The organism is Mogibacterium neglectum (assembly GCF_030644205.1).
GTDB classification, from domain to species: Bacteria; Bacillota; Clostridia; order Peptostreptococcales; family Anaerovoracaceae; genus Mogibacterium; species Mogibacterium neglectum.
The window spans coordinates 173015-403700 of the sequence record NZ_CP128647.1; the positions used below are offsets into that span (position 1 = coordinate 173015).

Below are 230686 nucleotides of genomic sequence, written 5' to 3' on the forward strand. Positions count from 1 at the left end.
CGTTGCCGATGTCCGTGGCGGTGAGTTTTTCTCTGACCTAGTCGAAGTTATAGATCAGCTCAAAAGTAGCGAGCAAATCGAGAGCGAGGTATTTTTCGTAGATGCTTCTACACCGACGCTGGTTAGAAGATTCAACGAAACGAGAAGACACCATCCCCTCGCAAGCGGAAAAGTTACACAAGCTGTAATTGAAGAGGAGCGCGCAAGATTGGAAAGCGTGCGCAAGAAGGCGGATTACATCATCGATACTAGTACTATGAAAGTTGCGGATTTCAACCTAGCGATGAGGAGAATATTTCTAGGCAAGGAAGGGAATCAGTTTAACATCAACGTGACTTCATTTGGTTTTAAATACGGAATTCCGAGCGAGTCGGATATCATGGTGGATGTTAGATTCATTCCGAATCCATACTATGTAAAGAGCCTTAAGAAACTCACCGGTAACAATAAAAAGATTGTAAACTACGTATTTAAGTCGGACCTTGCAAATGAGTTCGTAGAGAAGTATCACGCATTGCTCAAGGATTTGATTCCTGGCTACATCCATGAAGGAAAGTATCATCTAAATGTCGCATTTGGATGCACAGGCGGTCATCACAGGTCAGTGGCAATTGCCAATAAGATGGCGGAACTTTTCCACGAGGACGGATACAGGGTGACGGTGACACACAGAGACCTTGATTTTATCGCAAAGGGAATTAGCAAGAAATAGCTAGGCTATGCTACAAATAAGCGAAAGCCCTTATGCAGTAATCAAGCAGTACAAATTATAACTTGAAGGGAGTCATACAGATAGATGTCTTTCTCATCACAGACTAAGGGCGAACTGGCGCGCATCATGCCGAGCAAGAAGTGCTGCATGCTTGCAGAAATTACGGGATTTCTTAGGGTTTCAGGCAGCCTCAGACTTGCCGGTGGCGGAAAATTTACAATAGTAACATCGACGGAGAATCCAGCAATTGCAAGGCACTATAAGACCTTGATTAAGGAATACTTTGGCAGTAATGCTGGCATCGAAGTCGGGAATTCGCAGATGCCGGGTAAATCGCGTGGAAACTACAGATACAGATACTCTCTGGTCATTAGACCTGAGGAAAAGAGTTCGCAGATACTCCGTGAGACAGGCATGATGCTCATCCGAGAGGGTGACGAGTTCCTAAGCGACGGCATATATCAGCCGATTGTAAAGAGTAAGTGCTGTAAGCGCGCGTATCTTAGAGGATTATTTCTCGGCGTCGGCACAATGTCTGACCCCAAGAAGAGCTATCATCTCGAGTTTGTGCTCAATAGTGAGCATGTCGCTCAAGATCTCAAGAAGTTGATCGGTAGCTTCGTCAACATGTCAGCCGGCCTGATTGAGCGCGGTGAAGAACACATCGTATACCTTAAGCGCGCTGAATATATCAGCGATATGCTGGGCATCATGGGTGCAAACGAGGCGATGCTGGAATTTGAAAATATCAGAATAGGCAGGGGGCTCAGGCGCGAAGTAAACAGGATATCAAACTGCGACAACGCAAATGTAGACCGAACCCTAACCGCTGCTGAACAGCAGATCCGCCATATAGAAATCATCAAGGACAAGCTTGGCCTAGAGAATCTCGAACCTGTACTTCGCGAAACTGCGCAGCTCAGGCTTGAGCTGCCAGACGCCAGCCTATCTGAGATAGGCGATGCTCTGAGCCCGCCAATTAAGAAAGCCGGGGTGAGTAAGCGTTTCTCGAAGCTGAAGGAGATAGCGGAAGGGCTTGAGAAGTAAGAGCTTGATGCTGAAAGTGATGGCTTGGGAGTGGTCAGTGTGAAGGTGTGGTTTCTAACGGATTGAAAATCTTGGATTGAAATCAGGCTATGCTAGATGAGAGTGTGGATTTTAGGCTATTTGGTGTGAAACTTGGGGAGTTGCAGACCAGAAATTGGTGGAAGACTCTTGCAGATGCAAGACTGGGAAGCAAGCAAAAAGAGGATGGGATTCTAGCAGGCGTTATAACTAAAAGCAAGCTTGATTATGATAAAAATTTGGGGATGAATTTTAACGAATGTGAGATTGAAAAGCAAGTAATCTGTACTTAAAAAAGCGAAAATTCTACCAATTGCGCCGTTAAAAATCAATAACCAACATAGATAAATTTAGAAAAATATTCCGAGGTGAAAATGAGCGAAAATATTGATAAGACCGCTGCTCTTGTAGTAAATGAAGGGCAGATTGTAGAGCTCGAAATTACAGATATGACTGATGATGGCAAGGGCCTGGGCAGGTTGTCTGGCCTTGCTATTTTTGTGGCGGGCGCCGTTCCTGGGGATAAGGTGAGCGCCCGCATCACGAAGCTCAAGAAGCGCTACGCATTTGCTGAGACAATCATGCTTCTTGAGGCTTCCGCAGCTAGAGTACAGCCGCCGTGCCCATACTATCAAGAATGCGGCGGCTGTTCGATGCTCGAGCTTAGCTACGAGGAGCAGCTCTGCATCAAACGCAAAAACATAATCACTAAGCTCGAGCGCATAGGCGCTCTTCATGAGCCAATTGTTAGGGAAGTCGTGGGCGCCGCAGATAGAATTGGAGCCGACGGAGGGCAGGCTGGGCAGAGTAAGGAGACTGGGCAGACTGGGCAACCTGCGCAGACCGAGGAGCCTGAGGAGACTGGGCAACCTGAACAGGCTGAGTGTGCTGGCGGTACTGACAGCGCGGCGTTCGAATCGATATTCAGGTATCGCAATAAGGCGGAATTCGCAGTAGCTATGACGAGCGCTGGCCCGCTCGTCGGCTTCAACAAGCGCGGTAGCAACAAAATAGTCGACTGCACCGACTGCCTACTCCAGAAACGCGCAACAATGGCAGCAGCCAATGCAGTCCGCGAAATCCTGAAGGACAAGCTACTCACCGTATACGACGCGAGACACGGAAAAGGATTTCTAAGGAGATTCACCATCAAGGTCTGCGATGGCACGGGTGAGATGATGCTGATATTCACAGGCACAGCCAAGCACCTGCCAAACGCCGAGAAGGTCATCTACACCATCAGCGACGCAATCGACGCAGTTTCGACCGATGAGGAGCCGTACTTCCTACAGAGCGTGGTTATCGAGGTAAACAAGGCAAAAGACATCCGCGAACCCGCAGCCGCTTACGAGGTGGTGGCTGGCTCAAACACAATCACCGACATCACAGATGACGACATGAAATTCGAGATTTCCGCACCGGCATTCTACCAGGTCAACACGAAGCAGATGAGCAAGCTCTACGCCAAGGTCAGGGAATACGCCTGTCTCAAGGGCGTCGAAACCGTCTTCGACCTCTACTGCGGCATCGGAACCATCGGGCTCAGCATGGCGGACGACGCTGGCATGATCATCGGAATCGAGTCTGTAAAAAACGCGGTCATCGACGCAAACCGCAACGCAGTAATTAACGGCATTGTAAATGCGCACTACTACACAGGCCGCGCCGAACAGGTGATGTCTAGACTCCTCGACAAGGAAGATAAGCTTTTCGTCGACTACATAGATGAAAATGCCCCAAAGATTGCCATCCTCGACCCTCCGCGCGCAGGCTGTGATGAGGCACTTCTCCGAGCAGTTGCAAGCTGTGACGTGGACAAGATAGTGTACGTGTCCTGCGATCCAGGAACACTGGCTCGCGATATCAAGCTACTTGGTGAACTCGGTTACGAGTTCGTGGAGGCAACATCGGTGGATATGTTTGTGGCGACGATGCATGTTGAATGCATAGCGTTGATACAAAGAGTGAAATCGTGAAAATCCTGCATTTTAAGCAGTTCTACAGGAATTATGTCTTTAATGAAGATGGCGACGGAGGACGAAAAAAGTCTTAAAAAATTATATTGATGTTTATGTCTGTATTGATATGGTGTGTGGAGATACAAGGAATGATTTAGGAAGTGAGGAATAAGAAATGATAAGATGGATCATAAAAATAATTTTGTTTCCAATCAGTTTGCTACTAAGTATCCTCACTGCTTTACTTACATTCTTGCTTAGTATAGGAACAGCCATACTGTATTTACTGATGATGTTTTATATATTTGGAGCCATAGCATCTTTTTACAAAAAGAAGTTACTATTGGTATAGAAGCATTGATTATTGGTTTCTTAGTTAGTCCATACGGAATACCGATGGGTAGAGTAGCTGTTATAGCGTTCTTACAAGGTATAGATGAGAGAATAAAATCAGTTCAAATTAAAAACTGATAAAGTTGAATACATGGAGAATAAAGATGAGAGAATATATAATTAGAGGTACAAATTATAAAATTCGTTACAATGATTTCCACGGTGAATTGACACCTATTATTTTTATACATGGCTTAGGATGCGCAGGCTCTTTTGATTATGTGGAAGTAGCGTCCCTTTTAAAATCTAGCCATCGAATAATTTTAATTGATTTATTGGGTGCAGGTTATAGTGATAAGCCATTACATTTTAAATATACGATAGATTCACATGTTAAATACTTAAAAGAATTCATTGAGGAACTTGACCTAGAAAAAATTATCATATTTGGGCATAGTTTAGGTGGTCCTATTGCAATAGAATTGTGTAATTTATTCAAAAACAAAGTTAAAACTCTGATACTTAGTGAATCTAATTTAGAGCCAAGTAGTTATGGTTCTGCAAGTTTTGAAATTGCTAATCTTAGTGAAAGTGATTTGAATAAGAGTTTTGAGAGAAAGTTGATAGAGTATGAGAAATCAGGAAATACAATGTGGGTGGCTACTTTAAGAAATTGGTTGCCAAAAGCTGCTTTTGAAATTTCTAAAAATGCAGTTAGTGGAGGAAGAATATCATGGAGACATCTTCTATACAAATTTGAGTTTCCTAAATATTTTATTTTTGGAGAGAAATCATTGCCTGATGCGGATTTTGAAAATCTAAAAGAACATGGTGTGAAAATTGAAATTGTTCCAAATGCTGGTCATTCAATGGCTTGGGAAAATACTGAAGGTCTTGCAGAAGCTATAAAACAGTGTTTATAACTCCCAGTTTATAAAGGATAGAAAGCCTGAATTTAACTGTGTGAAGAAATATATTATTAGTTTGGAAAAAGAATTTTCTTTGATTAAAAATGGCTTCAAAGAGGAAGAAAAAAGAGCCTTAACAGATTATAAATCGAATGATAGCAAATATATTAAAATGAAACTTATTCAAGAAAAACTAAAAGAATATATGCAAGATAAGAAGTGCTATAAAAAATGTTGATATAAGACAGGACTCGGATGTTACATTTTATGTACACTAAGGAATATAGCATAATAGAGCAAAGCAAAGAATAATGGGATATATTTGAGGTATTAGATGACTATTGAACAACTACAAAGAAATATAGAGAAATTAATTGGAGATAGGAGACGCCCTGAAAATACAGTTCACTATGGAAAAACAAAACGTTTTGAAATGGCGAATCAGCAACTTAAAATCCCAACTGTAGATATAAATCGTATTATACAGTTGACAAATCGCTTTATAGAAGCGTACAGACTTGATGTTTATAATGGTGACAATATTGTTAAAACAGTCAATCTTGATTTAGCTGAATTTAACAAAAAAACAAAGGAACTATATAAAGGAATAACTTCTGAACATGATATTATATGGATGAAATTTGCATGTAATAGAGTAGGGGTAGTCGCTTGCAGTAATGATATTAATTTTGATATTCCAACTACAAAGGATGAATATGATGAGATTAACTTCACAAAAACTGGAAAGAAAAAAGGTTGGAAGTATAATACATCAGGGATACTAGTTCATTCTGTTAATTTAAAGTGGGATGATAGTTTTTTTCTTATATTTCCATTACTTGGATTACCAGAAGGTAACGAAGGGAAAAAACAGCGGCATAATATAGAAACAGGAATTGGCAATTATCTAATTTTGAATGATGTTCCAATAATTGATTATTATTCTCATAGAATATGACATTTATGTTGAGGAATATATTAGAGTTCAATTAGACAAACAAATTCCGATTTGCCGAGGTAATACATTTTAACGATAACCTTGTGCTATCGTTAAAATGTATGTGGATATGTTCCCACATAGGAACGCAACCACTTGGAATACTTGATATTCGCTCATTTCATGTGGAGAGCGTAGTTCTATTTACTAAAGTCACAATGAAAGTATGAAAAAGGCTTAGGATATCGGAATTTCCGAGATTTTTAGAATTGAAAATCAGACTGCGAAATATGCCTGAAAAAGTGAATAAAATCTTGGTATTTTTATAGTTGGATAGATAAGAGTGTTGAGATTGGGTCGATTATACAGAAGTGTTTACTTGTGATTTATGGAAAAGCGAGAGTAGAAATAGACTAATAATCATTTGAAGATATATTGAATTATAATTAGGGTATTTCGGAAAGGAAAGGTGTTTATGCCTGGCAAAGTGAGAGTGATTCTGGCTAATACAAATGAGACGATGAAACATGTTGACTTCTATGCTCGTGTGAATTCCAATATCTTGGAACAACTAGATAGTCTAAAAGCACAAATCTCCGGTCTTACGAGGTTTATTTCCGAACAAAGAAATTGAGAACTTGTAGATGTTCATATAGATATATCCTCTCCTAAAAAAGGCTCAATTCGTCCCGAATTCAAAAATATGATAAACGAGTGTAAAGCTGGACTTACCGATATAGTTGTAGTAAAGAATATCAGCAGACTTGGCAGAGATACTATTGAAGTACTTGATGCAATCAATACTTTAAGAGAAGCAGGTGTGCGTATTATTTTTAAGCAGGAACAACTCTCATCCAGCAATCATTTCAAAAAAACATTTGACACTGTTCAGAAAGAAAAACTGAAACGCAATAATATGATCACAGATGAAAATGGAAGACACAGCAGTGGTACAAAGTATAGCTCAAAGAAATAAATACACATTTTAGGAGGAACTTATGAAAGATGCCAATAGTCAATACAATTTCAATGGAACAACAAATTTTAATGGATCTGTACAATTTGCTGGAGGAGATATAATTAATGAGTCTTCTACACCCAAGCAGGTTGAAGCAACGTACAAAGCTGAACCTAAATGGAGAAGTCCATTTACTATAGCCGTATTATCTTGGATAAGTGTGATTATTGGAATACTCAGCCTGATTCCGATTGGTAAAATATTTATAAGTGCACTAAATCTTTTAAAAGGAAATTTCCAGGCTGTATCAAATTTTTCAGTGCAAGTATATTTAATATTTTTAATTATTTTAGTGTTTCTTTTTGTTGTTTTTCTTAGTTTCAGAAGAATTGTAAAAAAGCAAATCAGAGTTCCGTTGCCTTTAAATTATGCGATTAGTGGTCACGATAGACACTTAACATTGGAAAAAATACATATTAACAAATGTCCTCAATGTGGTGGAAAAATGAAATATTATAATAAGCCAGTAGAGTGGATCGACAAATATTATAGTGATGGGAAAACAAAACGTGAAGTTACAAAACGTATACCAGTATTAGAATGTACAAGAAATAGTGAACATTGTTATAAAGTTGATCCTGCAGAAGATAAGGTGAAGTGATAAAAAATGAAATAACCTAGTCAAAAAATATAATATTGAGAAGACAAAATGGTTATAAAACATCAAAATCAAGGATTTTGTAATGGTGGATTTGCTTGGTTATAGCCCAAAAATCTCATGTGAAGAGTGTAGTGATGATGCATATAGTGAAATAGTTAAAATCCCATATTTAAAGTTTCATAAATATTATGTATTAAAAGACCTAGCAAATAGATAAAATAGTTCTATAAGTTGTGTTTATGTGAATGTTCGTATTAATACCATGTGTACTATTTTTTACGGTGTGAATTAGACCTTTAACCTAATTAAATAGATTACGAATTCACAAGCACATCACAGGTATATTAAATGTTATTAAAGAAAATGAGTAAAATTCAACATGTCTTATTATTAATATCTAACTGTTACAAAATAATAGATGCCACGTAATCAAAGTGGTTGTATCTGTCAACCATATGTGATATGTCGAAGATTGCTAATGATAACAGGGGTATATTTATCCACAAGATTTCTGCTCAAGAATAGATTAACCAAAAGAAATAGTAAGGTGTTAATTACTTACTAAAAGGTGAAAGGTATGACAAAACCTAAAGATGATGAAAAGAGAAAAACAAGTTCTAATGGGCGTGCAATAGTACACTTTATGTTGGATGCTGATCATTGGGATTACAAAGAAGAGACTGGCAACGACTATGGTAGAGATTGCATTGTTGAACTGTCAGAAAAGGACGAATGGCTTAATCATAAAGTTGAAGGACAGAATACATACTGGGAAAAGCGCTATTCTCGGTGGTTGATATAATAATGTGAAAGTCAAAGAAAAGGGATTCGAATTTAAAAATGACTATACTGGTAAAGCTATGGTACAGAAAAATATTGAATAGTTGGACTGGGCTTAAATTGTTGAGGGCAATCAACGTTTTGCGAATTTTATAGCTTTTACGGAATGTAAAGGGATTGGGCATTTTGCACAATCCCATTTTGTATAGTTATGTTTTAGTAGTGGATTAGCCGAGCGATAGCGAGGTGAATCAATAATACTTTGGCTATGCCAGTGTGATTAGGATAACTTTACCCTCAAGAAAAAACCTCCCCTACTATCATAATGTTGGTTTGCCAACCACATCATATAACAAAGGAGGTTTCATCATGAATGACAAAAATACACTAGCACATACGAGCTAAAGATGCAAATATCATACAGCATCTATTCATTACCACACAACCAAAAATACAACCCAAATACAATCCATAACACACAAAACGATAAAAAGACCACGTCAAATGCTGTATTATCTAATCTAGAAACATATGAGGATCAGCACAACTATTTCATTGGCACGCTACTTAACGAATCCGACCAGAACTTCGGTTACCATATGGGTGATACAATTACATTTTTCCTTTACGGAGGTGAAGGCTATGAAAGGGCGCTAGTCTCCAATATGAATGAAATTATGTAATCCGCTATGCTAGATTCGCGGATTAAGCACGAGCAGTGCACCTTTGATGAACATATCGATAGGAATGCGAGAACATGGAAAAGTTTGTAAAAGCAGAGGAAGGAACTGTAAATGCAATTACTAACAATCGACGAAATAATATCTTCAATACTGGAAGAAACAGAGGGACTTGGTGCAGAAATAACAGACGGAATTATTCTTAGCAAATAAGAAATTCCGCAGGTTCTTCACAAAAAGAAACTAATAATTATTGCAAACGGCGACCCATATACTATTCTACTAGAGTGTAAGTCCGGTGAGATATATGCATTCACAAGTGACATGAGTTATGAGGAGATAGTGCCTATTGCTTCCGATTTTGAAGAATTTATAAGAGTGATGGAAACTGCTCAATATGCTGTTTGGAAAAACGCTGAAAAAGAGTTTATAGAATTGATGGAGCGTGAGAATTCCGAGAGTAGCATTAATTTTTGGAAAGAACTGGTGAGCGTGTACTAAGTAAAATATAGGGAGGTACCATGGAATTTATCGTAGCTAATGAAGGCATTCCTCAAAATATCGGCTGTGAAGGAGCTACTATTGCGTACTTTGGTAGTGAGATAGAGTTTCATTATGAGACGGTTCCTCCGCATGGAGATGAAATATTCTCCGCAAAATTGCCACTCCTAGATATTAAGTTTCCGTTTTGGATGTATGGGAGAAACCTGGTGTTTTTAGATGCTTATTATCTGATTGCAGAAACGGTGGAGGAGAACACTGGGAATCCTACTATGGTGAATAATATTATAATGAAATTCGTAAAGAACTTGAAATATACATATCTTGATTTCGTAGGGATAAGAAATTAGAAGTTGTAAAGGAAATTTAAATGAAAAATGCTGTTATATATGTTCATGGTAAGGGCGGTAATGCAGAAGAAGCTAATTATTATAAACAATTTTTTGATGATAACTTTGAGATCATTGGATTTGATTATAAATCATTAAACCCATGGGATGCTAAAATTGAATTTATAAATTATTTCAACACTATCATCTCTAAATATAATAGAATTTATTTAATTGCCAATAGTATAGGAGCATATTTTTCTTTAATATCTTTAACAGATATGCCTATTGAAAAAGCGATGCTGATTTCGCCAATCATTGATATGGAAAGCATAATTTTGAATATGATGAAATGTGAGAATATAACGGAAGATAAGCTCATGTCAGAGAAAGAAATTGAAACTTCTTTTGGTGAACCTTTATCGTGGAAATATTTGAGTTATGTTAGAAATAATACCATACATTGGGATATACCAACAAATATTCTTTTTGCCGATAATGACAACATGACATCAGTAGATACCATGGCCAATTTTGCGAATAAGATAAATGCAAATCTAACAACAATGAAAGATGGAGAGCATTGGTTTCATACAGATGAACAAATGAATTTTTTAGCTAACTGGTTTAAAGAGATTATTTAACAAATTAGAATTCACAAAGGGAGCGTGATATTGAAATGTGCAAGGAATGCTATGTTGATGATAATAGAATAACACCGCTTTTAAAACCCTTTGATTGCTTGGAAAATCATACACAATATATCTGTGGAACTTGTGGCAGATGCATCTGTATTGAACATGATCAAAATAGAGGCTTACAGCGATGGAATTTTCCTTTTAAGTCATTAGAAATTGCTAAGTTATATTTGAGAACTGCTGACTATACAATGAAAAAATCTTGTGGGATCTATGAGATTAAGAGCGAGAATGGCAGGTTATCATACAAAATCTTTGCAGACAGTGAAGACTTGCGAGTATACCTAAAAAAGAATAAAGATAAAACCTGTGAAATGATGGTTCCTGTTTTCCGAGTGGAAGAATATAAGGAGTATCCAAATACGCAGATTAGAAAATTAACTTTCGCCGAAATACAAAATTATATGTCAGAAAGATAAATTTGAATTTGTGGAGGATAAAATGATTTTAGAAACGGAAAGGCTTATTCTTCGCCCATGGGAAGAAAGTGATGCGGAAGATTTATTTCAATATGCCAACAACCCAGAGGTTGGTCCGATTGCAGGTTGGCCTGTACATACCAGTATTGAAAACAGTAAGGGGATTATAAAAAGTGTGCTTTCTTCGCCTGAGACATATGCCGTGGTTTTAAATGAAACAATGCAACCAGTGGGCAGCATAGGGTTGATGATAGGCTCTGCAAGTAATATAGGCATTCCTGATACTGAGGGGGAGATTGGTTACTGGATAGGAGTTCCATATTGGGGTCATGGTCTTATACCGGAAGCAGTTCGTAAGATTTTGAGACATGGATTTGATGATCTGAAACTGAATAAAATATGGGCCGGTTATTTTGACGGTAATACAAAGTCAAAAAGGGTGCAGGAAAAATGCGGCTTCCGTTATCATCATACAAAAGAAAACGTTCCATGTGCTTTGGAAGGGGTTTTTCACACAGAGCACATAACCTGCCTATCAAAAGCAGAGTGGATTTTATTTAAGTAAATTAAAATATGTCGATCTGAATCAATGTAAAAAAACACGCCGATTGAAAAAGTATTCCACGAGATTGGCCTTGCTGACTAGCTCGGAAGCGGTATTCGAAACTACTGTAAATACACGAAGATATACTACGGAGGAGAACATGATGAGATTGTGGCATGAACAGATTATTCATTTATTACCTAAAAACCAGCTTCTTGGTCAACACAGAGAATGTTGTGCACTTAGGGGCAATGGATGGGGTAAAAAGCATAAGATAGTAGACTACGTGTTTTTATATTCTCCATATTACTTATTTAGTTATCACTCATTAGTTATGGATGAAATGGAAAAAAGAGGGTACAAGGTTTCTGCAGAATGGAGAGATAAGAATTACAGGGGAAAGAAGGCGGAACAATATAATGATCTTGAAGAAAGAAATATAGATACCCCTATTTACAAAGAGCATGATAATGAATATCTAGCGGAGTGTATAGAAAACTTGCGAAAAAAAGGCATAAAACTAGAACTATAAAATTGAGAGACATATAGAGTGGAGACATTTGAAGAAACTTCTTGGCAATTTGAATACCTTCAAGACGGTATTGTTGCTGTCAAGGTTAATGGCTAAATAGCGATATAAAGTCATAAAGCAGAGGAAGGAACTGTAGATGCGATTACTAACAATCGACAAAATAATATCTTCAATAATGAAAGAAACTGAGGGACTTGATGCTGAAATAACAGATGGAATTATTCTTAGCAAAAAAGAAATTCCGCAGTCTGAAATCGAGAAAGCAAAATTCGAACTTGGAATAGAGTATTTAGATTCGATATTTTCGGAGTATATTTTAAGCTATAATTGGGGAAATTTTGGCTTTCTCAGCTACCAGTTTGGATATGGAGATGAAATGAGCCTAAGCTGGCTGATTAACCGCAATCTTGATTACGATGAGTATTCCGTTCTTAGCAAAAATAACCTAATAATTATTGTAAACGGCGATCCATACACTATTCTACTTGAGTGTAAGTCTGGTGAGATATATGCGTTCACAAGTGACATGAGTTATGAGGAGATAGTACCTGTTGCTTCCGATTTTGAAGAATTTGTAAGAGCGATGGGAACTGCTCAGTATGCTGTTTGGAAAAACACTGAAAAAGAGTTTATAAAATCGATGGAGCGTGAGTATTCCGAGAGCAGCCTTAAGTTTTGGAAAGAACTTGTGAGCGTGTACTAAGCACGATGTAAGGAGGCACCATGGAATTTATCATAGCCAATGAAGGCATTCCTCAAAATATCGGATGTGAAGGAGCGACTATTGCGTACTATGGTAGTGAAATAGAGTTTCACTATGAGACGATTCCTCCGCATGGCGACGAAATCTTTTCCGCAGAATTGCCATTCTTAGATATTAAGCTTCCGTTTTGGATATATGGAAGAAATCTGATTTTTCTTGATGCGTATTATTTGCTTGCAGAAACAGTGGAGGCACACACTTGGAATCCTATAACCAGCAGGCTTATCAACATACATACTGGGGAAAGTGCTAGTCTCGGTGATTGGTATAATAATGTGAAAGTAAAAGCGAATTACGTTGAATTAAAAAATGACTTCACTGGGGAAACAATGATATTAAAAGATGTTGAGAACCTGAACTGGGCTTAAAATGCTGTTATTCAGAACCTTTATGTGCAAACAGCAGAGGTTGGAGATCCAGGTTATACACTTGATCTGATTCTTGATACATATCGAAATATATATTGCTTGTTCAAGGAAGCCGAGGAAGATGTTTGTGAAGAAATATGCTACTATATTGAAGAATATTTGGAGCTCGGAAGACTGGAACACTATAATGAATATGGAATCGACATTGAACATCCTTATGAGGGGCTATTTTTAAAAACAGGATGCAGATATAAGTACACTATCAACCATACGAAAAAAGTGTATTACTCGCTCAATGAAACGAAAATCCTTTTTCAAGGCAACACAGAGAATGATTTTTCAGACCCACTACCAATACTGATGAGCTATGGATGAGGTACAGAACCCGGAGAATGGCTTGGCGATATTATTGGCGTGTCAGATAGCAGGCCAGAGGGATATATGCTTTTAAAGAAACTATATATGGATAGGTAAATGATAAAGCGTGATTCTCGTAGAAAAGACTGAATGATAGTGAAGAAATGAAAGGCTTGTTAGAAAACGGATTAAGTAGATAAAGATTTATTTTAAGAAAATGATTTAAGTAAATTTTAATATGTCGATCTAAACTAAATTAAATACTGAAGACAACCGAGATGGATAAACGTATTATACTTTGCGCCTATTTGCCAGTTGCTAAAACGGTTTATCGCAATGTAGGCAAAATTTTGACCACAATAATGAAGCTGATGTTGATATTACAGATAATGAGGATAGGTTTTTTAACTTTTATGTCCATAAGCAAGATGCTTATTTTGCGAATAAGGTTTTCCCTGATATTCCGCTTCCAGTTTTCGTCATAATCCGATAAATTGCACAAGAGAAATGACGAGATTAAGCAATGAGCAATATCCTTGGATGTATATGATGGATAAAGATTCGGAAACTAATAAATAAGGGATCCTTACAGCAATCCCGTTCTTAGGTACAGATAAACGCATTATATCTGTGCTCCCACTACATAAGACAGAATCTATTTTCAGAGTGCTTAATGAGAATCTTGCACATGAACACAGTAATTTGAAAAAGACTATCGGAGAGCGCTGCCGATAATTATCTTACTGTTTCTGTTGCAACTACTAGTTTGCATGATTCATTTATATCTAATGACAACACGGGCACTGTCCAGCCCATAAGAGCTGGACAGCTGATATGTAGAGGATGGTGGCAATAAAATGTATAATAAACAGTTTAAAAATGGCATTTATTTCGCGATAGCAATCTGGTTGCTAGACATGTTATGCTTATATCTTGCGGGCAGGTTTTCTGGTAACGATTATTTGTGCTGGGTTGTAGGAATCATTCCCACGATCGCAGTAATGACCATCACTTATCTGCAAAACCACGACCTAAAGGATCTTGGATTCTATCCGAAGCACCTAAAACAGGATGGCATTGTGATGTGCTGTGTGCTCGTAATCGAATTGCTGATTGGATTCTATCTGTTCCATATGTCATGGGAGTACGCAATTCACAGTTGGCTATATTATATTTTCTGGATCGCACTACAGGAGGAACTTGTTTACAGAGGATTCATCCAAAGCCACCTGTTTTTGTCGTGCATCAATCGGAAAGCCAGCTATTTGATTGGTGCAGCAATGTTTGCTGCATCGCATATCCCTTACCAGATGCAGATTAGGCCATGGGATGCCTTGTTTACGGTTCAGATATGCATTGCGTTTTTATGGCACTTTGTGTATTGCTGGATCATTGAGAAGAGAGGCAATATCTGCATCCCGTTGGTGATTCATGTGGCAACAGATTTCTTAGGAGTCATTTAAGCTACTTGTTCTTTGTTAACTGAATACACCTAAGTTATGAATGCTTCGAAAAGTTCCGACAGCGTTGAATAACCAAGTTGTCGTCGCAGTATGTCGTTTATTCCCTCAGTGAACCACAGAAGCTATTCATCGGTATAATTCTCAATGGATATTCCCTTGGGAATATATCAGCGTAGCAATCTGTTGTGGTGCTCGTTCTGTTCTATTATCCGCAGAATTATCACTCCTAGATATTAAGCTTCCGTTTTGGATATATGGAAGGAATCTGATTTTTCTAGATGTGTACTATTTGCTTGCAGAAACAGTGGAGGCGCACAATTGGAATCCTATAACTAGCAAGCTTATCAACATGCATACTGGGGAAATTGCCAGTCTCGGTGATTGGTATAATTGTGAAGGTAAAAGCGAACTACGTTGAATTAAAAAATGACTTCACTGGGGAAATGTTGGTATTAAAAGATGTTGAGAACCTGAACTGGGTTTAGACTGCTAAAAGGGTGTTTATACTATAACCATGTATACGCTTGTAAAAATATTTCATAAGTATCAAATAACGCTTATTTTAATATTTAAGTAAACTTATGTTAAATAATCCAACAAATATATTAAAGCTTACGTAACTAGTTACAAAATCCATTATAACGGGAGCATAGCAAGTGAAAAGACATATAGATAAACCATATAAAATCAATTTAAAAGTATACATTTCAATTGGACTGATGTCTGAAGTAGCCTTGTTTGTATCTGTTTTTTATAATGATTTTATGGGAAGTAAGATATCAGATATAGTAAAGAACATGTCAATTGGGTGCTTAGCTTCAGTAATTGTAGCTTTAATAATTGAAATTGGAAATAATAAGGAAAGAAATATGAATGCAAATACCGTGTATGACTTAGTATACGATGAGTTAAAAAATCAAATTCTTTTCTATATTTCGACTTGGGCTCACCTTTGTAGCATCGCTTTTCCCAAATTAGAATGCAGCCAGGAAAGACACACTTGGAGTGAATGGTATGAAATAACAAAAATTAACTTTATAGAGAGTGATGATAGTACACAAGTGGAACTGATGAGCTTATTTAAAAGTGAACTTTCGTTGAACATAGATGGTATTGAAAAAGCTATATTAAAGATAGAGGATCAACAGTATATTCTTGAGATTGATATATTACTAAATAATGAATTAAAAAATATAATTAGAAATTTAAAGGATGATTTTAGTGATATTAAATTCACGTTAACGATACAAAAAGATAAAGAAGCGTTTTGGAGGCTATTTGATAATATAAAATTAGGCTTAGAAACACATATAGACCATTGGAGTGACATAAGATTCTATAATTATTATATGATAAAACCTTATGAGCTTTGCAATAGAGAAGAAATGATAAAGGCAATAAAGAAGAGTAATCAAGTTAATAGATAATGTGAAACTATTAAATTAATTGCGCATCAAAAGAGGCACCAACATGCTAGAAACAAAAACACTAGAAAATAACTTAGTTAGCGACTCACTGCAAGAATCACTAATTGATACTACAAAAGAACATGTTTCAATTGAAACAAATCCGACGACCGAGCTCGACATTCAAATTGAAACACTTCCAGCAGAATCTATTGAAGATGAAACAAGATTAGTAGAAATTACTGATAATAAACTCTTGGGCAAGTTAATAACTTGCTTACGGGAGTTTTCCAAGCAGGAAATTCAGTTAATAATGTTGCTCAGATAGTTAAAACTGGACCTGTATATAGAGCAATAGTACCAGCGGGTACGAAACTAGCAAATTCTAAAGCCATGGATGGTGCTTATCGAGGTATATTCCATGGTGCCAATGGGATTAAAGGGCAGGCGAACCTTGTCGAGATTGAATCTGGCACAACAATAGCAACAAATAGCATATCAGTGGCTATGAACGTATCATCTTTAATAGTCGGACAGTATTACATGAGGCAGATTAACGCCGAACTTGATGTAATTAGTGATGGAATAGAGCAGATGCAGAGTTTTCAAGACAATGAGTATCGCAGCAGAGTATTCTCTCTAGTTACACATGTTAAGAAGATTGCCAATTTCCAGAGTGAAATATTGGAGAACGAGGAACTGCGTATCTCAAAGATACATCAGTTGGACAGCTTAGAAGTAAAGTGTACATAACTTTTAGGACAAGCAAATCTTACATTAGCAGGTTTCGCAAATAAGAATAAGCTATCTTATGAAGAATATGAAAAGATAGTACATAAAGTTCAGAAGTGGTTAGTATATCAGAAATCGTTGCTAGAAATCTTGTATAAGATTTCTGATCTCCGATATACTTTGCATATTGGGACCGTATCTAGGGAGCAGTGCGCTACTTTGATACCTACTTATAAAAAACAGGTAATCGATACTCAGAAACGAATTAACTCATGGCATAACAATTCTGCAAAGCGACTAGGAATCAAGATAGATGAAATTTGCAAAAAGAGAGCAGGTCTTGATGGAGCAATTCATTTTATTCCAGGCTTACTTAAGGATGAATACAAGTTCCGTTCTATTGACATGAAAACTGTCAAAATGATAATCGAACAAGCGATGGGCTATGAAGAGCAGTGTGCGGCACATACATCAGAGCTTTATAACAAAGATGTTCAGCTAATATCGAAGGATGGAAGGCTCTATTACCTTCCAGAATAAGAGGAAGGCTAGAATATATCATAAATCACCCCCAACTCAACCACCAGTTCCTGTACCCACCTACGCATTCGTCATATGCTTGAGTCATGAAAGGAGGTGTCCGATATGGATCAAATCAAAATTGGGAAATTCATAGCATCCTGTAGGAAGGAAGGACACATGACACAGGCTGAACTCGCCGAGAAACTTTGCATCAGTGACCGAGCAGTATCGAAATGGGAGACTGGAAGGTCCATGCCAGACTCGGGAATCATGCTAGAGTTATGCGAGCTTCTGAATATTAACGTAAACGAACTCCTGTCGGGCGAAAAGATCATGACAGAATCATATGACAAGAGAGTAGAGGAAAATCTTTTAGCCATGAGGCGAGAGATAGAAGAGCGCGATAAGCGTATGCTTAGACTGGAGACGTTGCTGACCCTACCGACAATCATAGTGGGAATCATCCTCATAGTTCTTGCAGTATTGCTTGTTATGCCAATTTGGCTCAGAATAGCGCTAGTTGCATTCACTGTCGCTATGATTCTTGTAGTGGGCTTTATTGCAGTTGGCATTGAGCAAAAAGCAGGGTATTATGAATGTGAGTTCTGTCATCACAGATACGTACCGACCTATAGAGAGGTGATCTTAGCTCCGCATAGAGGTAGAGACAGATATATGAAGTGCCCAAAGTGCGGTAAGCGTTGCTGGCAGAAGAAAGTACTAACCGATGAAGATTCAGAGCTATAAACCGCGATAGCACATATTGCAATAATCAATAATCATAGAGGATAGCATATGACCAAACAACAACTTCTCGCCCTCTGGCAGGGAAACTCATGGGAAAGATCACCAGCAGGAATATACTTTATAAGTTGCAAGTCCGATAAGGACTTGCACTTTAGCTTCTCTGGATACAGCGAAAAGGATGTAAAATCCATCCCAGACCCATTGATGAAAAGACTAGCTACAGAAATCGCCGAGCTGGATCAGGAGGCACTGCACCTTATAAATGAAAATTTCCCTGACGAGGACATCGAAGGTATCTCGCTCACTGATATAATGTTCGATAAGAGTGGATGCTACGATGCATTTGCGTTAGGATACTATGTGGGCGAATCGCCAGCGGGCGAACTATATATGCTAGTTAGCTTTGGCGAAGAATTTGAGGCTAATCCAGAAGTGATCTGCGAAGTGTATTAAATTGCGGTGGCGGCAAGCATTATATATTTGCCATTAATCGGTATAATTTAACTGAACATTATATCCATATCCCAACCATGAATCAATAAACACAAGAAAGAACACACAGTAGAATGATTTAACAGAAAGAGAGGATGTTTTATAAGATGGATAATAAAAATAATATTGTTTCCGATAATGAATATCCTTAGTTATAGTGTTCTTGCAAGTTATAAACGAGAAAATAAAATCAGTTTAAATCAAAAACTGATAAATTTGAATTGTAGAGGTTTGGTGTGAGTAAAAAATTAGAAGAAATGAGTTTAAAAGAACTTTGGCAGCTATTTCCGATATTTCTAGTTGAACATAATAATGAGTGGATAAAATGGTATGAAGAAGAAAGGAAAACGATCATATCAATAGTGCCGAGCAAAAGTATAAAAAGAATATCTCATATCGGTAGTTCCGCTATATCGGGAATATGGGCAAAAAATATTGTAGATATGTTAGTTGAAGTAAACGACAAGGAAGCTTTGGATATGGTTAAACATATTCTTATAAATAATGGTTGGTTATGCATGAATATGAATGAAACTCGAATCACATTAAATAAAGGCTATACAGAACAAGGATTTGCAGAAAAAGTATTCCATCTTCATATTAGAATTGCTGGAGATAATGATGAATTATATTTCAGAGATTATTTGAATGAGTATAAGGAAATAGCCAAAGAATATGAAACCTTAAAATTATCCCTTTGGAAAGTATTTGAACACGATAGAGATGGATATACTGAGGCAAAAACAGATTTTATAAAAAAATATACAAATTTAGCAAAAAACTTATATGGTAAAAGATATTAGATGAACTTGAATTTGCAAGGTATATGAAATTCTCAAAGTGCGGCAAAACCATAGGCAGTGCGCTACTGAGATTCGGCATAGAAGTTGAAAATGCTAGGTGGATTCGCATAATCGCAAGGGGGATATATAATGAGAAGACAAGACAGAGAGATAACAGAATTCGGTAAACTGATGGAGATTATAAATCGCTGTGACGTCTGCAGGCTGGCTCTAAATGACGACGGATATCCGTACATACTTCCGCTCAACTTCGGAACGGAGGTGCATGACGGCAAGCTGACATTGTATTTTCACAGTGCGCTCGAGGGCTACAAGGTTGGGCTATTCGAGAAGGATAATCGAGCTACCTTCGAGATGGACTGTAAGTATGAGCTTGAGTATTTCGAAGACAAGGGATACTGCACGATGGCGTACGAGAGTGTAATCGGAAGAGGCAAGATTCGAATCATCTCGGACGATGAGAAGATGCACGCTCTGAGGCAGCTCATGAATCACTATCATGAGGATAAAAATGCATATTTTAACCCTGCCGCTGTTCCGAGGACTCTAGTGTATGCGCTCGAGGTTGAGCATATGACTGGAAAGAGAAAAGCACCGAAAGGTCACTTCCAGCATCAGTAATACAAATCACGACGTCGTAATCTGGAATATGAGGAGTATTAGGTCCTTCATAAAAAAGAATTTAATAATTATTGCAAATGGAGATCTCTATACTATTTTATTAGAATGTAAATCTAGGAGAATATATACATTCATAACTGACATGTGTTTAAAATATTAAGACAGTTTAAAGAAAAATTATGATAATAGGTAGAAATTGGGGTTTAAATATATGGCAAGTAAGGAACGCGTACTTACCGCTACTGAGAAAAGAAGACTAGAGAGATATTCTTTAAAATGCGAAGAACTGGAATGCAAAGGATACACTAAGACAGACCTGACGATGTCTGCAGTTAAGGCGAACATTGGTGCTTTGTATGGACTGATTATCACTATACCTTTTATTGTGATATATGTTTTGAGATACGACGGAGTTGCTTTTGACAGAGCGCGAACATCCATTAGCTCGGTGCTATCTGATATTGTGGTGCTCTTAGTTTTAATTGTGGTGCATGAAATGATTCACGGGGTAACATGGAGTAGGTTTACGAAAAAAGGATTCAAAGATATCGAATTTGGTGTGATTTGGAAATATCTAACACCATACTGCACATGCAGTGAGCCACTTACGAGGTGGCAGTACATAACGGGTGCGATAATGCCTGGTCTGCTGCTCGGAATAGTGCCATGCATAGTTGGATGCATTACGACCGATATACGTGTCCTATCAGTGGGCGTATTGATGACGATTGCTGCAGGTGGAGATATCCTGATAATCAAGATGATACTAGATAATAAAACGTCTAAAACCGCACTATATCTTGATCATCCTACGGATGTTGGGCTGGTGGTATTTCAAAAGTGATACCTTACCACCTAAGTGGACCCAGCACTACCAAGAGGGGAATGGGGTATGTTTTCAAATCAGAAGAAAGAGAATAAATCGCATTCCATCATTTCAAGGGTAACCCTTTGGTACAAAGTGTTTATATCTATGATTTTTTTTTAGTAATGTTTATAGCTTAATTTGCTATATCTGACACATGGTCTAGTCACATTGTACGAAACGAGTTAGAATATGAGACCATGGAGATGTCAACGGATTTAGATGATTTCGAAACGTTTGAAGACGGAATATATTTTGTAATATATGATCAAGATAAAAAGTTAAAGAAAGGTACGCTGCCAGAGGCTTTGATGTGAATGCACCGGTAGGCTTTCCAAGTACAATTCATCTGGATACAAATTCTATTATTTTGATGTGTAAAATAGTGAAGAACAAAAGCGGATTCGTGGAATTCGAGTTATATCAGTTTTAGGCAAGGAACTACGCCTATTTTTGTTATCCTTAGCGATATTTGCACTGATTTCTATAGTTATGGACATCACTGATTTGCATAGAGCAAAGATTGATATTTTTTCGGAAGAAGAGAATGGCAGTCTTTTTGTTATTATTTTTCCAATGAATAGTGATTGAATTACACTTGTGAATTACACTTGAAATCGAATTCGTAATAAAAGTGTGTTGAAAAATATGATGTTAGGAGAAAAACCATGTCTAATGATAGAACAGTGTTTAGAAGAACTACACTACGTAAGGTCGCTTATATAGTATTAATTCTAATTGTTTTAATAAGTTCTCTGTGCGGATGTGGAAATATAAAGAAGAAAAAAACCACGTCAAAGCATAGAATGATATATGGACTTACCATTGATGACGCATGGTATGATGATACAGAATTAAATGATGTACTAGAGGGGTTGAAAAATCTAAAACATAGACCTACAGTTCGAATAGTTATGTCAATAGAAACAAACCCAGAAGAATATATAAAACTGTTCAAATCAATCGCGCCTTATGCGGATATAATGGCTTGCCCCGTTGATTCTTTTGAAATGAAACAATTTAGGAACCGTGAAAGTTATCTCAAAAGATTCAAAGACTCATATGACAGTTTATCAAAATATGTAAGTATTTGGGAAGTTGGAAATGAAATAAACGGAACGGAATGGATAAAGCAAAAGCCTGAGCTTATCGTTGATAAAGTATCTGCAGTAAATGAATTTATCAAGAATAAAGGTGGAAAAACAGCAGTGACGCTATATTGTAGTGATTCGCCACAGAAAGACATGATAGAGTGGACGGAGAATAATATCCCTAAGACACTATCTGATTCTGTCGATTATTGTTTCGTAAGTTATTATGAAGATGACAATGGAGGGTATTCTCCTAAATGGAAGAGTATCCTTAAGCAACTCGGTAATATTTTTCCATCAGCCTATCTCGGTATAGGCGAGTGCGGAAATACCGCTCAAAATGCAACTGAAAAAAGTAAAATTGAAATGGCGAAAAAGTATTATGGAATGCCTAAATTCCACAAACGGTATGTAGGTGGATATTTCTGGTGGAATTGGGTAGAGGACTGTATACCTAGTAAAAATAATAAGTTGTATGAAACTATAAATAATTACGGTTTTGATTAGAAATGTAATATAATCAAATTGATTATTTAAGCTTTAAATTTTATCTAGGATATAAGTATTTGTGAGATAAATAATAAAAAGTAACTGGAATATAGTTATTAAATACAAAAGAATAAATAACCTTGAAAGACTGGATAATGTACATTAGTCAATGATGTGAGACCTAATCTGTAACAAAGAAGAAGGTTATATGATATTATAAAACTGGATATTCTGGATATTATCTAAAATTTAGTATATAATAAAGTTCAAATTATAATTTTTATTCAAAAGAAGGAGGAGTAGTACGATGAGAACAAAGAAATTTACTAGTAGATTTCATGCGTTAGTAATCACTCTTGCTATGGTGATAAGCCAGCTTATCGCCACAGTTCCGGCTATGGCGGACAATGCTTTATTGCCAATAGCTCAGCATGTTACCAAGACCGGCAGTGTACAGTGCGGTGCAGACGGAAACAGCGCAATTTACAACGGACATGTTAAGATGAATGTGCCGATGACTGAGGTTATGAAATCTCATGAAACCGATATGGCTAACGCCGCATCAAATGGTTGGTACCCGCACGGCCGTGAAGGGAGGAACAAGATTGCATATATTGAGTACAATGTTACGTTTCCTGAAAATGTAAATATTGGAAATATAGCTGTAACGAATAAATCTTCTTTCATAAACGGCAATAAGATTGTAAAGACAGTCAATGGTAGGACAGTTAACTTCAAGTTTTATCTTAATGATGTTAACTGGCAGGGAATTTACAATGCGTATAATGCTGATAAAGCTAACCCTAATGCACATACTGTGAACGTGGATATCCCATATTCCTTTACTGTAAATAGTAAGGCTGATGCCGTTAAGTTTGAAGGTGAAAACATCACAGGTAAAGGCGATTTTTCTTTCTATCCTAGTGGGACAGGTGCTACTTTTGGCTTTGGATTACGGACATATAATTCTGATGTTGCCCAGCTTAAGTTTGCAGAGAATCTTCAGAACTGCTTTACAACGGCACAGAATCCTACACCACAGGATTTTGAAAGAGATGGGGATCTTGAAGGAGATATCCTTATTGGAAATGAAACAGAGCATGATAAGGTATTTGAGAGCAATAAGGGAGCTACTCATGATTTTACCGGCGCTCTAAATGTAAAGCCAATCAAGGAGCAGATGAAGCAGATTGAGCATATGTTCAACGATCCTAACGGCGAGAAGATTAAGCTGTCGGGAATGGATACAACATTTACTGCAAGCATAGAATTACCGGAAGGCATGACCTTCGGTACTACTACGCCTAAAGCTAGACTCGACGGAGCAAACGGAAAATTTGAGATTACAGAGACAAAGCTTGAGGGACGCAAGGTAACAGTTACCCTGAAACTCAAGGATGCTGCAAAGTTCAAGACTTATAAGGAACTTGCGGATACAATAAACGCAGTAGATGACACTCTTAAAGTGACCGTACCTGGAGCTAAGTTTACTACGGCAGCACAGCCTGACACTAACTATACAGTAAAGGGAACAGTAGGTGGAAACTTCAAGGCTGCAGCAACACAGGTAGACAGTGGAAAGACAATAAACTTCAAGTTCAAGTGGAACGGCAAGCAGACAGCAGACGGAGCGGATGCGATTGCACCAAATGACTTGAGCAAGATTACATTTACGCTCAAGTACAAGAAATCTAATAACCCTGTAAACCCAACTAACCCTGTTAATCCAACGAATCCAGATAAGACGATTAAGGTTGTTAAGCCAGTAAAGACAGGTGATAATACTAATCTCTTGTTCTATTTGTTACTAGCGGGTGGTTCGATTGCAGGTATTGCAGGTGCAAATACCTATAGAAGAAGAGATTACAAGTAGAGTTTCTTTAATATGTGGTATTTAGCAAACGAGTATAACTTTCGTAAAAAGGATAGCAATATAGAAAGGAGTGTGTTTCTATGAAAAAAGGAAAGAGAATATTTGCTTTTATGATTTCCTTTATGACAATGTTTGCTACGATATTCAGTAATCAAGTATCTGTGCGAGCAGAAGACACAACTGGTTTAAAATTTACAAAGATTGAGGTGACAGATACAGCAGGAAATGTTAAAGCAGATCTTTTAGCTGGTGGAAAGCTAAGTTTGGAGGAGGGAAAGGATTACTACCTGAATGTAGCATACTCTGTTCCGCCCAGCTTACAATTCTCACACACTTATATGGATTTGACTTTGGGTAACGGGCTCTATTACATGTCTCTGCCTGGTTCAACTTGGCAGACAGGGGCGATTAGCAGTACGGGATTTGAGCAATTGACACAGTCTCCAACTGGTAATGCTGATTCGCCGTATGGGTATCCTGCGTCTACAGCTGATCCGAGTGGGACGCCTCCCACTGTTGGGAAATCAAAGTCGGGAAAGATTGCGTTCAGAAGCAAGTATTCTCTAACGAACATTGCTTCTACAAAGGAGATTCAATTTCGTTTAGATAAGGCTTATGAGAATATGGATACCAACCAGATTCTCAACAATGTCATCAAATTGAATCTGCGAACGGATAGTAGCAACTTTGTTGATTCTAAATCGTATTCGGTAAATGCTAAAGACAATCCTACTTTGGGATTTTGGCCTAATGTCAGTTCAGAAGTTGTCACAAAAGGTGGTCAAACAAGTCAGTTGTCTGTAGGCACAACTGGAGCTGGTGAAGGCTTCCTTACTAAAGCAGGAAGTAGCACTACAATTGATGTTGTCTATCCGAGCGACATACAATTCGATGGATTAACAGAGGATGGAGTCTATCATATGGATGGGGTCATAGGATCCACCACAGATGATGGAACCAATAAGACAACGCGGGTGACATTTCCAGAGAATGGTCGCCTCATGGGGGATTTGGTTCTAAAACCTAAATTTACAGTACCGAGCACATCATCACGTCCAAATGGATCAACATTCCAAGTTAAACTTAAGAATTTGAGTCAGACGGTCTGGAATGAAAATATAGGTAGAACATCTACGACTAAAGAACAAAACCTACAAATAACAATTCTGGATGGCTCCACCCCAGAGTTGATTACCAAGGTAAACGTACGTGATACCATGCCTAACTGGGCCAAGAAAAAATATGACACGTATAACGTACGCTTTGGAGGACTGATGATTCGCAATGAGATGGGGACGACATCTCAGCCCAAGAGTCTGGAGATGACTTTGGATAAGGATGATACAGCAATCATTCGCGGTGTCACCATTCCATATGCGACCGGAATGCATTACGGTATGTTGACGTGGACTTCTGCAGATGGTAGAAGCGGGACGATTGATCCAAATCTTCTGACACATAGCGGAGTTTCTACATTAATTAAGAATACAGACTTAGGTCTTGGAATCAACGATTCCATCAAAACCATTAAGGTAGATCTTGGAACAATTCCTGGAAAATGGAATGGAATGAAGTATGAGGACAACACCAATTACGACTTTAATTCAGAGACAAATGCTTACAACGTTAAGCCAGGTGGACGCAATTCGGCTTTCATTGATGAGAGCGCATATTACGGTTGGGAATATATGCCAGGCGGTGTCTTTGGAACCTGGAAGAAGGGAACAGATGCCAATGTCAAGAGTACCATTAAATTTTATAACACTGGGAGCACCCCTAAGGACATAAATACATATGAAGTGCTTGGGAAATCAGGTCCGCCCAAGGTCGTAAACGGAATTGGAACTATTGATAAATCTCAAATTAACGGAGGGGATAAGTTCCATATATCCGGAAAGACTAGTGATGCAAACTGGGATTGGAATCCACTGCAAGAACCTGTCTTTTACGTTATGATGCCTGAAGGATTTAGCTACTCCAACCTAAAAGTGACAAACGGAAAACTTTCAAAGCCGACTTATGTCGGAGAGTTTACCCATGGGAGCGAGAAGGTCAAAGTGTGGAAGTACACTGTTGATATTGGACAAGAAACCAGGGGGCAATATCAGCCGGATTTCAGTTGGAAGACTTCCGAGATTAGCATGGATGTGGCAACAAATACGGACGCCAAAGTCGGCACTTATCATATCAATGATTTCCTTGGAATGACTACAAAGGACTTCAAAGATATTGGAGCTAAACTTAAGAATATGCGTTGGGATAGTGCAAATTCAACAACAGAAAAGTACACGGCTGATTTCGGCAATGCAGTTAATGGCGGGGAGTCCATGTCTTCTCTGTCAGAAAAAACAGGCATTAAAGTAAACCAAGCATATGAGGTAAAGGCAGACTCGCGTTTGATTGTTCCAAATGGTGATCAGGGTGATAAGACATATATATATGATCCTAGTACAGAGAGCACAAAAAAAGAAACGACGCCAATTTTAGATAGAGGAGGCAAAGTAACACATAGGATTATCGTACGTAATAACACGACTAAAATTGTTAAGCATACCACACTGTACGTTCCTCTGTTTTTAGAGAACAAGGATAACGGTTTAGGATATCATCCTGAAGGAAAGACTCAGTGGCCTCTAAAACTGACCGGAACGGATATGACGTCCAATTTTAAGGTTAAATACATTAAATTCAAGCCCGGCAAGAGTTATAGTCTTAACCAGGCACCAAAGCTTGGCGATTACGATGAAGTAACTGATCCTGCACATGCGGATATGGCTGTGTTTGATTCAAAGAAGGCGCTTGCGATTGGCGATGGGGGTACAATTGACTTAAATTATGAGGTCAGCAAGACTTTGCCGAGCAGATATAATGGAAAAGTTAATGTAATCTCTCCTGTTCTTGACTACGATATTGATGGTAACACTTCAACTTTAACTAGACAGTCTTCTGCAGTCGGGTTCAAGACAACATCAATGGACATTCCGGTTGAGAAGGTGTGGGTAGGTAAAGAAGGTAACGCTGCAAAGGTACACCTGTATGCAGGAGATACAGAGGTTGATTCTGTGACTTTAAATGCCGGCAATAACTGGCAGCATACGTTTGCAGGACTTGATAAGTACAAAGATGGAAAGGAAATCAAGTACACAGTCAAGGAAGATGCAATTGCAAACTACAAGTCCGAGATAACCGGAGATGCAGCAAGCGGATTTACTGTAAAGAATACCAACATTGAGAAGGTGACAGTGCCTGTAGAGAAGAAATGGGTTGGAAAGAGCACAAACAAGGTAGAAGTAAAGCTACTGGCAGATGGCACAGAAAAGGGAAGTGCCGACCTGACAGCTGCTGATAATTGGAAACATGAATTCAAGAATCTGCCAAAGTATGATAGTGCGGATGGTCACGAGATTGTTTATACAATCAAGGAAGTTAAAGTAGATGGCTATAACACTGTAATAAGTGGAACAGCAAAGGATGGGTTTACAATCACAAATACCATCACTGGCAAAGTATCTATACCTGTAACCAAAAAGTGGGTAGGTAAAGAAGGTAACGCTGCAAAGGTACACCTGTATGCAGGAGATACAGAGGTTGATTCTGTGACTTTAAATGCCGGCAATAACTGGCAGCATACGTTTGCAGGACTTGATAAGTACAAAGATGGAAAGGAAATCAAGTACACAGTCAAGGAAGATGCAATTGCAAACTACAAGTCCGAGATAACCGGAGATGCAGCAAGCGGATTTACTGTAAAGAATACCAACATTGAGAAGGTGACAGTGCCTGTAGAGAAGAAATGGGTTGGAAAGAGCACAAACAAGGTAGAAGTAAAGCTACTGGCAGATGGCACAGAAAAGGGAAGTGCCGACCTGACAGCTGCTGATAATTGGAAACATGAATTCAAGAATCTGCCAAAGTATGATAGTGCGGATGGTCACGAGATTGTTTATACAATCAAGGAAGTTAAAGTAGATGGCTATAACACTGTAATAAGTGGAACAGCAAAGGATGGGTTTACAATCACAAATACCATCACTGGCAAAGTATCTATACCTGTAACCAAAAAGTGGGTAGGTAAAGAAGGTAACGCTGCAAAGGTACACCTGTATGCAGGAGATACAGAGGTTGATTCTGTGACTTTAAATGCCGGCAATAACTGGCAGCATACGTTTGCAGGACTTGATAAGTACAAAGATGGAAAGGAAATCAAGTACACAGTCAAGGAAGATGCAATTGCAAACTACAAGTCCGAGATAACCGGAGATGCAGCAAGCGGATTTACTGTAAAGAATACCAACATTGAGAAGGTGACAGTGCCTGTAGAGAAGAAATGGGTTGGAAAGAGCACAAACAAGGTAGAAGTAAAGCTACTGGCAGATGGCACAGAAAAGGGAAGTGCCGACCTGACAGCTGCTGATAATTGGAAACATGAATTCAAGAATCTGCCAAAGTATGATAGTGCGGATGGTCACGAGATTGTTTATACAATCAAGGAAGTTAAAGTAGATGGCTATAACACTGTAATAAGTGGAACAGCAAAGGATGGGTTTACAATCACAAATACCATCACTGGCAAAGTATCTATACCTGTAACCAAAAAGTGGGTAGGTAAAGAAGGTAACGCTGCAAAGGTACACCTGTATGCAGGAGATACAGAGGTTGATTCTGTGACTTTAAATGCCGGCAATAACTGGCAGCATACGTTTGCAGGACTTGATAAGTACAAAGATGGAAAGGAAATCAAGTACACAGTCAAGGAAGATGCAATTGCAAACTACAAGTCCGAGATAACCGGAGATGCAGCAAGCGGATTTACTGTAAAGAATACCAACATTGAGAAGGTGACAGTGCCTGTAGAGAAGAAATGGGTTGGAAAGAGCACAAACAAGGTAGAAGTAAAGCTACTGGCAGATGGCACAGAAAAGGGAAGTGCCGACCTGACAGCTGCTGATAATTGGAAACATGAATTCAAGAATCTGCCAAAGTATGATAGTGCGGATGGTCACGAGATTGTTTATACAATCAAGGAAGTTAAAGTAGATGGCTATAACACTGTAATAAGTGGAACAGCAAAGGATGGGTTTACAATCACAAATACCATCACTGGCAAAGTATCTATACCTGTAACCAAAAAGTGGGTAGGTAAAGAAGGTAACGCTGCAAAGGTACACCTGTATGCAGGAGATACAGAGGTTGATTCTGTGACTTTAAATGCCGGCAATAACTGGCAGCATACGTTTGCAGGACTTGATAAGTACAAAGATGGAAAGGAAATCAAGTACACAGTCAAGGAAGATGCAATTGCAAACTACAAGTCCGAGATAACCGGAGATGCAGCAAGCGGATTTGTTGTTACAAATACCTGTGTCGATAAGCCAAAATCTAATATACCAAGCGACAAGTCATATGGTAAGAAAATCGTCAAGAGACATAATCCTAAGACGGGTGATATGACAAATATAATGCTTTATTGCACAGTGCTTTTAGCTGCTGTACTTGGACTACTGGTAGCTTTGATTAAAAAGCATAATAGATAAAGGATCATCAAAGTTTTAAATCCATAACTTTCTTTGTGGAGTGATCTAAAACCATAATCCACAATTGCGGTCTAAAATGATTACAGAGATTAATAATTTCTTGAAAATGAGAAGATGTTAATCTCTGTTTTTATATGGAATCAAGAAAGCATTTCACTCGAATCATTTCATTGTTTCTTTACCTAAATTGCAATTTCAAGTGTTCAAGTTGATTTTACAATTAACAAAAATATTAATTGGTAAAATTCTTACAAAAATGTATAATGCCTTTGATTAGTTCATATTTATGAATGACCGATATTATTAACAGTTTATAGTTTGATAATATATCTTTTTTAATTAAATACTAAAGAAAGAAGGAACGATTATGAAAAAAAGACAAGCACTGTCAATTCATAAATTATTCGTATTGCTACTATCTTGTCTGATGATGATTGGGATAGTTGCACCGAATATGGAAGCTTTTGCGGTTGAAAAGACAACGACGGATTTTAATCTGGCAAATCTCAATCTATATGAGTTCAAATGCCGCCAGGAGAATATGCAGGTCATTAGCTCTGGTTCGGGAACTCTGAAAGAGGTAGTCACACCTAATGGTGCATGGACCAAAAGTACGGTGTTCATGCATAAGTATGAGAAGTCCAATTCTCAACAGAACTATGATAACGTGCTTGAGCTCCTCTTCACTAATTCAGGTGAAGTGAATGGCAAAAAGGTGAATGTACGAGTTAAAGTTTCTCACTTACAGCTGAATCCAACTAGATATTATGCTCAGCAGGCAAACTTTAATGATGCCAATGCAGGTGTACCTTTTTTGACAGTTGACCAAAACTGGGGAGATAGCGGAATCCAGCTGATGGACTATGTTTATCCTGATCACCCTAATTTCACTAATGACAATACTTGGTCTTTCAACACTAAGACAGATGTCACGGCAACTCTCGAGTACGCAGATGGCACACCTTGCGATTTAAAGCTGACGATGCAGCCGTCTGATATCGATGTAAAGCCAGGAAATCCTGCAGCTGGAACTGTCGGACCATCTTTTCATGAAGAAATAGGTGTTAAGAATCTTGATAGTACTATTGATAAAATCGTTTACAATAGAGCGGTTAGTCTGGATGAGGAAAATGGAGCTGGTAACTGGCATTGGTGGAAAGCTAACGCGAACATCACTGCAGCCGGAACTAGCGGACAAGATGAATACAACAAAACAGGATTTGTTATGCGTAGTAAGACAAACTCGATTACTTTCGCATACAATTCCTCTGCAACGAGCGGTGGACTATTCAAATTTTTTGCTGAAGTTCCTTACCACAACAATCCTGGCACAGCAGCAAAGAAAACTGTAGATAAGACAGAAGCTCCAAAGCGTGTTGGAGAACCTATCAACTATACTGTAAGATACACAGTCCCAAGACCGGGAACTGATATAATTGATGATATTAAGTCGTTAAAATTTGCTGATACCTTTGATAAGAAGGTGGATTTCAAAGAGGCAGTGATCAAGTTTGATGGCAATACTCTAGTCGAAGGTCAAGATTATCGAGTAACTGTGAAGCCAGATAATGAAAATGATCAGGATTACGTAGAGATTAATATTATCAATAATGCTTTATTTGCAAGGGATAAAGGTGGAAAGGTATACGAAATAACTTACAAGACTGAAACAAATAGCAGGGCGCTAGTAGAGGGCGATAATACTATTACGAATTCAGCAGCAAAGATGTATTTTGATAACGTGCCAGTTAATACGAATACCGTTAAGACAAAGCTGTTACCACCAACTAAGCCTAAGAAGGACGTTTTTAAAGACGATATGTCTACTAGTGTTGACGGAAAGGCAGTTAAGGGAGGAGATGTACTCACATATAAGGTAACATACAAGAACACTTTAGGAAAGAAAGACGATGTTACGATTACCGACTCGATTCCTAAGCACACGACATATGTTGCGGGTTCTGCTGATAACGGTGGAGTTGAGAATAATGGCGTGATTACGTGGAAAAAGAAGGATATTGGCAATAACGAAACATTTACGGTTACCTTTAAAGTCAAGGTGGATAAAGATGTTGACGGAAAGCCAATAGATAACCAGGCTAAAGTTAGCACAAGTGACTACAAGTTCGACACGAACAAGACTCATAATCCAACGCCAACTGAGCCTAAAAAAGAAGTATTTAAATTTGGCTCTACGACGAATATTGATGGAAAGACAGTTGCGCTAGGGCAGAAGCTAACATATGTGATTACCTATAAAAATACAACTGGAGAAAGCCGTGATGTAACTATTACAGATAAACTCCCTAAGCATACTTCATTCGTAGAAGCAGATAATAATGGGGTGTTTGCTTCTGGTCAAGTTGTTTGGACCAAGAGAGTCGCTGATGGTGAGACATTTAAAGTTGCATTTACTATAAAGGTAAACGATGATGCTGATGGGATCACAATACCAAATAAAGCGAATGTAAACGATGGCTTCAATGATTCCGATACTAATTTAGTTAAGAATCAGACTCCTAAAAAGATGATGATTATTAAGCGCACACCTAAAACTGGTGATGATAATGGTATTTTGATTTATGGTGTTGTTCTGGTTTCGTCTCTGACTGCAGCATTTGCTGTATCGAGAAAGCTTAGAAAAGCCGGAAAATAATTAGGTGGTTCATCTAAGAAAATCCCGGATGACATACTTACAAATATCTATAGGATTGGTTGATTCCAATCCTATTTTTATGGTGTTATATTTTTTTGAAAGAAGATATAGGGTGGACAAAATGAGTTGGTAAAATCATATGAAACACTTGAAATTTCAAGGTGTATTAAGGCTATATCTTCCTTAGAAATAGTATTCAATGAGGATAGTAAAATGAAGCGTGTTATTTATCCTGCTTGTGGAAATAGTTGTATCAAGTATGGAAGGAATAAATCTGATTCACAAAGGTGGATTTGTAGGAATTGTAAATCCATTAATACACCCAAAATAGATAATCTAACCAAGCAGCTTAATATATTTCTTAAGTGGCTTTTTAGTAAAGATATTCAAAAAGACATGCCTGGATGTGGTCGTATTTTTAGGAGAAAACATCCCAGTTTTGGGATATATGGACATTACCGCCAATTGTAGAAGAATAACATTCAGTGGTGTTCGTAGATGGAATTTATCTATATCGTAATGCTTGTGTTTTAATTTGCTGTGATAGAAACAATGTGCTTGGTTGGTATTTGTGCCGATATGAGCATGCAAATGCATGGATCTCATTAATGTCCAGGATTGCTGAACCTATGGGGAGAGCTACACAAGTCACCTGAATTTCAGAATTATTGGGACTAGTGACCAACATGTTTTGTACGATAATCCTTTTTGTATGTTGCCGGAGGAAGAGCATCTGGATTTGAAGTTTATATTCTAATCCGATTGTAATAGGTGAAGACATATCTGAAGATGACCATTTTCACTTGAGCCTTCTTTATCTTATATGTTGGGATCCTGTAAAGGGTCTCCTTTTTAGGAGTAGCAAAGATGCGAGCATTGTCATAGAAGTGACCTACTGCGTTAAGGCTTTGAATTACATTGTGACGGGCAAGCACCGCTTTGAAATCTTCGCTGGTATACTGGATGCCGCGGCCGCTGAGCAGGACAGTCCCTGCGATAGGGAATCTGTTCGTAGCAACCTTAAAAGTGTCAATGCATAGTTCACTGTACATATTGTCGCGCATTAACAATAAAAGTATTTAGCCGTTTAAGCAGTCCGTTATTGGTTATATATATAATTTGCCATCGCAGCAAGCTACTTGAGATATATCCGTCAGAACTTCTGATATGGTTTATCAAAATGGAAGTCTTGTTTTATCAGATTCTCTCTTTCCTGAGTCTCTATGGATACTTTCGCTGGACCAAGATGCTTGCGCCTGCATTCATATAACCAGCCGTTCTCACGAATTGTGCGTGTTGCCCTGCGTTTATCGACTTTGATGCCCTGATGAACTAGTGCGAGTATCATTCGCTTAATGCCGTAATTATCATTAAATAGGGATTAATTAAGAACTTCCCACATAGAAGCCGAAGTAAGCACATCCTTATCGGGTTTATCGAGACTCCTTACATATCTGTAATAGCCAGTCTCGCTTACCTTAAGGATATCACACATGATATTTACGGACTATCTGTTACGATGTTCATAGATGAAACCAAACCGCTCACGTGCCATTACTTATTCTGACCTTTTGTGAAAAACTAAAGTCTCTTTAAGAATTTTATTGACTCGTTCTGTTCCGCGAAGCATAGCTTCCAGCTCACTGATTCAACGATTCTTTTCAGAAAGAGGCGGAACACTGTATCCGTTTCCAACGAAAGCCTGCTCACCGCATTCCTTTCGGAGCTTACGCCAGTTGGTCAATGTGTAATATTTGAAGCCGAACTGTTCAGCAGTCGTTTTCACACCAATCTCATCGGATAACCGAATGGCTTTCAACTCGAATTCTTTGTCGTATTTCATACGCCCCACCTTTCTGATGATATAATATCACTTATTAGTGGATTTAACGACTGCGTTTAAATGATACTACTTCAGCTAATATAATGATAAAAGGGGAGAAATATGGCGTATATTGAGATGAGACACTGCTTCAAGCGGTATGCTTCTGGAGAAAGCGAAATAGTAGCAAATAATGATGTAAGCTTTGAGATTGAAAAGGGTGAACTAGTGATTATTCTTGGGGCTTCGAGTTCAGGAAAATCCACAATTCTCAATATCTTAGGCGGAATGGATACCGCTAGCGAGGGTGAGGTAATTGTTGATGGAATTGATATCGTCAAACTCAGTGATAGAGAACGCACCCTATATAGAAGAAATGACATAGGATTCGTGTTTCAGTTCTATAACCTAATACCGAACCCTACAGCAAGGGAAAATATAGAGTTAGCGTTGGAAATCGTCAGAGATGCAAAGGATGCTGTAGAGACTCTTAGGCCGGTGGAGCTAGGGGACAGAGTGGATAATTTTCCAGCACAACTTTCTGGCGGAGAACAACAGAGAGTTTCCATCGCAAGGGTTGTTGTTAAAAATCCAAAGCTCTTACTCTGCGATGAATCTACTGGAGCGCTTGATTATAAGACTGGAAAAGATGTGCTTCATATCTTGCAAGAAATATCGCGGAAAAATGGTGTAACAGTTGTAATTGTGACGCGTAATTCAGCAATCGTTCCGATTGCAGATCGCGTGATTTATTTGCACGATGCCAGTGTTAGGTCGGTTGAAGTTAATGAGAACCCGTCAGATATAGAGATTATAGAATATTAGGTGGGGTAGGTATTATATGAAGAAAACTATGGGGAAAGTGACACGGAGACTAATAAAAAATTGCTAGGACGTTTCTTGTCTATCATGTTGCTAACTATGCTTGGGTCGATGACTTTAATTGGATTAAAATCTGCGGGACCGGATATCAATAGGAGCGCGAACGAGTATTTTGAGAGGCTAAGCACTATGGACTTAGCGGTGATTGGAAGCCAAGGTCTGGGAACTGCAGATGAGAAGGAAATTAGGGAAGCACCCGGTGTAAGTGAAGTGGAGTTCGGTAATTTCGCAGATACGAGCATTGCAAATTCTTCATCAGCTATACGCATATACTCAGCACCTCGTAAGTTATCGAAGTTTGAGGTAGTTAGGGGAAGGATGCCAGCACGAGAAGACGAAATCGCGCTCATGGAGAGGTACAGCGGAAAATATAAAATAGGTGATGTCGTTGAATTTTCTGAAAAAAGCGATAGTTTAATGCAATTAAAGAGACATGCATACAAGGTTACGGGATTCATAAATTCATCTGAAATTATCGCTGATAATACGCTGGGACCAGCTAATGCGGGCTCTGGTGCGCTTTCAGGATATGCAGTTGTAGCAAAGTCTGCTTTTAAGCAGAATGTTCCAGTGATTGCTAGGATAAGATTTAAGTATCTAAAGGATGTGGATAGATTTGGAGACTCATATACCAATAAGCTAAAAAACACAGTAAGGAGCTGGAGAAATTAGTGAGTGACAATGTTTCCGCTAGAAAGGTAGAGCTGGAAAAAAGCTAAGAGCGGAATACGAATGGCAGCTGACAGGAAGTAACACCAGCGATTTTTACGTAGGTCAAACAAATATAAGCAAAACCATATTGATGGAAAAGCTGCTTATCTTTCGAAGATATCAGTACCTGAACCTGAATATCATGTCTATACATTCAGAACAATGCCGGGTAGCGACGGTGTAAAAATTCTAAGAAACATGTTGTTTGGTACAAGAAAGGTGGGAAATGTATTCCCCGTCGTTCTATACTTAATAACAGCACTCGTAACTGTGGCTAATATGACACGATTTGTTTATGAAGAACGCACCAATGCTGGGGTTATGAAAGCGCTCGGGTATACTAAGCAGGATGCGACTAAGCAGTTTGTTATTTTTGGTATCTGTTCAGGTGGAATTGGGTCATTACTTGGAGTACTACTTGGGACGTATGGGATACCATATATCTTATGTTCATCTCTGATGGCGAATATGACTATGCCTATTCCGGAACTTAAATTTAATTGGACTATTGTAGTTATTGCAGTTTTACTTTCATTATCGTGCACGGTTATGCCAGTGCTTGCCATTGTACATCGAGAGTTTAAGACGAATGCAGCACAGCTGCTACTGCCTAAGCCGCCAAGCAATAGTTCAAGGATTTTGCTAGAGCGTGTAAAATTCATATGGAAGAGGATGAGTTTCATTCAGAAATTTACTGCAAGAAATATATTTAGATATAAGAAGCGTATGTTAATGACAATATTCGGAGTCATTGGATCAGTTGCGCTACTCTGTGCTGGACTTAGAATCTTATCTTCGGTCAATGATATAGAGGGAAGGCAGTTTGGAGATCTTATAAAATATGATGTGGTTGTTACAAAGTCTGAGGAGATTACAAATGATGAGCAAATTAAACTTGACAAGATTCTAAAATCATCAGGTGTTACAAGATATGAAGATGTGTATATTAAGCAGTTATCACAACAGATAAAAGGAGTGGATGATGAGCAAGATATTACCATCATGGCGACATCTAAGAAAAGCTTTGCCCCTCTCATTGATATAAAAACAAAAGCCCTACATAATTCCATTACTTTACCAAAGAATGGAGTTGTAATTACAGAAAAGCTAGCAAAGCTACTAGGGGTATCGAAGGGAGACACATTTATTCTTAATAAAGGAGGCAAGACATATACCGTTAGAGTTAGTGAAATTGCCGAGATGTATGCAGGACATTATATATTTGTTAGTGACGATTACTATTCACAGGTATGGGGTGAGACTCCTGCCGCTAACAGTTATTTGGTCAAGGTCAATGAGAAGAGTGATATTGCTAATGTGGTATCAAAATTCACGAATCTAGAAGGTGTTAAAGGAGTAGCTCATAATCTCAATATAATCGAGCAGATTCATGGTGTATCAAAATCTTTGCTGACGGTAATGTTTGTTTTGACGATTATGTCGACTCTGCTAGCCATAGTGATTCTCTATAATCTAACTAACATAAATATGGTAGAACGAGTCCGCGAGATATCTACCGTTAAGGTCCTCGGATTTCTTAATAAAGAAGCCACCATGTACCTATACCGTGAAACTATAGTGCTATCAATTGTCGGAATTGGACTAGGACTTATATCGGGTAAAATACTACATGATTTTATAATCGCGTATGTAGCCCCATCGCACGTTATGTTTACACCCAATATAGATTTATGGACATATATAGTTCCGAGCGGAGCAGTTATAGGAGTACTCTGTGTGTTATGCGTTTATTTAAATCGCATGATTAGAAAACTCAATATGCTGGACGCATTAAAGTCGTTTGATTAGAAAACCTCTTGATTTACGGATTGCTCAATTGATACAGGGTATGATGTGTATAAGCTTCTCGTACTAGGCGCAGATGCGGTTGCTGTAGGACGCAGAATACTTGGACATCTGCTTAAGGACGGAAAAGATGGAGTAAACAAGAAGACTTGAGAGATGAATCAGCAACTGTCTGAGCTAATGATGTCTACAGTTGTTAAGGATACACACTCCTTTGATGAAACGGTATTGTATATATAGCTGATAAATTTATCATAAAATATGTGATAAAGTATTGACAAAGTTTTGAAATGAGCTAGAATGGAAATAGTAAAATAAAAAATGATTATATAAATAAAAAATCTTGATTAAGGAGGAATATGATGTAGTAAGTGCAACAGTTGGACTTTATAATTTCGAGAGGATGCATGGTCCTATCTTATGGTTTAATCAAGATGGCATATAATAGAAACAAATATGGTAGAGCGTTCCATTAGGGAACATACCATAAGTAACATTTTCTCTATATTCCTAAAATGCGGAGGGCGAGCTAAGAGTGCTCGTCCTTCGCATTTATATATTTTTTAAAAAAAGTCATAAAAACCTCTTTACAAAGTTAGAGCCCTCTAATATAATAAGCATTAGTTAGAGACGACTAACAAAACAGTATATAATTACCAGGAGGTGTTTACATGTACGTTGTATATTGGAGTGCTACAGGCAACACTGAGGCAATGGCTAACGCCGTTGGCGAAGGCATCGGTGCAGATGCTAAGGTTGTGCCTGTATCTGAGATAAGCGTTGCAGATGTAAAGGGTGATGACAAGCTTGCTCTAGGATGCCCTGCTATGGGAGCAGAGGTACTCGAAGAGGAAGAGTTTGAACCATTTATCGCAGAGCTAGAAGGTTGTTGTTCGGGCAAGAAGGTTGTTCTATTCGGATCGTACGATTGGGGCGATGGTGAGTGGATGCGTTCTTGGAAGGATCGTATGGAAGAAGCTGGCGCAGTAGTTGTAGAAGATCCAGTTATCTGTAACAACGAGCCTGATGATGCAGGTCTAGCACAGTGCAAGACTCTCGGTAAAGCACTAGCAAACGCTTAATCATACCTAAAGTGTGAGTTTGTGACCAGGGATGGTACATTCGAATAATCGTACAGATGATATAAACATAATTATGCTTAATAACCATAAGTAAATATATCCAAACCATAATAATCATACTTTCAACCTACATATTTAAGTCATTTTGTTAATCGCCAAAAGCCGGGGGCATGAGCCTCCGGCTTTTGGTTTGGTTGGTTCTGCTTTAGCAGAGGATTCACCGAGCGATGGTGAGGTGAATCAATAAACCACCGGCTATGCCGGTGTGATTAGAATAGCTTTAGCTTCAAGAAAAATACCTCCAATGTTATCATGATGTTGGTTCGCCAACCATATCAAATAACAAAGGAGGTTGCCATCATGGATGACAAAAATACTCTAGCACATACAAGCTGGAGATGTAAATATCATATAGTATTTGCACCGAAATATAGAAGAAAAGAAATATATGGAAAGTACAAAGTAGAAATAGGAAAGATGATAAGAATCCTATGCCAAATAAAAGGTATCAACATTGTTGAGGCTGAGTTATGCCCTGACCATATACATATGCTTGTAGAAATACCGCCAAAGTATTCTGTATCGCAAATTGTCGGATATTTGAAAGGGAAAAGCTCACTTATGATATTCGATAAATTTGCAAATTTAAAATACAGATATGGAAATAGACATTTTTGGTGCCGAGGGTACTATGTAGATACAGTAGGTAAAAATGAGAAAAAGATAGCTGAATACATACGTACACAACTTCAAGATGATATAGTTGGTGATCAAATGACACTAAAGGAGTATATTGATCCATTCACAGGAAAGAAGATGAAATAGTCCTTTAGGACTCGTAGGAAAGTATGTGCGGTTGGCGAATCTTTTCAACGCATCTTAAGATGCAGCAGGTAAAAGGCCCTTATAGGGCTAAAACAAACCACCGGCTGAGCCGGTGGTCATGATTGTGCATTCAAAACTTTTGCTATAATGATTTTTTACCTTCGGATATTTTATTTGCAAAAACTATGATTGATATACTGATCAACATCACTGCAACTGACATAATCGTTCCTTCAAGTCCAAAACCCGTGTTGTATGCGAAGCTATTTGTGACATGCTTAGTGTCGAGAGTAAATATTGAATAGGATGATACTTCACCACTATTTGGAAGACCTAGTAGAATATTCTGATTGAAGTTCCAGGTTGTGTGACAAGCCATAGCCATCCATATACTATCGAAATAATGAACCATGAGCGCAAATAGTACACCTGTGAGGAATATGTCGAGAAGTGGTAAAAATGAAATATGATCATTTCCAAGGTGAAGCGCCATAAAAAACAAAGAAGTCACGAATATCGCCACCCAAGGATTTGGATATCTGTGCAATATCTTCTGATACATGAATCCACGGCAGATTAGTTCTTCTGCGGATGATTGAATGAATACCGCAATAAACATTAGGAGGATAGGGAATATCTCGAACTTCGAAAAGCTGAGCTTAATATCTCCGTGAAGATATGCAGTTAGCGCGCATATACCGTTCATCACAAATCCAGCTGTGAAACCGATCAATAGGTTTTTGATATTGTTCCCGTTCTTGCGATATTTTAACGTCTCTAGTATGTAGCGATTTGGTTTAATGCATAAAATGGCAATTAGAAAGACAAACCATATGCTCCAAAAAGGTATATATAGTTTAAATGTCTCGGTATACGCATCGCTGAACAGTGTGTAATTAATTGGAATAAGCTCTAGTAAACCGCTTGCGACGGTGAGCAAGAAAGTTAGTGCCCAAATCCAGAGTATATTGTCTCTGAATCCGTATTTCTTTGTGTTATTTTCTGTCATTATTTATATAGAAATCCTTTCTTTTGTCCGTTTCGTTTATCTGTATCTAGTATGTATCTCGCATTGTCATACCAAGCACAATATGAAAGATAAGAGATTATACCATATATGATATATGGAAAAGAAAATTTTGCACTTCAAAACGTGCACTTTCATGAAGAATATTTCATAAAATAATTTTGCACAATTGGTTAAATACATGTATAATTGATTTGAAAGTAAATGCAGATGGTTACTGCATTAGGATTAACAAAATTTTTTAAGGGGGTAGTTATTATGGCTAAGAACAAATACGCTGGAACACAGACTGAGAAAAACCTAGAAACAGCTTTTGCTGGTGAATCTATGGCTCGCAACAAGTATACATATTTTGCATCAAAGGCTAAGAAAGAGGGATTTGAGCAGATTGCTGCACTATTTCTCAAGACTGCTGATAATGAGAAGGAGCATGCAAAACTTTGGTACAAGGAGCTTAATGATGGTGTAGGCGACACCGCATACAATCTCGAGGATGCGGCAAATGGTGAGAATTACGAGTGGACGGATATGTACGATGGGTTCGCTAAAACTGCTGAGGAAGAAGGGTTTCCAGAACTAGCAGCTAGATTCCGTTCTGTTGGAGAAGTTGAAAAGCATCACGAAGAGAGATACCGTGCACTTCTCAAGAATGTAGAAATGAAGGAAGTATTCGAGAAGAGCGAAGTTAAGGTTTGGGAGTGCCGTAACTGCGGACATATCTGTGTAGGAACTAAGTCTCCAGACGTATGTCCAGTTTGCAATCACCCACAGTCTTTCTTCGAGATTCACGCAGAAAACTATTAAGGAGATAGTCCATACGGCATTAAAAGGCTTCGGTTCGCCGAAGCCTTTTTTCGTGGTTAATTTAGGGGAATTCAAAGTTTGGCATGAGACAATAGAAGAGTATACTTTTCCTAAATACATCACTATAATTCGTGAAAGCTGGTCAATTGGAATTAACCAGATGAGAGGAAGCTAATGATTGAAGTACGTGAATTACGAAAAGAATATAAAACTGGTGATTTTATCCAAAAAGCACTTGATGGAGTTTCTGTAGCATTTCGAGATAACGAATTTGTCGCCGTTCTTGGTCCTTCAGGATCGGGAAAGACTACGCTTCTCAATATACTGGGAGGTCTAGATACAGCTAATTCTGGCGAAATAATCATTAATGGGATTTCCACTAGAGAGTATAAATCAACAGATTGGGATAAATATAGAAACCATAGAATAGGATTCGTATTTCAGAGTTATAATTTAATCCCGCACCAAACAGTTAGGGCAAATGTTGAACTTGCGATGGCTCTAACAGGGGTAGAAGCCACAGAGAGGAGCATAAGAGCGGAGGAGGCACTTGCTGCTGTTGGCTTAAAGGGTCATGAAGACAAGAAGCCGGGACAACTTTCAGGTGGACAAATGCAAAGAGTTGCAATTGCAAGGGCACTTGTCAATAACCCTGAAATTGTTTTAGCAGATGAACCTACAGGAGCTCTTGATACAGAGACTGGAGTTCAGGTCATGAAACTGCTTCAAGAAATAGCCAAAGATAGATTAGTCATAATGGTAACCCACAATCCCGCATTGGCTGACCAATATGCAAGTAGAATCATCACTCTTAAGGATGGGAAAATATTGGAAGATAAAAACCCTGTCATAGAAGAAGAGTTGAAATCAAGTGCAAGATCTAAGGTAGTCCCTGCTGATATTGGAGAAAAAACTTCCATGAGTTTTCGCACAGCACTTTCATTATCTTTTTCTAATTTGATGAGTAAGAAGGGAAGAACATTTTTGACTGCATTTGCAGGATCTATAGGGATTATCGGAATAGCAGCTATACTAGCCTTATCAAATGGAGTGAATGACTACATTGCTAAGGTAGAGGAAGATACTATGTCATCCTATCCTCTTACGATATCCAAGAATACAGCAGATATCTCAAGTATGTTTGCAGGTATGTCAGGGAAATCTAAAGATAACAAGAGTTCAAATGGAGGTAAAGATGATAGTAATGCAAAATCCGAAAGCGAGGAAATAAAGCAGAATTCGGTGCTGGGTTCCGTATTTGGAAACACTCGTCGTAATGATTTGGTAGCTTTTAAAAAGTTTCTGGATAAAAAGGATAATGCAATTAGAAAAAATGCTTCTGTTATTACATATAATTACGGTATAACACCACTAATTTATCAAGAAAAAAGTGGTTCAGAACCGATTCAAGTTAATGTTTCAAATGATATGGACGCAAATTATGAGAGCTTCGGTATTCAGAATGTATCTCGCACAGGATTCTACGAGATGCTTGACAATGAGAAACTTTTACATGAGCAATATAATGTAGTATCAGGTAAATGGCCAAAGAATTATGATGAAGCTGTGCTTGTCTTAGATAATGACGGTTCAATCCCAGATTATAGTTTATATCAGCTGGGATATTATGACCGAAAAGCATACAATGAAGCTGTAATCAGATATAGACAGACAGGCAGATTGGAGCTAGAGCAACAGAAGCGAACAGCATTTAGATATAAAGATGCTTTAAGACTTAGATATAGCGTAATCTCGCCGGGTGAAGTATATTCATATAATTCAGCGAGTGGCACGTGGCTCGATCAATCTAAAAGCAAGTCTTTTATGGAAAGTAAACTGGATAATGGAATTAAGCTTAAAGTTGTAGGAATTATAAAGCCTAACGGTAAATCGAGAACTAGTGCATTACAACCTGGCATAGGTTATCTGCCATCCTTAACTTCTAAAGTCATTGATAGAATGAAGGGGTCAGAGATAGTTAAACAACAATTGGATAACCCTGATACTGACGTATTTACAGGTAAAACCTTTGCCTCTCTTAAGAAGTCAAATGGTGCTTTGTTTGATATGAGTAAGCTTTTTAGCGTAAACCAGGCTATGCTTGTGAGTGCATTTAAGTTCGATGCATCCAAACTACAGAAAGTATTTGGGAGCAGTGCTTTGTCAAATTTGGACTACGCAAAAGCCTTGTCAGATATAGATATGACGAGCATGTCGCAGAGTATGATGAAAAGTATTATGCAAGAACTTGCAGGCTTTCCGACATATCTACAGCAGCAAAATATTGCGCTATCTCCTGAAGAACAAACGATGATCTTAAGTGAGTCAAGTCAATTGGTGGCAAAGCTCCTTGCTGGTTATCCTGCATATGCAAATGATTATGCAACAAAGCATCCAGGGGCGACACAGAATGAAATAGTAACAGCTTATCTATCTAGTAAGGAAGCTAGGACTGCAGTTTCAAATGCTGCAACTAACATTGCTCAAAAACTTGGAAATAGTGAACTTGGAGTCACAATAGAGAAAGCCCTAACTAATTATATGCAAAACAGAATGACCAAGATTATTGTTAAATTCATGAATCAGGTGATGATTGCAATGGAGAAACGACTTGGTTCTCAACTTGGAAGTGGCGTCGCCATGAACAAACAGATGGCTAGAGCATTTAAGAGTGCATTTATGGTAAATCCTGCAGTGTTTGCAAAAGCTTTTTCATTAAATATGGATCAAACGCAGATGACAGCATTGTTCTCTCAATTTATGAATACAAGTTTGGTTACATATGACTCGAATCTTAAGAAGATTGGATATGCCGATAAATCTAATCCTGAATCAATATCAATATATACAAGTAACTTCGAGCATAAGGATAAAGTTATCGCAGGTATCGACAATTACAATGCGCGCATGAAGAAAACAGGGCACAAGTCGCGAGTGATTACATATTCAGATATCATGGGGACGCTACTATCATCAGTTACAGATATCATAAATATGATAAGCTATGTATTAGTTGCGTTCGTCAGTGTATCACTTATTGTAAGTTCGATAATGATTGGAATAATTACGTACATTTCAGTACTCGAACGCAAGAAAGAAATAGGTATCTTGCGTGCAATGGGCGCTTCAAAACGAAACATTGCAAATATATTCAATGCTGAAACTTTCATTGAGGGCTTAATGTCCGGTGTATTTGCAATAATGTTCGTATATATCGTGAGTATTCCGGTAAATGTTATAGTGCTAGCTAAATTTAATGTTGAGAGCATTATGCGCCTACCTTTTAAATCTGCAATTGTATTAATTGGGATCTCAGTATTATTGACATACATAGCAGGTTTGATTCCAGCTAGCAAAGCGGCAAAGAGAAATCCGGTTGATGCGTTGCGAAGTGAATAGTTTCAACGTATAAACTATTTTTTTATCACAAAAATAGTTTAAAAAATACATGCTATAGATTATGTAACAGTAACATTTATCACTTGCGATTGTTGATTTGTTGTGATGTATCAAAAAATATATTACGATAATAGATATACTATATATGAGGATACTTAAAAAAGAGGAGGTAAAATATGGCAGATTACAGAAAAAGAATAGTCATATTGGTTATCGGCTTGGTGGTCCTAGTTGGTCTTGCAGGCTGTGGGAAAAAAGGAGAATATAGCAGTTTATCTGAAGAAGAAAGAATAGACAAGGGATTAGATGCGTTTGAGCATTTGAAAAATGGTAAGATCCAGATAAAGGGTCATTCCAAGTATAATATAAAGGCACCAAAAGACGGTCAGAAGTCGGAAGGTGAAGTAAATAGAAGTTTCACAGGAGATTTCGAGACGAGTCCAGAGCATATTCTAGGAATTTATGATGATGGAAAAAATAAATTTGAATATTATCACGATGCAGTTTCGGAATTTTCAAAGACTAAAAGCGACACTGAATGGTATAACGATACAGATAGCATGAAAAAATACCGTTATAAACAACCAAATGGAATAAACAGAGTGGCTATAGAATTTCTCAGATCTAAGAAAAAAGATATCAAGGTTACAGATGATAAAGATAGCTATACACTTCATTATGAAACTGATGACGTAAAACAGCTAGGTGCAAATGGTGATTTTCTCGTTGGGGGAAGCTATAATGGCCCTGTTTTTCACGATGATGATTCAGATGCAAAGGTAAAGATAGACCTTAAAATTTCAAAAGAAGAGTTTAAGCCTTTATCGATAAAATATACTTGTGAGCAAGATAACAGTGACATTTCGTTAAAATTTAAAGCTATGGTAAAATATTCTAAGCAGAATTCAGGTGTAAGAGTGAAAGTTCCAAGAGGTATTGATACAGCTAAAAGCAGATAGGAGGAGAGAGTATAATGAACAAGAAACAAAAATTAGGTTTGGTAGTATTGGCTTTTATTTTGAGCTTTTCCCTCATGTCTTTCAAAAAGAGTGCGAAAGCCGATGTAAATACTTTTGTCGAAAAACTACGTAATGCTGAAAGTTTAGAGTATGAAGTTATTGCTTATAATAAGAATGATGCTTCTAATAAGTATGCAAAAAAATTTGGCTCGGATACAATTATTAGACAAGGGCAGATTCAGTTTAATCCACAGGTTTACAGCGAATACACATTAAGCGGTTATGGCAGTTTTAGTGATAACGACGAAATTGAAAAAGCGAAGCGTACATTTGCAATTGTTGATAATTTAAACAGCTATGCGAGAATCTATTCCTCGGAACCTAAAGTTGGTTATAAGGGGTTTTCTGCTATAAAGGATAAAGGGTGGATATGGATAGATAAGGATGACCTAGAAGCTCCAGAAGTTGGTCGAAATGAAGAGATACTTAAGCTTTATGAGAAATATGCCGATAAGTTTAAGAGGACAGAGGATGATAATTATATCTATCTCGATTATAAGGGTGATGTAACGAAAGATTTTGATCAGGTTGGCAAAGCGCAAACAACTTTTATAGATAATAAGGTGTTTAAAGAAGGTAAATCTTATATTTATTCAGTAAAACTGCGCATACATTTGGTAATTGAGAAGAAAGATAAGATTACTGGAGAGAAAATGGTGCCAAGTGAAGCCCGTATCCAAATCAAAGCAAAAGGAAAAACCGACGGAAGTGTAGCGAAGCTATCGAATGAGGACAACTTTATTGCTTCTTACCGTGATATAAATAAGGTAAAGAGCATTGAAAAGCCTGCAGGAATTTAAATTACATATAATCATTTAAAAATGTGAGACTTGCGATATTATATAATTTAATTGCTGCACAGGTAACATATGTAAGAAGAGATTTTACAAAGAGGAGATAAAATATGACAAGTCACGGAAAAAGAATAGTCATATTGGTTATCAGCTTGGTCTCTTTAATTGGTCTTGTTGGATGCGGTCAGTCCAGCGACAAGCAGGATAATAACAAAAAGCTAACCAAAGAAGAAAAGATTAATAAGGGATTAGATGCTTTTTACAATATGAGAAATGGAAAAATTCATATAGATAGCAAACTCCATTATGTCAACAATAGACTCAAAGACGGAGATGAAGGAGAAAAAGATCTTAATAATACAGTTGATGCATCTTTTGAAATGGGACCTTTATTGGTCCGTGGGAAGATAAAACAATCTATACGTGGGAAGGTAAAGCAAGTTAAGGGTAGTATGGAGTACTATGGAACTGACCTGGAAGAGTATAGAAAAGAAGATAAAGATAAGAATTGGAAACAGAAAATTTATGCAGGCAATAGACACAAGTTGCCAGTGGGATTCAACAAAGAGTTAATTGATATTCTAAGGACAAAGAAAAAAGATATAACTGTTACTCAGAATAAAAACAGTTATACACTTCACTTCGAGACAGATGACGTGAAATTCTTAAGTGCAAATAGCGATATTTTCTTTGGTGCAGTATACACTACGTTTTACGTTAATGATTTAGATGAAAGTGGAAAAGCAACTGTTGATTTAACTGTTTCTAAGGATGGGTCTAAACCAATATCGATTAGGTATTCTGGTAATACTGTGAGTAACCTTGGCAGTAAAAATTTCAGAAGTACGGTTAAATATTCAAAACAGAATACAGGTGTCCGTGTTAACGAACCTAAGGGCATTGATAAGGCTAAAGGTATTTAGGGAAGGGGCAATAAGATGAGACAGAAACGAAATATAGTTTTGATAATACTTGCCATGATTATGGTTCTGTCCCTATCCTCTTGTGGCCAGAGCAGTGGTGATGTGAAAACATTTGTTAAGAAAGTTAAAGAGATAAAGAACTTGGAGTATGAGACGATCGTCTATAGAAGATATATTGTTTCTAATGGAGCAACTAAAGGTTTCAAGGGAGAGACTCGTATTAGACAAGGTAAAATACAGCTTGATCCACAGATTTTCAGTGAGTATTATATGGGTGGTTCTAGTCAATCTTATGATGTTGAGACGACTGAAAAGAGCCTATTGAGGTTTGGAAGCACGGATTACTTGAATATCGATTATAAGGTATATTCCCCAAATCCAAAGGAAGTTTATGCGGCAACAAAGTTATCATCTAAAAACTATGCATGGGAATGGAAGAAATCAAAGGAAATAAGTAGTCCTGAGTTAGGTATCAAAACGTCGTTCTTAGATGTGTATGAACATTATGCAGACAAGTTTAAACAGACAGAGGACGACTACTACTTCTACCTGGATTATAAGGGAGATGTGACTAAAAATCTCAACCAAATTGGTAAGATGCAGAGAGCAATCATACCTAAGAGCAATTTCTTTACAAAAGGTAAATCTGCGATACAATCATGTAAGCTGGAGATTCATCTAGTAATGAAAAAGGGAAAAGGTGGTCCAACTCCATGTGAAGCTAAGATTAAGATTACCACTAAGTTAAAAGATGCTTCTTCTGGAGTTACAGTAGACAACGAGGATAATTTCCAGGCTTTCTATCGCGATATCAATGAAGTGAATAAAATCAAGAAACCTTACGGATTTGATGCGAGCAATGTGAAGAAATCTTAATTTTAGAACCACCTGCTAATGGTACATGACATAACTAGATTATGAAAAAAATGGACTAAAACCAAACAATTAAATGAGAAAGCCTGCGCGTGAGCGCGGGCTTTTTGTGTGGGGAAATTTGAAAATGCAATATAGTAAGTATCTGATATTTTGCAAAATCTTTTTCCTCCAACCTTCACAGTTTATCGAGGATTATCGAGTACAATGTAGCCATAATTCATTGGAGATATAAAGATATTTGGAGGATATAGATGAAAATTTACGAAGGGCTAAAGCTTAGAAGGAGCTACTACCAACTTAACAAAGAACTGCCGGTGAGTACGGATGAGATTCATGCACTTATAAATGAAGTGACGGAGCTAGTGCCTGATGCGTTTAACATGAAAAGTGCACGCGTAGTGGTTGCTCTTGGTGATAAACAGGATGAGTTGTGGAACGGTATTTATGATGTGTTTGACGGCAAAGTTGCAAGAGAGAAGGTCGATGGATTTAAGGCTGCGGCAGGGACTATTCTGTATTTCTACGATGAAGATGTAGTGCGTGGATTACAAGAGAAGTTTGCAGCATATGCTGAGAATTTCCCAGTATGGGCAAATCAGGCAAATGGCATGCTTCAGATTAATATCTGGAGCGCTTTGCGTGAACTCGGTGTTGGTGCAAATATTCAGCACTATAATCCAGTGATTGATGATTTTGTGCACGATATGTTCGGACTGCCAGAGAACTGGAAGCTAGTCGCACAGATGCCGTTTGGTGGAATAGTGACAGAACCAGCGTCAAAGGATAAAGAGAATATAGCTGAAAGAGTTAAGTTATATGAATAGGTAACTTAAATATAAATCCATTAGAGTAAAAGGAACCACGGGAATCGCTCTGTGATTCTTTTTTTATGCCTAAACATAAGAGAAATTACGAGAATTAAAATAAGCTCATGGATAAAACGAGTTGGTAAAAAGAGTTAGTGCTCTTGAAAATTCAACACTAATGGCAGTTATATTTTAATAAAAAATAATGTTGACAAGTATATCGAACCACGATATACTTGATATATCGAGATGCGATATATCAAAACCTGATATAGGAGGAGTGAATGGATTCAAAATTACAAAGGGTATACGTCCCAATGTCTGAGACAGCCTTTTACATACTTTTCTGTTTACAGAAGCCGAAGCACGGATACGGCATCGGACAAGCAGTCAAAGATATGACAAAAGGGGAAGTCAATATCAGTCCTGGAACGATGTATGGGACACTTTCTAAGATGGAAAAAGATGGGCTAATTCGATTCGTGAGTGAAGTTGAGAAGCGTAAGATTTATGAGATTACAGGGCTAGGCAGTGAAATTCTTGCTATAGAAATAAAACGTATCAAGAGGATTTATATTAACAGTATAGGGGGTGAATATAATGAGTAAAAGACAAACGAAGATTAGATTCTTCACAATAGCGGACTTTAATGAGGAACAGACGTGGCTTGAAGAGCAGCACAAGAAGGGCTGGAAACTTGTTAAGGTAAGTATGCCATGTTTTTTTACGTTCAAAGAGTGTGAACCTCAGGATGTTTCATATAGACTTGAGTTCAAGAATAACAGAGTGTCTGACGATTACTTGCAGATGTACGAGGACTATGGTTGGGAATATATAGGTTCATTTTTAGGTTGGAATTATTTCAAAAAAACCGTGAATGTAGAGGATGTTGACGGAGAAAATGAAATATTTTCCGATGACGAGTCTAAACTTAATATGATAGACAGAATTATCAAGATGAGACTGATTCCAATATTTGTAGCATTGATTCCGGCTCTATTTTTGATTTTAAGAAGCATGATGACGGAGACAGTATTTGGGCTTGAATCTCCTAGGGGTATTGCAAGTATTATAATCATATTCTTAGCCTTAATTGATATCTACTTGATTGTGTATTGCTGGACCAAGCTCAAAAAACTTAGAAATAATCTGTAGTTAAGTCAAAGCTTGATAGTTGCTTACAACATACATAAAAAGTATTAAAAAGCATACAGTTAAGATATATATCTGAAACTGTATGCTTTTTATATATTATTAATCGCTTAATGCTTGTTAGGATAAATGGTGTATATAGCATTGATTTTACTGAGATAAACTAAAGTTAAATTAGTATTAACCGTATAAATCATAGCTAAACAAGCACCTTTCCCTTCATATCCTTTGGAACAACGATGCCCATTAGCGTCAGAAGAGTTGGAGCGATGTCTGCCAGCTTGCCGTGAGGTATCTTGAAGGCTTTTGGTTCATTTGCGATATGGCACAGTGGAACTGGTGATAGCGAATGCTTCGTAACCACATTGTCCTTGTCATCTAGCATGTAGTCGGCATTTCCGTGATCGGCTGTGAGTAGAATCTGACCATCCTTCGATAGAACCTTGTCTACAATCTGCTGTACGAGTCCGTCGAGCGTTTCTATAGCGCTTACTGCTGCATCGAAAATGCCAGTATGACCCACCATGTCAGGGTTTGCGAAGTTAAGTATGATGAGATCATATTTATCTGAGTCAATTGCTTCCAACACCTTCTCAGTCAGAAGAGGTGCACTCATCTCAGGCTGAAGGTCATAAGTTGCGATCTTCGGAGATGGAACCAAGATGCGGTCCTCGCCTTTGACTGGGGTTTCAACGCCCCCGTTAAAGAAGAATGTCACATGTGCGTACTTCTCGGTCTCGGCTATGCGAAGTTGAGTTAGACCAGCGGCAGATACCACACCACCGAGAGTTGGTTCAACGAGTTCAGGTGGGAAAGCGACTTTTACATTAGGCATAGATGCATCGTATTCAGCCATACACACGTATACGAGATTCGATAGAGTTTTCTTCCTTGCAAATCCATCGAAATCAGGATCCACAATCGCACGAGTTATCTCGCGTGCACGGTCAGGTCTATAGTTGATAAAGATAACCGAGTCACCGTCTTTGATTGGCGTATCATCTACAATTGTTGGGAGCACAAATTCGTCTGACTCGTCCTTGTCGTATGATATTTGAATCGCTTCGGCTGCTGAAGATGCCTTGATGCCTTCAGAAAGAGTAAGCGAATTATATGCTAGCTCGAGCCGCTCCCAGCGCTTATCTCTATCCATGGCATAGAAACGACCAGAGATAACTCCGATTCTCCCTAGTCCAAGCTCGGCGAACTTCGCCTCAAGAGCACTTAGATACGTCATGGCACTGCGAGGCGGTACGTCGCGGCCATCGAGGAAGCAGTGAACCACTACATCCTTGATATTTGAACGCTTTGCCAGCTCAAGAACTGCGTATAGGTGCTCTAGCTTGCTATGCACACCTCCGTCAGAACAGAGTCCCATTATGTGAAGGGTGTGGTCTGAAGCTGCATTTTCCATAGCTTCAAGCAGCACCTTGTTGTTGTAAAATTCGCCAGTACTAATTGACCTATTGATGCGCGGAAGGTCCTGAAGCACCACATTTCCAGCACCTATATTCGTGTGTCCAACCTCTGAGTTGCCGATCTGCCCATCAGGAAGTCCGACAAATTCACCGCTCGCCTCCAGTGTGATGAACGGGTATTTTGCAAAAAGTGCATTGAGATGGGGTTTTTTAGCGGCAGCAATCGCATTACCGTGAGATTCCTCACGGATTCCGTAACCGTCGAGAATCATCAGCATTGTTGGTCTATGTTTAATCATTGCTATCCTCCTATATGTCCAAGTATACACAAGACCAGTCGTTATTTCTAGAAGATACAGTGATGATTAGGAGGCAAAAGTCATGATAAAAATGCGCATTTTCGGTACTACGTGGGGTTTTCACGTGATAATAAACATCATATAATAGTAGCATCATAATTTTAAGGAGAACATAAGATGGCAGACGTCAGATTTACGCCTGATCAGCAAAGAGCAATAGATACTATCGACAAAAGCATTCTCGTATCAGCTGCAGCTGGTTCTGGCAAGACGGCGGTACTCGTTGAGCGCATCATCAATATCATAGTTCAGGGCAAGGCGGATGTTGACCGCATGCTTGTCGTGACATTCACCAATGCAGCGGCATCTGAGATGAGGCTCAAACTGACTAAGGCGATCAACAAGGTAATCAAGGCGTCAAAGAATTCAGATCCCGTGAGAGCAGAGAAACTCAAGCAGCAGCTTGGCAAGATGTACAGGTCGTATATATCGACGGTGCATAGCTTCTGTAACCGTGTTATCAAGGAGTTTTTCTACTTAACGGACCTCGAGCCGAACTTCAAGATATGTGATAGTCTCAAGGCTGAGATAATGAAGATGGAAGCCATCGAAGAGGTATTTGAGCAGGGATTTGAAGAGGATGATTTCATAAAGGGCTGTTCGTTCCGCGAGTTTCTCGACCGCTACAGTAAGGAGCGAGATGACAAGGCGCTAATGCAGGAAATCGTCAAGGCGTATGCGGATCTCAGGAGTATGCCAGAATATTTTGAATGGTCTGAGCGCATGGCGGAGAAGCTGCGTATACCAAAGAGCGGTGATTACAGAGATAGCGATTTATATAAGGAACTGTGGGAAGAAGCAAGGAAGGTCGTTGATGATGCTCTACGCGAGGCTCTTGGATTGCAGGAATATCTAACTGGACTCAATTTGCTTAATACGGCAGCGAAGCTTGACTCCGAGATTGGCGCCTTTCAGACTCTTGCAGATGCTATGAAACATATTAGCGATAGCGGTGAGAGTGCAGGGGAAGCTGAAGAGGTTGTTGCCAGAGTGTTTCAAAATCCTGTATTCGGCACTTTCGCTGGGGGAAAAGGTGAAAGAGAGGAGTACAAGTCGGTCTCAGCTGACTGCAAAGCCCGTAGAGATGCGTACAAGAATAACTTCCAGGATTTCTTTAAGGAATACAATTTTGCGGATATTAGGACTCTGTTCGAGGAGCAGTCGGAGACTTACAAATATACGATGTATTATTTGGCGCTTCTCAAGGAATTTGAACGGATTTATAATGCGAAGAAGAGAGAACAAGGTGTAATTGACTACGGAGATATGGAGCATATCACGGCGGACATTTTGAAGCATAAAGAGGCGAGGGATGTTCTTCGTGAGCGTTTTGAGTTTATATTTATAGACGAATATCAGGATGTTAATACATTACAGGAATTTTTAATCGGCAGTGTAGCGCGTGAAGATAACGTGTTCAAAGTTGGCGATGTAAAGCAGAGCATCTACAAGTTCAGACAGGCTGAACCTCATATATTTGAGGAGACATCAAGGACATATAAAGATGAAAGCAATAACCATGCAATTCAGATAAATCTCAATAAGAACTTCCGTAGTAACGGCGCAACAATCGACTACATTAACTATGTATTCCAAGACCTGATGGATGGCTATGGCGATGACGAGAAGTTATATCAGGGTATTGCAGGACATCCTGACTACAACTTGAAACCAGAAGTACATTTGCTACTAACGGAAGTGGATGATTCTACTGAAGGGGAAAGTTCAGGTACAGGCCATACATCTAAAGGTTCACAGATTGTTGATATAGAAGGGTCAATAGATAATGATTTAGAGGAGTCTGTTGAAGAAATCAAAGCTCTATCCAAAGCAGAGATTGAAGCGATACACGTTGCAGATATTGTCAGCGGAATAATCGGCAAAGAATTCTATGATAGTAAAAGTGGCAAGATTAGAAGAGCTACACCTAGAGATATAGCCATATTGCTCCGTTCTACCAAGAATAAATCAGATATGTATTACAAGTCTCTGATGAGCAAGAGTATCTCGTCCCACATCTCTGATGATGGTGGATATTTTGACACGGTTGAAGTTGCTGTTGCGATGACAATGCTTAAAGTCGTGGATAACCTGCATCAGGATATTCCGCTCATCTCAGTGCTCAGATCGGAGGTATTCGGGTTTACTCCAGAGCAGCTCGCTGAGGTGAGAGCTTTTGCAAGGGAGAAGCAAATAACGGAAACAAAGGAAGCAGAGGGAGATGTGCAGTACCGCAGGCAGTCGTACTGTGACGCTCTCCTCGAATACAGTGCAAATGGCAGTGACGATAAGCTTAAGTCTCGAGTGAACGCAGCTCTCTCGACCATCGAGAAGTGGCGAGCTCACAGCAAGATGATGCAGCTGGATGATTATATTTGGTATTTGCTAGAAGATTCCAATTATTATATGTTCGCAGGCGCAATGTACGGCGGCAGACAGAGACAGGCGAATCTAAGAGCACTAGTTGAGAGGGCTGGAGCTTTTAGGATATCTAGTATTGCCTCGCTCAGCAGCTATATCAGCTATCTTGAGGTGCTAAGGACTAAAAATGTAGAGATGGGACAGCCGTCTATGGTCAGCGAAGAAGACGATGTCGTAAGGATAATGACCATACACAAGAGCAAAGGACTAGAGTTTCCATTTGTGATTGTAGCTGGCATGGGAAACCAATTAAGCTACACTTCTGGAATCAAGGGATTCCAGTTCGATAATGAATTAGGAATCGCTTTGGCATACGTCAATCCAGATGAACACTACTGGCGCAGAACTCTGATGCAGAAGAAGATAACCGACAAGATTCGCGAGGATGAATATCAGGAGCAGCTTAGAGTGTTGTACGTTGCGATGACACGTGCTCGGGAAAAGCTGTATCTTATTGGCTGTGAGAAGACGGAAGATTTTGTGCTTGATGACATTCGTTCTAGAAATAGCTACTTTAGGATTATGGGAAAGCTATGTGACTCTGGAAGATACAATGAGTACACAACGAGCGATATGCACGAAGTTAAGATGCCATCGCTTCCGCGTGGGGCAAATAATTTCTTGACCACCGATAAGCTTCCGATGGATATCGAGCTTAGTCCGGAATACGAAGAGGTTAAGAGGCGTCTAGATTATGAATATGCGTACAAGGATGAACTTAATACTAAAGCGAAATACTCTGTCAGCGAAATCAACAACGAAGCAAAGGATAAAGAGGCTTATAAGGGTAAAATCGAAGACAGAAATACACGAGTCTTGAAGCTCGCGAGCGCCGATGCGGCAAGCATAGGAACGGCATATCACAGGATTATGGAGTTTGTGGATTTCAAGAAGGCGGTAAACGAAGCTGGTGAGTGTGATAGGGTATATATAGATGAAAGAGCTGAGACCCTTCGCGTCAATAACGCAATATCTGAACAAGTGTTTAAAGCTCTAGATCTTCGAAAGATATATGCGTTCTTTGAGACTGAAATTGGTCTTCGCGCATGTGCGGCTGCTCGAGCTGGACTGTTATCTAAAGAAAAGCCTTTTACTTTAAGGACAGAGCACAATGGGAAAAGCGTGTTGGTTCAGGGTATAATCGATTGCTACTTCAGAGATGGAGATGAGCTCGTATTGTTAGACTATAAGAGCAACAGGCTTAGCTACAAGGATAGAGAGGCTGATATTGAGCGCATAAGGGAAGAATATTTGGAGCAGATCAACCTGTATAGGAGTGCTCTTGAGGAAGGCATAGGACTAAGTGTTAAAGAGGCGTATCTGTATTTGTTAGATAAATCAATTACTATATCAATGTTGTAGTCATGAATTGTGTATAGAGGAGAGGTAAAAGATGTTCAGAAGACTTAGAAATGAGAAAAAAGCTATTTCAGAAGAGTGCGCAAAGAAACTGTTAAGTGAGGCCCCAAGAGGGATACTGGCGGTGAACGGCGACGATGATTATCCATATGCGATCCCAGTTAACTATCTCTATGATGAGCAGAAAGGTCGAATCTACTTCCACAGTCTGCATGGTGGCTATAAAGTTGAATGCATGGAGCGATGTGACAAGGTATGCTTTACGGTGTATGGAAACGAGCAGATTAAGGAAGAGGCATGGGCACCGTACGTACAGAGCATAGTTGTGTTCGGAAAATGCCGCCCAATTGAGAATAGAGAAGAGATGTTTGAAGCGCTGAGAAACTTCGCTCTCAAATATTATCCAAGCGAGGAACTCGTGCACCGCGAGATAAAAGCAACTGGTCATGCTGTGCAGATGTATGAGATTGAAATAGAACATATGACGGGTAAAGAGGTACAGGAGAAGTAATGCTTGTACAAATAAAAAATCATGTGTCCGGTTAATAAATAGCTTTATTACTATTGAACGGATAATATTATGGTGATAGAATGATACACATAGGTTAGTTAAGTTTAACTAACCTATGTGTATTTTTATGTTAAATAAGCCAAAGGGTAGATGAATTTATTGCTTAGCTCGGCTTGCATTAGGAAAGGAAAAAGAGATGGAGCATGTCAAGAAAAGAAGAATCTTGTTCGTAGCAATTCTTGTGCTCAGTATGGTTCTTGTAGGTATTAGTACAGTTTCAGCGGCAAGTAGAACACAGGATGTGTATCTACCGTACGATGTAACGGTGAAGTCGGGAAGCTCTGCATACGGATTTACCGATGGTGACAGGTGGAGCGCTGTATATGAAAAGATTATGGGAACCAATGGAACAACGAAGCAGACAATTTGGCATTCGGAAGACGGTTCCTCATATTACACTGTTGAGGCTTCAAGAGCACTTACAGGTATGCATACTTATATATATACTTTCAAGGCAAATGGAAAGGTTATTTATCAAGGCGAAAATGGTAAGATGGATGCAGCCATAATTGCAAAGCTGTATGATCGAAAATTGATTAAGACCATCTATAGTGGTACTGAGACGGTAAAAGATAAGACCTTTGATGGACCGGTGGAGGTTGAGCAAGGAGCTAACATTACTTTTGAAAATTGCAAATTCAATTATGATTTGACAACTTATGGTGTATCAAATGTGTCAAACAGTACATTTACAGATAGTACTGCGATTAACAAGGGTAAAGGTATAACATATATAACCGATACATATTTCGGGCACCTTGCGAGCTCATCAAGCTTCTATGGGAAGACATCCTCTATAGTAGGGGTTAAGATTAAGAGCAATCGCCTTGCAGATGCGACAAAGGGTATGGCTTATACTGAATCTTTGAATTTCCCTGACTTTTCTTATACATATTACCCTGGTTCTTTCAGTCCGAAAGTTACAAAGAAAATGCATTATGATTCAATTAATGTTGTAGGAAATCTTCCTACAGGATTAGTTGCAGGAAGTGCAAGTTACGATGCAGCTGCGGAGAATACGGTTGTAAAGATTTCGGGAACTCCTTCAATGGGCGGAAGAGATCAGAAATTCAATGTCAACTTTAAGGAGGGTGTATCGAAACTGGATATTACTATACCGATGCTTATAAATGTTAATGCATATAGTGTAGAGTATAAGGTGTTAGGTGATTCTCCTGCAGGATTTACTGCTCCAAGTACAGTTACAGGCATCGGTCATGGAGAAGTTGTAAACTTGAATGCAGCCCCCGGCAAAATTGTTGGAAAGAAAAACGGAGTACATGGTGTATGGGAGTTTACCGGTTGGTCGACAGACAAAGATAATCTGGAAGCTAGTAAGACTACATCGTTAAATGTAATGAAAAACACAACAGTGTACGGTAAATGGAAATTCACATCTGACAAGAAACCTTCTATAACGAAGCCTGGAAATAAAAGAGGACCAAAGACGGGAGATAGCAATAATATCGGTGGATATCTATTAGTCTTAGGCGCTACTTCGGTAATCCTGGCGGTTGTGGCAAAACGTAGAGGTAGCTGGAAAGAATAAACTTTTAAACAGAGCAGCTTAATTTTATAAGAGCATAAATAAAATGAACGAGGAAATCAAGGGTCAATCAGAAATTGGATTACATAGGTTTCCTCGTTTTGTTTTGCTATTTTATTCTGTATAATTTAGCTAGTATTAATCAGTGTATATAAGCAGCATTCAAAAGTTTCAGGAACGACTGAATTGCTTAAAGAATCAAACTCCGGATTAAATACCAATCAACTAAAGATAAATAATGAAAACGCAAAAACAACATACTGAGGAGGAACAATGATACAGATTAAAGACATCGGGAAATTCGAATCAATACCGCAGATTGCTAGCGACATAGTAAATGGTGATGTAAACGCTTTAGAAGAGCATATATCTAAAGGGTGGGATATCGATGAGGAGATAATGCTCGGCAAGTACACGAGACTTACACCGATTAATCTCGCCCTTGTGATGAACGAGTTCAAGACTGTTAAGTGGCTGGCCACACATGGAGCGGATTTAAACGATGAAGATAATCCAAGCTTTCTGATCGCGGTTAGATACTGCGGAGAGGAGATCATCAGATATCTGGTTTCTCATGGTGCTGACGTCAATGTCGTGAACTCCGTGGAAGCAGAGGCGTTTGAACAAGCAATTTTCGGAGATAGACTAGATAACTTAGCTCTGATCGATGAACTTGGTCATACGGTGAAGAAGTACGGTGGGGCAGCGTTCAGAAATTGCCTTGACAAGAGAAATTACAATATTGTTGAGTTCTTTATAAAAAACGGCGTCGATATAAACTATAATAAGCCTGATTCTATTTACCCGTTCAAGCCAACGCCACTCTGTGTAGCAGCGAGATACGTTGATCTTGAGATGTGTAAATATCTCGTAGAACACGGTGCAGATGTGACTATTACAGAAAAAGATGGCATGAGGCCGTACAGCATCGCTCTTGAGAAGGGTGACGACGAGATGGCGGAGTACTTTAAGGGGCTGGAACCAGCCGAGTTGCACAGTCTTCATAACAAGCTGGACGAACTGAAAGCGTACAAGCTTCCTAAGGCGATGATTGATTTGCTGCAAAGTGATAATCTGCATTTCGAACTTGCAAATTGTGATTTCGGTTACATTGATTTTCTTGAGCTTACCGAAACGATTCCTATGAAGATAGGCAGGCGCAAAGTGCTTAGGATATCTAGGTCAACTGGAGATTATGGCGATATATACGTGGTCTGGAATCCTAAGACCAAGAAGGTTGCCGTTTACGATGTTGAACATGAGGATCTGACTGATATATGTGGATTCAAGGATTTTATAGATGATATGGAAGGTCAGCTGCAGAGAGTTTTGGAAGGAGAACTATAAGGATGAATATAGTTGATAAGTCTAAGGAAATCGTAAAGTATGTCTGCGAAAACTTTAAAGAATGGGATTTGGATGACCCAGTCGAAGAAGAGTACATCGATGATTACGAAGATTTGGTAGGGGCGAAGGAGGAAGAAATTAAAGCATTTGAAGACGCTTTCGATATTGAGCTGCCAAAGGCTTTTAAGGAGCTTTATAGATTTAAGAATGGTAGTGGATATATGTGTGTATTACCATGTGTAATAGATGAGCGAGACATGCCGTTTTGTCTAATGAGCCTTGATCGGATAACGAGTTGCAAGGGGTATTTTCAGAACAAGGATGCGCTTCTTGCCGACTATCCCGATTTCTTCTCAGCTCAAGATATTGAACGCCTTAGTGATAGCAGAATTAAGCCGTATCTGTTCAACAAGAGATGGTTTCCGTTCGCGGAGTATTGTGATAGCTGTTACCTGATGCTAGACATGAATCCTGGAGATTGTGGAAAAGCTGGACAGATAATTTGCTATATTCACGATCCTGACGAAGTGGTGTACGTAGCACCGAGCCTTGAGGAACTCGTTTCTGAGGTCTATGATGAGACATGCTCATAGGAGCATAAAATAAATTTGTAATTGCAAAAAAAGACAAAGAAAAAACAATTTCTTTGTCTTTTTTTAATGCAATTTGACGGATGAAGCAGTATAATTCATGTACTAAATTTTGTACAATTTTAAGCTATCTTAAAAGCGAGGAGGACTTATGAAAGCTTCAATTCGTTATGGCAGGAGTGCAGCACTTGTCCTAGCATTCTTGTTGTCATTAATGATGATGATGCCACCTAACATGGCATATGCCACTACTAAGTACACTGTAACAGGCGGCGAGACAGCAGCTCAGCTAACGGCTATCATCGACGGAACAACCACAGATGCTGCGGGCAACAAATACGATGTAGTTGAGTTTCCAGCAGGAACATACAATTACAATATGACTGCACCAATTCACATCAGGAGAGCTGTAACTATCAAGGCGGATGCAGGCGCAAACGTAACACTTGTTGGTGGAGATTTTAGAGGATATGCTAACTCCAATACAACATTTACTGGAGCAGGCACCTTCCTTCTCAAGAATCCAAATACTTACGGTATCTGGTCTAACAACTCATCGGCAAAGTTCAATTTTGATCATACAAACTTTACAATCGATGGCGCTCCAGGATTCGGATTCTACGCTCTGTTAGGTGGAAATACAACAAACATCAAGGGCGGAACATTTGTCGTTAAGAACTGTGCAAATACAGGGAACGAGGGTGGAATTGAGGTTGACGGTGCTACCTTCAACGTGTCAGATGGTGCACAGATGACGATTGAGAATAACGGAAACGGAACCTTTGGTGACTTGTATATGAACGGCAAGATGAATGTAAGTGGTGTGAACACAAAGGTTACAATCAACGAGACCAGAGCAACAGCTAGAGGCTACGGAATGGTAATTCCAACCTCTGGACACCTCAATATCAATGGAGCTACTTTTGAAATTAACACCACAACTGCAGGTAGAGGTCTTAACGCAGGCAATAATACGGCTGATACTGTCAATATAGAGAACGGCGGTAAGCTGATCATCAAGGCTAATGGCGGACTTGCAAATAGCGGTGTCAGAAGAGCTAAGGTTACGGTGAATGACACAAGCGTTCTCAAAGTAGATGGTTACAAGTATGCTCTAGACGGAAGCGTTCTCGTAACTAAAGGTAAGCCACATGTCACTCTTAACGGAACAACAGAGGATAATGGGTCAACACCTGTATTTACAGGAGGAACAAACGGATCAATTATCATGGGCGGATCAGTGCTCGAAGACTATAGTGATCACGTTGTAGATGGTGCTCTGACAGCAACAGCTGGAGGAAGTCAGGTAGCTAAACAGCCTGTAAATACAGCTGGCGAGGCGCTTACACGTTTTGATATCAGAGGGCTATCGAATAAGAGTATAAACATTGCGGCAGATCCAGACAACGCAGCACATCCTGCATACACATATAGCGTGGGTGCAAATCATGGCGGAACGGCTTACGTATGGGCTCCTGCAGTAAATGTGAAGTTCTGGGAGACAAAGGAAGCGTTCGATGACAATGATGCTGCTAAGCTCATCAAGACTCTGACAACTATCCGTGGCAACAATCTAAGGCTAGTTGGAGCAACTATGCCTGAAGCACCAGCTGCACCAGCAGGAAAGGTGTTCTCGCACTGGGTAAATGCAGATACAGGAGAGGTTTTCGATGTGAACACATCTCTCACCAAGAGCGTGACAAACGTATATCCAGTTTATAAGGTGCCAACAGTTAAGAAGGTAGTTAAGGTTCACAAGAAGAGCCCTAAGACAGGCGATACAGAGAACATTCCATTCTATGCAGGTATACTTGCTGGAACAATCGTTGCTCTAGGTGTTACGCTGAAGCTTAAGCGCAGGGCGTAGCTTACAGATCTTGGTAAACTGAAGACATGTAAATTTAAGGCAAATGCAGATTTTTGCATTTGCCTTTTTCGTATTTATCCTTATGCCTAAAAGTTATGTGGTTTGATAATTCGCTGCGGTTAAAACATAAATATAGTTGATTCGTATTGAATTTGTAATGGAAATAAAAATATCAATCCATTTCATAAACATTTCATATATCTTCAGTAATATTTGACCTGTTAGGACAAATGCTCAATGAGGAAATCTAGAAGGAGGATGAATGTAAAGTGATAAAAAATGCAATAGCCTATGTCACCAGGCGTAGGTACAGGGCACTAATAATCTTCGTGATTTTGACTGTGGTTCTCGCATGTATACATGTGTGTTTAAATATAATTGTATCTAGCGACAGTATGGAGCGAACATTATATAAGGCCTCTAATTCATCGTTATCAATAGTCCGAAAGGCTGAGCAAAGCACTTTTGAACTAAACAAATTTGATGAATTGAAGCGAATCAAGGAGATTAGTAATATTGTGCCGGAGTACGAAGGTGTAGCTAGCCTTGAAGGGAGTAATGTTGTATCAGGTAAACAGACTGTAAGACGAGATGACGTATCAGGAGATTTAAGTAACGCAGCTGCTGTAAGGACGACTGGAAGCACAAAGCGAGAATTGCTATTCAGCAGTGGTGTATTTACCCTGGAAAAAGGTAGACATATCTCATCTAAAGACAAGGGAAAAGTCCTAGTTCATAAAGAGTTTGCAGATCGAAACAAACTTAAATTACATGATAAAGTAAAACTAAAATTTCTAAAAACAGATGGGAGCACTTCATCAAATGGAGAAACTCAAACCCTCGAAATCGTCGGGATTTTCTCAGGTAAGATGCAGGAACAGCATACAGGTTTACCGTCAGATTTAAGTGAGAACACGATGTTCGCTGATTATGAATCCAGTCAAAAAGGATTAGGGTATGAAGGCGGTAATCGAGTGGTTAACAAGGTAACTGTTACAGCAAGCAGTCCTGAAAAGCTGGAAACTGTAGAGAAAAAAATAAAGAAACTTGACGTTGATTGGTCGAGCTTTGAAGCGACTAAAAATAATGGAGCTTTTCAAGAGGCCGCAAAATCTCTTACCGGTATAAGAAAAATCATGAGAGTCATGACAATGGCAATTCTAGGAGGAGGTACAATTGTACTTTCGCTTATATTAGTGCTGTGGTTAAGGGAGAGAATTTATGAAATTGGGATTCTTTTGTCTATTGGTGTAAGTAAGGTAGCGATAGTTGGACAGTTTATTCTGGAACTATTATTTGTATCAATACCGGCTATGATAGCTTCTTATATAATCGGAAAGGTCGCTCTATCGTTCATTGTAGGCGGATTTGTAGGAAGTGATGAGACGGGTGCTTTGGCGCGAGGGTTAAGTGAAGGGGGCATCAGTAGCGAGCTCATGACATTTGCAATGAGTTATGCATTGCTCATAGTAATAATAATCGTTTCGGTTGCTATAACATCTGGAGCAATTCTAATACGTAGTCCAAAGGAAATACTATCTAAAATCAGTTAGGAGAAAGCATGAAGATAATTGAAATTAAAAATGCATCATACAGCTATATTGGCTCGAGAGACAAGGTGTTGTCATCGATTAATTGCAGCTTTGAAGCTGGCAAATTCTACGCTATAACCGGTAAATCAGGTGCGGGAAAATCAACGTTCTTATCCCTTTTGGCAGGACTTGATAGGCCTAGCTCGGGAGAGATTTGTTTCAATGGTAAGAGCATAGCATTGCATGGTTATAGCAACCATCGTAGGGATAACATCTCTCTTGTGTTCCAAAATTATAACTTAATAGACTATCTAACTCCGCTTGAGAATGTTAGGCTCGTAAACAGAAATGCTTCTGATGAGCTACTACTGAAGCTAGGATTAAATAGCAGTGAGATTAAGAGAAATGTTATGAAACTATCTGGAGGTCAACAGCAAAGAGTTGCGATAGCAAGAGCTCTTGCGTCTGAGGCTCCCGTGATACTTGCGGATGAGCCGACTGGAAACCTTGATGATTCTACTGCAAGTGAAATCATAGGTATTCTCAAGACTTTGGCTCAAGAACGAAACAAGTGTGTAATAGTTGTTACACACAGTAAAGAGGTTGCAAATGCGGCAGATGTAGTGATGGAGCTAAGTGGTAAGAAACTCAAAGAGACGAGAAAGCAGAGCTAGGAGGTTGACGATGATTAAAAATGCATTAGCATATGTCACAAGAAAGAGACTGAAATCTCTAATTATACTACTTGTTATCATAGCGATGGCAACTCTCAGTATGATTGGTCTATCAATCAAGGATGCCACTAATAGAGCAGCAGCTAAGACTTTTGGAAACATAACTAATAGTTTCACTATGGAAATAAACCGCCAAGTTAATTCGGGTACCCCTAGAGGTGGCGGAAATATCCGTAATGAAGATATAAATAAGATCGTTAAATCTGGACATGTAAAAGACTATGTCAAGCGTATAGGGGCAGTGGCTGATCTTGTAGGCTGTGACATAATTAGAACTGAAGCGACAAATCGCAATGAGGATGAGGATCGAATAGAGAAGTTTAAGAGCACGGTAATGGTGACGGGAGTTAATGACTCATCCAAAGAGACAAAGTTTGTATCGGGTGCCTTTAGACTTGTAGATGGAAAACATCTGGAGAAGACTGATAAGAACAAGGTGCTGATTCATAAAGATTTAGCTGAAAAGAATAATCTCAAAGTCGGTGATAAGATTAAGATTAAGTCTAATAAATATGATGCCGATAACGAGAAACAGGCTGACGAAACCATAGAAGTTGAAATAAAGGGAATTTTTGATGGTCACAATAAAGGTGGTGCAAGTGCAGCTGTTGAACTGTATGAGAACAATATAATCAGTGATATAGACACGGCCGCAAAGCTGTATGGAAACACAGAGCAATCGGCGGTGTACCAAGACGCAACCTTCTTTGTAAAAGGAGATAAAAACCTCGATAAGGTCATTAAGAATATTAAAGGACTTGATGTCGATTGGAATAAATATTCTTTAGTTAAGAGCACTTCGAACTATCCGGCACTACAACAGTCGATTTCGGGAATATACTCATCTGCAAACAAATTATTTGTTGGCGGAATTATATTTGCAGGGATAGTAGTTTCACTATTGTTGTTCCTCTGGATGAACTCAAGGAAGAAAGAGGTAGCCGTGCTTCTTTCAATCGGCAGAACCAAAAAAGAAATTGCGATACAGTTTGCAGCGGAACTTATATTTGTCGCTATTCCAGCCTATATTATATCCTTCTTTGCAGCTGGAGCGCTCGGCAAGGTTATTGGTAATAAGGTTCTCCGTGGTGTAACGGGGGGGATTGCTGATGGTATAGCCAAGGAATCCGCTTCATCGGGACTCGGAGGTGGAGCAGAAGTTGACGGATTTAACAAGACTCTGACAAGTTTAGATGTTATCATAGATACGAGGGCATTCATTTATGTAGTACTCTTTATGACGGTGATACTGGCAATTTCGCTAATCATATCCACATATCGCATCCTTCGCAAGAGACCTAAGGAGTTGCTGATAGATGTGAAATAAATACTGGAGGGTCAATGAAGATTCTTATAGTTGAAGACGATAAGAACATCAGGGAGGGAGTCGCAGACTTCCTCTCTGAGTTTGGTTATAATACGATTGAAGCACCTGATGGACGAGAGGCTCTCGCAAAATTTGATGAACAAGATATCAGTCTTGTAATTCTCGACATTCAGATGCCATATATTAATGGTTTAGAAGTTCTAAAGGAGATTAGAAAACGAAGCAAATTACCTGTTCTTATGCTTACGGCATTTAGCGATGAAGAGTATAAAATTGATGCATATACGAGCTTGGCGGATGGATATTTGGAGAAGCCTTTTTCATTACCGGTATTACGTGCTCGTGTAGATTCGTTGATTGAGCGTCATTATGGTATGCATGAAAAATTTTGTTATGGCAATGTTGATGTTGATTTTGACAGTTATACGGCTACGCTAGATAATGAGCCAGTAGATATAAACGCTAAAGAGGTTGATATACTAAAATATTTGGTTGAAAATGAAGGGCGAGCACTGACAAGAGAGCAGATAATAGATAGTGTCTGGAAAGCGACAGAGGAACCGCCGTTCGATCGCGTAATAGATGTGTATATCAAGGAACTTCGTAAGAAGCTTGGACTCGATTGCATAGTGACTATTAGAAATGTAGGATATAAACTGGAGAGAAAATGAGAAACTTGAAGATATTCCCCAAATTATTTGTCCAAACGTTCGCCATACTTGGGATTTTGATTGTAGTTGTCCATCTCATAGTATTTCTTATGTTCCCTAAAGTGTACCTTGAGAATAGAAAGAGTAAAATAAATATCAAGGCTAATGAAGTTTCTGCAGCTTTGCAGGGAAAAGATGAACAGTTTGTTGAGCAGTATTTGACCTTCTATTCGAGAAGCAGTGAAATTAAAGCTTTCATTGATTCAAACAGTGACTCAGGAGAGGTAAAAATCGGTGAGAATGCTGAAAATAGCATTGATAAGTCGAGCGATAACAATTCTTTAATTATAGAGACTCGTAATATTAAGCTAGCTGATGGCAGTAAATTGTCAGTGAATTTTGTTTCAACTGCTGATATGCGACAAGAGGCCAAGGGTCTAATAATAAAGTTTCTTCCTATATCTTTAGCAGTTTCACTAGCGATATCAGTTTTAGTATCACTGATATATGCAAGACTTTTGACAAGAAATGTTCAAGAAATAAAAGAAGTTACAACTCGAATGATGGAGCTTGATAGAAACGCTCTTTTGCCTGTCGAATCATCAGACGAGATAGGACAGCTCAAAGCGCAAATTAATGACTTGTATGTAGCTTTACTTGAACTGATAGATGATCTTGAGGTCAAGAATGAAGAGATTATAAAGCTTGAGAAGTTAAAATTTGACTTCTTTAGAGGTGCTTCTCACGAACTAAAAACTCCATTAGCCAGCCTCAAAATTATTCTTGAAAATATGAAATATAACATTGGCAAGTATAAGGATCGTGATAGCTATATTGACAACTGCATTGAGATAGTCAATGGGTTGGCACAGAATATATCGCAGATTCTCTCTGTTTCTTCGCTCGATCACCTTAGTGATGACGAGGAAGAAATGGTTATAAATGAGATTTTGCAGGAGGTTCTAGATAAGTATGAGCTTATGGCTGCGCAACGAAGTGTCTTAATCAACAACCGTCTCGGTGATGAAAAAATTTACATAGGTAAGAGTGCTCTTAAGGTGATATTATCCAATGTAGTTGGTAATGCTGTAAAGTATTCGGATACAGGAGGTATCATAGATATCGGTTCAGATAACGGTTGGATATATATAGATAATACTTACGATGACGCAGAAAATCTCGATTGCGAAAGACTATTTGAAGTGAACTTTGACGTAGGAAAGGATAATAGCAATGGACTAGGTCTGTATATAGTAAGAAATATTCTGTTAAGTTACGGGATTGAGCACAAGCTAGAACGACGTGAAAAAAGCATAAGATTTACTATTAAAATTACTTAGTAAAGATGAAATAAATATATTTAAATAGTTTACAGAAAAAAGTCAATCGTCACGATGGTGATTGACTCCTTTTTTCGTTTGAATTACATCAAAACCACATCTTCGCTATTATTGATAAAAACCTCTCAAAATAGTATAATAATATAACTTATGCCATGTAAAATGGACGATTTTAAGAGGGATGGGATGCCGATATGCTAAGTTCGATTCAAAGTATAATGTCTAATTTCAGGCCGGAAGATGCGCTGGATATAGCAATCGTGTCTTATATTGTTTATAAGATGATTGGTTTTATTAGGGAAACCAGGGCGATGCAGCTCATACGAGGACTGGTAATTATCATAGTTGCATTTTTTATATCGGACATATTTAACCTGTACCTGCTAAATTGGTTGCTAAAGAGCCTATTCACCATGGGTCTATTCGCGGTTGTTGTGTTGTTTCAACCTGAGCTCCGTAGAGCGCTCGAACAGGTAGGGCGTAAGAATCTCATGAACACGAACTCGTTCCGCAATATCGATAAGAATAAGGCTGTTGAAACGGTAGACTCCCTTGTGAGCGCAATCGATGATTTCTCAGCCACAAGGACAGGTGCACTCATCGCAATTGAGCGTGAGACGATGCTTAACGACATTATCGAAACGGGGGTTGTGGTAGATGCTGAGATTTCCGTCAGGCTTCTGGGAAATCTATTTTATGAAGGCTCACCACTTCACGATGGCGGAGTTATCATCCGCGGGGCGAGAATCCATGCTGCGTCATGCGTATTTCCTTTGACAGAGAAGAAGAATATCGGTAGAAATCTGGGAACGAGGCACAGAGCAGGTGTAGGGTTAAGTGAGGTTTGCGATGCTTTAATAATAATAGTTTCTGAAGAGACCGGAGTGGTGTCAATCGCTGAAGATGGAAAGATTCGCAGATTTGTAGACCTCAAGACGATCGAGAAGATGCTTCTCAATATGTACCTGCCATCTGAAAAAGGAATGTATGGTAGGGTTGCGAAGCTAGTACGCCGAAAGGGGGGAAAGCACGATGCAAAGTAACGAAACGAACAGCAAGAAAATCAACAAGATCAATCTAGCGCTTTCAGTTGCAATAGCTTTTGCCTCATGGCTTTACGTAGTATATAGCATAAATCCAACAATCAGCCGGACGTATACGAATATTCCGGTTAAGGTCACAAACTCAAAGACACTTGCCAAGAACGATCTAGCGGTAAGCAAGATTGATACTGAGAAAATCTCCGTTACCCTAGTTGGAAGGCGTTCGGCGATAAATGAGTTAAAGAAATCGGATATTGTCGCCACCGTCAATGCCTCAAATGCAGGCAAGGGTGAGAACTCGATGGCAGTGCAAGTGAGCGTACCTGGAGCGATATCAGTAAAATCACAGAGTGAAAGTAGCATTTCGGTTACAGTTGAAGACCTAGAGGTCAAGAAAGTAAGCACATATACGACATACAAAGATGGTCAATCGGGAGAGCCTGTAGTTAAGAAGCAAAGCAGCAAGGAAGTAGAGGTACAAGGTGCTGAGAGTCTGGTTAAGAATGTGGATTCGGTTAAGTTAGAACTCGATTCTGGCAAGGTTACTGATAAAGCAAAAGAATTCAGTGCTACCGCAACTCCTGTTGATGGAAGCGGTCACAAGATAGACTATCTAACTACAGATCCAGATAGAGTATCAGTAACTGCATATAAGGGTGAGACCAAGACAGTAAAACTCAAGGTGAAGGTTGCGAATACACAGGATGGCAGTGTTTCGAGAACGTATTCCGCACCGAGCACGATAGTCATCAAAGGTAGAAGCAAGGATATCAAAAACATTACAGAAATTACGTCCAAAGAGATAGACATCAGTTCTGTAGCCGAGACGAAAGATATAGATATCGATTATGATCTGCCAGAAGGTGTGAGCATAGCAAATGAATCAAGGCATGTAAAGCTTAAGGTCAAGGTGAGCACGAGCACATCGAAGACTGTGAATGTGCCTGCTGGTTCGATTAACATAAACAATGTTGCTAGCGGCCATACCGCGGAGGCAAATAGTGGTGTTAACGTCATCGTAACAGGTAGCAAGGATAAGATAGCTAATGTTACAGCTAGTTCATTCGTAATCAGTGCAGATGCAAGTGGTCTAGGAGCAGGTCAGCATACGGTTACAGCGTATCTCACAAACAATTCGGGGCTTACAGCAGCACTTAAAAGTGCGCAGATAACAATAACAATTCAGTAATAACGCCAGCTGTATGAATTATACTGGCTGTAAGTCATCACTTGTTAAAGACAGATGATATATCAATATGCGGGCTTTATACTTTGCAGGACATATTAAGGAATTAAGGAGAAGTTAATGGGAAGATTGTTTGGAACAGATGGTGTGAGAGGAGTGGCTAACACAGAACTTACGGCTTCGCTTGCATTCGATATCGGCAGGGCGGCTGCGTTTGTGCTCGGTGAGAATGATAAGAAACCAGTTATGGTGATTGGACGCGATACGAGAATCTCTGGTGATATGCTGGAAAATGCGCTGACAGCTGGAGTTCTTTCCGTTGGCGGAGATGTGATAAAACTAGGAGTTGTTCCTACACCAGCAGTTGCATACCTAGTAAGGAAGTACAACGCGGATGCAGGAGTCGTTATCTCTGCATCCCATAACCCATTTGAATACAATGGTATCAAACTGTTTAATGGCGAAGGCTATAAGCTGGACGATAGCGTTGAGCAGGAGATTGAGGCAATTATTCTATGTGAGAAGGAAATCAGCACCGATGAATTTGTAGGTGCAAAGCTCGGAACGTGCCGTGAGGATGACGCTAGTGCGATTAAGCAGTACACTGACTTTCTGCTTACGACTATAGACAAGAGGCTCGACGGTATAAAGGTAGTTCTTGATACTGCAAATGGTGCAGCATTTGAGACCGCTCATATCGTATATGAAGCACTTGGGGCAGAAGTTACAGTTCTGAGCGACAGTCCAGATGGAATTAACATCAATGATGGCTGCGGATCCACACATCCCGAGAATTTACAACAGAAAGTCGTAGAGCTCGGTGCAGATGTGGGATTTGCATACGATGGAGATGCGGATAGACTCATCGTTGTGGATGAACAGGGTAGGATAATAGATGGAGATAGGGTACTATGCATATGTGGTAAGTACTTAAAGACTAATGGTCTTCTTGCAACAGATAAAATCACTGCCACAGTTATGAGTAATATCGGACTTCATAAACATCTAGATGAGTACGGAATAGGCGTCGATGTGACTAAGGTCGGTGATAGATATGTGCTAGAATCCATGAGAAAGACAGGTTCTGTACTCGGTGGTGAGCAATCTGGACACATGATATTCCTAAACTACACGACAACTGGCGATGGCGTACTATCATCTTTACAGTTTATGAAGGCATATCTTGACTCAGGTAAAAAACTCAGCGAACTCAGAGATGAAATTCAGATTTATCCGCAAGCGTTAGTTAATGCTAGGGTAGATAACGCTTTCAAGGCTGCGGCTCTCGAGGATGAAGAGGTTAAGAAGTACATCGCTGATATTGAGGCGAAAATGGAAGGTACAGGCAGGGTTCTAATCAGACCCTCTGGAACTGAACCGTTAATCAGAGTGATGTTAGAAGGTGAGGATATCGATGAAATTCAGGGATATGCGAAGCAGGTGGCAGCGCTTATCTCTGATAAATTCGGAAAGTAATTAGAAGCTAAGTTTTATGGCAAAACAAACCGCCATGGCTACACATAGCGGGGATTTTAGTTTCGTTAAAATAATGAATGTGAATCGTTGTAGCGATTTGCGGTTAGCCGTGAATTGGCTATTTGAAATAATATATTTGGAGGAAAAATATGTGCGGAATCGTAGGTTATGTAGGTAATGGAGCGCCGCAAGGCATTATTATCGAAGGACTCAAGAAGTTAGAGTACAGAGGTTATGACTCGGCAGGTATCGCCGTTGTAAATGATGGCAAAATTAAGCTAAGAAAGCATGTTGGTGAAATAGTAAATCTAGAGAAGTTAATTGGAAATGAAAATCTAGGCGGTCATGTGGGAATTGGACATACAAGATGGGCAACTCACGGTGCACCATCTGATGTTAACTCGCACCCTCATATGAGTAACGACAATAGAATTGCACTCGTTCATAACGGAACAGTTGAGAACTATGTGGAAATCAGAGCTGAACTCGAGAAAGAGGGATTCACCTTTAAGAGTGATACAGATTCTGAGGTTGCTGCGGTTCTGTTTGGTAAATACTACAACGAACTCGGTGATTTAAAGGCTACCATGGATAAGGTAACTCACGAGATGACAGGAACTTTTGCGCTCGCTGCAATCGCTGAGGACCAACCAGAAAAATTCGTAGCTTATAGAAAGAATGCTCCGTTGATTGTCGGCAAGGGCAAGGGTTGCAACTTCGTAGCTTCAGATTTCTCGGCACTTCTCAAGTATACAAAGGATGTTTATCTACTTGAGACTGGTGATACAGTAGTGTTAACTCCAGATAGCGTTACAATCTATGATGAATCTGGTAAGGAAATTAAGCGTGAGACGATGCATATCAGCTGGGATGAAAGCGTTGCTGAAAAAGGAAAGTATGAACACTTCATGCTCAAGGAGATATTTGATCAACCTAAGGCTATAGAGGAAACTCTTAATCGTAATCTTGGCGATGATGGAAGAGTGTCGCTTTACGATATGACGCTTACAAAGGAAGACTTTGCTAATTTCAACAAAATCTGTATCGTAGCATGTGGAACGGCATATCATGCTGGTCTAGTAGGTAGAAATATCTTCGAGAAGTTCGTTAAAATGCCTGTAGAGGTCGATGTAGCGTCTGAGTTCAGATACAGGGATCCTTTTGTAGATGAAAAGACACTTTTTATTGCAATCAGCCAATCTGGAGAAACTGCGGATACGCTAGAAGCACTTCGTGAGGCTAAGAGAAAGGGAGCGAGGGTATTATCTATCGTCAATGTCGTAGGTAGCACAGTTGCTCGTGAATCTGACGATGTGTTCTACACATGGGCTGGACCTGAGATTTCAGTAGCTTCTACAAAGGCTTACACAACTCAGCTCTTATCACTTTACCTATTAGCACTGTATCTAGGAGACCTGCGCGGAACTATATCAGAGAATTTTTATAGCCAAGTTGTCAGAGAGCTATCTGATATTCCTGAAAAATTAGAGAAAGTTCTTGTGCTTAGGGGCAGCATCGAGAAGCTTGCGAAAAAGCTTTACGATAGAGACCAGGTGTTTTTTATAGGTAGAGGCATGGATGCAAGTGTTGCCTACGAGGGGTCGCTCAAGCTAAAGGAAATCTCATATATAAACTCCTTCGCAATTGCAGCAGGAGAGCTTAAGCATGGAACGATTGCGCTGATGGAGCCAACTACTATTGTCGTTGCACTAGCAACACAGTCTAAACTGTTTGACAAGATGGTTTCCAACATACAGGAGGTTAAAGCGCGTAACGCACACGTAATCTCCATCGCTAAAGAGGGCAATACAGCTATTGAAGAGCATTCAAACGAGACATTCTACATTCCAGAGTGCATGGATGAGGTATCGCCACTTCTAAGCGTAATTCCTCTGCAGATATATGCATACTATGTTGCTAAAGAAAAGGGTTGCGAGATAGACAGACCTCGTAACCTCGCAAAGAGCGTAACTGTAGAATAGGTATCATTATTTCGAGCGTGTACAGAACCTGAATTTGCAGGATGTGTGCATGCTCGAATTTGAAAAGTTGTAGGCGTATATTATTCAGAATTAGAGAATTGATATGGAAGAGAACAAGGCAATCAAAAATTATACGGAATGGATCAATGCCAAAGGAATCGACCCAGATATGAGACAGTGTCTGATGAATATGATAACCGGCCCAGAAGAAATAGAGAGCTGCTTTAGCGAGGAACTCGATTTTGGCACGGCCGGAATGAGAGCGACTATGGGAGTTGGTTCAGCTCGAATGAATATCTATACAGTTGCTACTGCTGCATACGCTATGGGCGAGATGCTTACTGAAAAACATGAGGGCAAGGATGTAAAAATCGTTATTTCGTACGATTCACGTAATAATTCAAGAGAGCTTGCAGAGGCCGCGGCTGCGGCAAGCTGTGTGGCAGGTGCAAAGGTTCTTTTTTCAGACAGACTGCGCCCGGTGCCTATGCTCTCTTATGCTATAAGAAATTTTGAGGCAGATGGCGGAATAATGATTACAGCATCGCACAACCCTAAGGAATACAATGGATTTAAGTCATATAGGGCTGATGGTGCGCAGATGGTTGATGAAGAGACCAAGGCGATTAAGAATCGCATTAAAAATGCAGTTCAAGGCATAGAGATACTCTCAACAGCTGGGCCCTTCGAAGAACTTGTAAAGGCCGGAGATATTACATATTTTGGCAGGGAAATCGATGACAGCTACAATGCAATGATCATGGATTCATTTAATAGCAGTAGCGTGAGCAGAAGGTCGAGATCTTCGCTTCGCATCGTTTATTCACCACTTAATGGTTCAGGAAGAGAACCGGTGAGAAGGGCGCTGAATGAATTGGGGTACGAAAAGGTATTTGCGGTAAATGAGCAGGACCGTCCAGATGGTGATTTTCCAAGTCTTAGAGTTCCAAATCCAGAGTATGATGATACATATGATCTAGCTAAGAAATACGCTGAGATGTCAATGGCTGATATCATTATAGTTACAGATCCAGATGCCGATAGGCTCGGAGTAGCAGTATATGATGAGGGCGAATATAAGAAACTGACAGGAAACCAGATAGGGGCGATACTCCTCGAGTATATTCTTTCTGAGGCAAAGAAGTTAGGTAATCTTCCGGAAAATGGGTATACGGTAACCTCAATCGTATCGACTCATCTAGCGAGAGCTATTTGTGCAAGATATGGAGTTAAGCTTTACGAAACTTTAACTGGTATAAAGAACATTGCCGAGCAGATTAGACAGCGGTCCGATAATGGGACAGAAAGATTTATGTTTGGTTTTGAGGAAAGCAATGGATACATGCTTAATCAGGCTGTTCGCGATAAGGACGGCGTGATGGCAGCAGTAGCTATCGCTGAAATAGCAACTCTGTCCAAGGCAAACGGCGTTACACTGATCGAGCAATTAGAATCCCTGCATAAACTTTATGGATACTCTGCAGAGGGCAGCGTATGCGTGGAAGGCGTTGGTGTTGGGGAAAGATTTATGGAACATCTCAGATTGCTCGATGGTAAGCTTGGTGAACATGGAACAGAACTTGGTGTGTTAGGCGTAAAAAAATATACGGATTACCTTCCTGAGTCAAATGTCCTTCTGTATGAGCTAAGTGGACTCGACTGGATCGCCTTTAGACCTTCCGGAACAGAACCGAAGTTCAAGATTTACTTTGGTTTCTATGGTGCAGAGTCAGCAGCGGAGAGCAGACTGGAGAGAATCTCAAAAGCTGTTATTGCTGAAATTAATAAATATAAGGAAAATTAAGATGGCAGATGAAGTAAGAATTGCTCTACTGATAGATGCGGAAAACATTTCAGCGCAGTATGCGGGATACATAATCGATGAAATCGAGAAGTATGGTATCTGCTCTTATAAAAGAATTTATGGTAACTGGGAACGCATCGTTAAGACTAGGTGGGAACAAGAGATAAGAAAGCACTCGCTAAAGCCTATGATGCAGGTTAACAATACAAGAGGCAAGAACGCATCTGATTCAGCTCTTATAATCGATGCGATGGACATCTTGTATGGTAGCAATGTCGAAGGTTTCTGTATAGTTTCTTCTGACAGTGATTTTACATCTCTAGCGAGAAGGCTTAGTGAGTCAGGATGCCTTGTGCTCGGCATGGGAGAATCAGACAAGGCAACAGAGGCCCTCGAGAATGCTTATGATAAGTTCATCTATATAGATTTACTCGCTAAACAGGCAGAAGAGGAGCGTCTCGCCGAGGAAGCTCTCGAAGCTGAGTATAAGAAGCAGAAGAAACAGGAACGCAGCAAGGATGCTGCTGAAAATACTGCCAACACACCTAGCAAAAAGGCTATAGAGGCAAAGATTCAGCAGATTATCATGGAGAATAACGATAAGGGTAAGCCTACTGACCTGGGGCTTATCGGAAATGAACTAAACCGCATCTATAAGAACTTCGACGTAAGATATTACAGCAAGAAGGGTGGTAAACGTTACAAGTATCTTAAGGAATTTGTAAGCGACTTTAAATCCCTCAAGGTAGAGGTGAGCGGTGACCGCGGCATATATGTTACTGTAAGATAATAAGAACCTCCTATGTCAGTATTAGACATAGGAGGTTTTCGCTATCTGTGATGACAATTATAAAACTGGTTATGCAAGAGTAATAATCTTACAGACATATTACTACCCTAAGTTTATTTGTCTTCGATTGTAAAACTCAGCTCAGTTCCACACTCTGGACATACTGCATCTCCAGGTGATGCCTGAAACTCTTTGTTACATACAGGGCATACGATGATATATGTATCGGCATCATAGCCATCTGGCACATTGTTGTTAAACGCATCTATATATTGCTTCTCGTCCATAGTTCCTCCTCTTTTCTAACTTAACTTTTAATTCTTAATTATTTATTATTTTACATTATATCGGTTGTTTCCTCAACTTATTCAAACATATAATGAAATTGAAATACTATGTTTATTATTATGAATACGTTATCTTCAACAGAAAGTTCATATAGAGAATAACTGTTAGTTATAGGTAAAAATAAGAAAGGAGGATAATATGCATAAAGCTGCGATTGATTATCGTGGGCTAAAGTATGTAAACATTGCGATTTGGATAGAAGTAGCATACATACTGATAAACGGTGTAACAGGTCTATTTGCATTGCTTCAGATAGCAGCGATGTCAGAGATGTCTCAGGGAGCCTTGATCTTTAATACGAAGATTGCTCCTGATTTAATCTTATTAATGTTCATAGCAAATGTTGTATTATACATCATGGGATTAAATGGACTTCAGAAACTCAACCCATTCTATCGTAAGGCTTGCAAGATGTATATTGCATATCTCATTTTCATTTTCTTATCCATAATAGCATTTGTTATCCTCGCATTTGCTGTCAGTGGATTTACTGTCATTTAATTTAGGTCAGATACTATCAATACCAGAACAGTGAGCGTATTAATATGGACATTTGTGATAATGCTCCTGGTAGTACAGGTTGTTAGCAATCTCCTCAATATAATCTACATGAGAAATATTCTGCTCGGTACAAGAAGAATCGTAGATGTTCTTGGCCGTCAAGAATTATCTAAAGGGATCACTGTAACTGAGAAAATATATAGAATTGCCATGATTGTTATTACGGTGATAGTGATGATTGGTGTGATGGGTATTGTGTTCGTCCTAAAGAAGTATATACTCAAGATAATTGGTGGAGGTGCTTATTCGTTCGTGGCGCTGTACAGTGCGCTAAGGGGCATGCAGATATTCTTATTCATGTTAACTGCTGCTTATATCATCAATTTCATAGCCCGGACGATTTATGTAATCAGACTCACGCAGGCATATGTGGAGATTTCTAAACATGAGATAAGTGAATCGGAGGAAGCAGCGCTACTAGAGGATATGCAGGCAGTGCAGGAAACGAAGGCTATATAGTACAAATTCAGTATTAATATTTTCAATAATGATAGAACCTGTGCAATTGAAGGAAGAAGATGAGAATTCCTAGTTGCACGGTTTTTTGTTGTAAAAATAGGTTGATGCATTCGGCACATATTTTGAAGCTAGAGCATGCTTGGAAGATTGACAAAGAATTGCAGATAATTTATGCAGTTTGATTACCTCTTTAATAAAGTCATAAATACAAGTACAAGAAAACACCTCGCTGGCTTCAACCAGTGAGGTGTTCTTTTACTCAGTAATTTTTATATGGTGTACTGCCCTGCGGCAACTCTACTAACCGATAAGGTCAAGAAGAGCCTTCTTAGGCACTGCTCCTACGGACTTATTTACTTCCTCGCCGTCCTTGATTACGAGTACTGTTGGGATACTCATAACACCGTACTTCTGCGCAAGCTCTGGGTACTCATCAATATTGACCTTACCAACCTTGATGTCACTTCTCTCGTCAGCGATTTCTTCTATAACTGGAGATAGCATCTTGCATGGTCCACACCATGAAGCCCAGAAATCAACTAGAACTGTCTTATCTGCATTTAGAACTTCCTGTTCAAAGTTTTCTGCTGTTAATTCAATTGCTGCCATTTTCTTATCCTCCTAATATTACTCAAAATCAGAATTTACATATTCTGATTAATTGCGTACAACTTTAATTAAATCCACTTTAACATTTTTTTTCGCCACTGTGTGATGATTATGTGAGAAAAAATAATATCATGGTATAATTAGTGACTAACAAATGCTTTTTGCAAGCTAATGACAGAATGCTTAATTAGATAGAGAACTATGCAACTTGAAATCGGAGATTTGACATGTATATTGATGAAGCTACTTTTAGACAGATATTTCATAAGTTAATCTATATTGAATGCCCAGATGCGTTAGAAGGATTATCAGATACACTAAGCATAATTGATGGAGCGACAGGTGTACTCGCGTACTGCTTCTGTGAGGACCTCGTAGGTACTAGTTTCAATTTACTAGCCTCAGCAAAGAAGACTGAAGACGGGAAGCTGCAGATAGGACCGAGAAGCCCTGAGAAGTACGCGCGAGTTAGATTTAACGATGTTAAAGATTATGAATTTGAACTTGCGAGCGAGATTGACGCCGACTTATCTGAATTTGATGATGTGCCAGATGATATACGGGATAATCTAGAATCATCAGATAAGAAGATGACGATGCTCAGGGAACTAGAAATGTTAGACAACGGACGTAACATTGAACTTCCGGACTTCGTGAGTGTAACGGTGGGCAAGAAGGGATTTTTGCCTGAGATGGTTTGGGTCAGAACGACCGATTTCGGAGAGAATGAGTTTTACGGCACACTTCATAATCCTCCAAAGCAAGGCTTTGGTCTCGAAGCAGGACAGAAGGTTCGTTACCGCGCATATGACAACGAAGGAGAGATAATGCTGATACTAGATAGCAGCATGCTGAATTAATATGGATATTACACAGAAGATAACACAGGAATTGGGAATTAAGCCTTGGCAAGCCGAGGCTGTAATTAAGCTAATTGATGAAGGAAATACTATTCCTTTCATCGCGAGATATAGAAAGGAAGCGACGGGAGCACTTGATGATGAAATGCTGAGGCGTTTTGATGAAAGGCTGAAGTACCTGCGTTCACTCGAGGAGAGAAAGCAGACAGTAATCTCATCTATAGAGTCACAAGGGAAATTAACCGATGAACTTCTTGCTAAACTCGAGCAGGCGGAAACAGTCGTTGCAGTCGAGGATATATATAGGCCATATAAACCTAAGAGACGTACTCGTGCGATGATCGCTAGAGAGAAGGGGCTTGAAGGACTTGCTACATACATCATGTCAAGCGATGCGGCCGTGCCTGTGCCTGAAGAGGCTCTAAAGTATCTAAGCGAAGAGCACGAGGTAAATGATCCAGATACTGCTATCAAGCTAGCGCTAGATATTATCGCTGGAGACATCTCAGATGATGCGGATATTAGAACATGGATCAGAGAGCTGACAGCTAAGGAAGGTGTGCTAATCACGACAGTAGTGCCTGCGATAAAGGCAGAACTTGAGGCTAGCGGAGAACGCAGCGTATATGAGAACTATTTTGAATTTGTAGAGAAGGTAGATGGCCTCCCTGGACACAGAGTCCTCGCTATCAATAGGGGAGAAAACGAAAAGGTGCTCAGCGTGAAGCTTGAAGCCCCAGTGGATAAGATAGAAGGAAGACTATTCAAAGACCTAAAGAGCTCAGCTAATAAGTTAACTCAACAGTATATCGAAGAAGCGGCATCGGATGCGTATAAGAGACTCATCGCTCCATCTATCGAAACTGAAATAAGAAATGAGCTGACACTCGGAGCGCAGGAAGGTGCGATAAAGATATTTGCCAGCAATCTCGAACAGCTCCTCATGCAGCCACCTATCGAAGGCAAAACTGTGCTCGGCTGGGACCCTGCATTTAGAACAGGCTGCAAACTTGCCGTGGTAGATGCGACAGGAAAAATTCTAGACACTACAGTCATCTATCCGACTGCACCGCAGAATAAGGTTAAAGAAGCGAAGCTGGTCGTAGCAAAGCTAGTGAAGAAATACGATATAGATATCATCTCCGTCGGAAATGGTACGGCATCCCGTGAGTCGGAGCAGATAATCGCGGAATTCATCAAGGAATACGAGCAGGGGCTCTACGCAAATCCTAAGAAAAAGCTCCAGTACGTAATCGTAAATGAAGCAGGAGCTTCGGTATACTCGGCTAGCAAGCTAGCTACTGAGGAGTATCCATGTCTCGATGTAGGTGAGCGCAGCTCCGCATCTATTGCTAGAAGGCTTCAGGACCCACTCGCAGAGCTCGTCAAGATCGATCCGCGTTCAATCGGAGTTGGACAGTATCAGCATGATATGGATCAGAAGCGATTGGCAGAAGCACTTGGTGCGGTGGTGGAAGATTGTGTAAACAGCGTCGGCGTGGATTTAAATACAGCTTCCGCTTCGCTGCTGGAATACGTTTCGGGAATCAGTAAACCGATTGCAGCTAATATCGTGAAGTATCGTGAGGAAAACGGGAGATTTGAAAACAGAAAGCAGCTACTCAAGGTTGCTAAGCTCGGTCCTAAGGCATTTGAGCAGTGTGCTGGATTCCTTCGCATCAGAGATGGAAAGGAGCCGTTAGACTGCACGGCAGTTCATCCAGAGAGCTATGATGCCGCTAGCAAGATATTGGAAATTATGGGATACAAGCCTGCTGACATCATAACAGGTGCGGCCAAGGGAATCTCTGAGAGTCTGAGCTCCAAGAACAAACTAAAAGAGAAGTTTGGAAACAAGCGCGGAAATAGCAAATTGGATAGGCCTTCGATGAAGCAACTGGCAGAAGCAGCGAATATCGGCGAATATACGTTAAAAGATATTTTGAGCGAAATCGAAAAGCCAGGAAGAGACCCTAGAGAAGAGGCTGAGGCGCCACTGCTAAGAAGCGATGTGCTGGAGATAAGCGATTTGAGACCAGATATGGAGCTCAAAGGAACAGTCCGCAACATCGTGGACTTCGGAGCATTTGTGGATATAGGCGTGCATCAGGATGGGCTCGTACATATCTCCGAGCTATCGGATAGATTCGTAAAGCATCCGCTCGACGTGGTAAAGGTTGGAGATATCGTGAATGTACGCATCCTATCGGTTGACGAGAAGCGCAAAAAGATTGCTCTCACTATGAAGAAAAAGAGATAGTGAATCAGTACATATGTAACGATTTGTAGTGCTAATGAACTGAGTAAAATTAATGCATTTAATGCTGGAACTAGAGGAGGGTATTATGGAATTTAAGGAAGTTATAGAAAGCAGATATTCTTGCAAGAAATACTCGGACAAGAAAGTAGAGCGCGAAAAACTCGAGGCAGTGCTCGAGGCAGGCAGGCTTGCTCCCACTGCTAAGAACCTGCAAGAACAGCACGTATACGTGCTAGAGTCAAAGGAGGCACTAGATAAATTTGATATAGAAACTCCTTGCAGATATGGTGCGCCAACTGTGTTAGTAGTAGCCTTTGATACGACCAATGTCTATGTGTATCCAGGTGAAAAGAGGGATTCGGGAATTGAAGATGCAGCAATCGTTGCAACTCATATGATGCTCGCTGCAACTGATCAAGAATTAAATAGCTGTTGGATTAATTTCTTCGATCCAGAGAAGCTGCATAAGGCGCTCGGGCTTCCTGAAAATGAAGAGATACTCATGGCTATGGACCTTGGGTATGCGGCAGAAGAAGGAACTCCGCTACCAAATCACTTCAAACGCAAGGCGATTAGTGAGACGGTTTCGTATCTATAGTTAGGGAAAGGTTAAAATGCAAAGTTCTGTTAATATAGGTGAGTAAGATGTTGAACTAAAATGTGCTAGTATCGAAACATTTTAATAATGAGATACAGAAAGCTCCAGCGGGAAATCGCTGGAGCTTTTGTGTGAATAATATCATTTCTAAAACCATATAGTGCATGGTTATAGGAAAAAAGGAGTTGGTGAAAAACCACTAAAGCTCTTAAATTCACAGGTATATAGCTATTTTATCTTTATTTTAATGTTGAGGGATTATAAATCTGTAAGACTAATCTTCTGTATGGCTAGGAGATGAATTATTTATATTTGATTCTATTGAAGCAGCTGCTGCCCTAGCCGAGGACCAGGCAAACTGCAGATTGTAGCCACCTGTGATTCCGTCTACGTCTAGCATTTCACCGATGCAGTAGGCATTTGGGGCGGATTTGAGCTGCATCGATTTGCAGTCAAACTGATCGAGGCGGAGGCCGCCCGCGGTGACGATTGCCTTGCTGAAGTCACCGCGCGATTCGATTTCGAATCGGTCCTCCGTGAGGAGGACGGCAGCCTTCTTCGCGCTGCAAGCGGAACGCTTCGCCACTTCCTTGGCGAAGCGGCGCGGCAGGGCGAACTCTCTGGCAATTATGTTCCCGAGTTCGCCGCTTTGCGCGGTGCTTACCCCATCACGTCTACCATGCGAAGATTTGAGCTCGGTACTAGTAGCAGAGATAAGTCTGGCAAGAGTTTTATCTCTGCTCATACCTACGTAGTTAATCTGTAGCCAGCAGCCTGGATCGGCGTATTTCGATGAATTTAAGATTACAGGTCCGGTGAAATTATCATGCGCAAGGAGCATAGAGCCACTAAGCAGGGTTCTCCGTTTTCCCTCCTTCGGGTAGATGCTTATCTCTACTTCATCAAAAGATACCCCGGCTAACATCTCGTACGGGTAGTCCTTTACCGCTAATGGAGAAAGAGATGGTTTTAGCTCAGTATATTCCAGTCCTAATCCCCTCGAGATTACGCCTAGCATAGAGCCATCAGATCCGCTTCTGGGATAAGATTTACCTCCAGTTGCTATCACGAGATGCTGAGCTTCATAGTAGAACCTCTGACCATCGGGAGCTTCTGCTACCAATATGAAATTTCTTATATCTGACTCTTTTGTTTTATCACTAAGTGGTTCTTTGTCAGAAGGTCTGATTTCAATAACCTTTCTATTAGTAATCACCTTAAACCCATTCTGCTCAGAGGCGCATAGAAATGCATCCTTTACATCTTGGGCTCTCATAGATTCAGGGAAGACTCTGCCGTCTGCTTGTGTAACGGTTTTGATGCCTCGAGAATCAAGGAACGAAACTAGATCAGCATTGCTATATTTATATAAAATCTTGCGGATTGACTTTCCAGAATCACCATAGCAGCTCGGAAAATCCTTTATATTACCAGCATGTGTTATGTTGCAGTGACCGTGTCCACTCATCAGGAGCTTCGTCCCGATACGGGAAGTTCCTTCGAGGATTAAACCGCCGGTTTTTAGATTTGCAGCACACATCAGGCCTGACGCGCCAGCGCCGACTATTAACACATTAGTGCTGATTACAGATGATGTACTTGCAACCTCAGGTGTAAAAGATTGCACACTTTTATCCTTCGCAGAAATGTCATGATTGTTAGTTCTACCAATGTATTTTAATCTCGTACTCTGTTTCAATTCAATCTCCTAGGTGTATAATGAGAGTCACACAATTATATCATAAGTTTTAGTTGTAATAGAGGAAGCTGCATCTAGCTGAATTCAAATAGGAGGGCTTTTGGACATTAATTTCAATGTTATATACGGCGTCATGATTCCATTTATCGGGACATCTCTTGGCGCGTTTTGCGTATACTTTATGAAAAAAGACCTCAGCAAAGGCGTTGAACGTATGCTCAGTGGATTTGCTGCAGGCGTAATGGTTGCTGCATCTATATGGAGTCTTCTAATTCCAGCTATGGAGGAGAGTTCGGGCATGGGTAGACTCGCCTTTATACCAGCAGTGATTGGATTTTGGATTGGAATCGGATTCCTGCTGCTTATGGACCACGTGATTCCTCATATGCATGCTGCTACTAATGAAGTGGAGGGACCAAAGAGCAGCCTATCCAAGACGACGATGCTAGTCCTAGCGGTAACGCTTCACAACATCCCAGAGGGGATGGCTGTAGGAGTTGTATTTGCAGGCTGGATGACTGGCAATTCAGGGATATCGTTTGGTGGAGCGCTTGCGCTTTCACTCGGAATAGCTATTCAGAACTTCCCTGAAGGAGCAATCATATCCATGCCGCTTTATTCAGCTGGATCATCGAGGCATCGTGCATTTAGAAATGGTGTACTATCGGGTGTGGTCGAGCCGATAGGTGCTATTGTAACGATAATATTCGCGCAAGCACTGACGCCAATTCTGCCGTACATGCTCAGCTTTGCAGCTGGAGCAATGATGTATGTCGTAGTAGAAGAACTCATACCGGAGATGTCAGAAGGAGAGCATTCGCATAGTGGTGTGCTTATGTTTGCAGTTGGATTTTCAATCATGATGACACTTGATGTTGCACTTGGATAAAAAATAGGAGGACTAAAGATGTCTATTTCAAAAATTGTAGAGGAATTAAAAGCTGATGAGAGAAATGCCGAGTATACAAAACGCGGTATACCGCCAATCTTCCAGCTTAATAAAGATGCCAAAATCCTGATAATAGGCCAGGCGCCCGGGAGAAAAGTAGAGGAATCTAAAATTCCTTTTGACGATAAATCGGGTGAGAAGCTGATTGCGTGGATGGGCATAAATAGGGAGACTTTCTATTCCGATAAAATTGCAATTTTACCGATGGACTTTTATTATCCAGGAAAAGGCAAGACCGGTGACTTGCCACCACGTAAGTTCATAGCAGAGGAGTACCATCGCGAAATTTTAGATGAACTCACGAATGTAGATATGACACTACTAATCGGAAAGTATTCTATGGATTACTACCTAAAGGGGAAGATGAAGAGGAATTTAACTGAGACTGTAAGGAGATATGAAGAATACCTGCCAAAGTACTTTCCAATAGTGCATCCGAGCCCGCTTAATTTCCGCTGGCAGGCCAAGAATCCATGGTTTATGGAAGAGGTGGTACCGGCACTGACTGAAAGAGTGGCGAAAATACTCGGATAAATGCAGCTAATTAATTGAAATATGTGGTTTAAAAGCGTACACCGCTTCAGATTAACAACTGCAAATTATATAGATTAACAATTATTTTGACTTTTAATATGTACGGAGGGGGAGATGGACGTCAGATATAAATTAGGGTTCGGGCTTATGAGACTGCCTCAGACGAATCCAGATGACGCAGGGAGCATCGATATACCTGAGTGCGAGCGCATGGCAGATGCGTTTATAGATCAGGGATTTACATATTTTGATACTGCATGGATGTATCATAATAAGGAGAGTGAACCAGCGACAAAGAAGTTTCTTGTAGAGAGACATGAAAGGAGTGAGTACACGCTTGCTACCAAGATGCATGCAGGTTTTTTTAACACGGAAGAAGAGCGAGATGCGTATTTTGAAGCGCAGCTCGAGAAGACGGGTGCGGGCTACTTTGATTACTACCTCCTTCACGATGTCGGCCGTGATAATATCGATAAATTTAAAGAACTCCACTGCTTTGAGTACCTAAAGCAGAAGAAAGAAGAGGGCATTATAAGACATCTCGGATTCTCTTCTCATGAGGATGCTGAGCATGTAGATAAATTCCTAACTGAGCATCCTGAATTCGAGTTTATTCAGCTGCAGATTAACTACCTAGATTGGGACAGTGAGGGCGTTCAGTCTAGAAAGTGTTACGAGGTAGCTGTTAAGCATGGAATGGATGTCGTGGTAATGGAGCCTGTTAAGGGCGGAATTCTTGCAAATGTTCCGCCGGAAGCTGAAGCCCTTCTCAAGGCGTACCATCCCGATATGTCCGTCGCTTCTTGGGCGATACGTTTCGTTGCTAGCCTAGAGAATGTAAAAGTAGTTCTAAGCGGTATGAGCAGCATGGAGCAGCTGCTCGACAACACCTCATACATGAAGGAGTTCAAGCCTCTATCACAAGAGGAGTATGAGATTATAGATAAAGTAGTCAGTATAATAAATAGCTCCATCACTATCCCGTGCACAGCCTGTTCGTACTGCACGGAGGGATGTCCTATGAATATTCCTATTCCGAGATACTTCTCTTTATATAATACGGATATGCACGAAGATAGCGATAGCGAGTGGACGCCTCAGTTCGAATACTACGAGAGAACAACTATGACATTTGGCAAGGCCAGTGAGTGCATCTCGTGCGGTCAATGTGAGGCAATCTGTCCGCAGCATCTGCCGATTATAAAGGATCTTGAGATGGTGGCAGAGCATTTCGAACAAGAGTAGATAATAAAAAAAGAGGTTATCTGATCGGAGCATTAAAAGCAATTGATGGAGATATAAGCTGATAGAAACCGTGATATGCACCTTCTTTACTATACAAGTGGTAAGGAAGGTGCTTTTTATGGTGTAGGAATGTATAGGGAAAAACACATGTGCAATACAGTTAGACCGACTTGACATATAGGGGTAGGGGGTATATGCTCTTTTTGTAGACAATATTCTGTATAAATTAGCTGTGAAGCATTTGTATGCGAGGAGGAGAGATGACAGAATTTTCTGAGCGCCACCGAAAGCGTTCGCATATGGAATATAGGAATCTGATGAACAGACTGAAGAGAATAGAAGGTCAGATTAGGGGCATCGAAGGTATGCTTGAGAAAGACGCATACTGTCCTGATATATTGATTCAGGTTTCTTCTGTGAATAGTGCGCTTAATAGCTTCAACAAGGAACTAATGGCGAGCCATATCAGGGGATGTGTCGCTAATGATATAAGAAACGGTGATGATGAGACTATCGATGAGCTCGTTAAAGTCATGCAGAAGCTTATGAAATAAAGCGAGGGAGGAGATTAGATGGATAAATATAATATCACTGGTATGAGCTGTGCCGCTTGTCAGGCTCATGTCGAGAAAGCAGTGAGTAAGGTCCCAGGAGTGGAATCGGTATCCGTAAGCCTGCTGACCAACTCTATGGGAGTTGAAGGCAATGCAAACAGCGAAGCTATTGTGAAAGCTGTAGAGGATGCTGGGTATGGAGCAACTATACAAGGGGCAGAAGAAAGCAAATCCTCTGCAAATTCACTCGAAGCTCAAGAGAAGGCTCTCGAGGATAAAGAAAGCCCTGTGCTTAAACGAAGACTCGCTTTGTCGGTAGTGTTTCTATTGGTGCTGATGTATTTTTCGATGGGACACACAATGTTTCAACTGCCTCTACCAAAATTCCTAGATGGTAACCACATTGGTATCACGGTTATACAGATGGTACTGGCAGTAATAGTTATGTTTATCAATAAGAAATTTTTTGTCAGCGGATGGAAGAGCATGCGCTCTGGTGCACCGAGCATGGATACCTTGGTTGCGATGGGGTCTATGACATCGTTCCTGTGGAGCTTTTACATATTGATGCAGATGACAAGAAGCGTGACTGATGGCGATACCAAGGCCGTGATGGCAGACATGCATAACCTGTATTTTGAGTCAGCTGCTATGATAGTTACTCTTATTACGGTTGGTAAACTCCTTGAGGCTCTTTCTAAGGGTAGGACAACTGATGCGCTAAAGAGCCTGATGAAGCTCGCTCCTAAGACTGCGGTCATAGAGCGCGATGGCACGGAGATCTTAGTTCAGATTGCGGAAGTTAAGACAGGTGATGTGTTTGTCGTTAGACCTGGTGAGAGCATACCTGTGGATGGAGTGATAATCGAGGGCGGAACAGCGATAGATGAATCCGCACTGACGGGAGAAAGCGTTCCAGTCGATAGGACGGTTGGTGACGGAGTTTCAGCGGCTACGATTAATAGAACTGGATTTATAAGAGCAAAGGCTACACGTGTTGGGGAAGATACAACCCTAGCGCAGATTATCAAGATGGTCAGCGATGCAGCAGCTACCAAGGCACCGATTGCCAAGATAGCGGATAAGGTATCGGGTGTGTTCGTACCTGTAGTAATTATAATTGCTGTAATCGTGACGCTAATCTGGATATTCGTCGGACAGCCATTCGGATACGCTCTAGCTAGAGGAATAGCTGTGCTCGTTGTTAGCTGCCCATGCGCGCTTGGACTGGCAACTCCGGTAGCTATCATGGTCGGAAGCGGCCTTGGGGCTAAGAACGGAATATTGTTTAAGACAGCTAGTTCACTAGAGGAGATGGGCAGAATTCAGATAGTTGCCCTTGACAAGACAGGGACTATCACTAAGGGCGAGCCTACGGTCACAGATATAAAGCCTGCAGAGGGAGTTACGGCAGTTCAGCTTCTCAATATCGCTAATGCTCTCGAAGCTAGAAGCGAGCATCCTTTTGCACTGGCTATTACTAGATACTTCGAAGAGAAAAGAGAAAATCTTAAGCTCTCAGATGTCGAGATCGAAGCTTTTGAAGCGATATCAGGAAAGGGCATCCAGGCTAAGTTAGTAGGAACTGACTCCAAAGGCGATTTACATGCAGGCAGTGTAAAATACATATCTGAACTTGTAGAAGTAGCTGATGACATCAAGGCTGAGGCAGACTCATTGGCAGCGCTGGGAAAGACACCTCTTTTATTTGCTGGTGGCGGAAAGCTTATTGGCATGATAGCCGTTGCAGATACTGTTAAAGACGATAGCAGGAGTGCAATCACAGAGATGAAGAGGCAAGGGCTTAAGATCGTTATGATAACCGGTGATAACGAGAGAACTGCGCGTGCAATCGGCAATAAAGCTGGTATTGACTATGTCGCATCGGGCGTTCTTCCAGATGGAAAAGAAAATCTGATAAGAGAACTCGGAAAGCTCGGCAAGGTTGCGATGGTCGGAGACGGAATAAACGATGCTCCTGCACTCACAAGGGCAGATGTCGGAATTGCAATCGGGGCTGGAGCAGATGTAGCGGTCGATGCTGCAGATGTAGTGCTTATGAACAGCAGGCTATCGGATGTCTCCGGAGCGATAAGACTCAGCAGAGCTACGCTTAGAAATATACATGAAAATCTATTCTGGGCATTTTTCTATAATATCCTTCTAATTCCACTTGCTGCAGGTGCTTATGTACACTTCATGAAGGGCTGGTCTATGAATCCTATGTGGGGAGCCGCAGCTATGAGTATCTCTAGTTTCTGCGTATGCATGAATGCACTCAGATTAAATCTGTTCAAGGTTCACAATGCAAATGTGGATAGGCACGGCAAAGGCGAGGTTAGTGAAACAAAATTGAATTCGCTAATTGCGAAAGTTACGGGAAATGAAGAAAGCTCCGAGGAGTTGGGGCAAAACGAAACAAATAATTTGCATGAAGATAATTTAAAGGAGGGCAAAGTTATGACAAAAACTATGAAAATTGAAGGTATGATGTGCGGACACTGCGAAGCCACTGTAAAGAAAGCGCTCGAAGCTATCGAGAGTGTCAACTCAGCTGAGGTTAGCCATGAGGCGGGAACAGCCGTAGTTAAGCTATCAGAAGGCGTGCCGGATGACGTGTTAAAGAAAGCTGTAGAAGACAAAGATTATAAAGTTATATCTATTGCATAGCAAAATGGTATGTTACAATTAACCTATACACGGCTTAAGCCGTTAAGTATTAAAAGGTAAGAGGAGAGGTAATTATGATCGCAAAAAGTATGGAACCCTTCCTAGCGGGCAGCTCGGTTATCAGAGCTATGTTCGAAGAGGGTAAGAAGATGGCAAAGATATATGGTCCAGAGAATGTTTACGACTTCAGTGTTGGAAACCCTGGACTACACCCACCAAAGGAGTATAGAGAAGCTATCAACTACGTTAACAACGAGATGGATCCGCATCTAGTTCACGGCTACATGCCTAATGCTGGTTTCGAGTCCACAAGAACAGCGGTAGCTGAGAATCTCAATAAGAGATTTGGGTCAAACTTCACTTTTGAAAATATCATAATGACAGTTGGAGCAGGTTCTTCGATTAACGTAATCATGAAGACTATCTTTGACCCAGGTGATAAGCAGGTGGTATTTGCTCCATATTTCGTTGAGTATGCAAACTGGGCTAGCAACTACCATGCAGAAACAGTAGTCGTACCTCCAAATGAAGCAAATGGATTCGAGCCGGATCCAGAGGCGCTTAAGAAGGCTCTTGATCCAAAGGTTAAGGTAGTAATTATCAACAACCCTAACAATCCAACAGGAGCAATCTATTCGCGTGAAACTCTCGAGAAAATCGCAGAGGTGCTCAAGGAAGCTGAGAAAGAATATGGACACCCTATCTACATTATCACTGACGAGCCATACAGAGAGCTAGTTTATGTAGATAAGGAAATTGTTTTCATTCCAGATCTATACGACAATACAATCATCGCGTACTCATGGTCGAAGTCACTTTCGATTCCTGGAGACAGACTTGGATACCTTGCTGTATCTCCAAAGTCTGACAACGTTGAGGAGTTTATGGCAGCGGCAACCGTTGCTAACCGTATTTCAGGAGACACTAATGCTCCATCAATCATCCAGCTAGCAGTTGAGAGATGCCTGGATGCACAGGTTGATATCCCATATTACAAGAAGAACGCTGAAGATCTGTACAAGATTGTAACAGATGCTGGATTCACAGCAGTTGTTCCTCAGGGTGCTTTCTACCTATGGGTAAAATCACCAGTTGCTGATGAAAAGGAACTCGTAGCTGCTGCTAAGGAGGAGAGAATTCTCGCAGTGCCTGGAAGCGCATTTGCTTGCCCTGGATATATCAGACTTTCGTTCTGTATCTCTAATGAGACTATTCAGAGATCAGCTGAGTCGTTTGCTAAGCTAGGAAAGAAGTATTTTGGCTAAGTTTCGATGAGTGATAAGGGATAGTGCTGCGTCTCCAAAGAGACATGCATTATAGACTAAAACTTCAGAATTGTGATAAAATAAGCGTGTGAGGATATTTCTCGCACGCTTATTGTTTTACGAAGAGAGGATAAGATGGAGAGGATTGCGAGTTTTAACGTAAACCACGATACCCTTGAGAAGGGCATGTATATATCGAGGATAGATGGAGATGTAGTGACCTACGATATAAGGATGAAGAAACCGAACATGGGTGATTATGTTTCAAATGAGGCACTTCATACATTCGAACATCTATTTGCAACGTATGCGAGGAACAGCGAGATTTCCGATAAAGTCATATATATTGGACCTATGGGATGTAGGACTGGATTCTACTTATTGATGAGAGATACCGCTACTGGACAGCAAGCGATAGGCCTAGTGAGAGAGTCATTTAAGTTCATATCTGAATATAAAGGTGAGATCCCTGGTGCGGCTAGGAGTGAATGCGGAAACAGTGAGGAGCACGACCTCGAGGCGGCAAGAGAAGTTGCGATAGATATGGTGGAAGTTTTAAGGGACTGGAATGAGGAGAAGCTTGATTATGACTATGAAGGATAAGAGTATAGGTGCAGCCTTCTGCGATGCGGCTGCAGTAATTGGTGGCAATGCTAGACTAGGAATAGTCTGTGCTATGGATGTCGAGATGCAGGACTTGCTGGAACAGCTGAGAGGCGTCTCGGTTGAAGAAACTTATGGCTTTAAATTCTATGAAGGCATATTAGAACAGACTCAGGTGGTGCTAGTGCGATGTGGAATCGGTAAAGTTAACGCAGCTAGGGGTACTCAGCTGATGATCGATAAGTATAAGCCAAGCTATATAATCAACAGCGGAGTTGCGGGTGCGCTCAATAAGGAGCTTAGACCTATGGATATTGTCGTTGGAAAGGATTTTATCCAGCACGACTTTGACCTCAGCCCAATCGGTTATGCCAAGGGCTGTCTTGCCACAGGAGATAGATCAAAGCCAACAATCATTGAGGCGGATGACAGCATGGTGAAATTACTGGCCGATGTATCTGAAGTGGTTGCTGGAGAGTATAAAGATGCTGGTAAAGTGCTTGTAGGCAGAATCGTGAGCGGCGATCAGTTCATCAATAGTCCGGAGGTTAAGGCGGAACTGAGGGATGATTTCGGCGGAGATGCCGCTGAGATGGAGGGCGCGGTTCTAGCATACGTTGCAAGCTGTGCGAACATACCTTGTGCGGTGCTCAGAGTAATATCTGACATGGCTGATGGAACTAACAACGAGTCGTATGATGAATTCGAGAAGAAAGCCTCGAAGCTATCTGCAGAGATAATAATAGAGCTGGCTAAGCTAGCACCATCAAATCGCTAAACTATCCGACTCGACTAACTGAAATGATTTATATTATATCTGTTTGAATAATAATATCGCATTCAGAATGACTTGGTGAAGCTTTAAATACTAGTGATAAGAGCAGTGATTTCATAGAATTGCTGCTTTTTATCATTTTTTGAAAGTTGTATTATCAGAATTCTTAGAAGCATTGCAAGTACGGAAACAAAAACATAATTTTGCAGTTGACAAAACACATAGATATAAATATAATCTACTTAACTACCAAATAAGTAGTTAATAATTTAAAGCCCAAAGAGGTTACTATAGAAGATGAAAATTTTGACTAGAGAAGAACATGATTGATGACAAGAGCAGTTATTGATCTTTTATGAGAAACTGAAAGGAAGGTTACATCATGGCTAACATTTATACATCTGCTGATCAGCTAATCGGCAAGACACCACTTCTAGAACTTACAAGAATCGAAGATGAACTTGGACTAAAGGCAAAGGTTCTAGCTAAACTCGAGTATTTTAATCCAGCTGGCTCAGTTAAGGATAGAATTGCTAAGAGAATGATTGAGGATGCGGAGGCTAGTGGCAAGCTAAAGCCTGGTGCAACCATTATAGAGCCAACTTCTGGCAACACTGGTATTGGACTCGCTGCTGTAGCTGCAGCAAAGGGCTATAGAACTGTAATCGTGATGCCTGAGACTATGTCTGTAGAGAGAAGACAGCTTATGAAGGCATATGGTGCAGAGCTTGTTCTGACAGAGGGAGCGAAAGGAATGAAGGGAGCTATAGCTAAGGCTGAGGAGATTGCAGCTGAGACGGAGAATAGCTATATCCCAGGACAATTCGTAAATCCATCTAATCCTGCAGCTCATAGGGATACTACCGGACCTGAGATCTGGGAAGATACTGATGGAAAAGTAGACTATTTCGTAGCTGGAGTAGGAACTGGTGGTACTGTCACAGGTGTTGGAGAGTATCTAAAATCTAAGAAAAGCGATGTAAAGGTTGTTGCTGTTGAGCCAGAGGCATCTCAGACCCTTGCAAAGGGTGAGGCTGCACCTCACAAGATTCAGGGCATCGGTGCTGGTTTTGTACCTGAAACTCTTAACACACATATATATGACGAGATAATTCCTGTTACTAATGAGGATGCTTTTGAGACTGGTAGACTGCTAGGACATAAGCAGGGGGTACTGGTTGGAGTTTCTTCTGGAGCAGCATTGTGGGCAGCTATCGAGCTTGCTAAGAAACCAGAAAATGAAGGTAAGAACATCGTAGTTCTATTACCTGATACAGGAGATAGATATCTATCGACACCGCTATTTCAGGAATAATAGCTGATCGACATATCATTAATTATAAAGAAAATTATTATGTAAATGCGGGGCTAGACATTATCGTCCCGCATTTTTGCGTTTCATGTAAACTTAATGTAAAATATAATGGATTTAAAAAATAGGAGGAAACTGTGTTAGTTTCAACGAGAGGAAGATATGCCATAAGGGTGATGATTGATCTTGCCGAACATATGAATGGCAAATACATACCTATGAAGGAAATTGCCGATAGACAAGATGTGTCGCTTAAGTATATGACTAAAATCATGCAGGCTCTAACTAAATCTGGTATGCTCGATGGACAGCATGGCAAAGGCGGAGGATACAAGCTTAATAGAGAGCCTGAGGAGTATCGCGTCGGCGATATACTTAGGCTAACGGAAGGTACGCTTGCTCCGGTCGCTTGTATAGATGAGACAGACTGCAAGTGCGACAGATCCTTCGAGTGTCGAACAAGACCTATGTGGAATGAGCTTGACAAGCTGATTAGTGAATATTTAGATGGAATAACTATAGCTGATTTGATGGAGGGGAATACCGCAGATAACTACGTCATCTGATGTAGTGCGGAGTAACGCTTTATATGAACGCAATAATTTGTGATGACAACGCTAGAGAACGCGAATGGTGCTATAAGGAACTGCTCAAGAATAAAGGCAGTTTTGAAGACGGTTTGACAGTGCTTGAATTTGAGTCAGGCAACGAACTGCTCTTTAAGTATCCTGATTTAGAAATCGGAATCGATATCGTATTCCTAGACATCATGATGCCAGGACTTGACGGCATAACGGTGGCAAAGAAACTTCGTGATATGAACTACGGAGGGGAGATAGTTTTCTTTACAGGAACTATAGACTATGCTGTTAATGGGTATGACTATGAAGCTCTCGCGTATCTGATAAAAGGAAAGACTCCATCCGAGAGATTTAGCGAGGTAATCAGACATTTCCTCATTCGCAAGGGAGAGCGAAGCGGTGAAGTTATTATTCTTCGCTGTGCTGGAGAGACAAGAGTAATCAACCTATCGGGAATTAAATATTTCGAGGTGTATAAAAGGCTTACGACGGTGTATTATGGTGATTCGAAATTTAGCTTTTATTCACCTTTAGCTAAGCTCAGTGAGGAACTTGAGGGAAAGAATTTCGTTCGTATACACAGGGCGTATCTTGTAAATGCCGAATATATTTCAAAAAAGACTATGCGAGATGTGACATTGCGCGACGGAACGGTGCTTCCAGCTGGTAGGAACTATATTAAAAAGATAAAAGAAGCTTAAAAAGATGTGTAATAATAGGAAATTGAACAAAGGTTTTAATAGTACGCGACGGCAAGCATATAGGGTAGTGCGCATTTTGGTGATGTGTTTGGTTTTTGTGCTTTATAGCTTAAATGTTTTTGCACTTGAAGGTGATTCTGATAAGCCAGTGACACTTGATGAAAATGGATTGCTAGAGAATCGTGTGGAAGGTGAGACTGTTAATACTGATGCTTATCTAGAACCTACAGGCGATAGAGCGAGCAATAATACGAATAATGATCATATAATTCGTGTAACCAAGAACGGTGTTACATACAATATCGGTTATTATCTTAATAGCACAACTATTTTGCCAGAAGAAATAAGTGGTATGGATAGTGACCAAGCCCTTGAATACATTGCCAATAAAAGTATGACATTCTATACAGATAGGAATGCTGCGGTTATACCGGATATAGTATTTGGCAGGGACTATTTCGTAAGAGTCAATGGGGCGACTCATGTAACACCAGATACACTGCGTGGAAGCTATAGGCTGGAAATTGCCAATAACAGTGAGTTTATTAATGTGGCAATGACTACAGTTACTATCGGCAATAGAAATAATGGCGGTAATAGTGGTAGCGGTGGAAATACGAATACAGACACCGTGGATAGGACAAACACAAATGGGCATAGCCCTGCCGCAAGTGTAGTTCAAAGCATAGCTAGAAAAATATCTTCAGGTACAAGAAATAGAAGTGAGAACAGAACTTCATCAGCGGTAAGTCCCCAGCAGGCGAAGCCAAATGCATCATCGGATTCAGGCACTACTGGTGCAGTTAATAGCGCAAATAACCCAGCGAACGAGAATATTTCAAGTGATACAAATAGTTCAAGCACAAGTAGCGCAGGAAGTAGTTTGGGTGGTGCTGGGACTGGCATAGCTTCAAGTAGGGCTGCAGAAACTGTGGCAAATGCAGCGACTACAGGAGCTGGAGTCGGACTAGCTTGGCTAACTGTCCTTATAATATCCGATATCAAACTGCTTCTTTGGTATAAGAAACTTAAAGAAGCCAAGAAGAAGTCAGTTCTATAATGAGCGTCTGTAGGAGATGGAAAAAATGGTGCTTAAGATAACTGTTTGGGTGATATTTGTGGTGGCGATAGCTGTCAAAATATATACCAAGAAACGCGTTCAGAATATCGATGGGTTTGGTGGCATAACCACGCGGGAAGAAGTCGATAGAGCTAGACGATGTTCAGATAATAAATAGAGAATAAGACATTGAAATACCAACCGATCATGAACGTGAATCATGGTCGGTTTTTATTTTAAAACATACGCTTAAATTTGATGAAACTAACCATTTTTTGTTGACAAAATAATATGGTTAATGTACACTAATTTAAGTTAAGAGTGCCTAACACGATGTTAGCTAATTTAACTGACAGCGCGGCTTTGTACCGCGTATTTTAATTAGTGGAGGAGGAGATGCAGTATGATTCCAATCACACTTGTTAATCAAGGGGAGCTTGTTACAGTAAAAAAGATAACTGGTAGCGATGTGATTAGACAGCACCTCGCAGAGCTCGGATTTGTAGTTGATGCCGATGTGAAAGTGGTAAGTGCATTCAACGGTAATGTAATCTTACAAGTTCACGGATCTAAGATTGCGCTCAATGAGACAATGGCAAGACGAATTATGGTATAGCGCATATATACGCAAATAATTCTTTAGCATTATATGAATTTATTTTAAGGAGGAGAACAACATGGCAACTCAGATGGATACTCTTAATAATGTTAGAGTTGGTAAGACTGCTACTATTAAGAAGATCAATGGTGTCGGAGCAGTAAAGCGAAGAATCATGGATATGGGTCTCACTAAGGGAACCGATATTTTCGTGAGAAAGGTTGCGCCACTCGGTGATCCAATCGAGCTAACTGTTAGAGGCTATGAGCTTTCTGTTAGAAAGGCTGATGCAGCTTTAATCGATGTTGAGATAGAAGATTAATATCAGGTTTAAGCAAACTTCTATTTTTTTAAATTATAGATTAGTCTAACTGAACTAACTATAAATTAAGTACCATGAAAGGAGTGTACTAACATGTCACTTAAGATCGCCCTCGCGGGTAATCCTAACTGTGGTAAAACCACATTGTTTAATGCCTTGACTGGTTCCGCGCAGTATGTTGGTAACTGGCCAGGTGTAACCGTTGAGAAGAAAGACGGAAAACTCCGTGGACATAAGGATGTAGTCGTTCAAGACCTTCCCGGAATTTATTCGCTTTCTCCATACACATTAGAGGAGGTTGTTTCTAGAAACTATCTCGTTAATGAGAAACCTGATGCTATCATCAATATCATTGACGGAACGAACCTAGAGAGAAACCTATACCTCACAACGCAGCTGCTCGAACTCAACATACCTGTTGTAATCGCAGTTAACATGATGGACCTAGTTGAAAGGAACGGGGACACTATAGATCTAAATAAGCTCAGTGAAGAACTGGGATGTGCTGTTCTTCCAATAAGTGCGCTTAAAGGATCCGGCTCTGATGCGCTTATCAAGAAGGCTATCGAAGTTGCTGAATCTCACAAGCCAGGAGAACTCCCACATGTGTTCAACGGATCAGTCGAACATGCAATCGCACACATCGAAGAGTCAATCGAGAATATCGTAAGCAAGGATAACCTCAGATGGTATGCAATCAAACTCTTTGAGAGAGATGAGAAGGTTGTAGCTGAGCTGGCGCTAGACCCTGCGCTCAGTAAGCATATCGAGGAACATATTGCGGACTGCGAAGCAGAACTCGATGATGATGCTGAGAGTATCGTTATCAACCAGAGATACGCTTATATCAACAAGGTTGCGCCTAAGGCTATGGTTAAGAAGGCAAACCATGAAAAGCTTTCGACTTCTGATAAGATAGATAGAATCGTCACGAACAGACTTTTGGCACTTCCAATCTTCGTAGTAATCATGTACCTAGTGTACTGGCTAGCTATTTCAAAGATTGGTACACCTCTGACCGACTGGGCTAACGATACGCTGTTCGGTGAGTGGATTATTCCAGGTGCTAAGAAAGGCCTTGAAAGCCTCGGAGCATCGGGCTGGGTTGTTTCCCTTGTAGTAGATGGTGTTATCAATGGTATCGGTTCCGTACTCGGATTCACACCTCAGATGGCATGCGTATTCCTTTGCCTCTCAATCCTCGAGGACTGCGGATACATGGCGAGAGTTGCGTTCATCATGGATAGAATCTTTAGAAGATTCGGACTATCTGGTAAGTCATTTATTCCTTTCCTCATCTCATCTGGATGCGGGGTACCTGGAATCATGGCGACTAGAACCATCGAGAATGAGAAGGATCGTCGTATGACGATGATGACAACCACGGCGATTCCGTGTGGAGCTAAGCTTCCTGTAATCGCTACGATTTCTGCTTATATCTTAGGTAATAAATGGTGGGTAGCTCCTCTGATGTACTTCGTAGGAATCGGAATGGTTATCTGCTCTTGTATCATCCTCAAGAAGACTAAACAGTTTGCAGGAGAGCCAGCACCATTCATCATGGAGCTTCCTAACTATCATATTCCTTCGGTAAAAGGTGTTCTCATACACGTATGGGAGAGAGTATGGGCATTCGTCAAGAAGGCCGGAACAATTCTGTTCCTCTGTGTAGTAGTTATGTGGGTTCTCTCAAGTTACGGATTCAGCCACGGTTCATTCGGAGCTGTAGATGCTAAGGATAGCTTGATGGCAGATATCGGTGGTGCGGTTGCATTCATCTTCAAGCCACTTGGTTTTGGAACATGGCAGGCAGTTGCAAGTTCGATTTCAGGATTTGTTGCTAAGGAAGGAATCGTTTCCACGATGGGAGTCCTGTCTGGACTCGGAGCAATTGAAGACTACAATGCTTCGATGAGAACAGCATTCGATGCATTCTTCCCAACTACAATCGCAGCTATCTCATTCCTGATGTTCAACCTGTTTGACTCGCCTTGTCTCGCTGCAATATCGACAGTTGCTAAGGAGATGAATAACAGAAATCATTTCTGGTATACAATCATCTTCCAGAACGTTTCTGCATATCTATTTGCGTTAGTTGTATATCAGCTAGTTGGACTTGCAATCGGCGAGGTTGCATTCGGTATATGGACAGTAGTAGCAGCAGTTATTGCAATCTTCGTACTGTACCTGTTATTTAGACCAGATCCGAACAAGAAGAGAATGTTAGACGGCTCTGAAGGCGTAAAGTAAATAAATAAAGTGAAATCATAGCTTGAGCGAGTACTATTACTTGCTCAAGCTATGATTATAGAAAGGGTATGAGATGAATTTAGTAGATGTGATTGTACTCTCTCTTGTCGCTATAATATTTATAGGGGCTGTGAAGGTGCTTATTAGTTTCTTCAAATAAACGCATAAACGTCACAGAGAAGAGTTAGAATACACTTACAGGAGGAGTGGAGATATGAACGTAATTGATATAATTGTAGTTGCTGTAGTTGCTGTAATAGCATTCTTTATCATCAGAGATGTTATAAAGAAGCGCAAGGCTGGTATCACAAGCTGTGGCTGCGGAAGTGGTTGTAGCGGCTGTTCAGGCTGTAGTGCTCATCCTCATACCGAGGAAGATAAGTAAGTCGCTGTAATTGTTTTACTAGCACTTAATAATAGATAGGGGGTGCGTGACATGATTAAGACTACCGTTAAGATCGATGGCATGCAGTGCAACATGTGTGAGACGCATGTAAAGGATTTAATTAGAAAAAAGTTTGATGTTAAGAAGATAAAGGCATCTCACGTAAACGGTGAGTGCGTTATAGTGTCGCCTGACGAGATTCCTAGAGAAGAGCTTACTTATGAGCTTGGACAGATGGGATATAAGGTTACTGAAATGGAAACAGAACCATATGTTAAGAAGGGGATTTTTGGATTCTAGTAACTGTGGCAAACGAGCATCGGCTCATGATGCCTGTATTAACTTTGTTAATTATAATTTGTTCTAAAATAGCTAAGGGATGTGTAGGTATTCTATGCATCTCTTTTTTTAAATAATATAGTGGTCATAAATTGGTACTACTCCTATGGAATACATTACCGCTATCTAAATAGCTAAATTATCTTGACTTATGATATTAGAATGATATCATCAAATTATAAAAGCGATTAAAAACATTTGGATAGAAGGAGGTCGCTACAATGACAGAGAAACTTATAACCAACAAGAAACATGGGATTCCTGTGCTGATTCTACTCGTCGGGCTATATGTACTGGCGGTATTTGGGATAATTAACAGCTCAACTAGTGGCAACATAACGCTTCTAGGAATATGCGGGCTGTATCTAGCTCTAGGATGGATTCCATTTGCTGGCCTTAAAACGCTAAAGCCTCAGGAGGCATTAGTACTTACTCTGTTCGGAAAGTACTACGGAACCCTTAAAGGAGAGGGATTTTACTATGTAAATCCATTTTGTACATCAGTTAACCCTGCAGCGAATACAAAACTTGGGCAGTCGGGAGATATTAAAGGAAAAGCAGCTGTTGTTTTAGGAAATGGCGATAGCGATTCGGTATCAGGTAAGAGAATTTCTCTTAAAATCATGACGTTAAATAATTCAGTTCAAAAGATTAACGACGCAATCGGTAATCCTATCGAGATTGGAATTGCTGTGATGTGGAGAGTGACAGACACGACAAAGGCGGTATTTAACGTAGATAACTACAAAGAATATCTCTCGCTACAGAGTGACTCGGCGCTGAGAAATGTGGTAAGATTATATCCATATGATGTCGCACCTAATATCGATACCACTGGTGATGGCATGGCTGACGAAGGTTCGCTTCGGGGGTCAAGCGATGTGGTTGCTGAGCGCATCAAGGAGGATATCCAGAAGAGAGTTGCTGATGCAGGTATCGAAGTAATCGAAGCACGTATCACATACCTCGCATATGCACCTGAAATCGCAGCTGTGATGCTTCAGAGACAGCAGGCTAGCGCAGTAGTAGATGCGAGAGCGATGATCGTAGATGGTGCTGTTGGCATGGTTAAGCTCGCTTTAGAAAAGTTAAGTGATGATGGGATAGTAGATCTTGATGAAGAGCGCAAGGCTGCAATGGTTTCAAATCTAATGGTTGTACTTTGTGGAAGCCATGATGCTCAGCCAATCGTTAACTCAGGGTCATTGTATTAATTAAGTATAGGGGCAAATTAAATTTAAATGCATAAATCGCAGACTATACTGCGTCAATGTATTAAAATCATAGAAGGACTACTAGTAGTAAGAAAAGGCGTACGCAGGATTCATGGCAAATAAAAAACAAATTCCACTCAGAATATCTGATAAACTGTTTCAGGACATTCATGCTTGGGCAGAGGATGATTTTCGCTCTGTGAACGGGCAGATTGAATATCTGCTCTCGGAGTGCGTCCGCCAGAGACGCAAGAACGGCAAGTATGTCGGTGAGGAGATAGACAAGCCTCTAGATATAGACATTGAGTAAATAGTAAGGGCGGATGGCTTATTGCTATCCGCCCACTTTCATGGTATTTGGATTCTATCCAGTAATTTAATAGTCAGCATAAGATATGACTAGATATCTAAAGCTTGGTCATGCGATTAATACTTCGTATATTCCCAGCCAGCGAACTGTCCCGTGCCGACGAGAGTGTCTGCATCTTCATCATAGTTAAAAATCCAGTCGTATGGTTTGTAGTTCTCGTCGATTGTATTTTTTAAAATGTGAACAGTGACTGTTTTGTTATCAAGCTCCCACTTCCCGGTTAGATATCCATGAGAACCGTTCATGTCTATCGGCATGATGAAGTTGCCATCGGAATCGAGCTTAAATGGATATTCGTTAGAGCCTGCAATAGTCCATCGTGCAGCGATTTTAATCTTGCGAGCTTCTTCCTCTTCATGCTGCTTTACAGTCTTGAACTTAAGAATCTGTTCCTCGATATCGAGATACCTAGCCTTCAGGGCTTCTTTGGAGGAGTCTTCCTTCGCACCGACTTTGAAATTGTGAATTAGTTCCTTTGCGGATTCCTTGTCTTCATCGCTATAAATATCTTTTTCGTATTTCTCAAGCTTTTTGACTAGAGACTTTACCATCTCTGGCTTAGTCTTGACCTTAGCAACCGCCTTGTTGAACTTGCTTACAGTCTTGCTCAGATCTTGCTTCAGAATCTGCTGTTTGATCTTGTCCTTATACTCAGCCTTTATGTCATTAACGGTGCTAATATCTTCCTTGAAATACTTGGAAGTACTCATGTTACTGATGGTATTAAGTGCTTTGGCACGCATCTTATCTACGGAAGGTATGTAGTTCATCAATCCGAGTAATATTGCTACTGAGGTAAATGATATAATAATATAATTGATTATGGATTTACGATTAAATAGTCTTACACATAATCGCTTCCATACCGAACTTGTAGAACCCATTTGTTTATCTCCTAAAAGGTGAATTTATGATAGTGTATATACATATATCCAGATGAAATAATCTTATCTGAAATACCGCCTTTTGTAAACGAACAAATTGGGATATTATAAGCATAGGTATGATATAAACGATACGTATGATTAGTCAGAATTGTAGCTAATGACGATACTGTTTTTGAGAAAAGAGAGGGAATGAAATGGCTCATCCTATTTATTTGAAGAAATCCGATTGCAAAAATTGCTATAAGTGCGTCCGTCACTGCCCGGTGCAGGCGATTAGATTCTCTGGCAATCTTGCACACGTAATCGCAGATGAATGCATGCTGTGTGGTCAATGCTATGTAGTCTGTCCGCAGGACGCTCAGAAGATTCTTAGCGATGTCGAGAGAGTGGAGATGCTTCTCGATGGAGATGCGCCAGTATACCTAAGTGTGGACCCTTCTTTCATCGCTTACTATGCGGGAACCGGTATCGGGAAATTCCAGGAAACTGCTAAGGCACTCGGATTTGTAGCGGCTGAAGAAGCTGCCAAGTTTGGTGTGGTTGTAAAGCGTGAATATGAGGCGGTTATCGAAAATGAGCGCGAGAGCGTGGTAATTTCTTCGTGCTGCCCATCGGTAAATCTCATGATTCAGAAGCACTACCCAGACCTTATCAAACATCTCTCCGATGCGATGTCTTACGTGCAGATACATAGCGCAGATATCAAGTCTCGTGACGAGGATGCTAAGGTGGTTTTTGTTGGACCTTGCATAGCGCGTAAGGATGAGGTGAACCGTCAGGGGTCAACGTTCGATGCGGCGCTCACCTTCGAGGAGTTCGATGAACTGCTTAAGGAGAAGCAGGTTGAGATGAGCGAGGGCATGGACGAATGCGAAGCATCCAAGGAGAGGCTATTTGCAGCGAGCGGTGGTATCTCGAAGTGCATGAAAGGAGATGACCATGGTTATGCTTACCTGTCGGTCGATGGGGCAAATAAATGCATCGACGTGCTCGAAGACATCAAGAACGGTGAAGTTGAAAAATGCTTTATCGAGCTATGGGCATGTGCTGGTGGCTGTGTGGGTGGTCCATCCTTCGAGAAGTATCATAATACACCAGTGAGAAACTACAAGGCTATAAGCGCTTATGCAGGTGATAAGCATTTTGACGTAGAGCAACCTGAGTTGACAGCGATAACTAGAAACTTTGAGATGATGCAGGGTATGAAAGTACTGCCTAATGAACACAAAATTCGTGAGATTATGATGCAAATGGGTAAGAGTAAACCTGCGGATGAGCTTAATTGTGGTATGTGCGGATACGAAACCTGCCGTGAAAAGGCAATCGCTGTATACCAGAACAAGGCGGAGATTAAGGTGTGTCAACCGCTCTTGACGAAGAAGTCAGAGAACTTTTCAGATATTATCTTTGACAACACACCGAACGGATTACTTGTGCTTAATGAACGTCTAGAGATTCAGGAGATTAACCCCGCTGCTTGCAAGATTATGAATATTAGAAGAGCGCAGGACGTGCTCGGTGCACAGATTGTTACACTCCTAGATCCAAAGCCATTCATGGATGTGCTCCAGAGTAAAAAGAGCTCGTTCCAGTGTGCTTATCTCGCCGAGTATGACAGGTATGTGGAACAGAGTATTTTGTATGACAGCAACTATCATATGCTATTCTGTTTGATAGAAGACGTAACTGATGAAGCGAATGAGAGATCCAAAAAGGCTAAAATAAGACAGCAAACTACTGCTATAGCTGACCAAATGGTAGAGAAACAGATGAGAATAGTTCAGGAAATTGCTTCGCTACTCGGTGAGACTACTGCCGAGACTAAGATTGCACTAACTAAGCTGAAGGATACGATGGAGGATTAGTATGAACGATCTCAGTATAGATATCGGTTACAAGAGTATTAATCACTTCGGTGAACCGCTTTGCGGTGATACAGTTGCAGTTGCGCAACAGTCGAATGGTGATAAAATCGTGGTTCTCGCTGACGGACTTCGAAGCGGTGTAAAAGCGAGTATCCTGTCTACACTGACTTCTAAAATCATTTCTACGATGATGGCAGAAGGAATGTCACTCGAAGAGTGCGTACACACTATTGCTGCGACTCTTCCAATAAGCTCCGAGTATGATGTAGCCTATTCGACATTTACGATTATGCACATCAAAGATAGCGAAAAACTTGAGCTTATCCAGTATGAGAATCCAAGGGTAATTCTTATCAGGGATTTTGTTGCAACTGAATACGAGATGATAGAGCATGTAATAGACGGCAAAAAGATTTATCGCTCTGAGGTTAAACTGCAAGAAGATGATATATTCATCGCTATGAGCGATGGCTGTCCAGGTGCAAATTCAGAGCTATCATATAACAAGGAGTGGACGGAGTCAGATATAGCTTCGTTCATGGAAACTATCGCGCCTGTTGGATATCCGGCCAAGACCTTGGCAACTATCCTCGTCGAGGAATGTAATAAGCTATACAAGGGTAAGCCGATTGATGATGCAACCGCTTGTATACTTAGAGTTATAAAACGTACACAGGTCAATCTGCTGTTCGGTCCGCCTGCAAATCGCGAAGACTGCGACCGCATGATGTCATTATTCTTCTCGAAGGCGGGAAAGCATATCATCTGCGGAGGCACAACTGCTTCAATTGCAGCTGACTACCTAGGTAAACCAATCAGGACTAATAGGGTGAATCCAAGCCTAGGTGGACCACCGATGTCAGAGATCGAGGGAGTAGAGCTTGTCACTGAAGGAATCGTTACAATCGATCACGTGGTGAAAAATGCTCGTGATTATCTTGCAAATGACGAGGGCTTCGCAGAGTGGAGTGTCTCGCACGATGCGGCCTCTCTCGTTAGCCGTACGCTATTTGAAGAGGCTACTGACATCAATTTCTTCGTAGGAAGAGCTGTAAACCCAGCACATCAGGAGGCGGATATGCCGCTCAATTTCAGTGTTAAGATGAATATGATAGAGGAGCTTTCGGCTTCCCTCGAGAAGATGGGGAAACGCGTAAAGGTGAGTTATTTCTAAGATAAAAAAGGGATTAGATGGAACAGATATCGATATTTGAAAATGAGAATACTAAGGATGAGCCTTTAGCTGCTCGTATGAGACCAAGAGACCTCGGTGAATTCGCAGGTCAGCAGCACCTAGTTGGTGAGGGCAAAATCCTCAGCAAGCTTATTGAGTCCGATAAGGTGCCGTCGATGATTTTCTGGGGACCGCCCGGGGTTGGAAAGACGACACTTGCACAGATTATCGCTAGCAAAACAAAGGCGAATTTCATAACTTTCTCTGCTGTAACTAGTGGCATTAAGGAAATACGCACAGTTATGCAGCAGGCAGATAGGTATACGAGATTCGGTGAGAAAACGATAGTCTTTATTGACGAGATTCACAGATTCAACAAGGCGCAGCAGGATGCGTTTCTACCTTTTGTTGAAAAGGGCAGCATCACTTTGATTGGGGCAACTACTGAAAACCCGTATTTTGAGGTGAATGGAGCGCTTTTATCTCGCTGCAAGGTTTTCGTGCTTAAGAATCTAGAAACTCGTGATATAGAGCAGCTCATAAGGCGAGCAATAGGTGACCCTCGAGGTTTCGGCGGCGAGAGAATTAATATCACTGATGATATGATTCACATGATTGCAGAGTTTGCCAATGGAGATGCGAGAAGCTCACTGACCACTTTGGAGATGGTAATACTAAATGGTGATATCAAGGCTGATGGAACTATAGATATAACGATGGAGTCACTCGAGCAGTGTATATCTAAGAAGTCACTGCTCTACGACAAGAATGGCGAGGAGCATTACAACATCATCTCGGCGCTTCATAAGTCGATGAGAAATTCGGATGCCGACGCAGCCGTATACTGGCTTGCGAGGATGCTTGAGGCGGGAGAAGATCCGCTCTATGTGGCTAGGCGTGTTGCTAGATTCGCCTCGGAAGATGTAGGACTTGCAGACCCTCGGGCAATTGAGATAGCGATAGCAGCTTATCAGGCTTGTCACTTTATAGGCATGCCTGAGTGTTCGGTACATCTTACGGAAGCAGTGATTTATATGGCGCTGGCACCTAAATCTAATGCCATGGAAGTGGCTTACTTTGCAGCAAGGGATGATGCACAGAAGCACATGGCAGAACCAGTGCCGTTCAACATTAGAAATGCTCCAACTTCTCTTATGAAAGATCTCGGATACGGCAAGGGGTACAAATACGCTCATGATTACGAAGACAAGATTACGTCCATGCAGTGTCTTCCGGATTCGTTAGTTGAGCGCGAGTACTATAAACCGACTGAACAGGGTGTTGAAGGGAAATTCAAGGAACGCCTGAAGAACATCAAGGAGTGGAAGAAGTCACATAAGTAAATGCGCAAGAGAAATAGTGATTTCGCCAACGACAGCGGCGGAGCATACTTGATAACAGTACATAAAGGATTAACCTTTTAGGGACAGAGAAAATAATAAAAACTTAGAAAGGAGGTAATTCTCATGTCAAATACGAAAAGAACAGGACAAAAGCCCTTTACGAGCATTTAAGTTGAGATGATTAAATGCAAGGAGAAAGCAATTCCATCATCAATCAAAAGCAACTACTTGAAAGCTATGCCAAAAGAAACGGTTTTGTAAATATCTATCACTATACCGATATGTATAACCAAGGATTGATACAATGCTCTGCACACAGAAGTGTAGAAAAGCGGCTAAAATAAAGGCTTTCAGCAGATTTGGATGGTCTGCCGAAAGCCTTCTTTTTTGTTTATGCTGTTTTTGTTGCGGTGACGGTTTACAGATTTGAACCCGACCGCCGTTTCAAATTCGATGTGTTCAAAATGAAAGTGAACCCGCAAGGGAAAATAAAAAGGTTACATCATGTCTTGGATAGCGGTTTCCGCCTGCAAAATCATAGCCTTCTGATCATCGTTGCAGAACGGTTCGAGCTTTTGCATGCGTTCCAGATTTGTGTAGCACAGGTCAACTCGTCCTTGCCTCGTTTCTTCGTTCCGTGTTGTCTTTACGATATTGACACTCTCAAGAATGATTCTGAGGTACTGCTGGAGCATCCCTGTGGTGTAAACGGATAGTTCCTCTTCGGAAACCTTGTCGGGATTCTTCAGAGTTTTATTGAAGATCGCTTCAGCCCATGCCACTTTATCTATCTTCTTTTTCTTGCCAAACCCGAACACGCTTTAATCCTCATCGAATAGGTCATCGTAGAATATCATCTCCTCGATGGAGTACGGACGATTTTCCTGATGCTTTTTAATTTTCTTATAAGTCTTGCCGCCTACCTCTATGGTGCGGGTCTCCATTACGGTTTTCTTGATGCCAAAGAGACCACGCTTTTCCACAGGGACTTGTACTTTTACTTTGTGCTTCATAATTAAACGCCCAGCGGCAGTGTGCCTTGCTGTGAGGTCATCGGTTCGTCATCAAGAATGTGCGAACTTACGATTCGGCTACCAGCGTACATGAGATACTTCACGCCGCTTGCCACAGCCATCTCTTCAGCGGCCGCCTGCTTTGCTTTTACCACGGTGTCATCGATCTTGTTGTCTCCCTTGACCTCAATAAGCTGATAGGAGCCGTCCGCCATCTTCGCAAGGAAGTCGGGATAATACTGACGGATTCTGCCGGACTCAGGGTCATAGTAGTGGACAGAGAGATCGCCCTGGTTCGATGTAAACATACCCGTGAAGTACACTTCTGCGACCTTGCCGTTCGTGATGTACTGCATAAAGCATTCCTTTTCCGGAATGGAATCGAAGCAATACGTGTCGGCATGGAAACTCTTCTTAAGCTGATCTGGCGTAAAGCCCTTATACTTATTCGTGATAACAAGGTCATCCTTGGCAGAGAATTCATAGTAGCCTGCATCCTTTGGCTCACGCAGCAACACCAGTTCTCTGTCTTCGGTCTTTAGTTCCGAGGTAACATCAAAGAGTGCGTGGAACACAGCTGGGATGATATAGTCATCCAAAACAGCATTATAGCGGTTGACCGCTTTGAGAACCGTGTCGATCCCATCCATCGATTCGCGAAGAATCCTTGAGGCAAGGATACAGGAAATATTCAGATACTGAGCCACTTCTCCTGCGAGGGAGAATTCGCTGAACTTCATGTTTTCCTGGAGATAGTCGATGTTCTTTTCCTTGACTGTGGTATCACGGGCAAGGCTATCGCGCTCGTACATGATGCTTGCGTACTTGGAGAGGTCTGTATCGACCAGCTTGAAGTCCACAGGCTCGGAGTATTCTTTCTCGTGGAGGGTATATTCATGCCACACACGCTTGAGGGTAATAGTCCTCGGAGGCGGCAGAACCCGCACCTGGTATTTGTGACGGTCTGCATTGGACGGATTCTTGATGTCCTTGATATCCATATTGAAGTTCTTATGCAGCTCATCGTCCAAGGTGTCGTAGTTCTCCTTGGAGAGGAATACCGTGGCAGTCAGGCGCTCGTCCGTGATTGCACGGAGGCAACGCATCGTAGCCTGCAGGACGAATATTTTTGACTTCGGACTGCGGAAAAGTGCCACGGCAAACAGAGAACAACAGTTCCAGCCCTCCTTGCCTTTCTCAACGAGGATGATGAATTGCTTTTCGTTTCCTTCCGTTCTGGGAACATCAAGGTTGTTGAAATCTCTGATGTCATCGTTCTTTGTATATTTGGTGTCCCCGACATTCAAGAGGATCTTCGATGCCGGGATACCGAGTTTTGCGAGTATCTTCTCAAGAGCAGGCTTTACTTCTGTAGCGGCCTCCTCAACACCTGCGGCATAAATAGCAAGTTTCGGATTCAGACCTTCGTATGTCTTGCCGCCGTATCTCTTCCAGAATGTAGTAACCACAGCGGTGAGGAATTCATCGCTCTTTACATTTTCAAAGCCGAGCGGGTCAGCATCCTTCAAGAAGCCGTTCCAGATAGACTCACGCAGACCGTAAGCGTAGACCACCTCCGGCAAGAGCTGGTTCTTGACATACGGCGTACCAGTGTAGTTATAGCAAGCCACAATGGAGGTGTTCGCAGCAAGCAGATTGATGGTATCACGGAGGCTCGTCTTATTCGCTCCGCTTGACCTGATCTGTTTTTCCAGGTCTGCTCCGAAGAGGTGGTGAGCCTCATCGACATAGACGCCGAGCTGCGGAAGGCGGCACAGTTTCTTGAAACGCTGGTTATCCATCAGCGTGGTATCGTCCCATGCGTCATCCTCGTCATCCTCGCTACCTGCACCGTAAACGGCAGAGAGCAGGGAGCCGGTGCCATTAAAAAGCATCTGACCGGGTGTCTCTTCCTTACGCTTTTTCTTTACGATGATTTTCTGTGTATTGGAGATGATGATATTGAAATCAGAATCATCAATCGTATGCAGGATAGTTCCAGTCTCATCCAGGAAGTGGAACTTGATATTCGCATCAAGCACACGGGAATACTCTGGCGGCACGACTTTCGTCTTATCAAAGGTCATGATTTCACGGAGTGATTGAAGGACAGTCTTGTCCGGCGCAAACACGAGGGCATTGTGACAGAAACGCTTATCCATCGGATACTTCTTCGCAAGCAGAAACTCGTAGAAGATACAGGTAGCCATGAGGATGGTTTTGCCGAGTCCCATCGTAAGAGCGTAGATGTAGTTCGGATAGTCCTCACGGTACTTCTTCATCTGCTTGAAGAGCGTATCCGTTTGCCTCTCGGTAGGAGCATCAAAGAGCCTGATCTGGCCGTTCTTCTCCAGAGCGTAGTAGGATGCATCGGAGAAACAGTCTCTCTTATGACGCCAGTCATCGAACATTTCGTAGACCTGCTTGTTATTCATGAATTCCTTCACGAAGACATACATCTCCAAAGCCTCGAACTGCGGTTTACGCAGAAAGGCGTGGGGATTCTCCTCGCTGTCGTTGTAGGCGAGGAACTTTCTTGTGAGGTCATTGTAACGGGAACGAATCTTTCCACGGTTCGTGGTGTAGTAATACCACAGCTGCTGATTAAAGGAAAAATTCGAATCAAATTCTACAGCCATTTAATGCACCTCCACTTCCAGCGACTCGGAGAGCAGGTCGGTAATTTTGACTTTGATAGTTCCGCAGCCCTCCGGGATATCGTAGATTCCCTTGACTATCTCGTTCTTGCCGGGAACATCGGTCACGGTCGGCTGCATAACTACGCCATCGTAGTTCCAGTCAATCATGATGGAGTCAACGAGTTGACTCCAGTCCTCCACATACTCTTTCTGGAGAGAGAGCTTCTGCATGAGGTTCATCGGGTAGAACGCTCTGATAACCAGCTTGCCGCCTTCACGGACTATCTCTGCCTCGGAGTCGCGCTTAAGCTGAAGGTCTGCCTTATCGCGGAGGATGTCCATGATCTGGATATCTACCTTGTATTCGTTAAGTTCCTGTTCCAGCGCGCCCTTTAGGTCTGGCTCGTGTCCCATGCAGACGATGGTTATGCGCTCCACAGGCTGGTTCGGATTCTCCTCCTTGCGCTTCTCGTAGGTTTTGTACGGAAGGTTCGCAAGAAGCTCCTTCAAGTCTGCTTTGGTAGCGATGCGGTTGACGGGCATGATTTTTACCATCCTGCCGTCAAGTTCACCGTTCCAGACATCGCTTTGCGGGAACGGTTGGATTTCCAGAGCGGCGATGAGAAGGTCGCGGGCTTCCACAGGATTGCGGAAGAAGTCGTAGTTATTCACATTATAGACTTCAAATCCTGTGTACTTCACACCCTCCTCCAAAGCGGTCGTATCCAGTCCCTTCGCCTTAAAGAAGTCGATTACCTTACCACGATCTTCGGCACTCAATTCGGTATTGCCGCCTGCGCTTGCTGCGGCAAGATATGGAGCAGGCTCCTCGGCCACCATCGAAAGCTGTGGCTGAATCATCTCGTAAGTTACAGGCTTATGGGTAGGCTTCAGTTCTGCAGCGATGGAGAGCAGTCTCTTGGTAGTTGTTTGAATGGCTCCGAGGTTGATGTCCGCACCAATAAAGCGCCTACCAAGTTTCATGGCAACTGCCTGCGTAGTACCGCTGCCCATAAAGCAGTCAAAAACAAGGTCACCAGGATCGGATGAAGCCTTGATGATGCGTTCGATAAGAGCTTCTGGCTTTTGAGTAGGATATTTACCTGCCACAACTTCAAGCGTGTTGCCCTTGGCCACATTCGCAGATACTTCCCACCAGTCACGAGGGATACCTTGATTGATATAGAAGCCCTTCGATTCATCGGAGGTATCGATAATTGTACTACTACTACCAGCGAAATGTTTGTTGCTAACAAATCCGTTTTCGTCCGCATAGGCAGCCCAACGCTTTATTGTTGCTTCGCTGACAGGAAAGTCTTTTCTGTCCGGATGAATCTTATGGGCATCAGATTTTGCATAAAACAAAATCGTGTCATGATCCCTGCCAAAAGCATGGGAAGAGCTACGCAGAGAGGTACGATAACACCAGACAATCTCATTCCTGAAATTTTCGGGACCAAATATTGGATCGCACAGGCAACGAAGCTGTGCTGACTTATGCCAATCACAATGGATGTAGATAGCACCTTTTTCGGAGAGAAGCTGGTACATAATTGTCAGTCGTTCATACATAAACTGGAGATATTCATCGTTAGACCAGATATCCCCGTACTGTTTTTCTTCAAATGATGTGCTATCTGTCTCAGCAGAACCAAGTCCACGGACGCTGATTTTCTTTTTATAGTCAGCCTTACTGTCGAACGGAGGGTCAATATAGATGAGATCGATCTGACCACGATAGTCCTTCAGCATATGGCTCATAACCTGGAGGTTGTCTCCCCAGAAAATCTTGTTGATCCATCCGTCTTGGGCATCGCCGTAAGATTCCCGCAACTGTGCAGGGTAATATTGCGATGAGCGGTAGGGACGCTTGCCCGTCCAGCGAAGTTCAGGGAACCCCTTGATCGTGGGTCTCTGTTCAAATTCAAAAGTAAGCTGCTCATCCATTTTATTAATCCTCCTGAATAGTTTCGGTTCTTAATTGCCGTTCAATATCCGATACAGCCAGTGGAATGTACTGCTCATCCGCAGTAAGGTTACGTCTGAATAAACTGACAAATATTGCTTGATTCTGCATCACAAGCTGTGGATTTTTCTCCAGATACGCATTGAAACACTCAAGCACATTCGGGTCAGAGAGTTTTTCCAATAAAGCCTCTCTATCGACTATCTCGGCATTGCTGAGATTTTTAACGCCTTCTGAAACCTTTTTCTTTCCGTCAACTATTTCTGCCATACCGACAATTATCTTCATTAACTCTTGTATTGCTTCTTCCTGAGTTAGCGACTTTCGGTCAGTATCCTCGGCGTTCACGGTCCCCGTTGAAAGCATGGTATTCATAGGTTCGATTGCCGTTTGTGCAGCCTCTTCATTTTGAAGGTTGACCTGTGCCTTACATTTCTCCGCTGCCTGCGCCTTGGCTTTCTTTACCTTATGTCTGTCCCATAATTTTTTTATTCCGTAGCCCACTCCGGCAATAGCAGCAACGATCAAACCGCCTATTGCGGCGGAGTCTGCATCAATCCCGCCTGACGGTTCTCCATCCTCGTCATTGCCATCGTCCAAAGCACTGATATCAACGCGATTTGCGATGGAGCCATCCGTCCGTCTCGCATAGAAATCATACGATAAATTACCTTTTTGGTAATCCTCGTAGTCATCATCAGTGAGACCGATTTTCAAGCCTCTCTCTGGGTCATATATATCCGGCATTGTTATTTCCTCCTGCAGTAGAATCGGAAGTCACACGCATTGCAGACCTTTGGGTCATCGGAGTAGCGGTGGAAATCCTTTTTCATTATCTTCTTGACCGTATCATCGAATACAGCCATCGTTCCTTCCACAGCGGACTTCGTATACGGATATGAGATTGTCGGCATTCCGTCATCCTCGCCGGTATAGTAGAGGTGCATCTTGCTGACTTTCTGTCCTGTGCGTTCCTCTACGAGATGGGCGTAGATATGAAGCTGCCGTCTGTATTGTTCAAGCCTTACCCGCATCTTCTCCATGTCGGGCTTGCGCTCGGCTTTGAAGTCCACGATTTCAACTGTGTCTCCCTCGCCGCGAATAAGGTCAATCTTGCCTTCGATGATGTAGTCCGGCTTTACCAGGGAGACATCGACTTCTGCCTGTTGAATCTGCGACCAGTCGCCGTGCTGTCTGTCCACATAGCGCAGCACCTGTTTCAGAGCCGCCTCACGCTGAGGACCGGCGAGGTAGGTGTGCTCGGTTTTTGTCAGCGACACATAGTTGGAATCAAACCATCTGCTGACATTCTCCTCTGTGATAGTCTGTTCCTCGTGCCTGATTGCCGCACGGTGTATGTCCTCGATTGTTTCATGGACGAGGGTACCGAACAGCATAGCGTTTGCACGAACCGGCTGAAAATCCAGTTCCTTGTAGAACTTGTACTGCAATGCGCAAGTTTCATAAACCGTGATGTGCGATGTGAACGAATAGGTATTCTTGATGTTCACATCCTTTATCGGCTTGAAGTCAAATGCCTGTATATCAAATCCAGGGCTGTCTACAGATTGAAGTTTCCCATAGATGTCTTTGAAGTAGTTGCTGGGCGTTCGCTGATCCTCACAGCAGGTCAGGATCAGTAAATCCTGTGCGCGGGAGAATGCTGTGTAGTAGAGACGCCAGAAGTCAAAGTACTTCGTGACCTCATAAGGCTCGAATGTAGATCGCTTGAAGTAACGATCCTCTACCTGCATCATCAAGTCGTTTGTGTTCTTCCTAGGCACATTGGCGAGTGAATCCACAAGGACAATCGGGAATTCCATGCCCTTGGACTGGTGGATGGTGAGGAAGGAAACGCAGCCGCTTGGCGCGTACTCAGAATCGTCTTCGTACTCCGTGATGCCGCCGTCAAAGAGCAACCGAAGATACAGATTAAAGAGCATCTCGGTATTTGAGTCAATACGACGTTTGCCCTTGTATTCTCCGGTATCTAAGACGTCTACACGGTGTAGGTACTCAAATTTACCGATAATCTGAGTCAGTTTTGCAAGGTTTCGCGCAGGGCGGATATCGACCACACCGACATCTATGTCCGTATCAAGTATTCCTGCGAAAGGCTGGAATTCAAACAGCTGATACATGAGTCCGCAGTAAGCGTAGTCCGTTGCGTCGGTCAGACCGACATGGACTTTTCCGCGACGGCGTATCCATTTTAAAAGCTCTGCATTCTCCGGCTGCGTGAGATATTCATTTGCAGTCATGATGCAGTTCCGGTAATAAGTCAGATATTCCGCTTGCAGGAAAGTATAGTCGCCATTCTCCAAGCCTTGGATATACCGTGGGAACATGAGCATGAGACAGCCGAGCGCAAACCGTATCTCATCCCGCTGGAAGAACATATCCGAACGTGGCGAATAAACATTTATATGGTTCTCTTCCAGGAAACGGGCAAGAGCCGTCACTCTCGGATGTTTCACCGAGTTGAAGAGAAACGCTATCTGGTTATAGTCCGTAAGTTTGCCGGACTCTTTGAGGTCATTGATGAACCGTAGGATTTTCTCGTGCCATTCATCAACATCGTCCACGCCTGCGAGTTTTACGACTGCGGGACTGTGGAGTGTGGTTTTTTCGTGCGGTTCGATCAGCTTATCATATCTGAAGTTATCCCAGCGGAACTTGAACTTCGCACCGTCAGTGGTAGCCATCCACTCATTGTAGAAGTTTACAATGTCGCTGTTGGAGCGGTAGTTGATGACCAACGGAATGATGCGGCATTCTCCGTCCGTGAATTTCTGTGGAAACTCCAGGATGTTTCGGATGGTCGCGCCTCTGAATCGATACAAGCCCTGGTCATCGTCACCAACCACGCAGATGTTTTTGCGGTCTCCGGCAAGCAGAAATACAAGCTGCTCCTGGATGAAGTTGGTATCCTGGTACTCATCAACCATGATATGGGTGATCTTGGAACAGAGTTCATTAAGAATTTCGGCGTTATCCTGCAGAAGGTGGTAGGCTTCAATCTGGATAGATGAGAAGTCCATCAAATTGCCTTCTGTGAGGATTTCTCGATATTCTTTCAGTATCCGTCCGAGAGCGGCAATCGACAGGTCAGAGTCCGGCATCAGTTCCTCTGGCGTTACCAATTCTTCAGAGAGGTTATTTACGTAGTTGCAGATAGCCTCGGCCTGTTTCCAAGCTCCGCTATTCGGAAGTGCAATCTCGACTTCCGAAATGTTCCTGAATCGATAGATGTTCTGGAACACCATGTACTGCTGATCAAAGGCGTCCAGGAGACGGTAGTTCCTGCGAAGTCTCGTAAACTCCAGGTTTTCTTTCAAGATGCGAAGGCAGAGTGAATGAAACGTGCCGATATACATCTCGTTTATATTCGCCACGATGCCGCGATCTGATAACTCATTCGTTATTCTCGTAATCAGTTCCTTTGCGGCCTTTTCTGTGAAAGTGGCAATGAAGATGCTTTCAGGCTTTACGCCGCATTCTTCTATCAGATAGATGGCGCGCCGAACGAGCGTATAGGTCTTGCCTGTTCCCGGACCTGCCGTGATGAGGACGGGACCTTCCGCAACGGATATCGCCTTTCTCTGTCCTGCGTTTGCGTTTTCAAAATCAAACATATATGTGCCTTACATCCTTTCGGTTATTCTTCAGATGCTGGACTCTCGTCCGGCACGACTTCCATAACATCAGCTATGTCACACTGAAGAGCGGTGCATATCTTAAGAAGAACCGCTGTGCTGACATTATCCCCATGCGTGAGCTTTGCCACTGTGGATGAACTGAGCTGTGCCGCCTCTCTCAAGTCCTGCTTCTTCATGTCCTTATCGATTAGTAACTTCCATAACTTTTTATAGCTGATAACCATGCATATGCTCCTCAAATCTGTAACTCTTTGTTTCCGCCAAAAGCCTGTCTCATTCAAGTAGACCAGCAGTTACACACGAGTATAGTACATTATATTTCTGAAATCAATAATTAAGTGCGAGAGATCGAAAGTATCATTTCCGATTCACAAAACCGCAAAACTTTGCCAATAAGGAAGCGTTCAATAGTGTTCAAAGAATTTTGCGTTTCCTATTGACATTTGAGCCAAATAGTGTAAACTAAAGGTTACAGTCCCACACTATGACTGAGAAAGAGGAATCGATAGACTATGAAAGCCGAATTGATCGCAAATATAATCGCCGCTCACTGCTCTGGGGACGAGGCGTCCTTCAAGAACGCATTGGAGGCTTTGGCGGAGGACGAGGATAAGAAAGGAAACAGCCGTGTTTCCAGTATGCTCCTCGATGCATATAAAGGCAAGAACATTACACTTATGAAGAAACCTGATGTCGGGCAGCCGGCCGGAGGCGGCTTTGCCGTGCAGTCGGCAGGCGGCAGCAGTTCCTTTACTCCGAGGGACAAGGATAGCCTCTTGGAACTGTATGACATCGTACACTCCGATATATCGCTTTCCGATGTCGTGCTGCCTGAGAACCAGCGAAAGCTCCTCCTTCAGATTTTGGAGGAACGACAGAATGACACCAAGCTGGCAAAGCACAATCTCTCTCCCGCAAACCGCCTGCTTCTCTGCGGACCTCCGGGATGCGGAAAGACGATGACGGCATACGCCATCGCACACGAACTGAATCTCCCTATGGCTTATGTGAGGATAGATGGTCTTGTGTCCTCCTACCTTGGGCAGACAAGCGTAAACTTGCGAAAGATATTCTCAAGCGTGGGCAATCAGAATATCGTTCTTTTTCTGGACGAGTTCGATGCCATCTCCAAGAAGCGTGATGACGGTCACGAGATGGGAGAACTGAAGCGTGTTGTTACGGCACTCCTCCAGAACTTCGATAATATGCCGTCAAATGTATTCTTGATTGCGGCCACCAACCATGAGCATCTCCTCGATCCCGCAATCTTCAGACGCTTCAATTACACCATCAATATAGGTTACCCTGATGCAGACCAGCGCAGCGAATTGATACAGCGGTGGTTCAAGGACTATACCGTAGAAACTGAGGTGGACATACAGAAGTTGACCGACCTTACCGCTGACCGCAGCGTGGCTCAGATAAAGGAACTGGTTATCTCCGCCGCTAAACGCTATGTGACTACAGATAAGCCGGTGACGATGGAGGATATGATAGAACTGCTTATCCATCAGATGACGAATAATTCTAACGGCGCAGGCGTGGTGGACGCCGCTGCTGATCTGAAAGCGAAGGGAGTGAGCATCCGTACCCTTGCAAAGGCAATCGGGATGCCGCACAACACTCTCAGCTATCAGATAAATAAGCTAAACAAGGGCAAAGAGGTGGATGAATAGGTATGGCAGATGATTTCAGACCACATCTCCTGATTACGGAGGCTGATGTAGAGACTATCGAGAATATAAAACAGGCTCGGAGCAAAGACCTGGGATTGGATCGTATGGAACATGGAACGAAACTTTCCACAGACCTTAAGGAAATCGTGTCTGCCTATACCCGTGTGCAGGGGACGGATTCTCTTCGTGATGAGGATATCCGTCTGTTTGAAGTTGTCCTGCAGGAATGTGAAAAATTCTCAAACAAAACACTTCGTGAATTCCTGGAGCAGGAAGGAATGACCATCGCCAAGGTAAAAGACTCCCGCCATGCCATCGTATCCTCGTCAAAATCCAAGTTTGATTCCCTACAGCAGAGGGTCGGTGCATATCGTGATAACAAGCGCAGCAACAAGAAATTTCAGTACATAGATGACTTTCAATTCCCTGATGGAATGGGAAAACAGGCACCTGCAATCAAAGAACTGCTTGAGCGCGAGGCCACATTCCCGCTCGATGTTGAAATTATAGAGCAGCTACTTCCGAAGGGAACCGATCCGCAGGTACAGACTCGTGCCGAAGAGAGGCTGATTGTGCTCATTGAGCAGAATCAAGGCAAAATCCAAGCACAGCCCTATAAACTTTCTGATGGGACACCTATTGTTCGTGCTGAAATCCCGCTTGGAAAGCTTGAAGAAATATCCGGGGATACCATTGTCAGCCATGTCGCACCGACAGGCTTCTATGCTACCTCGCCTATGTACACCGTGCAAGCAGGTAAACCTATGACACTGAATCCCAATGTGTTGTTAGATGAACTTCCTATCGTAGTGGTACTTGATACGGGTGTGGATTTTCCGCCTGAACTTGAACCGTTGGTTGTAGAGCATTGGGTGCCTACGGGAGCGGCTCCTGGCGATAAAAAGCACGGCACCAACGTGGCGAGCAAGGTTGCATTTGAAAATCTCGGTGAGCAGCTTGCGTCAGGAGTTCTGACACCGAGGGCAAGGATAATCGACTGCAATATCCGTGGGCTTGATCTGGATTCAAACAAGCCGGACCGCCCCGACCTTATCTGTAACAGTACCATGATTGCAAGAATTAGGGAGGCTGTTCTGCGCTATAAGGACATAACTAAAATCTTCAACTTCTCATCGAGTGAGGAGACTCCTATCCAAGGTGACGAAATAAGTATCCTCGGGTATGAGTTGGATGTCCTCGCTATCCAGTACGGTGTGAAGTTTACCATTTCTGCTGGCAATCACTATCTGTATCGTAGCCAGAACTCACTCCAAGATATTTTAGATGATGATGACAACCGCATAGCGGCACCGGCTGATTCCATGCTGAATATAGCTGTCGGGGCAATTGTCGGCGCAGAGCATAAGGAAGGCTTGAGTCGACAGTATGATGTGGCCCCCTATTCGCGAATAGGTCCGGGCTTCAGAGGTTTCCGCAAACCAGACATCGTATCCCTTGCAGGAACGATGACTAAGGCTGACTTCGTGCCGCCTGATGAATATGCTATGATGATAGCAAGCGGCGGTCAGTGGGCGTTTGAGTCGGGCACAAGTTTCACGGCACCTACTGTTGCAGGCGACCTTGCAGAGATATCACAATCTGTACCGGATCAGGATATCCTTATGTCTGAGGCACTTCTGTATCACGGTGCCGAGATGCCCATTAGCGAAGTCACAAGGAAGAAAATTACAAGGGACGAGAACGCCTTCTACGGAAACCTCTACGGCAGAGGCATAGCAAATCCGCTTGTGAGTATGTTCTCTACGGCTCATCGTGTGACTTTCCTCCACCGGGGTACGATGAATAAAAAATTCAAGAAACACGCTAAGTTCCTTATGCCGAGTGTATGCGATGCGCAGATGGACATGAGCAAGCGAGATAAAAAGATACGGGTGACCGTGAGCTGCGTAACACAGCCACCTATTGATAAAACCAAAGGTGCTGAGTACCTTGGTGCATATGTCAATGCATCCCTTCACTCACGGAACGGCAAGGATAAGCTGGTTACAAACAACCCTTCTGAATCAGATGGGCGTAAGGACTGGGATACCTGTTTCCATTTCGAGCAGGAATTTTCAAGTTTCCACGGCGGTGATTGGGAGGTATGGCTTGAACTTCATACCCGTTATGATGTGGAGGATGACCAGGAAATCGACTACGCTCTCGCCATAACGATAGAGGATTTAACCGAATCGTTGCAGCTATATGACGCAGTTGTAAATGAAGCACAGAACCGCTTTCCGGCAGTTCAACTTGTTCGTCTTCCTGTCCGTACATAAGAAGAGAGCGAGGTGTCATCTCTTCATTAAGATTCGCCTCGCTCTTCTTGTATAAGTAAAACCACGCGTTGGACGCGTGGTTCCGTAAAGGCTTTGCCTATGAGCAGAAATTGAAAATGAAAAAGCCTTCTGCTACACTTTGAATGCGGTCTGTCAGCTGCAAACAAAGGAACAGAAGGAGGTGCATTCACATGGGAGTGAATGACATAAATAGTTTAGCGCATTCAAAGTGGAACTGCAAATATCACATAGTTTTCGCACCCAAATATCGAAGAATGGTGTTTTATAGACAAAAGAAGCACGAAGTTGGAAAAATACTTAGAAAACTATGTGAGTGGAAAGGTGTAGAAGTTCTGAATGCGGAAGCGTGTCCGGATCATATTCATATGCTATTATCTATACCACCCAAATATTCAGTATCAAAATTCATGGGATATCTAAAAGGGAAGAGCAGTACAATGCTGTATGAATAGTTTGGGGAATTAAAGTATAAATACAGAAACCGAGAATTTTGGTGCAAAGGATATTATGTAGATACAGTGGGTAAAAATGAAGCAAGAATATCCGAGTATATATCAAAACAACTGGAAGAAGATAAAATGGGAGACCAGCTAACCATGAGCGAAGCTGGAGCATTCAGGAAAAAGAAAAAGTAGGTTAAGGCAAAACGTAACTGACAGATTGCGTTTACGCGTTCGACGCATCCGCGAGGATCAGAGGGCTTTGCCCGCCTACTTAACAACCATGCGTTCGACGCGTGGATGGTTTTTAGTCTTTTCGCTGGCTTTTTAGAAATGCTATATACTGGTTGACCTGGTCTATCTCTTCCTGACTTAGGTCCTCCGTATCCTTGATGCCGGCTGCGACAGTTCCGCTTTCTGTCTCCGTGGCAGGTTCGTCAATATATCCGGCAGCCGTCATCAAATCCTCATAGGGAACACCGAGGGCGGATGCAATGGAGCGGAGCACCTGCGGAGATGTCTGCTTTCTAAGTCCATCCTCTATTCGCTTTACTTCGGTATGACTGATATCGGCAAGCTCTGCCAGCCGCCTTATCGACAGCCCTTTTTCTGTTCTTTTTTCTTTGATATAAGTTCCAAGTTCATTCATAACACAGTCCTCCTCGCTTGAACCTCTATCATTGTACCATAAGTGTAACCTAAAAGCAACATTTTTTGAAAAATCACTTGTAGCCTGTAACCTAAAGGTGTATAATACAGAAAACGGAACCTTAAAGTTCTGAATCAACCTGCCGCCTGTGAGCGGTATATATTTTGAACACGGTGGAACCTTTAGGTTTTGGAAAGGAGCAAAATATGAAACCAAATATAGAATATGTAAAGAGAGATGGAACGCCATAAATGGACAGGCAGTCAGCTTGCCATGAAGATGGATGTTTCTCGCATGGAAGTGAGCCGTCTTTTGCGTGGAAAGCGTGTCGGCGGCAAGAAGTGTATCGGTGGTCTTATCAAGGCATTCCCTGATGCTGACATTAACGACCTGTTTTTTTGGGATTGAGTAGAACTTATAGTTTCCAAAATGGAGGTACATATTATGGAACAGATCAAGAACCTTGATGACAAGCGTGTCTGTGATAAGAGCAAGGACAGCAAAGTCATCATCATTCGTAAGAAAGACTGCATTATCCGCATCGCTGCCAATGCAGATAGAACGCTCAAGATTACTCACGAGTATGTGAAGTAAGCCGTAATACAAAAATCAAATAGAAATCCGTGAGAGCGCCAGAGACAGTACGGATACCTGATTCAAAGGTATCGTTCTGCCGTCTTTTCGTTTCTATAAGCAGATTTCACGGCTCCTTGCAGATTTCAACACGAATCTGAAAGGAGCTATGAACTTTGAAAATCACAGTTTACTACGATGATGGAGTAAACGGAACAACCTTTGATAGACAAGGATTTCAGAAAATGATAAAAGCAGTAGAAGAAAACAAAGTATCTACTGTGATAGTAAAAGATATGAGTAGGTTTGGCAGAGACTACCTCAAAGTAGGTTTTTACACCGAAATACTTTTCAAAGAAAAGGGAGTAAGGTTTATCGCCATCAATAACGGAATAGACAGCGAAAAACAATCAGAAAGCGACTTTACCCCATTTCTAAACATTATGAACGAATGGTATGCAAGGGATACCTCAAGAAAAATACAATCTATCTTCAGAGCAAGAATGGAAGAAGGTAAAAGAGTATCACCAAGCGTTCCATACGACTATTATAGAAACCCTAAGAACAAACAGGAGTTACTTGTCGATAAAGAGAGTTCAAAGGTCGTAAAACGCATTTACAGGCTTGTAATAGAGGGATACGGAGCAACAAGACTTAGAAAAGCAAATACAATATTTTGAAGATGAGATAGAACGCTACCATCAGAGAAAAGTTAATACCGAAAAATTCCTAAAGATGATAGAGAAATATACAGACATTGAGGAATTGACAGTACCAATGATAAATGAGTATATAGAAAAAATTGTAGTCCATGAAGCCACAGGAGGAAGAAAAGGCAAAGACAAAAAACAAAAGGTTGATGTGTATTTTAACTTCATAGGCAACTGTCAAGTTCCAGAGAAAAAGGAATAACTTTAAAAAGAGATTACTTTATTCATTCATTTTTAGGGTTTTCAAGAGATTTCAATTCTGCAATATAGTCCAAACCAAAAACTTCTATTTCATCTAATACTTTTTGAAATTTAGTTCCGATTTTACTCAAAGAATATTCAACATGAGGGGGAACTTCTGCAAAAACTTTTCGATTAACGAGCCTATCTGCTTCAAGCTGACGAAGTTGTCTTGTTAAAACAGTCCTTGTAGTTTCAGGCATCAATTTTTCAAGTTCATTAAATCTCTTAGTGCCTGTACTAAGATGATATAGTATTACAATTGCCCATTTCCCTTGTAAAACTCTTTGAGTAGTAACATAGGGACATTTATCATAAATATTAGACATATCAAACCTCCGAAAATAATTAAAGTAACATAATAGATACTATGTATTATAAATATTCGTACTTGTAAAATCAAGACTTAAAAAAGTATAATATAAACAGGAAATCAAAAGTAAATATCCAATATTAAAAAAAGGAGATAAACAGGTATGAAAAATGAAGTTATGAAAGTATTTAATACTTACACAGAAGCATTATCAAGAGGAGATTTTGAAGCAGCTTTTGAAACAATGGCAGATACGATTGTATGGCATATGGGTGGAGAAAGTTCTCTATCAGGAATAATTAAAGGAAAACAAGCACTTGGAGAACGTTTAGGAGAATTTGCGAAAAGAAGTAATGGAACATTCAGAGTAATGACAGAGTGGGCTGCAAGTAATGATTGTTTTGTTGCTGCAAGTGTTGTTTCATTAGCAGAAAAAGGTAATGAAAAATTAAATGATCCAGGAATTGATTTGTTCAAAATAGAAGATGGAAAAATACAAGAAGTATGGACTTTTGCACAATATCAAACAGTAGAAGATAAATTTTGGGAATAAATTGAATTTATCTTTAGCAAATATCTGGAGTTGTAACATTTAAGTAGAGTCTGTAAATCCACCAAATTCTCATGGTAGTATATCAATGAAAGGATTGGTGAGACTATGCAATACGACAATTCATTTAAGCAGGAAGCCCTCGAACTTTCAGACGAGATCGGTGTCAGAAAGGCTGCAGAGCAGCTTGGCATTCCATATTACACACTTGCTGATTGGCGATATATCCGAAAGCATCAAGGTGCTTCATATTTTGTAGGCAGTGTTTACAAACGTAAATCTGTAGACGAGAAAGATCGTCGGATACAGGAGCTTGAAGCCGAACTGCGTGAAACCAAACGAGCCAATGAGATACTCAAGGATGACATCGGTTTTTTCGGCAGCTATACAGACCATCATTGATGAGTCTGTATTCAATAACAACTATGGAGTTCCACGTATGCAGATGGCTCTTGCGCTAAGAGGGAAAAAGGTCGGCATGCACAAGCTCAGACGGATCATGCTCAAAATGGGACTAATCCATGAACGAAAGCGCAAACCTAAGGGTCTGACAAAAGCTACAACCGAGATTCAGGAGAAGGAAAACCTGATCCGGCAGGACTTCTCCGCAGATAAGCCATATACCAAGCTACTTACAGATATATCTCAGATCCAATGCATCGATGGGAAACTGTACATTTCACCATCATCGACTGCTTTAATGGGGAGATTTCTATCGCTCATCATGCGTGATAACATGAAGAAAGAATTATGTATCGATACTCTTAAAGCTGCACGGATTAGATACCCAATCAGTAGGGCGACCCTGCATTCAGACAGAGGCAGCCAATATACAAGCGACGGTTTCAGAGCTATACTGGCAGCAAATAACATACAACAAAGTCTGAGCGGCGTTAATCACTGTTATGACAATGCCAGAATGGAGAGCTTATTCACTACTTTGAAGAAGGAACTCCTGTATCGTATCCCGACATAAAGAATGAAGATGTTAGAAGCAAAGTCATGGATCTTCAAATATGTATTCACCTACTACAATACGGATCGAATATATACGTCTAATCCGAGCGGGCTTCCTCCGGCAGAATATAGAAGGATGGTGCTCGACGAAGCCCTGGCGGCTTAAATCAATTTTAGGTGTTTAGAGACTGTACTTTTCTTGACATCTCCAACCCTAAAAAACTTTGATTACCCATAAAAAAATCACAACATAAACAGTTAGTAATGGATATTGGAAAAACAAAATATACTGTAAACCTACATTTCAAGCAAGGTACAGTGGAAACATACAAGGATAAAATACTAAATTTAATTAAGAGAGAAACAGAGAAGATATAAATTTATCAAAAATTTTTGTTTATTTCCTTGACAAATCTTCCCTAAAATAGCCATGAGTACAGTCGGTAATTGACTATGCACGTGGCTTATTTATTTCGCAAATTAACACACCAGTGTCAAAAATATGAGGCTTAGTATGATATAATTTCATAATATAGTTAGTTAACTCATACTAAGGAGCAAGCAAATCAATTATTTATATATAGAAAGGATTGAGATATATGACTAAAGTGGATATTTTCTCAGGATTCCTTGGCGCTGGTAAGACCACGCTGATTAGGAAGCTTATTGAGGAAGCGTATGGCACGGACAAAATAGTTCTCATCGAGAATGAATTTGGAGAGATTGGTGTAGATAAGGGATTCCTGCAGAATACAGGAATTGAGATTAACCAGATGAATGCTGGCTGCATCTGCTGCACTCTCGTAGGAGATTTCGGAAAGGCTCTTAATGAGGTTATCGAGAAGTATAACCCAGAGAGGATTCTCATCGAGCCATCTGGAGTTGGTAAGCTGTCGGATGTAATAATCGCGGTTCAGGATCTGAAGAACGATAAGATTGAGCTAAATGGATTTACGACAGTCGTTGATGCTACTAAAGCTGAGATGTACATGAGTAACTTCGGAGAGTTTTACGAAAACCAGGTGGAGCATGCAAGCTCAATCATTCTAAGCCATACAGCTGGAATGTCTCAGGAGGATATCGATAAGTGCATCACATTACTTCGTGAGCATAACAAGGAAGCGTCCATAGTTACGACGGATTGGAATGAGATTGACGGTTCCAAGATTTTAGAGATTATGGAGCAGAAGAAGACTCTTTCTGCTGAACTTGATCACCTGAGAGAAGAGGCATATAGAGAGCAAGCGGAGCATGAGGCGGAGCACCATCACGACCACGACCACCACGATGACGAAGAGCATGAGTGCTGTGGTCACGGCCACCACCACGACCATGACCACGACCACCATCACCACGATGACGAAGAACATGAGTGCTGCGGTCACGGCCACCATCATCACCATCACGGACACGGCCACCACGCTGACGAAGTATTTGACGAAATGGGCGTGGAGACCGCACATCGCTTCGGCCGCGGCCAGCTCGAGTAAGCTCTAGCAGGCCTCATGGATCCCGAGCAGTGCGGACAGGTGCTCAGAGCGAAGGGTTTCGTAGCAGGTACAGAAGGCGAATGGTACGAGTTCGACTACATACCAGGTGAGCCTGAAGTTAGAACTGCTGAAGAGGCAGAGACCACAGGCGTAATCTGCGTAATCGGAGTCGGTCTCAAGAAGGATAAGATTAAGGAGCTGTTCGGAATATGAGAGAGAAACCAGTCTATCTATTTACAGGATTTCTAGGCTCTGGCAAGTCTACTTTCATCCAGGATACACTCGAAACACCAGAATTCGGAGAGGGTGCAAGCACGCTACTTCTGGTTTGTGAGTCAGGTGAAGTTCCTTATGACGAAAGCAAATTTACTGACAAAGTGTACATCGAGAAAATCGAGAAGGAGACAGATCTCACTGAGGCGAAGCTCAACGGCATCGCATCAAAGTATGTATTTGATAGAGTTCTAGTCGAGTATAATGGCATGTGGATGACGCAGACTCTGTTTGAGAACATGCCTCGTAACTGGATAATCGCGCAGGAGATGACCTTTTTCGATGCGACCATGTTCGATCTGTACAATAAGAATATGAGGCAGCTCTGCTTCAACAAGATGCAGAACGCAGAGCTTGTTGTATTCAATAGATTCCAGAAAGGCGCAGATAAGATGCCGTTTCACAAGGAAGTACGTGTAGCTAACAGGCGCTCGCAGATTGTCTATGAATTCGGCCCACATGACATAGAGGTAGATGACATCGTGGACGAACTACCTTTCGATAAGAAGGCTAGCACAATTGAAATCGCCGACGATATGTACGCTGATTGGTATCGCGATATAAACGAAAATCAGGATGAATACAATAACAAGACATTGATCCTAAAGGGCAGAGTCGTAAAGGGTGGCGATATGAAGCATGGAGAATTCGGGCTCGGTAGGCACCTCATGACATGCTGTGTGGAAGATATGCAGTTTGCAGCTCTGATGGGCATCTATGATAGAATCGACGACTTTAAGAACGGAGCGTGGGTTCAGGTCAAAGCAAAGGTCAGAGTCGAGTATGTCGATGCATACGGAGAGAAGGGGCCGGTTCTTTACTGCAAGTCGGTAGAGGCGTGTGAGCCTTGTAACCCTGAGGTTGCGACATTTTAAATAGCTATTAGATAAATAAAAACAAGTTTATAAACCTCTTTTGTCAGTGGTTCTGTCAGAAGAGGTTTTTATCTGTCTATATTTTACAAGAAGAATAAACTACAATAATTAGTGTAAAGAATTTTATGTAAAAGGTAACATGCAAAGCAAATTCATACTAGATTCACACTGTGATAGTAAGGTAGTGTCAGAAGATAGAAAGGGTGCGCGCACGATGGCAACGATACTTTTCCTAGAAGATGAAGATATGATTCGTGAAGTTCTCTCTGAGTACATGATGGTCGCAGGTCACGAAGTTATTCCGTGTGAACGCGGCGACGAGGCGATAAAGATAGTTGAAGAGGGTAAGGAGTTTGATCTAGCAGTTCTCGATATCAGAGTGCCTGGAGTGACAGGTCTTGAAGTACTTCAAATTATAAAAAATAAGCGTAGCGAAGATACCGGTACGATTATGCTTACGGCTTACGACGATATCAATACACAGCTCGAGGCTTTTAACTACCTCGCAGATGATTACATTACAAAACCAGCTTCTCCAATAATTCTCATCAAGAGAATTGAAGCGGTTCTTAGAAGAACTGGTAAGAGAGCAGATTCAGAGATGGATAATGGATTTGTAGTCGATGAAGATGAACTTCGGGCATACTATAACAAGAAGAATCTCAAACTGACCGTCAGCGAATTTGTGCTCATGAAGACTTTGAGGGACAGTACTGGAAGAGTGTTTAGCAGGGATCAGCTTATCAATATGATATTCGATGAGGAGTACGTGGCAAACGATAGGATAATCGATGCACACATCAAGAATCTTAGAAAGAAGCTACCGCATGACTACATAGAAACAGTCATAGGAGTTGGCTATAGATGGAGAAAAGAAGATGAAATTAAGAAGTAAGACATTTTTATACAGCGTCATTATCTCGCTGATTATAGGAATCGTGGTCTTTTCTTACATGGTTTTTCTGATGCCTTCCATGTACATGAATTACAAGGAGAATCAGAATCTAGAGAATGCAAATTCAGCAATGAAGTACTTCAAGAAGCATGAATCATTGAAAAAATTTAAGACTGGCGATGCCAACATGCTAGGTGTCATCGTTCCTGGATCAGGTTACACCATTAAGATAACGGGATCCAGCTTCAATGGATCAATTGAAGCGGTTAGTCCCACATCTAAAGATATCATAGAGCAGTTTAGGTCACTCGATATGAGCACTAAAACCAGCAAGAATGAGGCATTTAAGAATCTAAAGCATGCAATTAAGGCATTTGCAGAAGAGAATTCGGCTGAGATGAGTAGCAGTTTTAAGATAAATCTTAAAGGTGATAGCAGTCTATCCCAGTTCAAGGTAAAGAATAAAAAATTCCATTACTATAACGGAGGTGTTCTAATCTGTGAGTTTTCCGTTGAAAATCGTTACTCAGGAACTAGCTACACATACTTTGTCGGAATAGCAAAGCATGGAGATGACATACTTATCTTGAGTAGTAACACGATGACTCCGTCAGCGAGTGAAATCCTGCCAGTTCTATATGGCTCGACTCCGATGCTAATACTGCTGATGATCGTCCTAGCTTTTGGAGTATCTGCGATATATTCGCGTAAGATAGTGTCTCCAATTAAGAAGCTATCTATGGATGCAGAGAGACGCATGAGCTCATCAGATGTAAACCTAGAACCACTTGAAGTTGTAGGCAATGATGAGATATCTGATTTGACTGCTGCGCTCAATCTACTCTATAATAAGCAGGCATATGCAGTTCAAAGTCTCGAAGAAGAGAACAAACGCAAAGAAGTGTATATGCGTGCGACATCGCATCAGCTAAAAACTCCTATAGCGGCATCGATGCTCCTCGTGGACGGAATGATTGGTAAGGTCGGAAAGTTCGGGGATAGAGACATGTATTTACCAGAGGTAAAAGCGCAGCTTCGCGAGATGATGAGCATAATTGAGGAAACATCGAACCTCAACAATGCTACCGAAAGCCTTGAAATTGAGAAAATCGATATCTTGGTCTTGTGCAAGGAAACGCTAGAAAAGAACCGCATCGGGGCTGAATCTAAGGGGATAACTCTTAATGCTCCAGAGATTGAAGAGACATTATATTGGCATAGCGACGCGATGATGCTCAAGAAAATTCTGGAAAATCTAATTGCAAACGGCGTAGACCACACGAGTGAAAACGGAAGTGTTACGGTCGATGCTACGGAATCGAGCATTATAGTCTTCAGTCGTCCAGGTCACATAGATGAGAAAGTAATTGATGACATCTTTGAACCGTTTGTCACTGGGGCTCAAGGAGATGAAGCAGGCCAGAAGAAAGGGCACGGATTAGGGCTCTATATAGCAAAATATTTTGCCGGAAAACTAGGTCTTGAACTGCGTGGTGAGAACCTGCAGGATGGCGTTCAGTTTGTGTTGGAGAAAAGAGGTAGAGATGATTAGGCTCGACAATGTAAAGGTGAGTTTTAAGGACAAGGTAGCCGTAGATCTCGGACGAGTTATTGAGATTGCGGACGGCGAGAGAGTTGGAATCATAGGCAGTAATGGCGCTGGCAAGACGACGCTCCTCAAGAGCATTATAGGACTAGTTCCTCATAAGGGAAACATAACGCTAGGAGCTCCGTCAAATGAGATTTCAGTTCACATGCAGTACAATTCATATGTAGACACAGTTGCGATTAGGAACATCATCGAGATGGTGATGGGCTGCAAAATTAAGGATAACCAGAAACTCATGGAAATGATTAAGTTTTTTGAATTCGAAGGGTGCCTCGATAAGAGGTGGAAGCAGTTATCTGGGGGACAGAAGCAGAGGCTCACACTCATACTCGTGATGTGTAAGGACAGCAAAATAGTCATGTTCGATGAAGTTACGTCTGGACTAGACTTCGAGACGCGTCAGAGGCTAATGGATAAACTCGTGACTTGGTACGAGGAGAAGCACACGACACTGCTCATAACGTCGCATTACTATACTGAGCTCGATAACCTGGCGACTAAGATACTGTATCTCAAGGACGGTAGAGCTGTGGACTACGGGTCAAAGGAAGAGCTTTTTAGAAAGTACTGCGGAAATGCCGTGGTGATATTTGAGAATACGGAAAAAGCTCGTGAGATATCTAAGGCGCACAAGCAGATAAAGGCTACTGAAGGATTTATTGCACTCTCATGTGACAATTCGGATGAAGAGGTTGAGATTGCTGAAAAGCTCATCAGAAACCACATTAATTACAGGCGAAGCAATAACGATATCGAAATGATGACTATTAATGCGGAGAGATAATATGAATAGATATACGATAAAATATGAATTTCTGAATACGCTGCATAATGTCTATGCCGTCTTCTTTGGATCAATTTTTCCAGTGTTGCTACTGCACTTGATCGTCAGGGGATCACTTGGTGATATACCTAAGAATATGAAGGATGAAGTGGTAACCACAATATTTATTGGTATGGCGATGCTTATTCCATTGGCGAGCATATTTCTGAATCACGCGGCAGTATATTCAAACGAGCTCGATAAGAAAATCCCTGAGCGCTTAATGCTATTCGGATTCTCGGAGAAGGATATATTGCTCAACAAAGTGGTAGCGAACTTGATTATATTGACACTATGTATACTAATTTATCTTGGTGGAACTGTCCCTTTTCTAAAAATACTTAAGCCGAGGTTTGCAGCTGCAGTGGTTTGGATTCTGGGAATATATATTCTCGCTATCCTTCTGATGGCACTCGCTCATGGTATTGCGACGCTGATAGGTAAGTTTGGTCCAACGTATGGAGTTGTGATGGCAATCTACTTTGCAATGATGATTTTGAGTGGATACATGGGTATTAGAATTTCAGATCTGCCAAAACCAGTTAGGTGGTTATCTGACTTGCTTCCAACTGCACAGCTTGGTAACGATTATATAGATTTCTGGCTAGGTAGGGATTATAATTTCGGACCGCTGATTCAGTCTATGATCTTCATGTCTGAGCTTAGTGTGGTGGTTGTGTTAGTGGCATTTAAGGTGAGAGGGAGAAAGAATTAGATTCTAATATAGACTAACGAATAAATACAATAATATATTAAATCAAGCTATTGATTCCATATAGAAACAAAACACTAGTAATGTAGAACATCTACTAGTGTTTTGCTTTATTAATCAATACTAAACGACTACCTTAAGAAAGCTCATATGGGAGATAGTAGGTAATCTGCAAATAGAGAATTAAGCCTATATGAGTGTAGTTGAGTTCAGAAAATAATACTATTTCAGTTTAATCAGTGCATCAATAATGTTTTTTTCAAGAGCTCGTTGTTGTGATGCTTTTAATTTACTAGATGTACGTACGACCATTGTACCTACAACCCTATGTGTACCAGGAGACAACGCTCCAGGAGAGTCCAAAGCCGAAAGATAAGCCTCTCGTGCCTTTGCTAGCTTTGCGGTCTTATAAACCTCGATGGCACCCCCTCCTTCATTACCGTTTTCAACGGGGCTGCTATACAACTTTGATTCAGCAGGAACCATAGAAGAAGAAAGGGCAATATATGCATAATACCCGTTAGGTTTATTCATCAAATTATTTGTATCAGTTTCTTCTGTTGCGGCTTCAACCTGGACAATTGATTCGATATTACTTACACGTTCAATAATAAACTTTTGTGAAGGCCGTGTAACTTGTTTTTGTTGTTTTATGTTATCTCTATATGCTTTTATAGCAGCTTTTAATTTGTCTGTTGATTTCTTATATGACTTGTCGTTGGTAGATTTTTCACTATCATTAATAACTTTTTTTAAATTGCTGCGTGTACTTTCGTCAAAAATCTTAGACTTAGAACTTAATAGTTTGTTAGCTGTTTTTATTTGTGTTTCCATAGCCTTCTGCTCATCAGACTTGCAACTTGATAAGGAGACTAGAAGCATAAGGCAAAGAGCCAAAATAAAATAAACTTTAAAACTTTTTCTCATGATGCGTTCTCCTTTTCTAGCATATCAATTGACATAATTGTATCTTTTTGAGTGCAATAATTCAATAAATAAAAAAAGGTTGCAAATTTACTAGGATGTGTTATTGTATTAGTTGCTTAATACAATAACACATCGATTTATTTATGCCTGTTTTTATGCAAGCATAAATATGAGGATACAACACATTTAGAAAGGAGATTAGCATGGAATGGAAATTTGTCGACGGTATCCCGATATACTCGCAGATTGTAGATGAACTCACCGTGCGGATTGCTAGACACGACTATTTGCCAGGTGGAAAGCTTCCATCTGTAAGAGATATTGCTGCAGAGGCATGTGTTAATCCTAATACAGTCCAAAGGGCGCTCGCAGAGCTAGAGCGAAATGGATTAGTGCGCACAGAGAGAACTAACGGAAGATTTGTGACGGAGGATGAGAGAACTTTGAAAGAGATTTATAAGCGTTTATCGAGCACTTATATAGACGAGCTCGTCGAAAAGCTGCGTAATATTGGAATGAGTGACAGAGAGATTCTAGAGGCGGTTACGAGCTGCGTGGGGAAGGAGAAATAATGAACATAATAGAGATAAAAGATCTGAGCAAAGCATACGGCTCAAAGCTAGCGCTATCAGGTGTTAATTTAGATATAGACAAGGGACAAATCGTCGGACTCATGGGACCAAATGGTTCTGGCAAGACGACACTAATTAAGATAATCATGGGGCTACTTAGACCTGATGCAGGTGAGATCCTGATAGATGGAGATAAACCTAGTGAAAAGACTAAGGCGAAGGTCTCTTACCTACCTGACAAGATGACATATCCTACATATATGACAGCAGGCAGACTAGTGCGTCTATATCAGGACTTCTTCGCTGACTTCGATAAACTCAAAGCACTATCCATGCTGAATGATCTAGGGATCGAGAAAGATCTTAAGCTAAAAGCGATGTCCAAGGGCACTAAGGAGAAGGTACAGCTGATACTCACAATGGCGCGAAATGCCGAGGTGTATCTACTCGATGAACCTATTGCGGGCGTTGATCCAGCGACTAGAGACTATATCCTTAGAACGATTATAACCAACTACAATCCTGAGGCTGTAGTGATTATTTCCACTCACCTAATCGCTGATGTCGAATCGGTGCTTAATGATGTAATCTTCATCAAGGACGGTGAAATCGTGGTTCACGAGACCGCCGAAAGCTTGCGCGAGAAGAAGGGACAGAGCATAGATAAACTGTTCAGGGAGGTATTCAAATGCTAGGTAAATTATTAAAATATGAGTTTAAAGCGCTAATGAACAATCTGGGAGTCCTGTATTTGGTTTGGCTGTCTCTCACACTGATAACTGCAATATTACCCAAAGCATCAAAATACACATCTGAGTTTGTAGAAAATCTTCTTTACACAGTTTGGGCAATCTCGTTTATCGCTGCAATTATAATGACACTAGTAGTGGTTATTGACCGCAGATTCTACAAGAATTTCTATGGAGTTGAAGGGTACTTTACACTTTCGCTACCGGTAAAGATAAGCACACATATCTGGAGCAAGGTGATTGCTAGCACCGTTTGGATGGTGCTTACAGCATTTGTTGGGATCTTTGTCATGATGATTGTAGGCGTAGCTACAAATGAAGTAGATGTGTATCATCAGATAAGAATATTTATGAATGAGCAACCGGCAGAGGCAAGAGCATTAATAATCTTCCTATTAGAGACACTGGTTCTAGCAGTGGTATATATCAGCAGATTTGTTCTTAAAACATTAACATGCATTAACTTAAGCGTACAGTTCAGCAGATTCCAATCGTTGCTGCAAGGAGTTTTCTTCATTACATTCACAATAGGAGAAGTGTATGCTGCGATTGTACTAATTGGACATCTATGTGGAAACTTTGTTTTAAACCTTACCGTGAATGGCAATCAGATTGAAATTGCACAATATGGAGTAGGGGGACTTATACTTATGCAGGTCATAGAGTGTGCAATATATTTCCTCGCATCTAACTACCTGATGAAGAACAAACTTAACCTTGAGTAGGTCCAGAATATGTTGATGATTCAACGAATTTTATAAACAAGTTATAAAGTAAGAGCTGAATTCAAAATAATTGGATTCGGCTTTTGTTTTGTACAGAAGTCTTTGAAATGAACGGATTGCAGTTATCTAAAAATCCTAGTATACTAACTCTACACGTTGTAGCACACTTGGTTAAGAAGGGGTTTGTGCGATTAATCGTGACAATATGACAAGGCAGATCATGTGATAGTGAAAAAAGTTTTGTAGCAGAAGGATGACGAGAATTGAATAAGGATGATTCGCTGATAAAAAAATATTTGCGATACATTATTCCTGCTATGGCTGGGCAGCTGATTTTCACGCTGTACACAGTAGTTGATGGGATATTTGTAGCTCGAGGTGTATCCGAGACGGCTCTAGCTGCCGTCTCAATTGCTACGCCATTCGTTACCTTACTGTTTGCAATTTCAATAACTTTCGCGGTGGGCACATCAACAATAGTTGCCCGTCTTCTCGGTGAAAACCGTACTATGGAGGCAAGACGTGTATTCACGGAGAGCTTAGTTTCACTTGTTTTGCTTTCGATAGCAATCAGTGCGCTAGTTTTTATTTTCCTAAATCCGCTATGCAGGATGCTTGGAGCCACGGAGTCGACACTTTCGTATGTAAGAAATTATCTTTTTACGATAGCACCGTTCATATTTTCATTCGTGATTTCCTACAATCTCGAGCTACTCCTTGCAACTGATGGATTCCCGGGACTTGCCACTATCTATGTGCTGCTCGGAGTGATTCTCAACGTCTTCCTCGACTGGTACACGATATTTAAGCTGGACTGGGGTATAGTTGGAGCTGGATTAGCAACATCTTTCTCTCAGACAGTCGTAATTATCATCTACCTGATTCACTTTGCAGGTAGGAAAGCGACTCTGCGTTTTACGCGCTTCAAGTTTAAGCGTGGGCTTATGCTCCGTCAATTTATGAGCGGTATACCTTCGGGTATCACGGAGATGTCGCCGGGAATAGTGACATTTATCTATAACAGATTTATAGTTGCTTTTATGCACGATAGGGAGCTGATTATCTACTCGATACTATCATATGTAATCCTGCTGGCGACGGTTCTTGCAAATGGGATCGCACAAGGCGCTCAGCCTCTCGTTAGCTACTATCACGGTAGACACGAGAGAGATACATTCCACACCATCTTTGGTTATGAGATTAGATCGGGGCTCATTCTGGCTATAACAGAAATAGCTGTAGTATTGGCATTTGGAAAGTATATAGCGATGCTATTTGTTGATGATGGAGATGCGCTTATTGCGGGGGTATCTCATGCGCTTAAGCTGGTAGCTTTTGCATTTCCGATGCTCAGTATGAATATTATCATTGCTGGATATCTGACCGCCCTTGAGAGGTCAAGAGTTGCCGTTGTGATATCTCTGATGAGATGTACGCTGACGCTCGCTCTATCGCTGGCTTTAATCGTCACTATGCTTGGTACATCGAATGTATGGCTCTCACTTGCCGTATCTGAGATGCTATGTATGGTAGCAGCAGTACTGTTGTACAGGAAGACTCGCAGAGTTGCTATAGCTGAAACTTTTAACGATATGTAGATTGTAAAGTGAGGAGACATGCTTTTTAATCGAGAGACAGACTATGCAGTAAGGGTTCTCAAGAATCTGTCGATAGAAAGGCCCACGAGTATAAGCTCATTCGTGACAGATGAATTCATATCAGAGGCAATCGCATATAAAGTGTCAAGGAAGCTTGATAAGGCTGGTATTATATACGGAGTAAGGGGGAGCAGCGGTGGATATGTGCTGAGCAGACCACTGACTGAGATCACTCTATATGATGTACACCAGGCCATAGAGCCACATTCACTTGTATGTGAGTGCTTGAAGCAAGATGTTAAGTGTCTTTTAAATACAGATCGGGATACATGCGCGCTTCGTAAGGAATTATTACGCATTCAAGAGAATATCAACACTGATCTGAAGAAACACTCACTAGGTGAGCTTTTTGAGAGAAAATAAAAAATAATCGAATCATGCTTTGATGCGATTATTTTTTACTTTTTGTCTCGAGGCATATTAGCTTTGGGCAAACTCCAGTGATAATGAGCTGCTAGCAGTCTGAGCAATACTATGAGTCCCGCTCCGGTTCCCATGGAAAGCACCGTGCCAACCTTGTCCCAGAGTACTATGCACGTCAGTGCACCGATAAGCGATGCGCTCGCATAGAAATGCTTTACGAATATGTACGGTCTATTACCTGCCATCATATCTCTCAAAACTCCACCGCCAACTCCTGTGAGCATTCCAACGAAGGTGAACAATATAACTCCGTGAATCGCAGACGCAGTATAAGCTGATTTAATACCAAGTACTGTAAATACTCCAAGTCCAACCGAATCCATGATGAGCATCAGCCATTCATATAGCATTGAGTCCGAAAATATCCACTCTCTAACCGGTGGCGTGAATACGATTACTGAAACCACCACTGATATGACGAGATAAGTCGGGTCCCTAAAAGTGAGAGGAGGAGTTTGTCCTATTATTAAATCCCTGATAATCCCACCACCTACACCAGTCGTAAGGCCGAGTATAGTGATTCCCATGAGATCCATGCCTTTTTCTAGGCAAAGAGTGGCTCCCGAGATGGCAAAGGCGATGGTGCCGATTATTTCAAGCGCGAAAACTATATTTTCAAGACTGTATAGTGATGACAAATTATTACTCCTACTTATCTATTATGTTAAAACACAGCTTATTTATTTGGAAAAGCATATTCCTTTACATGATTTGCCTGTACTTGCCGCATTTCCCTCGTCAGTATCTAAGTGAACAACTGTTCTAGTATTGCCGACGCGCACGATCACCTCTTCAAATGTTAATGCTCTGCCACATCCTGTATCAATTTTTAGAGATATTTCATCTCCAGTAGCTACCTGCAACTGCTCCGCATCTTCTTTTGATAAATGGATGTGCCTTTTTGCGACTATGCATCCATGATCTATTTCAGTGGTGTTCCCATTTTCGGTTGCGATTTTAATCTCAGGGGTATTTACTAAATCGCCGGAAAGTCTAAGAGGTGCCTCGATACCTAAATTTCTGGCATCGGTTGCTGCTAACTCGACCTGTGTTTCTGGGCGAGCAGGTCCTAGAATAGCTACATTTCGAAGAGTACCTTTAGGACCAACAAGTGTAAGTCTTTCTTCAGCAACATAACCTACGATAATTTGTTTCTTAGGTGTAAGCTCATAACCAATGCCAAAAAGTTTTTCTATATCGCTTTTACAGAGGTGTACATGTCTAGCACTAACTTCTATATCTACTTCTATCTGTTTCATATCAAATCTCCAATCAACCGTTTGAATTTGCATACCAATAGTCATTTATGATGTATAAGGATAACATTTATTGTGACAATCTGCAAAGGATGATATAATATTTGCTACATTTTTATTTGTAGTTAATGAAGTTTCATCCTTTTGGAGCAAAATTATTTCATTGTGTACCATATTATAGATTTATCTACAGGGGAATTATTTATGAAGAAAAGTTATGAAAAGGGGTTCTTTGCCGCACTTGGTTGTGCGGGGCTATGGGGTATTCTCCCAATTTACTGGAAGTCACTAATTCCAATACCATCATCTACTATTATCATATATAGAGTTCTAATGATTGCAGTAGTTTGCGTAATTGCTGCGCGTTTTAAATACTCGTGGAGCAGGATTTTCTCACCGCTAAGGGATTGGCGGACCTCGCTTAAATTTCTCGTAGCAGGGCTTATTGTAACGAGTAACTGGAGCATTGGCATCTGGGCGGTTAACTCTGGTCATATAATCCAGACGAGTATTGGGTATTACATAGAACCGCTTGTTGTATGTATATTTGGTGCAATCTTCTTTAAAGAGAAGCTTACGGTTTATAAGTCCATAGCTGTGATATTTGTAGCTATAAGCGTAATCGTAATTTTGATTCACTATGGACAGGTTCCAGGAATTGCACTCGTACTAGCGACTACATTTGCCATTTATTCGGCAATAAAAAAGACTGTAGATCAGCCTCCTGCTATATCGCTTCTTTATGAAACTATTTTTATTGCCCCGGTTATGCTATGCGTAATAGTATGGCTCGAATTACATGGAGCAGGAGCACTTGGTGTTGGGGAGTCATATCAATACTTTCTGCTACTCCTATGCGGACTAGCAACAGCCATACCTCTTGGGCTATTCGCCTATGCTGCGCAGAGGACATCTATGTTCGTACTCGGTTTAACAGAATACCTTAGCCCCACATTGGCGTTGATGCTGGGAATATTCTTGTATAAAGAGCCTGTTGATAAGGTGCTAATTATGGCATTTGGACTGATTTGGATAGGGCTAATATTCTTTTCATATGGTGAATTTAAAAGTAGCAAGGATGCTAAGAGTAGCGAGGATATTCAAAATGTCAAAGCGAGTTAGAAATTATTAAATAGCAATATATTAATAATTGTAATATTAAAAAATGTGTCGAGCACTGTGTGAAATTAGGGGGATCACACTCTATGCCAGGCACATTTTTTATTGAGATTATCTAAATGGTTACAGATTTTTTGAAAATGATTAGCTTCTTATATCTTCTGATCTCCTGTTTTAACCCAGCCAGCTCTCTTAACGGCTTTGTGAAATATAAGAGTTAATATTGCTGGTAGAACTACAGATATTAGGATGAGACCGAGCCAATCCACTGAAGTGATGCCTGTTTTTGTTCCTTTTGCGATATCAGCAATCCAGCCTGAGTACACACCTAGAGGTCCAACGAGACCACATGTGCCCATACCGCTTGCTATAGCAGGACCATTCATCTTGAGATGGAACACACAAGTTGCGATAGGGCCAGTGATAACGGATGCGAGAGTAGGAGCTATCCAAATCCTTGGATTTCTCACTATGTTGCCCATCTGAAGCATTGATGTTCCAATTCCCTGTGATACTAGCCCACCGACGCCATTGTCTTCATATGATGCAACTGCGAATCCAACCATCTGGGCACAGCAGCCGGCGAGAGCCGCACCACCAGCGAGCCCTGTTAGGCCGAGAGCTGCACATATTGCTGCAGAAGATATTGGTAACGTTAGAGCGATACCTACGACTACAGCGACGATAATCCCCATGAGTAGAGGCTGAAGTTCAGTTGCCCACATGATAATATCGCCCATTTTCATAGCCGCGCTTCCGAGTGCAGGTGCGATTAACCAAGATAAAGCAATTCCTATGCCGATTGTTACACTCGGTGTAACCAGTATGTCTACTTTTGTCTCCTTTGAAACAGCTTTTCCGCATTCAGCTGCTATTATCGCTACAAAGAGTACTGCTAGAGGACCGCCGGCGCCTCCAAGTGCATTTGAGGCAAAACCTACAGTTATAAGTGAGAACAGAACTAGCGGTGGAGCAGCGAGTGCATATCCAATAGCACATGCCATTGCTGGTCCGCCCATAGCCATAGCTAGACCACCTACAGTGTACTTGATGCCACCGATAGTAGCGACCGTCTGCGATAGGGCAGCGATATGAAGCTGTACACCGATGGTGTTGATAATTGTTCCGATTAACAGAGAACAGAATAGACCCTGCGCCATAGCACCTAGAGCATCAATTCCATATCTCTTTCCGGAGATTATTATATCCTTGCGTTTTAGAAATGAAGTAAAACTAGCCATTAAAAAGCCTCCTAATTATATATAGGTGTCATGACACCTGTATATACATTAAAAGAGGCTCTATAAAAAGTCAATATGAAATTAAAGAAAATATATTATCTGTTACTTAAAAATAAACTGTTAAGCTGTTAAAAAAAATCTATCGGTTACTCGAAAAGTATACCAATTGAACGTAGCTTATCTTTTATCCGCTCAAGCGTGGCTTCATCTTTACACGTGATAGCATGTAAGTGAATTCCGTCAGTGAGAAGAGATAATGGGGGAGCATTGCTTTCAATGATTTTATCTGAGAACTCCTTTGCATCAATTCTGCTGGCGATATGTAGGTTGCCAACTAGCTCACCGTATATTGGATGTTCAACACTTACATCAAGCAAGGTGCCACCGCAGTCGACAATTGCGTTTAGCTCTTCTAGGATTTTAGATGAATCGTGTTTACAAGCGATTCTATAGACTGGAGTAGTCCCCACCTGAGGTAACATATACCCACGAGGCGTTGCGCTAATATCATGACCTTCGGCTCTGAGAATTGCGATATCTCCGACGATTATCTGCCTGCTTACCCCGAACTCTTTCGCCAGAGATGAAGCGCTTACAGGCGAACCTGTAGACTGCAATTTCTGTATTATGTTGTCTTTGCGCTTCTCTCTCTGCATGACAAATCCTCCGTTTCCTTCTCTTGAAAATTTAACTATTTATCTTTCTTTTCTCTAATCGCTTTTGTGCGTATCTCCTCGCAGATTGCGTTCACAAATTCACTTAGTGGCTTGCTACCTTCATCTCCTTCGAATCTCGAACGAACCGAAACAGTTTTATTCTCAGCTTCCTGCTGTCCAACGACTAACATGTAAGGTAGTTTCTCCATCTGGGCTTTTCTGATCTTGTAGCCGATTCTCTCGGAGCTGTTATCAATTGTAACATCGATGCCATTCCTTCTTAACTCAGCGAAGATTTCCTCTGCATAATCCTGATACTTGTCAGAGATAGGTAGGATTCTAACCTGCTCTGCGCACAGCCAAGTAGGGAAGTTTCCTGAATACTTTTCAATCAGCCAAGCGAGCGTTCTCTCGTAGCAGCCTAGTGATGTACGGTGGATGATATATGGGCGTTTTTTCTCGCCATTCTTATCTATATAGTACATGTCATATCTCTCAGCAAGGAACATGTCAAGCTGGATAGTGATCATAGTATCTTCTTTGCCATATACATTTTTTGCCTGAATATCGAGTTTAGGACCGTAGAATGCAGCCTCGCCAGAAGCCTCTGTGTAATCGAGATCGATTTCATCGAGAATCGCACGCATTGCTGATTCAACCTTATCCCATTCCTTAGCAGTTCCGAGGTACTTGCCTGAATTTTCTGGATCCCATTTCGACATTCTGTAGGTAACATCGCCGTCTAGACCTAGAGTTGTGAGACAGTACTTAGCGAGTTTAACGCAGTTCTTGAACTCTTCATCAATCTGCTCAGGGGTGCATACGAGGTGACCCTCTGAAATCGTGAACTGACGAACTCTAGTAAGTCCGTGCATTTCCCCGGAATCCTCATTACGGAACAGTGTAGAAGTCTCACCCATTCTGTAAGGAAGATCCCTATAGCTGTGTTGCTTAGCCTTGTATACATAGTACTGGAATGGGCATGTCATAGGGCGAAGTGCAAATGCATTTGCATCAGCGTCATTCTCGATGAGGCTTAAATCCTCGAGTCCTCTTATCTCACGTATCGCATCCTCTGCGTTGTTTAGCTCGTCAATGTTATCATATCCGAAAACGAACATACCATCCTTGTAGTGGTACCAGTGGTCTGAAATCTTGTAAAGAGTCGATTTCGCCATCAGCGGTGTTCTTGTCCTTACGTAACCCCATTCGTAATCCTCGAGGTCTTCAATCCAGCGCTGTAGCTTCTGAATCATCTTAGTACCCTTAGGCATAAATAGAGGAAGACCCTGGCCGATGATATCTACTGTTGTAAATAGCTCCATCTCACGGCCGAGTCTGTTGTGGTCTCTGTTCTTGATGTCAGCTAGGTACTCAAGGTACTCTTCGAGATCAGCCTTCTTGTTGAATGCGGTACCATAGATTCTAGTGAGCATCTTGTTGTGCTCGTCGCCTCTCCAGTAAGCACCAGAGCTAGAAGTTAGCTTGAATGCCTTGATCTGCTTCGTGCTCATCAGATGTGGGCCTGCGCAGAGTTCGATAAAATCTCCCTGCTGATAGAAGGAAATGATTTCGTCCTCTGGGAGGTCCTCGATGAGCTCGACTTTGTATGGCTCATTTCTCTCCTGAAATAGCTTGATGGCTTCATCTCTAGGGAGTGTGAAACGAGTTATCGCATCTCCTCTTTTGATGATTTTCTTCATCTCAGCTTCTATCTTATCTAAATCCTCTCTAGTTAGAGCTGGCATGTCGAAGTCATAGTAAAAACCATTATCGATAGAAGGTCCAATTGTCATCTTGGCATCTGGATATAGATTCTTAACGGCCTCTGCGAGCACGTGGGAACATGTGTGTCTGTACGCATGCTTTCCTGCATCAGAATCAAAAGTGAGAATGTTAACTTCAGCATCCTTATCCACAACAGTTCTGAGGTCACAGACCTCTCCATCTACTTCACCAACGCAAGCTGCTCTTGCGAGACCCTCGCTTATGTCTTTTGCGATGTCGATGATGGACATCGGCGAAGCGTATTCTTTTTTGCTGCCATCTTTTAGTGTAATAATCATTTTAAGAACTCCTTTCATTAGCGGAAGGAAATAAAAAAGTCCCTTCCGACATTCAAATTGTCAGAAGGGACGCATACATTCGTATTCGTGGTTCCACCCATCTTCCAGAGCTTCTGCTCCAGCACTCTTTGAAGCTTTTAACGCGGCTAGGCGGGCAGGATTAGTGCCACTCGGAGGTGGTGTTCAGAACGCTCCGTGCTGGGATGATTTCACCATCCATCCCTCTCTCAAAGCCTTAAAGCGAACTTACTGTCCTCGTCATCGTTTTAATAATAAATTATGCTACCACCGTGAGTGATAATTGTCAATGATTTTACCGCCTCAATTTGTTATAATTTATAAGAAAGAATTGATATAATTTGGGGACAAAAACGAGAAGTTTTGCTGATATGGTAGGAGAAATAGTAATGAATCCATACATAAAAGAATATGCTGAACTAGCAAAGGATTACGAAGCGAAGAATGGTAAGCGAGAGACCGTTCTTGCGTTATATGAGTTTTCGGATAGGCTTAAAGAGGCTGGGGATAAAGATGCCAAGACCGTTCTTGTCGATGTATACAAAATCCTTTCGCTCATGCAGAGTGCATATGACTTGATGTCAGAGATTGCAGATAGGAACGATAAGAAGCAGATAAAGAAGCTCGCTTATCTCAAATCGTTAGCAGAAGATGATGGAGACAGGTGGGCAGTGAAAAGGCCAAAGACAGCTGCTGAGGAGTCTCTACAGAGAGAAAAAGCTAAGAAGCTTCCAAAATTCCGTTACCATCCAGATCCACTGGCGACTGAAAGTTTTGAAGAAGGTCCGCAAGAGGTATGTCCGTGCTGCGGCAAGGAAAGTACTATCTACTATAGTTCAGTTCCTTATAGTGTTGAGCATGTCGAGCATTTGTGTCCAGAGTGCATAGCTAATGGAGAGGCTGCCAGGAAATTCGATGCTGAGTTCGTGCAAGATGCCGAATGGGAAGGCGAGGTGGATGAGGCGAAGTCGAAGGAACTATTTGAAAGAACGCCTGGATACCTGAGCTGGCAGGGTGAGCACTGGCTATCTTGCTGTAATGACTACTGTGCATATCTAGGAACAGTCGGCACGCAGGAGCTAGAGGAGATGGGCATCGCAGACGAGGTCCTTGAAGAGTATGAGATGAGGCATGAATACTCTGATATAAGGGAGTATCTGTATAAGGATGGCGATCTCTGTGGTTATCTCTTCCGCTGTCTTCACTGCGGAAAATACCACATCTATGTCGATGCGAGCTAATTTGCAAGGGTGAAATGAAAACACTTTCTCAGGAGAGCGAAAGGTGATTTGGAGGGAAGCAATTAATGAAGATATATCAATATTTTTTGATTGGACTAAAGTCGACGTGGAATGACAATCTCTTTAAGGCGGTGACATTTATCGTTGGAACTATCGTTCTTGTCACGATGGTGCGGAAGTTTATGATTGTCCGCAAGAGTGGTGGAAAGTTTTCAGAGCCTATGCATATCTCAAATGGAAATTTATATATTCACAGCGGATTTGTTCCAGGTAGCCGTGAGATTCCCTTGAAAGAACTCGCTGAGGTTGAGATATATTTTGTGCGTGGAAGGCATCTGAATGGTGACAGGTACTTTATTCAACTCGTAAGGAAAAAAGGCAGAAGCAAGTCGATTTTCGTCGGAAAAAGCAAGGTTAATGAAGGAAGGCTTACTCAGCTTAAGAAGCAGCTGAAGAAGCATAAGGTTAAGGTTCGTGAAATAAAATAAGTGAAGGGAAAGAGGTGTCTATGGTAGACCGATTCCAGAAGCCTACGGAACATACGTAAAGATCCTTTGTGGAGATAAAATTCCTGATTACTGTTAATATAAGGAATTAAAATCAATACCTGGTTATAGTGCTTGAATCTATAGGGGAATAAGGATATTATACAGAATACAGATTTTTTTGAAGGAAAAGGGTGGACATAATAATGGAAAATAAAGAAATGAAAGTTAAAGTTAATATGCCGGTACTCCCTGAGAGATTCGGTGGACACACAGTTACAGCAAATAGATTTGATGACATGATTCTAAAGCTCTTCGACAAGGAGCCTTATGGAATTAATTCTGAGATAAATCTCATCGCAGGAGATGAGAGAACTAATGTTGAAGTGGTAAGCGTAGATAGAGGAGGGCGTGTGATGAGCATAAGCCTTAAGGTGGGATATCCAGAGGTGTTTAGTCAGGGAGAAGTTCTGGTGAGACTTGCTGATGCAGTTGCTCCATACAAGTGTGGAATAGAGAAAATAGTGTAGACACTCGATAAATCACATGTAAACGTGATATAATCGATAGGCTCGTGCATTTACGAGAGAAAATGGAAATTAGGAAGGATATACTAATGAAAGATATTGAGATCAGAGAACTCTTCCGAAACAGAGAAGAGTATGCAGGTAAAGAGATTGTTGTCAGAGGCTGGGTGAGAGGTAATCGTGCATCCAATCAGTTTGGTTTCATCTCACTCAATGATGGTACCTTCTTCACTCCGCTTCAGGTTGTGTACGAGGCTTCGAAGATTGATAACTACGAAGAGATTTCCAAGGTGCACCTCGCAGCAGGTGTAATGGTGAAGGGAGTACTTGAGCTTACACCTGGCGCACAGCAGCCATTTGAACTAAAGGCGACAGAGATTGCTGTTGAGGCTGATTCACTATCGGATTATCCGCTGCAGAAGAAGCGTCACACTATGGAGTACCTTAGGGAAATCGCACATCTTCGTCCTAGAAGCAACACATTCTCTGCTGTGTTCAGAGTACGAAGCATCGTTGCTTATGCGATTCATAAGTTCTTTCAGGAGCGTGATTACGTATATGTGCATGCTCCAATTATCACAGGAAGTGACGCAGAGGGTGCTGGCGAGATGTTCAAGGTTACTACACTAGACCTAAGCAATCCACCTACTAAAGAAGATGGCTCTATCGACTACTCGCAGGACTTCTTCGGTAAAGAGACAAACCTCACCGTCTCGGGACAGCTCGAGGGCGAGGCGATGGCTCTTGCTTTTAGAAACATCTATACATTTGGACCTACATTCCGTGCTGAGAACTCCAACACAGCTAGACACGCATCTGAGTTCTGGATGATCGAACCAGAAATTGCATTTGCAGACCTCGCTGATGACATGGATGTTGCAGAGGATATGGTCAAATACATCATCAGCTACACGCTTGAACACGCACCTGAGGAGATGGAATTCTTCAATAAGTTCGTGGACAAGGGATTGCTCGATAGACTTCGCCATATAGTTAACTCAGATTTCGAGAGAGTTACATATACAGAAGCTGTTGAGATTCTTAAGAAAGCTGATAAGGACTTCCAGTTCCCAGTTGAATGGGGAATTGACCTACAGACTGAGCATGAGAGATATCTCACAGAGGAAGTATTCAAGAAGCCTATCTTCGTAATAGATTATCCGAAGGAAATCAAGGCTTTCTATATGAGACTCAACGACGATGGCAAGACTGTTGCGGCTTGCGACCTGCTTGTGCCAGGAGTTGGTGAAATCATCGGCGGAAGTCAGAGAGAAGAGAGGCTCGATGTACTTGAAGCTAGAATGGATGAGATCGGCATGAATAGAGAGCTATACGACTGGTACGTGGATCTTCGTAGATACGGTGGCGTAAAGCATGCTGGCTACGGGCTTGGTTTCGAGAGAATGATTATGTATCTAACAGGAATGAGTAATATACGTGATGTGATACCTTTCCCGAGAACGCCTAAGAAAGCGGAGTTCTAAAAAACAGAGTGATAGATTTAAAATTGAATGTTTAAGAGGTGATTATTGTATGCAGATATGTGTAACAGTAATCACTTTTTTTTCATAATTTTTTCTTGCATGTGTTAAAAACCTGAAAAAATGTGATATAGTGGACACAGTAATACTGATGTTTTGAAATTTTCACAAGTAAGCATATTTGAAAGGATATTGTAACCGATTATTCATATCTTAATCTCAAGCTTTGTTGACGCAGAGAGAAATTAATAAAGGGATGATTTGTAAAAGAAGCGCTTTTGTTGAGACATGTAGCGTTTTCGCTTTTCTAGACAAGACAATAGTCGATTGGGTGAAATATGTATTTGTTGCTGAAAAGGGAGAGACTAATTACAAAATGAAGTTATTATTTATTAGAGAGATCAAAGGAGGAGCGGAGTAATGAAAAGATACCATAAGATAGTGAAAATTGCTTTTATATGTATTTTTTCTTTACAGATGATTGTTTATGGGTTTATGCAAACTTCATATGCAGAAACACACGGAGCATCTATAAATACAAATGATAATAGTACGAATTCTTCCGTAGCACAAAGTGGCAATTTAGACAATACGCCGAACTTGTTGCAAAGCCCGCAACAAGGAGATCCTACTCAGAATATTTCACTTAAGGTAGGAACTATCAATAGCGGTAAATTCAGTACAAACAAAACGGATTTCTGGACAGATGAACCGATAGGAGCCGCAGTTGATATGGGAATATCGGGTTATGGAGTCAATATTTATAATGCGAAGCTCAAAATCACCGTACCGAAATCCAAAGGAATCAAAAAATCTCTCAAATTTACAGACTCTGTCAACGCTAAATTGAGTGAAAAGACGGAGGATGCGAATAATTGGTATATGACATATACCTTTGATCCTTTGACCGGAGCGAGTGCGGGAACGTATGCCTTGCCGTTCATTTTTGACTCGGCTACAACTGCGGAAAATGATGAGATAAAAGTTAAAGCGGAGCTTTTTGACGGAGACGGCAAGCTTCTGAAATCTGCGGAACACATTTATAAATCAAAGGTCCATAAGATGGACTCAAGACTTTATGTGCATGGACAGAAAAAATATGATAAGGCTAATAACGTGTACGTATATGATGCTGCGACTACAGTGGGACACCCTGATATTACAAACCCAAAAGATGGAGCAATCATCAGGACTATAGATGCATCGGTTAAATTGGATATGACAAACCAGGATGAGAGAGGCTTAGGTCATCCTAATCCTAAAAATGTTGAGATAGTTATTTATCTTCCACCTGAAGCCACTGTCCGTGATGGTATCCTTCCTAATTTATGGAAGTACGATAAAGCTACCAATACTCTTAGGGTGAATATTGATAAACCTAATTTTGTTAAGGGCGGTTTTGTTTCAACGGATTATTGTGATGGGTTCGGCAATACCCTTCCAGATATAATATTTAAGGGTGCGCCCATTAATAAAGTTTACACGTTGAAAGCGGAATATACTGTAAATAAGGGTGAAGTAGGAGAGTATCGACTTGCGGATCGTGAGCAAAGATTTAAATTTGAAGCGATGCCCTTTTCACAAAAAGGCAATATAGAAGTGTATAAAACTGGTCATGGGTATTCAGAATATAATCATGATTCTAAACTTACAGGCTATGAAAAGGGTCACAACTATTATTATATGAAATCTGGACGATATTTCATTGGGGATCATGAATTCACCAATGAAGGTATGCGCTACAGAACGCATATTAGAGCATGGAGCAACCGCTCTGGATTTGAAAAGCCTAATGAAGTTCAAATGGGACAAATATATGATATAACAACGTCGATAAGTGATGAACGTGTGCATTTTGTGGGATTTTCCGCAGGCTTTTTTGTTCCCGACGACTTAAATCCCGGATGGGAAGCTAGGCTTCAGAAAGCAAAGGATGATTTTTTGAAGACTCCAAATAAACTTTACGGAGTTGATAAAGATGGTGGTATGACTGAGATCGCCCAGAATGTTAGACTGTTCGAAAACGGCGCAAATAATTATGTGAAAATTAATGATCCAAGTAGAAAATTTGTAGCACTTAAACTCGTTTTTGATTCACCGATTGAGCTCGATAATATGTCTTTTGGGATTTACGATTATGTTAAACTTATGCCTGGAGAAGAGGCAAAATGGGATAATAAAGAGAATGGTAAGAAGCAGACTTATAGCGGACGTTCAAGCGTCACAGCAACGCTTAAGGGAGTCAGTATGCCTAAAACCGTATACGATGATGGAAAAGATGGAAAAGATGGATTTTTGAATGTAAGCCCTATCTATCCACTTATTGCGGCTTATCAGAGTCAAAATCAAAATGTGGTTTATGAGACTGGAGGTACACAGACGCCTTATATAGTAGGACCTGATCTTAGAAAAGGTAATTGGGGAACTTACAAGACAGCAAAAAATGTCAAATCAGTTACCCTTCTTCCTCCCGGATATAACTGTGGAAAAGATGAAAATAACAAAGCGGTTCCAGTATTCAAAGAGGCTCAAAAAGCTGGTAAAGATGGAATACTAACTCAGTGGAGAGAATTCGGAGAATCAAGGATAAAGGTTATCGAAAATTATAAAAAAACGGGTCGCACTGCCGTTATAGTGGATTATGGTGACGTTGATTATAATCAAACGCGTAAGGTAACGCTCAATATTGTTGCAACAAAGCAAGTTAGACATGGCTCTGGGATTGTTGATAATTATTATGTATATGATGATAATAATTATATTGAGCCATATACAAGTGGGATGAAATACACAGATAAACTTGATCTGGATAATGATGGTGATAACAAAGAAACTTTTGCGCAGGTTAAGAGTGAGCTCAACTTTATACTGCCATATGAGTTGATTTTGAATAAGTATGCCAAGTTACCAAATGATAATGCCGCAGGCGTTGTTGCGAACGCTGATCTCGGAGGGGAGGTCGACTACAATATTTCTGTGTATAATCAAACTATTCACACGGTAAAGAAATTCAGTGTGATTGATACTATGCCAACCAATGGGGATCATACTATTGTTGAAAATGATCAACACAAATATCCAGCAAGAGGTTCAAGTTTTTCAACGCCACTTCGTATGGCTCTTGAAGATTACGCCCCTAATAAGGAAGTAATGAAGCTTTTTGATGTCTTCTATCAGCTTTCGCCGCAGGGAAAGGATTTAGCGAGTGTAAGGGACGGAGAATGGTTAACAAAAGACCAGGTAAGTGATTTCAGTAAAGTGAAATCTTTTAAGCTTGTGCTCAAGAGTGGTCAGGAGATAGCCGCAAAGAAAGAATTAATAATTGCGGTACCGTCACGAGTTCCTTTCAATATGAAATTGAATGAGAAGAGCGACAGTGCCTTCAATACAGCAGCAATGTCAACTAATAATGTGGATTATCTGGAAGGTAGAGCTGCGAGAGTGAACTTCGTTACATACGGAATAAGCGGAAAGGTTTACTATGATGCTAACGAGAACGGTATATTTGATTCTGAGGATAAACCAGCGAAGAACGTAAGTATAACTTTAGTTAACAAAGCTACAGGCAAAACTGCGGTTATTCCGGACGGGCATAATACTCCTGTTACAGCGGTGACTGACTCCGAAGGGAATTACAGAGCTACGGTATATGATCGGGGTGATTATGTGGTTAAGTATTTATTGAATTCGGAAAATACCGAATTCAACCAGAATAAGACCATAGGACACGGGATATCCGAGGATGAAGTAAATAATAAGTCCGGAAACTCTATAGTGCCAGAAAGCATTTCTGCGGACAAACGTTCTGCATTCTCTGGTGATTTTAAGTTGAACCCCGCTAATAAAAAGTCGGTTCAAAACGCCGCTTTAGTAGGATATAACAATTTAAAAATAACAAAGACTGGCATGGACGGTAATAGGACGGAGCGGCTTAAAGATGTTGGCTTTACCTTATACAGAATAGAGAAGGAAAACGGCAAAGAAAAAGAAGTCAAGATTGAAGAATGCAAGACGGATCAAAATGGCGAATATGTATTTAAGAGACTCAAATTCGGAAAATACATAGTTAAAGAGACCTCAGCCGCTCCAACATATAACAACGACAATGCCGAAGGGAAAGTAATAGAGGTATCTGATTCGACAAGTGAATTCAGGATAGACTTTACAGATACCAAGATAAAAGGAAATATCAAGGTTCACAAAGTTGACGAAAACGGAAAACCTCTGAAAGGCGTGGAATTCACAATCAAGCAGAATGATCACATAATATCAAGGGCTGTCACTGACGAATTAGGTTATGCCAGATTCAACGATATTGCCTATGGTCAGTATGAGGTTATTGAAAGCAAAGGCATTAAAGGCTATGAGGTAAGCAAGGAAGTACATCAGGTTGAAATTAAGGAGACTGGACAGGTTGTGGAATTTGAAGTCGTAAATAAGAAAACTCCATATCAACCGCCTGAAAATCCTCCGAAAGATAATCCAAAGAAGGGTAAACATACTCATCCTACTACTTCAGATACATTAGATTTACTCGGATGGGGAGTGTTGCTCACTCTATCAGCAGTAGCCTTTGTGGCAATTGTTAAACGTCGCAGAGTTAACAATTAGGGTTATTTAGGTAATTGTAGTGATGTGAGTTCAACTCATGATTCTGGTTTGGAGTCAATAGAATCCAGTAATGCCGTAAATCTTCATGTCTTCAAGAAATTGATTAATTTGGCATTTGGGATTTTGAATTTTAGAGATGGTGTTTCGCCTATGAATCATAACCGCCGGCTGAGCCGGTGGTTATGATTCACATCGTTCTCACTCGGAGAATCCACTGCTAAAGCAATGCAAATTAAACAACTTGATAACGATATTTGAGTTTGATACGCCGCTACTTCTTGTAGTGATTCTTCTTGGGATGATATTAGCGGAAGATGAAACACGATATATCGGAAAAAACTTTATTTTATATACACAATATGAGAGTTTGTGATAGTATAGAGGTGTGTATAGTCATTTGGTTTTGTTTGAATATTTTGTTAGGAGGTTTTATGAAAATGAAGTTTAGAGAATATCGTAACCGAACATTCTCCATTTGCTTGACTTTGATTTTGCTTATTGGCATGACACCGTTTAGTTATACTGTATTTGCGGATGAAGGCGGAGCAAAAAATTTAGTTTCAGATAAAGCAAAGATAGATTCGTTTAAGGTTATAGACGAGGCTAATGCCGGCAAAGAAATTGACTATGTTACTGATGAGGATACGACAAAGTATAACCTCTATTTCAGTGATGCGAATAATTTCAGTAGTGCTGTGTGCCAGAACCAGAAAGACAGTCGAATTAAGTTGCAGCTTATAGCATCGTATACTGGTACAGAAAGAATTAAGGAAGGAGATAGTCTAACACTTAAGGCTTCCTATGGAACTTTTTCAGAACAGACGTTTGCGGAAAAGACTCTTAAAGATAGCGAAGGACATACCCTAGGAACGTATAAGTATGATAAGGGAGCATTTAAGCTTCTGTTCTCCGGTGATTATATCAAAGACAACGCTGTTACCTCGTTCAAGACCGCTACACTTGAGAGTAATGCCGTTATACAAAAGTCTGACGAACAGGGACTTGGTACAAATAATGAGCGTAAGGTTCTAGTTGGTAGCTTGAATAGCCGCAAGCTTGCGGTTGCATATGAGCTTAAGAATAAACCGAATTCCGTACCTAGTTTAGATGACGTAAATATTAAGAGCTTTAAGATTATTGACATTACACATGGCAACAAGTTGATTGATTACAGAAAGTCGTCGGATGCAGATTATGATACATGGAAGAATAACCCTGCCGGTTTTGGGTATGCGTTAAATCAAGACCAACAGTCGGCCGATGTTGTATTAGAGCTAGAGATGCAATATAAGAATCCTAATCGCGTTTTACGAGAGGGGGATAAATTAACGATACCTGCAGATTATGGTGGGACGAGAATACCTTCGTCAGAGGTATCACTTCCGCTCAAGGTGACTGGTGATAATGGAGAATATACTCTTGGAACATGGAAATATGAAAAGAGAGCATTTACAATTACTTTCGGCGGTGAGTATGTTAGAAATCATAATGTAAGGAACTTTAGTGCGAAAATGAGCACTAGTAAAATGATTAACTATAGTTCTTCACGTAAACATAGTAAAATCTTAGGCGAAAAGTATGTTCTTAATGGTAAACTTGGAAATGATACGCTCGCTGTAGCGGCAGAGACGCGCCACATAAAACCGAAAGCTATACCTAAAAGCGATCTTTATCTTGCGGGAGCAGTAGCGAGCACATCGGATCACAGTGTCGTATGGGCAACTAAAATATTCAATGATTTTTGGAGCGAAAAATCTCCAGATGGAAAGAGAAGTTATGATTACTTCAATCCATATTTCGTGCAGAATAATGGGCAATATAGACCGAATTCTGCAACAGGAGTGTATGTTGAAAGCACATATAAAAATTGTACATCTGCACCCGTAATGACTCGAGTTTATACTCTGTTCTCCGGTATTGACAATTCAGGTAAGGTTACAGATGGATGGTATAATTCAGTATCAAATAAGCTACTTACCAAGGTTGAGCAAGGCTCTAAGACGAAAGCTCAAGTCAAGGCTGATTTGAAGAAGGGTCAGTATTGTATGTATGATAACCATGATGAAAGCTATACTTTCATGATGAAATGGTACGATATGAATGATTCAAGTGGCGCAACATATAACGATATACCTGAAGTGAAGAATGCAGGTGGTGTGGGAAACCTTTTGAAGAAGAATTTTCCGGATGCGTTTGGAGATTTGTCTGACAGTACTGTTCAGAAACTTAACAACATGTATAATGGTAAAGCTCTACAAAATTTAATGGTGTACGTCGAAGCACCATATAAGACAGTCAAGGTACCTACAGTAGTTGAAAATATAACGAAAATCACTACCGATCAGAGTGGTGAGAAGTCTTATACAGCCAACGCTCGTATGTTGCCAACCGGAGCAGCTAGTGAAGCTGACAATGACCCACTTGCAATCAGACTTGTAAAGTCGGATCGTTACACTGGAGAGAAACTGTCTGACGGATTTAAATTTGAACTACAGAAATCCATTGATGGGGGAAATAGCTGGAATAAAGTAAATTTGACTGCAGATATGGTAAAATCGGGACAGTTGAATGTGGATGCTACAATAACACCGAAAAACGGAATTGCAGAAGTTAAAAACTTGACCAATGGACAGAAGTATAGGTTTGTTGAGAAAGCACATGCTGCAGGCTATCAAAATACCAAGATTGATGAGGCTCATCCTAATAGTGCTACTCACTTTACCTCTGCTAATTCAAGAGTAGTTGATGTGAAAAATACAGGCAAAGGAAACGTTGTCAATATGTATAATGCAAAACTTCCAGCTCCTGTAAAGATTGTCATAGGTGGAAAGAAGAATCTTTCCGGTAGAGCAGTTAAGAATGGAGAGTTTCGTTTCCAGCTCTTTGATAAGATTACAGATGATAAAGTGGGGCAACCAGTTAAGAATGATTCACATGGTAACTTCAAGAAGGAAATGAGCTTCGATAAAGAGGGTGTATACAAGTATTACTTTACAGAACTTAATGACAGGCAGAAAGGCATTACATACGATATAAGTAAGAAACCTGTTACGATTGAAGTAAGGAAAGGTAATGATGGTAACATGCATGCTAAGGTGATTTCGGAGCCTATAATGTTTAATAATAAGTTCACACCTGATCCTAATGCACCTAATAAACCTAATAAACCGACAAATCCAGCAGTTACTACAAAGGTCGTAAAACCTGCGCATGGTCCTAGAACAGGGGATAATACTAATATAGGGTTATTCGTACTATTCCTTGTTGGAGCTTCTGGTGCATTAGCAGCGACACGGGTTTTCAAGAGGAAAAAGAGATGATGATATACGTTACAAGAGATGATTTGCGTTAAGAAAGGTCATCAAAGTTTTAGGGTCTAGTTTTAGAGGCTTACGAAATGTAAAGGGATTGGGCAAAATACCCAATCCCTTTTGCATGGGAAAACATCAGTTATTAGCTTAATAGCCTTTGTAAATTGGATTCCTACGAGTAGCAAAAAGAAATCTATTTCTCATATGTTCAAAGTTTCGAAATCCTCTACCTAGTCGCTTTAGGTCTTTTACTTTACGATTTAAAGATTCAATTGGACCATTAGAAAGTCGACTATTATATATACCATCTGGTCCTATTCGCTCCCCCATTATGAATGAGTTAATAATGGGGTTCTTGTATTTACGTAGTAAATTTCCGAACTCAATAAATATCTTATATTCACTACTACAGAATTTGTGAATTAGGGGATCTATTTCCTCAGCAGCTTTCAAGGGATTACCAGCATTTCTAGAATTGAATCTTACATACTCTTCTTTTAAATCTCTAAAATCTTTAATATATGGATGAAGGGCTAGGAATTTTTCTTCATATCCAAAAGTGTTTATGAAATACCTAAAGTGTCTGTCATACCTAGGTTACAGATGATATTCTAAATTATCTTGATTTGAAAGAAGCAGCCAGCGATACTTTTTTAGAAGATATACTTCATCTGAAATAGGGGATCTTTTCTTATACCCATATTTAGAATAATATATTTGTTTCCTAGATTCATCTTGTGCTTTGTATTCCTTTTGTAGGCTTCTAAGAAATATGTCAAGAGAATGAATGAGCCATTGCATTACATGAAAAGAATCGACTACAGATACAGCATTTGGGAAGTATCTTTTTACATAGCTGAGGTATGGATTATACATATCTGAAATTAGATACTTAACACTTGCACGTTCTTTTACTCTCGTCCTTGTTGGTATAGTTTATGTACATAAACATTATTATAAATAAATTCACTTTCGATGTTTATTACAATATCAAATCCCGAACAAACGGTTTTACCACAAATTCAAGACGTAATTTTCCTGCTGAATGTCAATTTAAATATTGTATTGAACAAGGTACATCCTATGTTATACTTGTGGCAAGAGCTTAAATAATTTTATCAGCTCAACAAAATAATAAAATCAATGGGAGGATCTAAGGATGAAAGGTTATTCTACAGATAAGATCAGAAACGTCATACTTTTAGGACATGGCGGCTGCGGTAAAACGACTTTTCTTGAAGCGGCTCTGCTTGCCACTGGTGCGATTACCAGAATAGGTAAAGTAGAGGATGGCAACACCACATCGGATTATGACAAGATGGAAATTGAGAAGAAGCATTCTATCAATACCACTCTAGTTCCGGTAGAGTACCAGGGATATAAATATAATTTCCTTGATACCCCAGGATTATTCGACTTCAAGGGGGAGATTCGTTCAGCGCTCAGCACAGCTGCATCATCGATTATCATGGTTGACGCATCTGCTGGAGTGCAAGTAGGAACTGAGAAGGCGTGGGAGGAATGCAGTAAGCATAAGAATCCAAAATTTATAGTCCTCACCAAGATAGATAAAGAAAACGTAGATGTAGATAGGGTTGTAGCTCAGCTTCGCGAGAAGTTCGGAAACTCTGTAGTTACGGATGATGACAAGGACGCTCTGAACGAGGCAGTTGCTGGTACAGATGAGGCTCTAATGGAGAAGTTCTTTAACGAAGAGCCATTTACAGATGAAGAATTTTATAACGGACTTATGACAGGAATTGCAACAGGAGATGTGGTGCCTATTATCAAGATGTCCTCAAAGACGGGAGAGGGAGTTGATGAAGTTCTACGTTCCATAAGCAAGTACGTTCCTACACCTAATATGCACCCTGCATATCCAGCAAAGAATATAAAAGGCGAAGATGTTGAAATTACAACAGACCCAGCAGAGAAGCCAGTGCTATGGGTATTTAAGACAATCGCTGACCCATTCCTAGGCAGAATTTCCTACGCAAAGGTTATCACAGGAACTATCAAGGTTGGTCAGGAACTGTATAACGCGCGCGCGCAGAAGATGGAGAAGCTCGGCTCCATGTTCTTTGTAAGAGGTAAACAGCAGGTTCCAGCAACTGAGGTTGTTGCTGGTGATATATTTGCACTTGCGAAGCTAGCAGGAACAAAGACTGGTGATACACTATCTCTCAAGAGTGAAGGGATAGAGTTCGAGCCAATCGACTTCCCTAAGCCAAACTACTTTATCGCAGTTCAGGCTAAGGACAAGAACGACGAAGAAAAGATGACACAGGCTTTATTCAAGCTGATTGAAGAAGATCCTTCGTTTGCACTCGTGAGAAATGTTGAGACACATCAGTCGCTTCTCGGCGGACAGGGAGACCTCCAGATTGGAATCATCAAAGAGAGGCTCAAGAAGAACTACGGAATCGACGTAGTGACTGTTCCTCAGAAGATAGCTTACAGAGAGACAATTAAGGGTACTTCAGACGTTCAGGGTAAGCACAAGAAGCAGTCTGGTGGTGCTGGACAGTATGGAGACGTGCACATCAGATTCTCGCCAGCTAAGGAAAATTTCGAATTTTCAGAAGAACTATTTGGCGGAGCAATCCCTAAGAGCTACGTTCCTGCAGTTGAGAAAGGTCTCATCGAGTCGATGGAGAAGGGTCCTCTTGCTGGTTGCAAGGTAGTTAACATCAAGGCGGTTCTATACGATGGTTCGTACCATGATGTAGACTCCAACGAGATGGCGTTCAAGATAGCTGCATCACTAGCTTTCAAGAAGGGTATCGTAGAGGCAAAGCCTTGCTTACTAGAACCAATCATGAAGCTCGATATCGTAGTTCCTGAGAAGTACACAGGCGATGTAATGGGGGATATGAATAAGAGAAGAGGGCGTATCCTAGGTATGGATCCAGCAGATGATGGTACAACCTGCTTGCATGCTGAAGCACCAGAGGCTGAGCTTTTCGATTACGCAATCGTGCTAAGAGCTATGACTCAGGCTAGAGGTAGCTTTGAGATGGAATTCTCCAAGTACGAAGAAGTGCCTGCTAACCTAGCGCAGAAGATAATTGAGGCGCATAAGCAGGAGACAGAAGGTAAATAAACGCTTATAGCGATATATAGACAAGGACCAGCCGGAGGGCTGGTCTTTATCTTTTTAATTAGGCTATTACATTAACTTTTACTGCAAGATAGTAATTTTTCTGATAATATAAGCGTATTGAATTAGAGAGGGGAACTCATGAAATTTAGAGACAAATTAGACAGTAAATATCTCAAGATCGTGGCTTATGTAGTTCTGGCAGTGGGACTGTCTTATGCTTTGATTTTATTTATGGGACAGTATCAGAGCATTAGCAAGAGCGTACTTGGTGTTGTAGATTGGCTTGCCGATATTCTTAAGCCAGCGGTAATCGGTGCGATTTTGGCGTATATCCTCAATCCGCTAGTTGGAGTAGCTGAAAGACTGATAACGCGAAATGTAAAATCGCTAAGTCAAAACCCCGTTCAGAAGAGGCGTAGACACACAGTAGCAGTTTTGATAACGCTTCTGCTCATCGTAGCGATTGTGCTGACCTCACTCACAGCGGTCATATATGCAGTGACAAAGCAGGTGCAGACTATAAATGCTGACAGCATCAATGCACTCGTGAACAGCATTGTGGATCAGGCGAAATCATTTGAACATAGCTTCAAGCAGTGGCTTTCAAAGTACAACTTCAGCAAGAACTACGACCTTAACTTTGAAAAGAATCTAATTAACTGGATTTCACATAAACTAAATAGTGCAAGCGGTCTACCGACGTTACTTTCGAATATCACGGCTGGTGTGAGCACATTGCTGTTCTCGGTTATGTTCGCGGTATACTTCTTATTTGACGCAGAAAACCTCAGGAAGTACTGGGGCAAGATGCTAAGGACAATCTGGTCGCAGCGTGCGAATGACAGGCTGACATACGTGTACAGCGATGTTAACAAGGTGTTTAGCGGATACTTCCGCGGTGCAGCGATGGATGGATTTACAGTGGCACTCCTCATCATTATCGGGCTGACTGTAGCTGGCATGCCTTACGGTGTGATGATCGGTATGATGGCTGGTATTGCGAATCTGATTCCGTATATGGGACCGATTGTCGGATATGGACTCACTATCGTGTCAGGTGTGATTTCTGGCGAGATTAAGACGATGATTATATCTATCATAATCATCTCGGTGGTACAGGTTCTGGATGGTGCGGTTATCAATCCAAAGTTATTATCTCACAGTATTGAAATTCACCCGCTGCTGGTATTGGTAGCTATCATCGCAGGTGAGAAGGTGGGCGGATTTGCAGGTATGATCGTTGCTGTGCCGTTTGCTGCGCTGCTCAAGATATGGTTTGAACGCCTCGTTGAGAGAAGAGCGAAGGCTAGAGCATGTGAAGATACCATCGCTGTAGCTGGCAGCGTGGATGGAGAGGGCTTGGAAGAGTAACATGGTTTACGCCATTTATTAAGCTGCTTGAAACCACTAACTAGTTTTAAAATATTAGATTAAATGTATTTCGATAAAATAAGCGAGTGGTCATGCGTTGAGTGACAACTCGCTTTGTGTTTGTTGGGCTATAAGCCCCCGTCGAGGACGCAGAGCGTCCGAGACAATAAACCACCAGCTAAGCTGGTGCGCATTGAATGTTATACAAAAACTCTCCGGAGTTGGTACAATGAGATTATTCAGACCTCAGTGCACCAACTCCGGAGAGTTTATGGCGAATAAGTCATATAGTTTATCGCACACAAAATGGATGTGCAAATATCATATAGTTTTTACACCTAAATATAGGCGAAAAATAATATATAACAAATATAGAAAAGATTTACAAGAGTATATTAAACGACTCTGTAAATACAAAGAGGTAGAAATACTAGAAGGACACATGATGCTGGATCACGTACATCTACTTGTAGAAATACCACTGAGAATAAGTGTATCAAGTTTCATGGGATATCTCAAGGGAAAGAGCACTCTAATGATGTTTGAGAGATATGCAAATTTGAAGTATAAATTGGGGGATCGACATTTTTGGGCAGAAGGATATTATGTAAGTACAGTATGCTTGAATGAAGCAATAATAAAGAAATACATTCAGGAACAAGAACAACAAGATATCACGAAAGATAAGTTAAGTGTGAAAGAGTACGTAGATCCATTTAAATAAAAAGAAACCACTTCAGTGGTAGCCAAAGAGGAAGAGACATTGAGGTTTTAACAAAGTGAAAACCCGCGTCTTTAGGGCGGGTCAGTATTAGGGGCTTATAGCCTCTGTTCGAACCCCCCATTTTAGTGAGCTCATAAAACTAGACCATAAAATTTGCTCAAAAAAACTTTGGCAAACCCTAAAAAACTTTGATGACCCAGTAAAAACCCGAAAACTGAAGAAATACAGTTCGTATAAGGGGGAAATCAGTCCAGCTGTTCCAAACGAAGTGCAGAGGAACTTTCGTAGCGAGAAGCCAGATGAACTTCTTTTGTCGGATATTAGCGGGTTTGCTATTCCGGCAGGCAAGGTATATCTGTCTCCGGCAGTAGATTGCTTTGATGGAATGCTGGTCACGTGGCGAATAAGTGAACATCCAAATGCCGATCTAGTCAATGGCATGCTCGACGATGTGATTGCGAATATAGGCACAAAATTCAAACCAATCCTTCATACAGAACGAGGATGCCACTATCGCTGGCCAGATTGGACTGAGAAGATGGAGATAAACGGATATACAAGATTCATGTAACAGAAAGGGTACTCTCCAGATAATACTGCTTGTTAAGGTTTATTTAGACTAATAAAAACGAGTTCTTCTACAATCAAGAATGGAAAAATGTGACCATAGAGGAATTCTCACATGAGTTAGATATGTACATTAATTGATACAATGAAAAAAGAATCAAGAAATCATTAGGGTATTTGAGTTCTATGGAGTACAGGCGTTCTCTTAAATTGGCTGTTTAAGCTATCCAAGAAAACGTCCGCACCCTCACTCTTCTTATTTATCTAGAGCATCTCTTAATTCTTCTTCGGAATAACCAAACATGTAATCTTCGTCCATTCCGTTAGATAGCCAAATATCTGCAGCATCACATACGCTAAGTGATTCACCTCTTGAAATACCGTTTCTGCATGATTTGCACCATGATTGTGGCTTTGTATGTCCGTATCTAAAACCAAAGAGTTCTTCGATTTCATCATCTCCTCGTGCAATTAATCCGCACTGAGGGCATTCCGCATAATTTCCATGTGGCATAATAGCAACCTCCTTTAATCTTTTTCGGGAACTAGTCCCCATGTCATATTTCTGCCAGAGTAACTCCAGTAGGCAATGTCTTACTCAATAAACAATCATTTAATAACTTTCAATATATGTTCTGCAGAAAAAATCTGTTTCAAAGTGAATGGAGTTATGTTTTTCTTCAGATATATCATGGCATTCAAATACTTCCTTTAACAACTCATAAATTTTTTTATACATTTCTGGATTCTCTTCTTTTTTAATTCTAGATCTGCTCTGATTTCTTTATGAGAAGGAACATTTTTATATACCCCTCCTTTTTTTGCCCCTAACCTGCATTTTCAACACGAACAACAAAATTAAATCCTAACAGGATGAGCTAGATATATACGATTTCCATCAGAGAGCATTTCAACAAAGTATGTGCATTTACTTGATAAATCGCCTGCACCTATGTAGGGTGTTTCATCCATTAAAACTTCAAGGACACGTTTCCTAACCTCGTTTCAAATTCCTCCATTTGAAAACCACTTTTCAAAAAATTTTCGTTCCATAATTAATCATCCCTTTTTATAAGCCTAGGAAATTTAAAGGGATTTCATTATAGAAGTAATTGCAGTCAACATCTTCAATGTATTCAAGAGTATCTCTATAAACTCCATGCTTAAACCAATCGTTAAAAACATAAAGGTACTCAACATCAAATCCTATTGGATGACAGAGCTTTTCATACTCTTTCTTCTTAAAATCACAGTTAGGTAGTTTTTCGTCTACAGAACCGGATGAATTTTGAAATTTCTTCTCAATTATGTAAACATTATGTGTTTGAAGATTAACAAAACATTCGTCAGGCAACCATTTCTTTGAATTATAATCAGTGTAATCAATATGGTTAGGTTCTAGGAAATATCTATAGAAATCATATTTCTGTACGGATAATCCTATTTTAACTGTTCCATCATAAACGGTATGTCCAGATACTCTATATCCTGCAAATGTTAATGCAGTATCGAGAGCGGTGGTTTGCTCAAAATGTAACCCATTTGCGTTTGTTCTAGCGCCACCCCCATGTGTATTAGCTTGTCTAGCCATGAAAATTACCTCTTCTGAAAGAATTCTGTGATATCTAAATCAAGTGCATTAGCAATATGATTTAATACAGAAATGGAAAGACTCTTGGCACAACCGGAAGCTTCTATCTTTGAGAGGTAGCTAATGCTAATTTGTACCTGTTCCGACAACTGGATTTGAGTTAAGCCAGCTTGCTCTCTGTAGTATTTTATATTTGAGCCAATAACTTGATACAGCTCCGTTTCATTTGAAAATTGCATAGTACACTCCCTTCACTATATGTGAATATTATATAATTAAGGCGATTGAACTAAAACTCACTTATAGTGAAAGCTGCGTATAAGGAGAAAAGTGTTAGATAAAAGAAAAAATGTGTGTAATATATAAATCTAAAAATAATAAGGAGGAGATGCTTATCTTTTTACAACCGAATAGCTTTAGCCCAGAGCAATCAACAATCTGGTCTTTTCCAGACCGAGGAAAATGGGCAACCCACTCAGGACGTTATCGAGGAAATTGGTCACCATATGTGCCGAGAAACTTGATACTTCGTTATTCTAAACCAGGAGACTGGATTCTAGATCAATTCTTAGGTAGTGGCACAACATTAGTTGAAGCCAAATTACTTAATCGAAATGCGGTTGGGTTAGATATCAATCCGCAATCCGTTTCTTTATCAGAAACAAATCTCAATTTTGAATGTGAATCACAATCGAAAATTTTTGTAAGGCACGGAGATGCTACAGAACTATCATTTATCAAAGATAATAGGATTGACTTTATATGCACACATCCGCCGTACGCAAATATCATCAAGTACAGTGCAAATATAGAAGGTGATATTTCACTCTTGGATGAGCAAGTTTTTTTTGATTCAATAAATAAGGTCGCAAAAGAATCATATCGTGTTTTGAAAAAGGGTAAGTGTTGTGCTGTGATGATAGGAGATAAAAGGTATAGAGGTAATGTGGTTCCACTAGGATTTCAGTTAATGCAATGTTTTTTGGATGAAGGATTTAAATTAAAAGAAATAATCATCAAAGAACAACATAACTGTAAATCTACAGACAAATGGGTTGGCATTGAAAAGAAATTTTTAATGTTGGCACACGAATATATTTTTGTTTTTTACAAATAATTAAGTTTCACAAAAAGTGAAAGTTTATATTGATAATAGCGACTCTTCCTCGTATAATGGAAGTAGAAGTTTTAACGGAAGGAGGAAAATCAAATGTCTAATAAGAATGTGGCACCATTTGTGAAATGGGCAGGAGGAAAAAGACAATTGCTGGATAAAATATCAGAGAGAATGCCTAAAACCTATAATAACTATTATGAACCATTCATTGGTGGAGGAGCGGTGTTGTTTGAATTACAACCGGAGATGGCTGTAATAAATGATATCAATGCTTCTCTGATTAATACATATAGAATAATCGCAAGTAATCCACAGGAGTTTATTGCTAGGGTTAATAAGTTAGATGCTGCGATGGGAGATGATGTAAAGACATATTATTGTACATTAAGAGAACACTATAATGACAAATTAATGAAAGAGGAGTTTGATATTGAGTTAGCAGCATTATTTGTATTTATAAATAAGCATTGTTTTAATGGACTGTATAGAGTAAATGGAAAAGGTTTATTTAATGTTCCTTGCAATAATAGCACCAAGCTGTCTATTGATGAGGAATCAATAATGGCAGTATCTGAATTTTTGAAGAGTATAACAATATTGCAAGGTGATTTTGAAGAGGCTTGTCGTGATGCACAAAGAGGAGATTTTGTGTTTTTTGATAGTCCGTATGCTCCTTTGAATTCTACCTCCTTTGAGTCTTATACGAAGGAAGGATTTGATGTTGAAAGTCATGAGCGATTGGCAAAACTATTTGATGAATTAACCCAGCGTGGATGTTATTGCATGATTACAAATCACAATACCGAATTTATCAATAAGCTATATGGCAATAAAGGCTATGAAATTGATGTGGTCAGTGTAAAAAGAATGATTAATTCAGATGCTACAAAGCGAACAGGAGAAGAAGTTATTATTTGCAATTATTAAGGGGAGGCGGTTCGAATGGAAAGATTACTTGGGAAAAAACAGCAATATTTCTATGAGAATCCGTCTGCGCAGATAATACTTGGAGATTCATTCCAAGTATTAAGTAAGATGAAACCTGAGAGCATCGATATGATTTTTGCAGATCCACCGTACTTTTTAAGCAATGATGGAATTACTTGTAAAGGTGGCCGAATGGTGTCTGTGAATAAAGGGGAATGGGATAGGATTGGAGAGGAAGCAACCCATATTTCAGATAAGCATAGGTTTAATAGAAAGTGGATAAAGCTTTGTAAGAGAGTGATGAAGCCTGATGGAAGTATTTGGATATCGGGGACTCTACATAATATTTATTCTATTGGAATGGCATTAGAACAGGAGGGCTTCAAAATAATAAATAATATTACTTGGCAAAAAACAAATCCGCCTCCCAATTTAACCTGTAGCTGTTTCACTCATTCAACTGAAACGATATTGTGGGCGCAGAAAGCTGATAAGAAATCTCGACACTATTTTAATTATGAGCTCATGAAAGAACAAAATGATGGCAAGCAGATTAAGGATGTTTGGGTTGGTAGTCTGACAAAACCATCAGAGAAGAAGGCTGGAAAGCATCCGACGCAGAAGCCAGAGTATTTATTAGAGAGAATAATACAGGCATCAACACAACGGGGGGATATTGTATTAGATCCTTTTTGCGGTTCTGGTACAACAGGGGTAGTGGCTAATAGATTTGGTAGAGTTTTTATTGGAATTGATACAGAAGAAGATTATTTGAATATTACAAAAGCACGATTGGAGATGGGACTAAATGACAAATATGGATTTGAATAATTGCTTAAGTCGTTTGCGGATAATATTAATAATTGAAATTACTACGTAAACTATAACACAGCCTATAAGAACACTGCATCGGTAAAGCGTCAATTGGCTCTATTGAATACATTAAAGGACTCGGAAAATATAGAAGATGAATTCAGAGATTTAGTGTCTGAATATCCAGATTGTATAAAGGCTATTCCCCTATTGCTCGCAGTAAAAGAGAATATACTGCTATAACAGAGAATGATAGAACACTGGACGTTAATTTTAATTTTATAAATTATGACATTGAATTATATGTTGAGTTTATGTAGAAGGCGGAGATTTTTGAATTGTTACAAAGTCGCGTTATTGGTTATTTATTAGATGTCGGATTAGGTATAAATATTGAACTTGGTAGCAATGCACTGACAGCATAGATTCAACCATATGATTGGCAAGTACAACGACATCAACAGAGCGCAGATGCCAAACATCACACCTCATGCTTGCAGGTATACATATTACTCAAACCAAGCAAAGCTTGGGTGAATACCAAAACACTTCAGCACCTTATGAGGCATTCAGATATAAGCGTTACAATGAATGTCTACACGCATATCGGATTCGATTATACAGATTAAGAACTGAATCAAATGGAAGAATTTAGAAAGGCACAGGCAGAGGTCGAAAAGAAAAATGAGAAACCGATGTCGCAGAAAATATTTAAGATAATATAGGATGTTTTAAATAAATTTTGGCTCGTAAATGTAGGCGGTTTCTGATATAGTAATTCAAATAATTATTGGGAGGTGATATTCATTAACGAGCCAAAAATTAGTCAATTGTGCTACAACATGAACCTTGGTTCTACAGAACCTAAATTTGCAATTTTAGAAGATGAAACACAGGTTGTTGCAAAATTATATAATGGACCGGAAGGGAATTTAGTGCTCTTTAATGAGTATTTATGCTATCGTTTGGCTATTTTATTAGCTATTCCGATGCCAAAATCGGGTGTTTGCATTTTGGATAGTTCTTCGGAAATACAAGATGAAGAACTTGCTACTTCGCATAATTATGGAAAAGCTTTTTTTTCAGAATATATGCCAAAAGTTACAAAACTACTTCCCACCATTATCAGTAAAATGAGAAATAAAAAGGATTTTGTAAAGCTTCTACTATTTGATCATGTTATATTTAATACAGATAGAAATTTTGGAAATTTATTAGTGCGATTTTGTAAGGATGATGTTTCACTAAAAGTAATAGACCATACACATGTTTTTATAAATCAAACGTCTTGGGATGCGAGTTGCTTGAAAAGGGCAATGGAAGAAAATGATTTATTAGACACAAAAGTGCTGGAATATAATTCTTACTTGTATGAAATGTTTTTTCATAATTTTTCTGTTACAAAAGAGATGTTGGAAAAAGAAAGCTTGATATTTAAACGCAAGATTAATCGTGATACAATAATGAGAATTATCGACATTATTCCCGAAGAGTGGAAACCCAAACAGAAAGATATTGATGAACTTGTAAATTATATCCTATACAGAGTAGATAATTTGGATGTTATAATATCTACAGTTTTGACATACAATAACAGATAGGAAAGGAGGAAATATTATGTACCACATTGAATATGCAGCATTGAATTATTATCATTCACCTATATCAGATGAGTGCTTATGTATAGGTGTGTTATTTCACAATGTAACAAAAGGACAACGTGATTTCAAATATATTTCTAATTTCCAACGTTTTCATGCTTTTGATGATGAAGCGGATATTGATTTTGTTAAACTCTATTTACGCGGAATTAAAGATGAAGTTGAGACTTCTATTTTTAATTTTAACAAAGAATTTGACCTTTCTTCATACGTTAGAGTGTATGCAAATGAATTTAGGTTCTCGCCAGTTAGGACTCTTTCAGTCAATGAAAATGAGGATTATATAGATAATTTATCGAAATTATATTTGAAATATGATTTACCAAAATCACGGAGATTAAATAACAATGAAGAAAAGAAATTAATTCGTAGAGTGCTTGAATCAAATAATCTTGAATTTACTACCCAAAAGATTGATGGACCATATAGTGATGAAATTTCCTTTGATTATCAAGTTGGAAATGTGTGCATTAAAATGTTCTCCTTTAAGGGAAAAAACTTAAAGAGAGTTATTGGAAGTGCTAGACAATGGTCTTTTGTAGCTGGCGAGTTGGGATCACAAAAGAAAGTATTATTCATATATGATTCAGATTATGAAGATATGAGCAATCTCAATATAATTATTAAGATACTATCAAAGAATGCAAAGGTTATGAAATTGGATGATGGAATGGATTATATTTTGAAGCAGTGTTCGTAGAGCCAAAGCCGTAGATTATGTGTCTGCGGCTTTTTGTATAAGTGAAACCACGTGTTGGACGTGTGGTTCAGTAAAAGTTTTGCCGATGAGCAGAAATTGAAAATAAAAAACCCTTCTGTCGGACTTTGAATGCGGTCTATCAGCTGCAAACAAAGGAACAGAATGTAGATACAGTAAAACGAAGCAAGAATACACGAGTATATATCAAAACAACTGAAAGATAAAATGGGAGACCAGCTAACCATGAGCGAATCTGGAGCGTTCAGGAAAAAGAAAAAGTAGGTTAAGGCAAAACGCAACTGATAGACCGCGTTTGTGCGGTGGACGTATCTGAGAGGAGCAGAGGGCTTTGCCCACCTACTTAACAACCACGCGTTCGACGCGGGGATATTATTATAATACTTAATAGTAATAATTTTCGTTTTACAACTAATGTTACTACTAACAGGTAGTAATAACTTGCTAAATTCTGCTCTGATTTGTAACAATCAGTCATTTCAGAACTTTTTACAAAAATCACAGAAGCCCATGTAAAACAGGGATTTGTGCAAAAAGGAGCAAATCAAAACTATGACAAAAATCTTATTCATCTGCCACGGCAACATCTGTCGTTCAACTATGGCAGAATCGGTAATGACGCACCTCGTGAATGAAGCGAGGCTAAGCGATGAATTTGAAATAGACTCTGCTGCGACTAGCAGGGAGGAAATCGGAAATCCACCGCACTACGGAACGGTGAAGAAACTCGGGAAAGAGGGAATACCCGTTATACCGCATAGGTCAAGGCAGATGACAGAGGATGACTACGATAGGTTTGACTATTTGATAGCCATGGATGAGAATAATCTGCGCAACATAAAGAGGTTTGTCGGTAGCGATGAAGAGGGCAAGGTCTCGCTACTGCTCAAACATGCGGGCAGAAGTGGTGGTATTGCAGATCCTTGGTATACAGGGGATTTTGATGTGACGTATAATGATGTCATGGATGGATGCAGGGGCTTACTCAGGGAATTGAGGTAAGATAGGAAGAGGAACGGAGTAACGACAGGCTAAGCTTAAAATGAAACAGCGACTCGCTGAAGTAATGTATGAGCGAGGCAAAGCAGAGATTGACCTCTAGTGGATAGGCGTAGTAGCGCAGATGAAGTGTCTCATTAGGAACAGAGGCACTCTTGCGAGCTCATGACAATCCGATTTTAAAGGAGTATTTGAATTAGATGGCTAAGAAAGTGAAATCAGTATATATGTGTGCGGAGTGTGGCAACGAGTTTCCGAGCTGGCAGGGGCAGTGCTCTTACTGTGGTGCGTGGAATTCGATTGTAGAGCAAAAGGTTAAACCGGATGCTGATAGTGACGCGCGCAGGAGGACGACTAGCAGGGCGACTCCATCAAAGCTAAAAGGCGTGGGGACTGGAAATTACACGAGGATTACATCTGGGATTAGTGAGCTCGATAGAGTTCTCGGTGGCGGAATCGTGCTCGGTTCGATGATTCTGATATCTGGTGAACCTGGAATTGGGAAGTCAACACTGATAATTCAGTCTGCCAATTCGATTGCGCTTAATAATGGAACAGTTCTCTATGTTAGCGGTGAGGAGTCTGAGGAACAGGTGAAGCTAAGGGCTGACCGCGTATGCGAAAATCTGTCTGATAATCTGTTCATTTTTCCAGAGAACAACATAGATAGTGTGCTTGCGGCCTGTGAGCAGACAAAACCGAAATTCCTTGTGATAGATTCAATTCAGACGATGTATTCGGAGGAGCTGGACAACACTGCTGGCAGCATCACGCAGATTCGTGCGTGTTCAAATCTGCTCATGAAGTATGCTAAGACAAATAATGTGCCGATTTTCATAGTTGCTCATGTCAATAAGTTAGGTGACCTCGCTGGGCCTAAGACTATCGAGCACATGGTTGACTGCGTGCTTAACTTTGTGGGTGAGCGAGATAGAGATCTCAGGATTCTTCGTTCTGTCAAAAACAGATTTGGAACCACCGAGGAAATTGGGGCATTCAGCATGGGCTCTAGAGGTATGACCGAAGTTAGAGACTTGTCGGGAACTCTGCTCGAGAGCTCGGATATCAGGGAAGAGGGTTCGGTCGCTTCGGCGCTCTATGAGGGCAGCCGTCCTGTGTTCTTTGAAATTCAGGCACTAGTGACGCCTGCCAATGTCGGTTTCGCGCGCCGAAGCGCAATCGGTATCGATAATAATAGACTCAATATGATTCTGGCTGTGCTTGAGAAGAAAGTCGGAATCTCGTTGCTGAATCATGACGTTTATGTCAATGTGGTCGGCGGACTGAAGCCCGATGGGCCAGGTGCAGACCTGGCCGTCGCGCTCGCGATCTACAGCTCGTTCCTCGAGCGCACCTCGCCTCGCCGCGTAGTGGCGCTCGGCGAGGTCGGGCTTACCGGCAATCTGCGAGCGGTGAGGAATGCTGACCGTATAGTAAGTGAAGCAGCTAGACTAGGATACGAAACCGTGATCTTGCCACGGGGCAATGTCAAGGTGTCAAATCCTAATGCTGATATCCAGGTTGTAGGAGCAGAGAGCCTCGCGTCTGCCATCAAAGCCTTTATAGACAGGAACTAAAATCAAATCCTGGACGCAGCAGCTTGTCCTGCGGCTGCCGCGTCCAGTACAGCTTATAATCAAAAACCAAAACAGGAAGGTGACTATTGAACTGCTCACCTTCCTGTTTTCCTATCATTAAATTGTGTCTTGCCTAAAACGTCTTCTGTCATATAGTACGCTGAACTTATCTATCTCTCACAATCTATTTTTTGACAGTAGCCAGTTCAAACCAGAAATCGCTTCCTTTGCCTTCTTCACTCTCAACCCCATAATTAGCGTTGTGGAGGCTTAGGATGCCCTTTACGATGGATAAGCCGAGGCCAGTCCCTTCTATGTTGCGATTTCGGTTAGCGCTAGTTCTGTAATAGCGTTCCCATACGTGGGATATCTCTTCAGCAGCTATTCCGTCACCGTGGTCAATTACATCGAATCTAACATTTCGACCGACTTTCTTGAGTTCGATTCGCACGTACTTATCCTTGCCACAATACTTAATAGCATTGGATATTAGATTTGCCATAACTTGTTTAAGCTTATCGTAATCACCATATACATACGCAGTCTTACATTTGTTGAAGGATATATTGTAGCCCTCTTGCTGATTCAGCACCTCGAATGTCTCTTCTACCTCTGTAGCGGCCTTTACGATATCGAATTTAGTCATGTTTAGCTCAGCTGAGTTAGACTGAAGCCTTGAAGCAGAGAGCATATCAGATACAAGCTTGTTGAGCCTATCTGCCTCTGCGATAATAACTGCGAGATGTTCAGCACGCTTCTCGGGATTATCTCCTGATATATCGTTAATCATTTCGGCATATGATTTTATCATTGTTAGGGGAGTCTTTAGGTCGTGTGACACATTAGCAATCAAGTCTCGTTGATATGAGTCCGTCTTCTGCATCTCATATGAAGCTTTATTGAGCGTCCTAGCTAGTTCGTTGGTCTCGGTAAATATCCCCCCATTAAAATTCACGTTATAATTGCCGTTACTCAGCTGTACAGCGGATTTCGTGATGCTCGCAATAGGTAGCGATAACCAAGTTGACATTATGATTGCGAGCATGCTGGCAATCATCAACGTTATAAACGTGATGTATAGCAGCTGTGAACGTAAGATGGATATGGTAGACTCCACCGGGTATAGAGGAGCAATCATATACAGAATATTTCCGTCATCACGATTCCCGAGATATGTAGCGTATACTAGGTGTGATGCCTTATTTCCTTTTTCAGTGACAGTGAGGGAAATTTTGCCTAGAGAGCTCTTAGCGAGCTTATCCTTTGCATCTGAAATCTCAAACTGATAATGAGGGAGGTCGCCCTGTGACAAGCCACTGTTTCCGTATTCTGAAGTCAAATCAGCTGTTTCGAGTCTTATATAGAGACCGTTTCTATCAGCAGCTTGTCGTGCATACGCATCGAAATTATCTTTGTTAGTAGAATAATAGTTGCCTAGCTTGTTTGCCGTCGTCTGCGCTTCTTGGGCCATCATTCGCTCGTAGTAAGTATTCATAAAAAAGCTCTGCATGAACCATACCATGAGAAGGATTACAGCGGCAAAGACCATAAAGTACATAAGCGATACAGCACGTATACTGTTCGGATCCCATTTACTTTTCTTTGTCTTCATATTCAAACTTATAACCCACGCCTCTTAGTGTAACGATAAAATCACGGTAAGGACCGAGGTTATTTCTCAGATTCTTGATGTGAGTATCAATGGTTCTATCGTCACCGAAGAAATCATACCCCCAGATGTCAGAGAGAAGCTTATCTCGTGATAGTGCGATATTTCTATTCTGTATCAGATAAAAGAGAAGATCATACTCCTTAGGTGTGAGATTTACTCTATTACCGTCTATGTAAATTGTACGAGCTGCAAAGTTAACCTCGAGTCCATCGAATTTCATGATGTTGCTAGTTCCGTTGTCGGCACCTTCGTGTCTTGTAATAACAGCATTTACACGAGCCATAAGCTCCTTAGGACTGAATGGTTTTACCACGTAGTCATCTACACCTAGTTCGAAACCAAATAGTTTGTCATATTCCTCTCCTCTTGCCGAAAGCATGATGACAGGGATATCTTTAAACTTCTTGATTTCCTTAACAGAGCTAAATCCATCTAGTTTAGGCATCATTACATCCATGATAATCAAGTCATAATCGTTAAGCTTACATAGCCCGATAGCACTCATTCCGTCTGCGGCTTCTGTAACCTCATAGCCACTAAATTCTGAATATTCCTTGATGACCTCTCTGATTTTTGCTTCGTCATCTACTACAAGTAGTTTTTTCATATCTCGTTCCTTTCACATCATGCGAACAATATAAAACACTAATTTGGATTAAAGTTCCTGAATTTCGTACATTATATCACAACGTATCTTCACATTGTGGAAATCCATTGAAGAAAACAAGATTGTAAAGTGTGGATGTATATTGAATCATAAAAGTATACTTGGAATTTTGTTTATCAAACTCTATCATTTAGTGATGATCAGTTCAGAAAGTTTAGAGCTTTTATAAAATAACGAAGAAATGGTAATTTGCTGATTTATGTTACCATGACGTGATTATGATGTGTTATAATATACACATTAACACACTTATTTTATAAATGGGAGGTTTATATGACTCACAATCAGATTGGTTTAAGAATAAGGTAAGCATTTTCTCCTTATTCTTGCTATTATGACATTAATTTTTACAGTTTTTGTATCAATGATGCCTAAACGTGTAAACGCAGATGCTAATGACATAGTTGCAAAGAATGTTGGAAATTACAAAGGTTATCGTGCAACTATATTCATATACAAGGGGGAACACAAGTGCTTCTGCTTGGAATCTCATAATGGTGATCCTTCAGGAACAAATCCAATAAGTGAAGAGATTTATAATAATACTAATGTTGCAAAAGCACTTTATTATGGACAGTATGGCGCAGAACCTTGGGAAGGATTTAATGGTGATGAGGCTAAGGGTGTAGTTATAACTTCACTTGCGTTGAGTGATTTCTATGGCAATGTTAACAACTATAATAATGTTGAGGGAGTGAAGGAATTTAAGGATTTCCTTAATAGCAAGCCTATGCCACCAAGTGGGATTACTCAGTTTGCGAAGAAAAATCTCAAAACATCTTGGGATGCAAAGAGAAAAGTACAGGTGACTGAGGACAATGAAGTTAAAGGTACAGCAGGCCAAAAACTTTCGTTCAATGTTCCAAATGGAGTTAAGGTAGTTAAGAAGGATGGAACTGTACTTACAGGTAAAGTAACCCTTTCTGTTGGTGATGTTTTCCATCTTGAAGCTAATCCAGGTGTAAGCGGAGTTTATAGCACAGGCGAAATCGGAAAAAACTTTAAATATGAGCCTTTAGTTGTCAAGACCGAGAGAGGTAAGCAGGATATAGGTACTCTTAGAATAATTGAGGATAAGACAGCAGTTACACAATTCCAGGTAACGTGGCTTAAATTCAATGATGTAAAGATAAGCAAACAGGATATAACTAATAAGAGTGAATTGCCTGGCGCACAGATGAAGGTTATCGATGCTGAGAGTGGCGATGTTGTAGATGAATGGACTTCTACAGATACCCCTCATGATATCAAGAATCTTGTAAATGGTAGAAAGTATATATTGAGCGAGCTTGCAGCACCTAAAGGTTATCAGCTTAGTAATGAAAAAATAGAATTTGTTGCAGGGCAGAAGGAACATGTTGTTATGTATAATACTCTTGAAAAGAAACCAAAGTCGCCAAAGACAGGAGATAAAACTGATTTGACTGTGCCTGTTGTAGTATTCGCTACATCTGTAGCGACGATACTGGCTGCATTGTACATGCGCAAGCGCCTACAGAAATAAATAGCAACTTTCTTCATCAGAACTTATAGTATGGTTTTGAATCATACTCTATATTCAAGGAATTAGAGTTTAAACTCTAATTCCTTGTCTTTTATATATCAATGTGTAGCAACTATTCATAAATATATTGACATCATGAATTGAACATGCTAATCTGAAAAATTCATGTGTTGCTTAAAAAATGCAATTATATTATAATTTCAATATGTTGATTGTAGAGAAAGGAGGCTGCTGTGTTCAATATTGGAGATAGTATTGCATATCCAATGCACGGAGCGGGAGTTGTTACTGAAATCGAAGAAAAAGAAGTTCTCGGTGAGATTTGCCGCTATTATCATGTAAGCCTCCCGTACAGCAAGATGCACGTGATGGTTCCTGTCGATAATTCGGACAAGGTGGGAGTTAGGGCTATCATATGTAAGGAAGATATCCAAGGAGTGCTTAAAGTCCTTGGTGACAAGTCAGATAAGATGTCTAATAACTGGAATAGGAGATATAGAGAGAATACAGAGAAGCTTCGCACTGGGGATATTTATGAAGTTGCCTGTGTGGTGAGAAACCTTGTTCGTAGTGACAGAGTCAAGAAGCTTTCGACAGGGGAGAAGAAACTCCTCGGAAATGCTAAGCAAATCCTCGAGAGTGAACTTGTGCTCGCAGGAGGACTTTCTCTCGACGAGGCAGATAGCCTCGTCGAATCTAACATTTAGCCATTAGGGTGCTTGTGTGTCAAGCCTTGACCGCAAGTGCCCATTATTATAAAAACGATTGTTTAATTTTTGGCAAAAGGAGGTGATAAATTGATTAAGAAACTATATTCTGCGATTCTGTTCGTTATTGGCGGCATTATCGGAAGTCTTTTGTTTTGCGTACTTCAAATGGAACTTAAGAATGTAAGCTTCAATAAAGTTGTTGTCACGAGTGTAGCGGATTTTAGCATACTGGTGCTTTTCGTCATCATTTTCGGACTTATTTTTAGAATTTTCGCACCGACACTCATTAACAAACAGAAGAAAGCGTCGTCGTATATCGAGCATGATCTTAAGGATGTATCTATAGATGTGATTTTCATCGATGCTGCTGGAGTGGTTATAGGACTAGTTATCGCATTAATAATTTCTATGAGTTATAGATCGCTTTTGCCACCACTATGGTATTCAGTGTTTACGATTGCACTATACCTTGTGCTTGGTTTCTTTGGTTTTGTTGTCGCGTCAGCTAAGGTCAAGGGGAATCGAAAAACTCTTGATAACCTTGCAATTCGCAACCATGAAAAAGTTCATGCAGGTATACCTAAAGTCGTTGATACGAGCGTAATAATCGACGGAAGAATACTCGACATTATGAGGGCAGGATTCATCGATGGCAAGATTGTCATCCCTACATTTGTGCTTGATGAACTTCGACATATTGCCGATTCTAGTGATAACATCAAACGTGTCCGTGGAAGAAGAGGACTCGATATCATAAATCAGATTAGAAACGAATTTAACGTAGAGGTCTATAATAACACTACTAAGCTCAGGCATCTTGACGACATTGCCGAGGTGGATGTAAAGCTTATTAAGCTAGCATGTGAAATAAATGCCAACTTGATTACCACTGATTTCAATCTCAACAAAGTAGCAACTATAAATGATATTAAGGTGCTTAATATCAATGAACTGGCAAATGCAATTAAACCTGTAGTTATTCCTGGTGAGAAGATGCTCGTTGACATCGTTAAGCGTGGTAAAGACCGTGAGCAGGGCATTGGCTATCTGGATGACGGCACGATGATAGTAGTTGAGGGCGGTGTTGACCATATCGCTGAAAGTGTGGTAGTGACAGTTACGAGCGTGATACAGACATCAGCAGGCAAAATGATATTTGCACGCCTCAATACATAATGCGATAATGTAATTGACTTACTTAAAAGAGTCATGAGCGCAAGGGCGTAAATTCTTTTTAGACTAGATAAAGGACGGATATAACAATTAAAACAAATAATTATAAGCGTATTACAGAGAATGAGGCTCGTAACACCCATATTGCACTTATCGCAGCAGCAGGCAAAGGTTCGCGGATGAGAACTGAAATTCCTAAGCAGATTCTAAGCTACAAGGGGACGACGGTGATTGAGCGAACAGCGTCAGTTTTTGCATCACATGAGGATATAGATGCGGTATTTCTCCTCATACCACAAGATAGAGAATACGATGAGATATTCTTTCAAATAGCGGATAGGATAGAACACTTGTACAACAAGCCTGTCCGATGTTCGTATGGCGGGAATTCTCGAGGTGAGTCGGTTTATAATGGTTTGCAGGCGATCTCAAGCTATCTAGCTGAGAGTTGCAAATCTGATGACAATGGCATTTTAGAAGTTAGCGAAGCAGTAATATTGATTCATGATGCAGCGAGGACTGAGATTACTGATGAAATCATAGATAGAAATATAGCAGCCATGAGAGATAACGAGGCTACGTGCACTGTAGTTCCAATGATTGATTCGCTCAGAATTACAAAAAAATCAACAAGTGAATTTTTTAACGACTTGTCATCACATAATGATTATCCTATAATTAATAGTAAATCTATTGATAGAGATAGAGTGGTCGCTGTGCAGACGCCGCAGTGCTTTAAATTAGGCAGTTTGATGGCTGCTTACGACAAGGCGAGAGGTGATGGATATGTCGGTACGGATGATGCCTCTATCGCGGAATATTTTGGGATAGATATAGCGCTCGTTGAAGGAGATTATGTCAATACCAAAATAACTACCGGAAAGGACATCCCTATGGGAATACGAGTAGGTACAGGATATGATGTTCATAGACTCGCCGAAGGGCACAGACTTATACTGTGCGGGGTTCCACTCCCCAGCGACAAGGGGCTAGTCGGACATTCGGATGCTGATGTGGCAACGCATGCTCTGATGGACGCGTTGCTCGGAGCAGCATGCTTAGGCGACATAGGAAAGCATTTTCCTGATACAGATGTGAGATATAAGGGTGCAGATAGCGTAGAGCTTCTTCGTGAGGTCAAGAAGATAATTGGCAATGTAAGTATCGGCAATGTCGATATCACGATAATAGCAGAGAGACCTAAGCTGGCACCGCATATAGATAAGATGAGAGAGAACATTGCCGAGGCACTTGAGATGTCCGTTGGCGCGGTAAACGTGAAAGCTACGACGACAGAGAAGCTTGGATTTACCGGAAGAGAAGAAGGCATTGCAGCGCAAGCTGTTTGCACAATAGAAGGGAGATTTTAACTATGAAATTATCGAGGCTCCATCTCAAGACGTTGAGAGAAGCACCAAACGAAGCAGAACTAGTCAGCCACAAGCTTATGATCAGAGCTAACCTAATTAAGAAGGAAGCTGCTGGTATATATACCTTCATGCCATTTGGCTGGAGGACAATCAGAAAGATAGAAGAGATAGTAAGACAGGAGCAGGATAGAATTGGCTGCCAGGAGCTTCACATGCCTCATGTAAATCCATCTGAACTCTGGAAGGAGTCCGGTAGATGGTACGCTTATGGACCAGAACTATGGAGAATCAAGGATAGAAATGGTAGAGACTTCTGCCTTGTTCCTACATGTGAGGAGCTATGTACTAACATTGTAAAGCAGGAGATTTCGTCATATAGGGAACTTCCTCTTCAGCTATACCACATCCAGTTTAAGTATCGTGATGAAGCTCGTCCAAGATATGGTCTGATGAGATCTCGCGAGTTTATCATGAAGGATGCGTATTCATTTGACAGAACTCCAGAAGACCTAGAAGAGGCCTACAGACTGCAGTATGAAGCATACGTAAGAACATTTACAAGATGCGGGCTAGACTTCAGAATTGTAGAGGCCGATAACGGCCCAATAGGTGGAAGCAACTCCCACGAGTTTTCCGCTCTATCTAATGTTGGCGAGAGTGAAATCGCATACTGTGAGAAGTGTGATATGGCTGCTACCATCGAGAGAGCTGAGTGCATCGATGAGAAGCCAATAGACGAGCCAGAACAAGAATTAGAGGTAGTTTATACACCAGGAACCAAGACTATCAAGGATGTATGTGACTATCTGGAAGTGGATGAAAAGAAAACTATAAAGGCGCTCATGTTCACTACATTTGATCAGGATTTAAATCCAGCTGATTATGTTTGCGTATTTATCAGAGGAGATAGAGACGTTAACATGATTAAGCTTGTAAATGCGCTTGGAATACCTGAGCACTATATAGAGTTTGCAGACGAGGATGAGATGGGGCCTGTTACAGGAATCGTTGGTGGATTTACAGGACCGGTAGGAATTCATAACTGCAAGATTGTTGTCGATAGCGAGCTAGTTGGAACTAAGAACATGGTTGCTGGAGCTAATAAGGAAGATCACCATATGAAGGGTGTTTGCTATGGCAGAGACTACGTTGGAGATATCGTGACAGATATCAAGACGCTCAAGGAAGGCGATCCATGCCCACACTGTGGAGCTCCAATCAAGCACACAAGAGGTATCGAGGTTGGTCAGATCTTCAAGCTAGGAACTAAGTACTCAGAGTCAATGAATGCAACGTATAAGGATGAGAATGGCGAAGACCAGATCTACTGGATGGGTTGCTACGGAGTCGGTGTTACAAGAACTATGCAGGCTGTCGTTGAACAGAGTCACGATGATAAGGGTATCATCTGGCCAATGTCAGTCGCTCCATACCATGTAATTGTAACTGTTATCAACCCTAAGGATGAGATTCAGATGGATCTTGCTAATAAGATTGAGTCAGAACTAGAAGCTAAGCGCGTTGAAGTTATCGTAGATGATAGGGATGAGAGAGCTGGTGTTAAGTTCAACGATGCGGACCTAATTGGTATTCCTATTAGAATTACAGTTGGTAAGCTTGCTAAGGACGGAAACGTTGAGTACAAGTTAAGACGTGAAGAGAGCAATGAGGTTCTTTCGGCAGAGGATGCAATCAAGGCAGCGGTAGAACTCGTTGACAAGGAAATCTTCGGATTATAATACCGGAGGTACAATATTAATTACAAGGTGATTTACAGTCCTGAGAATTAGGAGGAAAAATGCTGGAAGTATTCGTCACATTTTTCAAACTGGGCTTGTTCACAATCGGGGGTGGGGTCGCTATGATTCCCATCCTCTCTAATATTATGGTCAAAGACAAGAAGTGGTTCACTGAAGATGAGATGATAGATATCATCGCTATCTGTCAGGGGTTACCAGGTGTTATCGCCATCAATATGGCAACTTACGTAGGATTCAAGAAGCGAGGGCTGATTGGATCCTTTGTTGCAACATTCGGTGTGATACTTCCCTCGTTTGTGATAATCGTTATTATAGCAAAAGGTATGAATTTTATAGACGGCAATCCATACGTCCAAGGAGCGCTCGGAGGCCTTAGGGCTGCGGCACTTGGTCTTATTATTATTGCCGTATATCAGGTTGCTAAGGGCGTTATTAAGGATGCTTTCAGTGCGATCGGTGCTGTAGGTAGTTTCATACTTATTGCTGTTCTCAAGATAAATGTGGTTTATATCATCGTGCTATTCCTGGCTCTCGGCATTGGGTATGCTTTTTTGACGAAGTCATCTATCGACACTAGAGGTTGCGAAAAATCTGTATCAGATGCAAATGAGAGAGACCATCAAGCTTTTGTAAAGCAGAGGGATGAACAAGCAGATGTAATTGAAGTATATGAGAAAAATAAAGAAGGAGACGATGAGTGATGCTGTTAGCAAAGTTGTTTATTGCCTTCTTTAAGATAGGACTTTTCGGATTCGGTGGTGGGCTTGCAATCATCCAGCTTATATACGATAGTATCAAAGAATTTACGAACATAACCCCTGAGCAGTTTGCAAATATCGTTGCGATCGCCCAAGTTACCCCGGGACCAGTGGCAGTCAATTCTGCTACGTATGTGGGATACGAAGTCGGGGGATACCTCGGATCGGCGCTGGCGACCTTAGGGGTTGCAACCCCTGCATTTATAATTATCGCTATGGTTGCAAACGCTGTAGAGCGCTATAAAGAAAGCACTGCGGTTAGGGGAGCCCTCGAAGGTATCAGGCCAGCAACTGTAGGACTTATAGCGGCGGCGGTAATCACTATCGGAAAGGCGGCTATAATGCCAGAACATACTCTTGGTGGAAACTTCTCGGTACTTCGAGACATGACGGTTTCCGTAGGGGGCATGCACATAGATGTGATATCGATAGTTCTTTGTGGACTGACTATACTGTTAATTCAAAAATTTAAGATAAATCCGATGCTCGTACTTGTCATTATTGCGTGCGTAGGCGCTGTCGTTGGTGTATAATCAAAACAGCTATACCCAAATGGGAAATGACGAAATAAGTCGATACATGATTTAGTGGAGGAAAGAAATGAAGATTTACAACTCTATGACTAGACGCAAGGAAGAGTTTGTACCTATCCATGAAGGAAAAGTCAATATCTACGTTTGTGGTCCTACGGTTTACAACTATTTTCATATAGGTAATGCTAGACCGTTCGTAGTGTTCGACACTCTGCGTAGGTTTTTTAAATATATCGGATATGACGTTAAGTTCGTGCAGAACTTTACAGACGTTGATGACAAAATTATCAACAAGGCAAAGGAAGAGAAATTACCGGCACTTGAGGTATCGGAGAAGTACATCAAAGAGTATTTCAAAGATGCGGAAGCTCTCAACGTAATAAAGGCTGACGTGCACCCTAAGGTTTCCGAGCATATCGAGGATATCATCGAGTTCATCAGTACGCTAATTGAGAAAGGTTATGCGTATGAGGCTGATGGTGACGTTTACTACATCACGCGCAAGTTCCCGGAGTACGGGAAGCTATCAGGACAGAATATTGACGACCTAGAGTCTGGTGCTAGGATTGCTATCGGGGAGGTTAAGAAGGACCCTCTTGATTTTGCTCTTTGGAAAGCACAGAAGACAGATGATGAGATTGCATGGGATTCTCCTTGGGGCAAGGGTAGGCCAGGCTGGCACATCGAGTGTTCGACTATGTCCAAGAAGCATCTCGGCACAACTATAGATATTCACGGCGGCGGGCAGGATCTCAAGTTCCCTCACCATGAAAATGAAATCGCTCAGTCCGAGGCGTGCAACTGCGCTCCTTTTGCGAACTACTGGATGCACAACGGATACATCATGGTTGATGGCGAGAAGATGTCGAAGTCGCTAAATAACTTCTTTACAGTTAGAGATATTCGTAAGGAGTACGACGGTGACTTTATCAGGTTCTTCCTACTGAGCGTTCAGTATAGAGGACCTATCAACTTTAGCGATGAAGGTATGAAGCATGTTAAGCAGGGATATGATAGGCTTATAAACGCTACCGAGACTTTGGAGTTCCTCGTTCAGAATGGCTCTGATAAGATAACAGAGAAGGAAGAGGAGACGGTTAAGTCGTTTATAGACTATAAGGAAAAATTCATAGAGTGCATGAGTGATGACCTTAATACTGCAGGTGCTATAGGTGCCCTCTTCGAGCTAGTTTCGGCTATTAACGTGGAGATTGAAGGTGGAGCATCAAAGGGGTTTGCGGGAAAGGCTCTCGAGATTATCCATGAACTCGCTGACGTCCTTGGTGTGCTTCAGAGAAGTAGTGAAAATGCGGTAGGCGAGGATATCCAGGCCCTCGTAGACGAGAGACAGCAGGCTCGTAAGGAGAAAAACTGGGCTAGAGCTGATGAAATCAGAGATCAACTGGCTAGTATGGGATATACTCTCAAGGATACTCCACAGGGAGTTCAGATAATTAAAGCAGATGCATAACGATATCAAGAGCATGAATACGACGGCGCTCGCCTATATAGGCGATGCTGTCTACGAACTACATATCAGGGAACTTTTAATTGGACGTAACAAAAGCGATGTTGGCAAGGTGCATAAGAGGGCGGTATCATACGTGTCTTCTGATGGGCAGGCCAAGGCTATAAAGTCCATGATGAATGATTTTCTAACGGAAGAGGAGCAGAAACTCGTTAAGCGCGCAAGGAATAAGCGTGCGACATCGAGACCTAAAAATGCTGACCCACGCAAGTACAAGATTGCTACGGGATTTGAGGCACTGATAGGTGCGCTTCATATGGATGGAGATGAGACCAGACTTGAGGAAGTTTTGGCAGAGGCTGTCCGAATTATTGAGGAGGATTAGAGTGAGCAAGGCGGATAAACTGTTTGTGAGCATGTGTGAAGATATAATTGCTAATGGATTTAGCACTGAAGGGCAGAAAGTAAGACCTCACTGGCCAGACGGAACACCTGCGCATACGATTAAGAATTTTGGCGTGGTAAATAGATATGATTTACAGGAGGAGTTTCCTGCTCTTACCGTAAGACCTACGGCTATCAAGCTCGCGTTTGACGAGCTACTGTGGATATGGCAGAAGAAGTCGAACAGGGTTTCTGACCTCGGAAGTCACATCTGGGATGAGTGGGCTGGTGAAGACGGCACCATCGGTAAGGCGTATGGATACCAGCTGGGGGTTAAGTATAAGTTCAAACAGGGCGAGATGGATCAGGTCGATAATATCCTGTGGCTGCTTGAGCATGACAAATGCTCCAGAAGAATCATGGCTAACATGTATAACTTTGCTGATCTAAGCGAGATGAACTTAGAGCCTTGTGCATACAGCATGACTTTCAATGTAAAAGGCGATACGCTCAATGCGATTCTAAATCAGCGTTCGCAGGACATACTGACAGCAAATAATTGGAATGTTGTGCAGTATGCACTGCTTCTGATGATGTTTGCACAAGTTAGCGGTCTCAAGGCGGGGGAGCTAATACACGTGATTTCAGATGCTCATATCTACGATAGGCACGTGGATATAGTTAAGGAGCTCATCGAGCGTCCACAGTATCCTGCGCCTAAGGTGACACTAAATCCTGAGGTAAAGAATTTCTACGACTTCACAGTTGAGGATCTAATCGTCGAGGAATACAAGAAGAACCCGCAGGTGAAAAACATTCCAGTAGCGATTTAATTCGAGATTATACAGACGGTGCCGTAGCTATATCGAGGTGCCGTCTTAAATATTATATGAATGTTAATATCAGCATGTGAGTGCATAGCGCACGAATATAACAAACTGAGGTGAAGTATGAATCTAATTGTAGCTGTTGATGAGAAATGGGGCATCGGGTGTGACAACGAATTGCTCGCATCGATTCCTGGAGACATGCAGTATTTCAAGGAAAAGACGACTGACGGGGTCGTAGTGATGGGGCGCAGAACTCTCGAGAGCCTGCCTAAGCAGAGGGGACTCCCGAAGCGCATAAATTACGTGCTCACATCAAACGAAAACTTCGAGGCTGAAAGATGCATAGCCGTGCACAGCGAGGAGGAGCTATTCAAGGAGCTCGAGCAGTATGACCCAGAGCATGTATTTATTATCGGCGGAGAGAGCATATATAGGAAGTTCTACAAAAATTGCGACAAGTGTTTCGTAACTAAGATGCACGCAGATTTATATGCTGACAAATTCATGGTTAACCTTGACGAGGATGAAGATTTTAAAGAGACGTGGAAGAGTGAGATGCATAGCGAGAATGGTATAGACTATGAGTTCACTTTGTACGAGAAAGTAGAGAAGTAATGGCAAAATCAGATAAAAAGAAAACGGGTGCTCGTGGTAAGAACAGACGTGATGCACACGGAGTGTATCAGAGACGTGCGGAGCGAGGAAAAGCTGCGTTTAGACCTTATGATCGAGAGTTTACTGAAGAGTTTCGCGGCAATACTGGAGGGAGTACAGGAAGAATTAAACGTACTAGCGGTAACGCTGGGGGATATGGTAGTTCTCAGCGTAATGGCAACTCAGGGAGTTATAGCAACTCTCAACGCAGCAGAAACTCAAGCAGCCGCCCGCGAGATGCGTATAGCAATACATATAGAAATGCCGAAAGGGACAACCGTGGCGGCAGCTTTTCTGAGGAGCAGAGTGCTCCAGCCGCGAATCTGATAGCCGGCCGCAATCCGGTAATCGAAGCGATCAAGAGCGGCCGCGAGATCGAAAAGATCTACATGGCGGCAGGAGCCGAGGGCTCCGTCGTAAAAATCAGAGCTATGGCTAAGGATGCTGGCATAGTGGTGGATACAGTTCCTAGAATAGTGCTTGATAGAATGGCTCCAGGGGAGAAGCATCAGGGAGTGGCAGCGGAGATATCTGCATACTCATATTCAACAGTTGAAGAGATTATGGAACGAGCAGTAGACAGTGATGAACCGCCCTTTATTATGGTGCTCGATGAGATTTCTGATCCACACAACCTTGGTGCGATCATAAGGACGGCAGAGTGTGCTAATGCTCATGGAGTTATAATCCCTAAGCGCAATGCTTGTGGACTTACAAGTACCGTGGCTAAGACTTCAGCAGGAGCACTAGAACGCATGCCGGTTGCGAGAGTGACCAATATATCTCGGACCATCGAAGAGCTGCAAGCACAGGGTGTGTGGGTAGCAGCAGTGGATATGGATGGAAAATCATATTATGAGACAGAAGGCGTGATGAAAGGTGCGATAGCTCTAGTGATCGGAAATGAAGGAAAAGGTATCAGCAGGCTTGTTAAGGAGAAGTGCGACCTTTCAATTTCGATTCCTATGAAGGGCAGTATCAATTCTCTTAATGCATCTAATGCAGCAGCCATAATGATGTATGCGGTTAGACGCAGCAGGGACTGTTAGCCTAATATATTAAGTACTTGTACAGCATTAAATATCAAGGAAAACGCTTGACATTGACATCTGCACAGCGTATTATTATAAGGCTACTTTATGAATTCACGACAGAGCTTGCGAGGCGGGCTCTGACTTTTGAGTTGAGAGAAGCAATTAGCTTACATATATATTTGCAAAGGAGGTCATCACCTTGAGAAACAAGATTACACTAGCTTGCACAGAGTGTAAGCAGAGAAACTACAACACAACTAAGAACAAGAAGAACAATCCTGATAGAATTGAGCTTAGGAAGTTCTGTAAGTTCTGCGGTAAGGAAACTCTCCACAAGGAGACTAAGTAGTCGAGGGAACATCATGGCAAACAACAATGAAACCATATCCAGAGATGGCAAGGATACTAAAATAGAGAATAAGACCAGTAAACCGGAACAGCGCAAAGAGCGTAAGGGCATCATTGGATATTTCACTGGTGTTAAACAGGAGATGGCCAAAGTAGTATGGCCGACGAGAGCGGAACTGACCAAGGACACAGTAGTAGTTTTTGGCGTGTGCATCTTCTTCTCCCTGCTGTTCTGGGGGATGGATACAGGCTTCTTAGCAGTGCTCAAGAAGCTTCTCGGAATTACGCTATCGAAATAGGCTAGAAGGAGACATACATGACAGAGAAGACCGAAAACTTGAATACGGGCGGCACAACGCTGTCACCACTTGAGGGCGAAGGTCTACGTGGCGATGGTACCGCTAAGTGGTACGTAATCCATACGTATTCTGGTTATGAGAACAAGGTTAAGACTAACATCGAGAAGATGGTAGAATATAGAGGAATGCAGGATCTCATCCTTGAGGTTACCATTCCTACTGAGGATAGAGTCGAGATTAAGAATGGCCAGAGAAAGGTCAAGACTAGAAAGCTTTATCCTGGTTACGTAGTCATCAAGATGATTGTCAACAACGAGACTTGGTATCTGGTGCGTAACACAGAGGGCGTTACTGGATTCGTAGGTCACGGCTCTGATCCTATTCCACTAACTAAGGAAGAAGTGGTTAGGATGGGCGTTGAGAAAATGCGCATCGACCTGGATGTTGAAACTGGCGACACAATCCGCATTATCGGTGGACCTTTCGAGGGTCAGATGGGTATCGTTGAAGATATCAGTCCTGATAAGCAGATTGTTAAGGCTAAAGTATCGATGTTCGGTAGAGATACACCTGTAGAACTCGAATTCTCGCAGGTGGGAAAACTTAACTAACTGGGAGCTATAGTCTCAGAGAAAGGAGAATAAGATGGCAAAGAAGATCGACGGCTATATTAAGCTTCAGATCCCTGCAGGAGGCGCAACACCTGCTCCACCAGTTGGACCTGCCCTAGGTCAGAAGAGTGTTAACATCATGGACTTCTGTAAGCAGTTCAATGCTAAGACTCAGGATCAGCAGGGAATGATCATTCCAGTTGTAATTACAGTTTACACAGATAGATCATTCACATTCGTATGCAAGACTCCACCAGCAGCAGTACTTATCAAGAAGGCAGCAGGCATTGATAAGGCATCGGGCGAACCTAACAAAACAAAGGTTGCGTCGATTACATACGCTCAGGCAGAGGAAATTGCGAAGACTAAGATGCAGGATCTCAATGCGGCTACACTTGAAGCAGCTACTGATATGATCAAGGGTACTGCTCGCAGCATGGGAGTTACTGTAACAGAGTAATCAGTGGGAGACGTTTTTAGGAAACGTCGATAGAACCACAAGGAGGAATTATGGCTAAGAAAAGCAAAAGATACAGCGCAATCATGGAGTCGTTCGACAAGACACAGACTTATGATGTTGCAGAAGCTGTAAAGAACGTAAAGAGCTTTGCTAATGCGAAGTTCGATGAGACTGTTGAGATGCACATTCGTCTAGGTGTAGACGGAAGACACGCAGACCAGCAGGTTAGAGGCGCAACTGTACTTCCACACGGAACAGGTAAGAGCAAGAAGGTTCTTGTTTTTGCTAAGGGTGCTAAAGCTGAAGAAGCTCAGGCAGCTGGTGCAGATTACGTAGGCGCAGAGGATCTCGCAGAAAAGATCCAGAAGGAGAACTGGTTCGACTTTGACTCAGTAGTTGCTACACCAGACATGATGGGCGTTGTAGGACGTCTAGGTAAGGTTCTCGGTCCTAAGGGACTCATGCCAAACCCTAAGTCAGGAACTGTAACAATGGACGTACAGAAGGCACTTGAGGAGATCAAAGCAGGTAAGGTAGAGTACCGTCTTGACAAGGCTAACATTATCCATGTAATTATCGGTAAGTGCTCATTTACTGAGGAGCAGCTAGTTGAAAATGCTAACACTCTAATCCAGGTTGTTGCTAAGGCTAAGCCAGCGGCTGCTAAGGGTCAGTACTTCAAGAGTGTTACTGTTACATCGACAATGGGACCTGGAGTTAAGATCAGCACAGCATCCCTAAGCTAATAGTCGGCCGGTGTTAATAATCGAATATCAACCGTAGACAGTGGGAGCGAAAGCTTAATATCCCACCGAGGTACAAACATAAATTTGTTCCCCGCTGTCTCGCAGCGGGGTTATTTGTACCGTACTTGGTATTAGCACATAAGACCGAAAAGGTTAAACCACAATTATGGACACAGTAGTGTTCAAGAAAGGAGACCAAATGTCTGTAGAAGCAAAGAACGCAAAGCAGCTAATTATCGATGAGATTAAGGCAAAATTTGACAAATCCATTTCGATTGTAGTTGTAGACTATCTTGGAATTACAGTAGCTCAGGCTGACGAACTAAGAAAGACTCTTAGAGAGAATGGCGTGAACCTAACTGTATATAAGAACACACTTGTAAAGCGTGCTATCGCTGGAACTGAGTATGAAGGACTTGGTGAAACCCTAAAGGGATCTAGCGCATTCGCATTCTGCGAAGAGGATGCAACATCTTCAGCTAGACTTCTCAAGAAGGCTATGAAACAGTACAACAAGATGTCATTCAAGGGTGGATACGTTGATGGCTCAGTTTATGACGCTAAGCAGGTTGAAGCACTTGCAGATATCCCATCAAGAGAAGAGCTCATCGCTCGCTTCATGGGAAGCATCCAGTCGCCAGTATCGCAGCTTGTTAGAACATTCAAGGCGATCGCTGATGAGGGTGCAGTTCCAGCAGGAGAGACTGCTGAGGCATAAGCTATTAGTAGCTAACAATTTTTAAGAAATTTTACCGATTAATCGGTGTATCGAGAAGCTGACATTTCAGCAAATTTAGACAAAAGGAGAAATAAAATGGATAAGAATCAGATCATTGAAGCCCTAAAGGGTATGACCATTCTTGAGATTAACGAGCTCGTTCAGGCTTGCGAAGAGGAATTCGGAGTATCTGCAACTGCAGCTGTAGTTGCAGCACCTGCTGCAGGTGGCGGAGAGGCTGCTGAGGAGCAGACAGAGTTCACGGTAGTTCTTGCTAGCGCTGGGGACCAGAAGATTAAGGTTATCAAGGCAGTTAGAGAAGCTACAGGTCTTGGACTTAAGGAAGCTAAGGAGCTTGTTGATGGAGCACCTGCTAACGTTAAGGAGAACATCGAAGCTGGCGAAGCTAACGCACTTAAGGAAGCTCTCGAGGCAGTTGGAGCTACAGTAGAGCTTAAGTAATTAAATAGCACAACAATTTTGGATTGGGCTCCTGATTTCGGGAGCCCAATTCTTGCTATTTATAAGAGACTCATTTCCGCTATAAAGTCCTACTTCTCAATATCGAGTAGTGATTAAATGATGACGGGCAAGATTATGTGTTTTTTGTGGTTTTTCGGACTCTAGTATACGAAAAGTTGCAAAAAATACATAATATGCTCATTTCTGGACTTGAAATATTTACAACCTTACTCTATAATAATAAGTTGCTATGGAGACGTTTTTTCTTAAATAACAAGGAGTGATAACATGCCAAAACCTGTAAAAGTTGGAAGGAAAGAACGTATGACTTTTGCGAAAATCAATGAAGTTTGCGAGATGCCAAACCTCATTGATATCCAAACTGAGTCATACAAGTGGTTTGTCGAAGAGGGGCTAGCCGAGGTTCTGGAAGATGTATCTCCAATTAGGGATACTACCAATACTTTGAGCCTAGAGTTCGCTGACTACTCCTTCTCAGATACACCTAAATACGATCAGGAGGAATGCAAGGAGCGTGACGCCACTTACGCTACATCTCTGACGGTCAAGGTAAGATTGATAAACAGGGAGACTCTTGAGATCAAGGAACAAGATGTTTTCATGGGAGATTTCCCACTGATGACAGAAAAAGGCACATTCATATACAACGGTGCGGAGAGAGCTATCGTAACACAGCTAGTAAGATCTCCAGGACCGTATTTTGAGTTTAATACGGATAAGTCGAATAACAAGCTTTATTCTTCGACTATTATTCCTAATAGAGGAGCATGGCTTGAGTATGAGACTGACTCAGCTGGCGTTCTATACGTAAGAGTTGATAGAACTAGAAAGCTTCCTCTTACATCGTTCCTGAGAGCGATGGGGCTCGGATCAAATGAAGATATTATCGATACATTCGGTGAAAGTCCTGCTCTTTTAAGAACTTTTGAGAAGGATAGCACAAAGAATGCAGATGATGGCGTTAAGGAAATATACAAGAGACTAAGACCTGGAGATCCTCCAACAGTTGAGAATGCTAGGTCTATGGTTAACTCGCTTTTGTTTGATGCACGTAGATACGACCTAGCTAAGGTTGGTAGATACAAGTATAACAAGAAACTCGGCATCCATAACAGACTAGTTGAAACAATTGCTGCTGAGCAGATTGTTGATCCTGCAACCGGTGAGGTGCTCGTTGAAAAGGGTGAGCTTATCTCCCGCAAGAGAGCTATGGAAATCGAAGATGCGGGTGTTGCTTATGCATACGTAAATAGCAAGACTGAGGATGATGGAGTAGTTAAGGTTATAGGTAATAATTTTGTTGACCCAACTAAGTACATTGATCTTGACCTTACTCCATATAAGCTGTCAGAAAAGGTTTACTACCCTGTTATGATGGAGATTATCGAAGAAGCAAATGGAGATGAGGATGCGCTCAAGGCTGCTATTGCTAATCGCAAGAATGAGCTTTCTCCAAAGCATATCATTCACGATGATATCATCGCATCTGTGAGCTATTTCCTCAATCTATCTTATGGAATCGGTGAGACAGATGATATCGACCACCTCGGTAATCGTAGACTGAGATCAGTAGGAGAGCTTCTGCAGAACCAATTCCGCATAGGATTTGCAAGAATGGAGAGATCTGTTAGGGAGAGAATGACCACTGAGAACGCAACTCCTCAGCAGCTTATCAACATCAGACCTGTAACTGCAGCAGTTAAAGAATTCTTTGGAAGCTCTCAGCTGTCACAGTTTATGGACCAGAACAATCCTCTTGCAGAGCTGACTCACAAGAGAAGACTTTCCGCACTTGGGCCTGGTGGTCTTTCCAGAGAAAGAGCCGGATTCGAGGTGAGAGATGTTCACTACACACATTATGGCAGAATGTGCCCGGTCGAGACACCTGAAGGTCCTAACATCGGACTTATCGGATCGCTCACTACTTATGGCATTATCAACGAGTATGGATTTATCGAAACTCCATATCGTAAGGTTGATAAGGAAACTGGTGTTGTAACTGAGCAGGTTGATTATTTATCTGCGGATGACGAGGAGTTGATGATCGTAGCTCAGGCTAACGAGCCACTCGATGCAGAAGGTCACTTTGTTAACAATAAGGTTGCAGTACGAGGTGTTAAGGGTGAGATTACACTTGCTAAGAAAGAAAGCGTCGACTACATGGACGTTTCTCCTAAGCAGGTAGTTTCTGTTGCTACTGCTATGATTCCGTTCCTTGAGAACGACGACGCTAACCGTGCGCTGATGGGATCAAACATGCAGAGACAGGCTGTGCCACTACTCGTTACAGAGGCTCCGTATGTTGGAACTGGAATCGAGTACAAGGCAGCTTGCGATTCTGGAGCAGTGCTCCTTGCAAAAGCAGCAGGAACTATCGAGTTTGTTGACGCGCAGTTCGTAAAGGTGCGCAGAGACGACAATGATGAACTCGACGAGTATAAACTTCTCAAATTCAAGAGATCCAACCAGGGGACTTGCATAAACCAGCGACCTATCGTTGCATGCGGCGAACATGTTGATGCAGGAGAGGTTCTGGCAGACGGACCATCGACTAACCTCGGTGAGATTTCGCTAGGTAAGAACCTGTTGATCGGATTCATGACATGGGAAGGCTACAACTACGAGGATGCTATTATCCTCAATGAGAGGCTCCTCATGGACGATGTTCTAACATCGCTACACATAGTTAAGTACGAGTGTGAAGCTCGTGATACAAAGCTTGGACCAGAAGAGATTACAAGAGATATTCCTAATCTCAGCGAAGAGGCTCTCAAGGAACTCGATGAGAACGGAATCATCAGAATCGGTGCAGAAGTTAAGTCTTCTGACATCCTTGTAGGAAAACTTACGCCTAAGAGCGAGACAGATTTAACCGCAGAAGTTAGAATGCTCCGTGCAATCTTCGGTGAGAAGTCCAAGGAAGTAAGGGATACGTCTCTAAAGGTTCCTCACGGCGAGACAGGTATTGTCATCGACGTAAGAGAATTTACAAGAGAGAACAGCTCTGAACTCCCGCCAGGAGTAAATAAGATTGTAAGAGTTTACATAGTTACAAAGAGAAAGATCAACGTCGGAGATAAGATGGCTGGTCGTCACGGTAACAAGGGTGTAATCTCCAGAATTCTTCCAGAAGAGGATATGCCGTTCAAGGAAGATGGTGAGACGCTACAGGTAATGCTTAACCCACTGGGTGTACCTTCCCGAATGAACGTAGGACAGGTGCTCGAGGTTCATTTAGGACTAGCAGCTAAGACAAAGGGCTGGTATATTTCAACACCAGTATTTGACGGAGCTAGTGAGATTGACGTAATCAACATGCTTGATGATTGCGGATATCCTAAGACTGGTAAGCTTAGACTTAGAGACGGTAGATCTGGAGAGTACTTTGATAGTCCAGTAACTGTAGGGTACATGTATATGCTCAAGCTGCACCATCTTGTAGATGATAAGATTCACGCTAGAAGTACAGGCCCATACTCGCTAGTAACTCAGCAGCCACTTGGTGGTAAAGCTCAGTTCGGTGGTCAGAGATTCGGAGAAATGGAGGTATGGGCACTCGAGGCCTATGGAGCTGCATATACACTTCAGGAAATACTAACAGTTAAGTCTGATGATATCATCGGACGTGTTAAGACTTATGAGGCCATCGTAAAGGGAAATAACATTCCAAAGCCTGGTATCCCAGAGTCTTTCAAGGTGCTCATCAAGGAGCTACAGGCACTATCGCTTGATGTTAGAGTAATGTCTGGCGACAACAAGGAAATCAAGCTTAAGGATACGTCCGAATTCGACGAACCTGCTTCGGTAGATCGTATGCTCAAGGAAGCTGATAGACGTACAGAGGCTATGCACGAGCGTGAGAATGAAGAGAAACTTCGCGGAAAGCAGACCGACGATGAGGAGTTCGTTGAAACGGCAGACTTCGATGAAGAGCCAGATATAGATATTCTGAATACACTTTCGGCAGCACTTGGTGACGATGAAGATACACCAGCTATCATAGATGACGATGAGGAGCCAGAAATGGTAAGCCTTGACGAGATAATTGGCACAAGCGACGAAGCTATTGATGAATAATTAAGGGGGAAACATGGCTAAAAACGATAATAATCAAGATCTTAGAAATTTTGAATCCCTACAGATCAAGTTGGCTTCAACAGATAAGATGCTTGAATGGTCTCATGGTGAGGTAACAAAGCCGGAGACTATCAACTACAGAACTCTCAAGCCTGAAAGAGACGGACTCTTCTGCGAGAAGATTTTCGGACCTACCAAGGATTGGGTGTGCTCCTGTGGAAAATACAACAAAATTCGCTTTAAGGGCATCGTTTGCCCTTACTGCGGAGTTGAGGTAACGAAGTCCAAGGTTAGAAGGGAGAGAATGGGACACATACAGCTTGTTAGTCCTGTATCTCACATATGGTACTTCAAGGGAATCCCTTCAAGAATAGGACTAGTGCTCGACATCACTCCTAAGCAGCTAGAGAGGGTGCTATATTTTGCTGCATATATAGTAACTGATCCAGGAGAAACTCCATTCGAGTACAAGCAGATTATTGAAGAAAATCAATATAATGAAGCTCGCGAAATTTATGGAAAGAACTTCGAAGCCTCGATGGGGGCAGAGGCTATCAAGAAGCTTCTAGAGAACATCAATGTTGACGAGGAAACAGAACTTCTCAGAGAGCAGCTCAAGAAGGCAACTGGGCAGAAGAGAATCCGTCTAGTTAAGAGACTCGAAGTTATCGAGGCTCTAAAGCAGTCTGAAAATAGACCTGAATGGATGATTCTCGAGGTAGTCCCTGTAATTCCGCCTGACCTTAGACCTATGGTTCAGCTTGAGGGCGGTAGATTCGCTACATCCGATCTAAATGACCTATACAGAAGAGTTATAAACAGAAATAACAGGCTTAAGAAGCTACTCGAGCTTGGAGCTCCTGACATCATCGTTAGAAACGAGAAGAGAATGCTTCAGGAATCAGTTGACTCTCTAATCGATAACGGTAGAAGAGGTAGAGCGGTTACAGGTGCTGCTGGTAGACAGCTTAAGTCGCTATCTGACATGCTTAAGGGTAAGCAGGGTCGTTTCCGTCAGAACTTGCTCGGTAAGCGTGTCGACTACTCCGGACGTTCTGTAATCGTAGTAGGACCTGAACTGAAATTCTATCAGTGCGGACTTCCTAAGACTATGGCGCTTGAACTGTTCAAGCCTTTTATAATGAAGGAGCTTGTAGAGCAGGAACTAGCGCATAACATTAAGAGTGCAAAGACAATGGTTGAGAAGATGAAGTCCGAGGTATGGGACGTTCTCGACTATGTAATCAAGGATCATCCGGTACTTCTTAACCGTGCTCCGACACTGCACAGGCTTGGAATTCAGGCATTTGAACCGGTTCTAGTAGAGGGTAAGGCTATTAAACTTCATCCACTTGTTTGTACAGCGTTCAACGCCGACTTCGACGGAGACCAGATGGCTGTACACGTACCTCTATCCGTAGAGGCGCAGGCAGAGGCTAGATTCCTCATGCTGTCGGTTAACAATATCCTTGCTCCTAAGGATGGTTCACCTATCACAATCCCTACTCAGGACATGATTCTCGGAAGCTACTACCTCACTCATGAGGGTACAGAAGATCGTAACCTTGAGAATGAGAAGGGTGACGGCAAGTGCTTTGCAGATATTGATGAGATGCTCATGGCTTATAGAAACCATGCTGTAGGGATTCACGCAAAGGTTAAGGTTAGAAGACAGGCTTTTCCTGGAGATCCAGGCAAGCTAGTTGAGTCTACAGTAGGCAGATTCATCTTCAACCAGGGGCTTCCTCAAGATATGGGCTTCGTAAATAGAGATGAAGACCCATATTCGCTAGAGGTAGATTTCCTATGTGACAAGAAAAAACTCGGTGTTATCATCGACAAGTGCTTCAAGAAGCACGGTAATACAAGAACAGTTCTCATGCTCGACTATGTAAAGAGTATAGGTTACCACTACTCAACTAAGGCGGCTGTTACAATCAGTGTATCTGACATGGAGGTTCCTGAGGAGAAGGCTGAAATCGTTGCAGCGGCTGATAAGCAGGTAGATAAGTTTGAGGTTGCATACAGACGTGGTCTGATGACGGATAGAGAACGTTACGACAGAATCATCAAGACTTGGAAGGATGCAACTGATCAGGTTGCTGATGCCCTGATGGATTCCCTGGGACCTCTCAACAATCTGTTCATTATGGCAAGCTCTGGAGCCAGAGGTAACAAGTCTCAGATCAGCCAGGTTGGCGGTATGAGAGGCCTTATGGCTAATGCGACAGGACACACAGTAGAGATTCCTATTAAGGCTAACTTCCGTGAGGGTCTATCTATCCTGGAGTACTTCATTTCATCCAATGGTGCTCGTAAGGGTCTCGCTGATACTGCGCTTCGTACGGCTGACTCCGGATACCTAACAAGAAGACTTGTAGATATTTCGCATAGCGTAATCGTAACTGAGGATGATTGTGGGGCAGAAGAAGGCGTTGAGATCAAGGCATTTACAGATGGTAAGGAAGTAATTGAGCCACTATCACAGAGAATCGCAGGTAGATTTGTTACTGAGTCCGTTGTGCATCCAGAGACTGACGAAGTTCTCGCTGCGGAAGGCGACTTCATCGAGGATGATGTTGCAGAAGCAATCGAGGCAGCTGGGGTTGAAGTGGTTAAGATTAGATCTGTCATGACTTGTCAAGCAGAGCATGGAGTTTGCGCTAAGTGTTACGGCAGAAACCTCGCTACAGGAACTGCAGTTCTACCAGGTGAGACTGTTGGTATTATTGCCGCTCAGTCTATCGGTGAGCCGGGTACGCAGTTGACTATGAGAACATTCCACACTGGTGGTGTAGCAGGAAGCGATATCACACAGGGTCTCCCAAGAGTTGAGGAGCTGTTCGAAGCTAGAAAGCCTAAGGGTCTAGCTGAAATCTGCGAGGGGGATGGAGAGGTTGTATCTATTGAGCCAACTGACGACAACAGAACTAGCGTTGTTGTTAAGGAGGAAGGTGGCAACCGCGAGTACATCATCTCTTACGGTTCGCGACTCAATGTAAAGGTTGGAGACACTGTATACGCAGGTGGCCAGATTACAAAAGGGCCTCTCGATCCACACGATGTAATGAGAATCCTCGGCGTTCAGGGAGTATACGAATACTTGCTGCGCGAGGTTCAGAGAGTGTACAGACAGCAGGGTGTAGACATCAACGACAAGCACGTTGAGGTAATCACATCTCAGATGCTATCTAAGTACAAGATTGAAAAGGCTGGAGATACAAACCTGCTTCCTGGAAGTATGTATAGCATCAACGAGATTAACAAGGCAAATGCGGAAATTGATTCAGAAGAGGGCGAGCCAGCTACATACGAGCGTCAGCTACTTGGTATCACCAAGGCTGCTCTTGCTACAAGTTCATTCCTATCTGCTGCGTCATTTCAGGAGACAACTCGCGTATTGACAGACGCTGCAGTTAAGGGTAAGACAGACCATCTGGACGGACTCAAGGAGAACGTGATGATTGGTAAGCTGATTCCAGCCGGAACTGGCATGAAACGCTACGGAGCAGTTGAGGTTGATTACGGTGACAATGAACCTCTAATGAACTCGAGCTACGATGACGAGAACATGGTTCTTAAGATGCCATCGGCTAATGTGCAGCCACAGGCAACAGCACCGCTATACGATGGGATTGAGGAATAAATAGAGGCTTGATAAAGCTGTAATCCTAGCAAATTAATCATATATAATAAAATAGCCGATGCATTGACAATTCAGTGCATCGGCTGTTATAATGTATAGGTTCAATATACTAAGCGGAGACTGTCTATATGGTCACTGCTTATTTGGATGAGTTAATTTTATAAGAAAGGAGACAATAATGCCTACTATTAACCAATTAGTTCGTCAGGGCAGAAAGAGTGCAGTTAAGAAGTCAGGTTCCCCAGCTCTCGGTAAGAACATGAACAACCTTAAGAAGACTCTTACTGATGTAAATTCGCCTCAGAAGAGGGGAGTATGCGTTGCAGTTAAGACTGTAACTCCTAAGAAGCCTAACTCGGCGCTGAGAAAAGTTGCCAGAGTTCGCTTGACTAACGGTATCGAAGTAACAGCATATATTCCTGGAATTGGTCACAACCTGCAGGAGCACAGTGTTGTACTAATCAGAGGCGGAAGAGTTAAGGACCTCCCTGGTGTGAGATATCACATTGTTAGAGGAACACTTGACGCAGCTGGCGTATCGGGTCGTGGTCAGGGACGTTCCAAGTATGGAGCAAAGAGACCTAAGAAGTAATTGATTTCGGGATATTGTCCTTAATATATGATATTAAGGCGCACACGGTCGGTGATAGAAGCAGACCGAGTACCCCGTGAACCTAAGGAGGGAAGAGAAGTGCCAAGAAAAGGTAACGTACCAAAGAGAGAAGTACTTCCAGATCCAGTATACGGTAGCGTAGTGGTTTCAAAGCTGATCAACAGCATCATGCTTGACGGTAAGAAGGGTGTAGCCCAGTCAATCGTCTATGATGCATTTGACCAGATTAAGGAATCCACTGGCGAAGAACCGCTGGAAGTATTTGAGAAGGCAATGAGCAACATCATGCCTGTACTAGAAGTTAAAGCAAGAAGAGTCGGTGGTGCAAACTATCAGGTTCCTATCGAAGTTAGACCAGAGAGAAGACAGACTCTAGCTCTACGTTGGCTCACAAAGTTCACAAGACTTAGAGGTGAAAGAACTATGGCTGAGAGACTAGCTCACGAGCTTATGGACGCTTCTAACAACACAGGTGCATCTGTGAAGAAGAAAGAAGATACTCATAAGATGGCTGAGGCTAACAAGGCGTTTGCACACTACAGGTGGTAATCTGAGATGACACACCTGACAGAGATTAGATAAAAGCAGGAAGGAGGAGTTATGGCTAGACAATTTTCTCTAGAAAATACCAGAAATATTGGAATCATGGCCCACATCGATGCTGGTAAAACAACAACTACTGAGAGAATCCTTTACTACACAGGAAAGACTCATAAAATCGGTGAGACTCATGATGGTGCTGCTACCATGGACTACATGGCTCAGGAGCAGGAGCGTGGTATTACAATTACCTCTGCTGCTACAACCGCTCAGTGGAACGGCACAAGAATTAACATTATCGATACCCCAGGGCACGTTGACTTTACTGTTGAGGTAGAGAGATCACTTCGTGTACTTGATGGTGCTGTAATGGTGCTTAGTGCTAAGGAAGGTGTTGAGCCTCAGTCCGAAACAGTATGGAGACAGGCTGAGAAGTATAATGTTCCAAGGATGATTTTCGTTAATAAGATGGACATTCTGGGAGCTAACTTCTTCCACGTAATCGATACTATTCACGACAGACTAAGGGCAAACGCTGTACCTGTTCAGATTCCGATTGGTTCTGAAAATATGTTCGAAGGAATTATCGACCTTCTCACTATGAAGGCTGAGGTATACGATAAGAGCGATGCTACTGGTAAGGAGTTCGAAATTGTAGATATTCCAGAGAATATGAAGGCAGAAGCACAGACTTGGCATGACAAGATGATTGAGGCTGTTGCTGAGCTAGACGAAGAACTTACTATGAAGTACCTCGAGGGAGAGGAAATTTCAATTGAGGAACTCAAGACAGTTATAAGAAGAGAGACTATCGCAGGAAATATTTTCCCTGTATTCTGCGGATCTGCATACAAGAATAAGGGTGTTCAGATGATGCTAGATGGCGTAGTTGATTACATGCCTGCACCTACAGACATTCCTTCAATCGGTGGTGTAAATCCTGATACTGAGGAAGAGGATGTAAGACATGCAAGCGACAAGGAGCCATTCTCAGCACTTGCATTTAAGATTGTAGCAGACCCATATGTAGGAAAGCTCGCATTCTTCAGAGTTTACTCTGGAACACTTGAGACTGGTTCTTACGTATACAACGCAACTAAGGGTAAGAGAGAGAGAATCGGAAGGATTCTTCAGATGCACGCTAACCACAGAGAAGAGATCGATAAGGTTTACTCAGGAGATATCGCAGCAGCAGTAGGACTAAAGCAGACTACAACTGGAGATACACTCTGTGATGAAAAGAAGCCAATTATTCTCGAGTCTATGGAATTCCCTGATCCAGTAATCGAGATTGCTATCGAACCTAAGACCAAAGCCGGTCAGGAGAAGATGGGTATCGCTCTCGCTAAGCTGGCTGAAGAGGATCCAACATTCAGAACATACACAAACCCTGATACAGGACAAACTATCATCGCTGGAATGGGTGAGCTTCACCTTGAAATCATCGTTGATAGACTTCTCAGAGAATTCAAGGTAGAGGCTAACGTAGGTAAGCCAATGGTATCCTACAAAGAGACTATTACCGTTGAAGTCGATGAAGATTACAAGCACAAGAAGCAGTCCGGTGGTTCTGGTCAGTATGGTCACGTTAAGTTCAGACTATATCCAAGAGAAGCTGGTTCTGGATTCGAATTCAAGAACTCCATCACAGGTGGTGCTATTCCTAAAGAATACATCCCTAAGATTCAGGAGGGAATGGAAGCAGCAATGCAGAACGGACCTGTTGCAGGCTATCAGCTAGTAGACGTTGGAGTAGACCTATATGACGGTTCATACCACGAAGTAGACTCATCTGAAATGGCATTTAAGATTGCAGCTACCATGGGATTCAAGGAAGCTTGCAAGAAGGCAAAACCAGTTCTACTCGAGCCAATCTTCAAGGTAGAGGTTACTGTACCTGAGAACAACATGGGTGACATCATCGGAGATATCAGCTCAAGAAGAGGATCTATTGAAGGTTCTGACATCAATAATGGTGCGGCTGTTATCAGAGGATTCGTTCCACTATCCGAGATGTTCGGATATGCTACAGACCTGCGTTCTAAGACACAGGGTCGTGGTGTATACGTAATGCAGTTCGACCACTTCGATAAGCTACCAGAGAGCTTAAAGGAGAAGGTTGCAAAATAATCTTTAATATCACTAAAACTATCAGTGATGAAACAAATTTTATAGAAAATTATTTCAAATAATTCTAAATAGGAGAAATTATCATGGCAAAGCAGAAGTATGAGAGAACCAAGCCACATATCAACATCGGTACAATCGGCCACGTTGACCACGGCAAGACAACTCTAACAGCAGCAATCACAAAGACTCTTCACGACAGATATGGACTCGGAGCAGACGTAGCATTCGACCAGATCGACAAGGCACCAGAAGAGAAGGCAAGAGGAATCACGATTTCCTCAGCACACGTAGAGTATGAGACACCAAACAGACACTACGCACACGTAGACTGCCCAGGACACGCTGACTATGTAAAGAACATGATTACAGGAGCAGCTCAGATGGACGGAGCTATTCTAGTAGTAGCAGCAACAGATGGACCAATGCCTCAGACAAGAGAGCACATCCTGCTATCCAGACAGGTAGGCGTACCATACATCATCGTATTCCTGAACAAGTGTGACATGGTAGATGACGAGGAGCTACTAGACCTCGTAGAGATGGAAGTAAGAGAGCTACTAGATGAGTATGAGTTCCCAGGAGATGATACACCAATCATCAGAGGATCCGCACTAAAGGCACTAGAGGATCCAAGCGGAGAGTGGGGAGATAAGATTTGCGAGCTAATGGAAGCAGTAGACACATACATTCCAGAGCCACAGAGAGCAAACGATCAGCCATTCCTAATGCCAATCGAGGACGTATTCTCAATCACAGGACGTGGAACAGTAGCAACAGGAAGAGTTGAGAGAGGAACCCTCAAGGTAGGAGACGAAGTAGAGCTCGTAGGACTAAGCGACGAGAAGAGAAAGGTAGTTGTAACTGGAGTAGAGATGTTCAAGAAGACTCTTGATGCAGCAGAAACAGGAGACAACATCGGAGCACTACTAAGAGGAATCCAGAGAGACGAAATCGAAAGAGGACAGGTACTCTCAAAGCCAGGCTCAATACACCCACACACAAAGTTCAAGGGACAGGTATACGTACTAAAGAAGGAAGAGGGTGGAAGACACACACCATTCTTCAATGGATACAGACCACAGTTCTACCTAAGAACGACAGACGTAACAGGAGATCTAAAGTTACCAGAGGGTACAGAGATGTGCATGCCTGGAGATAACGTAGTAATGGAGATTGAACTGATTACACCAGTAGCTATCGAAGAGGGACTACGCTTCGCTATTAGAGAAGGTGGAAGAACAGTAGGATCCGGAGTAGTTACAGAGATTATCGAGTAATCATAGATTACGAGGTAGACCACTAGTATACTAAGAAACAGGGGCGTATGCGCCCCTGTTTTTATGTTCAAATATATATAAGATGTGGTATTCTATTATATGAATAATTAATAGTAATAAAACTCTATGGGGGAATTTAAATATTCAATACAGATTGAGTTTAGGAGAGTTTAAATATGCGTAATAGAGCTATGACAAAATCACTGAGTAAAAGAATAATTAAGGCTATATTCATAATAGTATTGATTATAACTATTGTCTTTGCTGGACTTATAGTATTTATATCTTTAACTGAGTATAAGCCTGGTAAGGTTGAAAGAATAAGACTTTATGGGAACGCGTCTAAAGAAGTTAAAAAAGACGAAACTATCAAGATAATGTCCTGGAATATAGGATATGGAGCTCTTGGTGACAATGCTGATTTCTTTATGGACGGTGGAAATCATGTTTTAACGTCTAGTAAAGAACGTGTAAATAAGAATATCAAATCTATTTCTGGTGAGATACGTAAACAATCTCCGGATATAACCATGATTCAGGAAGTGGATAAGGATTCAAGACGTTCATATCACATCAATCAAGTCAAAAAGTTGGAGAACTCGATAAGAGGAAGTGAGTATTCTTATGCGAGAAACTACAAAGCTGCTTTCGTGCCATATCCAATGCCTCCGCTGGGCAAAATGGATAGCGGTATAATGACTATTTCCAGATTTAAAGCTGATTCTTCAAAGCGAGTTAGCTTGCCTGTCTCCTTTACATGGCCGGTTAGAACAGTAAATCTCAAGCGCTGTCTTCTCGTATCTCGAACTAAGGTCGAGGGAACTGGTAAGGAACTGGTGTATATTAATTTACATTTAGAGGCATATGACAAAGGCGCAGGGAAAAAGGCACAGACTAGAGCGTTAAATAGAATACTTAAGAAGGAAGCCTCGAAAGGTAATTACGTAATCGCTGCGGGTGATTTCAACCAGACCTTTAACAATGTGGATATCAATGAATATAAGGTTCGAAAGGGCCTATGGAAGCCAGGTATTATAGATATAAGTGATTATGATTCCTCACTAAACTTCGTTATGGATAGTGCCACGCCTACATGCAGATCGCTTGACAGACCACTCAAGGGAGCAGATAAATCTAAATTCCAGTATTATGTAATAGATGGCATAGTCTATTCATCTAACATAGAGATGTTCTATTGCAAGACGATAGATATAGGATTTAGGAACAGTGATCATAATCCTGTAGTCGCTGAGATTAAGCTAAAATAAAGGAGGTTACAATGTTACTACTCGATGAACGAGACATAAGGAAAGTGTTCGATATGAATGATGCGATAGATTCAAATATCGAGGCATATAAGATTTTTTCTAGTGGAAATGCAGTTGTGCCGCTTCGTCAAGTTATCGCTGCTGATGAAGGAAGAGGTAACTTTGCATTTATGCCAGCATATAGCTCAAGGCTTGGAGCTGCAGGTATCAAAATTGTAAATATTTTTCCCGGCAACAGAGAATTTGGTGAGGCAACGACCATCGGGCAAGTGCTTCTCATGGATGATAAAAATGGGAAAGTGTTAGCGCTTATGGATGGAAGCTTCATTACTAAATTTCGTACGGGAGCAGCAACAGGTGCAGCATTCAAGCTTTTTGCAAGAAAAGATGCGAAGATTGGTTGCCTAATTGGTACTGGTGGACAAGCCGACTGTCAGCTTGAGGCTATGCTGACAGCATGCAATCTAGATGAAGTTAGGATTGTGGCTAGAGATTATGTTAAAACTGAAAAGTTCGTTGCTGAGATGACTGAGAGGTTTAAGAGTAGCAAAACTAATCTACTGGCATTTGATGATGCAGATGAAGCAGTAGATGGAGCCGATGTCATAGTAGTAGTGACTGTTTCTACAGAACCAGTATTCGATGGAAATAGAGTAAAGAAGGGTGCCGTGGTAAGCGGTGTGGGATCGTATACAGCCGAGATGAATGAGATAGATCCAGAGTTGTTTAAGTTAGCGGACAAGATATATTTTGATTCTAAAGATGCTTGTATCGCTGAATCAGCAGATATTCAAATCCCTCTTAGAAAAGGATTGGTCTCAGCGGAAGAACTTACAGGAGATATAGGAGAATTTGCGCTTGGAGAAATTGTTGGCAGGGAGACTGATGATGAAATTATCATATTTAAGAATGTAGGGCTTGGAATCCTTGACCTTGTAATTGCAAAGCTAATCTATGAAAAAGCGAAAAATAGAGAAATTGGATATCAATGGGGATAATTTATAAATAAAATAGTAAATATTACAATAACCAAACTGTGGCAGACACTAAGTTTGTGAAAATGTACAAATGAATTGTTGACAATTGAAATACAGTCTACTATAATCATCTTGTAAGTAAGTGAAAAGGGTTGAAATACAGATTTTTAGTATCGGGAATAGGGGAGTTCTTGATACATCTGAAAACGTTCGTTTTAGCCATTGCGAACAAAGCCGAAGGAATAGCCTTCGGCTTATTTATTTGGTGACAATTTACTCATTTCATTGCCATACTTTTGGCACTAATATATAATTAATGTTTGGAGGCATTATGACGAATTTTATTGAAGTAAAAGACTTAGTTTATAAGTACTCTAAGGAGCAGGGTGATGATAATCTATGCCCTGCGATTGATCATGTTTCAATTGAAATTTCACGTGGTGAATACATTGCTGTTGCCGGGTCTAATGGTTCTGGAAAATCCACACTAGCAAGATGCCTTAACGGGCTTTTACTACCAACTGAGGGAGAAATCCTGGTTGATGGAATGGATACGAGTGACGATGAGTGCATTTGGGATATCAGAAAGAAAATAGGTATGGTATTTCAAAATCCCGACAATCAAATTGTGTCGTCTATGGTTGAGGATGAGGTAGCATTTGGTCCTGAAAACATAGGGGTGGAGAATCCAGAACTCAGAAAAAGAGTAGATAATGCACTGAAAGCAGTCGGTATGTACGAATACAGAAATCGCGAAGCGCACAAACTCTCTGGAGGACAGAAGCAGCGAATTGCAATCGCTGGAGCCGTGGCTATGAGACCGGATTGTATAGTGTTAGATGAACCCACTGCAATGCTTGACCCCAAAGGGCGCAGTCAAGTTATGAAGGTAATCAGAGAGCTCAATGAGCAGGGAATTACGATTATTTTAATTACACACTTTATGGAAGAGGTTGCAGAAGCAGATCGAGTGCTAGTCATGAAATCTGGAAAGCTCCTCAGAGACAGTGCGCCGGAAGACGTATTTGCAGATACGAAACTTATCGAATCAGCAGGATTAGAGATTCCAGCCGCTGTTTTGCTGAGAAATGAACTTATTAAAAATGGAATTAATCTATCTCAAGAGATTATAAGTAAGGATGATTTGGTGGACGCATTATGTCAATAATTGCAAGACATCTAACACATATATATTCAAAAGGACTCCCCGGTGAGACAGTTGCACTTGATGATATTTCGTTTGAGGTTTCTGATGGAGAATGCATAGGTATAATTGGACATACTGGCTCTGGAAAGTCGACGCTCCTTCAGCATCTTAACGGGCTGCTGAAGCCTCATTCGGGAGAGATAATTGTCTCCGATATGAATATCGGAGATGGATCTGTCAAGAAAGTTGATATTAGTAGGAATGTGGGACTCGTCTTTCAGTATCCTGAGTATCAGCTCTTTGAGGAAACTGTTGCAAAAGATGTGGCATTTGGCCCAAGAAACCTTGGTGTGCCCGAAGAAGAGATTGATGACGTTGTAAGGGAGTCTATCGAACTACTCGGCCTCGATTATGATGCCGTCGCAGAAAAGTCGCCTTTTGAGCTATCAGGTGGGCAGAAGCGCAGAGTTGCCATCGCTGGTGTACTAGCGATGAAACCAAAGGTTCTTATATTAGATGAACCAACGGCAGGACTCGATCCCGCATCCAAGCGTGACATGCTTGAAGTAATTAAGAGGCTGAGACAGGAAAGAAACCTAATTGTGGCATTCGTCTCGCATAATATGAAAGATATAGCTGAACTTTCTGACCGCATCATCGTCATGAATGACGGAAGGCTTGTGATGAACGGAAGCCCTAATGAAGTATTTGCAAGGGCTAGCGAACTAAAGAGTATGGGGCTTAGTGTACCGCCAGTGACAGAGATTCTATACGAAGTGTCGGAAAAGCTTGGGCTTGAGTTCAAGCCAATTTTTGAAGAGAGAGAAGCTGCGAAGTATATAGCAGAGCGATTAAAGGAGAGGCGAAGATAGTATGATTAAAGACATAACACTTGGTCAGTATTATCCGGTTGAATCTCCGATTCATAGGCTGGAGGCACGCACTAAGGTACTCGGGGTCTTTGCGTACCTCGTAGGGCTTTTTCTGGTAAATAGACTGTGGGGGTTCGTAATTGCTGCGTTAGCTGTTGGAACTGTGATAAGGCTGTCAAATGTTCCGTTCTCATACATGGTGAGAGGACTAAAGGCTATAGTGCTTATTATTGCATTCACTATGGTTCTTAACATATTCATGATGGATGGGACTATCCTGTGGCAGTGGAAATTCCTGAGGATTACATATGAGGGACTATATAGAGCTGCATTTATGGGTATAAGGCTTGTATTGCTGATTATAGGCACTTCGCTCCTAACCTTCTGCACTAAACCGACTGAATTAACAGATGGGATTGAGAAGCTACTTAGTCCATTCTCTAAGCTAGGTCTGCCTGCACATGAGATTGCCCTGATGATGACAATTGCGCTCAGATTCATCCCTGTATTAATGGATGAAGCAGATAAAATCATGAAGGCGCAGCAATCGAGAGGTGCGGACTTTGAATCTGGGAACATTATCCAGAGAGCCAAGAGTATGATTCCAATAATAGTGCCGCTCTTCGTGAGTTCATTTAGGATTGCAGGAGACCTTGCTCTAGCTATGGAAGCAAGATGCTACCGGGGAGGTGATGGCAGGACGAAGCTTAATGAGACTAGATTCGAGAAGCGTGATGCTGTAGCTGCTATACTGATGATTATTTTCATTGTGGTGCTTGTTGCCAGTAGATTTTTAAACATATAATCTATAAAAAATAGGAGAATGTATGAGACAGAGAAAAGTAAAAAACCTGGAAGAGAAATATGCCAAATTCGAAGACATATTGGTATATAATCCAGAAGAAATACGCGGGAAATGGGCAAAACGCGCTGGTGATAGCAAAGGAATTTACATGGAGGTTGGCTGCGGCAAGGGCAGGTTCATCTCACAGCTAGCTTCTCGTGAGCCAGAAAATTTCTTCATTGCAGTTGAAGGTCACAAGAGCGTACTTCTGCGCGCAATGGAAAAAGTTCATGAGCTTGAGCTGAAAAATGTCGTATTTATACCAGAGTTTATCGAGAATCTGCACGAATGGTTTGTTGATAGCGAACTTGACGGAATTTACCTTAACTTTAGTGATCCCCTTCCTAAGAATTATTCAGCGAAGAAGAGGCTTACATACCGAGGAAAACTCAAACAGTATTTTGATGTACTTAAAGAAGATGGTGTTGTTAGGTTCAAGACTGACAATACTGATTTGTTTAATTATTCCGTAAATGAGGTGATTGCATCTAATCTAAGAATTCGAGAGTTTACTAGAGATTTACACGCTTCACCCTATAATGAAGATAATATTATGACTGAATATGAGGAGAAGTTTAGCGACAAGGGATTTAAGATCAAGATGATGGAGATTGGTCGCATACGAAAGAAAGGTGAAAAGATGAGTTTAGCAGCACTTAATGGCAGGGAGATTCCAGAGCAGGATAAGGTGTTCGGAATTAGTGGCAGAGCGAAAGCAGCTATAAAGGCGAAAGGGCACGATAATGTTGCAAATGCAACCATTGGTGCCTTGCTAGACGATGACGGAAATCTAATCGTGCTATCTTCTGTAGATGAGGCGGTAAAGAGTCTTGAACCATCGCAATACGCCGAGTATGCTCCGATTGCAGGAATCCCAGGATTTAAGGAGGCAGCGATAAAGGCGGCTCTAGGTAGTTATGAAACATCTAGGCACATAGGAATAGTTTCAACGCTAGGTGGTACAGGTTCGCTTAGAAATGCCATAGCGAATTATTCGTGCCCAGGTGATAAGATTCTGACTCATAACTGGTGCTGGCCAAATTACAAGAACATTGCGGCAGAGCAGGGACGCGGTTTTGAGACTTTTGAAATGTTCGATGATGATGGTAAATTTAATCTAGCTGATTTCGAATATAAAGTGAGCAAGCTGCTTCGTGTACAGGATAGGCTCGTCCTGATTCTAAACACTCCTGCGAATAACCCAACGGGATATTCACTTTCACTTGATGAGTGGAAGAGCGTAATTGAGATTCTTGACAATGTGCCTTACGAAAAGGTAGTCGCTCTAGTCGTGGACATAGCATATATCGATTTTGCTGGAGACGAGAAGAATGTTAGAGAATTTATTCCAGAGCTTGAAAAGCTTAAAAGCAATGTGCTGCCACTACTTGCATATAGCACCTCAAAGACATTTACTTTCTACGGATTTAGATGTGCGGCACTGATTTGTCTGGCTGATAGTGAAGAGATTGCCGATGAATTCGTAAAGGTGTGCTCATATTCTAGCAGATCCACATGGTCTAACTCGCCTCGTGGACCACAGGAAGCAATCGCAAAGATTTATAGTGATAAAGAACTTCTGGCAAAGGTAGACGAAGAACGCAAGGAGTTCCGTGATATGCTGCTGGCGCGCGGAAGAGCTTTTGAAGAGGAGGCTAAGAAAGTTAATCTCAAAATAGTACCGTTTAGAGCAGGCTTTTTCGTATCTGTTCCATACGAAAATCCAGACGCATTAAGTGCAAAGCTTGAGGAAAGTGATGTGTACTGCGTACCTATGGATAAGGGAGTGCGGGTATCAATTGCATCAATATCTGAGGCTAAGTGCAGAAAGCTACCTGCAATTATCAAGGGCGCACTTGAGAGCCTATAGTCATAAAGTGTGGATTGTTAGTGAATAAAACAATATTCGGTTACTAATGTGTTGAAATGCATACACTGGTGATATATAATTATTTGGCAAACAAAAGAATATAACGAGCAAGGGGAGCGGTATCGCTGAGAGGTGATGTTGAAATACATTACGACTCTGAACCTGATTTGGATAATGCCAACGGAGGGAGAGTGCTGAATTACATGTGTAATACCCAAGCTAGGGTGTTACACATTTTTTATTGGATTGCTTTAGCATTGAATTCTCCTAGTGAGAACGGCTAAATTAATAAACAAGCGACTGAGTAGATTGCTATGATTGCATGAAAGATCATGAAGTTACATTAGGAGTCAAAACTATGAAAAATACAGTTAAGCAGGGCTTAGAGAAGTCGGTCTTGCGTGAAAGGCTTAGGCTATATGGAATACTCGGAGGTGAAACTCTGCAGGGCATCACCCATAGAGAAGCTGTCATACAAGCGATTGATGGTGGTATGACGTGTATCCAAATTAGAGAAAAGTATTTAGATGAAAGGCAGTTACTAAAGGTTATTTCTGAGATTAAGCCTCTCTGTGATGAGTCGAATGTTCCGCTGATAATAAACGATAATGTTGCGATATGTAAAGCTTCAGATGCTAGTGGGGTCCATCTTGGGCTAAGCGACGGTTCGATAGTTGAGGCAAGGAAGCTTCTTGGCGAAGAGAAGATTATCGGTGCGACTGCACACAATCTCGAGGAAGCTCTAGCAGCAGAAGCCGAAGGTGCTGATTATATAGGTGTGGGCGCTGCTTTTGGTTCTAATTCAAAGAGTGATGCAATTCAGCTACCTAGCCTTGATGTATACAACATGGTAACGTCGTCGGTAAAAATCCCCGTTATCGCAATCGGCGGCATCAATATTGATAATATCGGAGCACTAGCAGGTCGTAATCTTGCGGGGGTTGCGGTCATCTCGGCTCTGTTTGGGACACAGGATGTCAGGAAAAGCACAGAGGATTTAAGAAAAATGGCAGATAAGTTGCAACACGAAAAGACGAGGTCTGAGATATGAAAATTCCGACCGTGCTATCAATTGCAGGTAGTGATCCGAGCGGCGGAGCGGGTATTCAGGGAGATATCAAGACTATATTTGCCGAGTGTTGCTACGGTATGGCGGCTATTACAGGCCTTACTGCGCAGAATACCAAGGGCGTGTCGGCGGTTATGCCGGTGACTGCAGACTTTCTTAGGAAACAAATTGAAGAGATACTGCGAGACATACGTCCGGATGCAATAAAAATTGGCATGATTGTTACGGCTGCACAGGTCGATATAATAGCGAATTTAATTAAGCGCTATAGCCTTGAAAATGTAATCGTTGACCCCGTAATCGCTCCGACAAGTGGAGTGGAATTTGCGAGTGAAGAAGTGATGAAATCCTTAATCGAGAAGCTCTTTCCTCTATCGACGCTCGTGACACCTAACCTGCCAGAAGCTAAGAGAATATATGAGATTATAGAATATCAAAAACTTCAGTTGAAAGATGATGGGCAGCTGCAATCTCAATTTAAAATTCAATCGCAGTCGCAAACACAGATTCATGGGAAAGCAGTAAATCTATCAGCGTCTGAACTAGCATGCTCCATAGGCCGAAGCTGTGGCTGTAATGTGCTCATCAAAGGCGGTCATGCTGAAGGTTGTAGTGCTACGGATTATCTGTGGACTGCTAGTGATGAGAATATGATAGGATGCACTGCTGAATTCAAAGGCGATAGGGTAGAGACAACAAGTTCACATGGTACGGGATGCGCTCTATCCAGCTCAATAGCAGCAAATATGGCGAAAGAGCACACGCTTGAAACCGCAATAGATAGGGGCAAGGAATACGTGACAGCAGCTCTTAAGAGTGATATGCACATAGGAACGGGTAATGGTTCAATAGATCACGGAGCACTTGCGAGACAATGATAGAAAATTAAAGGGAAATGGGAAAGGGCAAGTTACAATTGTTATTAATGGCCTAAAAAAGGCGGAAAAGAGGAAGAAATGGCAAGAAATTATTCGACACAAATAGAAGCGGCGAGAATGGGAATAGTTACACCAGAGCTTGAAACTGTTGCGGCAAAAGAAAATCGTTCGGTAGATGAGCTGCTACCGCTGCTTGCAGAGGGAAAGATGGTTATCCCGGCAAATATACATCACACATCAATCGACCCAAACGGTGTTGGAGGAATGCTCAAGACAAAGGTGAACGTAAACCTCGGTATAAGCAGAGACTGCAAGGACTACGATATCGAGATGAAGAAGGTAATGAGAGCAGTTGAACTAGGTGCGGAATCAATCATGGATCTATCGAGCCATGGAGATACGCAGCCGTTTAGAAGAAAGCTATGTACCGAATGCCCTGCGATGATCGGAACAGTTCCGGTATACGATTCTGTAATCCATTATCAGAGAGATTTAAATACTCTTACTGCACAGGATTTTCTAGATGTCATCAGAATGCATGCTGAAGACGGAGTGGATTTCGTAACGCTGCACTGCGGGATAACGCGCAAGACGATTGAGCAGATTAAGAACGGTACTCGCGAGATGAATATAGTCAGCAGAGGAGGAAGTCTTGTATTTGCATGGATGACTATGACAGGTGAGGAAAATCCGTTCTATGAATACTTTGATGAGATTGTCGAGATTTGCCGTGAGCACGATGTAACGATAAGCCTTGGCGATGCATGTAGACCGGGATGCCTAGCAGATGCAACGGATAACTGTCAGATTGAGGAATTGATTAGACTCGGTGAGCTAACAGATAGAGCGTGGGCTAGAGACGTACAGGTTATGATAGAGGGGCCAGGACATGTGCCAATGGATCAGATTGAGGCAAACATGAAGATTCAGGAAACCCTGTGCAAGGGTGCGCCGTTTTATGTGCTCGGACCTCTCGTTACAGATATTGCGCCAGGATATGACCACATAACAGCTGCCATAGGTGGTGCTATTGCTGCTTGGTCAGGTGCTGCGTTCCTATGTTATGTTACACCAGCAGAACATCTCGCTCTACCAAATGTAGATGACGTTCACGACGGCATTATCGCCAGCAAAATAGCTGCACATGCAGCGGATATTGCTAAGGGTATTCCGGGAGCCCGTGACCAGGATGACAGAATGGCGAAGGCGAGGAGAGAACTCGACTGGGATGCACAGTGGCTAGAGGCACTTGATCCTGAGACGGCAAAAGAAATAAGAAAATCAAGAATGCCAGAGGAAGACCACTCCGATACTTGTAGCATGTGCGGAAAATTCTGTGCGGTTAGAAGTATGAATAAAGCACTTTCAGGTGAGGTAATAGACATTCTATAAAGACCAAGCTTTATATATATTACATCCTAAATAGTCATAAATATAAAAAGAAGTGAGCTTAAATGCTCACTTCTTTTATTCCGCTTGGTTTTATGTCTCCAAGTATCAGAGCTTATACAATACCCTGCATCATCATTGCTTCTGCAACTCTCTCGAATCCAGCGATGTTAGCACCAGCTACAAGGTTCTCACCGAGGTTGTACTTAGCACAAGCTTCCTCTGTGATCTTGAAGATGTGAACCATGATATTCTCTAGCTCAGCGTATACTCTCTCTTTGTTCCAGATGAGGTGTTCAGCGTTCTGTGCCATCTCGAGGCAAGAGCAAGCAACTCCACCAGCGTTAGCAGCCTTGGCAGGAGCAACTACGCAGCCGTTGTCCATGAGGTACTGAACAGCCTCGTTTGTTGTAGGCATGTTAGCTCCCTCGATGAGGTATCTAGCTCCGTTAGCAACCATTTCCTTAGCCCAGTCAAGAGTGATATCATTCTGCATTGCGCAAGGTAGGTAAAGGTCAGCCTTAACTTCCCAAGGTCTCTTTCCAGGGATGAACTTGGCGTTAGGGAACTTCTCTACATAAGGTGCGCAAACATTCTTGCCAGAATTACGTAGCTCAAGAAGAGTATCAATCTTCTCTGGAGTTGTGATGCCTTCCTCGTCGAGGATGTATCCGTCTGGTCCGGAAATTGTGATAGGCTTTGCACCTAGCTCAACTAACTTAGTGATTGTTCCCCAAGATACGTTACCGAATCCAGAAACAACTGCAGTCTTTCCTTCTAAAGAATCACCGAAGTGGTTGAGGACCTCTCTAGCGAAGAATACGATACCGAAACCAGTAGCCTCTGTTCTTCCGTTTAGTCCACCGTTTGTAGTTCCCTTACCAGTCCATGTTCCATCGTACTGGTTAGTCATTCTCTTGTACTGACCCATCATGTAACCAATCTCTCTGCCGCCTACACCCATGTCGCCAGCAGGTACGTCAGTGTTAGGGCCGATGTGCTTGTAAAGCTCTGTTACGAAGCTCTGGCAGAATCTCATAACTTCTGCATCCGACTTTCCTGCTGGATCGAAGTCAGAACCACCCTTACCACCTCCGATTGGAAGTCCTGTTAGGGAATTCTTGAAGATCTGCTCAAATCCGAGGAACTTAAGGATTCCCGGGTAAACGTTAGCCTGGAATCTTATACCACCCTTGTATGGTCCTAGAGCGCTGTTGAACTGCACTCTGTATCCTCTGTTAACCTGAACTTCACCATTATCATCAACCCAAGGAACTCTGAACGAAATCATTCTTTCAGGCTCGATAAGTCTCTTTACAAGACCGGCTTTCTCGTACTCAGGATGAGTTTCGAGAACTGGCTCGATTGATAGTAGAACTTCTTCTACAGTCTGAAGGAACTCAGGCTCGTTTGGATAGTTCTTCTTAGCGATGTCGATGTACTTTTGTGAAATATTAGCCATTTTAAACTCCTTACAAAAAATACAATACAATAATGTATAAATTCTGGTGTCTCTACACCATATAGTTGAATTTTAGCACTCTGATAATACGCTGTCAACGTGTATACAATATGTAAAAATACTCTATCAATAAAGTTGGAACGACGATTATTCAATAGTTTGACAGATTTTTAATATTAGATTAATGCGAGTCACTATGATAAAATTAAATGTAATTGTTTTATAGAAGAAAGTTGAGAGAAATGGATCTGAGCAGACTTAACAAAGAGCAACAAGAAGCGGTAAAGCATACGGAAGGTCCGCTGCTGATTTTAGCTAGTGCTGGCAGCGGGAAGACCACTATGATGACACACCGCATAGCGTATATGCTAGAAATGGGTGTGAGTCCTTATAATATCTTGGCTGTTACATTTACTAATAAAGCTGCTGGGGAGATGAAGGATAGGATTGAGTCATTAACTGGGGCTACTCGAGGCATGTGGGTGATGACCTTTCACGCCATGTGTGTTCGTATACTCAGAAATCATGGAGAAGTTCTAGGATTTAGGAATGGATTTTCAATATACGATGAGTCAGATAAGAAGGCGCTACTCAAAAGAATCGTCAAAGACCTCAACATCGATGAGAAAATCTACCCAGTTTCTTACCTTGGGAGCGTGATAAGCTCTTGCAAGGAGGCTGAGGAAGATCCTGATGATTATATAGAGAATAACTCTATGAATTTCAAAGCCGAGACAGTCGCAAAGGTCTATTCCAGATACATGGAAGATCTGCAGCAGAATAACGCAATGGATTTTGATGATTTACTCTGGAACGCTGTTAAGGTATTTGAGACGAGCAACGAGGTGCTTTCGTATTACCAAGAAAGATTTAAATATATAATGGTAGATGAGTATCAGGATACCAATTATCTGCAGTATAAGCTGGTACATGCTTTGGCGGAGAAGAGCCACAATTTATGTGTGGTCGGCGATGACGACCAATGCATATATCAATGGAGAGGTGCAGATATTAGGAATATTCTTGATTTCGAGAAGGATTTTCCTGAAACCAAGGTTATCAAGCTAGAGCAGAACTACAGATCCGATGCCAATATTTTAGGTTTAGCCAATTCTGTTATTGCAAACAATAGAAACCGCAAGGCGAAGGCACTTTGGACAGAGAGAAATGAAGGTAGCAAGATAACATACCGCAGACTCGAGGATGAACAGAGAGAGGCTTGGTATGTAGGCGGAGAAATTCAGCGTTTGCATGACGAAGAGGGGGTTCCGTTTAACGATATGGCCATCTTGTATCGCAAAAATGCGCAGTCAAGGCCTTTTGAAGAAAAATTTTCATTTAGAGGAATCCCGTACAGAGTGTTAGGTGGCACGAGATTTTATGACCGCAAGGAAATCAAAGATGTGATGGCATATATGCACCTCGTTGAGAATCCCAGCGATGATGTTGCGATGGCGAGGATAATCAACGAGCCTAAGAGGGGACTTGGACCGAAGAGTCTCGGTGGAATAGTGTCATATGCGAAGGCATATAAGCTCAGCATATTTGAAGCGCTTAAGGAGCAGGAAGTTCTCAGTTCACTGTCAAAGAAATCGAGAGCGGCTGTAGAAGATTTAGTCACGATGCTCGATGAGCTTGGAGTTGAACAGGACAATATGGAGCTTTCAGATATTTATGACAATCTCATCAGACGCTCGGGTTATCTGACAGCGCTTGAAGCAGAAAATACAGTCGAAGCAGATGCGAGAATTGAGAATATCCTGGAGCTTCGCTCAGTAATCGCAGAATTCGAGGAGAAAGCAGTAGGCTCAGTGCTTACGGAGGAAGAAGACGAGTTCAGAGAGGAGAGGGATAGACTTAGAGAAGATGGATTTGATGTAAAAGAACCCACCTTGCTCCAGTCGTTCCTCGAGAGAATCGCACTTCTATCGGATATAGATAACAGGGATGAGAGCGAAGATGCGGTGGTGATGATGACGCTGCATAGCTCAAAGGGTCTGGAATTCCCCGTGGTATTTATGCCAGGAATGGAAAACGGATTATTTCCTGGCTCAGCGTCTATGGATGATCCTAGTAAGATGGAGGAGGAGCGCAGGCTCTGCTACGTTGGAATTACAAGAGCTATGAGGAAGCTGTACCTGACAGGCGCGCAGACTAGGATGCTATACGGTAGAACGGACTTCACGATTGAATCAGAATTCATGCGAGAGATGGATACGGATTTGCTCGATGGTGACCAGACTGTAGCTGAGAGATCTGCTATGGCAGGCGGACTGCATGGAGATGGAGGAATACTCGGCGCGAGAGAATTTAAGGGTAGATATGAAGGCAGTGCTGATGGTTATGATGCCAGCTTCTCGAGACCATTTGATGCGCTGAAATTCGCTAAGAAACAGGCGTCCAAGGGAATAAGCAACGAAGGCTTTGAGGAGGGAGACAGGATTCGTCATCCGAAGTTTGGCGAAGGTCTGCTCATAGACCAGGATGCCAAGACGCTGACTATTGCCTTTGACTCTGTTGGGATTAAAAAGCTTGGCAAGGGCTTCGTCAAGCTGACTAAAGTCAAGTAGTGACTATAGAAGTAAAGGCATTTGCAGGAAAGAACTCGCTAGCAGTAAGAGAATAAAATAGGGGACATTATGAATCTTGATGACAAGAAGAAAAGAATAGAGGAGTTAATAGAAACTCTCAACGGGGCTTCGGCGGCATACTATGACGAGGCCAGTGAAATCATGAGCAATTATGAATACGATGCACTATATGATGAGCTCGAATCACTTGAGAAGGAGACAGGATATACTCCCCTGAATAGTCCGACTAAGAATGTCGGTTACACAGTTCAGTCGGAGTTACCTAAGGAGAAGCACCGAAGCCGTATGCTGAGCCTTGATAAGACTAAGAGCCGAGAAGAGCTCGCAGCTTGGCTTGGAGATCATGAGGGGTTGTTATCATGGAAGCTCGATGGCTTAACTGTAGTGCTCACATATGAAGGAGGAGAGTTAGTCAAGGCGGTGACACGCGGAAACGGGGATATAGGCGAGGTTATCACGCCTAATGCACGTGTATTTGTCAATGTACCAAAGCGCATTCCATATGACGGGCATGCTGTAATTCGTGGAGAGGCGGTTATTACCTACGAGGAATTCGATAGAATCAATGCTACGATTGATGATGCAGATGCGAAGTACAAGAATCCGAGAAATTTATGCAGTGGCAGTGTAAGGCAGCTTAACAGCAAAATAACTGCTGAGAGAAATGTTCGGTTCTACGCTTTCACGCTCAGCGAAGCGGATGGTGTAGATTATGAAGGGCTACGCTCCAACCAGATGAAATGGATGGTGGAGCAGGGCTTTGATGTGGTTGAATACGTGAAGGTGGATGACAAGAATATTTTCGAAGCGATAGATAATTATGCAGAGAGAGTTCACAGCTTCGAGATTCCTTCAGATGGGCTTGTCCTGACCTTAGAGGATTTAGAATATTCGGCAACACTTGGAACAACTGCAAAGTTTCCACGTGATTCACTGGCTTTCAAGTGGGCAGATCAGCAAGCTGAGACCATTCTCCGTGAGATTGAATGGAGTCCATCGAGAACAGGCCTGCTCAATCCGATTGCTATATTTGACCCGGTAGAACTCGAAGGAACTACGGTTAAGAGGGCATCAGTTCATAATCTGAACATAATGGAAACCCTTAAGCTCGGCATCGGTGACACTATCACCGTGTACAAGGCGAATATGATAATACCACAGATTGGTGATAACCTTACTAAGAGTGGTAATATTGAGCTTCCTAATCATTGTCCGGTCTGCGATGGCGGCACAGAGGTAAAGCTGATGACAGGCACAAAGGTTCTCACCTGCACCAACCCAAATTGCCTCGCTAAGCAGGTGAAGAGATTTTCGCTATTCGTATCGAGGGACGCACTTAATATCGAAGGACTATCCGAACAGACTTTGCTAAAGTTCATAGGACTCGGTTATATCAGGTCTTTTGCGGATATATTCCGTCTAAAGAAGCATAGAGATGAGATCGTGGAATTAGATGGTTTCGGTAAAAAGTCTTATGATAAATTATCATCATCGATAGAGAAGGCACGCCATACAGTACCAACTAGAATTCTTGTAGCTCTTGGTATACCTGGGGTTGGAGTTACGACTGCTGCTCAGATTGCAAGGGCATATGAGAATAAATGGACTAAGATTTCTTCACTCACCTATGATGAACTGACAACCATTAGTGGCATCGGGGAAGTTATGGCTAGAGACTATGAGGCCTTTTTTGAAGATGAACATAACAAGTCGACCGTTGCGGATCTAGTGAGCGAACTAGACATAGATGAGAGCTATGAGCAGGTTGGGACGGTTTTATCAGGCGAGATCTTTGTGATAACAGGCAGTCTTGAGCACTACAAGAGTCGCACTGAGCTCAAGAAGGAAATAGAGACACAAGGGGGCAAGGTGGTTGGAAGTGTCAGTAAAAATACTAGCTATCTCATTACCAACAACCCAGAATCAGGTTCATCAAAGAACAAGGCAGCGACGGAACTCGGCGTAAAAATTATAACAGAAGATGAAATTCGCACGATGCTCGGATATTAGGGGGTTATCGAAAAGACTATTTCGATATATAATGAATATTCGCAATACTAAATTTTAGAATGAGGAGGAGGGCCAATGGAAAATACAAATTTGATTGACCAAGAACAAGCTTTTGAAGAAAGCAAAGAAAAAATATTCGAACTCCTCGAAGAGAAGAAATATTTCCGTTGTAAGGACGAACTATTAAAATTTAACGCAGTAGACATTGCCGAACTTCTTGAAGAAGTGATGCGAAAGTATAACATGCAGACCGCTATCATACTGTTTCGTACGCTTCCAAAGGGTATTTCTGTTGAGGTGTTCGCTCGCTTTGACGTTGATGATCAGGTAGAAATCATCAATATCATCACTGATCCCGAGATAAAATACATTATTGAAGAGCTGGATTTCGATGACATGATCGACGTACTTGACGAACTGCCAGCCAATATCGTTGACAAGATTCTGGACAAGACCCCGAAGAATGAGAGAAGACAGATAAATGCTTTCCTAAAGTACAAGGAATACAGTGCTGGTTCGTTGATGACACCAGACTATATTAATCTGCGTAAAAATATGACGAGGCGCGAGGCGCTAGATCACATCCGCGATGTGGGGATGAACTCCGAGACGATTTACTCATGCTACGTTCTCGACGGTGGGCGAAAACTCGTGGGTGTCGTATCGCTCAGGAGCTTGGTACTAGCAGATGAGAATACGAAGGTCTCCAATATCATGAAGGAGGACATCATCTATGCTCACGTCGATGATGACCAGGAAGAGACTTCTGAACTTTTCAAGAAATACGGTTTCATCGCGATACCGGTAGTTGATAACGAAGATAGATTGGTAGGAATAATCACTTTTGACGATATCCTCGATGTAATCGAAGAAGAGAACACGGAGGATATGGAGCGTATGGGAGGTGTCATCGATAATACTGACAAGGACTACCTCGATACACCCGTTTTGATGCATGTCAAAGCGAGACTTCCTTGGCTTCTAGTTCTCATGGTATCTTACGTGTTTACTGGAGGCATGATTGCCAGTTTTGAGAAATCACTTTCCGCAGTAATCGCGCTAGTAGCTTATATGCCAATGCTCATGGGTACTGGTGGTAACTCAGGAACGCAGTCGTCTACAGTAATTATCACAGGAATGGCCACGGGAGACCTCGAGTTATCTGATGTTCTTAGAGTTCTATGGAAAGAATTCCGCATAGGAATTATCGTCGGTATATGTGTAAGCATCTTGAACTACATTAGGATAGTGGCATTTGACCATAACGGCTCTATGGTAGCGCTTACAGTGTGCCTGTCGATGGTATTAATCGTTATCATCGCAAAATGCATCGGTGCTCTCCTGCCGATGATTGCTAAGAAAATCGGGATTGATCCTGCGCTCATCGCTGGTCCTATGATGGCATCGCTCACCGATATGGTTGCGCTCGGCACGTATTTTACGATGGCGAGGTTGGTGCTCAAGATTTAACAGTGAAAGAGATATATCGGATATAATATGTGCAATGGCTATAAAAACTGTATCAATAAAATTATTAACAACAAATAAATTTAGAAAGAAAGCTTCGAGTTATCTCTATTTTAATATCAAAACAAATGGATTAATTAGTTTTCAAAATTTCATTGTAGGAGGATATGGTGAATACTAACAACTACGCTGAGCTCGCTGAAAAAGCGCGCAGAATCAGAATCGATGCTCTAAAGGCAATTCATGCCGCAAAGTCCGGTCATCCGGGAGGTTCGTTATCGTCGGCAGATATTCTTGCAACTCTCTATTTTAGTGAGTTAAATATCGATCCTGAGAATCCAAAGAAGACAGACAGAGATAAGTTCATATTATCTAAAGGGCATGCGGTTCCTGCGCTATATTCTGCACTTGGTGAGAGAGGCTTTTACGAAGTGAGCGAAATGATGACGCTCAGACAAATCGGAAGCAAATTCCAGGGACATCCTAATATGCGCAAGGTTTCAGGTGTTGAGATGTCGACAGGTTCACTTGGACAGGGGTTTTCTGTCGCAGTAGGGATGGCTATCGCAGGAAAAATTGATAAAAATCCTGGCAGAGTGTATGTTCTCACTGGTGATGGAGAGCTTCAAGAAGGTATCGTGTGGGAGGCTGCCATGCAAGCGGCTCATAGAAAACTCGATAATCTGGTTGCTATCGTAGACCTCAATGGACTACAGATAGATGGCAAGGTAAGCGACGTTAAGTGCGTATGCCCAATAGACGAAAAGTTCAAGAGCTTTGGGTGGAACGTAATCAATGTAGATGGTCATAATTTTGAAGAACTGACCACGGCATTTGAGGAAGCGAAGAAGTGCGGTGGAGTTCCAACTGCAATTGTTGCACATACTCACAAGGGTAAGGGCGTATCATTTATGGAAGACAATGCTGGTTGGCATGGAAAGGCGCCAAGCGACGAGGAGCTAGCTGCTGCGATTGAAGAACTTGGAGGTGACAACTAATGTCAGATAAGATTGCAACTAGAGCTGCATACGGAGAATTTCTAGTGGAGAAGAGCAGAGAGCGCGAGGATCTTATCGTTATGGATGCAGATCTATCTGGTTCGACCAAGACTAAGGGGTTTGCACAGGCTTATCCTGAGAGATTCGTAAACTGTGGTATCGCCGAACAGGATTTGATGGCTGAGGCAGCTGGAATTGCACTTTCGGGTCACGTTGTGTGTGCTAGTACCTTTGCTATGTTCGCCACAGGTAGAGCCTATGAGATTATAAGAAATTCAATCGGGTATACCAATGCAAATGTAAAGGTGTGCGCAACTCACGCAGGTATTACAGTAGGAGAGGATGGTGCGAGCCACCAGACTTTCGAAGATATTGCACTCATGAGAGAAATCCCTGGTATGCTCGTTGTAAATCCAGCGGATGCTGTAAGCGCTAAGAAGCTTTTAAATGAAGTAGTCGATACAGATGGACCTGCTTACGTTAGATTAGGTAGATCTGGCGTTCCTGTGATTTACGATGAGAATTCGGACATCAAAGTAGGCAAGGCAAATATAGTTCGTGAAGGTAGCGACGTAACGATTATAGCTACCGGAATTATGGTAGCTGATGCGCTAGAAGCGGCTGAAGAGTTAGTAATCGAAGGTATCGATTCGCGTGTAATTGATATGCACACTATCAAGCCAATAGATGAGACGGCAATTATCAATGCAGCTAGAGAGAATGGTCCGATTGTAACTGCAGAAGAACATTCAATTATCGGTGGACTCGGTAGCGCAGTGGCAGAGGTAGTTGTTAAGAATAAACCTGTAAAAGTTGAGATGGTGGGACAGAAGGATACGTTTGGTGAATCCGGAAAACCAGCTGAGCTCAGAGAAAAATACGGACTTACAAAAGCTGATATAGTTAAGGCTGTTAAGAAAGTGCTTGCATAAATTTGAAAATTAATAAAATAACCTAAAAATATAAAAAAATAGCAACTCCTTTCGTGAAATGTTCTTCACAGAGGAGGTGCTTTTTCAATTGCAGATACTGAGGTTCATGGTGAATTTTGTTTTTAGCTAGTAAAAATTTAACAAAATAATATGAAATTAATACAAACTCAATTTACAATGTGATGAATAAGTGATATAGTATGAATTGTTTTAGAACGTCTGGACTCTAGTCTAGTGAGTCCAGGAAGCAATGGCGAAGCGCATTATATTAATACCTAATATATATTCGTTACTTGCAATTATAATTATATTACTTTAGGAGGTTTTTTATGGAAACTGGTGTAAAGAAGGGTAGGCCGTTTGGTTTCTATGTATGCTCCATGGGCTATACATTTGAGAGACTTTCGTTCTACACTGTAAAGTACATCTTGGCAATGTGGGTTGCTGCAGACGTACTAAAAGGCGGTCTTGGAATGGGCCAGGTTAAGGCTACTGCGATTTCCGCAGGATTTGTAGCTTGGACATATATCACACCTATGTTCGGTGGATATATCGCTGACCGCTGGGTTAAGCCTAGATGGTGCGTACTTATCGGTATGATTCTAATGGGTATTGGTTACGTAATTGCGTGGAAGGCTACATCGCTTACACTCGTATACGTTATGTTCGTATTCGTAGCTGTTGGTACAGGTCTCTTCAAGGGTAACCTGTCCGGAATCACAGGTCAGCTATTCAACAGTGCTGAACAACTTGACTCTGCATTCTCAATTCAGTACACATTCGTTAACATCGGCTCGTTCATCGGAACAACATTCGTTGCTCCTCTCGCTACAACAGGAATGTTCGGTGTTCATGTAACTTACAGAACAATCTTCTTGATCACAGGCATCTTCCTATTCATCGATGCTATTTGGTTCTTCGTAGTTGGAGGCAAGGCTCTCGGTGAGGCTGGTATGTCACCATTCAAGAAGGATCAGAGAGAGTTCGTATCTGCTGAGAAGAAGGAAAGCGAAGAGTCAGCTCCTCTGACTGCAGGAGATAAGAAGAGAGTTGCCGCTGTACTTCTAGTTATCGTCTTCTCGATGGTATTCTGGATGCTATGGTACCTCGCTTATTTCCCAGCATACTTCAGATTTGGCTGGGGAGATGGAGCTGAGTATCTAAACAAGGCTAACTGGTTTATTGGAAGCTTCAAGGTTCCTACATCATGGTTTGACTCTGTAAACGCTCTGGTTTGCGTAGTTCTCGGTCCGGTTCTAGCTGGTGTATGGCTAAAGCTTGCTAGAAGACCTCAGGGGGACATGAGCATGTACAAGAAGACTGGTCTAGGATGCGGACTTCTCGGTCTAGCTTACTTCGTAATGGTGTTTGCTGACAGACTTGCTGGAGAGAACGGACAGTGCTCCGTACTATGGATTGCTCTTGTTTGTGTCATGATGTCGGTTGGCGAGATGGTATTCTCACCGCTTGGAAACTCATTCATCAACAAGCTTGCACCTGCTAAGCTTCTAGGTCTTCTTCTAGGAACATGGCCAGTAGCTGTATTTATTTCGCAGTTCATCTATCCTAAGATCTACGCTTGGACTCTGACTCAGAACTTCAGTTTTGCGTACGGCCTGCTTGGTGGAATCGTAATCGCATTCGGCGTAATTCTATGGATCCTCAGCAAGAAGCTTGATTCTTGGGCTGAACAGGAATAATACAATAATACCGATTTACACTACAAGTTGTATATATTAAAATTAAAGCGGAGGGGTATCCCTTCGCTTTTTCGTACCTCAGTTATTTAGTTTATGAAAGCAGGTGCACTATGGAACTGAGAAGAGGAAAGAATATTGCTTTTACTATAATATGCGGTGTGTTCCTACTGATAGTCAGAATGGTTGTGAACAGTTCATATTCTTTTATGGTTCCGTATAAGCTTCAGATTATACTAGCTATATTTTTCTTAATTTATGGACTCGCATTAGCGTTTTGGGAGATAAAAAATGACCAGCCATTATTCTGGGGCGCTGGACGCTCGATATTTAATATCGGAGTAATCAATAGCTCGATGATTGTGGGAGCTAGTATTTTCTTCTTTGCAAGCAATGCTTTATATGGGCTATGTGCATTTGGAGTTGAAATTGCCCTATATGCGTTTATTTCCATATTCGAGTGGAAATAATGCATTGTACATAATAAATACAATAAAACAGCGATAATTAGAAGGATAATGATTGACACATGATATAAAAATGATATCATAAAGATACAAAGAAGCGCTTCAGATGATTTTTTAGGGCCTATAATCATAGACCTTTAACACATTAAATCTTCTAAGGAGGTTGGCACTATGGATACTATCAAGAAAGTTGGATATTTAATCGTTGTAGGGCTTATCATCATGTTGCTCCTTGTTGCCACTGGTGGAAATAATATACCTACGGATATATCTTTCGGAATCGGAATACTTATATCCCTAATAGGGTTTGCGCTTGCTATATGGGAAGTGAAGACTAATAAGCCCATATTTTACTCTTATGGCAAGAACTGGTTTGGCGGATACATCAATAATGGTGCATTTATTCTAGGTGTCTCGGCAGGATTCTTTGCAACGAAAACCATGTACGGAATTGTGGCACTTGGGGTCTTGGCAGTTTTATATGTAATAATTTGTACAGTCTTCAAGAGTAAAAATGTAGAAGCAAAGTAATAAAATAATATGAATAACATGATTATGCTCACCTTGCTGGAGGTGAGCACTTTTTATACCTCGATTACTAATATTATGACGTAATACATAAATGCATAAATATACTAAGATACTAAAATAAATACGAAATATTATTGATTTACTGATAAAATGGTGCTACTATATTTATGTTATTAAATAATGATAGAAAATAATGAATTGAAAAGGAATTGAAATGGATGCGTATATCAAAGGGTTTTTAGTTTCGTGCCAGGGAATACCAGCAACAGTATTTGTAAGTGTTTTATCAGTTATAATGGGCTCTGTAGTCGGACTTGTGATTGCTCTTATGAGAACATCAAAGAATAGATTTTTAAGTGGAATTTCAAAGCTGTATGTTGATATAGTTAGAGGTACACCTATGCTAGTGCAAGCACTCATTTTCGCTTACGGAATACCACAGTTCATGCAATCTCATATATTTTACTTTAAATGGGCTGATTTGATCATACCAGCTATAATCGTTTGTGGTCTTAATAGTGCCGCATATATGTCAGAGGTGATTCGTAGTGGAATACAGGCTGTAGATAATGGTCAGATGGAAGCTGCTAGATCTCTAGGTATGAGCAAGGGAATGGCTATGAGACTCGTGATTATCCCACAGGCTATTAAGATTATACTGCCAGCGATAGGAAATGAGTTTGTAACACTTATCAAGGAGACATCTGTTCTGAGCTATGTTGGTGTTACTGAGATTCTGCGTAAGGGTACACTACTTAATGCGGCAACATTTGATGCGTTTCCGGCATATATAGGTGTAGCATTAGCTTATCTGCTACTAACACTACCTCTTTCTAAGCTAATCGCAAATCTTGAGCACCGTGACAAAGGAAGTCAGAAGAAGATAGCGGAAGAGAAAAATGAACCAAAGCTCGAGGGAGGAGCAGCATAATGATAGAGATTAAGAAGCTATATAAATCATATGGAGATAATGAAGTGCTTAAGGGCATTGACCAAACAGTAAGTGAGGCGGAGGTGCTATGTATAGTCGGCCCTTCAGGTTCTGGGAAATCCACGATGCTCAGATGCATCAACTTGCTCGAGGTTCCGACGTCTGGAGAGGTATATATAGACGGGGAGCTCGTGACGAGTCAGAATATCAACGAAATTAGAACTAAGATGGGGATGGTGTTCCAGAACTTCAATCTCTTCCCACATATGACGGTACTGGAGAACGTGACCTGTGCACCGATTAATGTTAAAGGCATTAGCAAAGTTGACGCTGAAGCTAAGGGTATGGATCTTCTTACACGAGTTGGACTCGATAACAAAGCCAACGCGTATCCGCGCTCTCTGTCTGGAGGTCAGCAGCAGCGTGTTGCAATAGCTAGGGCACTAGCTATGGATCCTGAGATAATGCTCTTTGACGAGCCTACATCTGCACTTGATCCTGAGATGGTTGGAGAGGTTCTGGATGTAATGAAGGACTTAGCCAAGGAAGGACTGGCGATGATTGTGGTTACTCATGAGATGGGTTTTGCAAAGGAAGTTGCAGATAAGGTTATCTTCATGGATGAAGGCGTTATCGTCGAGCAGGGAACACCTGAAGATGTCCTCGTAAATCCGTCAGAAGAAAGAACAAAGAACTTCCTATCTAAGGTTTTAAGCTAATAGTGTGCAGCCCTGCTAATGTATTACGGTTATGCTAGTTGATTAAATGTTGATATATAGTGACTATAGAAGTACGCACAACAATATTTTGCGCTATTTAGTTTTTATGTGAAGATTTGTGATTAAAATAGTTTAATTTAGGCACGGTATAGTGACTCTATGCCGTGCTTTTGTAGTGCCTTTTGTTTATTTTTCAGCGTTTTTGGTGTATAATACTACAATCTGTTGGTGTATCTAGGAGGTCATATGATCGAATTTAAGAATGTTACTAAGCATTATGGCAACAACGTAGGGCTAGAGAACGCAACCGTTCGTATTGAGAAGGGCGACTTCGTCTTCCTCGTTGGACCGAGTGGTGCGGGCAAGACAACCTTTGTTAGACTGATACTTAATGAAATTAGCACAGATAAAGGCACCATTGTAGTTGCCGGTAAGGATATAACAAGACTGTCTAGGAGGGAGATTCCTGAACTGAGACAGAAGATTGGAATGGTATTCCAGGACTTCAGACTTCTTGAAAAGAAGACCGTGTATGAAAACGTCGCTTTTGCTATGGAAGTAGTTCATGCAAAACGCAAGGATATTAGAAGCCAGGTTCCATATGTGCTTGACCTTGTTGGTATTCTTGACAAGCAGGATAGATATCCTAACGAGCTTAGCGCTGGTGAGCAGCAGCGTGTTGGTATTGCTAGAGCGATTGTCAATAACCCAAGAGTTCTTATTGCCGACGAGCCAACTGGAAACCTTGACCCAATTACGGCTATGGAGATTATGGAAATTTTGGATAAGATTAACCTTCGCGGTACCACAATCCTTATGGTTACACATGCTAAGGATATCGTTGACCAGATGAATAAGCGCGTAGTAGCGATTGAAGACGGTCATATTGTCCGTGATGAACAAGGCCAATATGGATTCTATAACGAAGAAGAATACTACGATTACGACGAGGGGGTAGATAAATATGTTTTCTAGAGCAAAGTATACTCTCAAGCAGTCGGTTTCGCAGATTGGTCGCAACAAGGGTATGAATATTACCGCTGTACTTGCGATTTCGGCTATGATGCTTATTCTCGGATTGTTCTTCGTAGCATTCGTAAATGTTGACCTTTTTGCCAATGTTATCAAACAGGACTACAACATTGTTGAGGTTTTCTTAAACGACAATAATACAGATGCTATCAATAGCGATATTGGAAATAAACTTAAGGCTTCAGAAGGAGTGGATAAGGTTGAGTTTAGATCTAAGGCAGATGCAATCAAGATCATGAAGAAACGCTGGGGGGATAACGGTTATCTTCTCGACAGCCTCGCAGACAACCCACTTCCTAACTCATACCTCGTGTATGTTAAAGATAAATCGGTCGCAGATAAACTTTCCAAGAATGCAACATCCATTTCTGGCGTTGAAGATATTAAATACTATCAGGATACAGTTGAGAAGCTGCAGAGGATAACGAACTTCATTCAGACAGCATCGATTATCACTATGATTTTCTTGATAATCGTATCGGTTATTATCGTTGCTAATACCATTAAGCTCACTGTATTCGCACGTTCCAAGGAGATAAGTATCATGAAATACCTTGGAGCGACGGATTGGTTCGTGAGAGGACCATTCTTGTTTGAAGGAATTATTCTCGGATTTTTGTCGGCGGTAATTTCAACGGCACTAATGTTCGTAATATATTCAAGGCTTATCGGTGTAGTCGGACCTGACATCATGAGGATGTTATCGGTACCGGTAGTTCCAACGGGCTATCTGATTCCTAACGTAATGCTCATATTCATTGCGCTTGGAGTAGGAGTAGGTACTTGCGGAAGTATCATCTCGATAAGAAGGTTCTTAGATAGATAAGGAGGAGACATATGACTAGGGTGAATAAAACAAAGTGTGTAGTGGTTTCACTGCTCGCCTTAACTATGGTAGTATCGGCATTTGTAACATCTGTGCCGTCATATGCAGCTAGTGCCGCTCAAAAGAAGAAGGAAGCGGCAGCTGCAGGAGAAAAGTCTGCGGAGTTCAGCGCTAAAGTTGGTGAAGCTACTAAAAAGGTTGAAGAGCTGGAATCTAATATCAACAATGCTCAAGCGGAAATCAATGCGACACAGGCGAAGCTCGAGGCGAAAAAGGCTGCCGTAAGCAAACAGACTGAAGCTCTTAATTCGAGACTTAGAGCTATGTATAAGACTGGTACAGCAGGATTTATCAATGTTATCTTGAGCTCCGGCAATGTTAGCGAACTGATAACCAACGTTAGTATGGTACAGAGGGTACTCTCTAGCGATAAAAAGCTTCTCAGTACGCTTCAGAAGGATTATAAAGAGATTGAAGCTCTTCAGGAGCAGCAGATTAAGCAGGAAAAGGTTCTTGAGAAGAACAAAAAGGAAGTCGAAGTAACTCGTGAGAAGTATAAAGGTCTTGCGGATGAATATTCTAAACAGCAGGATCAGCTCAATGCAGAGGGCGATAAGCTAGCAGCTGAGGCAGCGGCAGCTCAGGCAGCGGCTGAGGAAAAGCTTAGAAGGCAGCAGGCGACTCAGGCTCAGAGTCAATCCTCTTCAAGTAGTTCAAGTAGCTCGAATAGCTCAAGTTCAAGCCGTCCAAGTACACCAACTACTTCAAGCGGATATCAGTGGCCGGTAAGCGGTGGAACAATAACTTCGCCTTTCGGATGGAGAGTTCACCCGATATTTAAGACTAAGAAGTATCATGATGGAGTAGATGTTTCTGGACTAAGAACTGGTACACCTATCAGAGCAATCGCTAACGGATACGTTACCAAGGCTTCATACTATGGTGGCTACGGTAACTGCGTTATGATTTCAATTGGAAATGGGTACACTACTCTATATGGACATATGAGTGGATTTGCAGTGTCTAATGGTCAGTACGTAACTAAAGGACAGGTTGTTGGATACATCGGAAGCACTGGTTGGTCGACAGGTCCTCACCTACATTTCAGTCTACTCAAGAACGGAAAGTATATTAACCCAATGAGTTTATTCTAAAGTATGAATACAGATATTTTTAAGAGCACTCCAGTGCTAAACGAACTATTAAGAATAAGAGGGATTGATGGAGAAGAGGAACTCGTAGAGTTCCTCTCTCCAAGCCCTAAGCTCGCATATGATCCATTCCTGCTAGCAAATATGCATGCGGGGGTGGATTTGTTGTTAGATGCTATATACAGTGGATCCAAAATCGTTATATATGGTGACTACGACTGCGACGGCGTAACGTCAACCGCACTCCTTATGAAGGTTATTGGTTCTCTCACAGACAATGTTACGTACTATATACCCTCTAGACTTGATGAAGGGTATGGACTGAACAAGTCTGCTATAGATCAGATATATCAGGATGAGGGCGAGGTTATCATCACGGTTGACTGCGGCTCTGTATCGGCGGAAGAAGTCGCTTATGCAAATAGCCTCGGTATCGAGACTATTGTGACAGATCACCATACTATTAAAGATGTCATGGCTCCAGGAATCGTTATCAATCCCAAGGCACCGGAAGATATATACCCCTTCAAAGGTCTTGCAGGGGTGGGAGTCGCATATAAGCTTGCACTAGCTCTTAGTCGTAACTGCGGGATACCTCGCAGTCTAATCACCGAAGTTCTTGAACTCGTTGCGGTCGGAACTATCGGTGATGTGATGCCACTCATAGATGAGAATCGTTCGCTAGTAAAATATGGATTAAGGCTTATGAGACTCGGATTTAAGAATAAGGGACTAAAAAGGCTTTCAGAGCTATCAGGTGTTGATTTTAACAATATTACTTCTACGAACGTTGCCTTTTCAATTGTTCCTAGGATTAATGCTGCAGGAAGACTTGGCGATGCATCGCTTGGAGTTAGAGCATTGTTATCCGATGACGATGATGAGGTAGAGAGTCTATGCACTAAACTTATGGAGACAAATACGAAACGTCGTGACCTGCAGAAGCAAGCTTTTGAAAACTGCATAAGTCTTGCGGATAGCGAGCTCAAGAATGGTGACTTCCTTATGATTGAAGCAGAACATGCCCACGAGGGCATACTAGGAATAGTGGCAGGAAATCTCAAAGAGCGCTACAATAGACCGGTTGTAATAGTGTCACCAAACGACGGAAAACTCAAAGGAACTGGTAGGTCTATCGATGGAATAGACCTGTACGCTTTGCTGAATCGCCACTCGGAGTATTTCGTGAAGTTCGGCGGACATAAAGCCGCTTGTGGATTTACGATGGATACGGAGAATCTAGGCAAGCTAAGAGCTGCTTTAAATGAGGATGTGGCAGGACTTCTGGCGGATAATGAAAAGTTGTTTGACAAGAAAATTGAAGCGGATATGGATATTGCAGTTCTAGATGCAAGTCTAGAGCTTGCACGAGCGCTCGAACTCTTTGCACCATTTGGGGCAGGAAATCCAGAGCCAGTGTTTAAGTTCGAGAAGGTACAGGTCGTAGGTTGGGAATTTCTTTCAGACAATAAACATGCGAGATTTTCCGTGATTCAGCATGGTAGTGCCGTTCAGTGCATAATGTTTAATAAGGCGATGGATGTGTATGGGCTGGTTACTAGCAATAAACCGCTGACAGTGTACGGAGTTATGGATATAAATAGGTGGAAGGACAGGGAGAATGTTCAAATCAGAGTCCTCGACATTGAAGAGACATAGAACAGCATTAATCGCATTTGCCGTAGGGTTCGGAACTGCGGTGATTTGTGCTGTGATTTTCGTGTATATTATATTAGGTGGTAGACTAATCTCTCAGTACAAACTCGACCAATATGAAGCTTTGGATGATGAGTTTGGCAAGTACTATGATATTCAGAAAATAATCAATAATAAAGCATACTACAAGCATCAGGACAGTGATGAAATAGATAAAGCCGTCGCCCTAGGAATGCTAAAGACACTGGATGATAAATATGCCGAATATATGACGGAGAAAGAGTACGAGGCATTTGAACGCAGATATTTAACATCGTATTCTGGTGTTGGAGTCGCACTTAAACTCGATGAAAATGATAAGATTGTAGTTAACAGGGTTCTATCGGGAAGCGCCGCAGAGCGTTCAGGCATTGTAACTGGGGATGAACTCCTTAAAATCGATGGCAAAAGTGTGAAGAGTCTAAATGATGCCGCCGAATTGATGGGAGGGGGCGGAGATAACGATGTCGAATTTACGATTTCACGAGGGGGAGTCGTTAAGAAGTACAAGCTCTCACGCTCCAAAGTAGAAGATGATGGTGTTACGTATGAGGTGCAGGACTCATCAAAACATATAGGATATATACGTATCAGCACATTTAGAAAAGGAACTTCAAAATCATTCAAAAATGCGATCGAAATGCTTAAAGTTAAGGATTGCGACAAGATAATTGTTGATATACGTGGCAATACCGGAGGTGTAGTCGAAGAAGCATTTGGCTCAGCGGATATAGTTCTTAGAAAAGCAAAGCTTGGTAAGATAGTTTCAAAGAAAAATATCAAGAAATACACTTCAGATGACAATTCGGCTGATATAAAACTTACGGTTCTTGTAGATCAGGATACAGCGAGCGCTGCTGAGATATTTACCGCTGCTTTAAAAGCAAACGATGTGAAAATAATTGGAACCAAGACGTATGGAAAAGGCGTTATTCAGACTATTTTTAAGCTAAAGGGTGGATTCGTGGTGAAACTGACGACTGCTGAGTATTTTGATCCAAACGGTAAAAAGATAAATGAGAAGGGCGTGACACCTAATGTGGAAGTAAAGTCTGGAGATGAAGCAATTCAAGAGGCGATTAAGCTGCTTGAAAGCAAGTAGGAGGTTCGCAATGTATTTATTCTACACAAATGAATACAAGAGAAATTCTGAGCAAAGCAGAGACCTTCTAGCAAAGAGCATCAGAAAGCTTGTTGAGAGAGAACCTCGTCTAGATGTTAATCCAGAAATAGCTGATCTTGTAGATGAAGAGTTACGAAGATATATAGCGGATAATATCGAACTCAATAAGAATGGAAAGCCAAGCATAACTGGTGTTCCAGACTACTCTATCTCTCATAGTGAGAATACTTGGGCAATCATATTTTCAGATGCACCATGTGGACTCGATATACAGTATAATAGAAAAACAAAACTCGAGAAGATTGCCGCAAAGTTCTATCAGGAAGATGAACAGGAGAGTGTAAATAGACTAGGAGTAGGTGAGTTCTTCCGTATATGGTCTAGGAGAGAGGCATTAATCAAGGCTGTAGGAGGTTCTGTCTTCTACGATGCTCCGAGCACTATGGGGAAAAACGCTGTATATGGAGACTCTGAGTGGCGCATCTATGATATTTCAATAGACTCTGAAATAAGTGGCGGTGATAATGCGGAAACTATATCTAGTGATGCGCATCACAAGAAATCTGAACTTCTGCACGCAGCAGCTGCGGTAAGAGATGATTCTGCATTTGCAGGAACTGAGGAGTTACAGGTAATAAGACTCGATGTATAGGCTTGGGTAATATTCGTAGCAAAGGTGCGTCCGCATTAGGGCGTATCATATAAATACACCTATAGGAGTATATGAGTATATGGGCAAGAAATATGGTGTCGGTGATGAGGCTATGAGATACCTCTCACACCGCATGAGGACTGAGCAGGAAATGCGTCAGCACCTCAAGGAGAAGGAATATGAAGATTCTGAGATAGAGGGCGCAATCGATGACCTTAAAGCTCACCACTATATAGACGACTATAAGTATGCGCTTGCTTTCTATAGGAATTCTTTTGAGAAGCTTAGGGGCGGTATGAGAGCGAAGCGTGAACTTGAGCAGAAGGGTGTCGATGCTCTTACTGCCGATGATGCTTTAGAAGATTATAAGTACGAAGCGGGCATAGATGAGATTGCAAATGCTAGACGGATTGCAATAGGGAGCATTTATGGCTCAGACGTAGCGAACGGATACGGAGAATCGGTGGAAAACATGCTCTTTGAGACTTCAGCTAGTGACGAAACAGAATATCTTGATGAACGCAAGATAGCATCGATTGCGAGAAAGCTCGAAAATAGAGGCTATACTAG

Annotated in this window: 213 protein-coding genes, 7 pseudogenes and 2 other annotated features (2 of these 222 cut by a window edge); of the genes and pseudogenes, 189 read left to right on the top strand and 31 right to left on the bottom strand. The window is 41.3% G+C overall.

Translation table 11 applies throughout. The features are described 5' to 3' along the window. From rapZ to QU661_RS00925, 34 genes and pseudogenes are all read left to right on the top strand, one after another. A protein-coding gene (gene rapZ, locus QU661_RS00755) for an RNase adapter RapZ (protein WP_304989876.1) crosses the window boundary here: on the top strand, window positions 1-712 show its 3' portion. 161 nt of this gene lie to the left of the window's left edge; 712 of the gene's 873 nt are visible here — the last part of the coding sequence; its start codon lies off the left edge, out of view; its stop codon occupies window positions 710-712. 84 nt (window positions 713-796) lie between these two features. Further along, window positions 797-1759, top strand: coding sequence for a DNA-binding protein WhiA (whiA, locus tag QU661_RS00760; RefSeq protein ID WP_304989877.1), 963 nt, complete (start codon window positions 797-799; stop codon window positions 1757-1759). An 89-nt stretch (window positions 1760-1848) separates the two neighbouring features. Then, window positions 1849-2070, top strand: a complete 222-nt coding sequence (locus QU661_RS00765) for a hypothetical protein (protein ID WP_304989878.1) — start codon at window positions 1849-1851, stop codon at window positions 2068-2070. Window positions 2071-2151: 81 nt separating this feature from the next. Next, complete coding sequence (gene rlmD / locus QU661_RS00770) at window positions 2152-3753, top strand: 23S rRNA (uracil(1939)-C(5))-methyltransferase RlmD (RefSeq protein WP_304989879.1); 1602 nt, start codon at window positions 2152-2154, stop codon at window positions 3751-3753. A gap of 160 nt (window positions 3754-3913) precedes the next feature. Beyond that, window positions 3914-4206: pseudogene (locus QU661_RS00775) on the top strand (CD1845 family protein). Window positions 4207-4232: 26 nt separating this feature from the next. Continuing rightward, the gene (locus QU661_RS00780; RefSeq protein ID WP_304989880.1) at window positions 4233-4991 is read left to right on the top strand and encodes an alpha/beta fold hydrolase; all 759 of its coding nucleotides are present in this window, start codon (window positions 4233-4235) and stop codon (window positions 4989-4991) included. Window positions 4992-5310: 319 nt separating this feature from the next. Further along, complete coding sequence (locus QU661_RS00785) at window positions 5311-5934, top strand: hypothetical protein (protein ID WP_304989881.1); 624 nt, start codon at window positions 5311-5313, stop codon at window positions 5932-5934. A 682-nt stretch (window positions 5935-6616) separates the two neighbouring features. After that, a complete protein-coding gene (locus tag QU661_RS00790; RefSeq protein WP_304989882.1) occupies window positions 6617-6889 on the top strand; it encodes a recombinase family protein in 273 nt (90 codons plus the stop codon). Between the two features lie 22 nt (window positions 6890-6911). Continuing rightward, on the top strand, window positions 6912-7532 hold the full coding sequence (locus QU661_RS00795) for a hypothetical protein (protein ID WP_304989883.1): 621 nt from the start codon (window positions 6912-6914) through the stop codon (window positions 7530-7532). A gap of 577 nt (window positions 7533-8109) precedes the next feature. Next, on the top strand, window positions 8110-8334 hold the full coding sequence (locus QU661_RS00800) for a hypothetical protein (protein ID WP_297969121.1): 225 nt from the start codon (window positions 8110-8112) through the stop codon (window positions 8332-8334). A gap of 1000 nt (window positions 8335-9334) precedes the next feature. Beyond that, window positions 9335-9493, top strand: coding sequence for a hypothetical protein (locus QU661_RS00805; protein ID WP_304989884.1), 159 nt, complete (start codon window positions 9335-9337; stop codon window positions 9491-9493). Window positions 9494-9513: 20 nt separating this feature from the next. After that, the gene (locus tag QU661_RS00810; protein WP_330692449.1) at window positions 9514-9843 is read left to right on the top strand and encodes a hypothetical protein; all 330 of its coding nucleotides are present in this window, start codon (window positions 9514-9516) and stop codon (window positions 9841-9843) included. Window positions 9844-9863: 20 nt separating this feature from the next. After that, window positions 9864-10466 carry an alpha/beta hydrolase gene (locus QU661_RS00815; RefSeq protein ID WP_304989885.1) on the top strand — a complete coding sequence of 201 codons (603 nt, stop codon included), beginning with the start codon at window positions 9864-9866 and terminating at the stop codon, window positions 10464-10466. A gap of 35 nt (window positions 10467-10501) precedes the next feature. Next, complete coding sequence (locus QU661_RS00820; protein WP_304989886.1) at window positions 10502-10939, top strand: hypothetical protein; 438 nt, start codon at window positions 10502-10504, stop codon at window positions 10937-10939. 22 nt (window positions 10940-10961) lie between these two features. Then, on the top strand, window positions 10962-11504 hold the full coding sequence (locus QU661_RS00825) for a GNAT family N-acetyltransferase (protein WP_304989887.1): 543 nt from the start codon (window positions 10962-10964) through the stop codon (window positions 11502-11504). A gap of 139 nt (window positions 11505-11643) precedes the next feature. Beyond that, window positions 11644-12015, top strand: coding sequence for a TIGR02328 family protein (locus QU661_RS00830; RefSeq protein WP_330692450.1), 372 nt, complete (start codon window positions 11644-11646; stop codon window positions 12013-12015). Between the two features lie 136 nt (window positions 12016-12151). Further along, entirely contained in the window at window positions 12152-12718 is a 567-nt protein-coding gene (locus QU661_RS00835) for an SMI1/KNR4 family protein (RefSeq protein ID WP_304989888.1), read from the top strand. A 20-nt stretch (window positions 12719-12738) separates the two neighbouring features. Then, complete coding sequence (locus tag QU661_RS00840; RefSeq protein ID WP_304989889.1) at window positions 12739-13146, top strand: hypothetical protein; 408 nt, start codon at window positions 12739-12741, stop codon at window positions 13144-13146. A 24-nt stretch (window positions 13147-13170) separates the two neighbouring features. After that, on the top strand, window positions 13171-13521 hold the full coding sequence (locus QU661_RS00845) for a hypothetical protein (RefSeq protein WP_304989890.1): 351 nt from the start codon (window positions 13171-13173) through the stop codon (window positions 13519-13521). A gap of 839 nt (window positions 13522-14360) precedes the next feature. Further along, window positions 14361-14966: a CPBP family intramembrane glutamic endopeptidase gene (locus tag QU661_RS00850; RefSeq protein ID WP_304989891.1), complete on the top strand. Its 606-nt coding sequence runs from the start codon at window positions 14361-14363 to the stop codon at window positions 14964-14966. Window positions 14967-15622: 656 nt separating this feature from the next. Beyond that, window positions 15623-16393, top strand: coding sequence for a hypothetical protein (locus QU661_RS00860; protein WP_304989892.1), 771 nt, complete (start codon window positions 15623-15625; stop codon window positions 16391-16393). 43 nt (window positions 16394-16436) lie between these two features. Continuing rightward, complete coding sequence (locus QU661_RS00865) at window positions 16437-16700, top strand: hypothetical protein (protein ID WP_304989893.1); 264 nt, start codon at window positions 16437-16439, stop codon at window positions 16698-16700. Next, window positions 16646-17125 (top strand): hypothetical protein, encoded by a 480-nt coding sequence (locus QU661_RS00870; RefSeq protein WP_304989894.1) that lies wholly within the window; start codon window positions 16646-16648, stop codon window positions 17123-17125. Before QU661_RS00865 ends, QU661_RS00870 begins: the two co-directional genes overlap by 55 nt. 198 nt (window positions 17126-17323) lie before the next feature. Continuing rightward, on the top strand, window positions 17324-17644 hold the full coding sequence (locus QU661_RS00875) for a hypothetical protein (RefSeq protein WP_304989895.1): 321 nt from the start codon (window positions 17324-17326) through the stop codon (window positions 17642-17644). A 105-nt stretch (window positions 17645-17749) separates the two neighbouring features. Beyond that, window positions 17750-18373 (top strand): helix-turn-helix domain-containing protein, encoded by a 624-nt coding sequence (locus tag QU661_RS00880; RefSeq protein WP_304989896.1) that lies wholly within the window; start codon window positions 17750-17752, stop codon window positions 18371-18373. A gap of 48 nt (window positions 18374-18421) precedes the next feature. Further along, on the top strand, window positions 18422-18826 hold the full coding sequence (locus tag QU661_RS00885) for a hypothetical protein (RefSeq protein ID WP_304989897.1): 405 nt from the start codon (window positions 18422-18424) through the stop codon (window positions 18824-18826). A 275-nt stretch (window positions 18827-19101) separates the two neighbouring features. Beyond that, window positions 19102-19668, top strand: coding sequence for a GrpB family protein (locus tag QU661_RS00890; protein WP_304989898.1), 567 nt, complete (start codon window positions 19102-19104; stop codon window positions 19666-19668). A 129-nt stretch (window positions 19669-19797) separates the two neighbouring features. Beyond that, the gene (locus QU661_RS00895) at window positions 19798-20289 is read left to right on the top strand and encodes a pyridoxamine 5'-phosphate oxidase family protein (protein WP_304989899.1); all 492 of its coding nucleotides are present in this window, start codon (window positions 19798-19800) and stop codon (window positions 20287-20289) included. Window positions 20290-20500: 211 nt separating this feature from the next. Next, window positions 20501-21133, top strand: coding sequence for a DUF3267 domain-containing protein (locus QU661_RS00900; RefSeq protein WP_304989900.1), 633 nt, complete (start codon window positions 20501-20503; stop codon window positions 21131-21133). 689 nt (window positions 21134-21822) lie between these two features. Next, window positions 21823-22752, top strand: coding sequence for a hypothetical protein (locus QU661_RS00905; RefSeq protein ID WP_304989901.1), 930 nt, complete (start codon window positions 21823-21825; stop codon window positions 22750-22752). Window positions 22753-23041: 289 nt separating this feature from the next. Next, entirely contained in the window at window positions 23042-24607 is a 1566-nt protein-coding gene (locus QU661_RS00910; RefSeq protein WP_304989902.1) for a hypothetical protein, read from the top strand. Window positions 24608-24687: 80 nt separating this feature from the next. Then, the gene (locus QU661_RS00915) at window positions 24688-30141 is read left to right on the top strand and encodes a Cna B-type domain-containing protein (RefSeq protein WP_304989903.1); all 5454 of its coding nucleotides are present in this window, start codon (window positions 24688-24690) and stop codon (window positions 30139-30141) included. Window positions 30142-30508: 367 nt separating this feature from the next. Continuing rightward, window positions 30509-32797 carry an Sgo0707 family adhesin gene (locus tag QU661_RS00920; RefSeq protein WP_304989904.1) on the top strand — a complete coding sequence of 763 codons (2289 nt, stop codon included), beginning with the start codon at window positions 30509-30511 and terminating at the stop codon, window positions 32795-32797. 213 nt (window positions 32798-33010) lie between these two features. Continuing rightward, window positions 33011-33426, top strand: a pseudogene (locus QU661_RS00925) (IS256 family transposase); the annotation flags it as partial. Between the two features lie 117 nt (window positions 33427-33543). On the opposite strand, the gene QU661_RS00930 reads toward QU661_RS00925, so the two are convergent. The 3 genes from QU661_RS00930 to QU661_RS00940 all read right to left on the bottom strand — a co-directional run bounded on the left by QU661_RS00930 (window position 33544) and on the right by QU661_RS00940 (window position 34640). Beyond that, complete coding sequence (locus QU661_RS00930; RefSeq protein WP_304989905.1) at window positions 33544-33849, bottom strand: hypothetical protein; 306 nt, start codon at window positions 33847-33849, stop codon at window positions 33544-33546. 101 nt (window positions 33850-33950) lie between these two features. Beyond that, window positions 33951-34145, bottom strand: a complete 195-nt coding sequence (locus QU661_RS00935; RefSeq protein WP_304989906.1) for a hypothetical protein — start codon at window positions 34143-34145, stop codon at window positions 33951-33953. A 300-nt stretch (window positions 34146-34445) separates the two neighbouring features. Beyond that, window positions 34446-34640 (bottom strand): helix-turn-helix domain-containing protein, encoded by a 195-nt coding sequence (locus tag QU661_RS00940; protein WP_304989907.1) that lies wholly within the window; start codon window positions 34638-34640, stop codon window positions 34446-34448. Between the two features lie 102 nt (window positions 34641-34742). On the opposite strand from QU661_RS00940, the gene QU661_RS00945 reads away from it, so the two are divergent. The 6 genes from QU661_RS00945 (at window position 34743) to tnpA (QU661_RS00970) (ending at window position 39925) form a co-directional block, all read left to right on the top strand. After that, entirely contained in the window at window positions 34743-35444 is a 702-nt protein-coding gene (locus QU661_RS00945; protein WP_304989908.1) for an ABC transporter ATP-binding protein, read from the top strand. An 84-nt stretch (window positions 35445-35528) separates the two neighbouring features. Next, a complete protein-coding gene (locus QU661_RS00950) occupies window positions 35529-36173 on the top strand; it encodes a hypothetical protein (protein WP_304989909.1) in 645 nt (214 codons plus the stop codon). Window positions 36174-36491: 318 nt separating this feature from the next. Continuing rightward, the gene (locus tag QU661_RS00955) at window positions 36492-38021 is read left to right on the top strand and encodes an ABC transporter permease (RefSeq protein WP_304989910.1); all 1530 of its coding nucleotides are present in this window, start codon (window positions 36492-36494) and stop codon (window positions 38019-38021) included. Between the two features lie 45 nt (window positions 38022-38066). Continuing rightward, window positions 38067-38171 (top strand): hypothetical protein, encoded by a 105-nt coding sequence (locus QU661_RS00960; protein ID WP_304989911.1) that lies wholly within the window; start codon window positions 38067-38069, stop codon window positions 38169-38171. 518 nt (window positions 38172-38689) lie between these two features. Further along, window positions 38690-39100 carry a flavodoxin gene (locus QU661_RS00965; protein ID WP_304989912.1) on the top strand — a complete coding sequence of 137 codons (411 nt, stop codon included), beginning with the start codon at window positions 38690-38692 and terminating at the stop codon, window positions 39098-39100. A 360-nt stretch (window positions 39101-39460) separates the two neighbouring features. Then, window positions 39461-39925, top strand: a complete 465-nt coding sequence (gene tnpA / locus QU661_RS00970; RefSeq protein ID WP_304989913.1) for an IS200/IS605 family transposase — start codon at window positions 39461-39463, stop codon at window positions 39923-39925. 142 nt (window positions 39926-40067) lie between these two features. On the opposite strand, the gene QU661_RS00975 is transcribed toward tnpA (QU661_RS00970), so the two are convergent. Further along, complete coding sequence (locus QU661_RS00975; RefSeq protein ID WP_304989914.1) at window positions 40068-40934, bottom strand: CPBP family intramembrane glutamic endopeptidase; 867 nt, start codon at window positions 40932-40934, stop codon at window positions 40068-40070. A 276-nt stretch (window positions 40935-41210) separates the two neighbouring features. On the opposite strand from QU661_RS00975, the gene rbr reads away from it, so the two are divergent. From rbr to QU661_RS01020, 9 genes are all read left to right on the top strand, one after another. Next, window positions 41211-41756, top strand: a complete 546-nt coding sequence (rbr, locus tag QU661_RS00980) for a rubrerythrin (protein WP_304989915.1) — start codon at window positions 41211-41213, stop codon at window positions 41754-41756. Window positions 41757-41930: 174 nt separating this feature from the next. Continuing rightward, a complete protein-coding gene (locus QU661_RS00985; RefSeq protein WP_304989916.1) occupies window positions 41931-45155 on the top strand; it encodes an ABC transporter ATP-binding protein/permease in 3225 nt (1074 codons plus the stop codon). Window positions 45156-45331: 176 nt separating this feature from the next. Then, window positions 45332-46114: a DUF6612 family protein gene (locus QU661_RS00990; protein ID WP_304989917.1), complete on the top strand. Its 783-nt coding sequence runs from the start codon at window positions 45332-45334 to the stop codon at window positions 46112-46114. Between the two features lie 14 nt (window positions 46115-46128). Then, window positions 46129-46974: a hypothetical protein gene (locus tag QU661_RS00995; RefSeq protein ID WP_304989918.1), complete on the top strand. Its 846-nt coding sequence runs from the start codon at window positions 46129-46131 to the stop codon at window positions 46972-46974. 104 nt (window positions 46975-47078) lie between these two features. Beyond that, on the top strand, window positions 47079-47891 hold the full coding sequence (locus QU661_RS01000) for a DUF6612 family protein (protein ID WP_304989919.1): 813 nt from the start codon (window positions 47079-47081) through the stop codon (window positions 47889-47891). Window positions 47892-47906: 15 nt separating this feature from the next. Then, window positions 47907-48767, top strand: coding sequence for a hypothetical protein (locus QU661_RS01005; RefSeq protein WP_304989920.1), 861 nt, complete (start codon window positions 47907-47909; stop codon window positions 48765-48767). Between the two features lie 251 nt (window positions 48768-49018). Further along, window positions 49019-49591 (top strand): nitroreductase family protein, encoded by a 573-nt coding sequence (locus QU661_RS01010; protein WP_304989921.1) that lies wholly within the window; start codon window positions 49019-49021, stop codon window positions 49589-49591. A 266-nt stretch (window positions 49592-49857) separates the two neighbouring features. Then, a complete protein-coding gene (locus tag QU661_RS01015; RefSeq protein WP_094233732.1) occupies window positions 49858-50181 on the top strand; it encodes a PadR family transcriptional regulator in 324 nt (107 codons plus the stop codon). Next, window positions 50174-50728 (top strand): DUF2812 domain-containing protein, encoded by a 555-nt coding sequence (locus QU661_RS01020; protein ID WP_304989922.1) that lies wholly within the window; start codon window positions 50174-50176, stop codon window positions 50726-50728. Before QU661_RS01015 ends, QU661_RS01020 begins: the two co-directional genes overlap by 8 nt. A gap of 196 nt (window positions 50729-50924) precedes the next feature. Here the strand turns inward: QU661_RS01020 and gpmI are convergent, their stop codons facing one another. Then, on the bottom strand, window positions 50925-52442 hold the full coding sequence (gene gpmI / locus QU661_RS01025) for a 2,3-bisphosphoglycerate-independent phosphoglycerate mutase (protein WP_330692452.1): 1518 nt from the start codon (window positions 52440-52442) through the stop codon (window positions 50925-50927). A 177-nt stretch (window positions 52443-52619) separates the two neighbouring features. Here gpmI and QU661_RS01030 point away from each other — a divergent pair, with 177 nt between their 5' ends. From QU661_RS01030 to QU661_RS01110, 17 genes are all read left to right on the top strand, one after another. Further along, window positions 52620-56285 carry a UvrD-helicase domain-containing protein gene (locus tag QU661_RS01030; RefSeq protein ID WP_304989923.1) on the top strand — a complete coding sequence of 1222 codons (3666 nt, stop codon included), beginning with the start codon at window positions 52620-52622 and terminating at the stop codon, window positions 56283-56285. A gap of 31 nt (window positions 56286-56316) precedes the next feature. Next, complete coding sequence (locus QU661_RS01035) at window positions 56317-56793, top strand: pyridoxamine 5'-phosphate oxidase family protein (RefSeq protein ID WP_304989924.1); 477 nt, start codon at window positions 56317-56319, stop codon at window positions 56791-56793. A gap of 196 nt (window positions 56794-56989) precedes the next feature. Continuing rightward, window positions 56990-58402, top strand: a complete 1413-nt coding sequence (locus tag QU661_RS01040) for an SHIRT domain-containing protein (protein WP_304989925.1) — start codon at window positions 56990-56992, stop codon at window positions 58400-58402. A gap of 270 nt (window positions 58403-58672) precedes the next feature. Next, a complete protein-coding gene (locus QU661_RS01045; RefSeq protein ID WP_304989926.1) occupies window positions 58673-59746 on the top strand; it encodes an ankyrin repeat domain-containing protein in 1074 nt (357 codons plus the stop codon). A gap of 2 nt (window positions 59747-59748) precedes the next feature. Continuing rightward, complete coding sequence (locus QU661_RS01050; RefSeq protein WP_304989927.1) at window positions 59749-60339, top strand: SMI1/KNR4 family protein; 591 nt, start codon at window positions 59749-59751, stop codon at window positions 60337-60339. Window positions 60340-60487: 148 nt separating this feature from the next. Further along, a complete protein-coding gene (locus QU661_RS01055) occupies window positions 60488-62203 on the top strand; it encodes a sortase (RefSeq protein ID WP_304989928.1) in 1716 nt (571 codons plus the stop codon). A 329-nt stretch (window positions 62204-62532) separates the two neighbouring features. Then, entirely contained in the window at window positions 62533-63756 is a 1224-nt protein-coding gene (locus tag QU661_RS01060) for an ABC transporter permease (protein ID WP_304990447.1), read from the top strand. A gap of 8 nt (window positions 63757-63764) precedes the next feature. Beyond that, complete coding sequence (locus tag QU661_RS01065) at window positions 63765-64409, top strand: ABC transporter ATP-binding protein (RefSeq protein ID WP_304989929.1); 645 nt, start codon at window positions 63765-63767, stop codon at window positions 64407-64409. A gap of 10 nt (window positions 64410-64419) precedes the next feature. Continuing rightward, window positions 64420-65796 carry an ABC transporter permease gene (locus QU661_RS01070; protein ID WP_304989930.1) on the top strand — a complete coding sequence of 459 codons (1377 nt, stop codon included), beginning with the start codon at window positions 64420-64422 and terminating at the stop codon, window positions 65794-65796. A gap of 14 nt (window positions 65797-65810) precedes the next feature. After that, a complete protein-coding gene (locus QU661_RS01075; protein ID WP_304989931.1) occupies window positions 65811-66467 on the top strand; it encodes a response regulator transcription factor in 657 nt (218 codons plus the stop codon). After that, on the top strand, window positions 66464-67786 hold the full coding sequence (locus QU661_RS01080) for a HAMP domain-containing sensor histidine kinase (RefSeq protein ID WP_304989932.1): 1323 nt from the start codon (window positions 66464-66466) through the stop codon (window positions 67784-67786). Before QU661_RS01075 ends, QU661_RS01080 begins: the two co-directional genes overlap by 4 nt. A gap of 194 nt (window positions 67787-67980) precedes the next feature. Further along, window positions 67981-68829, top strand: a complete 849-nt coding sequence (cdaA, locus tag QU661_RS01085; protein ID WP_304989933.1) for a diadenylate cyclase CdaA — start codon at window positions 67981-67983, stop codon at window positions 68827-68829. Further along, entirely contained in the window at window positions 68819-70018 is a 1200-nt protein-coding gene (locus QU661_RS01090; RefSeq protein ID WP_304989934.1) for a CdaR family protein, read from the top strand. The genes cdaA and QU661_RS01090 overlap by 11 nt, the downstream gene beginning before the upstream one ends. 117 nt (window positions 70019-70135) lie before the next feature. Continuing rightward, entirely contained in the window at window positions 70136-71491 is a 1356-nt protein-coding gene (gene glmM / locus QU661_RS01095) for a phosphoglucosamine mutase (RefSeq protein WP_304989935.1), read from the top strand. A gap of 149 nt (window positions 71492-71640) precedes the next feature. Next, window positions 71641-73473, top strand: coding sequence for a glutamine--fructose-6-phosphate transaminase (isomerizing) (glmS, locus tag QU661_RS01100; protein WP_304989936.1), 1833 nt, complete (start codon window positions 71641-71643; stop codon window positions 73471-73473). A gap of 103 nt (window positions 73474-73576) precedes the next feature. After that, the gene (locus tag QU661_RS01105; RefSeq protein WP_304989937.1) at window positions 73577-75277 is read left to right on the top strand and encodes a phospho-sugar mutase; all 1701 of its coding nucleotides are present in this window, start codon (window positions 73577-73579) and stop codon (window positions 75275-75277) included. Between the two features lies 1 nt (window position 75278). Then, window positions 75279-76067, top strand: a complete 789-nt coding sequence (locus QU661_RS01110) for an NYN domain-containing protein (protein WP_304989938.1) — start codon at window positions 75279-75281, stop codon at window positions 76065-76067. Window positions 76068-76180: 113 nt separating this feature from the next. Here QU661_RS01110 and QU661_RS01115 read toward each other — a convergent pair whose 3' ends face one another. Next, window positions 76181-76354, bottom strand: coding sequence for a hypothetical protein (locus QU661_RS01115; protein ID WP_304989939.1), 174 nt, complete (start codon window positions 76352-76354; stop codon window positions 76181-76183). Between the two features lie 199 nt (window positions 76355-76553). Between QU661_RS01115 and QU661_RS01120 the strand changes: the two genes are divergently transcribed. Next, window positions 76554-76916 (top strand): hypothetical protein, encoded by a 363-nt coding sequence (locus tag QU661_RS01120; RefSeq protein WP_304989940.1) that lies wholly within the window; start codon window positions 76554-76556, stop codon window positions 76914-76916. Window positions 76917-76976: 60 nt separating this feature from the next. Then, a complete protein-coding gene (locus QU661_RS01125) occupies window positions 76977-77435 on the top strand; it encodes a hypothetical protein (RefSeq protein WP_304989941.1) in 459 nt (152 codons plus the stop codon). A gap of 300 nt (window positions 77436-77735) precedes the next feature. On the opposite strand, the gene trxA is transcribed toward QU661_RS01125, so the two are convergent. Continuing rightward, on the bottom strand, window positions 77736-78044 hold the full coding sequence (trxA, locus tag QU661_RS01130; protein ID WP_304989942.1) for a thioredoxin: 309 nt from the start codon (window positions 78042-78044) through the stop codon (window positions 77736-77738). Window positions 78045-78271: 227 nt separating this feature from the next. Between trxA and QU661_RS01135 the strand changes: the two genes are divergently transcribed. The 3 genes from QU661_RS01135 to QU661_RS01145 all read left to right on the top strand — a co-directional run bounded on the left by QU661_RS01135 (window position 78272) and on the right by QU661_RS01145 (window position 81762). Continuing rightward, the gene (locus tag QU661_RS01135) at window positions 78272-78904 is read left to right on the top strand and encodes a hypothetical protein (RefSeq protein ID WP_304989943.1); all 633 of its coding nucleotides are present in this window, start codon (window positions 78272-78274) and stop codon (window positions 78902-78904) included. Between the two features lies 1 nt (window position 78905). Further along, a complete protein-coding gene (locus QU661_RS01140; protein WP_304989944.1) occupies window positions 78906-81164 on the top strand; it encodes a Tex family protein in 2259 nt (752 codons plus the stop codon). A gap of 85 nt (window positions 81165-81249) precedes the next feature. Then, window positions 81250-81762, top strand: a complete 513-nt coding sequence (locus QU661_RS01145) for a nitroreductase family protein (RefSeq protein WP_304989945.1) — start codon at window positions 81250-81252, stop codon at window positions 81760-81762. A 274-nt stretch (window positions 81763-82036) separates the two neighbouring features. On the opposite strand, the gene QU661_RS01150 is transcribed toward QU661_RS01145, so the two are convergent. After that, the gene (locus tag QU661_RS01150; protein WP_304989946.1) at window positions 82037-83461 is read right to left on the bottom strand and encodes a BaiN/RdsA family NAD(P)/FAD-dependent oxidoreductase; all 1425 of its coding nucleotides are present in this window, start codon (window positions 83459-83461) and stop codon (window positions 82037-82039) included. 100 nt (window positions 83462-83561) lie between these two features. On the opposite strand from QU661_RS01150, the gene QU661_RS01155 reads away from it, so the two are divergent. The 20 genes from QU661_RS01155 (at window position 83562) to QU661_RS01250 (ending at window position 101128) form a co-directional block, all read left to right on the top strand. Continuing rightward, the gene (locus QU661_RS01155) at window positions 83562-84350 is read left to right on the top strand and encodes a ZIP family metal transporter (protein ID WP_330692454.1); all 789 of its coding nucleotides are present in this window, start codon (window positions 83562-83564) and stop codon (window positions 84348-84350) included. Window positions 84351-84368: 18 nt separating this feature from the next. Then, a complete protein-coding gene (locus QU661_RS01160; protein ID WP_304989947.1) occupies window positions 84369-84944 on the top strand; it encodes a uracil-DNA glycosylase family protein in 576 nt (191 codons plus the stop codon). A gap of 114 nt (window positions 84945-85058) precedes the next feature. Next, complete coding sequence (locus QU661_RS01165) at window positions 85059-86189, top strand: aldo/keto reductase (RefSeq protein ID WP_304989948.1); 1131 nt, start codon at window positions 85059-85061, stop codon at window positions 86187-86189. A 260-nt stretch (window positions 86190-86449) separates the two neighbouring features. Next, window positions 86450-86743 (top strand): metal-sensing transcriptional repressor, encoded by a 294-nt coding sequence (locus tag QU661_RS01170; protein ID WP_304989949.1) that lies wholly within the window; start codon window positions 86450-86452, stop codon window positions 86741-86743. 18 nt (window positions 86744-86761) lie between these two features. Beyond that, window positions 86762-89413: a heavy metal translocating P-type ATPase gene (locus tag QU661_RS01175; protein ID WP_304989950.1), complete on the top strand. Its 2652-nt coding sequence runs from the start codon at window positions 86762-86764 to the stop codon at window positions 89411-89413. A gap of 74 nt (window positions 89414-89487) precedes the next feature. Beyond that, window positions 89488-90678, top strand: coding sequence for a pyridoxal phosphate-dependent aminotransferase (locus tag QU661_RS01180; RefSeq protein WP_304989951.1), 1191 nt, complete (start codon window positions 89488-89490; stop codon window positions 90676-90678). A gap of 135 nt (window positions 90679-90813) precedes the next feature. Beyond that, entirely contained in the window at window positions 90814-91281 is a 468-nt protein-coding gene (locus tag QU661_RS01185) for an S-ribosylhomocysteine lyase (RefSeq protein WP_304989952.1), read from the top strand. Continuing rightward, window positions 91265-92059 carry a 5'-methylthioadenosine/adenosylhomocysteine nucleosidase gene (locus QU661_RS01190; protein ID WP_304989953.1) on the top strand — a complete coding sequence of 265 codons (795 nt, stop codon included), beginning with the start codon at window positions 91265-91267 and terminating at the stop codon, window positions 92057-92059. The genes QU661_RS01185 and QU661_RS01190 overlap by 17 nt, the downstream gene beginning before the upstream one ends. A gap of 379 nt (window positions 92060-92438) precedes the next feature. Then, window positions 92439-93371, top strand: coding sequence for a cysteine synthase A (gene cysK, locus QU661_RS01195; protein WP_304989954.1), 933 nt, complete (start codon window positions 92439-92441; stop codon window positions 93369-93371). Window positions 93372-93505: 134 nt separating this feature from the next. Next, on the top strand, window positions 93506-93934 hold the full coding sequence (locus QU661_RS01200; protein ID WP_304989955.1) for an RrF2 family transcriptional regulator: 429 nt from the start codon (window positions 93506-93508) through the stop codon (window positions 93932-93934). Window positions 93935-93957: 23 nt separating this feature from the next. After that, window positions 93958-94650: a LytR/AlgR family response regulator transcription factor gene (locus QU661_RS01205; RefSeq protein WP_304989956.1), complete on the top strand. Its 693-nt coding sequence runs from the start codon at window positions 93958-93960 to the stop codon at window positions 94648-94650. Window positions 94651-94747: 97 nt separating this feature from the next. Then, on the top strand, window positions 94748-95710 hold the full coding sequence (locus QU661_RS01210) for a hypothetical protein (protein WP_304989957.1): 963 nt from the start codon (window positions 94748-94750) through the stop codon (window positions 95708-95710). 25 nt (window positions 95711-95735) lie between these two features. Further along, window positions 95736-95888 carry a hypothetical protein gene (locus tag QU661_RS01215; protein ID WP_304989958.1) on the top strand — a complete coding sequence of 51 codons (153 nt, stop codon included), beginning with the start codon at window positions 95736-95738 and terminating at the stop codon, window positions 95886-95888. Between the two features lie 225 nt (window positions 95889-96113). After that, window positions 96114-96326, top strand: a complete 213-nt coding sequence (locus QU661_RS01220; RefSeq protein WP_304989959.1) for a FeoA family protein — start codon at window positions 96114-96116, stop codon at window positions 96324-96326. Between the two features lie 73 nt (window positions 96327-96399). Further along, window positions 96400-96630, top strand: a complete 231-nt coding sequence (locus QU661_RS01225; protein ID WP_304990450.1) for a FeoA family protein — start codon at window positions 96400-96402, stop codon at window positions 96628-96630. 93 nt (window positions 96631-96723) lie between these two features. Continuing rightward, window positions 96724-98880 carry a ferrous iron transport protein B gene (gene feoB, locus QU661_RS01230; protein WP_304989960.1) on the top strand — a complete coding sequence of 719 codons (2157 nt, stop codon included), beginning with the start codon at window positions 96724-96726 and terminating at the stop codon, window positions 98878-98880. A gap of 214 nt (window positions 98881-99094) precedes the next feature. Further along, window positions 99095-99265, top strand: coding sequence for a FeoB-associated Cys-rich membrane protein (locus QU661_RS01235; protein WP_304989961.1), 171 nt, complete (start codon window positions 99095-99097; stop codon window positions 99263-99265). 51 nt (window positions 99266-99316) lie between these two features. Beyond that, window positions 99317-99565 carry a heavy-metal-associated domain-containing protein gene (locus QU661_RS01240; protein ID WP_304989962.1) on the top strand — a complete coding sequence of 83 codons (249 nt, stop codon included), beginning with the start codon at window positions 99317-99319 and terminating at the stop codon, window positions 99563-99565. A 260-nt stretch (window positions 99566-99825) separates the two neighbouring features. Continuing rightward, window positions 99826-100818, top strand: a complete 993-nt coding sequence (locus tag QU661_RS01245) for an SPFH domain-containing protein (RefSeq protein ID WP_304989963.1) — start codon at window positions 99826-99828, stop codon at window positions 100816-100818. Between the two features lie 112 nt (window positions 100819-100930). Beyond that, window positions 100931-101128: a type II toxin-antitoxin system antitoxin gene (locus QU661_RS01250; protein ID WP_304989964.1), complete on the top strand. Its 198-nt coding sequence runs from the start codon at window positions 100931-100933 to the stop codon at window positions 101126-101128. A 116-nt stretch (window positions 101129-101244) separates the two neighbouring features. On the opposite strand, the gene QU661_RS01255 is transcribed toward QU661_RS01250, so the two are convergent. Beyond that, complete coding sequence (locus QU661_RS01255; protein ID WP_304989965.1) at window positions 101245-102072, bottom strand: hypothetical protein; 828 nt, start codon at window positions 102070-102072, stop codon at window positions 101245-101247. A 197-nt stretch (window positions 102073-102269) separates the two neighbouring features. Between QU661_RS01255 and QU661_RS01260 the strand changes: the two genes are divergently transcribed. From QU661_RS01260 to QU661_RS01270, 3 genes are read left to right on the top strand one after another with little or no spacing between them, the layout of a single operon-like run. After that, the gene (locus QU661_RS01260; RefSeq protein ID WP_304989966.1) at window positions 102270-103940 is read left to right on the top strand and encodes a [Fe-Fe] hydrogenase large subunit C-terminal domain-containing protein; all 1671 of its coding nucleotides are present in this window, start codon (window positions 102270-102272) and stop codon (window positions 103938-103940) included. Between the two features lies 1 nt (window position 103941). Continuing rightward, window positions 103942-105114, top strand: a complete 1173-nt coding sequence (locus QU661_RS01265) for a SpoIIE family protein phosphatase (RefSeq protein ID WP_304989967.1) — start codon at window positions 103942-103944, stop codon at window positions 105112-105114. Between the two features lie 17 nt (window positions 105115-105131). Beyond that, a complete protein-coding gene (locus QU661_RS01270; protein WP_304989968.1) occupies window positions 105132-106457 on the top strand; it encodes a replication-associated recombination protein A in 1326 nt (441 codons plus the stop codon). A gap of 497 nt (window positions 106458-106954) precedes the next feature. On the opposite strand, the gene QU661_RS01275 is transcribed toward QU661_RS01270, so the two are convergent. The 7 genes from QU661_RS01275 to QU661_RS01305 are packed head-to-tail and all read right to left on the bottom strand — an operon-like array spanning window position 106955 to window position 115958. Further along, window positions 106955-107275, bottom strand: a complete 321-nt coding sequence (locus tag QU661_RS01275) for a hypothetical protein (protein WP_304989969.1) — start codon at window positions 107273-107275, stop codon at window positions 106955-106957. A gap of 3 nt (window positions 107276-107278) precedes the next feature. Further along, entirely contained in the window at window positions 107279-107470 is a 192-nt protein-coding gene (locus QU661_RS01280; protein ID WP_304989970.1) for a hypothetical protein, read from the bottom strand. A gap of 2 nt (window positions 107471-107472) precedes the next feature. Further along, window positions 107473-110109, bottom strand: a complete 2637-nt coding sequence (locus QU661_RS01285; RefSeq protein ID WP_304989971.1) for a TnsA endonuclease N-terminal domain-containing protein — start codon at window positions 110107-110109, stop codon at window positions 107473-107475. Further along, complete coding sequence (locus tag QU661_RS01290) at window positions 110110-112056, bottom strand: site-specific DNA-methyltransferase (protein ID WP_304989972.1); 1947 nt, start codon at window positions 112054-112056, stop codon at window positions 110110-110112. 4 nt (window positions 112057-112060) lie between these two features. Continuing rightward, window positions 112061-112822: a hypothetical protein gene (locus QU661_RS01295; protein ID WP_304989973.1), complete on the bottom strand. Its 762-nt coding sequence runs from the start codon at window positions 112820-112822 to the stop codon at window positions 112061-112063. Window positions 112823-112824: 2 nt separating this feature from the next. Then, window positions 112825-115710, bottom strand: coding sequence for an ATP-dependent helicase (locus tag QU661_RS01300; protein WP_304989974.1), 2886 nt, complete (start codon window positions 115708-115710; stop codon window positions 112825-112827). A 23-nt stretch (window positions 115711-115733) separates the two neighbouring features. Further along, entirely contained in the window at window positions 115734-115958 is a 225-nt protein-coding gene (locus QU661_RS01305; protein ID WP_304989975.1) for a helix-turn-helix domain-containing protein, read from the bottom strand. Between the two features lie 288 nt (window positions 115959-116246). On the opposite strand from QU661_RS01305, the gene QU661_RS01310 reads away from it, so the two are divergent. From QU661_RS01310 to tnpA (QU661_RS01320), 3 genes and pseudogenes are all read left to right on the top strand, one after another. Then, on the top strand, window positions 116247-117410 hold the full coding sequence (locus tag QU661_RS01310; protein WP_304989976.1) for an AAA family ATPase: 1164 nt from the start codon (window positions 116247-116249) through the stop codon (window positions 117408-117410). A gap of 2 nt (window positions 117411-117412) precedes the next feature. Beyond that, window positions 117413-119689: a S8 family peptidase gene (locus QU661_RS01315; RefSeq protein WP_304989977.1), complete on the top strand. Its 2277-nt coding sequence runs from the start codon at window positions 117413-117415 to the stop codon at window positions 119687-119689. Window positions 119690-119880: 191 nt separating this feature from the next. Beyond that, window positions 119881-120345 (top strand): annotated as a pseudogene (gene tnpA, locus QU661_RS01320) (IS200/IS605 family transposase). Between the two features lie 112 nt (window positions 120346-120457). On the opposite strand, the gene QU661_RS01325 reads toward tnpA (QU661_RS01320), so the two are convergent. Then, window positions 120458-120937 carry a helix-turn-helix domain-containing protein gene (locus QU661_RS01325; RefSeq protein WP_304989978.1) on the bottom strand — a complete coding sequence of 160 codons (480 nt, stop codon included), beginning with the start codon at window positions 120935-120937 and terminating at the stop codon, window positions 120458-120460. 99 nt (window positions 120938-121036) lie between these two features. On the opposite strand from QU661_RS01325, the gene QU661_RS01330 reads away from it, so the two are divergent. The 3 genes and pseudogenes from QU661_RS01330 to QU661_RS01340 form a co-directional block, all read left to right on the top strand. Next, complete coding sequence (locus QU661_RS01330; protein WP_304989979.1) at window positions 121037-121207, top strand: helix-turn-helix domain-containing protein; 171 nt, start codon at window positions 121037-121039, stop codon at window positions 121205-121207. Between the two features lie 36 nt (window positions 121208-121243). After that, window positions 121244-121393, top strand: coding sequence for a hypothetical protein (locus QU661_RS01335; RefSeq protein WP_304989980.1), 150 nt, complete (start codon window positions 121244-121246; stop codon window positions 121391-121393). 170 nt (window positions 121394-121563) lie between these two features. Further along, window positions 121564-122284: pseudogene (locus tag QU661_RS01340) on the top strand (DUF4368 domain-containing protein); the annotation flags it as partial. 22 nt (window positions 122285-122306) lie between these two features. Here the strand turns inward: QU661_RS01340 and QU661_RS01345 are convergent. Further along, window positions 122307-122651 carry a winged helix-turn-helix transcriptional regulator gene (locus QU661_RS01345; RefSeq protein WP_304989981.1) on the bottom strand — a complete coding sequence of 115 codons (345 nt, stop codon included), beginning with the start codon at window positions 122649-122651 and terminating at the stop codon, window positions 122307-122309. Between the two features lie 147 nt (window positions 122652-122798). Here QU661_RS01345 and QU661_RS01350 point away from each other — a divergent pair, with 147 nt between their 5' ends. From QU661_RS01350 to QU661_RS01390, 12 genes are all read left to right on the top strand, one after another. Next, window positions 122799-123188, top strand: a complete 390-nt coding sequence (locus QU661_RS01350; RefSeq protein WP_304989982.1) for a nuclear transport factor 2 family protein — start codon at window positions 122799-122801, stop codon at window positions 123186-123188. Window positions 123189-123293: 105 nt separating this feature from the next. Continuing rightward, window positions 123294-123587, top strand: coding sequence for a transposase (locus QU661_RS01355; RefSeq protein ID WP_304989983.1), 294 nt, complete (start codon window positions 123294-123296; stop codon window positions 123585-123587). Then, window positions 123547-124161, top strand: coding sequence for an IS3 family transposase (locus QU661_RS01360; protein ID WP_304989984.1), 615 nt, complete (start codon window positions 123547-123549; stop codon window positions 124159-124161). The genes QU661_RS01355 and QU661_RS01360 overlap by 41 nt, the downstream gene beginning before the upstream one ends. A 9-nt stretch (window positions 124162-124170) precedes the next feature. Further along, entirely contained in the window at window positions 124171-124308 is a 138-nt protein-coding gene (locus tag QU661_RS08370; RefSeq protein ID WP_416388972.1) for an IS3 family transposase, read from the top strand. A gap of 98 nt (window positions 124309-124406) precedes the next feature. Further along, window positions 124407-124520, top strand: a complete 114-nt coding sequence (locus QU661_RS08375) for a transposon-encoded TnpW family protein (protein WP_416388973.1) — start codon at window positions 124407-124409, stop codon at window positions 124518-124520. Between the two features lie 221 nt (window positions 124521-124741). Beyond that, window positions 124742-125632 (top strand): GTP-binding protein, encoded by an 891-nt coding sequence (locus QU661_RS01365; protein ID WP_330692457.1) that lies wholly within the window; start codon window positions 124742-124744, stop codon window positions 125630-125632. 15 nt (window positions 125633-125647) lie between these two features. After that, window positions 125648-125845 carry a GTP-binding protein gene (locus QU661_RS08305; RefSeq protein ID WP_330692458.1) on the top strand — a complete coding sequence of 66 codons (198 nt, stop codon included), beginning with the start codon at window positions 125648-125650 and terminating at the stop codon, window positions 125843-125845. Then, the gene (locus QU661_RS01370) at window positions 125842-126780 is read left to right on the top strand and encodes a TIGR03943 family putative permease subunit (RefSeq protein ID WP_304989985.1); all 939 of its coding nucleotides are present in this window, start codon (window positions 125842-125844) and stop codon (window positions 126778-126780) included. Before QU661_RS08305 ends, QU661_RS01370 begins: the two co-directional genes overlap by 4 nt. Before the next feature lie 214 nt (window positions 126781-126994). Continuing rightward, entirely contained in the window at window positions 126995-127675 is a 681-nt protein-coding gene (locus QU661_RS01375; protein ID WP_304989986.1) for a response regulator transcription factor, read from the top strand. Continuing rightward, window positions 127659-129227 carry a sensor histidine kinase gene (locus QU661_RS01380; RefSeq protein ID WP_304989987.1) on the top strand — a complete coding sequence of 523 codons (1569 nt, stop codon included), beginning with the start codon at window positions 127659-127661 and terminating at the stop codon, window positions 129225-129227. The genes QU661_RS01375 and QU661_RS01380 overlap by 17 nt, the downstream gene beginning before the upstream one ends. After that, the gene (locus QU661_RS01385; protein ID WP_304989988.1) at window positions 129220-130068 is read left to right on the top strand and encodes an ATP-binding cassette domain-containing protein; all 849 of its coding nucleotides are present in this window, start codon (window positions 129220-129222) and stop codon (window positions 130066-130068) included. The genes QU661_RS01380 and QU661_RS01385 overlap by 8 nt, the downstream gene beginning before the upstream one ends. Window position 130069: 1 nt before the next feature. After that, complete coding sequence (locus tag QU661_RS01390) at window positions 130070-130822, top strand: ABC transporter permease (protein WP_304989989.1); 753 nt, start codon at window positions 130070-130072, stop codon at window positions 130820-130822. A 219-nt stretch (window positions 130823-131041) separates the two neighbouring features. On the opposite strand, the gene QU661_RS01395 is transcribed toward QU661_RS01390, so the two are convergent. Continuing rightward, complete coding sequence (locus QU661_RS01395; RefSeq protein WP_304989990.1) at window positions 131042-131746, bottom strand: hypothetical protein; 705 nt, start codon at window positions 131744-131746, stop codon at window positions 131042-131044. A 203-nt stretch (window positions 131747-131949) separates the two neighbouring features. On the opposite strand from QU661_RS01395, the gene QU661_RS01400 reads away from it, so the two are divergent. The 5 genes from QU661_RS01400 to QU661_RS01420 all read left to right on the top strand — a co-directional run bounded on the left by QU661_RS01400 (window position 131950) and on the right by QU661_RS01420 (window position 135813). Beyond that, window positions 131950-132318, top strand: coding sequence for a GntR family transcriptional regulator (locus QU661_RS01400; RefSeq protein WP_304989991.1), 369 nt, complete (start codon window positions 131950-131952; stop codon window positions 132316-132318). Next, on the top strand, window positions 132318-133013 hold the full coding sequence (locus QU661_RS01405) for an ABC transporter ATP-binding protein (protein ID WP_304989992.1): 696 nt from the start codon (window positions 132318-132320) through the stop codon (window positions 133011-133013). The genes QU661_RS01400 and QU661_RS01405 overlap by 1 nt, the downstream gene beginning before the upstream one ends. After that, the gene (locus QU661_RS01410) at window positions 133007-133792 is read left to right on the top strand and encodes a hypothetical protein (protein ID WP_304989993.1); all 786 of its coding nucleotides are present in this window, start codon (window positions 133007-133009) and stop codon (window positions 133790-133792) included. Before QU661_RS01405 ends, QU661_RS01410 begins: the two co-directional genes overlap by 7 nt. Window positions 133793-134055: 263 nt before the next feature. Continuing rightward, window positions 134056-135390, top strand: coding sequence for an MATE family efflux transporter (locus QU661_RS01415; protein WP_304989994.1), 1335 nt, complete (start codon window positions 134056-134058; stop codon window positions 135388-135390). 18 nt (window positions 135391-135408) lie between these two features. Then, window positions 135409-135813, top strand: a complete 405-nt coding sequence (locus QU661_RS01420; RefSeq protein ID WP_304989995.1) for an RrF2 family transcriptional regulator — start codon at window positions 135409-135411, stop codon at window positions 135811-135813. Window positions 135814-135848: 35 nt separating this feature from the next. Here QU661_RS01420 and QU661_RS01425 read toward each other — a convergent pair whose 3' ends face one another. Beyond that, window positions 135849-136511 carry a trimeric intracellular cation channel family protein gene (locus QU661_RS01425; protein WP_304989996.1) on the bottom strand — a complete coding sequence of 221 codons (663 nt, stop codon included), beginning with the start codon at window positions 136509-136511 and terminating at the stop codon, window positions 135849-135851. Between the two features lie 42 nt (window positions 136512-136553). Beyond that, window positions 136554-137132 carry a PduL/EutD family phosphate acyltransferase gene (locus QU661_RS01430; RefSeq protein WP_304989997.1) on the bottom strand — a complete coding sequence of 193 codons (579 nt, stop codon included), beginning with the start codon at window positions 137130-137132 and terminating at the stop codon, window positions 136554-136556. 201 nt (window positions 137133-137333) lie between these two features. Here QU661_RS01430 and rarD point away from each other — a divergent pair, with 201 nt between their 5' ends. Continuing rightward, window positions 137334-138251, top strand: coding sequence for an EamA family transporter RarD (rarD, locus tag QU661_RS01435; protein WP_304989998.1), 918 nt, complete (start codon window positions 137334-137336; stop codon window positions 138249-138251). Between the two features lie 149 nt (window positions 138252-138400). Here rarD and QU661_RS01440 read toward each other — a convergent pair whose 3' ends face one another. From QU661_RS01440 to thrS, 3 genes are all read right to left on the bottom strand, one after another. Further along, the gene (locus QU661_RS01440) at window positions 138401-139489 is read right to left on the bottom strand and encodes a PTS sugar transporter subunit IIC (RefSeq protein WP_304989999.1); all 1089 of its coding nucleotides are present in this window, start codon (window positions 139487-139489) and stop codon (window positions 138401-138403) included. Window positions 139490-139635: 146 nt separating this feature from the next. After that, window positions 139636-140145, bottom strand: coding sequence for a transcription repressor NadR (locus tag QU661_RS01445; RefSeq protein WP_304990000.1), 510 nt, complete (start codon window positions 140143-140145; stop codon window positions 139636-139638). 35 nt (window positions 140146-140180) lie between these two features. Next, window positions 140181-142211: a threonine--tRNA ligase gene (gene thrS / locus QU661_RS01450; RefSeq protein ID WP_304990001.1), complete on the bottom strand. Its 2031-nt coding sequence runs from the start codon at window positions 142209-142211 to the stop codon at window positions 140181-140183. 62 nt (window positions 142212-142273) lie between these two features. After that, window positions 142274-142482, bottom strand: a binding site (T-box leader). A 136-nt stretch (window positions 142483-142618) separates the two neighbouring features. On the opposite strand from thrS, the gene QU661_RS01455 reads away from it, so the two are divergent. From QU661_RS01455 to QU661_RS01480, 6 genes are all read left to right on the top strand, one after another. Then, on the top strand, window positions 142619-143470 hold the full coding sequence (locus QU661_RS01455; protein ID WP_304990002.1) for a CbrC family protein: 852 nt from the start codon (window positions 142619-142621) through the stop codon (window positions 143468-143470). 65 nt (window positions 143471-143535) lie between these two features. Then, window positions 143536-143958, top strand: coding sequence for a hypothetical protein (locus QU661_RS01460; protein ID WP_304990003.1), 423 nt, complete (start codon window positions 143536-143538; stop codon window positions 143956-143958). A gap of 203 nt (window positions 143959-144161) precedes the next feature. Beyond that, window positions 144162-144485, top strand: coding sequence for a hypothetical protein (locus QU661_RS01465; protein WP_304990004.1), 324 nt, complete (start codon window positions 144162-144164; stop codon window positions 144483-144485). A gap of 86 nt (window positions 144486-144571) precedes the next feature. Continuing rightward, window positions 144572-145966: an asparagine--tRNA ligase gene (asnS, locus tag QU661_RS01470; RefSeq protein WP_304990005.1), complete on the top strand. Its 1395-nt coding sequence runs from the start codon at window positions 144572-144574 to the stop codon at window positions 145964-145966. Between the two features lie 417 nt (window positions 145967-146383). Next, window positions 146384-150574 carry an MSCRAMM family protein gene (locus tag QU661_RS01475; RefSeq protein WP_304990006.1) on the top strand — a complete coding sequence of 1397 codons (4191 nt, stop codon included), beginning with the start codon at window positions 146384-146386 and terminating at the stop codon, window positions 150572-150574. 437 nt (window positions 150575-151011) lie between these two features. Beyond that, window positions 151012-153894, top strand: coding sequence for a Spy0128 family protein (locus tag QU661_RS01480; protein WP_304990007.1), 2883 nt, complete (start codon window positions 151012-151014; stop codon window positions 153892-153894). A gap of 138 nt (window positions 153895-154032) precedes the next feature. On the opposite strand, the pseudogene QU661_RS08380 reads toward QU661_RS01480, so the two are convergent. After that, a pseudogene (locus QU661_RS08380) lies at window positions 154033-154761 on the bottom strand (ISL3 family transposase). A gap of 283 nt (window positions 154762-155044) precedes the next feature. Here QU661_RS08380 and QU661_RS01485 point away from each other — a divergent pair. The 4 genes from QU661_RS01485 (at window position 155045) to QU661_RS01500 (ending at window position 159654) form a co-directional block, all read left to right on the top strand. Continuing rightward, window positions 155045-156988 carry an elongation factor G gene (locus QU661_RS01485; protein ID WP_304990008.1) on the top strand — a complete coding sequence of 648 codons (1944 nt, stop codon included), beginning with the start codon at window positions 155045-155047 and terminating at the stop codon, window positions 156986-156988. A gap of 138 nt (window positions 156989-157126) precedes the next feature. Then, window positions 157127-158359, top strand: a complete 1233-nt coding sequence (locus QU661_RS01490) for an AI-2E family transporter (protein WP_304990009.1) — start codon at window positions 157127-157129, stop codon at window positions 158357-158359. Window positions 158360-158630: 271 nt separating this feature from the next. Then, window positions 158631-159083 (top strand): IS200/IS605 family transposase, encoded by a 453-nt coding sequence (gene tnpA, locus QU661_RS01495; RefSeq protein ID WP_304990451.1) that lies wholly within the window; start codon window positions 158631-158633, stop codon window positions 159081-159083. A 268-nt stretch (window positions 159084-159351) separates the two neighbouring features. Continuing rightward, a complete protein-coding gene (locus QU661_RS01500; protein WP_304990010.1) occupies window positions 159352-159654 on the top strand; it encodes a DDE-type integrase/transposase/recombinase in 303 nt (100 codons plus the stop codon). Between the two features lie 252 nt (window positions 159655-159906). Here QU661_RS01500 and QU661_RS01505 read toward each other — a convergent pair whose 3' ends face one another. The 3 genes from QU661_RS01505 to QU661_RS01515 form a co-directional block, all read right to left on the bottom strand. After that, window positions 159907-160164 carry a hypothetical protein gene (locus QU661_RS01505; RefSeq protein ID WP_304990011.1) on the bottom strand — a complete coding sequence of 86 codons (258 nt, stop codon included), beginning with the start codon at window positions 160162-160164 and terminating at the stop codon, window positions 159907-159909. 555 nt (window positions 160165-160719) lie between these two features. Next, the gene (locus QU661_RS01510) at window positions 160720-161241 is read right to left on the bottom strand and encodes a PD-(D/E)XK nuclease superfamily protein (protein ID WP_304990012.1); all 522 of its coding nucleotides are present in this window, start codon (window positions 161239-161241) and stop codon (window positions 160720-160722) included. A gap of 5 nt (window positions 161242-161246) precedes the next feature. Further along, window positions 161247-161480, bottom strand: coding sequence for a helix-turn-helix domain-containing protein (locus QU661_RS01515; RefSeq protein WP_304990013.1), 234 nt, complete (start codon window positions 161478-161480; stop codon window positions 161247-161249). Window positions 161481-161629: 149 nt separating this feature from the next. Here QU661_RS01515 and QU661_RS01520 point away from each other — a divergent pair, with 149 nt between their 5' ends. The 9 genes and pseudogenes from QU661_RS01520 (at window position 161630) to radA (ending at window position 169053) form a co-directional block, all read left to right on the top strand. Continuing rightward, a complete protein-coding gene (locus tag QU661_RS01520) occupies window positions 161630-162358 on the top strand; it encodes a TRM11 family SAM-dependent methyltransferase (protein WP_304990014.1) in 729 nt (242 codons plus the stop codon). Between the two features lie 93 nt (window positions 162359-162451). Then, window positions 162452-163285 (top strand): DNA adenine methylase, encoded by an 834-nt coding sequence (locus QU661_RS01525; protein WP_304990015.1) that lies wholly within the window; start codon window positions 162452-162454, stop codon window positions 163283-163285. A gap of 15 nt (window positions 163286-163300) precedes the next feature. Further along, the gene (locus QU661_RS01530; protein WP_304990016.1) at window positions 163301-164116 is read left to right on the top strand and encodes a DNA-methyltransferase; all 816 of its coding nucleotides are present in this window, start codon (window positions 163301-163303) and stop codon (window positions 164114-164116) included. A gap of 93 nt (window positions 164117-164209) precedes the next feature. Then, the gene (locus tag QU661_RS08390; protein WP_416388974.1) at window positions 164210-164341 is read left to right on the top strand and encodes a DpnII family type II restriction endonuclease; all 132 of its coding nucleotides are present in this window, start codon (window positions 164210-164212) and stop codon (window positions 164339-164341) included. Window positions 164342-164940: 599 nt separating this feature from the next. Further along, window positions 164941-165699 (top strand): HipA family kinase, encoded by a 759-nt coding sequence (locus tag QU661_RS01540; RefSeq protein WP_304990017.1) that lies wholly within the window; start codon window positions 164941-164943, stop codon window positions 165697-165699. Between the two features lie 16 nt (window positions 165700-165715). Continuing rightward, a complete protein-coding gene (locus QU661_RS01545) occupies window positions 165716-166459 on the top strand; it encodes a DUF3037 domain-containing protein (RefSeq protein ID WP_304990018.1) in 744 nt (247 codons plus the stop codon). A 177-nt stretch (window positions 166460-166636) separates the two neighbouring features. Beyond that, window positions 166637-166741 (top strand): annotated as a pseudogene (locus QU661_RS08410) (IS200/IS605 family transposase); the annotation flags it as partial. Window positions 166742-167092: 351 nt separating this feature from the next. Next, a complete protein-coding gene (locus QU661_RS01550) occupies window positions 167093-167479 on the top strand; it encodes a low molecular weight protein-tyrosine-phosphatase (RefSeq protein ID WP_334307216.1) in 387 nt (128 codons plus the stop codon). Window positions 167480-167676: 197 nt separating this feature from the next. Then, on the top strand, window positions 167677-169053 hold the full coding sequence (gene radA / locus QU661_RS01555; protein ID WP_304990020.1) for a DNA repair protein RadA: 1377 nt from the start codon (window positions 167677-167679) through the stop codon (window positions 169051-169053). A gap of 184 nt (window positions 169054-169237) precedes the next feature. Here radA and QU661_RS01560 read toward each other — a convergent pair whose 3' ends face one another. Further along, the gene (locus tag QU661_RS01560; protein ID WP_304990452.1) at window positions 169238-170665 is read right to left on the bottom strand and encodes a sensor histidine kinase; all 1428 of its coding nucleotides are present in this window, start codon (window positions 170663-170665) and stop codon (window positions 169238-169240) included. Next, window positions 170646-171332: a response regulator transcription factor gene (locus QU661_RS01565; protein ID WP_304990021.1), complete on the bottom strand. Its 687-nt coding sequence runs from the start codon at window positions 171330-171332 to the stop codon at window positions 170646-170648. Before QU661_RS01565 ends, QU661_RS01560 begins: the two co-directional genes overlap by 20 nt. Window positions 171333-171726: 394 nt before the next feature. Between QU661_RS01565 and QU661_RS01570 the strand changes: the two genes are divergently transcribed. From QU661_RS01570 to thiC, 35 genes and pseudogenes are all read left to right on the top strand, one after another. Next, window positions 171727-172896, top strand: a complete 1170-nt coding sequence (locus tag QU661_RS01570) for a prealbumin-like fold domain-containing protein (protein ID WP_304990022.1) — start codon at window positions 171727-171729, stop codon at window positions 172894-172896. A 233-nt stretch (window positions 172897-173129) separates the two neighbouring features. Continuing rightward, a complete protein-coding gene (locus tag QU661_RS01575) occupies window positions 173130-173603 on the top strand; it encodes a CarD family transcriptional regulator (RefSeq protein WP_304990023.1) in 474 nt (157 codons plus the stop codon). 90 nt (window positions 173604-173693) lie between these two features. Beyond that, a complete protein-coding gene (locus QU661_RS01580) occupies window positions 173694-174782 on the top strand; it encodes a PIN/TRAM domain-containing protein (RefSeq protein WP_304990024.1) in 1089 nt (362 codons plus the stop codon). 176 nt (window positions 174783-174958) lie between these two features. Then, window positions 174959-175609: pseudogene (locus QU661_RS08345) on the top strand (IspD/TarI family cytidylyltransferase); the annotation flags it as partial. A 69-nt stretch (window positions 175610-175678) separates the two neighbouring features. Then, window positions 175679-176149, top strand: a complete 471-nt coding sequence (ispF, locus tag QU661_RS08350) for a 2-C-methyl-D-erythritol 2,4-cyclodiphosphate synthase (RefSeq protein ID WP_334307224.1) — start codon at window positions 175679-175681, stop codon at window positions 176147-176149. Window positions 176150-176151: 2 nt separating this feature from the next. After that, window positions 176152-177888, top strand: a complete 1737-nt coding sequence (locus tag QU661_RS01590) for a proline--tRNA ligase (protein WP_304990026.1) — start codon at window positions 176152-176154, stop codon at window positions 177886-177888. A gap of 59 nt (window positions 177889-177947) precedes the next feature. Next, the gene (locus tag QU661_RS01595) at window positions 177948-178610 is read left to right on the top strand and encodes a chromate transporter (protein ID WP_304990027.1); all 663 of its coding nucleotides are present in this window, start codon (window positions 177948-177950) and stop codon (window positions 178608-178610) included. Beyond that, entirely contained in the window at window positions 178610-179200 is a 591-nt protein-coding gene (locus tag QU661_RS01600) for a chromate transporter (protein ID WP_304990453.1), read from the top strand. The genes QU661_RS01595 and QU661_RS01600 overlap by 1 nt, the downstream gene beginning before the upstream one ends. A 67-nt stretch (window positions 179201-179267) precedes the next feature. Beyond that, window positions 179268-180671 (top strand): cysteine--tRNA ligase, encoded by a 1404-nt coding sequence (gene cysS, locus QU661_RS01605; RefSeq protein WP_304990028.1) that lies wholly within the window; start codon window positions 179268-179270, stop codon window positions 180669-180671. Continuing rightward, window positions 180664-181053, top strand: a complete 390-nt coding sequence (locus QU661_RS01610; RefSeq protein WP_304990029.1) for a Mini-ribonuclease 3 — start codon at window positions 180664-180666, stop codon at window positions 181051-181053. The genes cysS and QU661_RS01610 overlap by 8 nt, the downstream gene beginning before the upstream one ends. 1 nt (window position 181054) lies before the next feature. Then, the gene (gene thyA, locus QU661_RS01615) at window positions 181055-181885 is read left to right on the top strand and encodes a thymidylate synthase (protein ID WP_304990030.1); all 831 of its coding nucleotides are present in this window, start codon (window positions 181055-181057) and stop codon (window positions 181883-181885) included. A gap of 117 nt (window positions 181886-182002) precedes the next feature. Next, a complete protein-coding gene (locus QU661_RS01620) occupies window positions 182003-182497 on the top strand; it encodes a dihydrofolate reductase (RefSeq protein ID WP_304990031.1) in 495 nt (164 codons plus the stop codon). Continuing rightward, window positions 182497-183585, top strand: coding sequence for a 23S rRNA (guanosine(2251)-2'-O)-methyltransferase RlmB (gene rlmB / locus QU661_RS01625; protein ID WP_330692462.1), 1089 nt, complete (start codon window positions 182497-182499; stop codon window positions 183583-183585). Before QU661_RS01620 ends, rlmB begins: the two co-directional genes overlap by 1 nt. 184 nt (window positions 183586-183769) lie before the next feature. Further along, window positions 183770-183919 carry a 50S ribosomal protein L33 gene (gene rpmG / locus QU661_RS01630; RefSeq protein ID WP_094233838.1) on the top strand — a complete coding sequence of 50 codons (150 nt, stop codon included), beginning with the start codon at window positions 183770-183772 and terminating at the stop codon, window positions 183917-183919. A 13-nt stretch (window positions 183920-183932) separates the two neighbouring features. Further along, window positions 183933-184217 (top strand): preprotein translocase subunit SecE, encoded by a 285-nt coding sequence (secE, locus tag QU661_RS01635; RefSeq protein WP_273451783.1) that lies wholly within the window; start codon window positions 183933-183935, stop codon window positions 184215-184217. 17 nt (window positions 184218-184234) lie between these two features. Next, entirely contained in the window at window positions 184235-184828 is a 594-nt protein-coding gene (gene nusG, locus QU661_RS01640; protein WP_094233840.1) for a transcription termination/antitermination protein NusG, read from the top strand. A 34-nt stretch (window positions 184829-184862) separates the two neighbouring features. Then, window positions 184863-185288: a 50S ribosomal protein L11 gene (rplK, locus tag QU661_RS01645; RefSeq protein WP_106056125.1), complete on the top strand. Its 426-nt coding sequence runs from the start codon at window positions 184863-184865 to the stop codon at window positions 185286-185288. Window positions 185289-185338: 50 nt separating this feature from the next. Next, window positions 185339-186034: a 50S ribosomal protein L1 gene (gene rplA / locus QU661_RS01650; RefSeq protein WP_304990032.1), complete on the top strand. Its 696-nt coding sequence runs from the start codon at window positions 185339-185341 to the stop codon at window positions 186032-186034. 13 nt (window positions 186035-186047) lie between these two features. Beyond that, window positions 186048-186160, top strand: a sequence feature (ribosomal protein L10 leader region). A gap of 73 nt (window positions 186161-186233) precedes the next feature. After that, entirely contained in the window at window positions 186234-186752 is a 519-nt protein-coding gene (gene rplJ, locus QU661_RS01655; protein ID WP_304990033.1) for a 50S ribosomal protein L10, read from the top strand. A gap of 96 nt (window positions 186753-186848) precedes the next feature. Next, a complete protein-coding gene (gene rplL, locus QU661_RS01660; protein WP_274948185.1) occupies window positions 186849-187214 on the top strand; it encodes a 50S ribosomal protein L7/L12 in 366 nt (121 codons plus the stop codon). A gap of 288 nt (window positions 187215-187502) precedes the next feature. Continuing rightward, window positions 187503-191312, top strand: coding sequence for a DNA-directed RNA polymerase subunit beta (gene rpoB / locus QU661_RS01665; RefSeq protein ID WP_304990034.1), 3810 nt, complete (start codon window positions 187503-187505; stop codon window positions 191310-191312). Window positions 191313-191325: 13 nt separating this feature from the next. Then, window positions 191326-194958 carry a DNA-directed RNA polymerase subunit beta' gene (gene rpoC / locus QU661_RS01670; RefSeq protein WP_304990035.1) on the top strand — a complete coding sequence of 1211 codons (3633 nt, stop codon included), beginning with the start codon at window positions 191326-191328 and terminating at the stop codon, window positions 194956-194958. A 178-nt stretch (window positions 194959-195136) separates the two neighbouring features. Then, complete coding sequence (gene rpsL / locus QU661_RS01675; RefSeq protein ID WP_094233847.1) at window positions 195137-195550, top strand: 30S ribosomal protein S12; 414 nt, start codon at window positions 195137-195139, stop codon at window positions 195548-195550. 99 nt (window positions 195551-195649) lie between these two features. Beyond that, window positions 195650-196120, top strand: coding sequence for a 30S ribosomal protein S7 (gene rpsG / locus QU661_RS01680; RefSeq protein WP_106056136.1), 471 nt, complete (start codon window positions 195650-195652; stop codon window positions 196118-196120). 51 nt (window positions 196121-196171) lie between these two features. Further along, entirely contained in the window at window positions 196172-198241 is a 2070-nt protein-coding gene (gene fusA, locus QU661_RS01685) for an elongation factor G (RefSeq protein ID WP_304990036.1), read from the top strand. Between the two features lie 83 nt (window positions 198242-198324). Then, the gene (gene tuf / locus QU661_RS01690) at window positions 198325-199518 is read left to right on the top strand and encodes an elongation factor Tu (protein ID WP_304989574.1); all 1194 of its coding nucleotides are present in this window, start codon (window positions 198325-198327) and stop codon (window positions 199516-199518) included. A 176-nt stretch (window positions 199519-199694) separates the two neighbouring features. Continuing rightward, window positions 199695-200786, top strand: a complete 1092-nt coding sequence (locus QU661_RS01695; protein ID WP_304990037.1) for an endonuclease/exonuclease/phosphatase family protein — start codon at window positions 199695-199697, stop codon at window positions 200784-200786. Between the two features lie 11 nt (window positions 200787-200797). Further along, a complete protein-coding gene (locus QU661_RS01700; RefSeq protein WP_304990038.1) occupies window positions 200798-201784 on the top strand; it encodes an ornithine cyclodeaminase family protein in 987 nt (328 codons plus the stop codon). 310 nt (window positions 201785-202094) lie between these two features. After that, a complete protein-coding gene (locus QU661_RS01705; RefSeq protein ID WP_304990039.1) occupies window positions 202095-202931 on the top strand; it encodes an energy-coupling factor transporter ATPase in 837 nt (278 codons plus the stop codon). Continuing rightward, window positions 202922-203782 carry an energy-coupling factor transporter ATPase gene (locus QU661_RS01710; RefSeq protein ID WP_304990040.1) on the top strand — a complete coding sequence of 287 codons (861 nt, stop codon included), beginning with the start codon at window positions 202922-202924 and terminating at the stop codon, window positions 203780-203782. Before QU661_RS01705 ends, QU661_RS01710 begins: the two co-directional genes overlap by 10 nt. Before the next feature lies 1 nt (window position 203783). Next, entirely contained in the window at window positions 203784-204587 is an 804-nt protein-coding gene (locus QU661_RS01715; protein WP_304990041.1) for an energy-coupling factor transporter transmembrane component T family protein, read from the top strand. 22 nt (window positions 204588-204609) lie between these two features. Next, window positions 204610-206496, top strand: a complete 1887-nt coding sequence (gene trmB, locus QU661_RS01720) for a tRNA (guanosine(46)-N7)-methyltransferase TrmB (RefSeq protein WP_304990042.1) — start codon at window positions 204610-204612, stop codon at window positions 206494-206496. A gap of 358 nt (window positions 206497-206854) precedes the next feature. Continuing rightward, on the top strand, window positions 206855-207547 hold the full coding sequence (gene thiE, locus QU661_RS01725; protein WP_304990043.1) for a thiamine phosphate synthase: 693 nt from the start codon (window positions 206855-206857) through the stop codon (window positions 207545-207547). Continuing rightward, window positions 207544-208443: a bifunctional hydroxymethylpyrimidine kinase/phosphomethylpyrimidine kinase gene (gene thiD / locus QU661_RS01730; RefSeq protein ID WP_304990044.1), complete on the top strand. Its 900-nt coding sequence runs from the start codon at window positions 207544-207546 to the stop codon at window positions 208441-208443. Before thiE ends, thiD begins: the two co-directional genes overlap by 4 nt. A 78-nt stretch (window positions 208444-208521) precedes the next feature. Further along, complete coding sequence (gene thiC, locus QU661_RS01735) at window positions 208522-209835, top strand: phosphomethylpyrimidine synthase ThiC (RefSeq protein WP_304990045.1); 1314 nt, start codon at window positions 208522-208524, stop codon at window positions 209833-209835. 112 nt (window positions 209836-209947) lie between these two features. On the opposite strand, the gene gdhA is transcribed toward thiC, so the two are convergent. Next, on the bottom strand, window positions 209948-211294 hold the full coding sequence (gdhA, locus tag QU661_RS01740; RefSeq protein WP_304990046.1) for an NADP-specific glutamate dehydrogenase: 1347 nt from the start codon (window positions 211292-211294) through the stop codon (window positions 209948-209950). Between the two features lie 242 nt (window positions 211295-211536). On the opposite strand from gdhA, the gene QU661_RS01745 reads away from it, so the two are divergent. The 17 genes from QU661_RS01745 to QU661_RS01825 all read left to right on the top strand — a co-directional run. Then, window positions 211537-213864, top strand: coding sequence for an ATP-dependent helicase (locus tag QU661_RS01745; RefSeq protein ID WP_304990047.1), 2328 nt, complete (start codon window positions 211537-211539; stop codon window positions 213862-213864). Between the two features lie 69 nt (window positions 213865-213933). After that, window positions 213934-215895, top strand: a complete 1962-nt coding sequence (gene ligA, locus QU661_RS01750) for an NAD-dependent DNA ligase LigA (RefSeq protein WP_304990048.1) — start codon at window positions 213934-213936, stop codon at window positions 215893-215895. A 75-nt stretch (window positions 215896-215970) separates the two neighbouring features. Further along, window positions 215971-217365, top strand: coding sequence for a magnesium transporter (mgtE, locus tag QU661_RS01755; protein ID WP_304990049.1), 1395 nt, complete (start codon window positions 215971-215973; stop codon window positions 217363-217365). 164 nt (window positions 217366-217529) lie between these two features. Next, window positions 217530-218360 (top strand): transketolase, encoded by an 831-nt coding sequence (locus tag QU661_RS01760; RefSeq protein ID WP_304990050.1) that lies wholly within the window; start codon window positions 217530-217532, stop codon window positions 218358-218360. Further along, window positions 218360-219292, top strand: coding sequence for a transketolase family protein (locus tag QU661_RS01765; RefSeq protein WP_304990051.1), 933 nt, complete (start codon window positions 218360-218362; stop codon window positions 219290-219292). The genes QU661_RS01760 and QU661_RS01765 overlap by 1 nt, the downstream gene beginning before the upstream one ends. A 329-nt stretch (window positions 219293-219621) precedes the next feature. Beyond that, complete coding sequence (locus tag QU661_RS01770; RefSeq protein ID WP_304990052.1) at window positions 219622-220992, top strand: peptide MFS transporter; 1371 nt, start codon at window positions 219622-219624, stop codon at window positions 220990-220992. Window positions 220993-221102: 110 nt separating this feature from the next. Further along, window positions 221103-221459 (top strand): hypothetical protein, encoded by a 357-nt coding sequence (locus tag QU661_RS01775; protein WP_304990053.1) that lies wholly within the window; start codon window positions 221103-221105, stop codon window positions 221457-221459. Between the two features lie 168 nt (window positions 221460-221627). Continuing rightward, the gene (locus tag QU661_RS01780) at window positions 221628-221987 is read left to right on the top strand and encodes a hypothetical protein (RefSeq protein WP_304990054.1); all 360 of its coding nucleotides are present in this window, start codon (window positions 221628-221630) and stop codon (window positions 221985-221987) included. A gap of 214 nt (window positions 221988-222201) precedes the next feature. Beyond that, entirely contained in the window at window positions 222202-222918 is a 717-nt protein-coding gene (locus tag QU661_RS01785) for an amino acid ABC transporter permease (RefSeq protein ID WP_304990055.1), read from the top strand. Further along, window positions 222918-223637: an amino acid ABC transporter ATP-binding protein gene (locus QU661_RS01790; RefSeq protein WP_304990056.1), complete on the top strand. Its 720-nt coding sequence runs from the start codon at window positions 222918-222920 to the stop codon at window positions 223635-223637. The genes QU661_RS01785 and QU661_RS01790 overlap by 1 nt, the downstream gene beginning before the upstream one ends. Before the next feature lie 246 nt (window positions 223638-223883). After that, entirely contained in the window at window positions 223884-224612 is a 729-nt protein-coding gene (gene ftsE / locus QU661_RS01795; protein WP_304990057.1) for a cell division ATP-binding protein FtsE, read from the top strand. Next, complete coding sequence (ftsX, locus tag QU661_RS01800; protein ID WP_304990058.1) at window positions 224602-225495, top strand: permease-like cell division protein FtsX; 894 nt, start codon at window positions 224602-224604, stop codon at window positions 225493-225495. Before ftsE ends, ftsX begins: the two co-directional genes overlap by 11 nt. An 11-nt stretch (window positions 225496-225506) precedes the next feature. Further along, window positions 225507-226649 carry a murein hydrolase activator EnvC family protein gene (locus QU661_RS01805; RefSeq protein WP_304990059.1) on the top strand — a complete coding sequence of 381 codons (1143 nt, stop codon included), beginning with the start codon at window positions 225507-225509 and terminating at the stop codon, window positions 226647-226649. A 3-nt stretch (window positions 226650-226652) separates the two neighbouring features. Further along, entirely contained in the window at window positions 226653-228305 is a 1653-nt protein-coding gene (recJ, locus tag QU661_RS01810; protein ID WP_304990060.1) for a single-stranded-DNA-specific exonuclease RecJ, read from the top strand. Beyond that, complete coding sequence (locus tag QU661_RS01815) at window positions 228268-229443, top strand: S41 family peptidase (RefSeq protein ID WP_304990061.1); 1176 nt, start codon at window positions 228268-228270, stop codon at window positions 229441-229443. The genes recJ and QU661_RS01815 overlap by 38 nt, the downstream gene beginning before the upstream one ends. A 10-nt stretch (window positions 229444-229453) precedes the next feature. Next, a complete protein-coding gene (locus QU661_RS01820) occupies window positions 229454-230116 on the top strand; it encodes a 4'-phosphopantetheinyl transferase family protein (protein ID WP_304990062.1) in 663 nt (220 codons plus the stop codon). A gap of 79 nt (window positions 230117-230195) precedes the next feature. After that, on the top strand, window positions 230196-230686 hold the 5' portion of the coding sequence (locus tag QU661_RS01825) for a regulatory protein RecX (protein ID WP_304990063.1). 55 nt of this gene lie beyond the right edge of the window; only the first 491 of its 546 coding nucleotides appear in the window; it begins with the start codon at window positions 230196-230198; its stop codon lies off the right edge, out of view.

Excerpts from the sequence above, each read along its gene's own strand:
- whiA (WP_304989877.1), top strand. The coding sequence starts at position 797 with ATGTCTTTCTCATCACAGACTAAGGGCGAACTGGCGCGCATCATGCCG.
- QU661_RS00765 (WP_304989878.1), top strand. The coding sequence starts at position 1,849 with ATGCTAGATGAGAGTGTGGATTTTAGGCTATTTGGTGTGAAACTTGGG.
- rlmD (WP_304989879.1), top strand. The coding sequence starts at position 2,152 with ATGAGCGAAAATATTGATAAGACCGCTGCTCTTGTAGTAAATGAAGGG.
- QU661_RS00780 (WP_304989880.1), top strand. The coding sequence starts at position 4,233 with ATGAGAGAATATATAATTAGAGGTACAAATTATAAAATTCGTTACAAT.
- QU661_RS00785 (WP_304989881.1), top strand. The coding sequence starts at position 5,311 with ATGACTATTGAACAACTACAAAGAAATATAGAGAAATTAATTGGAGAT.
- QU661_RS00790 (WP_304989882.1), top strand. The coding sequence starts at position 6,617 with ATGATAAACGAGTGTAAAGCTGGACTTACCGATATAGTTGTAGTAAAG.
- QU661_RS00795 (WP_304989883.1), top strand. The coding sequence starts at position 6,912 with ATGAAAGATGCCAATAGTCAATACAATTTCAATGGAACAACAAATTTT.
- QU661_RS00800 (WP_297969121.1), top strand. The coding sequence starts at position 8,110 with ATGACAAAACCTAAAGATGATGAAAAGAGAAAAACAAGTTCTAATGGG.
- QU661_RS00810 (WP_330692449.1), top strand. The coding sequence starts at position 9,514 with ATGGAATTTATCGTAGCTAATGAAGGCATTCCTCAAAATATCGGCTGT.
- QU661_RS00815 (WP_304989885.1), top strand. The coding sequence starts at position 9,864 with ATGAAAAATGCTGTTATATATGTTCATGGTAAGGGCGGTAATGCAGAA.
- QU661_RS00820 (WP_304989886.1), top strand. The coding sequence starts at position 10,502 with ATGTGCAAGGAATGCTATGTTGATGATAATAGAATAACACCGCTTTTA.
- QU661_RS00825 (WP_304989887.1), top strand. The coding sequence starts at position 10,962 with ATGATTTTAGAAACGGAAAGGCTTATTCTTCGCCCATGGGAAGAAAGT.
- QU661_RS00830 (WP_330692450.1), top strand. The coding sequence starts at position 11,644 with ATGATGAGATTGTGGCATGAACAGATTATTCATTTATTACCTAAAAAC.
- QU661_RS00835 (WP_304989888.1), top strand. The coding sequence starts at position 12,152 with ATGCGATTACTAACAATCGACAAAATAATATCTTCAATAATGAAAGAA.
- QU661_RS00840 (WP_304989889.1), top strand. The coding sequence starts at position 12,739 with ATGGAATTTATCATAGCCAATGAAGGCATTCCTCAAAATATCGGATGT.
- QU661_RS00850 (WP_304989891.1), top strand. The coding sequence starts at position 14,361 with ATGTATAATAAACAGTTTAAAAATGGCATTTATTTCGCGATAGCAATC.
- QU661_RS00865 (WP_304989893.1), top strand. The coding sequence starts at position 16,437 with ATGCTAGAAACAAAAACACTAGAAAATAACTTAGTTAGCGACTCACTG.
- QU661_RS00880 (WP_304989896.1), top strand. The coding sequence starts at position 17,750 with ATGGATCAAATCAAAATTGGGAAATTCATAGCATCCTGTAGGAAGGAA.
- QU661_RS00885 (WP_304989897.1), top strand. The coding sequence starts at position 18,422 with ATGACCAAACAACAACTTCTCGCCCTCTGGCAGGGAAACTCATGGGAA.
- QU661_RS00895 (WP_304989899.1), top strand. The coding sequence starts at position 19,798 with ATGAGAAGACAAGACAGAGAGATAACAGAATTCGGTAAACTGATGGAG.
- QU661_RS00900 (WP_304989900.1), top strand. The coding sequence starts at position 20,501 with ATGGCAAGTAAGGAACGCGTACTTACCGCTACTGAGAAAAGAAGACTA.
- QU661_RS00905 (WP_304989901.1), top strand. The coding sequence starts at position 21,823 with ATGTCTAATGATAGAACAGTGTTTAGAAGAACTACACTACGTAAGGTC.
- QU661_RS00910 (WP_304989902.1), top strand. The coding sequence starts at position 23,042 with ATGAGAACAAAGAAATTTACTAGTAGATTTCATGCGTTAGTAATCACT.
- QU661_RS00915 (WP_304989903.1), top strand. The coding sequence starts at position 24,688 with ATGAAAAAAGGAAAGAGAATATTTGCTTTTATGATTTCCTTTATGACA.
- QU661_RS00920 (WP_304989904.1), top strand. The coding sequence starts at position 30,509 with ATGAAAAAAAGACAAGCACTGTCAATTCATAAATTATTCGTATTGCTA.
- QU661_RS00930 (WP_304989905.1), bottom strand. The coding sequence starts at position 33,849 with ATGTACAGTGAACTATGCATTGACACTTTTAAGGTTGCTACGAACAGA.
- QU661_RS00935 (WP_304989906.1), bottom strand. The coding sequence starts at position 34,145 with ATGATACTCGCACTAGTTCATCAGGGCATCAAAGTCGATAAACGCAGG.
- QU661_RS00940 (WP_304989907.1), bottom strand. The coding sequence starts at position 34,640 with ATGAAATACGACAAAGAATTCGAGTTGAAAGCCATTCGGTTATCCGAT.
- QU661_RS00945 (WP_304989908.1), top strand. The coding sequence starts at position 34,743 with ATGGCGTATATTGAGATGAGACACTGCTTCAAGCGGTATGCTTCTGGA.
- QU661_RS00950 (WP_304989909.1), top strand. The coding sequence starts at position 35,529 with ATGTTGCTAACTATGCTTGGGTCGATGACTTTAATTGGATTAAAATCT.
- QU661_RS00955 (WP_304989910.1), top strand. The coding sequence starts at position 36,492 with ATGACACGATTTGTTTATGAAGAACGCACCAATGCTGGGGTTATGAAA.
- QU661_RS00965 (WP_304989912.1), top strand. The coding sequence starts at position 38,690 with ATGTACGTTGTATATTGGAGTGCTACAGGCAACACTGAGGCAATGGCT.
- tnpA (WP_304989913.1), top strand. The coding sequence starts at position 39,461 with ATGGATGACAAAAATACTCTAGCACATACAAGCTGGAGATGTAAATAT.
- QU661_RS00975 (WP_304989914.1), bottom strand. The coding sequence starts at position 40,934 with ATGACAGAAAATAACACAAAGAAATACGGATTCAGAGACAATATACTC.
- rbr (WP_304989915.1), top strand. The coding sequence starts at position 41,211 with ATGGCTAAGAACAAATACGCTGGAACACAGACTGAGAAAAACCTAGAA.
- QU661_RS00985 (WP_304989916.1), top strand. The coding sequence starts at position 41,931 with ATGATTGAAGTACGTGAATTACGAAAAGAATATAAAACTGGTGATTTT.
- QU661_RS00990 (WP_304989917.1), top strand. The coding sequence starts at position 45,332 with ATGGCAGATTACAGAAAAAGAATAGTCATATTGGTTATCGGCTTGGTG.
- QU661_RS00995 (WP_304989918.1), top strand. The coding sequence starts at position 46,129 with ATGAACAAGAAACAAAAATTAGGTTTGGTAGTATTGGCTTTTATTTTG.
- QU661_RS01000 (WP_304989919.1), top strand. The coding sequence starts at position 47,079 with ATGACAAGTCACGGAAAAAGAATAGTCATATTGGTTATCAGCTTGGTC.
- QU661_RS01005 (WP_304989920.1), top strand. The coding sequence starts at position 47,907 with ATGAGACAGAAACGAAATATAGTTTTGATAATACTTGCCATGATTATG.
- QU661_RS01010 (WP_304989921.1), top strand. The coding sequence starts at position 49,019 with ATGAAAATTTACGAAGGGCTAAAGCTTAGAAGGAGCTACTACCAACTT.
- QU661_RS01015 (WP_094233732.1), top strand. The coding sequence starts at position 49,858 with ATGGATTCAAAATTACAAAGGGTATACGTCCCAATGTCTGAGACAGCC.
- QU661_RS01020 (WP_304989922.1), top strand. The coding sequence starts at position 50,174 with ATGAGTAAAAGACAAACGAAGATTAGATTCTTCACAATAGCGGACTTT.
- gpmI (WP_330692452.1), bottom strand. The coding sequence starts at position 52,442 with ATGATTAAACATAGACCAACAATGCTGATGATTCTCGACGGTTACGGA.
- QU661_RS01030 (WP_304989923.1), top strand. The coding sequence starts at position 52,620 with ATGGCAGACGTCAGATTTACGCCTGATCAGCAAAGAGCAATAGATACT.
- QU661_RS01035 (WP_304989924.1), top strand. The coding sequence starts at position 56,317 with ATGTTCAGAAGACTTAGAAATGAGAAAAAAGCTATTTCAGAAGAGTGC.
- QU661_RS01040 (WP_304989925.1), top strand. The coding sequence starts at position 56,990 with ATGGAGCATGTCAAGAAAAGAAGAATCTTGTTCGTAGCAATTCTTGTG.
- QU661_RS01045 (WP_304989926.1), top strand. The coding sequence starts at position 58,673 with ATGATACAGATTAAAGACATCGGGAAATTCGAATCAATACCGCAGATT.
- QU661_RS01050 (WP_304989927.1), top strand. The coding sequence starts at position 59,749 with ATGAATATAGTTGATAAGTCTAAGGAAATCGTAAAGTATGTCTGCGAA.
- QU661_RS01055 (WP_304989928.1), top strand. The coding sequence starts at position 60,488 with ATGAAAGCTTCAATTCGTTATGGCAGGAGTGCAGCACTTGTCCTAGCA.
- QU661_RS01065 (WP_304989929.1), top strand. The coding sequence starts at position 63,765 with ATGAAGATAATTGAAATTAAAAATGCATCATACAGCTATATTGGCTCG.
- QU661_RS01070 (WP_304989930.1), top strand. The coding sequence starts at position 64,420 with ATGATTAAAAATGCATTAGCATATGTCACAAGAAAGAGACTGAAATCT.
- QU661_RS01075 (WP_304989931.1), top strand. The coding sequence starts at position 65,811 with ATGAAGATTCTTATAGTTGAAGACGATAAGAACATCAGGGAGGGAGTC.
- QU661_RS01080 (WP_304989932.1), top strand. The coding sequence starts at position 66,464 with ATGAGAAACTTGAAGATATTCCCCAAATTATTTGTCCAAACGTTCGCC.
- cdaA (WP_304989933.1), top strand. The coding sequence starts at position 67,981 with ATGCTAAGTTCGATTCAAAGTATAATGTCTAATTTCAGGCCGGAAGAT.
- QU661_RS01090 (WP_304989934.1), top strand. The coding sequence starts at position 68,819 with ATGCAAAGTAACGAAACGAACAGCAAGAAAATCAACAAGATCAATCTA.
- glmM (WP_304989935.1), top strand. The coding sequence starts at position 70,136 with ATGGGAAGATTGTTTGGAACAGATGGTGTGAGAGGAGTGGCTAACACA.
- glmS (WP_304989936.1), top strand. The coding sequence starts at position 71,641 with ATGTGCGGAATCGTAGGTTATGTAGGTAATGGAGCGCCGCAAGGCATT.
- QU661_RS01105 (WP_304989937.1), top strand. The coding sequence starts at position 73,577 with ATGGAAGAGAACAAGGCAATCAAAAATTATACGGAATGGATCAATGCC.
- QU661_RS01110 (WP_304989938.1), top strand. The coding sequence starts at position 75,279 with ATGGCAGATGAAGTAAGAATTGCTCTACTGATAGATGCGGAAAACATT.
- QU661_RS01115 (WP_304989939.1), bottom strand. The coding sequence starts at position 76,354 with ATGGACGAGAAGCAATATATAGATGCGTTTAACAACAATGTGCCAGAT.
- QU661_RS01120 (WP_304989940.1), top strand. The coding sequence starts at position 76,554 with ATGCATAAAGCTGCGATTGATTATCGTGGGCTAAAGTATGTAAACATT.
- QU661_RS01125 (WP_304989941.1), top strand. The coding sequence starts at position 76,977 with ATGCTCCTGGTAGTACAGGTTGTTAGCAATCTCCTCAATATAATCTAC.
- trxA (WP_304989942.1), bottom strand. The coding sequence starts at position 78,044 with ATGGCAGCAATTGAATTAACAGCAGAAAACTTTGAACAGGAAGTTCTA.
- QU661_RS01135 (WP_304989943.1), top strand. The coding sequence starts at position 78,272 with ATGTATATTGATGAAGCTACTTTTAGACAGATATTTCATAAGTTAATC.
- QU661_RS01140 (WP_304989944.1), top strand. The coding sequence starts at position 78,906 with ATGGATATTACACAGAAGATAACACAGGAATTGGGAATTAAGCCTTGG.
- QU661_RS01145 (WP_304989945.1), top strand. The coding sequence starts at position 81,250 with ATGGAATTTAAGGAAGTTATAGAAAGCAGATATTCTTGCAAGAAATAC.
- QU661_RS01160 (WP_304989947.1), top strand. The coding sequence starts at position 84,369 with ATGTCTATTTCAAAAATTGTAGAGGAATTAAAAGCTGATGAGAGAAAT.
- QU661_RS01165 (WP_304989948.1), top strand. The coding sequence starts at position 85,059 with ATGGACGTCAGATATAAATTAGGGTTCGGGCTTATGAGACTGCCTCAG.
- QU661_RS01170 (WP_304989949.1), top strand. The coding sequence starts at position 86,450 with ATGACAGAATTTTCTGAGCGCCACCGAAAGCGTTCGCATATGGAATAT.
- QU661_RS01175 (WP_304989950.1), top strand. The coding sequence starts at position 86,762 with ATGGATAAATATAATATCACTGGTATGAGCTGTGCCGCTTGTCAGGCT.
- QU661_RS01180 (WP_304989951.1), top strand. The coding sequence starts at position 89,488 with ATGATCGCAAAAAGTATGGAACCCTTCCTAGCGGGCAGCTCGGTTATC.
- QU661_RS01185 (WP_304989952.1), top strand. The coding sequence starts at position 90,814 with ATGGAGAGGATTGCGAGTTTTAACGTAAACCACGATACCCTTGAGAAG.
- QU661_RS01190 (WP_304989953.1), top strand. The coding sequence starts at position 91,265 with ATGACTATGAAGGATAAGAGTATAGGTGCAGCCTTCTGCGATGCGGCT.
- cysK (WP_304989954.1), top strand. The coding sequence starts at position 92,439 with ATGGCTAACATTTATACATCTGCTGATCAGCTAATCGGCAAGACACCA.
- QU661_RS01205 (WP_304989956.1), top strand. The coding sequence starts at position 93,958 with ATGAACGCAATAATTTGTGATGACAACGCTAGAGAACGCGAATGGTGC.
- QU661_RS01215 (WP_304989958.1), top strand. The coding sequence starts at position 95,736 with ATGGTGCTTAAGATAACTGTTTGGGTGATATTTGTGGTGGCGATAGCT.
- QU661_RS01220 (WP_304989959.1), top strand. The coding sequence starts at position 96,114 with ATGATTCCAATCACACTTGTTAATCAAGGGGAGCTTGTTACAGTAAAA.
- QU661_RS01225 (WP_304990450.1), top strand. The coding sequence starts at position 96,400 with ATGGATACTCTTAATAATGTTAGAGTTGGTAAGACTGCTACTATTAAG.
- feoB (WP_304989960.1), top strand. The coding sequence starts at position 96,724 with ATGTCACTTAAGATCGCCCTCGCGGGTAATCCTAACTGTGGTAAAACC.
- QU661_RS01235 (WP_304989961.1), top strand. The coding sequence starts at position 99,095 with ATGAACGTAATTGATATAATTGTAGTTGCTGTAGTTGCTGTAATAGCA.
- QU661_RS01240 (WP_304989962.1), top strand. The coding sequence starts at position 99,317 with ATGATTAAGACTACCGTTAAGATCGATGGCATGCAGTGCAACATGTGT.
- QU661_RS01245 (WP_304989963.1), top strand. The coding sequence starts at position 99,826 with ATGACAGAGAAACTTATAACCAACAAGAAACATGGGATTCCTGTGCTG.
- QU661_RS01250 (WP_304989964.1), top strand. The coding sequence starts at position 100,931 with ATGGCAAATAAAAAACAAATTCCACTCAGAATATCTGATAAACTGTTT.
- QU661_RS01255 (WP_304989965.1), bottom strand. The coding sequence starts at position 102,072 with ATGGGTTCTACAAGTTCGGTATGGAAGCGATTATGTGTAAGACTATTT.
- QU661_RS01260 (WP_304989966.1), top strand. The coding sequence starts at position 102,270 with ATGGCTCATCCTATTTATTTGAAGAAATCCGATTGCAAAAATTGCTAT.
- QU661_RS01265 (WP_304989967.1), top strand. The coding sequence starts at position 103,942 with ATGAACGATCTCAGTATAGATATCGGTTACAAGAGTATTAATCACTTC.
- QU661_RS01270 (WP_304989968.1), top strand. The coding sequence starts at position 105,132 with ATGGAACAGATATCGATATTTGAAAATGAGAATACTAAGGATGAGCCT.
- QU661_RS01280 (WP_304989970.1), bottom strand. The coding sequence starts at position 107,470 with ATGAAGCACAAAGTAAAAGTACAAGTCCCTGTGGAAAAGCGTGGTCTC.
- QU661_RS01285 (WP_304989971.1), bottom strand. The coding sequence starts at position 110,109 with ATGGCTGTAGAATTTGATTCGAATTTTTCCTTTAATCAGCAGCTGTGG.
- QU661_RS01290 (WP_304989972.1), bottom strand. The coding sequence starts at position 112,056 with ATGGATGAGCAGCTTACTTTTGAATTTGAACAGAGACCCACGATCAAG.
- QU661_RS01295 (WP_304989973.1), bottom strand. The coding sequence starts at position 112,822 with ATGCCGGATATATATGACCCAGAGAGAGGCTTGAAAATCGGTCTCACT.
- QU661_RS01300 (WP_304989974.1), bottom strand. The coding sequence starts at position 115,710 with ATGTTTGATTTTGAAAACGCAAACGCAGGACAGAGAAAGGCGATATCC.
- QU661_RS01305 (WP_304989975.1), bottom strand. The coding sequence starts at position 115,958 with ATGGTTATCAGCTATAAAAAGTTATGGAAGTTACTAATCGATAAGGAC.
- QU661_RS01310 (WP_304989976.1), top strand. The coding sequence starts at position 116,247 with ATGAAAGCCGAATTGATCGCAAATATAATCGCCGCTCACTGCTCTGGG.
- QU661_RS01315 (WP_304989977.1), top strand. The coding sequence starts at position 117,413 with ATGGCAGATGATTTCAGACCACATCTCCTGATTACGGAGGCTGATGTA.
- QU661_RS01330 (WP_304989979.1), top strand. The coding sequence starts at position 121,037 with ATGGAACGCCATAAATGGACAGGCAGTCAGCTTGCCATGAAGATGGAT.
- QU661_RS01335 (WP_304989980.1), top strand. The coding sequence starts at position 121,244 with ATGGAACAGATCAAGAACCTTGATGACAAGCGTGTCTGTGATAAGAGC.
- QU661_RS01345 (WP_304989981.1), bottom strand. The coding sequence starts at position 122,651 with ATGTCTAATATTTATGATAAATGTCCCTATGTTACTACTCAAAGAGTT.
- QU661_RS01350 (WP_304989982.1), top strand. The coding sequence starts at position 122,799 with ATGAAAAATGAAGTTATGAAAGTATTTAATACTTACACAGAAGCATTA.
- QU661_RS01355 (WP_304989983.1), top strand. The coding sequence starts at position 123,294 with ATGCAATACGACAATTCATTTAAGCAGGAAGCCCTCGAACTTTCAGAC.
- QU661_RS01360 (WP_304989984.1), top strand. The coding sequence starts at position 123,547 with ATGACATCGGTTTTTTCGGCAGCTATACAGACCATCATTGATGAGTCT.
- QU661_RS08370 (WP_416388972.1), top strand. The coding sequence starts at position 124,171 with ATGTTAGAAGCAAAGTCATGGATCTTCAAATATGTATTCACCTACTAC.
- QU661_RS08375 (WP_416388973.1), top strand. The coding sequence starts at position 124,407 with ATGGATATTGGAAAAACAAAATATACTGTAAACCTACATTTCAAGCAA.
- QU661_RS01365 (WP_330692457.1), top strand. The coding sequence starts at position 124,742 with ATGACTAAAGTGGATATTTTCTCAGGATTCCTTGGCGCTGGTAAGACC.
- QU661_RS08305 (WP_330692458.1), top strand. The coding sequence starts at position 125,648 with ATGGATCCCGAGCAGTGCGGACAGGTGCTCAGAGCGAAGGGTTTCGTA.
- QU661_RS01370 (WP_304989985.1), top strand. The coding sequence starts at position 125,842 with ATGAGAGAGAAACCAGTCTATCTATTTACAGGATTTCTAGGCTCTGGC.
- QU661_RS01375 (WP_304989986.1), top strand. The coding sequence starts at position 126,995 with ATGGCAACGATACTTTTCCTAGAAGATGAAGATATGATTCGTGAAGTT.
- QU661_RS01380 (WP_304989987.1), top strand. The coding sequence starts at position 127,659 with ATGAAATTAAGAAGTAAGACATTTTTATACAGCGTCATTATCTCGCTG.
- QU661_RS01385 (WP_304989988.1), top strand. The coding sequence starts at position 129,220 with ATGATTAGGCTCGACAATGTAAAGGTGAGTTTTAAGGACAAGGTAGCC.
- QU661_RS01390 (WP_304989989.1), top strand. The coding sequence starts at position 130,070 with ATGAATAGATATACGATAAAATATGAATTTCTGAATACGCTGCATAAT.
- QU661_RS01395 (WP_304989990.1), bottom strand. The coding sequence starts at position 131,746 with ATGAGAAAAAGTTTTAAAGTTTATTTTATTTTGGCTCTTTGCCTTATG.
- QU661_RS01400 (WP_304989991.1), top strand. The coding sequence starts at position 131,950 with ATGGAATGGAAATTTGTCGACGGTATCCCGATATACTCGCAGATTGTA.
- QU661_RS01405 (WP_304989992.1), top strand. The coding sequence starts at position 132,318 with ATGAACATAATAGAGATAAAAGATCTGAGCAAAGCATACGGCTCAAAG.
- QU661_RS01410 (WP_304989993.1), top strand. The coding sequence starts at position 133,007 with ATGCTAGGTAAATTATTAAAATATGAGTTTAAAGCGCTAATGAACAAT.
- QU661_RS01420 (WP_304989995.1), top strand. The coding sequence starts at position 135,409 with ATGCTTTTTAATCGAGAGACAGACTATGCAGTAAGGGTTCTCAAGAAT.
- QU661_RS01430 (WP_304989997.1), bottom strand. The coding sequence starts at position 137,132 with ATGAAACAGATAGAAGTAGATATAGAAGTTAGTGCTAGACATGTACAC.
- rarD (WP_304989998.1), top strand. The coding sequence starts at position 137,334 with ATGAAGAAAAGTTATGAAAAGGGGTTCTTTGCCGCACTTGGTTGTGCG.
- QU661_RS01440 (WP_304989999.1), bottom strand. The coding sequence starts at position 139,489 with ATGGCTAGTTTTACTTCATTTCTAAAACGCAAGGATATAATAATCTCC.
- QU661_RS01445 (WP_304990000.1), bottom strand. The coding sequence starts at position 140,145 with ATGCAGAGAGAGAAGCGCAAAGACAACATAATACAGAAATTGCAGTCT.
- thrS (WP_304990001.1), bottom strand. The coding sequence starts at position 142,211 with ATGATTATTACACTAAAAGATGGCAGCAAAAAAGAATACGCTTCGCCG.
- QU661_RS01455 (WP_304990002.1), top strand. The coding sequence starts at position 142,619 with ATGAATCCATACATAAAAGAATATGCTGAACTAGCAAAGGATTACGAA.
- QU661_RS01460 (WP_304990003.1), top strand. The coding sequence starts at position 143,536 with ATGAAGATATATCAATATTTTTTGATTGGACTAAAGTCGACGTGGAAT.
- QU661_RS01465 (WP_304990004.1), top strand. The coding sequence starts at position 144,162 with ATGGAAAATAAAGAAATGAAAGTTAAAGTTAATATGCCGGTACTCCCT.
- asnS (WP_304990005.1), top strand. The coding sequence starts at position 144,572 with ATGAAAGATATTGAGATCAGAGAACTCTTCCGAAACAGAGAAGAGTAT.
- QU661_RS01475 (WP_304990006.1), top strand. The coding sequence starts at position 146,384 with ATGAAAAGATACCATAAGATAGTGAAAATTGCTTTTATATGTATTTTT.
- QU661_RS01480 (WP_304990007.1), top strand. The coding sequence starts at position 151,012 with ATGAAGTTTAGAGAATATCGTAACCGAACATTCTCCATTTGCTTGACT.
- QU661_RS01485 (WP_304990008.1), top strand. The coding sequence starts at position 155,045 with ATGAAAGGTTATTCTACAGATAAGATCAGAAACGTCATACTTTTAGGA.
- QU661_RS01490 (WP_304990009.1), top strand. The coding sequence starts at position 157,127 with ATGAAATTTAGAGACAAATTAGACAGTAAATATCTCAAGATCGTGGCT.
- tnpA (WP_304990451.1), top strand. The coding sequence starts at position 158,631 with ATGGCGAATAAGTCATATAGTTTATCGCACACAAAATGGATGTGCAAA.
- QU661_RS01505 (WP_304990011.1), bottom strand. The coding sequence starts at position 160,164 with ATGCCACATGGAAATTATGCGGAATGCCCTCAGTGCGGATTAATTGCA.
- QU661_RS01510 (WP_304990012.1), bottom strand. The coding sequence starts at position 161,241 with ATGGCTAGACAAGCTAATACACATGGGGGTGGCGCTAGAACAAACGCA.
- QU661_RS01515 (WP_304990013.1), bottom strand. The coding sequence starts at position 161,480 with ATGCAATTTTCAAATGAAACGGAGCTGTATCAAGTTATTGGCTCAAAT.
- QU661_RS01520 (WP_304990014.1), top strand. The coding sequence starts at position 161,630 with ATGCTTATCTTTTTACAACCGAATAGCTTTAGCCCAGAGCAATCAACA.
- QU661_RS01525 (WP_304990015.1), top strand. The coding sequence starts at position 162,452 with ATGTCTAATAAGAATGTGGCACCATTTGTGAAATGGGCAGGAGGAAAA.
- QU661_RS01530 (WP_304990016.1), top strand. The coding sequence starts at position 163,301 with ATGGAAAGATTACTTGGGAAAAAACAGCAATATTTCTATGAGAATCCG.
- QU661_RS01540 (WP_304990017.1), top strand. The coding sequence starts at position 164,941 with ATGAACCTTGGTTCTACAGAACCTAAATTTGCAATTTTAGAAGATGAA.
- QU661_RS01545 (WP_304990018.1), top strand. The coding sequence starts at position 165,716 with ATGTACCACATTGAATATGCAGCATTGAATTATTATCATTCACCTATA.
- QU661_RS01550 (WP_334307216.1), top strand. The coding sequence starts at position 167,093 with ATGACGCACCTCGTGAATGAAGCGAGGCTAAGCGATGAATTTGAAATA.
- radA (WP_304990020.1), top strand. The coding sequence starts at position 167,677 with ATGGCTAAGAAAGTGAAATCAGTATATATGTGTGCGGAGTGTGGCAAC.
- QU661_RS01560 (WP_304990452.1), bottom strand. The coding sequence starts at position 170,665 with ATGAAGACAAAGAAAAGTAAATGGGATCCGAACAGTATACGTGCTGTA.
- QU661_RS01565 (WP_304990021.1), bottom strand. The coding sequence starts at position 171,332 with ATGAAAAAACTACTTGTAGTAGATGACGAAGCAAAAATCAGAGAGGTC.
- QU661_RS01570 (WP_304990022.1), top strand. The coding sequence starts at position 171,727 with ATGACATTAATTTTTACAGTTTTTGTATCAATGATGCCTAAACGTGTA.
- QU661_RS01590 (WP_304990026.1), top strand. The coding sequence starts at position 176,152 with ATGAAATTATCGAGGCTCCATCTCAAGACGTTGAGAGAAGCACCAAAC.
- QU661_RS01595 (WP_304990027.1), top strand. The coding sequence starts at position 177,948 with ATGCTGGAAGTATTCGTCACATTTTTCAAACTGGGCTTGTTCACAATC.
- QU661_RS01600 (WP_304990453.1), top strand. The coding sequence starts at position 178,610 with ATGCTGTTAGCAAAGTTGTTTATTGCCTTCTTTAAGATAGGACTTTTC.
- cysS (WP_304990028.1), top strand. The coding sequence starts at position 179,268 with ATGAAGATTTACAACTCTATGACTAGACGCAAGGAAGAGTTTGTACCT.
- QU661_RS01610 (WP_304990029.1), top strand. The coding sequence starts at position 180,664 with ATGCATAACGATATCAAGAGCATGAATACGACGGCGCTCGCCTATATA.
- QU661_RS01620 (WP_304990031.1), top strand. The coding sequence starts at position 182,003 with ATGAATCTAATTGTAGCTGTTGATGAGAAATGGGGCATCGGGTGTGAC.
- rlmB (WP_330692462.1), top strand. The coding sequence starts at position 182,497 with ATGGCAAAATCAGATAAAAAGAAAACGGGTGCTCGTGGTAAGAACAGA.
- secE (WP_273451783.1), top strand. The coding sequence starts at position 183,933 with ATGGCAAACAACAATGAAACCATATCCAGAGATGGCAAGGATACTAAA.
- nusG (WP_094233840.1), top strand. The coding sequence starts at position 184,235 with ATGACAGAGAAGACCGAAAACTTGAATACGGGCGGCACAACGCTGTCA.
- rplK (WP_106056125.1), top strand. The coding sequence starts at position 184,863 with ATGGCAAAGAAGATCGACGGCTATATTAAGCTTCAGATCCCTGCAGGA.
- rplA (WP_304990032.1), top strand. The coding sequence starts at position 185,339 with ATGGCTAAGAAAAGCAAAAGATACAGCGCAATCATGGAGTCGTTCGAC.
- rplJ (WP_304990033.1), top strand. The coding sequence starts at position 186,234 with ATGTCTGTAGAAGCAAAGAACGCAAAGCAGCTAATTATCGATGAGATT.
- rplL (WP_274948185.1), top strand. The coding sequence starts at position 186,849 with ATGGATAAGAATCAGATCATTGAAGCCCTAAAGGGTATGACCATTCTT.
- rpoB (WP_304990034.1), top strand. The coding sequence starts at position 187,503 with ATGCCAAAACCTGTAAAAGTTGGAAGGAAAGAACGTATGACTTTTGCG.
- rpoC (WP_304990035.1), top strand. The coding sequence starts at position 191,326 with ATGGCTAAAAACGATAATAATCAAGATCTTAGAAATTTTGAATCCCTA.
- rpsL (WP_094233847.1), top strand. The coding sequence starts at position 195,137 with ATGCCTACTATTAACCAATTAGTTCGTCAGGGCAGAAAGAGTGCAGTT.
- fusA (WP_304990036.1), top strand. The coding sequence starts at position 196,172 with ATGGCTAGACAATTTTCTCTAGAAAATACCAGAAATATTGGAATCATG.
- tuf (WP_304989574.1), top strand. The coding sequence starts at position 198,325 with ATGGCAAAGCAGAAGTATGAGAGAACCAAGCCACATATCAACATCGGT.
- QU661_RS01695 (WP_304990037.1), top strand. The coding sequence starts at position 199,695 with ATGCGTAATAGAGCTATGACAAAATCACTGAGTAAAAGAATAATTAAG.
- QU661_RS01700 (WP_304990038.1), top strand. The coding sequence starts at position 200,798 with ATGTTACTACTCGATGAACGAGACATAAGGAAAGTGTTCGATATGAAT.
- QU661_RS01705 (WP_304990039.1), top strand. The coding sequence starts at position 202,095 with ATGACGAATTTTATTGAAGTAAAAGACTTAGTTTATAAGTACTCTAAG.
- QU661_RS01710 (WP_304990040.1), top strand. The coding sequence starts at position 202,922 with ATGTCAATAATTGCAAGACATCTAACACATATATATTCAAAAGGACTC.
- QU661_RS01715 (WP_304990041.1), top strand. The coding sequence starts at position 203,784 with ATGATTAAAGACATAACACTTGGTCAGTATTATCCGGTTGAATCTCCG.
- trmB (WP_304990042.1), top strand. The coding sequence starts at position 204,610 with ATGAGACAGAGAAAAGTAAAAAACCTGGAAGAGAAATATGCCAAATTC.
- thiE (WP_304990043.1), top strand. The coding sequence starts at position 206,855 with ATGAAAAATACAGTTAAGCAGGGCTTAGAGAAGTCGGTCTTGCGTGAA.
- thiD (WP_304990044.1), top strand. The coding sequence starts at position 207,544 with ATGAAAATTCCGACCGTGCTATCAATTGCAGGTAGTGATCCGAGCGGC.
- thiC (WP_304990045.1), top strand. The coding sequence starts at position 208,522 with ATGGCAAGAAATTATTCGACACAAATAGAAGCGGCGAGAATGGGAATA.
- gdhA (WP_304990046.1), bottom strand. The coding sequence starts at position 211,294 with ATGGCTAATATTTCACAAAAGTACATCGACATCGCTAAGAAGAACTAT.
- QU661_RS01745 (WP_304990047.1), top strand. The coding sequence starts at position 211,537 with ATGGATCTGAGCAGACTTAACAAAGAGCAACAAGAAGCGGTAAAGCAT.
- ligA (WP_304990048.1), top strand. The coding sequence starts at position 213,934 with ATGAATCTTGATGACAAGAAGAAAAGAATAGAGGAGTTAATAGAAACT.
- mgtE (WP_304990049.1), top strand. The coding sequence starts at position 215,971 with ATGGAAAATACAAATTTGATTGACCAAGAACAAGCTTTTGAAGAAAGC.
- QU661_RS01760 (WP_304990050.1), top strand. The coding sequence starts at position 217,530 with ATGGTGAATACTAACAACTACGCTGAGCTCGCTGAAAAAGCGCGCAGA.
- QU661_RS01765 (WP_304990051.1), top strand. The coding sequence starts at position 218,360 with ATGTCAGATAAGATTGCAACTAGAGCTGCATACGGAGAATTTCTAGTG.
- QU661_RS01770 (WP_304990052.1), top strand. The coding sequence starts at position 219,622 with ATGGAAACTGGTGTAAAGAAGGGTAGGCCGTTTGGTTTCTATGTATGC.
- QU661_RS01775 (WP_304990053.1), top strand. The coding sequence starts at position 221,103 with ATGGAACTGAGAAGAGGAAAGAATATTGCTTTTACTATAATATGCGGT.
- QU661_RS01780 (WP_304990054.1), top strand. The coding sequence starts at position 221,628 with ATGGATACTATCAAGAAAGTTGGATATTTAATCGTTGTAGGGCTTATC.
- QU661_RS01785 (WP_304990055.1), top strand. The coding sequence starts at position 222,202 with ATGGATGCGTATATCAAAGGGTTTTTAGTTTCGTGCCAGGGAATACCA.
- QU661_RS01790 (WP_304990056.1), top strand. The coding sequence starts at position 222,918 with ATGATAGAGATTAAGAAGCTATATAAATCATATGGAGATAATGAAGTG.
- ftsE (WP_304990057.1), top strand. The coding sequence starts at position 223,884 with ATGATCGAATTTAAGAATGTTACTAAGCATTATGGCAACAACGTAGGG.
- ftsX (WP_304990058.1), top strand. The coding sequence starts at position 224,602 with ATGTTTTCTAGAGCAAAGTATACTCTCAAGCAGTCGGTTTCGCAGATT.
- QU661_RS01805 (WP_304990059.1), top strand. The coding sequence starts at position 225,507 with ATGACTAGGGTGAATAAAACAAAGTGTGTAGTGGTTTCACTGCTCGCC.
- recJ (WP_304990060.1), top strand. The coding sequence starts at position 226,653 with ATGAATACAGATATTTTTAAGAGCACTCCAGTGCTAAACGAACTATTA.
- QU661_RS01815 (WP_304990061.1), top strand. The coding sequence starts at position 228,268 with ATGTTCAAATCAGAGTCCTCGACATTGAAGAGACATAGAACAGCATTA.
- QU661_RS01820 (WP_304990062.1), top strand. The coding sequence starts at position 229,454 with ATGTATTTATTCTACACAAATGAATACAAGAGAAATTCTGAGCAAAGC.